The organism is Serratia sp. Ae19-1, from assembly GCF_059801225.1.
This window is the reverse complement of sequence record NZ_JBCHWD010000006.1, coordinates 1-228,649: the sequence shown is the minus strand read 5'-3', so window position 1 is coordinate 228,649 and position 228,649 is coordinate 1. Positions and strand designations below refer to the sequence as shown.

Genomic DNA, 228,649 nt, shown 5'->3' with positions numbered 1-228,649 from the left:
ATCGTCACAAGCTGCCGGACACCCTGGGGCTGCGCATCGATCTGGTGGTGAAAATGTGGTATCAGGCAATGCCCTGGCAAGGGGTTTCGCTCGATGAGGTGTCGGCGCGGATCATCGAGCGCGCTATCGAGCTGGTGCACGAGACGCGCCCGCTGCTGCCTGGCGTCCGGCAGGCGCTGGAGCTGTGCCGCCGTCAGGGGCTGAACGTCGGCCTGGCCTCCGCCTCGCCGCTGCACATGCAACAGCAGGTGCTGAAGATGTTCGATCTTGAAGGCTACTTCGATCAATTGGTTTCCGCCGAATACCTGCCGTACAGCAAACCGCACCCGGAGGTCTATCTGATCGCCGCCGAACGCCTGGGCAGCGATCCGCTGCGCTGCATCACGCTGGAAGACTCCTTCAACGGCATGATCGCCACCAAAGCCGCGCGCATGCGCTCCATCGTGATCCCGGCTGCCGAATACCGCCACGATCCGCGCTGGGCGCTGGCTGACCACCAGTTGGAGACGCTGGAACAGCTTACTCCCGCCCACTTAGCCTGATCCTGCGGCGCCGGCCACCGGCGCCCTGGTTTTCCTCATCGCCGCCGGCCAAGAGATCCGTGCCGCAAAATAAACGAAACACCGTTTCATTATTATTGAATTGCCGTGACGTTCTCATTATGCTGGACGGCAGGGAAAGCGACGGTCCGCGCAGCGTTGTCACTGCCACGCAGCGCTGTTCAAGGCCGCCGCTTCCTCCCGCCGCACGCCGAAAAACCGCCCTCGTTGCTTTCCGTTTCATTCGCCCCAGCGCCGCCTTTTTGTTTTCGCCCGCCAAAATCGATGATTTGTTACGCATTGGCGTAACAAGCCGTTGTAAAACCGGGGAAAATAAACAATTGGTTACAGGGTAACTGCTTCCACTACTGGGAATTTTCCCATATACTGGATAAATTAACAGTTTACCAGCCGGAATCGCAACAGCATGACCGCGGAAGGACATCTTATATTCTCTGTCGCTTGCGCGATCTTCGCCAAGAAGGCGGAAGTGACGCCAGAGCTGGCTACCGGCGACTGGTGGCACATCATACCCGCTGTGCTGCTGACTTCGCTGCTGCCGGACATCGATCACCCCAAGTCGGTGCTTGGCCAGCGTCTGCGCTGGCTCGCCATTCCCATCGCCCGCGCCTTCGGCCACCGTGGTTTCACCCACAGCCTGCTGGCGATCGCCGGCGGCATGGCGCTGTTTCAGCTGGACGTGCCGCGCAGCTGGCCGATCCCAGCCGATGCGCTGCACGCCATGATCATCGGCTACTTCAGCCACCTGCTGGCCGATATGCTCACCCCCGCCGGCGTTCCGCTGCTGTGGCCGTGCCGCTGGCGTTTTCGTCTGCCGCTGCTCAACTCGCAAAAAGGCAACCAACTGGAGCGCGTACTGTGTCTGTGCCTGGTGGCCTTCGCCATCTGCTGGCAAGGTGATTTCACCCTCCCGGTGCAATCCTATGTCGAGCAAATCAGAAATATCAGGCTCTGATCACAAAAAATCGTTCAACCCATCACCCATGCGTATATAAAAAGAACAAAAACGCGCAAAAAGCTATATCAAATTCCATTTGGATATAAGTAGGCCACTCAGCAAACTGTTACGATATTTACATCGCGACATACGTGATGCGTAGTCGTTTTTATAAGAAAGATTATTGGAGACATTGGGGATGAATCTTCCGCTCGTGATTAACGTGCTGGTGTTTGTCGCGCTCCTTTTGCTGCTGGCGCAAACCCGCCACAAGCAATGGAGCCTGGCGAAAAAAGTGCTGGTCGGCCTGGTGGTCGGCGTGGTGTTCGGTCTGGGCCTGCAGCTGGTGTACGGCTCCGACAACCCGGTGCTGAAAGAATCCATCAGCTGGTTCAACATCGTCGGCAACGGCTATGTGCAACTGCTGCAAATGATCGTCATGCCACTGGTGTTTGCCTCGATCCTGAGCGCGGTCGCCAAACTGCATAACGCCTCTTCTCTGGGTAAAATCAGCGTTCTGACAATCGGCACGCTGCTGTTCACCACGCTGATCTCGGCGCTGGTGGGCGTGCTGGTCACCAACCTGTTCGGCCTGACCGCCGAAGGCCTGGTGCAGGGCGCGCAGGAAAGCGCGCGTCTGACGGCTATCCAAACCAACTACGTGGGCAAACTGGCCGATCTGACCGTGCCGCAGATGGTGCTGTCGTTCATTCCGAAAAACCCGTTCGCCGACCTGACCGGCGCCAGCCCGACTTCGATCATCAGCGTGGTGATTTTCGCCACCTTCCTCGGCGTGGCCTCGCTGCAGCTGCTGAAAGACGACAAGCCGAAAGGCGAGCGCGTGCTGGTGGCCATCGACACCCTGCAAGCCTGGGTGATGAAGCTGGTGCGTCTGGTCATGAAACTGACGCCATATGGCGTGCTGGCGCTGATGACCAAAGTGGTCGCCGGTTCCAACATTCACGACATCGTCAAACTCGGCAGCTTCGTGGTGGCTTCGTACATTGGCCTGGCCATCATGTTCGTGGTACACGCCGCTCTGCTGGCCTTCACCGGCGTTAACCCGCTGAAGTTCTTCCGCAAGGTGTGGCCGGTGATCACCTTCGCCTTCACCAGCCGCTCCAGCGCCGCCAGCATTCCGCTGAACGTGGAAGCGCAGACCCGTCGTCTGGGCGTACCGGAATCCATCGCCAGCTTCTCGGCGTCGTTCGGTGCCACCATCGGCCAGAACGGCTGTGCAGGCCTCTACCCGGCGATGCTGGCGGTAATGGTTGCGCCGACCGTCGGCATCAACCCGCTGGATCCGGTATGGATCGCCACCCTGGTCGGCATCGTCACCATCAGCTCCGCCGGCGTGGCGGGCGTGGGCGGCGGCGCCACCTTCGCTGCGCTGATCGTGCTGCCGGCGATGGGCTTGCCGGTGACGCTGGTCGCGCTGCTGATCTCGGTCGAACCGCTGATCGACATGGGCCGCACCGCGCTGAACGTCAACGGCTCCATGGCGGCAGGCACCATCACCAGCCAGCTGATGAAGCAAACCGACAAAGCCGTGATGGACAGCGAAGACGAAGTCGAATTGGCGCATCGCTAACGCCGTCTCATAACGAAAAAACCGGGGATTATCCCCGGTTTTTTTATGCCCCTCGTTCGGTCGTTACGGCCGCTCGCCCTTCGCCAACCGCCGGTTGATATCGGCGATCGCTGCCGGCAATTGCGCCAGCGTGTCTATCACATAGTGCGCACCCGCCGCGTACAGCTTATCGGCGGCCGCCGCGCGGCGGCGCTCTATCTCGCCCGCCGCCATCTGTCGATACTCCGGCCAGGTGGCGCCGAACTCGTTGCCGGACAGCGCCAGCCCGACGCTCCACATCCCGGCATTCAGCCCTTCGGCAATGCCCGGCACCGCGTCATCCACCTTCACGCAATGCGCCACCGCATCGATACCCAACGCGATCGCGTTCTGCAACGCCATCCACGGCCCCGGTCGGCCGCCGGCCGCGAGATCGTCGGTGGCGACCCAGTAATCCGGCGCGTAGCCGCGCTCTGCGGCGGCGGGCACCAGCACTTCCATCACCGCGCGCGGATAACCGGAGCAGGAACCGATTTTAATCCCCTGCTCGCGCAAAGCGGCAATCACCTGCGGCACGCCCTCGATGGGATCGGCGAAGTCGATCACTTTGGCGATTTGCAGCGGCATAAACGCCTGATACAGCGCGTCGATGTCCTGGTGGCTCATCGAGCGCCCCAGCCGCTGCCGCCAGCGTGCGTCGACCGCCGGCAGTTTCCCCAGCGCCTCGATATGCTGCCATTTGCCCAGCCCCATCGGAATACGCGCTTCCGCCAGGCTGATGTCGATATCGAAGGTCTGTTTGAACGCCTCGACGAAAATCTGCGTCGGCGCAAAGGAGCCGAAGTCCACCGTGGTGCCGGCCCAGTCGAGGATTACGGCGTTGATCTGTTTCATGGTCAATCCTTATTGATTCCAGTACATCGCCTGCCCGACTGCCGCCAGCAAACGTTCGATATCTTGCGGGTAGATCTCCCCGATGTTGCCGATGCGGAAGCAGTCGCTCTGCGACACTTTACCGGGATAAATCACGAAGCCTTGTTGCTTCAGGCGCTGATAAAACTCGGCGAAGCGATAAGTGTCGGCCTTTGGCGAATAGAACGCGGTGATGATCGGCGAATGCAACGCCTCATCGAGCAGGGTTTCAAAGCCCAGTTCGCGCATGCCCGCCACCAGCCGCCGCTGATTGGTCTGATAGCGACGGTGGCGCGCGGCAATGCCGCCCTCCTGCTCCAGCTCTTTCAGCGCCTGCGCGAAGGCCAGCACGGTATGGGTCGGCGACGTAAAGCGCCATTTGCCGGCCTGGTCTTCCATACAGCGCCACTGGGCGTACAGATCGAGCGACAGCGAGCGCGAACGCCCGGCGCATTTTTCCAGTTCGCTGCGGCGGGCGATGACGAAAGCGAAGCCCGGCACGCCCTGAATGCATTTGTTGGCGGAACTGATCAGAAAATCGATGCCCAGCGCGTCCACATCCAGCGGGATGCCGCCGAAGCTGCTCATGGCGTCGACGATAAAGGTCTTGCCGTTGCGCGCCGCCAGGCCGGCCACCTTCTGCAGCGGGTTGAGCATGCCGGTGGTGGTTTCACAGTGCACCATGGCGATATGGCTGATGCGCGCATCGCTTTTCAGCACCGCTTCCATCGCCGCCACGTCCGGTTCATTCACCTCGCCGCAGTCAAAGGCGTGGTGGTCGATATCCATCAGCCGCGCCATTTCGATCATCCGCGCCCCGTAGGCGCCGTTGTTGACGATCAGCAGCTTGTCCTGCGGGCCGATGACCGTGCCCAGCACGCCTTCTACCGCAAAGCTGCCGCTGCCCTGCAGCAGCACCGAGGTGTAGCCGGCGGACGGCGTCGCCAGCGCCACCAGCCGTTGACGGATGCTTTGCACCACGCCGAGGTTGTAATCTTCATCCCAGGTGCAGCTGTCGAACAGCATCGCCTCTTTCACCGTTTTCGAGGTGGTCAACGGGCCGGGGGTCAACAGCAGGTAGTTACGGTCGGACATGTTATTCACCTATTTGGTCTATACCAGATTACACTCATTGTGGCGGCAAATTCCTGCCCCGGTCAAACGACAAAGCGCGGTGAAACAAAAAATTCATCTGGCTATGTATAATAAGCGCGTGCCGGAATGTCGGGCCGATGCCATAGCGAGATGAAATGAAAGAACATCAGGGCGATATGCCCCACTACCTGCAGATCAAGGATCAGCTTCAGGCGCGCATCACCCGCGGCGCGCTGCAGGCCGGCGACAAGCTGCCTTCGGAGCGCGAGCTGTGTGCCATCTTCTCCACCACCCGCGTCACCATCCGCGAAAGCCTGGCGCAGCTGGAAGCCACCGGCGCCATCTATCGAGCCGATCGCCGCGGCTGGTTCGTCACGCCGGAGCGACTGTGGCTGGACCCGACGCAAAACACCAACTTCCACCGTCTGTGTCAGGAGCAGGGGCGCACACCGCGCACCGCGCTGCTGTCCGGCGAAAAAACCACGGTGCCGCTCGACGTCATGCAGCCGCTGGCGCTCGAACCGTTCGATCAGGTGTATCTGCTGCGCCGCGTGCGCTACGCCGACGGCCGCGCTATCTGCTACTGCGAAAATCACTGCCTGCCGCAGCGGGTGCCGGAACTGCTCAGCCACGATCTCAACGGCAGCCTGACCGAGGTCTATCAGCAGCATTACTCGTTGATTTACAGCAACATGCACCTGTCGTTCTACCCGACGGCCCTGCCTTACCGCGCCGCCAATGCGCTCGGCGCCATGGTCGGCCTGCCCGCCTTGTTGCTGCGTCGACTGAATTACGATCAGCACGGCCGCATCCTCGATTTCGATATTGAATACTGGCGCCACGACAGTCTGCGCATCGAAGTCGATACACTCTAACCTCGGCTATCACGGGGCCGGCGTCCGCCGCCCCGCCTTCCTCACCCACGCTCGATCACCCTTTTAAGACAAATATATTTTGCCGCTTTCATTTGTTTGTCATATTCGCCGATTAGCTTGGCCGCATATCTGGTGTATACCAGTTTCGCATTAACTTGCCACAGTGAGGCTGAAGCTATGAAACTTTCTCGTCTGGTCGTCATGACCGCCATCGCACTCGGTTCCGCACCGGCCTGGGCCGCCGATGCGGTGGTGACCGTCTACTCTGCCGACGGTTTGCACGACGGCGACCACAGCTGGTATCAAACCCAGTTCGACGCCTTCACCCAGGCGACCGGCATCAAGGTGCAGTATGTTGAAGGCGGCTCGGGCGCCATCGTGGAACGGCTGTCGAAAGAACGCAGCAACCCGCAGGCCGACGTGCTGGTGACGCTGCCGCCGTTCATCCAGCGCGCCGCCGCGGAAAAACTGCTGCAGGACTTTACCCCGCAGGCGGCGGCGCAGATCGCCGATGCGCAGCCGCAGTTCGTGCCGCTGGTGAACAACTACCTCAGTTTCATCTATAACGCCAAACTGCTGCCGCAGGCGCCCGCCAGCTACCAGCAGCTGCTGGACGCGCAGTTCCGCAACAAGCTGCAGTATTCCACGCCGGGACAGGCGGGTGACGGCACCGCGGTGATGCTGCAGGCATTTCACAGCTTCGGTAGCAAAGACGCCGGTTTCGACTATCTCGGCAAGCTGCAAAGCAACAACGTCGGCCCTTCCGCCTCCACCGGCAAGCTGACCGCGCTGGTCAATAAGGGAGAGCTGCTGGTGGCCAACGGCGATCTGCAGATGAATCTGGCGCAGATGCGCAGCAACCCGAACGTCAAGGTGTTCTGGCCGGCTGGGCCGGACGGCAAGCGCAGCACGCTGGTGCTGCCTTACTACGTCGGTCTGGTGCAGGGCGCGCCGCAAAGCGCCAACGGCAAAAAGCTGATCGACTTCCTGCTGAGCAAGGAAGCGCAGAGCAGCGTCAGCGCCATTTCCTACGGCATGCCGGTGCGTAAGGACGTCACTCCGACCGACGATAACTTCAGGCAGTCGCAGGCCGCTTTGCAAGGCGTGGACATCTGGGCGCCGGACTGGAATCAGGTGGTGAGCAGCCTGTCCGCCGACATTTCTCGCTGGCACAAGGTGACCGAATGACTCTGGCCATGCCTTCTCTTCTCTCACCTCGCGCCGAGGCGCGGGATAACAGCCAGGATATCGCCGGGCCGTCGGGCATTCAGCTCGACCGCGTCAGCGTGTCGTATCGCGGCACCGAGGTGCTGAAGCCCCTGACACTCACCATCGCTCCCGGCGAAGTGCTGGCGCTGATCGGCCCCTCCGGCTCGGGTAAGACCACCGTGCTGCGGGCGATTGCCGGCTTCGTGCAGCCCTCCGCCGGACGCATCGCCATCGGCGACGTCGATGTCACCGACGTGCCGCCCTATGAGCGCGGTCTGGGCATGGTGGTGCAGAACTACGCGCTGTTTCCGCATATGCGCGTCGAGGACAATGTGGCGTTCGGCCTGCGCGCGCAGGGCAAGCCGCGCGGCCTTATCGCCGAGCGCGTCGAAGAGGCGTTGGCCATCGTCGGCATGTCCGCCTACGCCAAGCGTTATCCCAGCCAGCTCTCCGGCGGCCAACAGCAGCGGGTGGCGATCGCCCGCGCCATTGCGGTGCGCCCCAAGGTGCTGCTGCTGGATGAGCCGCTGTCGGCGCTGGACGCGCAAATCCGCCACAGCATGGTGGAAGAGATAGCCCGCCTGCACCGCGAGCTGCCGGACCTGACCATTCTGTACGTCACCCACGATCAGGGCGAAGCGCTGACGCTGGCGGACAAGATCGGCATCATGCGCGACGGCCATCTGATCGCCCACGGTGAAACCCGCGCGCTGTACCATCATCCGACGAACCGCTTCACCGCCGAGTTCCTCGGCCGCGCCAACCTGCTGCCGGCTACCGCCCTGGAGACTACCGCGCAGCAAGGTATGACCACCGTCAGCTGCGCCGGCAAAGTGATCGGCTGCTTCACTTATGGCGCACAACGCGGCTTCGACAAGCTGCTGTGCATCCGGCCACAGCACATTGCGCTCGATGCCGATGCCCAGCGCAGCAACTGCATCATCGGCACGCTGCGCGATATTCATTGGCAGGGAGAGTTGACGCACCTGCAGTTCGACGCGGAAGGCCATCCGCTGCGCGTGGTCACCACCCATCGCAGCCAGATGCCGCAGATCGGCGAGCGCGTGCCGCTCTATTTCGCCCCCGACGATGCGGTACTGATCGAGGACTGACATGACCGACTCTACGCTTACTCGCCCGTCCCTGCGGCTGCGTTTGCCGCGCCGCCTGTGGATCCTGTTACCGCTGCTGGTACTGGCGACGCTGTTTTTCTACCCGCTGGCGCTGATCGTCAAACAGGCGTTTACCGACGACCAGGGGCTGTTCAGCGCCGCCGCGCTGCAACAGGTGTTCGAATCCCGCCGCTTTGTCGGTGCCCTGCTCAACACGCTGCAGATCGCGCTGCTGGCGACGCTGGGCTGCCTGGTGCTCGGCACGCTGCTGTCGCTGCTGCTGGTATTCACGCCGTTCCCCGGCAGCCGGCTGATCGCCCGAGTGATCGATACCTTTATCGCCATGCCGACCTTTCTGATCACGCTGGCCTTCACCTTTATCTACGGCTCCGCCGGCCTGCTGAACGGCACGCTGATGGCGACCTTCGGCTTCACCCTGCCGCCGGTCGAATTTCTTTACTCCATCTGGGGAGTGATCCTGGCGGAAATCACCGTGTTTACGCCGCTGGTGATGCGCCCGCTGATGGCGGCGCTGTCGCAGATCGACCGCAGCCAGCTTGAGGCCGCCAGCATCCTCGGCGCCCGGCCGGGGCGCGTGGTGCGCCAGGTGATTTTACCGGCCGCACTGCCGGCCTTGCTGGCCGGCGGCAGCCTGTGTCTGTTGTTGACCACCAATGAGTTCGGCATCGTGCTGTTTATCGGCGCCAAGGGCGTCACCACGCTGCCGATGATGGTCTACTCCAAAGCGATTCTGGAGGCGGATTACGCCGTCGCCTGCACCATCGCCGTGGTGAATATCGCGCTGTCGCTCGGGCTGTTCTCCCTTTACCGCTATGCCGCGGCACGCGCCGGGCTGAGGAACTGACGATGTTGATTTGGTCTCGCACCGGCCGCACCCTGACCTGCACGCTGACGGTCACGCTGTTCGCCCTGTTCTTCTGCCTGCCGCTGGCGGTGATCCTGATGTCCAGCCTCAGTGAACAGTGGAACGGCGTGCTGCCGAGCGGCTTCACCCTCAACCACTTTCGCCAGGCCTTCAGCGGCGCCTCCTGGGACGCGCTGGTCGCCAGTCTGGCTATCGGCTTCAGCGCCAGCCTGTTCGCGCTGCTGTGCGGCACCTGGGCGGCGCTGGCGCTGCGCCACCATCAGGGGCGCGGCCAGCGGCTGCTGGGCACGCTGTTTTTCATTCCCAGCGCGGTGCCTTCGGTCTCCATCGGTCTGGGGATGCTGGTGGCGTTCAGCCAAGGGCCGCTGCAGATGAACGGCACCTTCCTGATCGTGCCCGCCGCCCACTTCGTGTTGATTTCCGCCTTTACCTTCGGCAACGTGATGGCCGGGCTGACCCGGCTACCTGGCGACTACGAGAACGTCGCTGCCAGCCTGGGCGCGTCGCCGCTGTTCCGCCTGCGCCACGTCACCCTGCCGATGATCGCCCCCTACATGATCTCCGCCTTCGCTCTCAGCCTGTCGCTGTCGATGGGGGAACTGGGCGCGACCATGATGATCTACCCGCCAAGCTGGGCGACGCTACCGGTCACTATCTTCAGCCTGACCGATCGCGGCAGCATCGCCAACGGCGCGACGCTGACCATGATCCTGGTGGCCGCCACGCTATTGCTGATGTTGGTGCTGGAGCGAATTTCGCAGCGGCTGACGCCGGGCGTGAAATAGCAACAAGGCGCTGCCGTCGCAGCGCCTTGTTGTTTATTGGCGAAGGGTCAAAACGGGTAGTCGTGATAGCCCTGCTGTTCGGATATCCGCCGGGCGGCGACGTGCAGCAACGCCACATACTCCTCCCGCGCCGCGTCGGAAAAGCGCAACGTCGGGAAAGAGATGCTCAGCCCGGCGATCGCCACCCCGAACCGGTCGAAAACCGGCACCGCAATGCAGCGGATCCCCGCCTCTTGTTCCTCGGCGTCTTCGCCGTATCCCTGAGCACGCACCCGATCCAGCACCGGCAACAGTTCGGCGGCGCTGGTCAGGGTATGCTCGGTGCTGCGGGTAAAGTCAATCTGCGACAAAATCTGCGCCACCTCATCCCGCCCGCGCCAGGCCAGCAGCACTTTCCCGATTGCGGTGCTGTGCAGCGGGTTGCGGCGGCCGATGCGCGAATACATGCGCAGGTTGTACATCGCGTCGATCTTGTGGATATAGACGATGCCGTCCTCGTCCAGGGCGCCGAGGTGGATGGTTTCGCGAGTACGGTTCGACAGTTCGCGCATCTCTACGTCCGCGCTGCGGATCAGATCGACGTTCTGTAACGATTTGGCGCCCAGCTCGAACAGCTTGAGCGTCAGCGCATATTTTTCCGTCTCGCCTTCCTGCGAAACGTAGCCCAGCGCTTTCATGGTCTGCAGAAAACGGTAGACGGTGCTTTTAGACATCATCACCCGCTGGGACAGCTCGGTAATGCCGATCTCGCGCTCATCGCCGAGCGCCTGCAAAATGCCGAACACTTTCATCACGGATGAGACGGCATCCGGTTGCTTGTCTGAATCTACGTTAGCCATGGTGAATACCCTACTTAACGGTTTTGTTTCAGGAAATTTAAACAAGGGTTTCAGTATAATCGGAACAGATCGCGACGCGCAACGCACATAGGCGCTAAGCGATTGAAGCCAAATGGATAACCGCCGGCCCGCTCACCGCTATTTACAATTAAGCGGACAACGGGCATGCAATCGCAGGCGATTATGATTAGCATGATAATACTCTCCTGAATAAACACCGCTGAGACCAACATGCGTTCTTGTTCCGACGGCCTCCCCGTCCCGCAACGCTATGGGGCGATCCTCGCCATCGCCCTCGGCATTACCGTATCGGTGCTCGACGGCGCGATAGCCAACGTGGCGCTGCCCACCATCGCGCGCGATCTCAACGCCAGCCCGGCCAGCTCCATTTGGGTGGTCAACGCCTATCAGCTGGCGATCACCGTGTCTTTGCTGTCGCTGGCGTCGCTCGGCGATCTGGTCGGCTATCGTCGCATCTATCAGGCCGGATTGCTGGTGTTCAGCATCACCTCGCTGTTCTGCGCCCTGTCCGACTCGCTGCTCACCCTGACTATCGCCCGCGTGCTGCAAGGCTTTGGCGCCGCCGCCATCATGAGCGTCAACACGGCGCTGATCCGCATCATCTACCCGCAACGCTTTCTCGGCCGCGGCATGGGCATCAACTCGCTGATCGTCGCCTGCTCCTCGGCGGCCGGGCCGACGGTGGCGGCCGCTATCCTGTCGGTCGCGTCCTGGCAATGGCTGTTCGCCATCAACCTGCCGATCGGTATCGTCGCACTGCTGCTGGGGATGAAATTCCTGCCCGCCAACGGCCAGAAAAACGATAATCGCCGTTTCGATCCCACCAGCGCCGTGCTGAATGCGCTGACCTTCGGCCTGCTGATCACCGCCATCAGCGGCTTCGCCCAGGGCCAGAGCCTGACGCTGATCTTCAGCGAGATCGCCGCGCTGCTGGCGATTGGCGCAGTGTTTGTTCGCCGCCAGCTGCGTCAGGAATTTCCTCTGCTGCCGGTCGACCTGCTGCGCATTCCGATCTTCGCCCTGTCGATGGGCACCTCAATCTGCTCGTTCGCCGCACAGATGCTGGCGATGGTGTCGCTGCCGTTCTTCCTGCAAAGCGCATTGGGCCGCGATGAGGTGGCGACCGGGCTGCTGCTGACGCCCTGGCCGCTGGCGATCGTGGTGATGGCACCGATCGCCGGCCGGCTGGTGGAGCGCGTACACGCCGGCCTGCTGGGCTGTATCGGGCTGGCGGTGTTCGCGCTCGGGCTGTTCTCGCTGGCGCTGCTGCCCGCGGCGCCGTCGAATGTGGACATCATCTGGCGCATGGTGCTGTGTGGCGCCGGTTTCGGCCTGTTCCAGTCGCCCAACAACCACACCATCATTTCCGCCGCGCCGCGCAACCGCAGCGGCGGCGCCAGCGGCATGCTGGGCACCGCTCGCCTGCTGGGACAAACCTCGGGGGCCGCGCTGGTGGCGCTGATGTTCAACCTGTTCCCTGCCTCCGGCACCCACGCTTCGCTGATCCTGGCCGGGGTGTTCGCCACCCTGGCAGCGGCGGTCAGCAGCCTGCGCATCACCCAGTCGACGACGCAGACAGTGCAGCCCAGCCGCGAGATGAAATAGCGGACATAAAAAAACCCCGGCAAGCCGGGGTTTTTCATGATATTCAGCCGATTACTTCAGGTACTGGCCGGTACGCAGCGCTTCGATGCGCTTGTCGAGCGGCGGGTGCGACATGAACAGTTCGCTGAACGACTTGGATTTGCCGTTGATGCAAAACGCCATCATGCTGCCCGCTTCCTGCGGTTCGTAGCTGGTTTTCAGGCGCTGCAAGGCAGCGATCATCTTCTCGCGGCCCACCAGTTTGGCGGAGCCGGCGTCGGCGTAGAACTCGCGGTGACGCGAGAACCACATGGTGATGATGCTCGCCAGGATGCCGAACACCAGTTCCAGCACCATCGACACCGCGAAGTAAATCATCGGGTTGCCGTTGCCTTCCCCTTCGCCATCACCGTCGCGGTTGCCCAGGAAGCCGGCGGCGACCTGCGCGATCAGGCGCGAAATGAAGATCACGAAGGTGTTCACGATGCCCTGAATCAGGGTCATGGTCACCATATCGCCGTTGGCGACGTGGCTGATTTCGTGCGCGATGACCGCTTCCGCTTCGTCACGGCTCATGCTCTGCAACAAGCCGGTGCTGACGGCAACCAGCGAGGCGTCGCGGCGCGCGCCGGTGGCGAAGGCGTTGATGTCCGGCGCATGGTAGATAGCGACCTGCGGCATGGCGATGCCCGCCTGCTGCGACTGACGGCGCACCGTTTCCAGCAGCCAGTTTTCGGTTTCGTTACGCGGCTGTTCAATCACTTCTCCGCCGACGGAGCGCAGCGCCATCCACTTGGACATCAGCAACGACACGAAAGCGCCGCCGAAGCCGAACAGACCGGCCATGATCATCAGGCCCTGAACGCTACTGGATTGGATTCCTGTCAGGCTGAGCACCAGCCCGAAAACCAACATCACCGCCAGGTTGGTGAGCAGGAACAGAGCTATACGCATCATAAAATGTTTACTTCCTCATAAATGTTAACAAAACGCTGTCCAAGATACCCTAGATCGTATGGGCATTCGTCACAGTTTCAAGAGTCGCGCGTCATTAACCTACTAAAAATACGAAACTTTACAAAAACGGCGCGCGACCGGGATTTGGCAAATTGTAAACGATTGTTGCGCAAGGCGGAGGGATTTCTCACAAAAAATTCTTTGCCCGCGCAGGATCGCGGCGGGCGATTTTATCCACACCCTTTCTGGGTCAATATCCGCTGGGTGCGATCCGACGTGCCTGCAGCCGATTCATCGACGACGAAAGTTTGAATCTTACGATTAATTGTTACATTATAACATCACAATTAATCGTAAAGGGATGTCAATCATGTTATCGCGTATCGCCTGGATGCTGGCGACGTGGCTGCTTTTCTGCCACCTCGCACAAGCTGAAATTCACCTCACCGACGTTGAAGGACGTCGCGTCACCCTGACCGCCCCCGCACAGCGCGCCTATATCGGCTTTTACTACGAAGATTTTCTGGCGGTGAACGGTCCGGAGAGCTATCAACAGGTCGTCGCCTTTTCCAAAAGCGACTGGGCCTTGCGCACCAGCCAATGGGCGCGCTATCAGGCCGCGCTGCCGCGGCTCGCTCAATTGGTCGATGTCGGTTCGCTCTATAACCAGAGCTTCGATTTTGAACGCCTGCTGACCACGCGGCCGGACCTGCTGATCCTGGCGAAGTGGCAGCTCGACGGTTTCGCCAACTACCTGCCGGTGCTGCAACGGCTCAACATTCCTTACATCGTCGTCGACTTCAACCAGGGCGTCGAGGTCAAGCTCGCCAGCATTCGGTTGATGGGCCAGGCGATGGGCCACGCCGAGCGAGCGGAACGGCTGGCCGACGAATATCGCCAGAGCCTCGAAGATACCCGGCGGCGCATCCGCCAGGCGCAGCTGCCGCCGCCGATCACCTATATTGAACTGGGAGACAAGGGCCCCGGCGAATACAGCAGCAGCTATGGCGCCTCGATCTGGGGGCCGCTGCTGCAGTTGGCCGGCGCCGACAATATCGCCGCCGGCGTCGTCGGCAGCCCCTCTCCGTTGCGCGCCGACTATGTCCTGACCAAACGGCCCGACGTCATTTTTCTCGCCGGAGGCGACTGGGAAAATATGCCGAACGCCGTGCCGATGGGCTACGGCACACAGGCCGCCCCCATACAGGCGCGCCTGACGCAGTATGCCCGGCGGGCGGGATGGCCGCAGCTGCCGGCTATAAAAAACCAACGGCTTTATGCGCTTTATCATGGCGGCGCGCGCACGATTTACGACTTTATTTTTGTCCAGTATCTGGCGAAAGCCCTCTATCCCACCGCATTTGCCGACGTAGACCCCGCGCGCAACCTGGCCCGGTTCTACCGCCAATATCTGCCGATTGAGGCGGACGGCGTCTTCTTGCAACGCTGGCAAGGAGAGTAGTCGTGGCCCGCACAGGACGTGATTTTTTGCAACGGCGCAGGCTGCGCCGCGGGCTATTGACGCTGGCGCTGCTCGGCGCGCTGTTGGCGGCAGCCGCCATCGATCTGACCGTCGGCGCCGCGCATCTTGGCCTCGCGGATATCGTGCGAATGCTCCGGCCCGGTTCTACGCCAGGCAACGAGCTGCATCAGGTGGTTTTCTGGTCGATTCGCTTGCCGATGACGCTCACCGCCCTGGTGGTCGGCGCCAGCCTGGCGCTGGCCGGCCTGCTGATGCAGACCGTGCTGGCCAACCCCCTCGCCAGCCCCTATACGCTAGGGATCTCGGCTGCGGCGGGGTTCGGCGCGGCGCTGTCGATCATCACCGGCTTCAGCCTGGGCGGCGCGCTGGCGCTGGGCACGCCGTTGCTGGCTTCGCTGATGGCGTTGCTCGCCTGCGTGCCTATCTATCTGCTGGGACAACGCCGGGGCATGACGCCGCAAATATTGGTGTTGAGCGGCATCGTCGTGCTGTTTTTCTTTCAGTCGCTGCAATCGCTGCTGCTGTTTCTGGCCGCGCCGGAGGCCATGCAGCAAATCGTCTTTTGGCTGTTCGGCAGCCTGCTCAAAGCGAATATGCACGGGGTGGCGATCACCGGCGCCGTGTTGCTCTGCGCGCTGATCGTCAGCCTGCGGCAGGCCTGGCGCCTTACGGCGCTGTCCGCCGGCGAAGAGCAGGCACAGGGGCTGGGCATCAACGTCAGCGCGCTGCGCAAGCTGGCCTTTCTACTGGCGACTTTGCTGACGGCCGCCTCGGTCTCTTTTGTCGGCACCATCGGGTTCGTCGGGCTGATCGCCCCCCATTTCGCCCGTTTTCTGGTCGGGGAGGATCAGCGTTACCTGATCTGCATTTCCGCCCTCTGCGGCAGCCTGCTGCTGCTGTGCGCGTCGATCGTCGCCAAGCTGGTGATGCCGAACGGCGTGGTGCCCATCGGCATCGTCATCGCCCTGATCGGCGTGCCGGTGCTGTTTTACTTCGTCACCCGACAGGTTAAACGCCCATGACTCAACTGACCCTCACCGGCGTCGACGTCACGCTGCATCGCCGCCCGCTATTGGCCGACGTATCCCTGAGCTGGCCGGAGGCAAAACTCGGCGGCATCATCGGCCCCAACGGCGCCGGCAAGTCCACGCTGCTGAAAGCGATTAATCGCATGTTGCCGTACAGCGGCGAGATCGCCTACCGCGAGCGCCCTCTCGATCCGAAAACCAGCCGCATCGCCTATGTGCCGCAGCTTAATCGCTGCGATTCGGCACTGACCGCTTTTGACATGGTGCTGTTGGGCAAGGTACGGCAGTTGGGATGGCGCGTCAGCGCCGCCCAGGCCGATGCGGTCGAACAGGCGCTGGCGGAATGCGGCATTTCCGCGCTCGCCGATCGCCCCTTCAACCGTCTCAGCGGCGGCCAGCGACAGTTGGTGATGCTGGCTCAGGCGTTCGTCTCTCAACCGCAGCTCATTTTACTCGACGAACCCACCAGCGCGCTGGATATCCATCACCAGCTGCGCGTGCTCAATCAGATCGCCGACTACGGCCGGCGTCATCGCTGCATCACGCTGCTGGTGATCCACGATCTGGGGCTGGCGCTGCGTTATTGCCACTCACTTACGCTGCTCGAGCACGGACGCGTCGTTTGCCACGGCGAGACTCATCAGATGATGGGACACCCGATGATGTCTCGCGTATTTGGCGTCGGTATCGAAAACGGCGTCAGCCCGCAGGGCTACCCCTATCTGCTGCCGACACAGCTGTTACACGCACACGGAGAATCCCCATGTACACCCTGACCAAGGCGGACATGCTGGCGCAACTCGCCGGTTTGCAACAGGAAATTCACCAGCTACACCGCTCCGCCCGGCAAGATCGGCGTCATTTTTCCCTGCTGGAACGCCGCTTCAGTCGCCTGCAAGCCTTTAACGACGAACCACAGCTGCAGGCCTACCGTCGAAAACTGGAAAACGACCGTTTGATAACGGCGCAGATCGCCCAACTGCGGGCAACAGCCAATGCCGCATTGTGCGACTACGAGAAGCATCGCGTCTCTGCACTCTGTCGGCAACCGGCACAGACTAACGCCTACCTGAACAGTTTCGATCGCGCCCTGCAGTTGGAGATCGCCGCCGCCGGCATCCAACCGGGCGAGCGGGTGTTGCTGGTGGGCAGCGGCGCCTTGCCCACCACGGCGCTGGCGCTGGTCGCCAGGCTTGCCGCCACCGTCATTTGCTACGATTGCGATCCGGCGGCCCAGCGGTTTGCCCGCCGCCTCACGCGCCATCTGGGGCTGGTGCGGCAGATGCCCTGCATCGACAAGCTGAACGGCCTGACCCGCAATGACGTCGATCACATCATCATCGCCTCTCTGGTGGCCGACAAGCAGGGCTTGCTGAGGGAGCTGCGGCCTTTGCTGCCGCAACGCGGCAAATTGCTGGTGCGCTATGGCAACGGCCTCAAGTCTCTCTTTAACTGCCCTTACCATCACCAGGCCGCCGGTTCGCCGTGGCGCATCAGCGGTAAACCGCTCGCCACCCCGCTGTACGATCTGTTGATTCTGGAGCCTCTCCGCCATGAATAATGCCTTTTCCACCCTGATTCTGGGCGCCGGCCCGGCGGCTATCCAATTGGCGGCGGATATCAAGGCCGCGGCCAATGCGCGCATCGGCCTGTACAACCGCCCCAGCGAGAAAGGACAACGCCTGCGGCATCATTTGGCTCACGCGCCCAGCCTGTCTCTGACGGGCGCCGGTAAGGCGCAGCGCACCCAAGGCGATACGCAAGTGACGATCGACAGCTATTGCGATGACCTGTCACTGGTCGGCGGTGACTGGCACCGACTGATCCTTGCCGTCCCCGCCGATCAATATCATGACGTGCTGCGGCAGGTGCCATGGGCGGCGTTGCCCCAGCTGCGCTCACTGATCCTGCTCTCTCCTTCCATCGGTTCCGGCCTGATGGTGCAAAGCCTGCTGCAGGACGCCGGGCAATCCCACGTCGGGATCATCAGCCTGTCGAGCTACTACGCCGATACCAAATACCAGGATGCCGCGCAGCCTTACCGCGCCTACACCAAGGCATTCAAGCAGCGGATTTATCTGGCCGGACAAAGCCCAACGTCAGACCGCGCCGAACTCGATTGGCTTTGCGCGGTGCTGGCACGTCACGGCATCGATGCCCAGCGCTGCGACAGCCTGCTGGCCGCCGAACGCTTCAGCATCACCAACTATGTTCATCCTCCGCTGGCGCTGGCCGATACCACGCTACAGGCGATCTTTCAGCCGCAGGCGCCGATACAGTACCTGTATAAGACCTACCCCGAAGGCCCTATCTGCCCCGAGACGATCGCCGACATGCTGGCGCTCTCGCAGGATTACCGGCAGTTGCTCAACCGGCTCGGCGTCGAGGCCATCAACCTGCTGCGCTTTTTGAATGACGACAATTACCCGGTGCCGCCTCGTATGGTAAGCCGCCGCTGGATTGACCAATTCCCGCAGCTCGCGCCGGCGGAGCAACGCTACGCGCTGTTTGCGCGCTATACCGCGCTGCTGGTCGATCCCTATTCCGAACCGGACGCGCAGGGCCGCTACTATGATTTTTCCGCCGTCAGGGTCGCCCGCGTCTTCCAGGATGCGCAGGGGTTATGGCGACTGCCGCGCGTGCCGCAAGAGGACGTGCGCAAACTGCGCGTTATGGTCTTGCTGGCGCAGCGGCTGGGCGTCGAGATGCCCGCCGCCCAGCGCCTGTTGGCGCGCTTTCAGCAGGCGCTGCACAGCTTCGTCACCCGGATCGGCGCCGAGCATTGTCATCATTCGTTGCTGGACGATACCTGCCGCGAGCAGGCGGATATCACCTACCGGCAGTGGCGGAGGCAAGCATGAATCAGGGTGCGCTGCTGGCCATTTTCGCCTCGCTGATTTTCAGCGTCATGAACGCGCTGGTCAAAACCATCGCCGACGTCATTCCCACCGGAGAGATCGTGTTCTTTCGCAGCAGCATCGGCTGCCTGCTGGTTCTGCTGCTGATGTATCGCCACCGCGTCGCCTTCAGCCGTGAAGACCGGCCGCTGCTGGTATTGCGCGGCACCATGGGCGGGCTGTATCTGATCTGTTATTTTTACAGCATCGCCCACCTCACGCTGGCCGATGCCAGCATGCTGGCCTACCTGTCGCCGTTTTTCTCCATTTTGCTCTCCTTGCTGGTGCTGCGTGAGCGGGTCAACGCCAATACCGCGTTTTGGCTGGCGATGGTCATCATCGGCGCGGTGCTACTGGTGCGGCCGTGGCACTTCTCGGCCTATACCCTGGCGTCGCTGGTCGGCGTGATGAGCGCGGTGTTCGCCTCGATCGCCTATCTGTCGGTCAACAAACTCAGCAAACGCCACCACAACTACGAGATCGTGTTCTACTTCCTGTTCATCGCAACGCTGATCTCGCTGCCGCTGATGTGGCAGTCATTCGTCTGGCCCAACGCATACCAGTTTGCCATTCTGCTCGCCATAGCGCTGGTGTCGTTGCTGGGACAGGTCGTCTTAACCCAGGCCTTCTCTTCCGATAACCTGATCGTGGTCTCGGTGGTGCGCTATATCGGCATCGTGTTCAATATCGCCTGGGGCTGGCTGTTCTGGCACGAAGTCCCGCTGCTGCTGTCGCTGGTCGGCTGTCTGCTGGTGGTGGTTTCCTGCATCCGGCTCGGGCTGCGCCACCGCAAGAAAACCGTCTGAGCCGCGCATACCGCAGCCATAAAAAAAACGCACCCGAGGGTGCGTTTTTCATTCTGCCAACCGCCGCCTTATTTGGCCGGCGTCGGTTGCTGAGCGGGCTGATCCTTCTCCAGATGAGCCAGGTCCAGCGCGATATGCACGGTTTCATCCAGGTACGGATCCGGTTCCTGGTAATCCTTCGGCAGATCGTCGAGCGATTTCAGCGGCTTCTTGCCGGCGCGCTCCAGACGCTCGTTGATGCGTTTCAGACGGGTCGCATCGTCATCGTGGTTCTCTTTCTCGCGCACCGCCAGATTGAGGGACACGATGTTGCGTTTATCCTTCAGCGCCTTGTAATGCGCGATATCCTGCACGATGTACTGGAACTCCGGATTCTGCGCGATGCGCTGCTGGTGATCTTTCAGCAGCTCCGGCTCGAACGGCGTCAGATCGCCGGTCTTGCTGTAGGTCGCCGCATTGATGCTGTCCCACGGCATGGCGTTGTCTTCAAACGCTTCGCCGGTTTCCGCCGGATCGACGCCGGTCGGCATCAGAATGTCCGGGGTCACCCCTTTGCGCTGGGTGCTGCCGCCGTTGACGCGGTAGAACTTCTGAATGGTGTACTGCACCGACCCCAGCGCCGGCCACTCAGGGCGCAGCATCTGATCGTAGATGCGGTTCAGCGAACGGTACTGCTGCACGGTGCCTTTACCGAAGGTCGGCTCGCCGACGATCAGCGCGCGGCCGTAATCCTGCATCGCCGCCGCGAAGATCTCGGAGGCGGAGGCGCTGAAGCGATCGACCAGCACCACCAGCGGGCCTTTGTAGTAGGTCACGCCGTCGGTGTCGGCGTCTTCACGCACTTTGCCGTTGTTGTCGCGCACCTGCACCACCGGGCCGCTTGGAATGAACAGGCCGGACAACGAGACCGCCTCGGTCAGCGCGCCGCCGCCGTTGGTGCGCAGATCGATGATCACGCTCTTGACGTTCTGCTTGGCCATCTTCTGCAGCTGCACTTTCACGTCATCGGTCAGGCCGACGTAGAAGCCAGGGATGTCGAACACCGCCACCTTCTCTTTGCCGACAGTCTTGATGGTCATTTTCACCGCGCGGTCTTCCAGGCGGATGCGCTCGCGGGTCAAGGTGACCACGCGGGTTTTGGTGCCCTTGCCGGCCGGCAGGATCTCCAGGCGCACCTTGCTGCCCTTCGGCCCTTTGATCAGCGACACCACGTCGTCCAGACGCCAGCCGATCACGTCCACCATCGGTTTGCCGGCCTGGCCGACGCCGACGATGCGATCGCCCACGGTGATCGCCTTGCTCTTCGCCGCCGGGCCGCCCGGCACCATCGAGTTGATCAGGGTGTAGTCGTCATCCATCTGCAGTACCGCGCCGATGCCTTCCAGCGACAGGCTCATCTCGGTGTTGAACTGCTCGGTGTTGCGCGGCGACAGGTAGTTGGTGTGCGGATCGATTTCATGCGCAAAGGCATTCATCGCCAGCTGGAAAACGTCTTCGCTGTTGCTTTGCGTCAGGCGCTTGATGGCGAACTGATAGCGCTTGGTCAGCGTGTCGCGGATTTCTTTGTCGGTCTTGCCGGTCAGCTTGAGGTTCAGCTCGTCATAGGTGACTTTCGCATCCCACAGGCTATCCAACTCGGCCTTGTCTTTCGGCCACGGCGCTTTGCTGCGGTCGAGATCGATAGTGCCGTTGCCGGTAAAGTTCATCGGCTTTTCCAGCAGCGACAACGCATAGGTGTAACGCTCGAAACGGCGTTTCTGCGCCAGATTGAACAGCGCGTAGAAGGTATCCAGCTTGCCGGTTTTCAGCTCTTCGCCAACCTGATTGCGTTTGCCGGCGAACTGCGCCACGTCGGAGGCCAGCAACACGTTATGGTTGTAGTCCAGCATGTTCAGGTAGCGATCGAAGATCTTGCCTGAAAACTCCGCATCGAGCGCGAACTGGCGGTAATGAGAGCGAGTGAAGCGCGAGGTAACGCGCTCACTCACCGTAGCGTGCTGAGGTTCCTGTTGCAGTTGGGGCAATTGGCCGATGCGGATGTTGGCTGTTTCCGCACCGTAACTGACACCCGCCCACAGCAGCCCTGCAATCGCTGTTAATCTGACGAATTTGTTCATGCCTTGGTTGGCCTCCGTATCAGAACTGCAAGTGTTCTGCGCGCACAATCATCGCCAGACCGGAAGAGAGCTGCACACGTACGCCATCTTTAGCGATTTCGAGTACGGTAGCATCCATCGCGCTCTTGCCTGCTCTGACTTTGATTTCCTGGCCAATTTGCAGTGTAGAGATATCCGTGACTGGCGCATAACGCGGCTGGCTTTCCTCTTTTGCTGCACGAGGTTGGCGAGCGGGCTGCGGGCGAGTTTGTGGGCGCGGCTTGCGGGTTTCCGGCGCGGCTCCGCCTTCGCGACGTGCAGCGGGCTTTTTACCGGCTGGACGCGGACGGCGCGGAGCGGCATCGGCGGATTCGCCGGCGGCTTCACGTTTTTTGGCGTTTTGTTCGGCACGCTGTGCCTGAACGCGCGCTTTGGCTTCTTCAAGCTGCTGGCGAGCATGATCGACATGCTGCTGCTCCAGTTCACCGCACGGATTGCCGTCCAGATCGACGCGCTGAGCGCCAACCTTGACGCCGTACAGGTAACGCCAGCTTGAGGTGTATAGGCGCAGGGCAGAACGCAATTGCGTTTTGCTGAGATTCTCTTCCCCCTGCACGCGCTCTACCAAATCCTGAAAAATACCGATTTTCAGCGGACGAGCTTCGCCTTCGGCGCTAAAGCAGAGCGGAAAACGCTCGGCAAGAAAAGCAATGACTTCTTTACTAGAGTTCAACTTAGGTTGATTTTCCATGAAATTTCCTGATTACAACGGTATTGCCAACAAGCCACAGGCATGAACAGGCGTCATTATAATGACGCCATCGGTAATTGCCACGTTAACCGTCGATCAACTTGCCGCCACAGTCACATATTTCGCACTGTCGCACTGTTCCAGTTGCTCACAAAGCCCCGCCACCACTGCTTTCAGGCCCGCTTCGTCCTGTTCGTCGAAGCGTTGATAAACCGTGCTGTCGATATCCAAAACGCCGATCGTCCGGCCGCCAACCGCCAGCGGCAGCACGATTTCCGCGTTGCTGGCCGCATCGCAGGCGATATGGCCCGGAAACGCATGCACGTCGCCGACGCGCTGCACGCGATTTTCCGCCACCGCCGTGCCGCACACGCCCTTACCCACCGGAATGCGCACACAGGCGATCTTGCCCTGGAACGGCCCCAGCACCAGTTGGTCGCCCTCCATCAGATAGAAACCGACCCAGTTCACGTCATCCAGACGCTCGTTGATCAGCGCGCTGGCGTTGGACAGCGCCGCGATAAAGTTGGTTTCCCCGCCGAGCAACGCGCTCAGGTCACGTTTTAATTCCGCGTAGAATTGTTCTTTTGTCATGTGTTAACCATTGCAACAGTGAAGATGGCCAGAAGCCCAAAGCTTAGGCCCTATAAAATAAGCATTAAATGCGTATAGCCACAAGGTTAATCATCTGTTGCTTCACAAAACCCCGCCGCTCAGGGTATGTTTGCCGCTCAGAATCCCGGTTTACCTCGTTTTTACCGTCCGGCGCCCGATCGCCGGTGACGCGGCCGGTTTATTTTTCAGCTACGCTGACAGTTCCGGCGGGCTCAAGGGCAGCTACTTGTCAAAAATGAAAATACACGCGATCACCGCCCCCCTTTCCAAAGCGCGCCACCAGCGCTGCTGCGAGTGCGACCTGCTGTTCGTGCTGCCGCCGCTCAGCGGCAACCAGGCCGCCTATTGCCCGCGCTGCAACGCCAAGGTAGTGCACGGCCGCGACTGGTCGATGACGCGCCTGACCGCCATGGCGATCACCATGCTGCTGCTGATGCCGTTCGCCTTCACCGAACCGCTGATCAGCATTCGTCTGCTCGGCACGCGCATCGACGCCAGTTTGCTGGAGGGCATCTGGCAGATGAGCCGCCAGGGCGATCCGCTCACCGCCAGCATGGTGGCGTTTTGCACCATCGGCGCCCCGCTGACGCTGGCGCTGTCGCTGCTGTACCTGCGCTTCGGGCATGCGCTCGGCATGAACCTGCGCCCGGTGCTGTTGATGCTGGAGCGGCTGAAAGAGTGGGTGATGCTGGACATTTATCTGATCGGCATGGCGGTGGCGGCGATCAAGGTGCAGGATTACGCCGACATCCAGGCCGGCAGCGCGCTGATCGCTTACCTGTCGCTCACCCTGCTCAGCATCCTGACGCTGATCCACGCCAACCTGGAGCAGCTCTGGGAGCGTTACTACCCGCAGGAGCAGCCGGAAGGCCCGCCGGCGGCGCTGCACATTTGCCTGTCCTGCCACTATACCGGCTATCCCGACGCGCGCGGCCGCTGCCCGCGCTGCCACGTGCCGATGTGCCACCGCCAGCCCTACAGCCTGCAGAAGACCTGGGCGGCGCTGATCGCAGCGATGATCCTGCTGATCCCGGCTAACCTGCTGCCGATCTCCATCATTTACGCCAACGGCGTGCGGCTCGAAGACACCATCTTCTCCGGCGTGGTCTCGCTGGCCACCTCCGGCAACGTGCCGATCGCCGCTATCGTATTCATCGCCAGCGTACTGGTGCCCTTTACCAAGGTGATCGTGCTGATCACGCTGCTGTTCAGCATCCACTTCAAAACCTCGCACAGCCTGAAGACGCGCATTCGTCTGCTGCGCCTGGTCACCTGGATCGGCCGCTGGTCGATGCTCGATCTGTTCGTTATCGCCTTGATGATGTCGCTGGTGAATCGCGACCAGCTGTTATCTTTTACTATGGGACCGGCCGCGTTTTACTTTGGCTCGGCGGTCATTTTGACTATTCTTGCCGTTGAGTGGCTGGATAGCCGATTGATTTGGGATGCACATGCAACAGGAAACGCCGACTACACCGACTGAAGCGCGGGTCAAGAACAAGCGCCGCATTTCACCGTTCTGGTTACTGCCGTTCATCGCCCTGCTGATCGCCGGGTGGCTGGTCTACAACAATTTCCAGGAACGCGGCACCACCGTCACCATCGATTTCCAATCGGCGGCGGGCATCGTCGCCGGCCGTACGCCGGTGCGCTACCAGGGCGTTGACGTCGGCACGGTGCAAAAGATCAGCCTGAGCAAAGATCTGCGCAGCATCGTGGTGGAAGCCAGCATCAAAAGCGATCTGGAAGACTCGCTGCGCGAAGGCACCCAGTTCTGGCTGGTGACGCCCAAGGCCTCGCTGGCCGGGGTCTCCGGGCTCGACGCGCTGGTCGGCGGCAACTACATCGGCATGATGCCCGGCAGCGGCAAGGCGCAAACCCACTTCGCCGCGCTCGATACCCAGCCGAAGTACCGCCTGAACACCGGCGAGCTGATGATTCACCTGCACGCCGACGATCTCGGCTCGCTCAACAGCGGCTCGCTGGTCTACTACCGTAAAATTCCGGTCGGCAAGGTGTACGACTACACCATCAGCGAAGGCAACAAGGGCGTGACCATCGACGTGCTGATCGACCGTCGTTTCGCCAACCTGGTGAAGAACAACAGCCGTTTCTGGAATGTTTCCGGCTTCAAGGGCGATTTCAGCCTGTCCGGCGCCACGGTGCAGATGGAAAGCCTGGCGGCGCTGGTCAACGGCGCCATCGCCTTCGATTCGCCGGCCAATGGCCAGCAGGCCAAGGGCGATCAGAGCTATACCCTGTATCCGGATCTGGCCCACAGCCAGCGCGGCGTCAATATTCTGCTGGACCTGCCGAGCGGCAACAACCTGAGCGAAAACCGCACGCCGCTGATGTACCAGGGGCTGCAGGTCGGCACCCTGACCAAGCTGACGCTGCAACAGGACAGCAAAGTGATCGGTGAACTGACCATCGATCCTTCGGTGGTCGATCTGATGCGCAGCGGCACCCGCATCGTGATGCGCAGCCCGCGCATCAGCCTCAACGACGCCAAGCTCAGCCAGCTGCTGACCGGCACCACGCTGGAGCTGGTGCCCGGTGAAGGCGAACCGCAGCAGCGCTTCAACGTGCTGGACAGCAGCGAAACGCTGCTGCAACAGCCGGGCGTGCTGACCGTCACGCTGAATGCGCCGCAAAGCTACGGCATCGACGTCGGGCAGCCGCTGGTAGTGCACGGCGTGAAAGTCGGCCAAATTCTGAGCCGCACCCTGACCGCCGGCGGCGTGGTGTTCACCGCCGCCATCGACGCGCAATACCGCGCCCTGCTGCACAAAGACAGCAAATTCGTGGTCAACAGCCGCCTCGACGTCAAGCTGGGCATCGACGGCATGGAGGTGCTCGGCGCCAGCGCGCAGGAGTGGGTAGACGGCGGCGTGCGCATCATCCCCGGCAGCAAGGGGGAACCGGGCGGCCAATATCCGCTGTACGCCAACAGCGAAAAGGCCGAGGAAGGCATCGTCGGCAACGCCCCAGCCACCACCCTGACCCTCAGCGCCGCCAGCCTGCCGGACGTGCAGGCCGGCTCGGTGGTGCTGTATCGCAAGTTCCAGGTGGGCGAGATCGTCAACGTCCGGCCCAAGGCCAACGAGTTTGAGGTGGACGTCTACATCAGCCCGGAATACCGCAAGCTGCTGACCCGCGAAAGCATCTTCTGGGCCGAAGGCGGCGCCAAGGTGCAGCTCAACGGCAGCGGGCTGACGGTGCAGGCTTCGCCGCTCAACCGCGCGTTGAAGGGCGCCATCAGCTTCGACAACCTGCAGGGCGTGACGCTGAACAAAGGAGCCAACCGCGTGCTGTACGCCAGCGAAACCGCCGCGCGCGCGGTAGGCAGCCAAATCACGCTGAGAACCTACGACGCCAGCAAGCTGTCGGCGGGCATGCCGCTGCGCTACCTCGGCATCGACGTCGGCCAGGTGGAGTCGCTGCAGCTGGCGCCTGAGCGCAACGAAGTATTGGCCAAGGCGGTGCTGTATCCGGAATACGTGCAGACCTTCGCGCGCCTGGGCAGCCGCTTCTCGATCGTTTCGCCGGAGATCTCCGCCGCCGGCGTCAGCAATCTCGATACCCTGCTCCAGCCTTATATCAACGTGGAGCCGGGGCGTGGCCGCGAACTGCGCACTTTCGAGCTGCAGCAGGCCAGCATCACCGATTCGCGCTATCTCGACGGCCTGAGCGTGGTGCTCGACGCCGCCGAAACCGGCTCGCTGCAGATCGGCACGCCGGTGTTGTTCCGCGGCGTGGAAGTCGGCACCATCACCGGTTTCTACCTGGGCGCCATGTCCGACCGGGTGCACGTCGCGCTGCGCATCAGCAAGAAGTACCAGCATTTGGTGCGCAACAACAGCGTGTTCTGGCTGGCTTCGGGTTACAACCTGCAGTTCGGCCTGACCGGCGGCGTGATCAAGAGCGGCACCTTCCAGCAGTTCATTCGCGGCGGCATCGCTTTCGCCACGCCGCCGACCATTCCGCTGGCGCCGAAGGCCACGCCGAACAAGCACTTCCTGCTGAATCCGGAAGAGCCGAAGGACTGGAAAACCTGGGGCACCGCCATTCCACGCGATTAACTTTCGCGATTTCCTCAGGGCCCGGCAACGCCGGGCCCTGTTTTTTTCCGCTTTGTGATAAACTCTCGCCCTTGTCTTTATTGCACCCTGAGAGTTCGCCCCGTGGCCAAATCCACCGCCGTTTTTCTGCCCCCCGCTTTCCTTGACGCCACCCGCGCCATCATGCCCGCCGAGCTGGCGATGGAAGATTTTATCGCCGCCTGCCAGCGCCCGCTGCGCCGCAGCCTGCGCGTCAACACGCTGAAAATCAGCGTCGCCGACTTCCTGGCGCTGGTGCGGGATTACGACTGGCAACTGGAGCCTATCCCCTGGTGCGCAGAAGGTTTCTGGATCGAACGTGACGACGAGGAACTGCGCCTCGGCAGCGCGGCCGAACACCTGAGCGGCCTGTTTTACATTCAGGAAGCCAGTTCGATGTTGCCGGTCAGCGCGCTGTTCGCCGGCGGCGCGGCGCCGAATCGGGTGCTGGACGTGGCGGCGGCGCCGGGATCCAAAACCACCCAGATCGCCGCGTTGATGGATAATCAGGGAGGCATCGTCGCCAACGAATACTCCGCCAGCCGGGTGAAAGTGCTGCACGCCAATATCAGCCGCTGCGGCGTGAAGAACACCGCGCTGACCCACTTCGACGGCCGGGTGTTCGGCGCCGCGCTGCCGGAGAGTTTCGACGCCATCCTGCTCGATGCCCCCTGCTCCGGCGAAGGCGTGGTGCGCAAGGATCCGGACGCCATGAGCAACTGGTCGCCGGAAAGCGTGACCGAAATCGCCGCCACCCAACGCGAGCTGATCGACAGCGCGTTCCATGCGCTGGCGCCGGGCGGCGTGATGGTTTACTCCACCTGTACCCTCAATGCGCAGGAAAACCAGCAGGTGGTGCGCTGGCTGATGGACACCTACGGCGACGCGGTCAGCGTCGAGCCGCTGGGCGAGCTGTTCCCCGGAGCCGACAAGGCGCTGACCGCCGAAGGCTTCCTGCACGTGTTTCCGCAGATTTACGACAGCGAAGGCTTTTTCGTCGCTCGCCTGCGTAAACAGCGCGCCGTGGCACCGTTGCCGAAACCGACCTATAAAGTCGGTAACTTCCCGTTCAGCCTATTGTCCGGCAAGGAAACGGCGCAAGTCGCCCAGGCTGCCGCCGCATCCGGCTTAACCTGGGGCGATGACAGCCGGCTATGGGAACGCGACAAGGAGATCTGGCTGTTTCCGGCCGAGCTGGAGCCACTGTTCGGCAAGGTGCGCTTTTCACGCATCGGCCTCAAACTGGCCGAGCGTTTCCCGAAAGGTTTCCGCTGGCAGCATGAGGCGGCGATCGCCCTTGCGGGCAGCGACGGCAAACAGCATTTCGAGCTGGACGCCGCGCTGGCGCAGGAGTGGTATCACGGCCGCGATCTCTACCCAGAGCAGCCACCGACAGGCGACGAGTGCATCGTCACCTATCAGGGGCAACCGCTGGGCATCGCCAAACGCATCGGCAGCCGCATCAAGAACAACCTGCCGCGCGAGCTGGTGCGCGACGGGGTGCTGGATTTCCATCAGTAATTGTCCAGGCGCCGGGGGCTATCCCCCGGCGTTAAAATAACGCTAATAGTATTCTCATTCGTTATTATTCTAATCATTTCACCTCTCGCTATTGCGCCTCCTTATTCTCACCTCCACGCTAAATAAAAAAGTTTTTGGCCTTTGATCAAGACAATTTCGCGTTCTTATCCTATTAATTTAAATGTAAGTAAATTAATGCGTTCAACTCAGCTCTGGGTGGCGTTTTTGCGGGCTTTCTCTGACACGGCAAGGAATCACGATGAAAAAAATTCTGATGGTTTTGACCTCGGTAGCCTCTCTGCTGTGCGTCAGCGGCGCAGCTAACGCAGCGGGCACCATTCAGGGCACGGTAGGCGTGACGATTACCATCGGCGCCGGCTGCGTGGTCACCGGCGGCAACAGTTCCGGCACCACTAACGACTTTGGCTCCATCAGCTTCGGCACCTACTCGTCGCTGGCTAACGTCATCACCGCCAGCGCCACCGGCAGCGGCGGCACCGGCACCCTGGGGCTGAACTGCACCACCGGCACCAACTATACCGTGACGCTCGACAACGGCCTTAACGCCTCGGGCAGCCAGCGGCGCATGGCCAGCAGCGTGCCCGCCTACATCAGCTATAACCTCTACCAGGACAGCGCTCACGCCACACCCTGGAACAACACCACAAGTCCCTTGACCGGTACCGGCACCGGTTCGGCGGTACCGCTGATCGTCTACGGTCTGGTGCCCGCCGCTGGCACCACCCCGGCGGCCGGCGTGTACAGCGACACCGTCACCATGACCGTCACCTGGTAATCTCGCCGACCATGGAGCGCCATCGTGGCGCTCCTTTATTCATTCGAGTAATAATATTCCCATTCATCATTTTCATTATCCCAAACCCGTTCATCCAGGCTGACGCCTTGTTTGCATGAAACCTGCGACCCGCTTAAAAATAAATAAAGTTTTTAATCTTTTAGCGAGACATTCTCGCGTTCTTATTCTATTAATTAATCTGTAAATAGATTAATGCATTTGAATCATTTTTCGGGCTTTTTGGCAGGCTTCTCTACTACGGCAAGGAACCATGATGAAAAAGACTCTGGCGGCATTAACCTCGGCAGCTATTCTGCTGTGCGCCTCTGGTGCCACCTACGCGGCAGGCACCATTCAGGGCACGCTGGGCGTGACCCTGACCATCGGCGCCGGCTGCGTGGTCACCGGCGGCAACAGCTCCGGCACCACCAACAACTTCGGCTCTCTCAGCTTCGGCACCTACTCCTCACTGGCTAACGTCATCACCGCCAGCGCCACCGGCAGCGGCGGCACCGGCACCCTGGGGCTGAACTGCACCACCGGCACCAACTATACCGTGACGCTCGACAACGGCCTCAACGCCTCGGGCAGCCAGCGGCGCATGGCCAGCAGCGTGCCTGCCTACATCAGCTATAACCTCTATCAGGACAGCGCCCACTCCTTACCGTGGAACAACACGACCAACACGTTGACCGGTACCGGCACCGGTTCGGCGGTGCCGTTGATCGTCTACGGTCTGGTGCCCGCCTCGGGCACCACCCCGGCGGCCGGCGCGTACAGCGACACCGTCACCATGACCGTCGTCTGGTAACTATGGCGCGCCTGGCCGTCACCTGCATGCTGCTGTCGTTGGCGGGCGTTTGCCGCGCCGACGTCAGCACCGCGACGGTGGGCGTCAGCGCCACCCTGGTCAAATCCTGTGTCGCCGGCACCACCAGCGGCGGCAACACCACGTTCGGCACCTTCAACTTCGGCACGGTCTACTTCCTGAATACGGCGATAAAGGTAACCGGCCAGGCGAACGCCGGCGCGCTGCAGATCAACTGCAACAACGGCACCAGTTACACGGTGCTGCTCAGCGGTGGGCAGAGCGGCAATACCGCTGCGCGCTATCTGCAAAGCTCAGCGGGCGCCCGCGTGAACTACAACCTGTATACCAGCGGCAGCTACGCTACCGTCTGGGATAATGTCACCGGCGTGACGCAGACCGCTACCGGACAAAGCGTCTGGCTACCGGTGTACGGCATGATCCCGGTGCAGACGACGCCGGCGACGGGCACCTACACGGATACGGTGCAGGTGACGATAAATTGGTGATTAACGGAACGCTGCGCACTCTGCTGCTGACGGCGCTGATCGGCACCCCTGCGGCCCATGCCGACACCGTCAGCCAGGGTTTTACGGTCAACGCCTCGATCATCAAAGGCTGCGTGCTCGGCAGCGGCGTCACCAACGTCACCTCGTTCGGCAGCATGAGTTTTGGCCAGGTGGCGTCCTTAAGCAGCCCGATAAAAATTGTCTCGAGCGCCGGCGCCGGCTCGATCCTGATCCGCTGCAACCCTGGACTCAGCGTCAGCCTGGCATTGAACGTCGGCAATAATGTCACCGGCTCCATCGCCGGCGGGCGAAAGCTGTTGAACTCAGCCACCTCGGAAACGCTGGTTTATCAGCTCTACCAGGATACCAACTACACCGTTTTGTGGGGCGACGGCGGCAACGGCGGCGCCGTCCAAACCGTCTCCTCCACCGGCAGCACACAAGAAATAAAAATCTACGCCAGTTTAATGGCGAGCAGCACCTTGCCCACCAGCGGCACCTACAACGATACGGTCTTAGTGACAGTGAGTTATTGAGCTTTTAAAAGGATCACATTATGCGTAGTACTCTGCTCCGCCTGCCCCTGCTGGCAGGATTGCTGTTAGCCGGCCAGCCGCAGGCCTTCGCCGCCGCCTCCATTCTGATTTGGCCCATCGATCCGGTCATCGAAGACAATCAGCAGGCGACGGCCCTGTGGCTCGAAAACCGTGACAGCAAGCCGGTCTATATGCAAATTCGCGTGCTCGGCTGGCAACAAACCGGCGGCAAAGACGACTACCGCAACCAAAGCGAGGTGGTCGCCAGCCCACCGGTCGCCACCATTCTCCCCGGCAAACGCCAACTGATTCGTCTGATCAAGCAGACGCCGGTCGCCGCCGGGCAAGAACGGGCTTACCGGATACTGGTCGATGAGGTGCCGATCAAAGATAAAGACGGCGCGGCGCCCGATAAGGGCGCGCAGATGGGGCTGAAATTCCAGATGCGCTATTCGGTGCCGCTGTTCGTCAGCGGCAAAGACGTGTGGACCAAGCAGGACTTCGAACACCCGCGCGACTATGCCACCGCCAACCAACCCAAGCTCAGCTACCGCCTGCAGCAGCAAAACAGCCAGCGCTGGCTTGACGTGCGCAATGACGGCATCGTGCACGCCCGTCTGTCGCAGGTCAGCATCCAGGGCAAGCCGCTCAACAACGGGCTGCTGGGGTATGTGCTGCCGGGTTCGCAGATGCGCTTCGCCCTGCCGTCGTCGGGCAGTTTCGCCGCCGGCAAGCTGCAGGCGATAGTCAACGACAACAAACAACCCGTAACCATCCCGGCTTACTGAGCCTGAGGTGCAGGTGAAGCGGATGTCGTCGCCGGCCACCCGCGGCATGCAGCTCAAGCCGCTGGCCCTGGCCGTACTCTGTGTGGCGGTGGAACTGTGGCCGACGTTCGCCGCCGCCGACGATCTGCCGCCGCCGCCCAGCGCCATCAGCATGCCGGATACCACGCTGTATCTGGAGCCGGTGGTGAACGGCCGCCAGACCGGTAAAGTGGTGCCGGTCGCCTACCGCGGCGGCCACTATTATTTAACGCCGCAGCAGCTGATCGACGCCGGCCTGCCGGTGGCGGACAAGCAGGCGAAAGAGATCGCCGTCGATCTGCTGGATAAGGTCGAGGTGACCTACAGCGGCGAAACGCAGCAGTTGCTGATCTCGGTGCCCAACGACTGGCTGCCCAAGCAAACCCTCGGCGACACGAATCAGGAACAGCGTCTGCCGGCGCAGAGCAGCCTGGGCTTTTTGCTGAATTACGACGCCTACGTCAGCCAAAGCGGCGGGCGCGGCAATCCGGGCTATTTTTCCGCCTGGAGCGAACAACGGCTGTTCGATGGCTTCGGCGTTTTCGCCAACACCGGCATCTTCCGCAGCAGCTTCAACGGTGAGACCGCCGCGCAGCAGAACAATCGCTATATCCGCTACGACAGCAGCTGGCGCTACAGCGACGACGACACCATGCTCAGCTATACCGCCGGCGATCTCACGACCGGTTCGCTGCCCTGGACCAGCTCGGTGCGCATCGGCGGCCTGCAGGTGGCGCGCAACTTCGCGACCCGGCCGGACCTCATAACCTACCCGCTGCCGCAGTTCTCCGGCCAGGCCGCCGTGCCGAGCAGCGTCGATCTGTACATCAACAGTTATAAAAACACCTCCGCCAACGTGAACCCTGGCCCGTTCACCCTGAACACCGTGCCCTACATCAACGGCGCCGGTCAGGCGACGGTGGTGACCACCGATGCGCTCGGCCGCCAGATCAGCACCACGGTGCCGTTCTACGTCGCCAGTTCACTACTGCAGGCCGGGTTAAGCGATTTCAGCCTGTCGGCGGGCGCGCTGCGCCAAAACTACGGTTACCGCTCCGCTGACTATGGCCAGTGGGTGGCCAGCGGCAGCGGCCGTTACGGCGTCACCGACTGGCTCACGCTCGAAGGGCGAGCGGAAGGTGCGGCGGAGCTGGCGGTCACCGGCGCCGGTGCCGGGGTGCGCCTTGGGCAGTTGGGGGTGCTCAATGCCTCCTACAGCTACAGCCAGGCGGGCAGCGACGCCTTCAACGCCCCGCCGGTCACGCCGCTGTATTACGATCCGATCACCGGCCAGCCGGTACAGCAACCGGATGCCGGGCCGGTCTATCAGTACACCGGCCGCCACGGCGATCAAACCAGCCTGAGTTACACCTACAGCAACCAGTATTTCAGCCTCAACGCCCAACGGGTGCTGCGCAGCGCGGACTTTGGCGATCTTTCCACCTATAAGAGCAGCTACCGGCTGAGCCGCCGCACCGATCAGCTGACCGGCAGCATCGGCCTGAGCCGCTTCGGCAGCCTGGGCGCCGGTTATTTCGACGTGCGCGACGCCATCGGCCAGCGCACCCGCCTGATCAACCTTTCATACAGCCTGACGCTGTGGCGCAATATCAGCCTGTACGCCTCGGCAAACCGCGAAATTGGCGGCGACGGCTACAGCTCGCAGCTGCAGATCAGCATTCCGTTCGATGCCTGGGGCACCGCTAACGTCAGCACCGCGCGCGACGCCGGCAACCGCTGGAGCGAGCGCGTCGCTTATAGTCGCGCCGCGCCGACCGACGGCGGTTTCGGCTGGAACCTGGCCTATGCCGGCGGCCAGGGCAGCAACAGCGATTATCGTCAGGCGGACCTGACCTGGCGCACCTCGCTGCTGGAAACCCGCGCCGGGCTGTACGGCAGCCGTAACGACTACACTCGCTGGGGGGAAGTCAGCGGTTCGCTGGTGGCGATGAACGGCGGCGTGTACGCCACCAACACCATCAACGACGCTTTCGCCCTGGTATCGACCAACGGTTACGCCGGCATTCCGGTCAGCTACGAGAACCAGCGCATCGGCGTCACTAACGATAGAGGCTACCTGCTGGTGCCCACCGTCACCTCGTATTACCACGCCAAATTCCAGATCGATCCGCTCAACCTGCCGGCGGACGTCAATTTGCCGTCGGTGGAAAAAACCGTCGCCATTCGCGATCACAGCGGCTATCTGGTCGAGTTCCCCGTTCAGCGCCTTTCCGCCGCCGACGTGGAGCTGGTCGACGCGCAAGGCAAACCGCTGGCCAACGGCAGCCAGGTCGCGGTGATTGGCGGCAATCAACAGAGCTACGTCGGGTGGGATGGTATGACTTACATCGATCCGGTACAGCAACACAACCGGCTGAGCGTAATCCCGGCCGACGGCGGCCCGCCGTGCCAGGTCAGTTTCAGCCTCGCCAATCCGCAGGGGCTGCAACGCGTCGGCCCTCTCGTCTGCCAGTAACACACGGAGAAGAAGAATGATGTCTCGGCAAGTGAAAATCTTTTTAGCGGCGCTGCTGTTGATGTGCGGGCAACGCGCGCTGGCGGACTGCTCCACCGTCAATGGCGCGGTCACGTTGCCCAGCAGCAACTCCTTCGCCGTCTACAACGGCCAGATAAGCGCCCAGGGCACCGCCGGGCTGAACTGCACCGGCCTGGGGCTCAACCTGCTGTCGCAAAATACCGTCACGGTGCAAATCGCATCGACCACCAACACCATGGCTTTACTGAATACCAACGGCTCCGGCGATAAAATTTCCTACCTGATCTATCCTGATTCTAACTACCAGTACCCTTACAGCGTCGGTCAGACCATCAACTACAGTTCGCTGAACCTGCTGTCGCTGATCCTGATCTCGGCCAACGTCAACTTCCCGTTGTATATCAAAACCGTCGCCGGGGCGAACGTCAGCGCCGGCACCTATACCGACACCATCAACCTGGTGTGGAACTACCATATTTGCGGCCTGGGATTGCTCGGCCTGTGCGTGTGGTGGGACGGCACCAACCAGTCCAGCACCGTAACCGTGACCGCAGTCATCACCAAGAGCTGCCTGATCAATACCGCCAACAACGTCAACTTCGGCAGTATGGCGCTGGTGGGGCAATTCAACCCGATCAACCAAAGCATCACCCTCACCTGCACCAAGTCGCAGGCGTACAGCTCCTACTTTACCAACGGCAACAACCCCATTACCGGTTGGCGGCAAATGCTCAGCGGTACCAGCAACTTCCTCCAGTATCAGATCTACCTGCCCAATACCAGCACCGTGTGGAGCAGCACCAACGCGCAAAGCGGCACCGGCACCGGGTTGGCGCAAAGCATTCCCTTTACTGCCGCCATCAACCCGGCGCAGACCGAAGTGCCGGTCGGCACCTATCAGGATAACGTCAGCTATGTCGTGACCTATTAGGGCGGCCGCTAGCCGCTCAGGAAGAATGTTGCCAGAATGTATTTTTTATGTGGCATTTTTTGCTCATTTGGCTATGCTCATACCGATGGCCTTACTGGTCTAACCTCCTACCACATCATTGAGCAAGGAGTTTCCATGAGCAAAACCGTCGTAAAAATTGGCAGCTTCGAGGTCGATGACGCCCATCTTCACGCCACCGCCGATCGCGCCGGCACCCTGAGCATCCCTTGCAAGTCCGATCCGGACCTGTGCATGCAGCTCGACGGCTGGGATGAACACACCAGCATTCCGGCGATCCTCAACGGCAAACGGTCGCTGCTGTACAAGCAACACTACGATCGGCAGGCGGACGCCTGGGTAATGCGGCTGGCATGAAAATGCACCAGAGCTGCTGACGACGCGCTGCTTTCATCAGAAACAGCGCGTTTTTTTATGCGATGGCGATGCCGCGGCCGGCAAAGAAATGGGCGAAGCGGTTGAGGGGCAACCGTACCCGCTCCCGCGTCGCCGGGCTGTCGCCCGAAGGATTATGAAAGGTCACGCTCTGCGCGTCGGCGTCGGTGATCAGCACCAGATGCCCGCCCCGCTGCGGCGGTACGCTCTCGGGGCGACGAATCGAAGGATGCACCGAGGCGATAAAGTAGCAGCATTCGCTGAACAGTGCCGGTACCTCGGCGGCCTCCAGCCCTACCTTCACCGTCGCCCGCAGCGCGAACTGTTCGCGCACGTACTCGACGAACGGCGCGTAGATCAGCCCCTTTATCCGTTCGCCTTCGCGTACGTAGGCGCCATAGGGCAGGCTGCGGCGCGCCAGCTCCAGCAGCGACGGCGCTTCACCATCGCGATGGCCCAGCACCATTTTCAGGCACGCCATACCGCACACGTGGTTGGCCCACTCGACGTACTCCGCCCGATCGCGGGCGCCGCTGCGCGCCCAATTCTCGTCTTGCGCCAGCGTGGCGCGGCCGGCGATCAGATCGGCGGCCAGCTCCGGGCTCGCCCACTGGCACTCGTATGGAACGGCGCGCATGAGGTTAGAATTTGTCGACGACTTTGAAATTCATCAGCACCAGCGTCATATCCGGCGAGAACAGATCGTATTCTTCGAAGAAACGCTGCAGCTCTTTGCGCCAATGCGCCAGTGAGCGGTCGCCCTCACCTTCAGCATAGGCGTGCGCCTCATCCACCTGATCGTAGGTTTTCATTTCTACCGCGGTCAGTTCAACCGCACAGACCGGCTCGCCCTTGCCGTCCACCACCAGGAACAGATCGCCGGCCTGCGGGATCCCCTCGCCATCCAGGTTGGAACAGGTGGCCGTTTTGGTGCCATTCAGGATCAATTGCACCACTTCATCGGCCTGCTGTTCGGTATCGCCGAACGCCCAGCGCTCAAGGTGCTCGTATTTCTGTGGAATTGCCGTCGCCATGATTATACCTTTTGGAAAAATGCCTTAATGCAGACAGGATAGTACAACGTATTGCCGGCCGTCTGCATCCATCGCAAGCGCGACTGCGCGTTCCGCCACCGCCGCCTTTACGAGTTTTTACCGTTCTTCGCTGTGCCTGCCGCCCTGCCGGGCGCATACTGTGGTTATTATTCACCCAATGGCGACCCGGCAATGCGACAAGACGACATCGATGCTGACGATACCTTCAGCGATATACTCAACGGCGTCGCCTTGGCGACGCTTTTTCTCATCGCGCTCGTCGGCGGCTGGTATTTCAGTTAAGGAGGCGGCGTGGCGACAAAACGCATGGGCCACAAGCTCAGTAAAATGGTGGTGGTACTGCTGTTGATCTGCCTGGCGTTGCTGCTGTTGCGCTGGGCGGCGATAGCCTTCGGTTAACTCAGCGAAACGACGCCGGCCAAGCGCCGGCGCCCTGTTCACCGCCGCTGCGGCGCCGCGGTCGGTTCCAGCAATTCTCGCAGATAGGCCAGCCGCGCTTCTCCCTGCGGCAACCAGCGGCGACACAGCCAATGCTGCGTTTCACCCGTGCGGCTGAGGCGGTAATACTCCGCCAAAGTTTCGACCCAGTTCATGATGTGTCCTCCTGATTTCAACACCGTAAGTATTGGGCGTAAAAACCAGAAGAAATACTGATGGCTTGTTTTTTATGCTTCCTGTTTTAGGCGGCCGGTAGCGAAGCCGCAGTTCAACTGCTACATTGGGCAAAAATCAACCAGCCGAGGTAGGCCATGACGTTCTCGGGACAGGAGATTAAACCCGTATGGGATGAGGTCGCCCGCCTGATCGGCGACGGCGTGATGCAGCTGCGCCATCGCGGCGAAGCGCTGTCGGTGGAAACGCTGGAAAAACATCTGGCGCGGCAGTTGGCGGACAGCAACGATATCGAACGGCGTATCCTGCTCGGCGCCGCCATCCACATGCTGAAAGGCGGAAAATGAATCGCCAACCGAAAGGGTTGGCGATCCGACAGAAGCCCGAGGTATGCAAGCCCGGCCTTCTGCGCGCTACTATGTCACGCTAATATGACGGAATTAATAGGAATTGTCGGGTTTTTGCCCAAAACGCCCTATTTTTGTTGCCCGATTTAGGCCAGCACAAAATCGCCGGCATCCAGCGGCTGCCCCACCACCTTCACCAGGAAATCGCTGCCGCCAAAAGCGCCGCCCAGGTTGATCGCCACATCGCTGACATGATTTTGCGCGTCATAGCTCAGCTTCGCCTCGCCCGCCTTACCGCTGAACTGATCGACGAAGCGGATGCCGTCGGCGCTGCCGGTGTTGAACAATGTCAGATCGATCTTGTCCTCGCCGCGTACGAAGTCGCGGATCCAGTCCGGCGCCGCCGCCGTCGACTCATCCGCCGCAAAGTAGACGAAGGTGTCCTTGCCAGCGCCGCCCCACAGCTGATCCGCCCCTTTGCCGCCGTACAGCACGTCATCACCGGCGCCGCCCTTGAGCACGTTATCGGCGGCGTTGCCCACCAGCACATCGTTGCCTGAACCGCCAATGGCGTTTTCAATCGTCACGCCCGCCGCGATCGACACGTTGCCTTTCAGGCCGCCGACGTCCGAGAACGCTTTTTCGTTCAGGTTGATGCGCTGATTCTGGCCGAAACCGGAGAAGTCAAAGGTATCGTTGCCGCCGGCATCCCAGGCGGTGAAGATTATTTTGTCCTGCGCGCCGGTGGCGGTAAGGAAGTCGCGGTCGGTGTTGGAGTTGAAACCGTAAACCGTATCGCCGGTGCGGGTGTTCATGTTGGCGCCGTAGAAATGCTGGATCGCCGTGATGTCGTTGAGCAGCGGCCCGGACGAGTACGCACCCTTAAAGTCTTGCCCGGTGTTGCTTTCGCTGAAATAGCTCATCAGGCTGTAGGCGCGGCTGTCCTCGAAATAGGTCGCGTCTTTGCCGTAGGTAATGCTGACGCCCGGCGCGGCGTTATAGTCGCCCGGATGCTGCAACCCCAGCGCATGGCCGATTTCATGGGTAAAGGTCTGGCGACCGTATTCGTTTTCATGTATCCGGTTGTTGACGAAGGTAGAGTTGGTGGCGTTATACCAGGTTTGGCCAGCGACCGAAGGCGAGGAATCCGGGTTATACGCAAAAGCATAGGAGCCACGCGAGCTGTAGTCGAACAGGCCGAATTTGATGTTGGCGGCGGCGGTATTGCTGGTCTCGGTGAAGGTGATGTTGGCCACGTCAGACCATGACTGCAACGACAGTTTGGCCTGCTCGCGCTGTTCCGCGTTAAAGCTGCTGAAGCCGCTGATGCTCATGCTCGACATGTTGCCCGGCGCCTTTTCCCAGAAGCTGTACGTCAGGGCAACCGGCTGGTCGGTCACGCCCTTGTCGTGCCAGCTGCGATCGCCACGCACCAACTCCAGGCCGGCATTTTCGAACGTTTTCGACGGATGCAGCACGGTAATGGTGTCGTCTTCATCGGGTTTATAAGCGCCCAGCAGGGCTAATACGCCTTCGGCTTTAACGGAAGCATTACTTGATGACATAACCTTATCTCCATATTCGTCAATTCAATCGGGGGGATGCCCCAACTGGCGGATTGCCTGAACGGCAGCGGCCCGGTGTTGAATCAATACGGGGATATCGGTAATGCGCTGGCGCCTTCCCTCGGCACTCTGAATGAGAACGATAATCCCTTAAGAGAAAAGAATAGACACCTTTTCGCCGAGTACAGAATTTTCTTAGATAAAATACGGCTATGCATTTTCGCCACATGAATGATTTTCAAGATAATAATCAGCATTATCACGATCGGCGAAAAAGACGCATGAAAAAACCGGGGCAATCCAACCCCGGTTATCCATAAGAAACTCTGGACTCAGACTAACCAACCGAGCAGCAGCGTCGCACCAATGACCGTGGAAGCGCCGCCGATACGCGTGGCGATTTGGGCAAACGGCATCAACCCCATACGGTTCGACGCCGACAGGATCGCCACATCGCCGGTGCCGCCCAGGCCGCTGTGGCAACAGGTGACGATCGCCGCTTCCACCGGGAACATCTTCAGATAAGGCGCGATCAGAAAACTGACCAGCCCCATCGACAGCACTACCGAGCCGCAGACCACCACATAACCGACAGAGAACACCGCCACCACGCTTTCCAGCGGCACGTAGAGCATGCCCAGGCCGATCATCAGCGGCCACACCAGCGCCGTGGAGACGAACTTGTAGAAACTGTGCGCGCCGGTCTCCATCGAGGCCGGTATCACCCGACAGTATTTGCACAGCACCGCAAACAGGATCATCAGCACCGGGCCGGGGATATGCACGATGTGCTCGAACAGGCCGCCGACGATAAAGAAGGCGCAAATCACCAGCAGCCCGCCCCCCATCAGTTGAAAATCGACGTTGCCGCTTTGCTCCTTGATGGCGAACATCGCGTTCTCCTGCGCCGAACGGATCAGCATGCCGTCACCGCTCAGCGCCTTGCGTTGCATACCGATGCGCGCCAGCACCCCGGCGGTGACGATGGCGAAAATGTTGCCCAGCACCGCCGCCGGCGCCAACTGCGCGACATAGACGTCCGGCGTCGAGCCCAGGATCGCCGAATAGGCCAGCGACAGCGGTAAAATGCCCTCGCCGATGCCGCCGCCGATGATCGGCACAATGATGAAGAAGAAGGTGTGATAGAAGGTAAAGCCGAACAGTTTGCCTACCAGCAGCCCGGTGATCACCGCCGTGACCGTGCCCACCACCAGCGGCACGAACATGCGAATCATCCCCTGGATCAGGATCACCCGGTTCATGCCGAGAATGCTGCCGACCACCAGACTGGCGATAACGAAATAAAGCAGGTTGGCGTCTTTCATCAGCAGATGGACGGTGCCCATGACGTTGGGCTGGAACACGTTGAAATAGACCAGCACCGACGGCACCATCAAACACAGAATGGCCGGTCCGCCGATATCGCGCAGCACGGGAATGCTTTTACCCAACTGCGCCAATGCAAAGCCCAGCGTCATTATCACCGCCAGGCCGCCGATCATATTCTTCGGCAGGAAGTTGGCGTAGGCGGAAATCGCCACGATCGCACAAATGGTGATAAACAACGAGATCGGGACCGCACCGATATCTATTTGACGAAGTTGATTAATTAACCCTGAAGATTCGGACGAGGCCGTATTTTTATCACAGGCCAGTTCTGCATTTATCTGTTTCATTATTCACCCTGCTGACAAGCGTACAGTACGGTTAGGTTTACCTGGCGCAACAACCTGCCATAGCCAAGCAAAAACAAATGATTACGAAAAATCCTATTGCGGACTTCGCCTTTTCTAATAAGAAATAAAACAGTAGACAGTCCTGACGATATGATAAAAAATAAAAATGCAAAACTAAATTACGCGGGTGGAATTCAATATTGTGACCCTCCGCCAAGGTTGGTTTTAATTAATTATCGTCAGCATTTTGTAATTAAAGTAATCAAGTTTAAATTCGCTGCTATGCTATAGGAGGGCGAAAAAGCCCCCTGTTTTATTAATAAAGAACCGGAAACGCCATTAGCTGAATCCGGTCAGCTTGATCCGATCCTTAATCCTGCGCGCGGCACCGCGCGGGAAAAAGGCATAATATGACTCATAAGGAAGTAGAATATGTCTTCACGCGCTGTTACCCCACAAACCCTCGCTGGTTACGGTATCCATCAGGCCGCCGACATCGTTTATAACCCCAGCTATGAATTGCTGTTCGCCGAAGAGACCCGCGCCGACCTGCCGCCGCTGGAGCGCGGCACCCTCACCCAACTGGGGGCGGTCAACGTCGCCACCGGCGAATTCACCGGCCGTTCGCCGAAAGACAAATACATCGTGCGCGACGACACCACGCGCGACACCGTCTGGTGGTCCGACAGCGGCACCGGCAAGAACGACAACCAGCCGCTCTCGCCGGAAGTCTGGCAGCATCTGAAGACGCTGGTGGGCAATCAGCTCTCCGGCAAGCGCCTGTTCGTGGTGGACGCCTTCTGCGGCGCCAACGCCGACACGCGCCTCAAGGTGCGCTTCATCACCGAGGTGGCCTGGCAGGCGCACTTCGTGAAAAACATGTTCATCCGCCCGACCGAAGCCGAACTGGCGGACTTTGAACCGGACTTCGTGGTGATGAACGGCGCCAAATGCACCAACCCGGACTGGCAGCAGCAGGGGCTGCACTCGGAAAACTTCGTCGCCTTCAACCTGACCGAGCGCATGCAGCTGATCGGCGGCACCTGGTATGGCGGCGAGATGAAGAAAGGCCTGTTTTCGATCATGAACTATCTGCTGCCGCTGCAGGGCATCGCCTCGATGCACTGCTCGGCCAACGTCGGCGAGCAAGGCGACGTAGCGGTATTCTTCGGCCTGTCCGGCACCGGCAAAACCACCCTCTCTACCGATCCGAAACGCCAGCTGATCGGCGATGACGAGCACGGTTGGGACGACGACGGCGTGTTCAACTTCGAAGGCGGCTGCTACGCCAAAACCATCAAGCTGTCGCCGCAGGCGGAACCGGAAATCTATCAGGCGATCCGCCGCGATGCGTTGTTGGAGAACGTCACCGTGCTGGCCGACGGCAGCATCGACTTCGACGACGCCAGCAAAACCGAGAACACCCGCGTCTCCTACCCGATTTATCACATCGAGAACATCGTCAAGCCGGTATCCAAGGCCGGCCATGCGCGCAAGATCATCTTCCTGACCGCCGACGCCTTCGGCGTGCTGCCGCCGGTATCGCGCCTGACGCCGGAGCAGACTCAATATCACTTCCTGTCCGGCTTCACCGCCAAGCTGGCCGGCACCGAACGCGGCATCACCGCACCGACGCCAACCTTCTCCGCCTGCTTCGGCGCCGCGTTCCTGACGCTGCACCCGACGCAGTACGCCGAAGTGCTGGTGAAACGCATGGAGGCCGCTGGCGCCCAGGCTTACCTAGTGAACACCGGCTGGAACGGCAGCGGCAAGCGCATTTCGATCAAAGATACACGCGGCATCATCGACGCGATTTTGAATGGCGATATTGAACAGGCCGAGACCTTCACGCTGCCGATCTTCGGGCTGGAAGTGCCGACCGCGCTGCCGGGCGTCGATCCGTCCATCCTCGATCCGCGCAAAACCTACGCCGACGAATCGCTGTGGCGGGAGAAGGCGCAGGATCTGGCACAGCGCTTTATCGACAACTTCGCTAAATACACCGTCACCCAGGCGGGCGAAAAACTGGTGAACGCCGGGCCCAAGCTGTAACAGAAGCAGGGCGCCGCGGCGCCCTGCCATCAAGGGCCGAATTCTCGGCCCTTTTCTCACGCCGCCGATGGCACGAAGACACCGCGAAAACGCATGTTACCCGAGGCAAGCCGTTCATAAGCCTCCTGGGCTTGTTCCAGCGCAAACGTCTCGACAATCGGCTTCACTTTGCCTTTCGCCGCCAGGTTCAGCACCTCACTCAGGTAGTGCTGCCCGCCATGGGTCGACCCGATCACCCGCTGACGCATCATATGGAACGGCACCCCTTCCGAAGAGATAGCGAACGGCTTGCTGAAGTCCAGCCCGCACAACACCACTCGGCCATCAACCCGCAGGCCGTTCATCGCTTCCTGCGCGGAGTCGAAGTCATTGGTGGTCACCAGCAGAATATCCGCGCCGCCGCTCTCCCGCAGCGCCTTGCCGGAGGCGACGATGCGATCGGCGCCCAACTGCTTCGCCAGCGCGTGCTTGTCCGGCGAATGAGTGATGGCAACGGTATCGAAACCGCAGGCTTTCGACAGCTGCAGCGCGACATGCCCCAGCCCGCCGATACCCAACACCGCGACCGTTTCATGCGGCAACGGCGCCGCGTCGCGCAGGCCGCTCCAGGTGGTATACCCCGCACACATCATTGGCGCGGCGTCGATATAAGACAGCCCGTCCGGCAGTAACACCGTGCCTTCCGCGGCGATGGCGATATACTCGGCGTGGCCACCCTGGGCGGCAAAACCGGTGGTGCGCGGCGCCGGGCAGTTCATCGCCGTTTGCCCCGTCAGCGGCCGATTTTCGCGGCAGTACGGGCAGCGGCCGCAGGCCGATTGCACCCAGGTGGTGCCGACGCGATCGCCGATCTGCCGCGTATGCACGCCGGCGCCCACCTCAACCACTTCCCCCACCACTTCATGACCCGGCGTTTGCGGGTAAATATCGCCGCCGTATCCTTGCGTCGCCCACACGTCGGTGTAGCACATGCCCGAGGCGTGTACTTTGACCAGAACCTGACCCGGTTCTGCGCGGGGCATCGGCACCTGTCTGATTTCCCAGGGCCGGTTGGCGCCGGTCATAACTACCGCTTTCATCTTCTTATCCATCATCGATTCCTCGCTGCATTGTGGTGCGGGTTCCGGACGATTGCCCGGCGTCTCCTCATGAGCGTAAGGCAGGCCCCACGCCGCAACAATGCAAGCGAACCTCACTGTCGAGATGAAGGCGGCTCACTAATTGGCGTCGCCGAAAGAAGCACGCATCAGGACTGCGCCGCGCGCAGATACTCGATCAACGCCTTCAGCGCGCCCGAAACGTGACGATGGCCGGAGTAGTAGAGACACAGCCCCGGATAAGCCGGACACCACGCCTCCAGCACCCGCTCCAGTCGCCCGTCGTGCAACGCCTCTAGCGCCAAATGTTCGGGAACGAAAGCGATGCCGATACCGTCGATGGCGGCCTCCACCATCAGGGGTTGATCGGTCAGCGTCAACGCGCCGGTGACGCCGATCGACTCGCTAAGGCCATCGCGTTCAAATTCCCAACGATAAATCGTGCCGCTGTCGAAGCGAAAACGGATGCAGTTATGACGCAGCAAATCCTGCGGCGTCGCCGGGCGCCCATGGACGGCGAAATAGCCGGGCGCGGCGATGGCGGCGAAACGTACGGGCGGGCTGACGCGCATCGCGATCATGTCCTGCGGCACGGCTTCCGCCAGCCGAATGCCGACATCAAACCCCTCGGCGACGATATCGCTCAGCTTGCCGTCGCAAACGATGTCCAGATGGATATGGGGGTACTCGCGCAGGAAATCGGCCAGCAACGGGCGCAATACCAGCCTGACCGCCCCTTCGCTGGCGTTGATGCGCACGGTGCCGCTCGGCGTGGCGCGCCATTCATCCACTTCATGCAGCGCCTGCGAAATAGACGACAGCGCCGGGCGCAGCTGCGCCGCCAAACGCTCACCCGCCTCGGTCGGCGCCACGCTACGCGTGGTGCGGTTGAACAGCCTCACCCCAAGCCGCTGTTCCAGGTTTTTTATCGAGTGGCTGACCGCCGACGGCGTCACCTCCAGCTCCACCGCCGCCGCGTGAAAGCTGCGATGGGTGGCAACAGCCAGAAAAACGGTCAAGGCGAACAGATCGCCCTGCTTGAACGGGTAAGCAGCATTCATGTGGGCATCGCGAAAAAGTGATATGGATTGAACAATCAACATGCCACAGATGAATACGGCTCACAATGTGGCGCACTCCGCGTTTTCGCCGCGCAGCAACCCCGGCATCACCAGCGCCACCGCCGCCGCGATGCGTTCGTCGATCGCGCTGCCCGGCGGCAGCAGCCCCAACGTCATCTGGCGCAGCGGTTCGGCGATGGTCATCGCCAGCAACAGGTCGCTGGTTTGCGCCCAGTCGCGGGCAAGCAACCAGCCGTATTGCTGCTGGCGCCGCAGCCAATCCGCCACCGTCGCCCGCCCGCGCTGAATGCCGTTGCGCTGGTAGCTGTCCAGCAGCGCCTCACGCCCCGGGAAATCGCTCTGCAGCAGCCGAAACATGCCCACCGCTTCGGCGCTCAGCACCTGCTGCGCCACCGCCTTCAGTCCCGTTTCCAACAGCGGCGCTACCGCTTCCCGCCGCCCGGCATCCTGTGCGAAGGCCGGCTTAAACGCCTCGGTCCAGCCGCTCACCGCCTGCGCCACCAGCTCATCGCGATTAGCGGCAAAGCGATACAGGGTTTTTTTAGCCACCCCGGCACGTTTCGCCACCGCATCCACCGTTGCCGCGGCGTATCCGCCGTCGAGCAGCAGCGCCAGCGTCGCCTGCGTCAGCGCGTCGCGCAGCGCCGTTTCCGGCGTGGCCGGCCGGCCACGAGCGCGCAGCGGTTCTTCATTCGGGTTCGCCATATTTGTTCCTCACAAGCGTTGACAGACTCAGCATAACGGCATAGCTTTATTTTGGAAACAAATATCGTTTCCAAAATAAAACAGGAATCCATTATGACACATCCTTCCCTGCTGGCGCCCTGGGGCGTCAACGATATCAACGAGTTGCTCAGGCCCGAGCCGCTGCGGCTGGAAATGGGGCTGAGCCGCAGCGCCGACGGCCTGCTCACCGTAGCGGTTCGAACCGATCTGCACGGTTGTAAAGGGCGCATGCTGGACTGGTGGTTCACCTTCTTCGAGAGCACCCAGCACATCAACTGGTGGCACCCGCACGATCACGTCGAACATCGCGGCTGGGATCGCCACTGGAAAAAAGGGGAAAGCTACGTCGGCGCCAGCATCGAAGCGGTCGAATGGCTGGCGGAGCTGCCGCCGGTCGCGGCGCGCCTCAAGTTTCACGCCGCCGAGGACTTCTTCGCGCCGCAGCCGCTGCGCCAAGCGCGCGACGCGCAGGCGCTCTCCGCCGCCGTTTGCGCGCGCATCGGCTTCGGCGATCAGGTGGCGCTGGATGACAACGGCGATCCCTGCGACGGCGAAATGCTGCATCTGGTGCGCGATACGCCCTATGGGTGCGTGCTGCGCAGCCGCTTCCTGCTGGGTAAAGCCTGCGCCAACGCCCACGACGAACTGGCGGACGACATCGGGTTTAACCTGATGCGCCACTGCTACAACGAGTTCAGCTATTTAGCGCAGTTCCTGCCCTCGCTGTACTACGCCGAAAATGGCCGCGAGCCGGCGCCGTTGCTCTGGTAATCGCCCTGTGGAGGCCTGTTATTTTTTCGCGATATGGCTATAGTGATTTTCATCGTTTCCCCCGCGCTGATGACGGAGAAATCATGCAAAATCCACGCTATAGCGGCGGCTGCCTGTGCGGACATATTCGCTTTCAGGCACACGGCATGCCAGGCAACCCGCACAGCTGTTCCTGCGATTTTTGCCGCCGCCACTCCGGCGCGCCAACGCTGTGCTGGGTCGAATTCCCGCGTCAGGCCGTCGAGTGGAACGGCCCTGGCGGCATGCCCGCGCTGTACCGCTCCTCCCCCTACTCCAGCCGCGCCTTTTGCCCGCGCTGCGGCAGCACGCTGGGAGCGGTAGACGACGAACCGACGGTGGCGCTGGCCACCGGCAGCTTCGACCGCGCCGATCTGCCGGAGCTGCGCCCGGTCTCACATGCTTTCGCCGATGTGTGCCCCGGATGGTGGCGCATCGACGGCATGCGCTGAGTGCCTCACAGTTCCCGCTGAAATCAATTGATTGTTTTGTCGTATAAATTTAGAACTGACGAACAATAATTCAAATGTATGGGAACGGGGATGAATCAACAGACTCTCGACGCGCGCCGGTCGCGTCAGGCGTTGCTGGCCGGCTCGGTCGGCAACTTTATCGAATGGTATGAGTTCGGCGTATATGGCTTCCTGGCCACCGTTATCGCCGCCAATTTTTTCACCCTGCAGGGTGAAAATGAAATCACCAGCCTGATCCTCACCTACGCCGCCTTTGCGCTGGCGTTTTTCTGCCGACCGATCGGCGCGGTGATCTTCGGCCGCATCGGCGATCGCATCGGCCGCCGGCCGACGCTGATTGCGGTACTGCTGTTGATGACGCTGGCCACCGCGCTGATCGGCGTCATGCCAACCTATGCCTCTATCGGCGTCGCAGCCCCGCTGCTGCTGACGCTGCTGCGCATGTTTCAGGGGCTGTTCGCCGGCGGCGAATTCGGCGGCGCGGTGTCGCTGATGACCGAGTTTGCTCCCAAGCGCAAGCGCGGGCTGTTCGGCGCCTGGCAATCGCTGACCGTCGCGCTCGGCCTGTTGGCCGGCGCCGGACTGGTGGCGCTGCTGGCCGCGCTGCTCAGCGCGCAGCAGCTGCATGACTGGGGTTGGCGCATTCCGTTCTTGCTGGCGCTGCCGATGGGCGCCGTGGCGCTGTGGCTGCGGCTCAAGCTCGAGGAGACACCCACGTTCACCCAGGCGCAGCAACGCGTGGAACAGGCCGCCACACCGCAGGAAGCGAAACTGAGCGGCGTGGTGAAAACCATTCTGATCGGCATCGGTCGCATGATGGGCTGGTCAGCCGCCGGTTATACCTTCCTGGTGGTCATGCCTTCCTATTTGCAAACCTCGCTGCACGCCACCTTCCAGCAAGCGCTGGTGGCGACGGTGCTGGCCAACGTCGGCTTCGCCCTGACCATCCTGCCGGCGGGCATCATCAGCGACAGGCTGGGGCGTAAAACGGTGATGCTGACGGCGGTGGCGGCAGTGATCCTGTTCACCTTCCCACTGCTGCATCTGTTGCAGGATGCGCAGAGCTCACTGTGGGTCAAAGGGCTGGCGGTGCTGATCGCCGGTGCGGTGGTCGGGCTGCTGGCCGGTCCCGGCCCAGCGATGCTGGCGGAGATGTTCCCGACCCGGGTGCGCTATACCGGTCTGGGGCTGGCTTACTCGCTGTCCAATGCGGTGTTTTCCGGCTCGGCCGGGCTGATTATCACCGGTCTCATCAAGCAGACCGGCAATATCGACATTCCCGCCTACTACGTGGTCGCCACCTCGGTGGTCAGCCTGTTTGCGCTGATGACGCTGCGCCGCGACGACCATCTGCGCTCGCTGAACGATCGTTAATCCTTCGGGGGCACATCGCCCCCTTGCCAACTCGTGACCTCGATCACAACGCCGAAATGTTAACGTTAACTTTTGTGATTAACATCGCACGCGTGATATCTGCTAGCTTCATCCCTTTGCGAGTTAACGTTAACAATAGAGCTAACTTCACTCACCGGGGCCCTACCCATGAACCGCGAGACTAAAAAATATTACGTGCTGCTCAGCGGCCTGCTGTTCTTCTTTTTCTTCACCTGGTCTTCCAGCTTTTCGCTGATCTCGCTGTGGCTGAATCAGAAGATCGGCCTGAAAGGCGCCGAAACCGGCCTGATCTTCTCCGCTATCTCGTTGGTGGCGCTGTGCGCACAGCCGCTGTACGGGTTTATTCAGGACAAACTTGGGCTGCGCAAGCACCTGCTGCAGTTTCTCGGCGTGATGCTGTTGCTGACCGGCCCGTTTTTTATCTACGTATACGCTCCGCTGCTGGCCAGCAGCCTGCCGCTCGGCGCGCTGGTCGGCGGGGTATTTATCGGCGCCACCTTCTTCGCCGGCATCGGCGCGCTGGAATCTTATACCGAGCGAGTCAGCCGCATCAGCGGTTTCGAATTCGGCCGCGCCCGCATGTGGGGATCGCTCGGCTGGGCCAGCGCCACCTTTTTGGCCGGTTTTATCTTCAATATCGATCCGAACATCAATTTCTGGCTGGCCTCCGCCGCCGCCATAGTATTCCTGTTGCTGCTCAGCCAGGTGCGCGAGCTGAAGCCGAACGCGATGGCCGGCCTGGCGTTCGGCAAACCGGAAAATCTGCGGCTGCAGGATGCGCTGGCGCTGCTGCGTATGCCGGGCTTCTGGGCGCTGGTGGTGTTTGTGCTCGGTATCAGCGTGTACAACGTTTTCGATCAGCAATTTTCGGTCTACTTCGCTTCGCAGTTCGCTTCTCGCGAACAGGGCAACGAGATGTACGGCTTCCTCAACTCGCTGCAGGTCTTCCTCGAAGCCGGCGGCATGTTCCTGGCGCCGCTGCTGGTGAACCGCATCGGCGCCAAACAGGGGCTGTTGCTGGCCGGTGGCGTGATGGCGCTGCGCATGTTCGGCTCAGGCTTGGTCAGCGGCGCATTGATGATCTCTGCCATGAAACTGCTGCACGCCGTGGAGTTGCCTATCCTGCTGATCGCTATCTTCAAATACATCGCCAGCCGCTTCGACAGTCGCCTCTCCTCAACGCTTTACCTGGTGGGCTTTCAGTTCATCACCCAGGTGATGGCCAGCTTCCTGTCGCCACTGGCGGGCTACGGTTATGACCGCATCGGCTTTGCCGACACCTATCTGCTGATGGGGTGCGCGGTCGCCGCCACGACGCTTGTCTCCTGTTTCCTGCTGCGCGGCGAACGTTCCGCCAGCGCAACCCCCTTTCAATCCGCCATTAAATCAAGTGAGTCTGTCCAATGAACACTGCCTTAGCTCAAGCCGACCATGCGGTCGAAGCCCTGCGCGCAGAGCGCCGAGACGAATACTACCCGCAGTTCCATCTCGCGCCGCCCGCCGGCTGGATCAACGATCCCAACGGCCTGATCTGTATTGACGGCGTCTATCATGCCTTCTTCCAGCATCACCCCTATAGCGAGCACTGGGGCCCCATGCACTGGGGGCACGCGACCAGCCGCGATCTGATCCGCTGGCAGCACCAGCCCATCGCCCTGGCGCCCGATGCGCCCTATGACAAAGACGGTTGCTTTTCCGGCTGCGCCGTGGATGACAACGGCGTGCTGACGCTGATTTATACCGGCCACGTGTGGCTGGGCGAGCCCGGCGACGACAGCCAGGTGCGGGAAGTGCAATGTCTGGCCACCAGCGAAGATGGCATACGCTTCGTCAAGCACGGGCCCGTGCTGGCCCCGCCGGACGGCATTCAGCATTTCCGCGATCCGAAAGTCTGGCGCGAGAACGGCGAATGGTGGCTGGTGATCGGTGCCAAAGAAAACGGCCTGGGCCAGGTGCGCCTGTACCGTTCTGCAGATCTGCGCGCCTGGTGCTTCGATCGGGTGCTGGCCGGTGCGCAGGCGGCGCATCAAGGGTATATGTGGGAATGCCCGGATTTCTTCCCGCTGGGGGAACAACACCTGTTGTTGTTTTCCCCGCAGGGACTGGCGGCACAGGGCTACCGCTACCGCAATCGCTTCCAGAGCGGCTATCTGCTCGGCCACTGGCGGCCTGACAGCGACTTTAGGGTGACCCAACCCTTCTGCGAGCTGGATGCCGGCCACGATTTCTATGCGCCGCAGACCTTCACCGCCGCCGACGGCCGTCGGCTGCTGTTTGCCTGGATGGATATGTGGGAATCCCCAATGCCCAGCAAAGCGCACCGTTGGGCGGGCGCCCTCACCCTGCCGCGTGAGCTGACGCTGGCCGCCGACGGCAGCGTCCGCATGAACCCGGCGCGTGAACTGGCGGCGCTGCGCCGAGAATCGCACACGTTTTTGGCACAGACGCTGACCAATCAACATCTGCCGCTGGCGGACGACGTGCAGGAACTCACCCTGACGTTGAGACCGGCCGACAACGACGCCGAGCGCTACGGGCTGGCCATCGGGAGTGCGGCGCGGCTGTTCGTCGACAATCAGGCGCACCGGCTGGTGCTGGAGCGTTTTCATGAAAACCGCGCCCTGTGCACCTGCCGCAGCGTGCCGCTGCCAGAAGGTGAGACCCTGTCGCTACGGATCTTCATTGACCGCTCATCGCTGGAGATCTTCGTCAATCAGGGGCAAGCCTGCCTGACCAGCCGAATTTATCCGACGAAGGGCGATCGCCGCCCCAGCCTGTTCGCCGAAGGCGGCCGGGCAGAGTTCGAGCCCATCACGGGATGGCAGTTGGCAAGCATCTGGGGATAATGGGAATAAGCACCGGGCGCACAGCGACGCATCCGGTGCGCTTACAGCGAACCACGCTCCAACAGTGGGCAAGGCACTTTCACCGTCTCATGCTGCTCCCGCTGCTCAATCACATGCAGCGCCGCAAGGCGGCCCAGCTCGTAATGCGGCAGCTGCACCGTCGTCAATGCCGGCAGGAACAGCTCGCCGGTGCCGACCATATTGTCGTAACCCAGCACCGCTACCTGTTGCGGTATGCGCCATCCTTGTGCCAGCAATACCTGATACACCAGAAAGGCTATCCGATCGTTCCCGCACACCACGACATCGCAATCGCGCCTTCCTGCAGAGAAATGCCGCTCCAGCAGCGCGACGCAGTCGCGATAGCTTTGGTCGCCGCCGCTCAGATCGAGATGATACTGCCGCAGCTGTTCAACATCGCGCCCCGCTTCGCGCCAGGCGCGTTCCAGACCGCGACGGCGCAGGCCCGCCGCCAGCGTATCCGCCGGTAAATGAATGCACAGTGGCGCGCGATAGCCTTTGGCGATCAGCGCGCGCGTGGCGTCATACTGTCCTTGCTCGTCATCAGGAATATAGCTGGCGATCGCATGCGTCGGGCTAACGCAGTTGGCCAGCACCAGCTTTTTGTCCAGCAGTTTGGCCGGCAATGTCACCTCGCGCAGTCCCATCGTGGTGAATATCACCCCATCCGGACGATGCGCCAGCAGCAGATCGACGGTCTGTTCGGCGTTGTCGTCGGCGAACAGGTTGACGACGAAGCTGTTCCAGCCTCGCTCGCGGGCGGTTTTCTCAATCGACAGGATCATTTCCACCGAGAACGGCGTCGTGGCTGTGTCCAGCGCCAGCACGCCGAGCGTCTGCACGCGATTTCCGTCACCGCGAATACGCCGCGCCGACAGATCCGGCACGTAGTCCAACTGGTCGATAACCTGTTTGACGCGGCGGTAGGTTTCCGGCCGCAGCTTGCCGGGTTCATTGATGGCGCGGGACACCGTCATCAGCGAGACTCCGGCAAGTTTTGCGACGTCTTTCAGCGAAGCCATGCGCCCTTCTTTATGATTAATGGGGAAAAGTGAATAATCCCATAACCGGGCGCAGGACTCTACCTTGCGTTAGCAGGCTGTGATGTTCGCCCACAGGATAGCGCCGTCGGCGGTCAACGGCTTCACCTCGCCGCTCACCGCCTGCGCCGCCCACCAGACGCCCTCGCGCGCGCTCAGTTCGCCGCCCCCCGGCAGCGACCAGACCCCGCTCAGCACATACAGCACGCCCGCCCGGTTGGGTGACAGGGTGACGGGCGCCGTGCTGCGCCGCACCTCGGCCGCCTGCCGGCCGCGGCGCGTCATGATGTTGAAATCCTGACTGGCGCCGCCCAGCAGCGTCGCCTCCAGCGCCACGTCGCCCGAGAATGCGAACGGCTCCCCAACCTGCGCCAGCTGATGATCGATATGCCCGGCGCTGTACAACCGCACGCCGTCGCCTTCCAGCAGCGTAATCGAACGGTCGATGCCCGCAAAGGCGGAAAACGGCCCATCCTGCGCGATGGTGGCGATGCTGGCGCGCCAGTCGAAATTCTGCTCGCCCGGCGGCCAGCTGACGATTTCACGGGTTTCCCCGCCGCCATTGCGCCATGGGCTGACCGGCAACGCGGCGAAGTTGAAACGGTTCAGGCTCATTACGCCTCCTGCTGGAAGGTTTTCAACACCTGCAGGAACTCGGCGCCGCTCTGCTGCTGCAACGCATGCCGCCCCTGCTCGATCACCTGTCGGCCGCCGACGAACACGTCGCGAATTTGTTCCTTGCCGCCGGCGAACAGCCAACGGTTGAGGATCGAGGCGTCAGGCGCCGCCGCCAGGTACGGATCGTCGCCATCCAGCACCAGCCAGTCGGCGCGATAACCGCTCTGCAATCGGCCGATCGGCGCGCCGCACGCCTGCGCGCCGCCCTGCAGCGCCTGGTGGTACAGCACATCGCCCACCGCCGGCTGCTGCGGCGTGGTCAGGCGGTTGCGGCGCTGATCGCGCAGCCGCTGGCCGTATTCAAACCAGCGCAGCTCTTCCACCACGTTGAGCGAAACATGGCTGTCGGAACCGATGCCCCAGCGCCCCTCCTGCTGCAGATAGGCGTCGCCGGGGAAAATGCCGTCGCCGAGGTTGGCTTCGGTGGTCGGGCACAGGCCGGCCACCGCGCGGCTGCGCGCCAACGCTTCCAACTCGCTGCGATCCAGATGAGTGGCGTGCACCAGGCACCAGCGCTGATCCACCGGCAGATGGTCATACAGCCAGGCCACCGGGCGTTGTCCGCTCCACGCCAGGCAGTCATTCACCTCTTTTTGCTGTTCGGCGATATGAATATGCACCGGCAAGGTGCGATCCGACGCGGCCAAAATCTGCTGCATCTGGCCGAGCTCCACCGCGCGCAGCGAGTGGAAACACAGCCCCTGATTCTGCAGCGGACGATCCGCCAGCTGGCGGGCAATCACCTGCTGCTGTTGCAGATAGCCTTCGGTATCCTGGATAAAACGTTTCTGCCCCGGCTGCGCCGGCTGCGCGCCGAAACCGGCGTAGCTGTACAGCACCGGCAGCATCGTCATGCCGATGCCGGCCTGATGCGCGGCCGCGCTGAGGCGCCCGGTCATCTCACCGCGATCGGCGTAAGGCTTGCCGTCGGCGTCGTGATGCAGGTAGTGGAATTCGGCCACCTGGGTGTATCCGCCCTTGAGCATTTCGATATACAGTTGACGAGCGACCACCTCCACCTGCTCCGGCGTCAGGCGCTGCACCAGGCGATACATCAAATCGCGCCAGGTCCAGAAGCTGTCCTGCGGGTTGCCCGCCACTTCCGCCAGCCCGGCCATCGCGCGCTGGAAAGCGTGCGAGTGCAGGTTCGGCATGCCCGGCACCGCGTCGCCGTGCAGCCGGGTGCAACCTTGCGGTTCTGCGTTGGCGGTGACTTGAGTCAGATAACCTTGCACATCGACGTCCAGCCGGACGTTATGCGCCCAGCCCTCAGGGAGCAAAGCGCGTGGGGCAAAATAAGCAGGCATGGCAGTATTCCACTGTTGGTGTAACGGTGAATGAGGCGCGGCGATGGCGCGCATTCAGGAATTTTTTGTCGGTCGTCGGCAAGTTTCTGGCGCGACGGCCCCTAGTTGTATATACATATACATACGCCGACATCAACAGTAAACTGGTGTTATTATTTTTTTATTTGACGAGGTTAACGTCGTGGCTGAACAACAGACCGTGTTACAACTGGCGGCTGCAATGAGCGATGCCCCCGCCCCGATCTACCAACGGGTCAAACAGGCGATCGTGAATCAAATTCGTGCGGGGCATTGGCAACCGCACCAGCGCGTGCCCTCCGAAAGTGAACTGGTGGCGGAACTGGGCGTCAGCCGCATGACCATCAACCGCGCGCTGCGCGAGCTGACCAGCGAAGGTTTTTTGATCCGCATGCAGGGCGTCGGCACCTTCGTCGCCGAAGCCAAGGCGCATACCGCGCTGCTGGAAGTGCACAACATCGCCGACGAGATCGCCGCGCGCGGCCATCGCCACAGCAGCAAAATCCTCGAACTGAAGGCCCGGGCGGCCAGCGATGAAGAAGCGACGGCGCTGGGCATTCAGCCCGGCCAGCGGCTGTTCTATTCGCAGATCGTGCATTACGAAAACGACGTGCCGGTGCAGGTGGAAGACCGCTGCGTCAACCCGCTGGTGGCGCCGGATTACCTTAAACAGGATTTCGACCGTGTCACCCCTTACACCTACCTGACCCAGGCCGCGCCGCTGACCGCCGGCGAACACATCGTCGAAGCGGTGATCCCTACCCGGCGCGAGCGCGAGCTGCTGCAGCTGGAGGATCACGAACCCGGCCTGCTGATCCACCGCCGCACCTGGTCCGGTAAAACCGTGGTGACCTCGGCGCGATTGCTGTACCCCGGCAGCCGCTATCAGCTGTTCGGCCGCTTCACCAGCGAAGTCTGACCCCCGGCGGGCGCGCCCTGCGCCCGCATCTCCGCTGTCGATCACATCCTGATAACAAAATCTCGCCCGCCTCTTGTGACATCCCGGTGAATGCGTTAGGTTGTTTTTAATTGTATATACAACCATGTGGGAGCTGCGGCTCCGGCGGAGGAAAGCAATGACGTCTGAGATTCACTGCGACAGCCTGTGGCACGGCGCCGATATCGTCACTATGCGCGACGGCAACTATCACACCCTGACCGACGGCGCGATCGCCGTGCGCGACGGCAAGATCGTCTGGATTGGCGAACATGCGGCGCTGCCGCCAGGCCTGATCGCGGACGAAACGGTGAAATTCGACGGCGGCATCATCACCCCCGGCTTTGTCGACTGCCACACGCACCTGGTGTTCGGCGGCAACCGCAGCGGCGAGTTCGAACAACGGTTGAACGGCGTAAGCTATGCCGACATCGCCGCGCAGGGCGGCGGCATCATCTCCACCGTCAAAGCCACCCGCGAAGCCGACGAAGCGCAGCTGCTGGAGCAGGCGCTGTTCCGCCTGCGGCCGCTGCTGGCGGAAGGCGTCACCTGCGTGGAAATCAAATCCGGCTACGGCCTCAGCCCGGAAAGCGAACTGAAAATGCTGCGGGTGGCGCGCAAATTGGGCGAGCTGCTGCCGGTCGAGGTGAAAACCACCTGTCTGGCGGCCCATGCGCTGCCGCCGGAGTACGCCAACCGCGCCGACGACTATATCGATCTGGTCTGCGACACCATCATTCCTCAGGCCGCGGCCGCCGGCCTGGCGGATGCGGTTGACGCCTTCTGCGAACATCTGGCGTTCTCGCCGGCGCAGGTGGAGCGCGTCTTCGCCGCCGCCGAAGCCGCCGGTCTGCCGGTCAAACTGCACGCCGAGCAGCTCTCCGCGCTCGGCGGCAGCACGCTGGCGGCGCGCCATCACGCGCTCTCCGCCGACCACCTCGAATACGCCACCGAACAAGACGCCCGCGCCATGGGCGACGCCGGCACCGTGGCGGTGCTGCTGCCCGGCGCCTATTACCTGCTGCGCGAAACCCAGTGCCCGCCGGTGGAGCTGTTCCGCCAGCACCGCGTGCCGATGGCGATCGCCAGCGACGCCAACCCCGGCACCTCGCCGGCGCTGTCGCTGCGCCTGATGATCAACATGGCCTGCACGCTGTTCCGCCTGACGCCGGAAGAAGCGCTGGCGGGCGTCACTACCCACGCCGCCAAAGCGCTGGGGCTGCAACACAGCCATGGCACGCTGGAAACCGGCAAGGTAGCCGACTTCGTTCACTGGCCGCTGTCGCGGCCGGCGGAACTGGCTTATTGGTTGGGCGGCCAGCTGCCCTGTACGGTGATTTTCCGAGGAGAAGTACGTCAATGACCATTCGCGATCCTTTTAGCTTCCAGACCGGCAGCCTGCCGCTGCTGATCAGCATCCCGCACGCCGGTACGCAACTCACACCGGCGGTCGAAGCCGGGCTGACCGACGACGCCCGTCCGCTGCCCGATACCGACTGGCACATTCCGCAGCTGTACGATTTCGCCCGGGCAATGGGCGCCAGCGTGCTGGTCGGCAACTATTCGCGCTTCGTCATCGATCTGAACCGTCCGGCGGACGACAAGCCGCTGTACACCACCGCCACCACCGGCCTGTATCCCGACGTGCTGTTCGACGGCCGCCCAAGTTTCCTGCCGGGCCAAGCGCCGACGGACGAAGAACGCGCCGGCTATCTGCAGCAGATTTGGCAGCCTTACCATCAGCAGTTGCAAAACGAACTGGCGCGCCTCAAAGCTCGGCACGGCTATGCGCTGCTGTTCGACGCGCACTCCATCGCCTCGGTGATCCCGCGGCTGTTCGACGGCCAGCTGCCGGATCTCAACCTCGGCACCAACGGCGGCGAAAGCTGCGCTCAGGCGCTGAGCGATCGACTGGTCGCCTGCTGTGAGCAACAACAACAGTACACCCACGTACTGAACGGCCGTTTCAAGGGCGGTTACATCACCCGCGCCTACGGCCAGCCGCAGCAGCAACAGCATGCGATCCAGCTTGAACTGGTGCAGGTGAACTACATGTCCGAACAGTATCCTTACGCGTTTGAACCGCAGCGCGCCGCCTCGCTGCAGCGTCTGCTCAAGCAGATGATTGAAAGCCTGTTGGACGGCGCCGCCAGACTGAATTAATCCCCCTTTACAGGTGCCGCAGGGCGCCTGTTTTTCTCCCGCCTTAACCGCAACGCCGCCAGCAATCTGCGCTCTATATCAAAGTTTCGCGTGATTCCTCGCTAACTGGTCTAAACAGCGCACAAAACAGCGGCCGACGAAAAACGCACTGCGCCACAATCAGCCGAAAAGCCCGCGCTCTTCACCAGCACCGGGCGGCGTGTGGCCGAGCTGGCCCGTTTCGAACCATCACTCTGGAGGCCCTATGTCTGTAACACCGTTAAACTGGCGCGCTGCCGGCGCCGTCGCCGAACAACTGTTGGCCGGCTGGCAACGGCGTGGTGAACCCGGCGGCGCCATCACCCTGTTTGACGCCGAACAACTCCGCGCCACCGCCTGCGCCGGCCTGGCCGATCTGGCGCAAAATACGCCCTTCACCGCCGACAGCGTGGTGCGTTATGCCTCAGTGACCAAGCACATCTTCGCCGCGCTGGCGCTGAACGCCACCGATCGCGCCATTCGGCTGGAGCAGCGTCTGGGTGAGCTGTTGCCCGCTCTGCAGCCCGCGTTGGCGGACGTCACCGTCGGCCAGGCGCTGGACATGACCGGCGGCCTGCCCGACGTGCGCGAAACGCTCGGCTTGCTCGGCATATCGCTGCACGCCGTCAGCGAGGCGCAGCCGGTGATGCAGTTTGTAGAGGGGCTGGAAAAGCTGAACTATGAAGCCGGCAGCGAGCTCGCCTACAGCAATACCGGCTATCGGCTGCTGGAAGCGGCGCTGCGCAGCAAGGGGTTTGATTTCGACCAGCTGGTGCAACAGCGTATCGCCCAACCGCTGCAGGTGCAAATGCGGGCGCCGGAAAGCTGGTTCGACGTGGTGCCGGGGCTGGTGCCGGGTTACTGGCGGGCGCCGCAGGGCTGGCAGCACGCCAGTGCCGGCCTGCACCTTTCCGCCTCCGGCAGCCTGACCGGCAGCGTCAACGCCCTCACCCGCTGGCTGCAGACGCTGCTGGCCGACGAAGGGCCCGGCCAGGGCGTGCTGGCGCAACTCAGCGCACCGCGCCGCCTCAATCAGGGCCAGCTCAGCGCCTATGGCCTGGGGCTGGCGCAGACGCCGCTGGGCCGCCGCCGCTTGCTGGGCCACGGCGGCTCCCACGCCGGTTACAAAACCTATTTCCTGCTGGCGCCCGACCGCCAGGCCGGCGTGGCGCTGGTGGCCAACCGCGAAGACTGCGACAGCTTCGGTATGGTCTTACAGGTGATGGCGACGCTGCTGGGCGAACCTTTGCCGCAGCGCAGCGCGGCGATCCCCGATGGCCTCTACGCCACGCTGGCCGAGCCGCACTGGCTGGAGGTCAAAGACGGCAACCTGGCCTATCTGGGCAGCGGCGAACCGCTGTATCAGGGCGAGGACGGCTATGCGGTGTCGCTGTCCGCCCATATGCCAATCAAATTGAAGTGGACCGGCGAAGCGGTCGAGGGCGAGGTCGGCCACGTGGCACGCCGTTTCCTGCCGGTGACGGCCAACGGCGACTGCCTGAAGCATGTACAGGGGCTGTGGTATCACCCGCACTATCGTACCGCCTTTGAAATTTGCGGCGATCGGGTGCATATCGGCGTCGGCCCGGCGGCGCAGACCGGCACGCTCAGCCCGTTGGGCCAGGGGCGCATGCTGGTCGAGTGCCAGGACGGCCCGTGGTTGAAACGCTTTTGCCTCTATTTCCGCGGTTACAACGTGGATCTCATCGCCAACCGCAGCCGAATGCTGACCTTCCGTCGCAGCACCGTCGGCCGCGACTGACGCTCAGCGTGCGCGCGCGGCTTTGACCGCCAACAGCGCATCCGCCAGCCGCCGTTTGTCGGCGGCACTGAGATTCATCTGATCTACGGACGCCATAAACGCCGCCCGATCCGCCTCGTCGAGTGGGCCGGCGCGCAGCCGCTCCGCCAGACGCTGCAGTATCTGGCTGCTCAGCTGCGCGATCTGCGCGCGCACCTGAGCCAACGGGCGCGGTTGCCAACCGGTTTCCGGGCTCGCCAGCCAGTCGGCACGATAGCGGTACTGAATCGCCTTGGCGGCATCCATCTGCGCGGCGATAAAAGGCCGCACCGACGCCGGCTCCAGCCCCAAACGCCCCGCCTCCGCCTGCGCGCTGGCCAACACCTTCGCCTCTTGCGCCAGGTCTTCGATCGGCAAATGCTGCTGCGCCTTGTAACCGGCGACGTCTTTCATCAGCGACAAACGTTGGTTCACCAGCTCGCCGAGAGCGGCGGTGCCGTCCGCCAACGCCGGAAAACTGGTCAAACAACAAGCTATCAACAACGCCCTGAACATGGCATCTCCTTATCATCATGTCATGCAGTGAAAACGTCAGGCACAAAGTTCACCACGTCAGCCCGACGCTGGCAAATAAAAAGGCCCCGCCGCAGCGAGGCCTGATCATGCTCCACAGGCGTTAGTTGAACACGCCATTGATCACGGAAGCCACAATCGCGGTGCTGAGCGCAACCAGCACCAGATCATCGCCGGCGATACGCCACTCATAACCCGGGTACTGCGGCAGTTCACGCAGCATCGAGTACGGCACCACTTTTTTGGCGATGCCCGGCGGCAGCGGCTTGCCGCGCGCCAGATTCTTGGCGATGCCCGGCGGCAACGAACGGTAGCCGGTCAGCCCATGGTTGTGCGCCAGCGAACGGGCGCGATCGCGCGAGAGGGTGACGGTGATCAGATTGTTGTCGTTGCGATAGACGCCGTTATCGTATTGGTCTTTATTGCCTTTGTTACCGTGATTGCCATTATTGCCGTGATTACCGTTATTGCCATGGTTACCGTTGTTACCGCTGTTGCCATGGCCGTTACCGTTGCCGTTACCGCCTTTGTCGGCCAAAGCCGGTGCGGATGACAACCCCAGCGATGCAATCAGCGCTAACACCGTAAGCGTCGTACGACCTTTGTTCATGTTCTGTATTCCTGCATGGGTGACTCTGTTTACTATAGTTGGCCTTTTCCAGACAAAGTATAAGGAAAACTCCGAGATGGCGGTGCGGTTTTACGGCGATCGCGTCCAAAGCTTGCTCTGACGCAAAATCCCTCGAAAATTCCGAAATCAACTTCGGATTTTTCTTGAAGAAAAATAAGCCTTTCGTTAATTTGGCAGAGTAACAAGAAAGAGTTAACGTACTCTTTTTCGTCGCACCTCAAATCTTATTCTTATCATCCATAATGATAATAGCGAACACTTCCCGCCTCTCCGTGCGGGACTCTTTTTACCCTTTCCGCCGCACCAATGTGGTGCTTTATGTTGAGATTTAGTTGCCGATAATTTACATTCGCTGTCTGAGAAACCTCAACCTCCCGCGGTGGCCAGTCTGGCAACGGGTGGGCGTTCAGGAGCAAGAGACGTGCAAATGACCCTCATGGAATACATCACTCGGCACTTTAACGGCGATCTTCATCGTTATGCGCAGTCGGAAGGCGTCAGCCGTGAACAAATCATTAGTTGGATAAATAATGAATGTCACGTGATCAAAGGCAGGCTGTTTATGCCGGTGAAGCATCTCCCGGTTGAACAAGCCCAGTGATGACGAAAAAAAACCCCGCCAGGCGGGGTTTTCTGTTTCTGATAACACGGAAAATCAGAAGTTATAGCCAACCACGAGGTAATAACCCCAACCGGTAGACTTGATCGGGCCCTGCGGCGTACCGATATCCGCGCCATCCTGCCACTGGCCGCCGTTATGGAAATAACGCGCCACGAAAGAATAGTGCCAATGATCGTAGTTCAGCGCCAAAATGTGGCTGGAGGCGATCGAGTTGCCGGTGCGCACCTGTTTGCCGGTGCCGTCAACCCAGTGGCTGTCCTTGCCCAGATCGGAGCCGAAGTCGAAGTTGGTGAAGCCGATGTAGCTCAGGTTGCCGCCCCACACCTGGGTCAGCGGCACGAAGTACTTCACCTTGAAGCGGTAACCGTCCCAGCTGTTCTCATTGGCAGCCTGGTAGTTTTCCCACTGGTATTTGGCATAGATGTTCATCGACAGGCTCATCGGCAGGCCGGTGTCGATATCGGTGCCCAGACCCATGTACCAGGTGTTCTGACGGCCGTCGGCGTTATGGCCCAGGTCATAGATGTAGTTGTTGGCGAAGTACCACTCTTTGAACGGACCGAAGCTCAGATCGGTGCCGGTCAGCTTGTCGATGGAGAAGCGCGGTTCGATCTCCATAAACAGCGGCGAACCTTTGTTCCAGATGCCGCGATCCGGCGTGTTGCCCACGCCGAAGAATTTCGGCACGTCAACGTAACCGTAGAAATCGAACCAGTCTTTCTTGGCGAAGGCTTCATATTCGAGATACACGTCGTTGTTCAGCTGCGGTCCGAAGCGGGTGTGGTAGCTGCCCACCACGTTAACGCTCTGGTGCCACCAGTCGGAGACATATTGACTGTCTTTGCTATCAGCCATTGATGATGCACTGTAAGACGCTGCGAGCAGTACACCTGCTGCGAGAGCTATTTTTTTCATTTTATTACCACATGCTTAAAGGGCCATTTCCTGCCCGTTTAGAAAAGATGACAATGAGTCTGCCGACACCTGGCGTTGTCTTCACACAGAAACTCGGATGACGCGCGCATTATAGAAACCACTGACTGTAAGAATCTGTGATCCAGTTACGCATTTCGCGAATAGGTAATCGATTGCGTTCACATTTGTCAAATTATGTTTCATGCAAATTCACATTCGCTGTGATTTTTGTCATGCACATCGATTTTTAGCGCAGTTTTTGAGCCAAATGTCATCAGGGCGTCACCCTGCTCGTCATCGCAACGTGGAAAAGAAAAAGCCGACGCATAAACGTCGGCATTCATCAGAATCGGGGGAAAACGCGCACAGCGAAGTCAGTTCACCGCCGGCACCGCCTTGGCGATGTTTTCCTGGCGGAACGCCACCTCTTCGCCGTTTTTGACCTCCCAGCTGGCGACCGGAATATCGGTCTTGGGCGCCGCCGCGACGACCGAACCGTAAATCAGCTTGTCGTCGCGGCGCAAAATATACACATCGAGCTGATACTCGTGCCGCAGATTCGCCGTGGTCAGGCGCACGGTATCGCCGCGCTCATAGTGATGCGCGTCGATATCGGGTTGTTGAATAAATTGAATGTCGCTTCTCATCATCGTCGTTCCTTCAGGCAACATGGCTAGTTAAATTCTAGTCCAACATTGCGCTGACGGCAGATAATTTCCGTTAATTTCCGCGAGTTGCCCGCCAACAGATCAGTGAACCGAGGATGACCATCGCCACGCCCTGCCAGAAATTGACGGTCAGCGAGGTGTGCAACACCAGCGCGGCGAACACCGCTGACAGCACCGGGGTAAAATAGGAGACGGTAGCCAGCAGCGTCATGTTGCCGTGCAAAATGCCGACGTTCCAGGCGGCGTACCCCGCGCCCATCGCTACCCCGGCGCACAGCAGCGTTACGGTCACCCCGACGTTGAACTGCATGCCGTTCTCCGTGCTGAAGGCGTACTTCAGCCACAGCGCCAACGCGGTCAGCACGATAAACAGCACCACGCCGTTGCTGCCCTGAGCGATCTTCTTGGTCAGGTTGCAATACAGCGCCCAGATCACCGCGCCGCTGAACGCCAGCGCGTAGCTGAGCGGGTTGCTGCGCACGTTGGCCAGCATCTGCGCCGGCGACCAGCCGCCCTCGCCGCTCATGATCCAACCGATGCCGAACAGCGACAGCAACAGCCCCGGCAGCAGCCACCATTTCGCCCGTTGCCCGTTGAGCACCAGCGCCATCAGCACGGTGAAACAGGGCCACAGGTAGTTGATCATGCCCACTTCTATCGCCTGCAGGCGGGTATTGGCATAACCGAGCGACAGCGACAGGCAGATCTCGTAGCTGACGAACAGCAGGCTGCCGACGATCAGGTAAGGCCGAGGAAAGCTGCGCCATTTCGGTACGCCGAGCGCCACCAGCAAGAACGCCGCGCTGACGCTGTAGATCATCGCCGCGCCGCCGATCGGCCCCAGCCCTTCGCTGACGCTGCGGATCAGGCCAACGACGCTGCTCCACAGCACGATAGCCAACAAACCGAACAGCGTGGCGCGGGTACGCGAGGGCAAAGCGGGCATAAGACAGGTCCAATGGGTTATTTTTTATCGAGTTTTTCACTCTACTGCCGCACACGCCAAAAAGAAAGGCGGGAAATTCCCGCCTGTGATTTTATTGCTGCGGCTGCCGCTCGAGCTGCGGCGGCGGCTGGCGAAAACGCCGCGTCAGCCAGGCCAAATAGCCGAAGCCCAGCGTCGCCCAGATAAGCCCCATGGTCAGCGAGCTTTTCTCCAGGTTCAGCCACAGCACCCCCACCGTCAGCGCCCCCACCAGCGGCAGGAACAGGAAGTTGAAGCGATCCTTCCAGCTTTTGTTGCGCCCTTCGCGGATAAAGAAGTGGCTGATCACCGACAGGTTGACGAAGGTGAAGGCCACCAGCGCACCAAAGTTGATCAGCGCCGTGGCGGTGACCAGATCGAACGACAGCGCCGACAACGCCACCAGCCCGACCATCAGCACGTTCAGCGCCGGCGTGCGCCATTTGGGGTGGATATAGCCGAAGAATTTCTCCGGGAACACGTTATCGCGCCCCATCACGTACAGCAGGCGCGACACGCTGGCGTGTGACGCCAGGCCGGAAGCCAGCGTGTTGATGAAGGTCACGCACAGGAAGATCGACTGGAACAGCTTGCCACCGACGTACAGCGCGATCTCCGGCAGCGCGGCGTCGGGCTGGTGGAAGCGTTGAATGGACGGGAAAAACAGCTGAATGAAGAACGACACGCTGATAAAGATCACCCCGCCGTACAGCGCGGTCAGGAAGATGGCGCGCGGGATCACCCTGGCGGCGTCGGGCGTCTCTTCGCACAGCGTGGTGACCGCGTCGAAGCCGAGGAACGAGAAGCACAGAATGGTGGCGCCGGTAATGATCGGCAACAGGTGGGCGTTCTCGCTGAGGAACGGCCGCAGGCTCCACACCGTGCCCATCCCCTCGCCGTTGTGCAGGCCGCGCACCACCAGATAGATGAACACCAGAATGATCGCCACCTGCGCCAGCACGAACAGGGTATTGAAGTTGGCCACCAGATTGACGCTTTTCAGGTTGATGGCGGTAATCAGGATAACGAAGCCCACCACCCACACCCAGGGCGGCACTTCCGGGAACAGCGCGGTCAGGTAAATCTTCGCCAACAGCGTATTGATCATCGGCAGGAACAGATAATCCAGCAGCGACGACCACCCCACCAGAAAACCGACGTGCGGGTTGATCGCTTTCTGCGCATAGGTGTAGGCGGAGCCGGCGGTGGGAAACTGGCGCACCAATTTGCCGTAGCTGATGGCGGTGAACAGCACGCCGGCCAGCGCCAGCAGATAAGAGGTCGGCACATGGCCGTCGGTGAGGCCGGAGACAATGCCGAAGGTGTCGAACACCGTCATCGGCGTCAGATAGGCCAGGCCCATCATCACCACCTGCCACAGCTTAAGGGATTTGCGCAGCTGCGGTTTGCCCGCCGGGCCGCTGTCGATGGCTTTAATCGTCATGGCAGTTCCCCTCTTGGTCCTCTGCTGTCAACCGTGCAACGTGATTCAGAGAGGCCGCGGGGAAACTGCTGTTCAGGCGGCGGGAAAAACGGTTTGGAGTCACTGTCGGGCGGCCGGCGACCGGCCCGTAGGCACTGCGGCACAGGCAAACGCCTGCGCATGGGGATGACTGAGTCATGGTTATTTCCTCGTCGGCGTCCTGTACGCCGTGATAGAAGAAATTCTGTACCGCAGCGCGCAGCCTCACCGGCCACAGGAGAGCCGATGAAATGCGCCGGACGCGCGCGGTAGTGCCAGGTGAGCGGGATCAGGCGTTTTTCAGCATCCACTCGATTTCGGTTTCGGTGATCAGGCGCTCAAACTGCACCAGCTCATCGGTTTTGCAGGCCAGGTAGACGTGGCTGAAGCGTTCACCCAGCAGCGCATTGAGCACCGGCTGGTGTTCGAACTCGTACAGCGCGTCGCTCTGGCGGATCGGGAACGGCAGCCCATCCTGTTCCAGACCGTTGCCGGTCACCGGTTCAGGCAGCGGCAGCGCGGTTTCCAGGCCGTAAACGATGCCGGCCAGAATGGTCGCCATCACCAGATACGGGTTGGCGTCGGCGCCCGCCACGCGGTACTCCACCCGGTGGTTGTCGCGATCGCCGCAGGGAATGCGCAGCGCCACGGTGCGGTTGTTATGCCCCCAGGAAGCCTGCGTCGGCACATACATGCCGGGCTGGAAGCGGCGATACGCGTTGACGTTCGGCGCCAGCAGCGCCATCGAGGACGGCATCAGGGCGATCATGCCCGCCAGCGCCTGTTTCAGCAGCGCCGAGTCTTCACCGTCGTCGTCGGCGAGCACGTTGTCGCCTTGCGCGTTCAGCATGCTGATGTGCACGTGCATGCCGCTGCCGGCGTGCTCCTCATACGGCTTGGCCATAAAGGTCGCCTGCATGTTGTGGTTCTCGGCCACCATGCGTACCAGCCGCTTCAGCGCCAGCGCGTGGTCGCAGGCTTGCAGCACGTCGTCGGTATGATGCAGATTGACCTCGAACTGCCCCGGCGACGCCTCCGCCACCGCGCCGTCCGCAGGAATGCCCTGCAAACGCGCCAGTTCGTCGATCTCGCTCAGTACGTCGGCGAAATGGTTCAGGTTATCGACGGAATAGACCTGGCTTTGGGTGTTGCGCTCTTGGGTGCCCGGCGCACACGGCGGCTGCAGATAGCCCTCCGCATCGCGCTGACGATCGATGAGATAGAACTCCAACTCTACCGCTACCACGGGGGAGAGCCCGCGCTGACGCAAACGCTGCCACACTCGGTTCAGCACATTGCGCGGTTCAACGTCAAAGGGAGTGCCATCTTCATCCAGCATGGTGAGCAGCACCTGCGCAATATATTGCGGATCCGCCGCCGACGGCGTCAACGTGCCCGGCACCGGCACGCACACGTGATCCGGCTCGCCCAGCTCCTGCCCCAGCCCGGCTTCTTCCACCACGTTGCCGAGAATATCCATCGCAAATACCGACGCCGGGAAATAACAGCCCTTCTCCAGCTTGCTCAGGCCGCCGACCGGGATGCGTTTGCCGCGGAAGCTGCCGTTCAGATCGGTCAACAGTACGTCGACATGTTGCGTTAATGGATAACGTTCCAGGTACTTCTTCACTTCGCGCTGGAACGCGCTACTTCGTCTCTCTTCACTGTGCTGAACAAAGTTTTCCACTTCTACGATGTTGGTCTGCATGGTTCACCCGCCGTTTGTGTTTTGCTGTCGTCGATGTTTATTGACCGTATTGTTCAATATAATGCCCACAAATGAAACGTAGATGAAACAAATTTGTTTTGCAAGTGTTACTTTTGGTTTGAATATTGGCCAGTCGACTGCTAGATTTATAGAATATTGAACGAAATAGGCGGTATGGCAGCTTGTCGTTCATAATTTCGAACGTACCAAGGGGATAGCATGGACAATATATTTAACAGACCAGTCATCGGTGTCGTCATGTGCAGGTATAGGTTAAACGGGCACCTCACACAGACCTTGCAAGAAAAGTACCTGAATGCCGTTATCACCGCCGGCGGTTTGCCGATCGCCCTGCCGCACGCGCTGGCGGAGCCGGAAATGCTGGCGGAACTGTTGCCGCGCCTCGACGGCATTTTGCTGCCGGGCAGCCCCAGTAATGTGCAGCCGCACCTTTATGGTGAAAACGGCGATGAGCCTGACGCCGATCCTGGTCGAGACGCGTTGAGCCTGGCGCTGATCCGCCAGGCGTTCGACAGGCGCATTCCCCTTTTCGCCATTTGCCGCGGCATGCAAGAGATGGTGGTCGCCACTCAAGGCACCCTGCATCGCCGCCTGTATGAACTGCCCGAGCTGCTGGAGCATCGTGAAGATCACGACCTGCCGCTGGAACAGCAATACGCCCCCGCCCACGAAGTGATCGTTCAGGAAGGGGGGCTGCTTTCGCAACTGATACCGGATTGCAACAGATTCTGGGTGAACTCGCTGCATGGCCAGGGTGCCAAAACCCTGGGCGCCAGTATTCGCATCGAGGCGCACGCCGCCGACGGGCTGGTGGAGGCGATCAGCGTGCGCGATCAGCCCTTCGCGCTCGGCGTGCAGTGGCACCCGGAGTGGAACAGCGACGAGTACGCCCTGTCGCGCCTGTTGTTTGATGGTTTCATCACCGCCTGTCGGAACTATCAAAAGGAAAAACGCCCATGAGCGACGTCAGCTTGGCACCGGGAAAACGTCTGTCGCAGATCCGTCAACAATTGGGGTTGTCGCAGCGCCGGGTCGCCGAACTGTCTGGGTTAACCCACAGCGCCATCAGCACTATCGAGCAGGACAAGGTCAGCCCGGCCATCAGCACGCTGCAAAAGTTGCTGACGGTATACGGTCTGTCGCTGTCGGCGTTTTTCGCCGAGCCGGAAAAACCGGCAGAACCGCAGATCGTGATAAGCAGTGACGATCTGATCGAAATCGGCAGCCAGGGCGTTTCGATGAAGCTTATCCACAACGGCGACCCGAACCGCACGCTGGCGATGATGATCGAAACCTACGAACCGGGCACCACTACCGGTGAGCGCATCAAACACCAGGGGGAAGAGATCGGCACGCTGCTGGAAGGCGAAGTGGTGCTGCAGGTCAACGGCCAGAGCTATCACCTGCTGGCCGGGCAGAGCTACGCCATCAATACCGGCATCCCCCACAGTTTCAGCAACACGTCGGCGCGCATTTGCCGGATTATCAGCGCCCATACGCCGACGACATTCTGATCAACGGAGCCAGGCATGAACTTTCACCATTTGCAGTATTGGCAACAACGGGCGCAGGCCCTGAAGATTGAGCACCAGCTGTTTATCGACGGCCGCTACCAGCCGGCCGCCGCGGGGAAAAGTTTCGCCGTGGAAGATCCTGCCGGCCGCCGTGAGCTGGCGCAGGTCGCGCGCGGCGAAGCCGCCGACATCGATCGGGCGGTCAACGCAGCGCGCGCCGCCTTTGAGCGCGGCGACTGGGCCCAGGCCGCGCCGGCGCAGCGCAAGGCCACGCTGCTGCGCTTCGCCGAGCTGATGGAGCAGCATCACGAAGAGCTGGCACTGCTGGAAACGCTGGACACCGGCAAACCGATTCGCCACAGCCTGCGCGACGACGTGCCGGGCGCTATCCGCTGCATCCGCTGGTACGCCGAAGCAATCGATAAGGTGTACGGCGAAATCGCCCCCACCGGTCGCGACGCGCTGGCGCTGATCGAGCGCGAACCGATCGGCGTGGTCGGCGCCATCGTGCCCTGGAACTTCCCGCTGCTGCTGGCCTGCTGGAAACTCGGCCCGGCGCTGGCCGCCGGCAACAGCGTGGTGCTCAAACCCTCCGAAAAATCGCCGCTGAGCGCCATCCTGCTCGGCAAACTGGCGCAACAGGCCGGGTTGCCGGACGGCGTGCTGAACGTGGTGCCCGGCTATGGCCACGACGCCGGCAAGGCGCTGGCGCTGCACCGCGACGTCGACGCCCTCACCTTCACCGGCTCCACCCTGGTGGCGAAGCAGCTGATGATCTATGCCGGCGAGTCGAACATGAAACGCGTCTGGCTGGAGGCCGGCGGCAAAAGCGCCAACATCGTCTTCGCCGACTGCCCGGATCTCGATCAGGCCGCCCGCAGCGCCGCCGCCGGCATCTTCTATAATCAGGGGCAGGTGTGCATCGCCGGCACTCGCCTGCTGGTCGAAGCGAGCATTCAGCAAGAATTCCTGCAGGCGCTACGCAAGCACGCGGCGGCCTTCATCCCCGGCGACCCGCTCGATCCCGCCACGGTGATGGGCACGCTGATCGACAGCGGCCACTGCGAGAAAGTGGCCGGCTATATCAATCGGGGGCTGAGCCAGGGCGCCGCGCTGTTCCTCGACGGGCGCGACCATCCGCAGGGCGACCACGCCGGCTATCTGGGGCCGACCATCCTCACCCAGGTGAACAACGCCATGAGCGTGGCGCGCGATGAAATTTTCGGCCCGGTGCTGGCGGTGACGGCGTTCGACGACGAGCAACAGGCGCTGCAGCTGGCCAACGACAGCGACTACGGCCTCGGCGCCGCGGTCTGGACCCGCGATCTGGCGCGTGCGCACCGCATGGCGCGCCAACTGAAAGCCGGCACGGTGTTCGTCAACAACTACAACGACGGCGACATGACCGTGCCGTTCGGCGGCTATAAGCAGAGCGGCAACGGCCGCGACAAATCGCTGCATGCACTGGACAAATTCACCGAATTGAAAACCACCTGGATCTCGCTGGAATAAGGGTTACATCATGACTGAACACGTAAAAAGCTACTATGCGGCCACGGCCAACGCTCATCAGCCCTATCCGCAATTGAATGAATCGATCGAATGCGACGTCTGCGTGATCGGCGGCGGCTATACCGGCCTCTCGTCCGCGCTGTTCCTGGTAGAGGCCGGTTACGACGTGGTGGTGCTGGAAGCGGCGCGCATCGGTTTCGGCGCCAGCGGCCGCAACGGCGGCCAGTTGGTTAACTCTTACAGCCGCGACATCGATGTGATTGAAGAGCGCTACGGCGCGGAAAGCGCCCGCCTGCTCGGCAGCATGATGTTCGAAGGCGCGGAGATCATCCGCAGCCGCATCAGCCGCTACGCCATCGACTGCGACTATCGCCCCGGCGGCATCTTCGCCGCGCTGAACAACAAGCAGTTCCATGCGCTGATCGAGCAAAAGCGCAACTGGGAACGCTACGGCAATACTCAGCTCGAGCTGCTCGATGCGGATCGGCTGCGCCAGGAGGTCGCCAGCGATCGCTACGTCGGCGCGCTGCTCGATCACAGCGGCGGCCACATCCATCCGCTCAACCTGGCGCTGGGCGAGGCCGAGGCGATTCGCCTGCAGGGTGGGCGCATCTTCGAGCAATCGGCGGTGACGAACATCCGCCACGGCGAACCGGCGCTCATCAGCACCGCCAACGGCCAGGTGAAAGCGCGCTTCGTCATCGTCGCCGGCAACGCCTATCTGGGCGACAAGCTGGAGCCGCGGCTGGCCAAGCGCAGCATGCCGTGCGGCACCCAGGTGGTGGCCACCGAACCGCTGGCGCCGGAGATCGCGCAGGCGCTGATCCCGCAGAACTACTGCGTGGAGGACTGCAACTACCTGTTGGATTATTACCGCATCACCGCCGATCATCGCCTGCTGTACGGCGGCGGCGTGGTATATGGCGCGCGCGATCCGGACGACATCGACAACCTGATCCGGCCAAAGCTGCTGAAGACCTTCCCGCAGCTGAAAGGGGTGCGTATCGACTATCGCTGGACCGGCAACTTCCTGCTGACGCTGTCGCGCATGCCGCAGTTCGGCCGGTTGGAGAATAACGTATATTACATGCAGGGCTACAGCGGCCACGGCGTGACCTGCACCCATCTGGCGGGCAAGCTGATCGCCGAGCTGATGCGCGGCGACGCCGAACGCTTCGACGCCTTCGCCAAGCTGCCGCACCTGCCGTTCTTCGGCGGGCGCAATCTGCAGATCCCGTTCACCGCCATCGGCGCGGCCTACTACACGCTGCGCGATCGTATCGGCGTCTAAAATAGCAGGCCCGGTCATCCTGGCCGGGCCTGTGGGTTAACGCTTAGACGATCTTCGGTTGGCCGTCCGAGGCGGTCGCCCCGCCATCGACCGGAATGTTGGCGCCATTGATAAAGCTGGCGTCGTCGCTGGCCAGGAACGCCATCACCGCCGCCACTTCTTCCGGCTCCGCCGCACGGCCTAACGCGATGCGCTCATTGAACTTGTCGCGGATCTCCTGCGGCCAGCCGTTGGTCATGTTGGTTTTCACCAGGCTCGGGCAGACCGAGTTGATGCGCACGCCGTCACCACCGTGATCCAGCGCCATGGCGCGCGTCAGGTTGACCACCGCGCCTTTCGCCGCGCAGTAATAAGCCGCGCCCCAGTCGCCGCCCAGGCCGGACACCGACGCGGTATTGACGATGCAGCCTTTGGTTTTCAGCAGGTGCGGCAAGGCAAATTTGGAACAGAACACCACGCCGTCGATATCGACCCCGGCGATGCGACGCCAGTCGTCGATGCTGGTTTCCAGCACGCTGCCCGCCACGTGCACGCCGGCGTTGTTCAGCAGGACGTCGATGCGGCCCAGCTTTTCCGCCACCTCATTCATCATTTTTTCAACCGCGACGTGATCGGATACGTCGATATGCACCGCCATCGCCCGGCCCTTCGGCAGTGAAGCGGCGACTTTGTCTACCGCTTCCTTGGCCCAGTCGGCCAGCACCACGATCGCGCCCTCGGCGGAGAAACGCCGCGCCGCCGCTTCCCCCATGCCATTGCCCGCACCGGTGATAACCACGACTTTATTGTCAAAACGCATGAGACCTCCTCCATGTGAACGTATTTATATAAGTCATACAAATCTCATGACCCGAGGATAAGTCGCAGTCCCCCTGAGAGCCAGTCAAAACGTGCGGTTTATTAACCAAAAGGAGGTATGTCAGCTATTTCAATGCGCTGGGTTAACCTTTATCGGATTTTGGCCAACATACTGATAGAGAAAATAAAATTACGGGAAGTCACTATTCACAAGCCGGATTGTCAGCCGGCGGAATTATTGCGAATCAGCGGTTATGGTCATACAGAGATAAGCGATGCGAATGAAAAACGGCAGCCGCCCAGAGGCGGCCGCGACTATTTTTTCTCGATGGGGACCACCAACAGATCGACGTTCAGCTCGTTGATCGCCTGGCGAGCCGAAGAGACCAGCCGGCTCCAGACATCGTGATGGTGGCCGAAAATCACCAGATCGAACCCTTTTTCCTGTGCCACCCGGTTCAGTTCTTCCGTCAACGCGCCGCGGCTGACGATCACTTCTTCGACCGGATAAGACGACTGCCCTTTGATCGCATTGAGCATGTTCTTCACCCGCTCCGAAAAGGTGCGATCGGTGTAGTTATAATCTCCCACGCCCAGATCGACGTAATAACCGGCGCGATGAATGTCGATGTAGATCAGGGAGAGTTTGGCATTGAGCGCGGCGGCCAACCTGGCGCCCTTGCCCAGCAGGAACTCGGCGTCTTCGCTGAGATCCGTGGCGACAACGATATGCTGATAAGCCATAGTGGCGGCCCTCCGCATCAAAACCGTGAACAGGATGGCGCTCCTTGCCGCATGTTTCTTATGCACCTTAAGTTTAGCCCAGCGCCGGGTCGCTCGCCTGCCCCCTCGGCAAACGCTCGACGGGCGCTATCACCTCGGTGCCCCAGGCATGCGCCGCATGCGTAATTCTCCCCGGCCGCCATCGGGACGCCGGTGCAATTGGTCGAGTGGATTCTGTGCGGGATTCGTTATAAAACTAACGGTACTCTTGTTGTAACAGGCAATCTTTCATGGTCGATATGTCCGCCGTACTCGCCGTTTTCACCGTGTATATTGTCGGCGTGGTGATCCCCGGCCCTAATTTCGTCGCCGTCGCTCACAAAGCCGTTTCCGCACGCCGGGCAGAGGCGTTTGCCTTAGTGGCCGGCATTGTGCTGGTCAATCTGTTCTGGGCGAGCAGTGCCCTTCTGGGCATCGGCGTGGTTTTCGCCCTGTTCCCCTGGTTGGCGGTGGCGATTAAAGTCGCCGGCGCCGGCTATTTAATGTGGTTCGGCTATCGGCTTATCGCCCAGGCGGCGCCCTCTTCCGGCACCCCAGCGGCCGCCGGAAAAAGCGGTTTTCGCGCCGCCTTTTTGCAGGGTATCGCCACCAACATCGCCAACCCCAAATCCATTGCGTTTTACGCCGCCGTCTTCTCATCAGCGGCACCCAGCCATGTTTCTACGCCGACTTTTTTCGCCATGCTGCTGGAAGTCGCGGTGATAGCCAGCTTGTGGTACGGGCTGGTCGCCCTGGTGTTGTCGCACGCGCCTGTCGCCGGCGCCTACCGCCGCAGCAAGGCTTGGATCGATCGCGCCTGCGGCACCTTGATCATCGCACTGGGGCTGCGGCAGTTGCTCAGCCGATGATCGCGATCCCCAGCCGCTCCAGCAGCTGCGCGGCCTGGTGGCTGTCCATTTTGACGCCCTGCAGATCGGTGGTGCGCAAATCCAACTCGCCCAGTTCGGCATTGCTCAAATCGCATCCGGTAACGTCGGCGGCACGCCAGTTGAAACCAGAGAACTCGCCGCCGGACAGATCGGAGCCGCTGAAGTTGGCGCCGAGCACCTGCGCGCCGTGCCAACGGTTCTCCCACAGCTCGCACTTCTCCAGCACCACCTTGGCGAAGTTAGCGTAGCTCAGGTTGCTTTTGGTGATATAGGCGCTGCAAAACCAGGTGCGGCTGGTGATCATATTCATAAAGCTGGCGCCGCGAAAATCGGCGCCCTGCGCGCGGCACTCGCGGATCTCGACGCCCAACGCGTCGGCGTGACGGAAATCCGCCATCGATAAATCGCAGCTTTTAAAACTTGCGTCTTTCAGTATCGCGCGGCTGAAATTGCCCCCCTGCCGGCTGTCGCTATCGTAAAACTGGCAGCCGATAAACTCGGTGCCGGTCAGATCGGCGCCTGAAAAATCGCACAGCATAAAGCTACCGTTTTCAATCTTCGCGCCGGTAAAGCGGTTACGGTCAATCTTTTCACCCTTCAATATCAGACTCATCGCAGCACACCTGTTTATTTATACAGTCAGTGCGGCATTTAATCCTATTCCGGCAGGGTTGGCAACCGGCGTCGATCAGCGTGCCTTTGGCGCAGGCTGTTCTAACGCAACCTTGACGATGCTGAACGTTCTGGTTTTCTCCGCCTGAGCGACGTCGGCAAACAACCGGGGATAACGGGAATTGACCACCCACACCTCGCCATCGCGCAGCGCGGCGCCGGTCGGCCCATCCAATTCCGGCGGCGCGGCAACCGCGGCGGTACGCGCGCTAGCCCAGCCGTCGGACGAGGAGAGCAGCGTCACGTCACCGGACATGCTCCCCTTTTCCCCCGGAAAAGACTGTACGATCACCAGTTCGTTGGCGTTTTTGAGCCGCAACCCGTCCGGCCCTTTTAAGCGTTGCGGCAACCTGATTGCACTTACCGCAAGCGCGTTATCCAGCGTCACTTTCCACAGCAGCCCCCGGGTGTAGTCCGCCGCAATCAGGAAGCCGTCCGGGTGATAGACGATGCCATTGAGATAAGGCTGCGTACCCTGCGCTGCGGCGGGTACGTCGGCTGGCATCAAACGCGCCGAACGCACCAGAATCGACACCTGGCGCGTTGCACGGTCAATCTTGTAAATCTGCGGCTGGAAGCTGTCGGTCACGTAGATATTACCCTGCGCGTCGAGCGTCAGATCGTTGGCCAACGTCGGGCCATGGCTTAGCGATGAAAGATCGTACCTCTGCTGCAGCACGCCGGTATCGAGGCTGAACTCCAACACCTGCGCTACGCGATTGCGCGTGCCGGCGGCAGAGTGGAGGGACACGCCCACGTCTTCGTTGCACACCAGCACCCGGTTGCGCTCGGCGTCCACCAGCATGCCGGAGGTAGTGATTAACCCCTTGCCGATGGAAAAACGCCGATAGCGACCATCCGGATAGACTAACCCAAGTTGGCCACCGCGCAGGGAGGACACCAGAAACGCGCCGGCGCGCGCATTCCAGGCGATGCCCTCAGGGTAGGCGCCGGCGGGATCCGGCGAAAACTCGATGCGTTGCGTCGCGTTTGCCGGCGGCACGCCGCTGAAAAACAGCGTTACGCCGGCCAGCAGGGTGACGCGCCGACTGAGCGGTAATAAGACAGAAAATAGGCTGAAGCGAAACATGGGCGGGCACCTGATGATGACTGGGATCTTCAGAGTAGAGCCGCGCCGGCAGCCGCACCAGCCGGTAAAAAGGCAATGCGCTACTAAAAAAATCGCAGTAATCAGCGCAAAAAAAAACCGCCCGGTATGGACGGTTTAGCTGGCGACAAGCCGTTATTTCAGGGCTTCCTGAATGGCGTCGGCCATCGGACCGATATGCTTTTCCGCCGCCTTCAGCTGAAAGTCCACGCCGTTGCCGTCGTTGGTGTCCGACAGCGTGGCCTTGATCAATTCCAGCGCCGCCTGTACCGCCACCAGCCGTTTGTGCTGCTCGTCCGTGACCGGTTTGGCGCCCATATTCGCTGGGTAGTAATGTTCTAACATCGCGCTCTCCTTTTGATGACGTTAATCTCTAACCTAACAGAAAACCGCGCATTTACTAAGGAAACCGCGCCCGGCGCGGCCGAGTGACGATAAATTGCACTATACTGGGCAAACACTCTCCCCTGTCACAGGATCATCGCCATGTCATTCCAGGGAAGCTGCCACTGCGGCGCCGTCACCTTCTCCGTCGACGCCGAACTGCCTACCGAAGCCCTCAGCTGCAACTGTTCGATCTGCCGCCGCAAAGGGCTGCTGCTGTCCTTCTTTCCCGTCGCAGCCTTCACGCTGAACAGCGGCGAAGACCAGCTCAGCACCTACACCTTCAATCAGCACAAAATACGTCATCAGTTCTGCCGAGTCTGCGGCGCCCAGCCCTTCGCCTACGGCACCGCGCCGGACGGCGCCGCGATGTGCGCCGTTAACCTGCGCTGTGTGCCCGCCATTGCGCTGGATACGTTGCAGATCCACGCCTACGACGGCGCCAGCGTCTGAGATAGCGTGTTTTCAGCGATAGACGGAGAATTTCTTGGTCAGCGGCTTAAGCTGCTCGGTATCCCCGTAGAGCGCCACCGCCACGAAATCCAACTGCTCGTAAGGCGTGTTGGCGGTGTCGGCGATCTGCTGCTCGGCGGAATGCGACAGCATGGTGGTGGTGAAGAAGTTGGACAGCACGCCCTCTTCCTTGCACTTCAGGATCAGGTTGCTGAGCTGGCTGCTGTTCTTGGCCTGCAGGATCACGATCGGATAATGGCTCATGTTGGCGCTGACGCCGTCGAGGCTGCTCGGGTAGTGGTGAAACTCGCGCTGTTCGATCAGATCGGTGATGCCCGCCGTCAGATGGCAGGAGGCGTTAAACAGCGTGGCCGGTTCGTGATTGCGGTTGAGGATGATATAAAACTTTTTCTCGTTGTCGCTGTACATACTCTTCTCCTTGAATAGGCAGCCAGTTTTACCCAACCGGCGCACGGTTTCAAGGCGCGATAAGGGGCCGCGTCCGGCCCCGTGGTAGCACTGCCGGCTCAGACCGCGCCTTCGCCAGGCCCCAGCGGCTGGGCCACCTGATGCAGCACGGTGATGTTCTGCAAAATAGTGCCGCCGTCGATAGGCTTCATCTGGCCGTCGCGATCTTTATAGTGCGTCGGCTTGGCGCCGTGGAAGAACAGGCCGGCGTTGACCTGCACCCCCAGATAGCCCGCGCTGGCCGGCAGGCGCTGCACGTCGGTCCAGGGATTGGAAACCGGCACGAACTGGAAGCCCTCGCTGGTCTTGGCATACAGCGGGCGCAGCAGCGTGACAAAGGCCATGATCGGCGACAGCGCCTCTGTAAAGATCTGCACCGGCCGATCGACCGTCATCAGAAAGCCCTGCGGCTGCTCCTCAACCGTGTCGAGGCTCAGGCTGCTGCTGATATCATCGCCCCGGCCGCCATAGCTCCATTCAATGGCCGGCGCTCCACTCTCGTTCATCATCTCTGACATACACTGCTCCTTATAAAATGAATTCAACACGCCTGCTGCGTGCCGGAACAGTAAACCGCTGCAGGGGGGCGAGCGTCCACGCCGGGCGGCACGCTGGCGCACCAAACAACGAAGGCGTACCGTCAATAAAGCTCGAAATGAATAGTTTCCCCACGTGATAGCGCAGCATTTGAACGGCCTTTGCCGTAGCGCAGAGGCATAGTGATGACGTTGCCGCTACTGGAGAGTGTTATGACCGCGATTAAACCGGACGCCATCGACCGCGTTCTCCCCGCCGCCACGCCCTGGCTGGCCGTCATCAACGTGCTGTTCGCCGGCATCGCCGCGGCGCTGCACGTAGGCAAGGCCACCATCGCGCTGCCGGCGCTGCAGGACGAGTTCGGCCGCTCGCTGGAGGCGCTCAGCTGGGTCATCTCGGCCTTCCCCTTCGTTGGGGTGTTCGCCGGCATCGCCGCCGGGCTGCTGGTGCGCCGCTGGGGCGACCGGCGCCTGCTGGCGCTCGGGCTGCTGATCATCAGCGCCGCCAGCTTCGTTGGTGCCACGCTGCACGACTTCAGCGGGCTGATCGTCAGCCGCTTTGTCGAGGGGCTCGGCTTCGTGATCGTGGTGGTCGCTTCGCCGGCGGTGCTGAACCGCATCGTCGCTCCGGCGCAGCGCAGCCTGGTATTCGGCATCTGGAGCACCTTTATGCCGGCGGGCATCGCCATTTCGCTGTTTTTCGGTCCACATCTGGCCGACTGGCAGCAGAGCTGGCAGGCCGGTGCGGCGCTGACGCTGCTGGCCGCCCTGCTGCTGCCGCTGACCACATCCCGCCGCGCCGCCGACGCGCACTCGCCGTCTCTGCCGCTGCGGCAAGCGCTGGGAGCGATGCTGCGGGCGCGTCAGCCGCTGTTGCTGGCGCTGATGTTCACCACATACAACCTGCAGTTTTTCTCGGTGATGACCTTTCTGCCGATCTTCCTGATGCAGCGCATCGGCCTGTCACTGGCGGCCGCCGGCGGCATCAGCGCGGCGGCGGTGGCCGCCAACATCATCGGCAACCTCGCCGCCGGCGTGCTGCTGTCGCGCGGCCTGCCCGCCAGAACGCTGCTAGCCGCCACCAGCCTGTTGATCGGGGTCTTCGGCATCGGCATTTTCCTGCCGATGACGCCCAACGGCCTGCTGATCCCGCTGTGTTTCCTGTTCTGCGCCATCGCCGGCATACTGCCCGCCACCATTCTGGCCGCCACGCCGGTGGCGACGCCGGAACCGACGCTGCTGCCGCTGAGCCTCGGGCTGGTGATGCAGGGAAACTATCTCGGCCAGGTGATCGGCCCGATCGCACTGAGCGCCATCGTGGCCGCGGCCGGTTGGGCGGCCCCGGCGTGGCTGGTGTTGGCGGCGGCGGTGTCTGGAGCGGTATTGGCGCTGGCGGCTACGCTTTCGTCAGGAAATCGATGAATTTCCGTACCTTGAGCGGGACGAAGCGCGCATAGGGATAAAGCAGGATGAAGGGACGCGAGGCGCCGGCGTAATCTTTCAATACCTCGACCAGCACCCCGCTGCTCAACTCTTGTTCGACGGTAAAGCGATACACCTGCATCAGTCCAGCGCCGCTTTTCACCAGCGTCAGCGTAGCGAGGTAATCTTCCTGGCAAAGCCAGCGTCCGGCAGTTTCCACTTTGCTATTTTCGCCCTGAACCTTAAACGTCCAGGCGGTTTTTCTGCCGGTGCTGGGCAACGCATACTGAATGCAATCGTGCCGGGCCAGATCCTCCGGCGTGAGCGGCGCAGGGTGGCGCTGCAAATAGCCCGGCGTCGCCACTACGATCAGTTCAGCCTCCTCCAGACGCCGCGCCGCCAAGCCGGAGTCGTTCAGCTCGCTGCCGCGAATGGCGACGTCGAATTTATCTTCGGAGAAATCGATATTCTGATTGCTGACGTGCAGATTCAGCTTGAGATCGGGGTAGCGATGCGCAAACTCGGGCAAGCGCGGCAACAGCCTAAAATGCGCATACAGCGTCGGCACGCTGATACTGAGCGTGCCCACCGGTTTGTCCCGTTCGCCGGAAATTCTCGCCTCGGCCTCCATCAGTTGGCTCAGCGCCCGGCGGCATTCCAGGTAATAACGCTGGCCGACATCCGTGACGCGCATCTGGCGCGTCGTGCGGATAAACAGCTTCGCCTGCAATCGCGCCTCCAGCCGCGCGACCGAGCGGCTGACCGCCGCAGGGGTTATCCCGGCGGCATTGGCCGCTGCGGTGAAGCTGCCGGTTTCTACCGTCAGGCAAAACAGCTCGATACTGCCCACCTGAACGTCATCAAAATGGCGTTGCATATCTCTCTCTGCCGATTCATTACATAAGGTATAAATTAAAGTTCTTTCCCCCTCATTTTTCAACCAACAGGTATGGATTACCGTTCACATACGGTCAATCACTATCCTGTCGAGGAGAGAAAATGAGCAAAGTAAAAACGGTCATCGTCACAGGCGCATCAAGCGGTTTGGGATTCGCCATCGCGCAAGCCTACCTAGCGCGCGGCTATCAGGTTGTCGCAAACGCCCGTTCGCTTGAACGGCTGCAAGCGGCGGCGGACAAACTCGGCCGCCCGGCCAATCTGCTGCTGGCGCCGGGAGACATCGCGCTGCCGGAAACCGCCGAACGGTTGTTCAGCCTGGCAATACAGGCTTTTGGCCAGGTGGATATTCTTATCAATAACGCCGGCATATTTATCGCCAAGCCGATTGCCGACTATACGCCGAAGGAGGTCGACGCGATGGTGGCAACCAATCTGAAAGGCTTCTTCTACCCGGCGCAGGCCGCCGCCCGGCATATGCAGCAACGCGGCGCCGGCCACATCGTCGCCATCACCGCGTCGATCGCCATGCAGCCCAACAGCAAAGTGCCCGCCTTGCTGCCGGTGCTGATCAAGGGCGGCCTTAACCACGCCGTGCGCGAGCTGGCGTTGGAACTGGCGCCGCACAACGTGATGGTCAACGCCGTGGCGCCCGGCATCATCGCCACGCCGATGCATCAAAATGATGAACAGAGTCTGGCGCAGATGCGGCAACTGGCGCCAACCGGCCGCGTCGGCCAGCCGCAGGACATCGTCGATGCGGTGCTGTATCTGACTGACGCCAATTTCGTCACCGGCACGGCGCTCGCGGTTGACGGCGGCGCAACCGCCGGCGTCTGGTAAAACAGGGGAGAAACGTCATGCCATACGTCAACATTAAAGTGACCGACGAAGGGGTCAGCGCCGCGCAAAAGCGCATGCTGATCGAGGGAGCCACCGCGCTGCTGGAGCGGGTGCTGAATAAACCGCGCCACACCACTTTCGTGGTGATTGACGAGGTGGCAACCGACAACTGGGGCGTCGGTGGCGAGAGCGTCACCGCCCTGCGCACCAAAGAACGAGGCGAATGACGGGTGATTTATTCTGTGCGTCCCATGTCGTAGGGTACAGCCGCTAGTTATCGTTATCGGGTCTGCGTGGTGGGATCAATCACGCTCAGCGCGAAGGGTAAGGCCAGTGATGGTCCAGACCCGATAATGACAAGGCACCGGTCGCGGCAAGGTAAATCAGCACGCCGGCGAAAACGATCAGCAGTGCCTTTTCGATAACGGCAAGTCTTTTGTGTTCAGTCATTTGCATGCTCCTTCGTGGTGTCGGGCGAACGGCCGCCCTCATCAACACTAGGAAAGCCTGACGCAGGCGACAAGCGTGGCTCACAAAATGAAACAAAATCCATAAATTTTGTTAATTATTTAGCCCTCTTTCTTTTCTCGCGCTGCCACCTGTTCACCCTGTGGTGCCCGCCTTGCCCTTAATAACCCTATGGAATACGCCACTAAAAATCCCCTACCGGTTAAGTAAAGGTGATGATAGTGTTGTTTTCATTCAGATCATCTATGCTGAAAATTCATCTTTTGAGGGACGACTATGATGTCTAAAGGCATTTCCAAAGGATTCTTTATTCTGATCCTGTTTATCGTTACCGCCGCCTTTCTCGACGTGCTGGGGCCCTACTACTCCTCGGTGCTGTGGGCGATTATTCTGGCGGTGATTTTCCACCCGGTGAAAAAGAAGCTGAAGCAGTACGTTGGCGAACGCAACGGCGTGGTGTCGCTGCTGACGGTGGCGCTGATCTGCCTGATCGTGTTCACGCCGCTGGCGATCATCGCCTCGTCGCTGGCGATGGAATTCAACGTGATCTACACCAAGCTGCAGACCAACAACAGCCAGTTGCCGACCATGCTGGCGGACTTTATGCGCCACCTGCCCGGCTGGGCGCAGCGCTTCCTGGCGGAGCATAACCTCAACAGCGCCGCCGAGATCCAAAAGCAGCTTTCTGACGTAGCGCTCAAGGGCGGGCAATACCTGGCGGGCAGCGTGTTCCTGATCGGCAAGGGCACCTTCAACTTCGTCGTCGGCTTCGGCGTGATGCTCTACCTGCTGTTCTTCCTGCTGAAAGACGGCCCCTATCTGGTGAACCTGGCGCTTGAAGCGCTGCCGCTCTCCCAGCACGTGAAACACCATCTGTTCGTCAAGTTCGCCGCCGTTTCCCGCGCCACCGTCAAGGGCACGGTGGTGGTCGCCGTGGTGCAAGGTGCGCTCGGCGGGCTGGCGTTTTACTTTACCGGCATCGACGGCAGCCTGCTGTGGGGCGCGCTGATGGCGTTCCTGTCGATCATCCCGGCGGTGGGCTCCGCCATCATCTGGGTGCCGGCGGTGATCTACTTCTTCGCCACCGGCATGCTGTGGAAAGCCATTTTCCTGGTGGTGTTCTTCGTGGTGGTGATCGGCCTGGTGGACAACATCCTGCGCCCGCTGCTGGTGGGCAAAGACACCAAGATGCCGGACTACCTGATCCTGATCTCCACCCTGGGCGGCATGGAGATCTACGGCATCAACGGCTTCGTTATCGGCCCCTTGATCGCCGCACTGTTCATCGCCTGCTGGAACATCCTGTCCGGCCGCGACAGCGAGGAGAACATCGAAGAGATCGACGAAGAATTCATCGAGGAAGGCAAAAATCATCCCGACGCGGCGGAGTAACGCTCTCGCGCCGTATCAGGCAGGGGCCCGTTTGGGCCCTTTTTTTCGTCTGTGGTATCCTTGCCCGGCTCACAAGGAAGAACGGGTTTCGTTATGCTTATTCTCTACGCCACGTTGGCCATCGCCTTCACCCTGCTGTGCCTGTTGGCCTTTATTTATTGCGCCTATCAGCTGTCGAAGCACGGCGACGTCAAGTTTTTGGCCTCGCTTTCCGTACTGCTCTTCGCGTTGCTGGCCTTCTATGCCGCTTACGGCTACGTCAGCACCTGGCTGCAACAACAGTCGGTGGATGTCAGGCTGTATTAACGCGCTGGGATAAAAACATCTATAGAGTGACTAAAACACACGCCAAGAAAGGAAAGTATTTCCCGATGAGATTACCGCCAACATCCGTTATCCCCCTGCTGTTTACCCTGCTGCTGGCGGGCTGCCAGTATCACAAAACCGTGTCCCCGCCGCCGTATATCGGCGCCCCGCAAGAGATCAGCACCTACGAAGTGAAAGGGCTGACGTTCGTCACCACCGTCACCTTCAGCGGCCTGTTCGCCGAAGAACTGGTGCGCGAATACGCACAGAAACATCACTATCGCTACTATGTGGTAACGATGCGCAGCAACGGTTTTAAAGATCGGGCCGAACGCGTGAGCGTGATGATGTATCGGTAACCCTGGCGATATATACCGTGAAATAGTGCCAAAAATCCAGGTTCAGCGTAGAAAAGCGCGATACGGAACGTGGCAAAGCCGCAAAGTCACGAGCCGCATGAAAGTGCGACCCGTGACTTTGGTTTAATTATCTAGCATCGCAGTTACCGCCCTTTATTTCACTGCGGGTGAAATTCCAATGTGATTATTTGGAACGCATTATGGATCTCTGGCGTTGGCGGCTTAGGCAGACGCGCATCGGTAACCGCCTTCATCGCCGCACGGCAAAGAGCCGGATCGCCACCTTCAGTTCGAACACCGATTGGCAGGCCGTCCGGCGCCAGCGTGATACGCAATGTACAGCGTTGGCCTGAGTAGATGGCGGCGTCTTTTAAATGACGTTGAATCTCAGCTTGCACCTGAGCCATGTAATGTAATTTCTCTTTCCCGGCGCAGGCGTCTTTGGGTCGCCGAGGTTGGCGAAAAGATCGTCAACCTCTTTATTTACCGGACCGTTTTGGCTGGGGGTAGTATGCTTGGCACACCCCGTTAATGTCAGCGCGGTCATCGCCGCCAATAATGTGGCGACGCCGGTTTTGTAGCCTGAGTGCATTATTTTCATATCCCTGTCCTTATGGATAAATCGGTGGATAATTGGCCCGCCAGCGTTATCAGGTCAATCGAAATTATCGAATTGCCATAAGCCTTGATAAAGGTGTATCTGCGTCAACAATGCTTAAACATCCGTCATTTACTCCGAATTAACAGCAGCATATTTATCCCGACGTCAACATGGCTAATGTTAGAATAACCGCCAACATACCTATTTTGATGAGGCATTATGATCATCTCCCACACGCCGCGGCTCATCATCCGCACATTTCAGAGCAAAGACGCCAATGCGCTCTTTGACTATCTGTCATTACCCCGAACACCTTGTTTTCATGATGAGAAACTCGCGTCCCCCGCAGAGGCGGTCGAAGAAGTCAAAAAACGCGCTTTCGATGCCAGTCAATTCGCTGTCTGTCTTAAAGAAAACGATGAACTCATCGGTCATCTGTTCGCCGATAACAGCGAAGAACCGGACCCAAATACCTGGAGCGTTGGCTGGCACTTTAACTCGCGCTATGAAGGCCAAGGTTTTGCCACTGAAGCCGTCGCGGCGCTGTTTGATTATTTGTTTACGCAAAAAGATGCCAGACGCTTGTATGCTTACGTTGAAGACTACAACACGGCATCGCAAAGACTTTGCGATCGTCTTCATATGCGCCAGGAGGGCTGCTTCAGGGAGTTTGTCTCGTTTGCATCGGAAAATGACGGCGAAGAGAAATATGATAATACGTTCGTCTATGCGTTGCTTGAAAAAGAGTGGCGGGTTCACACTTAGTCACGGATGTTCAGGAACGCAAGTAAACGCGGCTGTAGTTTTCTGGGCGTTCCGGCTCGTGCTGGCCTTCCTGGCAACCCGACTTCTAACCTATTGCCACAACAACGATTTCCGCATACTTTACCTTTTGGCGGCCAGTTTCTTTGGTTCTGCCATACCGATCGCCGTTTTCCTGGCGTCGGGCAGCTATAATCTGAGAAGTGGAGTTATTTGAAAACGATAAGGAGGGAGTATGTACAAAACTATCTTGGTTCCCGTGGACATTACCGAGCCGGAATTAACGCAGCAGGTCATCCCACATGTCAACGCGCTCGCTAAGCTCGAAGACTCCCACGTCCATTTCCTGGCAGTGATCCCGTCACGCGCCACCTACGCCGCTTTCGGCTTTGCCGCCACGGCAGCGATAGAAACCAAAGATGAAACCATTGCGCTAGCGACCGAGGGGCTGGCAAAAGCGGCAAAACAATTCAGCGTGCCTGAAGATAGAGTGACCACGCATGTTGCCGTCGGCGATCCTAAAGATCAGATCCTGGAACTTGCTGATGCGCTTAACGCGGAGATTATCGTGATGGGTTCCAACCGCCCTTCTGCGATCACTTATCTCCTCGGTTCCAATGCCACCGCCGTTGTCCGCCACGCCAATTGCCCGGTGCTGGTGGTGCGTGAATCGGCTAACGCCGCTCAGTGAGCCTGCCCAATACCTCGCTCATATTTAAACAATAAAAAAACGGGAGCCCTAAGGCTCCCGCTCTCATTCAAACGCCAAACACCCTTACATGTGCTTAACGATAGCGTCGCCAAACTCTGAACATTTCAGCAGCTTAGCGCCTTCCATCAGGCGTTCGAAGTCATAGGTCACGGTCTTGGCGGCGATGGCGCCTTCCATGCCTTTAACGATCAGGTCAGCCGCTTCGAACCAGCCCATGTGGCGCAACATCATCTCTGCGGACAGGATGATAGAGCCTGGGTTCACTTTGTCCTGGCCGGCATACTTCGGCGCGGTGCCGTGAGTCGCTTCGAACAGCGCGCAGTCGGAGCCGATGTTGGCGCCCGGTGCGATACCGATGCCGCCTACCTGGGCCGCCAGGGCGTCGGAGATGTAGTCACCGTTCAGGTTCATACAGGCAATCACGTCGTACTCCGCCGGGCGCAGCAGGATCTGCTGCAGGAAGGCGTCGGCGATCACGTCTTTAACCACGATCTCTTTGCCGGTGTTCGGGTTCTTGATCTTCAGCCATGGGCCACCGTCGATCAGCTCGCCGCCGAACTCTTCGCGCGCCAGCTCATAGCCCCAATCCTTGAAGGCACCTTCGGTGAACTTCATGATGTTGCCTTTGTGAACCAGGGTCACGGAGTCGCGGTCGTTGGTGATGGCGTATTCGATCGCCGCACGCACCAGACGCTTGGTCCCTTCTTCGGAGCATGGCTTCACGCCGATACCGCACTGCTCTGGGAAGCGGATTTTCTTCACGCCCATTTCGTCGCGCAGGAATTTGATCACTTTGTCCGCTTCGGCGGAGCCGGCTTTCCACTCGATGCCGGCGTAGATGTCTTCGGCGTTTTCGCGGAAGATCACCATGTCGGTCAGCTCAGGCTGTTTCACCGGGCTTGGGGTGCCCTGGTAGTAACGCACCGGGCGCAGGCACACGTACAGGTCCAGCTGCTGGCGCAGGGCCACGTTCAGAGAACGGATGCCGCCGCCGACCGGGGTGGTCAGGGGGCCTTTGATGGCGACGCGGTAGTCGCGGATCAGGTCCAGAGTTTCGTCCGGCAGCCACACGTCTTTACCGTAAACGTGGGTAGATTTTTCGCCGGTGTAGATTTCCATCCAGGAGATTTTACGTTCGCCGTGGTAAGCCTTTTTAACGGCCGCATCAACCACGTGGATCATGGCAGGAGTCACGTCAACGCCGATGCCGTCGCCTTCGATGAACGGGATGATCGGGTTATGAGGAACAACCAGTTTACCCTGGGCGTCAACCGTGATTTTTTTACCTTCTGCCGGAACAACTACTTTGCTTTCCATCAACCTCTCCTTCAAGCGCAATTTTTGTTAATGCTTTGTAAGATGCGTGTAGATACTACTTGAATATTCGGTCCGCGCCAATCCGAAACGGATTCGGTTATAATGCGCTTATCATCCGTAATCTCAACTGTTATGAAAAAATTCTCTGTTAGAAATCACAACGTTAAACGATTCAGCAAGCCGAATACCGCCAAACCCGCCGCGCCGAAGGGGCCGCGTCGAATTGTGTTATTCAACAAGCCCTTCGACGTGCTGCCGCAGTTCACCGACGAAGCCGGCCGCGCCACGTTGAAAGAATATATCCCCTTCCCCGACGTTTATGCCGCCGGGCGCCTGGATCGCGACAGCGAGGGGCTGCTGGTGCTGACCAACGACGGCCAGCTGCAGGCGCAGCTCACCCAGCCGGGCAAGCGCACTGGCAAAATCTACTATGTGCAGGTCGAGGGCGCGCCACAGGAGAGTGATTTGGCGCCGCTGCGCAGCGGTGTCACGCTGAAAGACGGGCCCACGCTGCCGGCCGGGGTGGAGTTGGTCGCCGAGCCGCAGTGGCTGTGGCCGCGCAATCCGCCGATCCGCGAACGCAAATCCATTCCCACCAGCTGGTTGAAAATCACTCTGTTCGAAGGGCGAAACCGTCAGGTGCGTCGCATGACGGCGCATATCGGGTTCCCTACCCTGCGCCTGATTCGCTACAGTATGGGTAATCTTTCGTTGGGTTCACTGCTGCCCGGTGAATGGAAAACCATCGATTCCCTGTAGACCGACAGTTGATGGAGGCGTTATGAAACACACTCCGATCGCGCTGCTGCTCGCCGCTCTGGCAGCCCCGCTCGCCGCCCAGGCCGCCAGCTTCGACTGCGCCAAGGCGGCCGGCGGCGATGAGCGCGCCATCTGCGCCAACCGCACGCTGAACGATCTGGACGTGCAAATGGCCACCAAATACCAGTTCCTGCGCGGGTTGTTCGCCATGGGCGCGCGCGGCGCGATGCAGGACAGCCAGCAGGCCTGGCTGACCAAGCGCCAGCGGTGCGGCGGTGACACCGCCTGCCTGCTGCAAAGTTACCGCACCCGCATCGCCGAGCTGGACGAGATCTACCGGCACATCGACAAACCGCTGTAAGGAGAGCGCATGTTCAAACCGCACGTCACCGTCGCCTGCGTGGTGCACGCCGCCGGCAAATTTTTAATTGTCGAAGAAACCATCAACGGCAAAGCGCTGTGGAATCAGCCGGCCGGCCACCTGGAGGCCGACGAGACGCTGGTGCAGGCCGCCGAGCGCGAGCTGTGGGAAGAGACCGGCATCCGCGCCGCGCCGCAGGCGTTCCTGCGTCTGCACCAGTGGATCGCGCCCGATCGCACGCCGTTTCTGCGTTTTTGCTTCGTTATCGAGCTGGAACAACCGCTGCCGACCGAACCGCACGACAGCGACATCGATCGCTGCCTGTGGCTGAGCGCCGAAGAGATTTTGCAGGCGCCCAACCTGCGCTCCGCACTGGTGGCGGAGAGCATTCGCAGCTTCCAGCAGCCGGAGCGCTACCCGCTGTCGCTGGTCGGCAGCTTCGCCTGGCCGCATTAAGCGCGCCGGGCAGCACAAGATGAACAGTGCGCCGGCGCGGCCAACGTGGTAAAATCCTGCGCTTGTTTTTATCAGCACGGTTCGTGTTCAAGTTCGTGAGATCCCCATGTCAGACAACAGCCAGAAAAAAGTAATCGTCGGTATGTCCGGCGGCGTCGACTCTTCCGTTACCGCCTATCTGTTACAGCAACAGGGCTATCAGGTCGCTGGGCTGTTCATGAAGAACTGGGAAGAGGACGACGACGAAGAGTACTGCTCCGCCGCGACCGATCTGGCCGATGCGCAAGCGGTCTGCGACAAGTTGGGCATCGAACTGCACACGGTGAACTTTGCGGCGGAATACTGGGACAACGTGTTTGAGCTGTTCCTGGAAGAGTACAAGGCCGGCCGCACGCCGAACCCGGACATCCTGTGCAATAAAGAGATCAAATTCAAAGCCTTCCTGGAGTTCGCCGCCGAAGATCTGGGGGCCGATTTCATCGCCACCGGTCACTACGTGCGCCGCCAGGACGTGGACGGTAAAAGCCGCCTGCTGCGCGGCGTCGACGGCAACAAAGACCAGAGCTACTTCCTCTACACCCTGAGCCACGAGCAGGTAGCGCAAAGCCTGTTCCCGGTCGGCGAGCTGGAGAAGCCGGAGGTGCGCCGCATCGCCGAGCAGTTGGAGCTGGTCACCGCCAAGAAGAAAGACTCCACCGGCATCTGCTTTATCGGCGAGCGCAAGTTCCGCGACTTCCTCGGCCGCTACCTGCCGGCGCAGCCGGGCCCGATCGTCAGCGTCGACGGCAAGACCGTCGGCGAACACCAGGGCCTGATGTATCACACCCTGGGCCAGCGCAAAGGGCTGGGCATCGGCGGTCTGAAAGACAGCAGCGAAGACCCGTGGTACGTGGTGGATAAAGACGTGGCCAACAACGTGCTGGTGGTCGCGCAGGGGCACGATCATCCGCGCCTGATGTCCACCGGCCTTATCGCGCAACAGCTGCACTGGGTGGATCGTCTGCCGCTGAGCGGCCCGTTCCGCTGCACGGTGAAGACCCGCTATCGCCAGCAGGACATCCCTTGCACCGTGACCCCGCTCGACGATGAACGCATCGAAGTGCGTTTCGACGAGCCGGTTTCCGCCGTCACTCCGGGCCAATCGGCGGTGTTCTATCAGGGCGAAATCTGCCTCGGCGGCGGCATCATCGAACAGCGCCTGGCGTAATTGGCCGGCAACGAAAAACGCTGCGTTATCGCAGCGTTTTTTTTATTCAAAATTCCACCTGCGCCCCCAGTTCGATCACCCGGTTCGGCGGGATTTCGAACAGATCCGGCGCCCGCAGCGCGTTGCGCTGCAACAGCTGGAACACCTTGCCGCGAATGCGCAGATACCAGGGCCGTTTGCCCAGCACCAGCGTATCGCGCGACATGAAGAACGAGGTCTCGTTCATGGTGAAACTCATCCCTTCCAGCCCGCAGCGGTAAAGAATGTCCGTCACGTTGGGCGTCTCGCGCCAGCCGTAGCTCGCCACCACCCGCCAGAAGCTCGCCGACAGCTGTTCGATCGTCACCCGCTGCACGTTGTGTACGTACGGCATGTCGGTAGTGACGATGGTCAGCAGCACCACGCGCTCATGCAGCACTTTGTTGTGCTTCAGGTTATGCAACAGCACCAGCGGCACCGCATGCGGCGTGCGCTCCATAAATACGGCGGTGCCCGGCACCCGTTTCGGCGGCGCCTTCTCCAGCGATTCGATCAGCGCGGTCAACCCCTCCTGATTGTCGCGCAGCCGGCGGATCAGGCGCGAACGCTCGGTCTTCCAGGTCAGCATGATCAGCAGAATGGTCAACCCCAGCGCCACCGGCAGCCAGCCGCCGGTCGCCAGCTTGATCAGGTTGGCGCCGAACAGCGGCACGTCGATGCACAGCATGACCAGCAGCATCAACCCGCCCAGATAGCGCGGCCATCCCCAGTTTTTCACCGCCACGATGCTCAACAGAATCGATGACAGCAGCATGGTGCCGGTCACCACGATGCCGTAAGCCGAGGCCAGGTTGCTGGAGTGTTTGAAGCTGATAATCACGATCAACACCGCCGCGAACAGCAGCCAGTTCACCACCGGGATGTAGATCTGCCCGGACTCCTGATCGGAGGTATAGATGATGCGCATCGGCGGCAGATAGCCCAGCCGCACCGCCTGGCGCGTCAGCGAGAAGACGCCGGAGATCACCGCCTGCGAGGCGATCACCGTCGCCAGCGTGGCGATCACCAACAGCGGGATCAGCGCCCAGGTCGGCGCCAGCAGGAAGAACGGGTTGTTGATCGCCGCCGGATTGGCCAGCAGCAGCGCCCCCTGGCCGAAATAGTTAAGCACCAGCGCCGGTGCCACCAGCGTAAACCACGCCAGGCGGATCGGTTTTTTGCCGAAGTGGCCCATGTCGGCGTACAGTGCTTCGGCACCGGTGACCGACAGCACCACCATACCCAGCGCAAAGAACGACACCGTCTTGTACTCGAGGAAGAAATTCACCGCCCAGTAAGGGTTCAGCGCCCGCAGCACGCCGGGGTGCTGCAGAATGCCGCCGATGCCCAGCAGCGCCAGCGTCAGGAACCAGATGACCATCGCCGGGGCGAACAGTTTGCCGACGCTGCCGGTGCCGTGCTTTTGGATCGCGAACAGCGCGGTCAACACCAGCAGCGACAGCGGCACGATGAAGCTGTCCAGCTCGGGGGCGATAATCTGCAGCCCTTCGATGGCCGAGAGCACCGAAATGGCCGGGGTGATGACCCCATCGCCGTAAAAGAAGCTGCCGCCCACCAGCCCGATCAGCACCGCCGCCGGTACCCAGCGCGCATCCAGCTTGCGGATCGCCAGCGACATCAGCGTCAGAATGCCCCCTTCGCCGTCGTTGTCGGCGCGCATCACGAAACAGATGTATTTAATCGACACCACCAGCGTCAGCAGCCAGAAAATCAGCGATAAAAAACCGTAGATCGAGGCCGGCGTCATGGTGATGCCCTCCTCTGCCGTCAGGCATTCGCGCAGGGTATACAACGGGCTGGTGCCGATATCGCCATACACCACGCCGATGGCCGCCAGCGTCACCGCCGGCAGTGGCTGCTTGTTTTTTACGTGCATATAAAGGTCTTTATTTGAGGGTTCACGTTGGCAGTATAGATGCAGCCGCCGCACTTTATTTGCCGCCGCAACAATAAGTTCGCGCCGCCGCGCCGGCGATTTTCGTCGCCTATTTGCGCAGTTCTGCGCCGCACGGCGCCTCCGCCTCACCGCAGACGTATTAGACGCTGGGTTTACCCTCGATTTTGTGGCATGATCCGCGGCATTCGTTGTCATCGTTGTTACAGCCACGCCCGATCGTTCCCGTTCGCGGCCGCCGCCGTTACCCTGGCGATACACACAACCTTATGCAGTAAGCCATGTACCGTTCACAGCGTTTACAGGAGTAATCGTGGCGAAGAATTATTATGACATCACGCTGGCCATGGCGGGTATCAGCCAGGCGGCGCGCTTGGTTCAGCAGCTGGCCCATGAAGGGCAATGCAACCGCGAAGCGTTTCAAACCTCGCTGAAAAGCCTGCTGCAGATGGACCCGCCCTCCACGCTGGCGGTGTTCGGCGGTGAAGAACGCCATTTGATGGTCGGCCTCGAAACCCTGATGGGCGTGCTTAACGCCAACAACAAAGGGCCGGGCGCGGAACTGACCCGCTATACCATCAGCCTGATGGTGCTGGAGCGCAAGCTCAACGCCAACAAACAGGCGATGAACACGCTCGGCGAACGCCTCGGCCAGCTCGAACGCCAGTTGGCGCATTTCGATCTGGAGTCGGACACCATCATCAGCGCGCTGGCCGGCATTTACGTCGACGTGGTCAGCCCGCTCGGGCCGCGCATCCAGGTGACCGGCTCACCGGCCATCCTGCAGAACCCGCAGGTGCAGGCCAAGGTTCGCGCCGCACTGCTGGCCGGCATTCGCGCCGCCGTGCTGTGGCAACAGGTCGGCGGCAGCCGCCTGCAGTTAATGTTTTCCCGTAATCGTCTGTTCAAGCAGGCGCAAAATATCGTTGCTCATTGTTAATCGATCCCAGGAGTTGCTACCGATGGAATTATCCTCACTGACCGCCGTTTCCCCCGTTGATGGACGCTACGGTGATAAAGTCAGCGCACTGCGCCCCATTTTCAGCGAATACGGTCTGCTGAAATTCCGCGTACAGGTTGAAGTACGTTGGCTGCAAAAACTGGCGGCCTGCGCAGAAATCAAGGAAGTTCCCGCTTTTGACGCCGACGCAAACGCTTTCCTCGACAAAATCGTCGCGGAATTCAACGAAGAAGACGCTCAGCGCATCAAAACCATCGAGCGCACCACCAACCACGACGTGAAAGCGGTCGAGTATTTCCTGAAGGAAAAAGTGGCGGCGGTGCCTGCGCTGCACGCGGTGTCCGAGTTCATCCACTTCGCCTGCACCTCCGAAGACATCAACAACCTGTCGCATGCGCTGATGCTGCAAAGCGCCCGTCAGGACGTGGTGCTGCCTTACTGGCGCAAAATCATCGACGCGCTGAAAGGGCTGGCGCTGGAATATCGCGATATCCCGCTGCTGTCGCGCACCCACGGCCAACCGGCGACCCCGTCGACCGTCGGCAAAGAGTTCGCCAACGTGGCTTACCGCATGGAGCGCCAGTACCGCCAGCTGGAGCGCGTGGAGATCATGGGTAAAATCAACGGCGCGGTCGGCAACTACAACGCCCACATCGTCGCTTACCCGGAAGTGGACTGGCACCAGTTCAGCGAGGCGTTCGTCACCTCGCTCGGCATCACCTGGAACCCGTACACCACTCAGATCGAGCCGCATGACTACATCGCCGAACTGTTCGACTGCGTGGCGCGTTTCAACACCATCCTGATCGACTTCGACCGCGACATCTGGGGCTACATCGCCCTGAACCACTTCAAGCAGAAGACCATCGCCGGCGAAATCGGCTCCTCCACCATGCCGCACAAGGTCAACCCGATCGACTTCGAAAACTCCGAAGGCAACCTGGGTCTGGCCAACGCCGTGCTGGGCCATCTGGCGGGCAAACTGCCGGTTTCCCGCTGGCAGCGCGACCTGACCGACTCCACCGTGCTGCGTAACCTGGGCGTGGGCCTGGGCTATGCGCTGATCGCCTATCAGTCCACCCTGAAGGGCATCAGCAAGCTGGAAGTGAACCAGGCGCACCTGCTGGACGAACTGGATCACAACTGGGAAGTGCTGGCCGAGCCGATCCAGACCGTGATGCGCCGCTACGGCATCGAGAAGCCTTACGAGAAGCTGAAAGAGCTGACCCGCGGCAAGCGCGTGGACGCCGCCGGCATGCAGGCGTTCATCGACGGCCTGGCGCTGCCGGAAGAAGAGAAAACCCGTCTGAAGGCGATGACCCCGGCCAACTACATCGGCCGCGCCACCACCATGGTCGACGAGCTGAAGTAAGCGCTTCAGCCCGATAAAAAGGCGGCCCGCGGGCCGCCTTTTTGCTTATTATTCGCCGCGCAGCACCTGCAACCGGGCGATCTGCTGCCCCTGCGCATCGAAGTTGTCCGCGCTCAGCCAACTCGCCAGCGCCTGCCGCACCACCGGCCAACGGTCAGCGGTGATAGCGAACCAGTCGGTATCCCGGCTGCGCCCTTTGACGATCACCGCAAAACGGAAATTGCCCTCATAACGGAAGCCGAAGCGCAGCGCGGCCTGGCGGGACGGCGCGTTGTGGCTGTCGCACTTCCACTCGCAGCGGCGGTAGCCCAGCGTGTCGAAGGCGTAGCGCAGCAGCAGCGCGATGGCCTCGGTGGCGCTGGAGCGTTGTTTCATCAACGGCGACCAGCTGACGTGGCCAATCTCCAGCACGCCGTTGGCCTCGTCGATGCGCATCAGCGCCACCGTCCCCACCGGCGCGTCGCTGGCGGCGTCGAACACCGTCAGATTGACCAGCGTCGGGTTGGCCTGCAGCGTCTCCAGATGCTGCAGCATCGCCGCCGGCGTGTCGGGCCGTTCGATAGACAGATAGGTCCAGTCACGGCCGTCCGGCGCCTGCTGAAACGCCTCAAACAGCGCGGCGTAATCCCGCTGCGGCTCGAGCGGCGCCAGCGAGCAGAAACGCCCGCCGAGCGTCGCGCCGCCCGGGCGGCGAGCCGGTTGCCAATCCGGCATCGGTTCGCCAACCGGCTGACCATAACGATTCATTGCCATACACGCCTCCTGCGGTTAACGGGTATACACGATAAACGAGCTTCTTCTGCCGATTTTGTCGTACAGCGAGCGCGCCGGCGCGTTGTACTCCTGGGTCATCCAATACACCCTATCGCTGCCGCGCGCCTCCGCCAGCCGATACGCCTGCTCGAACAGTTTTTCCGACACCTTATGGCCGCGCGCCTGCGGCGACACATAGAGATCTTCGATATAACAATAGCCGACCGCGCTCCAGGTGGACGGGTGGAACACCAGATTCATCAGCCCCAACAGCCGGCCTTCGGCATCCTCCGCCACCAGCCCGAACACCTGTTCATCCTGCCCCAGACGTTCAAAGGTGCGATCGGTCACCTGCGGCGCCACGTCGGCGCGGTAAAAGTCGAGATAGCCCTGCCACAGCGCCAGCCATTGCGCTTTGTCATCGCCATTGATTCTGCGGATAGTCACTTCAGGGTTTGATGGATTCATAGCGCCTCACGGGGTTAAGATATTATTTCCATTAGGGAAACAATCGGATAGCGGCAGAATACACCGCGCGACGGCGGCGCAATACGGACCAATTCAAAACAAAGAGCAGACCAATGCTAGCCGTCGCTTTCCACCGGCAGCGCGTTGAACACCTGCGCCAGCGCGGCGATAAAGCGCACGATCTCATCCGGCGTATAGGCCGAGAAACCGAGCACCAGCGCCCCGCGCTGCGGCGCACCGGTGTAAAAGTCCGCCAGGCCGTACAGCCGCATTCCCCGTTCGGCAGCGGCCGCCACCAGCCGTCGCTCCGTCGCCGCATCCGCCAACGGGCAAACCAGCTGCAGGCCGCCCTGCGGCAGCGCCGGGCGCGTCCAGGCCGCGAGATACCGGAGTACCGCGCCGTACAACACATCCAACCTTGCCTTGTACAGCGTGCGCATATTGCGCAGATGCTCGGCGTAACCGCCCTCATGCAGAAAGTGGAATAGCGTCATCTGCGCCAGCGCCGACGTGTAGCCGTCCTGAAACTGCCTGGCGGCGACCAGCGGGCGCACCAGCTGCGGCGGCGCGATCATGAAACCGATGCGCAGCCCCGGAAACAACGTCTTGCTGAAGGTGCCGATGTACAGCGTGCGCCCACCGTTGTCCAGCCCCTGCAGCGCCGCCTTGGTTTGTCGGTCGTAGTTGAACTCGGCGTCGTAATCGTCTTCGATGATCCAGGCCCGCCGGTGCTGCGCCCACTGCAACAACGCCAGACGCCGCTCGAGGCTCAGCGAATACCCCAGCGGATAGTGATGGGACGGCGTGATGTAAACGCCCCGCCCGCCGCCTGGCGCGCGCGTCAATTGCCCGACATCCAGCCCCTTCTCATCGATGCCGATCGGCCGCGCCTGCAGCCCCGCCGACTGCACCAGCTTTTTCGCCCCCTGGTAGCCCGGTTCTTCGACGAACACCGCATCGCCGGGATCGAACAGCACCTGGGTACACAGCGCCAGCGCCTGCTGCGAGCTGGTTACCACAATCACCTGCTCCGCCGTCGCCTTGACACCCCGCTCCCGCTGCAAATAGAGCGCGATCTCCGCGCGCAGCTCCGGCAGCCCCTGCGGATCGGCATAGCCCAACAGCCGCTCGCCGTGCCGCCGCAGCGCCTGCTTTTCCCACTGCAGCCACGCGTCGATGGGAAACGCCCGCAGATCCGCCAGCGAAGGCGTCAGCGACGCCTGGCGGTTGGTATGCGGCGTATGGCTGACCGCCAGCAGCGCCCGGCCGCGATCGCTCAGCTCGCGCTCCGCCAACTGCGCCTCCTGACTTGTCTGCGTCGCCAACAGTTCACGGCCGAGCAGCGTGTCGCAACGGTAGCGAACAAAGCTGCCGCGCCCCACCGCCCTGCTGATGTAGCCCTCCGCCTCCAGCCGCGCGTAGGTCTGCTCCACCGTATCGCGCGCCACCGCCAGCCGGGCCGCCAACGCGCGGCTCGGCGGCAACTGGGTTCGCCAGGCCAGCTCCCCGGCGGCGATCAGTTGCAGCAGGGCCTGATGCAGCGCCGAACGCCGGGTCAGGCCCTGCTGACGCTGCTGCGCGAAAGCGGCCAGGATCGCCGCGTCGTGCATGTAGGATGGGTTGTCGCTCATGGGCAATCTGTTTCTCCGAACTCGGGGCGATGGCACTCTACTCTACCTCATTTCACACCCTCGGCGGCGGCGGTTGCGCTGCCCGGCGAAATCCCCTTAAATAAGCCATCGCATTGAGGCTACAGGACGGCTATGAGCAAGGAGACCAACCAGCGCCTGCTGGACAAACTGCAGCGAGATCTGGCCAGCGCGGGCGCGATGCCGCTGTATCTGCGCTTCAACGCCTCGGTGCGCCAGGCCATCGAGCAAGGATTGCTGAACGCGGGGGACTTCCTGCCCAGCGAGCGCCTGTTCACCGAACAGCTCGGCATCTCGCGCATCACGGTGCGCAAAGCGCTGGCTTGTCTGGAGCAGGACGGCATCATCGGTCGTTCGCGCGGTTACGGCACCTTTATTCAACCGCAGCGGCCCGAGCCGAAGCTGTGCTATTCGTTGGCGGACGTCAAAGGATTCTCGGGCGAGGTGATATCGCAGGGGCGCCGGCCGGATACGCAATGGATCAGCCGCGAACGGGTTCCGGCCAGCGTCGAACTGGCGGAAAAGCTCCAACTGGCGGCCGGAACGCCGATCTACCAACTCAAACGCATTCACTTTATCGATCGACGGCCGATGTCGGTGGCGGTGTCCTACGTGGTGACGGCGGCGATTGCCAACGTCGACGAGATCGGCATCTCGCTGTACGACTACTTCCGGCGCAATAACGTGGGGATGGGATCGCTGCGCAGCCAGGTCAGCGCGGCGATGGCCGACGACGAGACCCGTCAGGCGCTGCTGTTGTCAGAACCGATGCCGCTGCTGATCGTGCGCCAGACGCTGTTCGACCACCATAAAAAGCCGATCGAATACAGCGAGAGCTTCTGCCGCAGCGACATGTACGAGTTTACCAGCGAAAGTTAACCCGTTGACGCTTCGCCCTGCCGCCGACGGCGAAAACGCACCAACGCCTGGGCATAAGCCTCGACGTCCAGCGGGTTCACCCGCCGCAACTCGGCCAGCAGCGCAGGGTCCATCGCTTCGGCGCCGTGCAGCGCGCCGCAAATCGCCGTGGCCATCGCGCCAATGGTGTCGGTATCGCCGCCCAGGTTGGCGCACAGCACGGCGCAACGGGTAGGATCGGTGTGCGCCAGCTGCACCATCGCCAGCGCCGCCGGCACCGACTCGATGGTGCTCACCCCGGCGCCGATCAGCTGATACACCCGCTCGGAGGCCTGCTCGGGATCGCCTGCCTCATCCACCACCTGAAACGCCAGCTCAATGCGTGCCGCCAGCGAGGGGCTGAAGGTCGTTTCTTCGCGGCGCTGGGCATATTCCGCTACGTCCGGCAACGCCTGGCGAATCGAGGCCCAATCCGCGCCCTCTACCGCCCGCGCAACCGCCCAGGCGATCGCCACCGCACCGGCGACGGCGATGTCGGATTTGTGCGTCGGGCTGGAGGCCAACCACACCTGCCGGCAAAAATCCTCCAGCGGTGCAGACGGCAGCACGCAGCCCAACGGCGAAATGCGCATCGCCGCGCCGTTGGTGACGCCGTTGTTTTCCAACTCGGCGATCGGCGTTCCCGCTTTCTGCTCGCTCAACGCCAGTTTGGAACTGGGGCCGAGAATGTTCTTGTTGAAGGCATCAAAACTGTCCACCCAGCGGATTACGTTGCGGGCGATCAGCGCCGGCACCACCTCACCTTCCGCTTCCAGCAGCGCATCGGCCAGCGCCAACGCCATCGCGGTATCGTCGGTATATTGCCCGGCCTTGAAGTAACAGGCGGCCGAGTTCTCCGCCGGCCCATCGAGAAAGCCGTCTATCCAGCCGAAGTGGCGCTTAACCCGCTCGCGCGGCCACAGCTCGGAAGGCATGCCGAGCGCGTCGCCCAGCATCTGTCCGTAAAGTGCGCCCGCTACGCGTTCTGCCTGGGTTAACTGCTTCATCCTTCGCTCCTGAAAAGTGTGCCGACACATTAATAATACCTTATTAGTACCTTTAAAGCTTTTCAAGCGCGCCGGTTCATACTTTCTCCTGTCGATAATGCCCGACGTGTTTAAGTTGCGTTTAACGTTGCCCCGCCGCTGTTTATCCGACGTTTATCAGAACTTGTCGATAATGGCGGCGAACAAATTGATAGCGCTTATTTTAATACATTGCTTCGGCTCTCTTGCGGGCCGGGCGGGTTATACCTACCATAGCCTCAGCACTTTTTGCCAAAATGGTTCAGGTGGCCGCGCGCTATCCCCTGACACGCCGCAGAGCGTGTTCCTTTTTATCGCGTGGGTGACAGGACGTTCACCCGCATAGTCTCAGGAGTTCGCCATGCGAGTACTGGTTGTTGAAGATAATGGTTTGCTGCGCCACCACCTTTCCGTTCAGATGCGCGAGATGGGCCACCAGGTTGACGCGGCGGAAGACGCCAAAGAAGCCGATTATTTCCTGCAGGAGCATGCGCCGGATATCGCCATCGTCGATCTCGGCCTGCCGGGTGAAGATGGCCTGAGCCTGATCCGCCGCTGGCGCGCGCACCAGACCAAGCTGCCGATCCTGGTGCTGACCGCCCGCGAAAGCTGGCAGGACAAAGTGGCGGTGCTGGAAGCCGGCGCCGACGACTATGTCACCAAGCCGTTCCACCTGGAAGAAGTGATCGCCCGCATGCAGGCGCTGATGCGCCGCAACAGCGGCCTGGCCTCACAGGTGATCGTGCTGCCGCCATTCCAGATCGATCTGTCGCGCCGCGAACTGAGCGTCAACGATCAGCAAATCAAGCTGACCGCTTTTGAATACACCATCATCGAGACCCTGATCCGCAACGCCGGCAAGGTGGTGAGCAAGGATTCGTTGATGTTGCAGCTCTACCCTGACGCCGAACTGCGCGAAAGCCACACCATCGACGTGCTGATGGGCCGCTTGCGCAAGAAGGTGCAGGCGGAATACCCGCATGAAGTGATCACCACGGTACGTGGCCAGGGCTATCGTTTTGACGCGAAGTGAACATGATGTTCAACAAGAATAAAAAACCGTTTTCGCTACGCGCCCGTTTCCTGATGGCGACCGCCGGGGTGATCCTGGCGCTGTCGCTCTCTTACGGTTTGGTGGCGGTCGTCGGCTATATCGTCAGCTTCGATAAAACCGCCTTCCGCCTGCTGCGCGGCGAAAGCAACCTGTTCTTCAGCCTGGCGCAGTGGAAAGACAACAAGCTCACCATCGCCATTCCCCCCGACATCGATCTCAACTTCCCCACGCTGGTGTTTATCTACGACGATAAAGGCAACCTGCTGTGGAGCCAGCGCAAGGTGCCGGAGCTGGAGAAGCTGATCAACAAAGAGTGGCTGGAGGAGTCCGGCTTCTACGAAATTGACACCGATACCCGCATCAGTAGCGAAGTGCTGGGGGACAACCCCAAAGCGCAGGATCAGCTGAAGAATTATGATGATACCGATCAGAATGCGCTGACCCACTCGGTGGCGGTCAACACCTATGCCGCGACGGCGCGTCTGCCGGCGCTGACCATCGTGGTGGTCGACAGTATTCCGCAAGAGCTGCAGCGCTCCGACGTGGTGTGGGAGTGGTTCAGCTATGTGCTGCTGGCCAACCTGCTGCTGGTGGTGCCGCTGCTGTGGCTGGCGGCCTATTGGAGCCTGCGGCCGATCAAGGCGCTGGTCAATCAGGTGGGCGAGCTGGAGAACGGCGAGCGCGATCAGCTGGATGAGAATCCGCCCAGCGAGCTGCGCGGGCTGGTGCGCAATCTGAACATTCTGGTGCGCAACGAACGCCAGCGTTACACCAAATATCGCACCACCCTGTCGGATCTGACCCACAGCCTGAAAACGCCGCTGGCGGTGCTGCAAAGCACCCTGCGTTCACTGCGCAGCGGCAAGCAGACCACCATCGAAGAAGCCGAGCCGATCATGCTGGATCAGATCGGGCGCATCTCGCAGCAGATCGGTTACTACCTGCACCGGGCCAGCATCAACTCCGGCCAGACGGTGTTGACGCGCGAGATCCACTCGGTGCCGGCGCTGCTCGACAGCCTGGTGGTGGCGCTGAACAAGGTTTATCAGCGCAAAGGGGTGGTGATCACGCTGGACATCTCGCCGGAAGTGACCTTTATGGGCGAGAAGAACGACTTTATGGAAGTAATGGGCAACGTGTTGGAAAACGCCTGCAAATACTGCCTGGAGTTCGTGGAAATCACCTCGCTGCACTCCGAGAAAAACCTCACCATCGTTATCGACGATGACGGCCCGGGCATCCCGGAAAGCAAGCGCCAGCTGATCTTCCAGCGCGGCCAGCGGGTGGATACTCTGCGGCCCGGTCAGGGCCTTGGCCTGTCGGTGGCGGCGGAGATCATCGAGCAATACGACGGCGAAATCGTCATCAGCGACAGTCCGCTCGGCGGCGCGCGCATGCAGGTTACCTTCGCCCGCCAGCACGACACCCACCACAACGAGTAAATTATGCCTCTGCGGCCCCGATCCACGGGGCCAAACTTCCGTTATAATCGCACTCAGGCTCACTCCTCTATCCTGGAATAGAACATGGATTATCAATTAGATCTGGACTGGAACGATTTTTTGCAACGTTATTGGCAAAAGCGTCCGGTGATTCTGAAGCGCGGCTTCAAAAACTTTATCGATCCGATCTCCCCGGATGAGCTGGCCGGGCTGGCGATGGAAAACGAAGTGGACAGCCGTCTGGTCAGCCACCAGGACGGCCGTTGGCAGGTTGCGCACGGCCCCTTCGAGAGCTTCGACCACCTGAGCGAAAACAACTGGTCGCTGCTGGTGCAGGCGGTGGACCACTGGCATGAGCCTTCCGCCGCGCTGATGCGCCCGTTCCGCCAACTGCCGGACTGGCGGATGGATGACCTGATGATCTCCTTCTCGGTGCCGGGCGGCGGCGTCGGCCCGCACCTCGATCAGTACGACGTGTTCATCATTCAGGGCACCGGCCGCCGTCGCTGGCGCGTTGGGGAAAAAACGCCGCTGAAACAGCACTGCCCGCACCCGGATCTGCTGCAGGTGGAGCCGTTCGACGCCATCATCGACGAAGAGATGGAGCCGGGCGACATTCTCTACATTCCGCCGGGCTTCCCGCATGAAGGCTACGCGCTGGAAAACGCGCTCAACTACTCGGTGGGCTTCCGCGCGCCGAACGGCCGCGAGTTGGTGAGCGGCTTCGCCGACTACGTGCTGGCACGCGAGCTGGGCAGCAAGCGCTACAGCGATCCGGACGTTACACTGCGCGAACACCCGGCGGAGATCCTGCCGCAGGAAGTGGACGCCTTACGGCAGATGATGCTGGATCTGGTGCAACAGCCGGAACACTTCCAGCACTGGTTCGGCGAGTTTATCTCCCAGTCGCGCCACGAGCTGGATCTGGCGCCGCCGGAGCCACCGTATCAGGCCGGGGAAATCTACGAACTGCTGCAACAGGGTGAAGCCCTGCAGCGCCTGGGCGGGTTGCGCGTGCTGCGCATCGGCGATCGCTGCTTCGTCAACGGCGAGCTGATCGATACCGACCAGCTGCAGGCCGCAGACGCCCTGTGTCAGCACTTCAGCGTCGACGCCGCCCTGCTCGGCGATGCGGTGGACGATCCGTCGTTCTTGGCACTGCTGACCGCGCTGGTCAACAGCGGCTATTGGTACTTTAACGACTGATTGCCGTCACGCGAACAAGCCACCCTTCGGGTGGCTTTTTTTATGCCTGCCGCGCCTGCGCGCGATAATCCGCCAGTTCCCCCGCCGTCATGCCGGCCTGCTCCGCCGCAGCGCAAATCTGCTGCCAGGTCGTGGCGTCGATCGGAATGCCCTGCTCCAGCCGCGCCGCGCGGTTGGCCTCCTCCCACTCTCCCGGCACCGCAATCGGCTGTTCGCCGCTCGGCGGCGAAGCTTTGACCCAGCCGATAAACGCTTCGGCTTCGGCCTGCATTTGCGGGGCGTCGAAAGCCTGAGGATCGAGGATCAGGGTCGTCATGCAGTTGAAGATGGCGTCGCTGTCGGCTTTCAGCGTAGCGTCATGGGTGGTGCGGCCGCCGGAGAGCGCGCCGCCGAGGATTTCGCACATCGCCGCCAGCGCGTAGCCTTTGTGCAAACCGAACGGCAGCAGCGAACCGAACGGCGCTTCGTGCATCACTTTCGGCTCGGTGGTCGGCTGACCGTGTTCGTCAATCAGATAGCCCGGCGCCACCGACAACCCTTTGTTATAGGCCACCCGCGTCTTGCCGAAAGCGATGCCGCTGGTGGCGAAGTCCAACAGCAGCGGCGTGCGGCCCGGCCGCGGGAAAATGGCACAGAACGGGTTGGTGCCGAAGCGGCGATCGCTGCCGCCAAACGGCGCCACCATCGGATCGCCCACCACGTTGACGAAGTGAATCGAGATGAAACCGGCGCGGGCGCACTGTTCCGCCCAATGGCCGATGCGGCCGATATGGTGTGCGTTGTGTAGCGCCACCGCCGCCAGACCCAGCTCGCCGGCGCGCTCAATGCCCAGCGCCATCGCTTCGCTGGCCACCACCTGACCGAAGCCGCGTGCGCCGTCAAGCGTCAGCACTGCGCCGGCGTCGCGCACCACCTCGGCATGTTGATTAAGCTGCAATTGCCCCTGTGCCAACGACGCCATGTAGCTGGGGATCATGCCGACGCCGTGCGAGTCGTGCCCGGCCAGATTGGCCTGCACCAGATGGTCGGCCACCAGCTCGGCTTCACGCGCCGTGCTGCCGGCCTGGCGCCAAATCGCCTGAACGAACTGCGCCAAATGCGGGCTGGCGATGCGGTATTCGGTGCTCATCATGCGGTCCTTATACGTGGGGAATAGGCTTCCACACTATGAGCAACGCCTTGTTGCGGCAAGCGATTATGCCGATCGCAAGCGTGTTTACCGCGCCCGTTCGGCGGCCAGCGCCGCGATGCGCATGATTACCGCTACCGCTTGCTCCATGCCCTCCAGCGTCACGAACTCGTGCTTGCCGTGGTAGTTGTAGCCGCCGGTGAACAGGTTCGGGCACGGCAGGCCGCGGAACGACAGCTGCGCGCCGTCGGTGCCGCCGCGGATCGGTTTCATCACCGGTTCGATGTCGCAATCGCGCATCGCCTGCTGCGCCAGCGCGATCACGTGCGGGTGCTCCGCCACCTGTTCGCGCATGTTGTAATAACTGTCTTCGATGCTGACTTCAATATAACAATCGCGCGGCAGGCCTTTGCCGACCTCGCGGGCAATGTCCACCATCTTGCGCTTGCGCGCCTCGAACCCCTCGCGCTCGAAGTCGCGCAGGATGTAGTGCATTTCGGCGCGCTCTACGCTGCCCTTGATGCTGCTGAGGTGATAAAAGCCCTGGTAACCTTCGGTAGTTTCCGGCGCTTCGTCCGCCGGCAGCGCCTGATGAATGCGGGTGGCCAGCGACAGCGCGTTAACCATCACGCCCTTGGCACTGCCGGGGTGCACGCTATTGCCAAGGATTTTGATCGTCACCGAGGCGGCGTTGAAGTTTTCGCACTCCAGCTCACCGACGCCGCCGCCGTCCACGGTATAGGCCCATTCGGCATTGAAGGCCGCGACGTCGAACAGCTGCGCCCCCTTGCCCACCTCTTCATCCGGGGTAAAGGCCACGCGAATGTCGCCGTGCGGGATGTTGCGCGCGCGCAAGCGCGCCATGGCGGTGAGGATCTCGGCGATGCCGGCCTTGTCATCGGCACCCAGCAGCGTTTTGCCATCGGTGGTGATCAGCGTCTGCCCCAGCATCTGATGCAGGATTGGGAACATCACCGGCGACAACACCTCATCGCCGATGCCCAACGCAATGTCGCCGCCGCGATAGTTCTCGACGATCTGCGGATTGACGTGTTTGCCGCTGAAATCCGGTGAGGTATCCAGATGGGCGATAAAGCCGACCGCCGGCACCGGCCAGGCGACGTTGCCCGGCCAGGTGCCCATCACGCAGCCGTGTTCGCTGAGCGACACCCGCTCGAAACCGAGCGCGATCATTTCCTGCTGCAACGCGCGCGCCAGCTTCAACTGCCCGTCGGTGCTCGGCACATGCTTTACATTCGCTTTGGACTGGGTGTCGAAAGAGACGTAGTTGAAAAATCGGTCAAGTAATTTGTCCATGGTAGCGGCCCCTCAGAATATCGCGTTTCATTATGCGGAACCGATCAGGATCAAATATTGCGTCAGGTCATTTTTAACCAGAATTCGCCAATATCATTAATCTTTGTGATGATTTCAGAGGGAAATAACACTGTCATCGCAGGGTCATTTGTCGCTATCATGATGAAAAACGCGGCATCTGGGCCGGATCGGCTTTCAATTCCGGCATTCAGCGTCTATCATGCGCGCTCGAAAAATTTCCATTGGCGCAACTGGTTTGAGCTTCATTTGATCAGCGGGCATTCCCGCAAGCTCCGGCAGTCTTTTCCAGTTGCGGTTCTATCTGCATTAGCCCACGGGATAGAGTAAGACGATAAATGACTGAGACATCCTCTCGCGCCCCCCTTGTTGAACTGCATGCCCTGAGCAAAGCGTTCGATGGCAAAACCATCATTGCCGATCTCGGACTGACCATTAACCACGGCGAATTCCTCACTATTCTCGGCCCCTCCGGCTGTGGCAAAACCACGGTGCTGCGCCTGATCGCCGGGCTGGAAGACGCCGATCGGGGCCGCATCGTGCTCGACGGCCAGGACATCACCGCAATCCCGGCCGAACATCGCCACGTCAACACCGTGTTTCAGAGCTATGCCCTGTTTCCGCACATGTCGGTGTTCGATAACGTCGCCTTTGGCCTGCGCATGCAAAAGGTGCCAGCGGCCGAACTGACGCCGCGCGTCGAAGAAGCGCTGCGCATGGTGCAGCTGGACGACTTCGCCCAACGGCGGCCGGGCCAGCTCTCCGGCGGCCAACAGCAGCGCGTGGCCATCGCCCGCGCGGTGGTCAACAAGCCGAAGGTGCTGTTGCTGGACGAATCGCTGTCGGCGCTGGACTACAAACTGCGTAAGCAGATGCAGAACGAACTCAAGGCGCTGCAGCGCAAGCTCGGCATCACCTTCGTGTTCGTCACCCACGATCAGGAAGAAGCGCTGACCATGTCGGATCGCATCGTGGTGATGCGCGAAGGCCGCATCGAGCAAGACGGCACGCCGCGTGAGATCTACGAAGAGCCGAAGAACCTGTTCGTCGCCAGCTTCATCGGCGAGATCAACATCTTCGACGCGGTGGTCCTGCAACGCCTCGATCCACAGCGGGTGCGCGCCAACGTCGAGGGCCGCGAATGCGACATCTACGCCGATCTGCCGGTAGAACCGGGCCAAAAACTGAAGGTGCTGCTGCGTCCGGAGGATCTGCGGGTGGAAGAAGTGAACGACAGCGCGCAACACGACGGGCTGATCGGCTACGTGCGCGAGCGCAACTACAAAGGCATGACGCTGGAATCGGTGGTCGAGCTGGAGAGCGGCAAGACGGTGATGGTCAGCGAGTTCTTCAACGAAGACGATCCGGACGTCGATCACTCGCTCAATCAGAAGATGGCGGTGACCTGGGTCGAAAGCTGGGAGGTGGTGCTGGCCGATGAAGAAATCGCGTAAAGTCTTCCAGAATGTGGTGATCGTCGGCGTCGTCGCCTGGCTGCTGCTGTTCGTTTTCATGCCGAACCTGATGATCATCGGTGCCAGCTTCCTGACCCGCGACGACGCCAACCTGGTGCAAATGGTGTTCACGCTGGACAACTACCGCCGCTTGTTCGATCCGCTGTATGCCCAGGTGCTGCTGCACTCGCTGAACATGGCGCTGATCGCCACCCTGTGCTGCCTGGTGATCGGCTACCCGTTCGCCTTTATCCTGGCGCGGTTGCCGCAGAAGATGCGGCCGCTGCTGCTGTTTCTGCTGATCGTACCCTTCTGGACCAACTCGCTGATCCGCATCTACGGCCTGAAGCTGTTTCTCAGCACCCGCGGCTATCTCAACGACGCGCTGCTGTGGATCGGCGTCATCGACAAGCCGCTGCGCATCATGTACACCTCGGAAGCGGTGATCCTCGGCCTGGTGTATATCCTGCTGCCGTTTATGGTGATGCCGCTCTACTCCAGTATCGAAAAGCTCGATAAATCCTGCCTGGAGGCGGCGCGCGATCTCGGCGCCAGCAAGCTGCAAACCTTTGTCCGCATCATCGTGCCGCTGACCATGCCGGGCATTATCGCCGGCTGCCTGCTGGTGGTGCTGCCGGCGATGGGGCTGTTCTTCGTCGCCGATCTGATGGGCGGCGCCAAGAATCTGCTGATCGGCAACGTGATTAAAAGCCAGTTCCTCAATATCCGCGACTGGCCGTTCGGCGCGGCCACCAGCATCTGCCTGACGCTGGTGATGGGGCTGTTGCTGCTGGTTTATTACCGGGCCGCACGCCTGCTGAACAAGAAGGAGGATCTGGCATGATCGGACGTCTGCTGCGCGGCGGCTTTATGACGCTGGTATACGCCTATCTGTATATCCCGATCGTCATTCTGATCGTCAACTCCTTCAACGCCTCGCGCTTCGGTATCAGTTGGCAAGGGTTCACCACCAAGTGGTACAGCACGCTGCTCAACAACGACAGCCTGCTGCAGGCGGCGGGCCACTCGCTGACCATGGCGGTGCTCTCCGCCACCTTCGCCACGCTGATCGGCTCGCTGACCGCGGTAGCGCTGTACCGCTACCGCTTTCGCGGCAAGCCGTTCGTCGGCGGCATGCTGTTCGTGGTGATGATGTCGCCGGATATCGTGATGGCGATTTCGCTGCTGGTGCTGTTCATGCTGCTCGGCATTTCGCTCGGCTTCTGGTCGCTGCTGTTCTCGCACATCACCTTCTGCCTGCCGTTTGTGGTGGTGACCGTCTACGCGCGCCTGAAAGGCTTCGACGTGAAGATGCTGGAGGCCGCGCGCGATCTCGGCGCAAGCGAGTTCACCATTCTGCGCAAGATCATCCTGCCGCTGGCATTGCCGGCGGTAGCGGCCGGCTGGTTGCTGAGCTTCACCCTGTCGATGGACGACGTGGTGGTCTCTTCCTTCGTCACCGGGCCGAGCTACGAGATCTTGCCGCTGAAGATCTATTCGATGGTGAAAGTCGGCGTTTCGCCGGAGGTCAATGCGCTGGCCACCATTTTGCTGTTGCTGTCGCTGGTGCTGGTGATCGCCAGCCAGTGGGTGATGCGCGATCGCTCGCCCAAGGCCGAGTAATCCTTCCCGCCGGGCGCTGCGGCGCCCGTCTCTTTCATTGGCCGCAGTGATATGCCAGCGGCCGTTTTTGCTCGCCCCGACTCGGTTAACCCGCTGATTTGCCGCTGGGATAACCGCCTTTACCCACCCCGCCCCGGCCCCTATAATGGCCCCTTTCTGGGGTATGGCGCAGCCGACAAACGGCGGCTCATACGGGTTCGGCTCACTACTGCTGAAGGATACGCTGCATGAAAAAGTGGTCACATCTGCTCGCAGCCGGGATGATGGCGCTGAGTATCTGCTCTGCAAACGCCTCTGACGGCAAAACACTGTACTTCTATAACTGGACTGAATACGTCCCGCCGGGACTGCTGGAGCAGTTCACCAAGGAAACCGGCATCAAGGTGATCTATTCCACCTATGAATCCAACGAAAGCATGTACGCCAAGCTGAAGACCTACAAGGACGGCGCGTACGATCTGGTGGTGCCCTCCACCTACTTCATCGCCAAGATGAGCAAGGAAGGCATGCTGCAAAAAATCGACAAGAGCAAGCTCAGCCACTTCAAGGATCTCGATCCTACCCTGCTGAACAAGCCGTTCGATCCCAACAACGACTACTCCATCCCTTACATCTGGGGCGCCACCGCCATCGGCGTCAACAGCGACGCGCAGGATCCGTCCACCGTCACCGCCTGGGCCGATCTGTGGCAACCGCAGTACAAAGGCCGCCTGCTGCTGACCGACGACGCGCGTGAAGTGTTCCAGATGGCGCTGCTCAAGCTGGGCTATTCCGGCAACACCACCGATCCGAAAGAGATCGAAGCCGCCTACCACGAGCTGCAGAAATTGATGCCGAACGTGCTGGCCTTCAACTCCGATAACCCGGGCAATCCATTTATGGAAGGGGAAGTCAACGTCGGCATGGTATGGAACGGTTCTGCCTTCGTGGCACGCCAGGCCGGCACGCCGCTGGAGATCGTCTGGCCGAAGGAAGGCGGCATCTTCTGGATGGATAGCCTGGCCATTCCGGCCAACGCGCGCAACGTAGAAGGAGCGCTGAAGCTGATCGACTTCCTGCTGCGGCCGGAAATCGCGGTGCAGGTAGCGGAAACCATCGGTTACCCGACGCCGAACCTGGCGGCGAAGAAGCTGCTGTCGCCGGAGATCGCCAACGACCCGTCACTCTACCCGGATAAAGCGGTTATTGAGCACGGCGAGTGGCAAAACGACGTCGGCGACGCCAGCACGCTGTACGAGAGCTACTTCCAAAAGCTGAAAGCCGGGCGCTGATCGTTAGAAAAGCACTATTATCTTCGTTATCCGCCATCATAAGTCGGATAACGAAGTTGCAATAGCTTATTGATGTATATAATGAAGCACTACTCCCTGTAATTATGCGCTAATCTTAACGCATGGAATACCCCTTGTAATTACACATGGATAGCGGTATATTGCCCGATCATTGCATTTTTTAATTATCATGAGGTGGTGAATGCGCATCGGAATTGCGAGCAATGGATACCCTGAAAAGCGGTGTATTACTGGAAACAAAAGTAATAATTTCATCAACTTTGATAAAAGCAATCTATTTAAATACATTAACTTTCTGAACAGCAAACTGCTAAAGAAAGCCCCATCATTTATTTTCAAACCACTCATAGATAGACCCTTAGATAACATTGATGCGCTTCATTTCTTCAACCATACCGGATTAGTAAAAAACAAATGGATTTCAACCTTTGAAACGATTATTCCGAGAGTGCCGGAAGTAATGGATACGCATAGAAAACCGGATGAAAAAATAATTATGAAAAAAACGAAAAAATTGAGGCATTGCTGTCAGCCATCGCAGAAAGTAATTGCCTCAGTATTTTAGCGTTATCACAATCCGCTTATAATATTCAGATGGCTATACTTGATGAATACCCCACTCTTGCCGATTCAATAAAAAGCAAGATGCGTATCGTTCATCCGCCTCAGCAATTGTTAGTGGCAGCGGTAACTGACAAACCAATCGATTCCGACAGGGTAAAGCTTATCTTTGTCGGTCGGGATTTTTACCGTAAAGGCGGTGCAGAAATCGTTCTTGCCGTTAGCGAGCTGGTTGAGAGCGGGACTATTTCAGCAGACGACATTGATGTTACCTTGATCGGCGATCTGAGCAAAAGAGATAATTATGTACATGGGGAATTCAAAGATGATATGCAATTCTATGAGCACATTGAATCCCTTGTAAAGGATCTATCATGTATTTCCCATTTTGCATCGCTTCCTAACGAGCAAGTAATGGAAAAATTCATTAGCAGCCATATTGGCTTGTTGCCAACATGGGGTGACACTTATGGTTATTCCGTATTGGAAATGCAAGCCTGTGGATGTCCAGTGATAACAACTAGCGTTCGCGCACTGACAGAAATAAACCCCTCCGAATCAGGTTGGATGATCGACGTCCCATGTAATAAGTTCAGAGAAATTGTCATCAGTAATTATGATGACAAAAAAGAAATTCGCAATACCATTATAGCTGGCATAAAGAAAAACATAGCCAATGCCGTTGCTGATAAAAAAGCAATCAGTGATAAAGCACAGGCATCAATCGAAAGAATAAAAAATGCACATGCCCCCGACGCCTATTTCAAACTAATTAATTCTATTTATAAAAGTAAATAGGAAAACCCCATTATTATCGTATTAAACTCTAAATGCGTTAATATCTGCGAAAAGCTCAGGTGTGATTAAGTTTTCACCTGAGCTTTTTCATCCCCAAACACACCACTAAGGCCGGTCGGCCCGCGCCACCTTGCCTACCAGGAACTTGTGCACAAAACGCGGCACCACTTCGCTGGCCAGGCCGTAGTGTTTCTCGTCGAACTGGCTCTCCACCTGGCTCGGTTCCAGGTTCAGCTCCATGGCGTAAGCGCCGCCCAGCCGCGCCTCATGCACGAAGCCGGCCGCCGGATAGACGTGGCCAGAGGTGCCGATGGCGACGAAGAAATCGGCCTTGCTCAGCGCCTGGTAGATGTCGTCCATGCCCAGCGGCATCTCGCCGAACCACACCACGTGCGGCCGCAGCGGCGCCGGGAACTGGCAGCAGTGGCAACGGTCGTCGACGCTGAGATCGCCGGGCCATTCGAACACCTGGCCCGACTGGGTGCAGCGCACCTTCAGCAATTCGCCGTGCATGTGCAGCACCCGCTTGCTGCCGGCGCGCTCATGCAGGTTATCGATGTTTTGCGTGACCAGCAGGAAGTTGTCCCCCAGCCACTCTTCCAGATCCGCCAGCGCGCGGTGCGCGGCGTTCGGGGCGATCTCTTCCGTCTGCAGCTGGCGGCGGCGTTCGTTGTAAAACGCCTGCACCAGCGCCGGATCGCGCTGAAACCCTTCCGGCGTGGCGACATCCTCCACCCGGTGTTCTTCCCACAGCCCATCCGCGGCGCGGAAGGTTCGAATGCCCGATTCGGCCGAAATGCCGGCCCCGGTCAACACCACCACAAACGGCTTTTTCAGCTCGGCCGCCGCCATGGTGTCACGGTGAAAAATGCGTGAACGAAAGCGCTGATGCAGCACATGCTTACTCTTGCGAAACTGACACAGCCGATGGCGAGTGTGCATTAACTCTCTCCTTACTTTTCCCTGTTTACCCTTCTTACTGGACGTTGAGGCGTTGTTGGCTGCATACATTCACGCCTGGCCTCAATGCCCATTACGTTGGGCGAGCCAAATTGAGGAACGCCGCGCCGCGCACGCCGCCGGCGTCGCCATAGCGCGCCTTCTCGATACGCGGCAGCCGGGCCACCCGCAGCAGGTGCGCCGGCAGCCGCTGCGGCAACGCCTGGTAGATGGCGTCGAAGTTCGACAACCCGCCGCCGATCACCACCAGGTGCGGATCCAGCACCGTCAGCAGGTTACCCAGGCAGATTGCCAACACGTCCATAAAGCGGTCTACATGAGCCGCCGCCTGCGGCTCACCCGCCTGATAATGCGCAATGATCTCGGTGGCGGGCAAGCGCCGGCCGTAGAAATGAGCGTACATCCATTCGAAACCGCGGCCCGATATATAGTTTTCAATGCAACCCTGATGGCCGCATCCGCAGGCAACGCGAGGCACATCACGCCCCAGTACCTCAAGCGCGTCCACCGGCAGGCGCAAATGACCGAACTCGCCGGCGATATAGTTGCGCCCCGGCACCGTCTTGCCGTCGACGATCAGGCCGCCGCCTACGCCGGTACCGAGGATGATGCCCAACACCGTCGGGTAGCGGCGGAACTCCTCGTCCCAGGCCTCCGACAGCGCAAAACAGTTGGCGTCGTTGTCGACCCGCACCTCGCGCCCGATCAGCGCCGCCAGATCGCGCGGCAGCGGCCGCCCCATCGCCGCCGGCACGTTGGCGGTAAACAGCGTGCCCTCATCGTCGTTGGGCAAGCCCGGTATGCCGATGCCGACGCTGCCGCGCCGGCCGCAAAACGCATCCGCCTCAAGGGTCAGATCGCACAGCGTGGCCAGCAGCTGCCGGTAATCTTCACGCGGCGTCGGCACCCGCTTTTGCCAAATGCGCTGCAGGTTATCGTCGAACACCCCCAGCTCAATCTTGGTGCCGCCCATATCGAAACCGTAGTACATAACCGATCCCCCGGCTAAAAAAACGGGGCGGCATCGCTGCCTCCCCGTGGGTTTTATTGTCCGCTCAGCACTCGCGCCGGATCGATGCGGCTGGCGCGCCTGGCCGGATACCAACTGGCCAACAGGCTGAGCACGATGGCGGTCGCCAGCACGATCAGCACGTCCAGCCAATGCAGCTCCGAAGGCAGGAAGTCGATGAAGTAGATATCGCCCGACAGGAAGGAATGGCCGACCAGCGTCTCGATGCCGCGGATAATGTTGGTCAGCTGCAGCGAAGCGATCACCCCGATCACCACGCCGCTCAGGCTGCCCAGCAGCCCGGCCAACAGCCCGTACCAGATGAAGATGGCGCGGATAAAGCCGTCTTTGGCGCCCAGGGTGCGCAGCACTGCGATGTCGGCGCTTTTGTCTTTTACCGCCATCACCAGCGTGGAAACGATGTTGAAGCAGGCCACGCCGATCACCAGCACCATCGCCAGATACATGATGGCGCGGATCATCTGGATATCGCGGTACATGTAGCCGTACTTGCCGATCCAACTTTTGATGTAGATATAAGAATTGGTCACTTCGCCGGCGTCGCGCACCAGTTTATTGGCGGCGAATACGTCGTTCACCTTGATGGCGATACCCGTGACGCTGTCACCCATGTCGAGATACTGCTGCGCGTCGGCCAGCGGCACCAGCGCCAGGCTGTGATCGAGCTGGCCGCTGAGCTGCAGAATGCCGGTCACGTGCAGGCGAATACGCTTCGGCGACTGCAGCTTCATCTCCGGGTCGCTGTTGGGAATCATGACCGTCACATAAGCGCCCTGCTTGACGCCCAGCGCGTCGGCCACGCCTTTGCCGAGGATCACCTGCTGCTCGCCAGGTTTGAAGTTGGCCCAGGCGTCGCCCTGCACATACTGCGGCAGCGCGCTCAGCCGGCTCTCCTGCTGCGGATCAACGCCTTTGACTTCCACCGCGCGCAGTTGCGCGCCGTTTTCCATCAGGCCGGTGAAATTGATGTAAGGCGCGGCGGCCAAAATGCCCGGCACCTTTTCCACCCGCTGCAGAATCGACGGCCAGCCGCTGAACGGCTGATTGACCGGCTCCAGCTCGCCGTGCGGCACCACCGCCAGAATGCGGTTCTTCAGCTCGCGCTCAAAACCGTTCATCGCGCTCAGCCCGACGATCAGCACCGCCACCCCCAGCGCAATGCCGATGGTGGAGATAACCGAGATCAGCGACACCATGCCGCCGCGTTTACGGCCGCGGCTGAAACGCAGGGCCGTCAGGAAGGACAGTGAGGCTCCCGCCATTACTCGGCCCCCATCAGGGTCAGCTGCGCCTGCAGGTGGCCGTCGGCCATTTCCAGCTGGCGGCTCAGGCGCTTGGCCAGCTGCAGATCGTGCGTCACCACCAGAAATGCGGTGCCCTGGCGCACGTTCAGCTCGCCCAGCAGATCGAAGATGCTGTCCGCGGTGCGTTTGTCCAGGTTACCGGTCGGTTCGTCCGCCAGCACCAGCGCCGGGTTGTTGACCAGCGCACGCGCGATCGCCACGCGCTGACGCTCGCCGCCGGAGAGCTCTGACGGGCGGTGTTTGCTGCGTTTTTCCAGACCGACCGCCGCCAGCATCTCCCGCGCCTTCTCCTGCGCCTGCGCCGGTTTGGCCCCGCCGATCAGCAGCGGCATGGCGGCGTTTTCCAGCGCGGTGAAGTCCGGCAACAGATGGTGGAACTGATAGATGAAGCCCAGCTGGCGGTTGCGCAGCTCGGCCTTGGCCGCCGAAGACATGGCGTTCAGCGATTCGCCCTTGAAAATCACCTCGCCAGAGGTCGGCGAGTCCAGCCCGCCCAGCAGGTGCAACAGGGTGCTCTTGCCGGAACCCGAGCTGCCGACGATCGCCATCATCTCGCCCTGCTGCATGGCAAAGCTGACATTGCGCAGCACATCGGTGTGCAGATTGCCTTCCTGATAGGTCTTGCACAGGTTGTCACACTGCAGCAAAAGATGGTTACTCATAACGTAAAGCCTCAGCGGGTTGTACGGCGGCAGCGCGCCATGAAGGATAAAGCGTGGACAACAGGGAAACCGCCATCGCCACTACGGCGATGATCGTCACCTGCAGCGGATCGACCGCCACCGGCAGCGAAGCGCCGTCGATCAAGGCGCCGAGGATCGGCATCAGATTGTTCAGATTGGTAGCCAGCAGCACGCCGAGCAGCGTGCCGAGCAGCGAACCGATGATGCCGGCGCTGGCGCCCTGCACCATAAATACCGACATAATCTGGCGGCGGGTCAGCCCCTGGGTCTGCAGAATGGCGACTTCACCCTGCTTCTCCATCACCAGCAGGCCGAGCGAGGTAATGATGTTAAACGCTGCCACCGCCACGATCAGGCTGAGCAGCAGCCCCATCATGTTCTTCTCCATGCGCACCGCCTGGAACAGCTCGCCCTTGCGATCGCGCCAGTCTTTCCAGACGGTGCCCGGCGGCAGCGCCTGTTGGCTGAGCGTATCGACCGCCAACGGCTGTTGCAGGAACAGGCGCCAGCCGGTGATATTGCCGGCCGGGTAGCGCATCAGGCGCGAAGCGTCCTGTTGGTTGACCAGCAGCTGATAGCCGTCCACTTCGCTATTGGCGTGGAAGGTGCCGATCAGGGTGAACAGACGCTGGCTGGGAATGCGGCCCATCGGCGTGAACTGACTGGCGCTCGGCACCATCACGCGCAGCGAGTCGCCGCGCTTGACGCCGAGTTGCCCCGCCAGCTGTTCGCCGATGATGATGTTGTATTGGCCCGGCTGCAGCTGCTGCTGCTTGACGTTGACCAGATACGGCGTCAACGGATCGGTTTCGTCAGGATTGACGCCGAGCATCACGCCGACCGCCACGCTGCGGGCGCTTTGCAGCACCACGTCACCGGTGGTCAGCGGCGCGACGCGCGTGACGCCCTGCAGCTTCTGCACCTCGGAGGCCGGCAGCTGCTGCGGGTTGACCGATCCTTGCGGACTGGTGACCAGCGCCTGCGGCATCAGGCCGAGGATGTTGTTCTCCAGATCCTTTTCGAAACCGTTCATCACCGACAGCACGGTGACCAACGCCATCACCCCCAGCGTAATGCCGATGGTGGAAAGCCAGGATACAAACCGCCCGAAGCGGTCTGAGGCTCGCCCGCGCATGTAGCGCAGGCCAATGAATAACGCGACAGGTTGATACATGAAATCCGTTTGATAGCCGTGGCTTAAGCAAAGTGATCATGGATAATAAAGGCTCTCCCTCGTTTAGGGAACACCCGACGGCCTTTTATTGCGTGGCGGCGAAGAGGGAGACGGCGGCAGCTTCGCGCGCTCTTTATCCTCAGCCGCAAAAAACCGGCGGCATTAACCGGTTAAATAACCGGCAGAAAATTGATGGGCAGCGCTTTTTGCTGTGTCAGTTTGCCGGCCGCTGGGCTACTATAAACAGCATAAAGGCGCTGGGTTATCCGTGCCGGGACGCCATCCAACACATTGATTAAAGATACCTGAATGAGCACTTCCGATAGCCGTAACCGTTCCTCATCCCCCCGTTATTCTCTGCCCGATCGCGCGGGCGATCTGCGCCAGCTGGGGCAACTGACCGGCGCGGCCTGCGCCGTGGAGTGCGCCGAGATCGTCGAACGCCACAATGGCCCGGTGATGCTGATCGCGCCGGACATGCAAAACGCCCTGCGGCTGCGCGACGAGATCCAGCAGTTCACCGACCAGATGGTGACCACCCTGTCCGACTGGGAGACCCTGCCGTACGACAGCTTCTCGCCGCACCAGGAGATCATCTCCGACCGTTTGTCGAGCCTGTATCATCTGCCGACCATGGCGCGCGGGGTGATCATTCTGCCGGTCAACACCCTGATGCAGCGCGTCTGTCCGCACGAGTTCCTGCACGGCCATGCGCTGGTGATGAAGAAAGGCCAGCGCCTGTCGCGCGACAAGCTGCGCGCGCAGCTGGAACAGGCCGGATACCGCAGCGTCGATCAGGTGATGGAGCACGGCGAATTCGCCACCCGCGGCGCGCTGCTCGATCTTTACCCGATGGGCAGCGACGAGCCTTACCGCATCGACTTTTTCGATGACGAAATCGACAGCCTGCGCATCTTCGACGTCGACACCCAGCGCACGCTGAGCGAAGTCGAAGCCATCAATCTGTTGCCGGCCCACGAGTTCCCCACCGACAAGAACGCTATCGAGCTGTTCCGCAGTCAGTGGCGCGAACAGTTTGAGGTGCGCCGCGACGCCGAACATATCTATCAGCAGGTCAGCAAAAGCGCCTGGCCCGCCGGTATCGAATACTGGCAACCGCTGTTCTTCAGCCAGCCGCTGCCCTCGCTGTTCAGCTACCTGCCGGCCAATACGCTGATCGTCAACACCGGCGATCTGGAGAGCGCCGCCGAGCGCTTCTGGCAGGACGTCAACCAGCGTTACGAAAGCCGCCGCGTCGATCCGATGCGCCCGCTGCTGGCGCCGGATACGCTGTGGCTGCGCGTCGATGCGCTGTTCGGCGAGCTGAAGGACTGGCCGCGCATCGCGCTGAAAACCGATGAGCTGCCGGCCAAGGCCGGCAATACCAATCTGGATTACCATGCCCTGCCCGATCTGGCGGTGCAGGCGCAACATAAATCCCCGCTGGATAACCTGCGCCGCTTTATCGAAGGCTTCGACGGCAGCGTGATCTTCTCCGTCGAAAGCGAGGGGCGGCGTGAAACGCTGCAGGATCTGCTCGGCCGCATCAAGCTGGCGCCGGCGCTGATCCAGCGTCTCGATCAGGCGGAAACCGCGGGCCGTTACATGATGGTCGGCGCCGCCGAACACGGTTTCCTAGACGGCCTTCGCCAGCGGGCGCTGATCTGCGAAAGCGATCTGCTCGGCGAACGCGTCAGCCGCCGCCGACAGGACAACCGGCGCACCATCAACACCGATACCCTGATCCGCAACCTGGCGGAGCTGCATCCCGGCCAGCCGGTGGTGCACCTGGAGCACGGCGTCGGCCGCTACGTCGGCCTGACCACGCTGGAAGCCGGCGGCATCAAGGCCGAGTACCTGATCCTCTCCTACGCCGGCGAGGACAAGCTGTACGTGCCGGTCTCATCGCTGCACCTGATCAGCCGTTACGCCGGCGGCGCAGACGAAAACGCCCCGCTGCACAAGCTGGGCGGCGACGCCTGGACGCGCGCGCGGCAGAAAGCGGCCGAACGGGTGCGCGACGTGGCGGCGGAGCTGCTGGATATTTACGCCCAGCGAGCCGCCAAGGCCGGTTTCGCCTTCAAGCATAACCGCGAACAGTACCAGCTGTTCTGCCAGACCTTCCCGTTCGAAACCACGCCGGACCAGGAACAGGCGATCAACGCGGTGCTGAGCGACATGTGCCAACCGCTGGCGATGGACCGCCTGGTGTGCGGCGACGTCGGCTTCGGCAAAACCGAAGTGGCGATGCGCGCCGCCTTCCTGGCGGTGGAAAACGGCAAACAGGTGGCGGTGCTGGTGCCGACCACCCTGCTGGCGCAGCAGCACTTCGACAACTTCCGCGATCGCTTCGCCACCTGGCCGATCCGCATCGAGATGATGTCGCGCTTCCGCAGCGCCAAAGAGCAGCAGCAGGTGCTGGACGACGCGGCCGAAGGCAAGGTTGACATCATTATCGGCACCCACAAACTGCTGCAGAGCGATCTGCGCTGGAAAGATTTGGGGCTGCTGATCGTCGATGAAGAGCACCGCTTTGGCGTGCGCCACAAGGAGCGCATCAAGGCGATGCGCGCCGACGTCGATATCCTGACGCTGACCGCCACGCCGATCCCGCGTACGCTGAACATGGCGATGAGCGGCATGCGCGATCTGTCGATCATCGCCACTCCGCCGGCGCGCCGGCTGGCGGTGAAGACCTTCGTGCGCGAATACGACAGCCTGGTGGTGCGCGAAGCGATCCTGCGCGAAGTGCTGCGCGGCGGCCAGGTTTACTACCTCTACAACGACGTGGAGAACATCGAAAAAGCGGCGCAGCGTCTGGCGGAGCTGGTGCCGGAGGCGCGCATCGCCATCGGCCACGGCCAGATGCGCGAGCGCGATCTGGAACGGGTGATGAACGATTTCCACCACCAGCGGTTCAACGTGCTGGTGTGCACCACCATCATCGAAACCGGCATCGACATCCCCAGCGCCAACACCATCATCATCGAGCGGGCCGATCGCTTCGGCCTGGCGCAGCTGCATCAGCTGCGCGGCCGCGTCGGGCGTTCGCACCACCAGGCTTATGCCTATCTGTTGACGCCAAACCCGAAAGCCATGGGCACCGACGCCCATAAACGGCTCGAAGCCATCGCGTCGCTGGAAGATCTCGGCGCCGGTTTTGCGCTGGCGACTCACGATCTGGAGATCCGCGGCGCCGGCGAACTGCTGGGCGAAGACCAGAGCGGCCAGATGACCACCGTCGGCTTCTCGCTTTACATGGAATTGCTGGAAAGCGCCGTCGATGCGTTGAAAAACGGCCGCGAACCGTCGCTGGAAGATCTCACCAGCAACCAGACCGAAGTGGAGCTGCGCATGCCGGCGTTGCTGCCGGAAGACTTCATTCCCGACGTCAATACCCGCCTGTCGCTGTACAAGCGCATCGCCAGCGCGAAGAACGAGGGTGAACTGGATGAGCTGAAGGTCGAGCTGATCGACCGCTTCGGTCAGTTGCCGGATGCAGCGCGCAACCTGTTGCAGTGCGCGGCGCTGCGCCTGCATGCGCAGAAGCTGGGGATCAAGCGCATCGAGAGCAACGAGCGCGGCGGCTTTATCGAGTTCGGCGATAACAACCGCGTCGATCCCGGCTATCTGATCGGTCTGCTGCAGGGCAATCCGCAGGTTTACCGCCTGGACGGCCCAAGCAAGCTGAAGTTCACGCTCGATCTGGCCGACCGTCAGAAGCGCCTGACGTTCACCGAAGAGCTGCTGAACGCCTTCCGCGAACACACACTGGCGGCCTGAGGCAACGCCCCCGCCATCACGGTGGGGGCGGCCTATTCGCGCGGGAAACCGGCGCCCAGCGGGGCCAGCTGCATCACGCGACTGGTCACCACCCGGTTTTTACCGCTGCGTTTCGCCTCATACAAGGCTTCATCGGTCATGGCGATCGCTTTGTCCACCGTCATGCCGGGCAAATACAGCGACACGCCGATGGATATCGTGATGTGCGCCTCGTCGTGCGCATTCAGCAAGAACGTCGAACTTTCCACCGCGCTGCGAATGCGCTCCGCCACCCCGCCGATGACCTGCGGATCGTAGCTGGCGGTGATCACCATAAATTCCTCGCCGCCGTAGCGCCCGACGAAGTCCTCGTTGCGCACGCTGTTTTGCAGCAGCCGGCCGACGCTGGCCAGCAGTACGTCGCCTGCCGGGTGGCCGTAGGTGTCGTTAACCTTTTTAAAGTCATCCAGATCGAGGATCATCAGCCCGCACGGGCGGCGCTCGACGCGCTGCAACATCAGCTGGTAATCGACGCTGGCGCGGTTGTTGATATGGGTCAGGCTGTCGGTGGTGGCACGTGCGCGCATCGCGAAATAGGCGTAGATATGACGCTCTTTGAAATTCAGCGCATGGTAACAAATCGCCAGACAGAGCGCGGACATCGCCTGATACAGCAGCACGTCCAGCCACAGCCCGCTCATATCCATCAATACCCACACCACGGCAATGCGATACAGTGCAATGGCGCCGATCGTCAGATAAAACGTCCAATGGGATTTCTTCAGCCACACCCGCGACAGCAGCAGCGGCACCAGAATCGAGGCGATAAACAGATTATCGACGGTGAAACCGCCGGTCAGCGCCATGGCGAACAGAAAGCTCACCAACCCGCTGACGCCGCCGCCGAAGAAGGTCACCAGCACCATCGGGATCATCGCAAAGCTGTAGTGCACCTTATCGTTTAGCAGCAGCCGGTCCTGGCTTAAATAGAGCACCGCCACTCCGGCCAGCAGGCCGAAAACGATGCGTTTCCACAGTGCGGAACGGTAGGAGAAAGGGGCGTTTTTACTGAGGACGAAATAGCTTATCGACAACGTGGCGTAGGTAATGCAAGCGTCGCTGTAAATGGCGGGAATAGACACAATGTAAGTCATAAAGAATCAGCGCGCTCCTCGGGATCGCCAGGGGTGTAATGTACAGACGTTGAATAACGCATCCCTGTCGTCTCCGCTTCGGCGGCGGGTATTTTACACAGTCTAATAATAGAGTAGCAGTTCTATCTTATCACCAAGCCGTCTATCTCACGGCGAACGCTTCGGGCTACTCTGTGCAGGGTGTAATCAGGGGAGAACCGCATGAATATCGACGATGAACTGCACGCGCTCAGCGAACAGGAAGCGACGCTGGCCTTTACGCATTTTGACGCCGCTACCGCCTGGGAGCTGGGCGCCGCGCTGAAAACCGCCGCCGAACGGCGCGGCCTGAGCATCGCCATCGAGATCCAACTCGCCGGGCAGACGCTGTTTTATTACGCCATGCCGGGCGCAACGCCGGACATCGCCGACTGGGTGCGGCGCAAACGCAATTTGGTGAACCATTTTCACAAAAGCTCTTACGCCATCGGCCTGCGCCTGCAGCAGCGGCAAACGTCGCTGGAGGAGCGTTACGGGCTGAGCGTGCGCGACTATTCGGTACACGGCGGCGCCTTCCCGCTCAATCTCGCCGGCCTCGGCTGCGTCGGCAGCATCAGCATTTCCGGCGCGCCGCAGAAAGAAGATCACCAGCTGCTGGTGAGCACTTTAGCCGATTTTCTCGACTTACCCTTGCCCGCCCTTCACTAACCGTTAAAACCTCGCGTATTCCTGTGCTGCACAGCCGCAGAATCTGCGGCTGACTTACCCGACAACGGTATTTAGCGCCGGATAAAACGACGACTCTCTGATTTCCTGCCCCAAATTGACACAGGTCTGGTAATCCGCTGAACAAAAGGCGTATGGTATCTGTCACGTGACAAGACGGACCTCATCGGGCCCGCCATTCCTTTCACTTTTGAAGATTTGGTACGCACCGTAGATGAAAACGCATGAAATAAACAGAATTCGCCCCTTCAGCGCGCTGATAGACGCCTGCTGGCGGGAACCTTATAGCCTGGCGCGGTTGCTGAAAGACGCCATCGCCGGGGTGACGGTCGGCATTATCGCCATCCCACTGGCGATGGCACTGGCGATCGCCAGCGGCGTGCCGCCGCAGTACGGCCTGTATACCGCCGCCATCGCCGGCATCGTCATCGCCGTCAGCGGCGGTTCGCGCTACAGCGTCTCCGGCCCCACCGCCGCCTTCGTGGTGATCCTCTATCCGGTCTCGCAGCAGTTCGGCCTGGCCGGTCTGCTGGTCGCCACGCTGATCTCCGGCATATTTCTGCTGCTGATGGGGCTGGCGCGTTTTGGCCGGCTGATCGAGTACATTCCGCTGCCGGTGACGCTCGGCTTTACCTCCGGCATCGCCATCACCATCGCTACCATGCAGATCAAGGACTTCTTTGGCCTGCAGCTGGCGCACACGCCGGAAAATTACGTCGGCAAGCTGTACGCCTTGCTGCAAGCGCTGCCAACGCTGGATCTCGGCGATACGCTGATCGGTACGGTGACGCTGCTGATCCTGATCTTTTGGCCCAAACTCGGCCTGCGCGTGCCCGGCCACCTGCCGGCGCTGCTGGCGGGCACTGCGCTGATGGGGTTGCTGACCCTGTTTGACCACCCGGTGGCGACCATCGGCTCCCGCTTCAGCTACCTGCTGGCCGACGGCAGCAGCGGTCAGGGCATTCCGCCAATTCTGCCGCAGCTGCTGCTGCCCTGGCATCTGCCGGGCGGCGGCGGGCAACCGTTCAACCTGAGCTGGCAAACCGTTTCCGCGCTGCTGCCGGCGGCATTTTCAATGGCGATGCTCGGCGCGATTGAATCGCTGCTGTGCGCGGTGGTGCTCGACGGCATGACCGGCAAGAAGCATAACTCCAACAGTGAACTGATCGGCCAGGGCGCGGGCAACATCATTGCGCCGTTCTTCGGCGGCATCACCGCAACCGCCGCGATTGCCCGTTCGGCGGCCAACGTGCGCGCCGGCGCCACCTCGCCGGTGTCCGCCATCATCCACGCGCTGCTGGTGCTGTTGGCGCTGCTGGTGTTGGCGCCGTGGCTCTCGTATCTGCCGCTGGCGGCGATGGCGGCGTTGCTGCTGATGGTCGCCTGGAACATGAGCGAGGCGCACAAGGTGGTTTATCTGCTGCGCCGGGCGCCGAAGGACGACATTTTGGTGCTGCTGCTGTGCATGTCGCTGACGGTGCTGTTCGACATGGTGATCGCCATTACCGTCGGTATCGTGCTGGCTTCGCTGCTGTTCATGCGCCGCATCGCCCGCATGACGCGGCTGAGCGAGCTGAGCGCCGGCGACGGCCGTCTGGTGCTGCGGGTGAATGGCCCGCTGTTCTTCGCCGCCGCCGAGCGCATCTTCACCGAACTGCTGGCGCGCAGTGAGGGCTACCGGACGATCGTGCTGCAGTGGGATGCGGTGCCGGTGCTCGACGCCGGCGGCCTGAGCGCCCTGCGGCGCTTTATTGACGTGCTGCCGGCGGACAAGAAACTGGTGATCACCGATGTGCCGTTCCAGCCGCTGAAAACCCTGGCGCGCGCGCGGGTGCAGCCGATCGAGGGCCGCCTGCAGTTCTACCCGACGCTGCCGGAAGCGCTGGCGGCCACCGAGGCCTAAACGTAAAAAAGCCCGACGAGTCGGGCTTTTTTTATGGCGCGGAGCGCTTAGTTGCTGGTATCCAGCTCCGGGAAGCTCTTCACCAGGTCGTCGATGGCTTTCATCTGCGCCAGGAACGGTTCCAGCTTGTCCAACGGCAGCGCGGACGGGCCGTCGCACTTGGCGTTGTTCGGATCCGGGTGCGCTTCGAGGAACAGCCCTGCCAGGCCGACCGCCATACCGGCGCGCGCCAGCTCGGCCACCTGAGCACGACGGCCGCCGGACGCGGCGCCGAACGGATCGCGAGTCTGCAATGCGTGGGTCACGTCGAAGATCACCGGATGGCCGCCTGTCACGTTCTTCATCACGTTGATGCCGAGCATGTCGACCACCAGGTTGTCATAGCCAAAGTTGCTGCCGCGATCGCACAGGATCACCTGATCGTTGCCGCCTTCTTTGAACTTGTCGACGATATTGCCCATCTGCCCCGGGCTGACGAACTGCGGCTTCTTGACGTTGATCACCGCGCCGGTTTTCGCCATCGCTTCCACCAGATCGGTCTGACGCGCCAGGAAGGCCGGCAGCTGGATCACGTCAACCACCTCGGAAACCGGCTGCGCCTGCGCCGCTTCGTGCACGTCGGTGATGATTTTCACGCCGAAGGTTTTTTTCAGTTCTTCGAAGATCTTCATCCCTTCTTCCAGGCCCGGACCGCGGTACGAGTGAATGGAAGAACGGTTGGCCTTGTCGAAAGAGGCTTTGAATACGTAAGGAATGCCCAGTTTTTGCGTCACGGTGACGTAGTGCTCGCAGATGCTCATCGCCAGATCGCGCGATTCCAGCACGTTCATACCGCCAAACAGCACAAACGGCAGGTCGTTTGCTACGTCGATGTCGCCAATGCTAACCACTTTCTGTTTCATGCTTTCGCCTTTGTTAAGGTTGTAACCGTCGCCTTGCAAACTGCACGGAGTCATTGAATTAATGCAGCGTCACCTGTTTCGGCTCAATCGAGTGGATCTGTACTTTGATCACTTCGCTGACCGGGTCTTCAGGACACTGCTCGACAAAATAGTTGAGATCGGAAATCGCGATGTGGTTGCACTCCAGCTGGGCGTAAATCAGCCCACGATCGCGGATCTCGTAGGGATCTTCCGGATCGAAGCACAGCACCGTTTCGCTGGTGCGCAGCGCCATTTCCAGCTGTTTTTCCTCCATCAGGGCAGCCTTCAGCGTATCCAGCATCTTGCGCACCACCATGATGTTCTCCGACTCGTCGAGATCGTCGTCTTCCAGTTCGGCGCCCAAGCCCAGGTTGCCCTTGATCCACACCTCCAGCTGGTGCTCGCTCAGGGTTTCGCCGTTCAGCGGGTTGATCAGCCACAGCTCTTCGTCCAGCCAGTCGGCGCGCAGGATCAGCTGAGTGGGGAAAATCACCGGCAGCAGCGGCAGATCCAGCGCGTTGGCGATGTGCAGGAAAATGGTGCCCAGCGAGACCGGCGTGCCCTGCCGCCCCTCCAGCACCTTGTCCAGCCAGATGGCGTCCGACAGGCGGTACACGCCGCTGGCGCCGCCGAATCCCCAGGTCTTGTAGAACAGTTCAATGAGCGCATCCAGTTGCTGCTCCTGAGTGATATCGGCCGGCACCACCGCACGCGCTTCGTCCACCAGCTGTTGCAGCTTGCGCTCCACGTCGGCAGCGGGAAAATCGCGCCGCACCGACTGCGACACCAGGATCACACCTTCGCTCAGCGGCGAGGTGTTAAATTCAAAATCAGCAATGCTACTCATAGGTATCCCATCAGAAACGGTATTTTCGTCGTGGCAAGTTTAATTATCAGATACAGACAGCCCAAGGCCAGCACGAACGCCACGGTTCGCAGCCGCTGACTTTTGGTCTTCTTGCCCAATGCGACGTAGCCAAGCAGGATATAGATAATAACGCCAAACAGCTTCTCGGTCAGCCATGAGTCCATACCCAGCAGCGGATAAAACCCGAACGTCACCACCAGCGCGATGCCGCTGACGAACAGCAGCGTGTCGTTCAGGTGCGGCGCTATCTTGACCCAGCGGCGGCCCATGATCGGCGAGCGGCGCCACTGCCAAAAGAAACGCAGCACAAACAAGGTAATACTGATGGCGACCGTCAGCAAATGGAAATGTTTCAACGCGGTGTATGCAGTCATGATGCTCCCTTAAATGGCTCGGACGTCGTTATTATCAGAGGCGCTATCCCGGCCATTGGCCGAGCGTCACACGGTCGTTGTCGCCGTAATCACGGTGGGTGGCGACAGCGGAAAATCCGGCGGTCTGCAGCAGCGTGCGCACGCTCTCACCCTGCTGCCAGCCATGTTCCAACAGCAGCCAGCCCTGCGGCTGCAGATAGTGCGGCGCCTGGCGCACGATGGCGGCCAGATCGGCCAGCCCGTGCTCGGCGGCCACCAGCGCACTGCCCGGCTCGAAGCGCACGTCGCCCTGCGACAAATGCGGATCGGCGGCGTCGATATAGGGCGGATTGCTGGCGATCAGCGCGAAGCGTTGCCCCGCGACGGGCGTAAACCAGCTGCCCTGCAAGAATCGGACGTTGTCGATCTTCAGCTTGTGCGCGTTGTGCTGCGCCAGCGCGACCGCATCCGGCTGCACATCGACGCCGACTGCCGAACAATCCGGGCGCTCGCTGGCCAGCGCCAGCGCAATGGCGCCGGTGCCGGTGCCGAGATCGAGGAAATGACAGGGTTGCGGCGGCAGGCGCGCCAGCGCCAGCTCCACCAGGCATTCGGTATCCGGGCGCGGGATCAACGTTGCGGGCGAGACCGACAGCGGCAGCGACCAAAACTCGCGCTCGCCCACCAGATAGGCCACCGGCTCACCGCATTCGCGGCGCGCCAGCAGCGTTTCCAACTGCTGTTGCTGCGGCGGCGTCAGCAAGGTTTCACCGAACGCCATCAGGAAGGTTCTGGCCTTGCCGGTCACGAAACCCAACAGGATTTCCGCGTCGCGCCGGGCGCTGTCGCTGTGGGTCAAACGCGCGGCGGCGGCTTGCAGCCAGTGTTGATAATCCATCACTCTTGCTCGGCGGACAGCGCCGCCAGCTGATCGGCCTGATACTCCTGCACGATCGGCTGGATCAGCATGTCCAGTTTGCCTTCCATCACCTCGTCCAGACGGTAGAGCGTCAGGTTGATGCGGTGGTCGGTCACCCGCCCCTGCGGGAAGTTATAGGTGCGGTTGCGATCGGAGCGATCGCCGCTGCCCAGCAGGTTGCGGCGCGTGGACGCCTCGGCCTGCTGGCGCTTGGCCATCTCGGCGGCGCGAATGCGCGCGCCCAGCACCGACATCGCCTTGGCTTTGTTTTTGTGCTGAGAACGCTCGTCCTGGCACTCCACCACGATACCGGTCGGCAGGTGGGTGATGCGGATCGCCGAGTCGGTGGTGTTAACGTGCTGGCCGCCGGCGCCGGAGGAGCGGAAGGTGTCGATTTTCAGATCGCCCGGGTTGATGTCCGGCAATTCGGCCTCCGGCACTTCCGGCATCACCGCCACGGTGCAGGCGGAGGTGTGGATGCGCCCCTGGGATTCGGTTTCCGGCACGCGCTGCACGCGGTGGCCGCCGGATTCAAACTTCAGCTGGCCGTACACGCCGTCGCCGGAAACTTTGGCGATCACTTCTTTGAAGCCGCCGTGCTCGCCTTCGTTGGCGCTCATCACCTCGACGCGCCAGCGGCGGCTTTCGGCGTAGCGGCTGTACATGCGGAACAGATCGCCGGCGAAGATCGCCGCCTCATCGCCGCCGGTGCCGGCACGCACTTCGAGGAAGCAGCTGCGCTCATCGTCCGGATCTTTCGGCAGCAGCAACACCTGCAGCTGTTGTTCCAGCTCTTCGCTGGTCGCCCGCGCCTGTTTCAGCTCTTCCTGCGCCATCTCGCGCATTTCCGGATCGTCCAGCATCATTTCCGCCGTCTCCAGATCCTCCTGCACCTGACGCCATTCCAGGAAGCAGCGGCTGACGTCGGTCAGCTGCGCGTATTCTCGCGACAGCGCGCGGAACCGGTCTTGGTCGGCGATAACGCCGGCATCGCCGAGCAGCGCCTGCACTTCTTCATGGCGCTCTTGTAACGCTTCCAGTTTGGCAACAATAGAAGGCTTCATGCGTGGTAATAAACCCTGTTAATAGAGAAAACTAATGCTGATCCAGCCCGAGGCTGTCGCGTAATAACTGCAACCGCTCCACGTCGCCGTCGCCGGCGGCCTGCTGGAGGGATTTGGTGGGGGCATGAATAAGGCGGTTGGTCAGTTTATGGGCCAGCTCGTGAATAACCTGCTCCACGTTGGCACCCTGCGCGATGGCGGCCAGCGCTTTGGCCTCCATTTCTGCGCGGATCTGGTCGGCCTGCGAGCGGTAGTCGCGGATGGTTTCCACCGCGCCCTGCGAACGCAGCCAGGCCATAAAGTTGGTGCTTTCCTGCTGCACGATCGACTCCGCCTGCACCGCCGCCGCTTTGCGCTGCGCCAGGTTGCTTTGAATGATGGCGTGCAGATCGTCCACGCTGTACAGATAAGCGTTGGCCAGCTTGCCGACCTCCGGCTCGATATCGCGCGGTACGGCGATATCCACCAGCAGCATCGGCTGGTTGCGGCGCGCCTTCAGCGCGCGCTCCACCATCCCCTTGCCGATGATCGGCAGCGGGCTGGCGGTGGAACTGATGATGATGTCGGCGTCCGCCAGGCGTTCGTCGATCTCCGGCAGGGTGATCACTTCCGCGCCGACTTCGTCCGCCAGCAGCTGCGCGCGCTCGCGGGTGCGGTTGGCGATGATCATGTGCCGCACTTTGTGTTCGCGCAGGTGGCGCGCCACCAGCTCGATGGTTTCACCGGCGCCCACCAGCAAGACGTTGAGATCGGCCAGCGATTCGAAAATCTGCCGCGCCAGCGTACAGGCGGCGAAAGCAACGGAAACTGCGCTGGCGCCGATTTCGGTTTCGGTGCGAACGCGCTTGGCGACGGAGAAGGATTTCTGGAACAGGCGCTCCAGCTCGCCGGACAGCGACTGGCCGCGTTGCGACTCGGCGAAGGCCTTTTTCACCTGGCCGAGGATCTGCGGTTCGCCCAGCACCAGCGAGTCCAACCCGCTGGCCACCCGCATCAGATGGCTGACCGCGTCGTTGCCCTGATGCCAGTACAGGCTTTTCTTCACCTCTTCCGGGCGCAGGTTGTGGTAGGCGCACAGCCAGGCGACCAGTTGCTCGTGCATGTGTTCCTGCTGCTCCACGCTGAGATACAGCTCGGTGCGGTTGCAGGTGGACAACACGACGCCGCCCTGCACCAACGGTTGTTGGAGCAAGCTGGTCAGCGCCTCATCGATGGACTCTGGCGAGAAGGTCACCCTTTCACGCAGAGAAACCGGAGCGGTTTTGTGATTTATACCTAACGCCAGCAGGGTCATTGCTTCGAGTAATACTTCTGTTGGTATGGGTTCTCGTTGAACGGCATTCTACTTGATGCGCGGGATCAATAAAAGTAACAACCGCATCTTCCGTTCAATCGCTGTCATAGACGACATCAATTAATGAATAAGTAATAAATACAGTGGGATGATTTATAATTTGACGGCATAGCATACTGAATTTTAGCGCAAGATGCGGTATCCCGCGCAGGATTCGGTAAAACCTGCAGGCTATCCGCTTATAATCCGCGCGTTTACCACCCCAGCGTGCCGCAACGATAGGATGGATCCAAGATAAAAGAGACCTGCTGGCAAAAAACCTGCTTGGCCTGAAAATAAAAAAATACCGCACCGGCAAAGCACAGAAGCGAAATGATTATTCGCACCGCTATCTTCATTCGATTATTTCCCGCAACAAAAACCCCCGGCAGCATACCGAGACAAACATCAACCAAACGCTAACGGCGGCCCCCTGCCGTAACGAAAATTGTTGCACCCGGGCAGCGCTACGAAACGATTGTGTTAATCTTAATGGCGACCCCGACGCGCGCGCCGGGTTGGTATTGCGCCGGTAAAAGCGGCAAGATTCAACGCGATGCAGCAAAAAATTGACGCGTCGCCGCCGCCCCGTTAGCGTGAGCGCTGAATCCGGGTTTCGTCGCGCATGCCCGCAAGGACAAAAGGACAAGAGAAAGTTATGCCAATACGCAAAGTTAGTTTGCTCCGTCTGATCCCGCTGGCCAGCCTGGTGTTGGCCGCCTGTACCACCACCAGGCCGAGCGGCCCGGCCACCAGCCCGACCTCACCGCAGTGGCGCGCCCATGAGCAGGCGGTGCAGCAGCTCAGCACCTATCAGACCCGCGGCTCCTTCGCCTACTTGTCTGACCAGAAAAAAGTCTACGCCCGCTTCTTCTGGCAGCAGTTCTCGCCGGAGCGCTACCGCCTGTTGCTGACCAACCCGCTGGGCAGTACGGAAATGGATCTCAACGTGCAGAAAAACGTGGTGCAGTTGACCGATAACCAGGGCAAACGCTACGTCAGCGATAACCCGGACGAGATGATCCGCAAGTTGACCGGCATGGCGATCCCGCTGAACAACCTGCGTCAATGGATGCTCGGTCTGCCGGGCGAAGCCAACGATTTTGCGCTGGATGACCAATATCGTCTGAGCAAGTTGACCTACCAGCAGGGCGGCCAGACGTGGAAAGTGGATTACCAGGGCTACAGCACCGAGGTGCAGCCGACGCTGCCGAACCGCCTGGAGCTGCAGCAGGGCGACCAGCGCATCAAGCTGAAAATGGATAACTGGACGCTCAAATGATCCGCCAGTGGCCCTCCCCCGCGAAGCTCAACCTGTTTCTGTACATCACCGGCCGTCGTGAAGACGGCTATCACCTGCTGCAGACGCTGTTCCAGTTTTTGGACTACGGCGACACCCTGACCATTGACCCGCGCCAGGACGATCGCATCAACCTGCTGACGCCGGTCGACGGCGTGCCGGACGAGCAGAACCTGATCGTGCGCGCCGCCCGCCTGCTGCAGCGCTATTGCGATGAGCGCGGCCTGCAGACCGCACAGCGCGGCGCCGACATCAGCATCGACAAGCGTCTGCCGATGGGCGGTGGTTTGGGCGGCGGCTCCTCCAACGCCGCTACCGTGCTGGTGGCGCTCAACGAACTGTGGCGCTGCGGCCTTGGCGACGACCAACTGGCAGAGCTGGGGCTCAGCCTCGGCGCCGACGTGCCGGTGTTCGTGCGCGGCCACGCCGCTTTCGCCGAAGGCATCGGCGAGCGCCTGCAGCCGGCCGAACCGCAGGAAAAATGGTATCTGGTGGCGCATCCCGGCGTCGGCATCCCGACGCCGGTTATCTTCGGCGACGCCGAATTGAAAAGGGATACCCCGGTTCGCTCCTTAAATGAGCTGTTGCAGGCGCCGTACGCAAATGATTGCGAACCGATCGCAAGAAAACGTTTTCGCGAGGTTGAACAGCTTCTTTCATGGCTGTTAGAATACGCCCCGTCACGCCTGACTGGCACAGGTGCTTGTGTGTTTGCTGAATTCGACACAGAAATCGCCGCCCGTCAGGTGTTAAATCAAGCCCCGGAGTGGTTGCGTGGCTTTGTAGCGCGCGGCGTTAACGTCTCCCCACTACATCGCATTCGTTCCGGGCGGTTTGAGTCGTAGCTCAACGTTTCGCTGCGCAGGGTCATGCACACCTGGCCCTGTTATCCCTGCGCTGCCTGCGGTCTCAATTTTAGTTTTACATACCCGTATGTATATTGCGCCGGCGTCGCCGACTGCCCCTTGGCGATGTCGTATGACAATATCTTCTCTGGACGCAAGCCTGAGGTTCTTCTCGTGCCTGATATGAAGCTTTTTGCTGGTAACGCCACCCCGGAACTAGCACAACGTATTGCCAACCGTTTGTACACCAGCCTTGGTGACGCCGCTGTAGGTCGTTTTAGCGACGGCGAAGTGAGCGTGCAAATCAACGAAAATGTACGCGGCGGTGATATTTTCATCATCCAGTCCACCTGTGCCCCGACCAACGACAACCTGATGGAACTGGTTGTGATGGTCGACGCCCTGCGTCGCGCCTCCGCAGGTCGTATTACCGCCGTTATCCCTTACTTCGGCTATGCCCGCCAGGATCGCCGCGTGCGTTCCGCGCGTGTGCCAATCACCGCCAAGGTTGTCGCCGATTTCCTCTCCAGCGTAGGGGTTGACCGCGTTCTGACGGTGGATCTGCATGCTGAGCAGATTCAAGGCTTCTTCGACGTACCGGTAGACAACGTGTTCGGCAGCCCGATCCTGTTGGAAGACATGCTGCAGCAGAACCTGGAAAACCCGATCGTGGTTTCTCCGGACATCGGCGGCGTCGTGCGCGCCCGCGCCATCGCCAAACTGCTGAACGACACCGACATGGCTATCATCGACAAACGCCGCCCGCGCGCGAACGTTTCTCAGGTGATGCACATCATCGGTGACGTGGCAGGCCGCGACTGCGTGCTGGTCGACGACATGATCGACACCGGCGGCACCTTGTGTAAAGCGGCTGAAGCGTTGAAAGAACGCGGTGCCAAGCGCGTATTCGCCTACGCGACGCACCCGATCTTCTCCGGCAACGCCGTGGACAACATCAAGAACTCGGTGATTGATGAAGTGATCGTCTGCGACACCATTCCGCTGTCGCCGGAAATCAAGGCACTGAAAAACGTTCGCACTCTGACCCTGTCCGGCATGCTGGCTGAAGCCATCCGCCGTATCAGCAACGAAGAGTCGATCTCTGCGATGTTCGAGCATTGATGCGTCGTCTTTCCGGTGCGGCGCCCACCGTGCCGGAAAGATAACGTGCCCGACAGCAGAAAAAGAAAAACCCGTTGGTGCGTACGCAACAACGGGTTTTCTACTCGTAGTCCAACATGACCTCAGACCTTAATGCACGGCAGATATTCCCTTGCCCTGCTCTCGCTTCCCTTCTGATTTTTTAATCAATGCGACGAACGATGTTGGTCGTTACGGCACCGTTTATCAAAGTGTTTTACCCACCAGTAGCGATCCGCCACCTGCTCGCGGCCGCCGATACGCGCGCCCACCAGCCACAACAGCGCGCCGACGAAGATGCTCATGATGGCGCCGTGGGCGAAAAATTGCGGTAAATTGAACTGGGATACTTCAGCAATAATGGAGTATCCGACGCCGCCGATCATCACGACCAGCCCCAGCCCCATAAAAAAGTTGCCCATTCTGTCCGCGTTTCTACGTTTCATATGCCACCTCCATGATTGCCATGTGCCAACCGGGATAACGCTGCAACTTGTTAACCCACTTTGATAAGTTAAGTATAGTCCTTGTGGCGGCAAGGGGATTGCGGAGGCGATCACAAATGGTAAAGAATTATTGACACTTCTTAACACGGCGCTGAAAATTAGCGGACAAATTGAATTATTCAGCTAATGAATCATTCGTCTTTCTTACCTAAGACGATGGCGGAGATCGGATTTTGTCATTCGCCGCCCCGACAGGTAGACTAAGGCCCTTTCCATTACCCTGATCATAGCGAATCTCCCAGTGAGCAGTATTAAATTGATAGTCGGCCTGGCCAACCCGGGCGCGGAATACGCCCAGACGCGCCACAACGCCGGCGCCTGGTACGTCGATCTGCTGGCCCAGCGCCACAATCAGCAGTTGAAAGAAGAGAGCAAGTTCTTCGGCTACACCGCCCGTTTGAACCTGGCGGGCAACGACGTGCGCCTGCTGGTGCCGACCACCTTCATGAACCTGAGCGGCAAAGCGGTGCTGGCGATGGCCAACTTCTACCGCATCGAACCGAACGAGATCCTGGTGGCGCACGACGAACTGGATCTGCCGCCCGGCGTGGCCAAAATCAAGCTCGGCGGTGGCAACGGCGGCCACAACGGCCTGAAGGACATCCAGAACAAGTTCGGCAACAACCCGAACTTCTATCGCCTGCGCATCGGCATCGGCCATCCGGGTGACAAGAACAAGGTGGTGGGCTTCGTGCTCGGCAAGCCGCCGGCCAGCGAGCAGAAGATGATTGACGAAGCGATCGACGAGTCGCTGCGCTGCACCGAAATGCTGATGAAGGACGGGCTGGAAAAAACCGTACAGCGCCTGCACAGCTTCAAGGCGCAGGCCTGAGCCTTGCCGCAGCGGGCGCCCTGCCCGCTGCCTGCTTTTAGCCGCGCGGGTTGAAGGTTTCCTCTCCCACCCGGCGATCGTCGGCGGTGAAGCCCTCTTCCGCCACGTAATACTGCGGATCGTCCAGCTCATGGCTGCAGAACGGCCCGGCGCGCTTGAGCAAGCGCACGCAGTCACCGCTCAGGTGGCGCAGGCGGATGCTTTTTCCCGCCGCCAGATAACGCGCCGTCAGCTTATCGATAGCCTCTACGCCGCTGGAATCCATCACCCGGGTGCCGGCAAAATCCAGCACCACATTCTGCGCATCGCTCTGCGGATCGAACAGCTCGGCGAAAGCGGCGGCGGAGCCGAAGAACAGCGGGCCATCCAGTTGATACACCGCCACGTCGCCCGCCACCTGCCGCTGGCGCACGCGGATGCGCGCCTGCTGCCAGGCGAACACCAGCGCCGAGATAATTACCCCGCTGATCACCGCCACCGCCAGATCGGTAAAGATGGTGATCAGCGTGACGACGATCATCACCAACGCATCGGCTTTCGGCATGCGGCGCAAACGGCGCAGCGAGCTCCACTCGAAGGTGTTGTAACACACCACCAGCATCACCCCCGCCAGCGCCGCCACCGGCAACAGGCCGATATAGCGCGACAGGCTGACCACGAACAGAATCAACAGAATGGCGCCTACCGTGCCGGAAATGCGCCCGCGCCCGCCTGAGGTGAAGTTGATGATCGACTGGCCGATCATCGCGCAGCCGGCGAAGCAGCCGAACAGGCCGCATACCGCGTTACCGGCGCCCTGCGCGATGCTCTCGCGGTTGCCGTTCCCCTTCTTGCCGCCCATTTCATCCAGCACCGTCATGGTCAGCAGCGATTCAATCAAACCGACCAGGGCGATCACCACCGCGTAGGGCAGCACTACCCGCACCATCTCCAGGGTGAACGGCGCCGTCGGCAGGCTGAAGTGCGGCAGCGCGCCGGAAATGTCCGCCAGATCGCCCACCCGCAGCGTGTGCAGATTGAGACCGATTGCCAACGCCGAGACCACCAGCAGCGCCGCCAGCGAAGACGGAATGGCTTTGGTCAGGCGCGGGAACAGCACCACCACCGCAATTGCCAGCGCCACCAGGCCGTACATCAGCGGCCCCTGCCCGGCGATCATCTTCAGCTGCGCCAACATGATGACGATCGCCAGACCGTTGACGAAGCCGTGGATCGCCGGCAGCGGCACCAGACGAATGAACTTGCCCAGCCGGAAGGCGCCGATCAGGATTTGAATCGCCCCGGCGAACAGCGTGGCCCACAGCACGTAACCCATGCCGTACTGCGCCGCCAGACTCATCAGCACCACCACAATGGAGCCGGCGGCACCGGAGACCATGCCCGGCTTGCCGCCGAACAGCGCCGTGACCAGGCCGATAATAAACGCGGTGTGCAAACCGACGATCGGCGAAAGACCGGCGACCAGCGAAAAGCCGACCGCCTCGGGGATCATCGAAACCGCCACCACAAAGCCCGCCAGGACTTCATTTTTAACGTCCGCGATCCTGACGTTACTCAGATTAAACATGCATTATTCACTTATGACAGATGACATCATCTCCCCGCGTAGCGGGTATGGGGAGCCGCAAGGGGCGGCAGACTGCAGGCGGGCACAACTCAGGGTGGCGTAGGCAAGAAATACATCCGGCGCGTTTCCTGTCGGTTAATCGGAATGGCCAGTATGGGTAAATGTGATCCAAATCTCAAATAAAAACCGGCCGCCCGCGCTGCGTTCGCCCCGGCCAAGCAAGTCTGATCGAGATAAACGCCCATTACGTGTATAATGGCGGCATTATTTTGCCCTTTATGCAGTCGATTAAACCTAACCGGCTGATAGTTAAGATATTTAAGGTGATTACAACATGGGATTCAAATGCGGTATCGTCGGCCTGCCTAACGTAGGCAAATCCACCCTGTTCAACGCGTTGACCAAAGCGGGCATTGAAGCAGCCAACTTCCCGTTCTGCACCATTGAACCGAACACCGGTGTGGTGCCGATGCCCGATCCGCGTCTGGATAAGCTGGCCGAGATCGTCAAGCCGCAGCGCATTCTGCCAACTACTATGGAATTCGTCGACATCGCCGGCCTGGTGAAAGGCGCGTCTAAAGGTGAAGGCCTGGGCAACCAGTTCCTGACCAACATCCGCGAAACCGAAGCCATCGGCCACGTGGTGCGCTGCTTCGAGAACGACAACATCATCCACGTCAACAACAAGGTCGATCCGGCCGAAGATATCGACGTGATCAACACCGAGCTGGCACTGTCTGACCTGGACACCTGCGAGCGCGCCATCCACCGCGTGCAGAAGAAAGCCAAAGGCGGCGACAAAGACGCCAAGGCCGAGCTGGCGGCGCTGGAGAAATGCCTGCCGCACCTGGAAAACGCCGGCATGCTGCGCGCGCTGGATCTGACCGCGGAAGACAAAGCGGCGATCAAATACCTGAGCTTCCTGACGCTGAAGCCGACCATGTACATCGCCAACGTGAACGAAGACGGCTTCGAGAACAACCCGTACCTGGACACCGTGCGTAAAATCGCCGACGCCGAAGGCTCCGTGGTGGTCGCCGTGTGCGCTGCCGTGGAATCCGACATCGCCGAGCTGGAAGACGAAGAGCGCGACGAGTTCATGGCCGAACTGGGCCTGGAAGAGCCGGGTCTGAACCGCGTGATCCGTGCCGGTTATGAACTGCTGAACCTGCAAACCTACTTCACCGCCGGCGTGAAAGAAGTGCGCGCCTGGACCATCCCGGTCGGCGCCACCGCCCCGCAGGCGGCCGGCAAGATCCACACCGACTTCGAGAAAGGCTTTATCCGCGCCCAAACCATCTCCTATGACGACTTCATCACCTACAAGGGTGAGCAAGGCGCCAAAGAAGCCGGCAAAATGCGCTCCGAAGGTAAAGACTACATCGTCAAAGACGGCGACGTAATGAACTTCTTGTTCAACGTCTAAATAAAATTTGTTGTCTCGCGAGGTCTTAATTAACCTCATGAAAATCACAAAACACTATAAAATCCACGCAATTGCGTGGATTTTTCATTTCATAATGTCTCAACTCATCTCGTAAAAACGCTGTCAAAAATGAGTACATTGATGAGTACAACATTCTTCCACCTTCATTTTAAGTGAGTACAATAGCGGTATAAGAAATAGACAAGGACTCGCTATGCTCACTGATACGCAATGCCGCACTGCTAAGCCGAAAGAAAAACTCTATCGACTCAATGACTTCAATGGTCTCTACCTCGAAGTGAAACCCAACGGCAAAAAGGCATGGCGCTATCGGTTTAAACTCAACGGCAAATCCAGCATGTTCGCGTTGGGTGAGTACCCAACGGTCAAACTTGCCGAAGCTCGCGAAAAATGTGAGCAAGCGCGTAAACAAGTCGCGAATGGAGTTAGCCCGACACAGGCTCGCCAGTTAGATAAGATCCGCAAGGTCAACGACGCATCCAACACCTTTGAGCTGATCGCCAAAGAGTGGTTGCAGATGAAAGACTGGGCCGAAATCACCAAAACGCGGCGACTGGATATGCTTGAACGTGTGGTTTTTCCCGCCATCGGTAAGCTCCCTGTCAGAGAGATCACTCCACACCATATACTTAAAATTCTTCAGGAAACCGCTAAACGAGGAGCACCAACAGTTGCCGCTGAAGCCCGTCGCACCATTTCATCAGTTTTTGAGTTGGCAGTCGCGACGCTTAGAGCTGATAGCGATCCCGTATGGCCTGTGCGCAAGGCCCTTCCGGCTAATAAGACACAGCACAAACAGGCACTAAATCCTCAGCAAATCGGAAAGTTACTAAGCTGTTTTGACAATAGTCGTGGCTCGTATCAGGTTAACTATTGCATGTGGCTTATGTGGTGGACATTGGCGCGTCCTGCAGAAGCCACCGAAGCAGAATGGACAGAATTCGATCTTGATAACGCCCTGTGGACCATTCCGGCAGCGCGGATGAAAGCCCGCAGAGAACACGTTATTCCCCTGCCCTTACAAGCTGTCAAAATGCTCAGAACACTACAGGGATTAACCGGGCATCGACAGCACCTCTTTCCGGGCAGGGATAATCCGAAAGGTCCAATGACATCGCACTCCCTGCGCCAGCTACTAAAAAGCCTCGGCTGGAGTGGCATTTATAGCCCCCATGCAACCAGAACTACAGGAAGTACGCGTTTAAACGAAATGGGCTATCGACCTGATGCTATTGAGGCCCAACTTGCACACGCTGATATCAACAATGTTCGTCGCACTTACAATCATGCAACTTATCTTGATGAGCGTAAGCTGATGATGCAGGAGTGGGCTGATATGCTGGACAAATGGGTAGCAGGATTCGAGTAGAACTTACTGCACTTAGTGAACCACGAGGATAGAACTCATTCCTCAGGGTCCACTTTGTGCCAAGAGCGGATAGTGGATACTCCCAGCCGGTGATGGAAATAGTTCTACCCCAAGTAAAGGATTTACATTCTAATCACAAAAGATAATTATACCTCAACAAGAAACCCCGAAACTGCCCCAGATGGAAATAATTGAAAATTTAAGTTCATAAAAAAGGTCACTGCAGATTTTCCATCTTTTTATGAGGGCAGTATGCGCAGTTAGGCGTTCAGATTACTTTGCCATTATAGGGTTGGCCATGTTTTCATTTTCAAATTGATTGATTATTGCCTTGGATATAATCCCCCTTGTGATAACTTCATGATTCCATGGTGAGGCAAGGTGCATCTCCCAATATCTGAAATTAAAGTTTTTATGTTGAAAAAATAAAAGATCATTGGTTTCAGGATTCACAAATGGAACTTTGATATCAGTGATGATTAATATGGTTTTCTTATGCTTATTGAAGTCCCAACACCGTTTTATAATTTCTAACTCTTCATTCGCTAAATTTAACACATAGCTTGTTATATCATCTAGTTTAGAGTTTAATATCCCACTCTTCATTTTTTCCCAGATTATTCGACTCAAAGATATACATACCACACCTGAGTCGGATGGCGTTCCTCTATTATTAATCTGCTTGAAAGCCTCTAACGTGTTTGTTAGCAATGTAGATTCTAATGCTGGTCTTTTACACTCAAAGAAGACATTACCAAATGGGGTGGCAATATTGAAATCTGCTTTGGAATCGAATCGAATATGTATTTCGCGTTTAATGAAGTACTCAACCATCGACAGCTCAAACATATAATTTCGGCCATTGTTAGCTGTGCCTGATATTACTTCGTCCTTAAGAAATAATTGACCCTTTATGATTTTCTTTAAATTTACACGAATGTTCTCATGTAGTTCCGGAAGCTCAGAAAATGTTTTATATAACTCATGAGCTTCATGTAACTCCAATGATGACCAAACCTCATCGGGACTCAACTGCTCTTTTTTTGATTTTATTACTCTCTTATAGGTTTGCATCAGCCTACTTGCGTCTATTTTCACTCCTAGATCATTGAGCCATGAGAGTGCTGCATAATACTCTTTCTCTGTATCTTCTAAAAAGTCGATTCTGATAATTTTATTCACAATCATTCATTCCTTAATAAATTGCACCTTGCATAAATTCTTTTGACAATAGAAATCAATAATTAATTTTTCGGATCTCGATACATTCTTAACTTTATAAACCTAAAAATTTCAACGCTATTGTAGCCCACTCAACCATCTATAATCTACGATAATTATGGCGTACGTTGACCCGCATCAAATTGCACTTAGTTTCCGGAAACCGATGATTTCCAGGCTTTCCACCACGAAGGCTGACTAACCGTGCAGCATACGATTCACTAAAGCGGTTCATAAGTCGCTGGGTTTTACGCTCAGTTAGCTCCAGCTGGTTTGCTGCATTACCGAAAGGGAAAAGTGCAAATATCCGCTCAGTTTCATTAGTTGACATTGCAGACTTTACCTCTGCTAATCGATGGTAAGCAAGCTTGGGCTAAATGGCCTTTAACTATAATGTGCAAATCCCTCGGTACTAAAAACTTATTAGAGGATACTTATTCTGTTAAGTAGGTTTGATTTTAGCCAATAAATGGCGAGGAGCTTGTCACGATTTATCAATCTCCTCATTTCCTCTTCGCTCTTGTAAAACCAACATAACAAAAAATTAGATTACATATGATATATATCTAGTCAAGAAATTTGTGCATACTTAATCCGTTAACATTTTTAAATTTATACAAAGCCATTTTTTCAGCCTCTTCAATTATGAAATGCGTGTCAATATTGAAAGTATAATAGTTAGCTTCAGATATATGTTCACTTATTATTCTACGCCTCATGATTGTGGTTTTCTTCTCACGTTTCTCAATGCTTACGTTATTTTTCTTGAATAAATCCCCAGTATATCCAAGTTTAAAATCCTCAGCAAAACTTCCTGCGAGAACCATTATCTCGTAAGGAGGTGAGCATTTAATTAATGATGCTTTCAGGTTGGTTTGAGAATCAAAGGTAAATGCACCATCAATTTTTCTCGCAAAGATATCTATATTAATGGCATTTAATACGTCTTGAATTTTATCAAGGAACACATCATATTGCTCCTCTTGACAATCACACAAATTCCCTCTGCTTTCATTTTTTATATTCAAGACATGGTATTTCAACGAAATTTTAGCTAACTGAATTAAATCACTTTCAAGTTTGAATATTACATCAAACGAAGGCATTCCGTAGAAAATTATCAACCCTTTATTCCAATCATCCTTCTCCCTATGGTGTGTTTTTATTCTTATCATTCCCGTATCAGTCTGACCAATATATATTTCATTTTTATTAATGCTTCGGTCATAATAATCGTGATAAAGAATGTAACACATCGGTGTTTTATTAATGACATTTAATTTATCAAGCGCATCAATATTATCTCTGTCGAATGCAAAAATTTCCCCATTAAGCTCAGGAGTTGTGATTTTCTTTGCAACGTTATTATTTAAAACCTCTACCTGTATCTTCATTGACTTACCATTACCTGGTTATGATTATACCGAATATACCAAAGTGGCTTGTTCCCACCATGAGTTGCGATTAACTCTTATTGCAAGCACGTTACATTGCGCATTCTTTATCTCACCTGTTAAAGCAGAAAGCAATATCAGAGTACGCTAGGTTGAGTATCTTTAATTGAATGATACTTGAGCAGATCATAATGGAGTGACCCCAGATGACTGTGGCGCCGGGCCCGGTTGTAAAACACTTCGATGTAATCGAAGATATCCGCCCGGGCCATGTCCCGGGTTTTATATATCCGCTTCCTGATGCGCTCTTTTTTGAGTGAACTGAAGAACGATTCTACCACTGCCTTATCCCAGCCGTTGCCACGACGGCTCATGCTCGGAGCCAGATTATTAGCCCGACAGAACCGCTGCCAGTCATCACTACCATACTGACTGCCCTGATCGCTGTGCACTATGACGTTTTCTGCAGGTTTGCGCCGCCAGACCGCCATCAGCAGTGCATCCAGTGCCAGCTCCTGTGACAGTGTCGGCTTCATCGACCAGCCCACCACATTACGGGAAAAAGATCGATCACCACTGCCAGATACAGCCAGCCCTGCCAGGTGCGGATGTAGGTGATGTCCGTGACCCACACCTGATCGGGCTTCACAACAGTAAACTCACGCCGCACGCGATTAGGCGCTATCACTGACGGTCTTCCTCGGGCTCCGCGTGGCACTTTATAACCATGTATGGCCTGTATCCTGTTTTTCCTCATTATTTTGGCAACCCGGTTTCGGCTGCACACTTCACCAATTTCACGAAGATCGCCATGGACCCTGCGATAACCGTAAACTCCGTCACTCAGTGACCTGCCCCTCGTTCCTATCAGGGCCTCCGCACACTTCGCTTGATCGAAGGGCCAATAGCAGACAGGACCGTAGCCCTTCATTTCAGAATGATGCCAAAGGAATATACGGATATGTCACTGACTTGTTACGAGTTTCGTCGATCTCCTGATTGAAATCATCAATACATATCTTCTTGAAAGTCACACCAAGAAGAACCTCGTAATAACCAACTAGTTGAGTGAATGTACGAGCACCACCATGACGACCATCCTTGAGCGCTTTGTACAGAGTGGTATTTACTGATCTAATATTTGAGGTGCTGGGGCCTTCTTTTGACGCTTTTATTAGCTTCTGTAGGACAGCCAGTGTGGTTGACTCGCCTTTTATTTTCCTTTTCTCATCGTCCGTCAGAGAAATGAACGTCTGGAGTACGCTGATAAGACGTTTCATTCTTGGGTCTGATTCAGCTTTCAGCGGTTTAGTAATCCCGCAGCCACTCTTTTTACTACCACCGGAGGACTCGCCCGTAAGGGGGTTGTATGATGGAATTTCCTCAGGTCGCTGTCCGTTCAGCTCGAACCACCCCTTTGCTGCATACAAGCCACAGGTAAAATACCCTGTAAGCTTCGGATTATCCCTGCTGGTGAACAGGAAAAGGTAATAATCCGTCGTTAGTAATCCATCGTGATAAGCGGTTTTCACCTGTCCCGGTAGCAGAACCGACCGGGTGATTGCTTCAACAAAGTAGCGTTTATACGCCGCATCTCTTACTGCTTGAGTCGTCTTGCTGTACTCCTTTGGCCAATCCATTTAGCCCTCCAACTTGATGTTTTAACTGTAACAAAAGTAATAATGTAACAACGTAACATGCAGTCATATCAACGATCTCAGTGTTACCGCTCATTTTGAGCAATCGTATCAAAGTAACAAAAGGGAATATATTGTGGTTCGTCGCCCTCTTAACGCTTTCCAGCCCACAGCCTGTACCTCTCGGCGAACAATAGTTTCAATTTCTGTCGGGTGCAGCTGTGGGCGATTTTGCAGCGGAGACACTGGTAATGAGGAATTGTGGTGGATTGCTGAATGTCACCACCTGAAAATAATATAAATTAAAAGCCAGTTACTCGCTGAAAGCAGGCCAGGATCACCTGCTGGCTACACGCATCATGAAAGAGCTATTTGTCCTGTCAAGTTTATCAACCGGGATAGGTTTTAATTGACTGAATGGTTCCTTTAATGCTTTTTCTCAATCAAAAGATATGGATGGGACCAGTCCGTTACCTCTTCATAAGAAACAAACCCATCGTGCTCCAGTGCACAAACCCCCTTATGACTGGCAACGTAATCGTACACCGCCTGACTTTCCAGACCCTGTAATATGTGCGACAACAGCTTTCGGCGCATCACATCTGACTTCCTGCGTTTACGCGCTGCCACATCTTTGTAGGTAATGTTGAAAGATTGCCCTACCGCGTTGGTAACGCATTTACCGTAACGATTGGTTTTAGCAGTGCCTTCATAATGATCCAGCAGTAAAGCCAGATCTCGCCTCAGGGGTTTCAGAAGGTGCTTCCAGCGTTTCAGTACTCGCTTTGCTTCTACCTTACCTAGCTCACGGTTCAGCAAGCGTCGGGTACTGGATTTAAGCGATAGCGTAACGAACCCAGCGTTGAATACACTGGAAAACCGGAATTGCTTCACCAATTCCTCAGCAATACGCAATACCCGGCAGATATATTGAGTTTCCAGCACCTCCAGCGACTTGGCCGAAATGCCAATACTCAACAGCTCATGTCGCAGTATCTCAAGCTGGCATCCCTTGATGTCATAATTCACACCACGTGCCAGACACGCCCACTTCATTTTAGACGGTAGAGTCTGGAAGCCTGTGCCAACCTCAAAGGATCTCCCGCCGATGTACGCTGTTTTATACGACTGCCTGTAAGAAACCGTTAGCGGTGATTCCTTCACCAAATCCACACCTGTTTCAGCCAGTCGCGACAGGAAGTTGAAAATGAATATTTTGTTCTTCTTGGTGGGATACTCGTTATAGTAATCCAACAGTGCATCCAGATTGATTTCAAGTGGCTCAAGGTTGTTCCAGACACTCACCGCCAGTTCCCTGAAGGCAGCGTTAGGGATATCGCGTTTAGACTGCTGATGTTTGGCATGCTGCCCACGATCAATGGCAATCCCAATCAGATCATCAAATGAGTAACTTTTACGCTTGGTGAAAATATCAGTCAGATAATGGTAACGATCCTTGCGGCTAAGGTATGCCTCTCTGTCGGAGCCAAACAACTTACGCAGAAAACGTTGAGAAACAGCATATTCCCGGCATGAGTGCTGAACATTGGAATACCCGGTTAGTTTGATGATTCCCGCGTTTGCCAGTGCCTCCATTGCACGTTCATAGGCTGGCCCACTTTTCTTAAATACTCCGGGAAGTTTATCCCTACCCAACTCAAATGGTACTGGCACAGAATAAGACCATTTTTTATTCGCCTTAATCTTTGCTTTCTTCTTGTTCTTACGACTACAGGTAGCGACACAAATAACATGCTGAAGGAATACTGCTATATTACGATAAAAGGGGCGCCGTAAACTTGGCACACCATTATAAGGAATATTGAAAACAACTTCTTTGAAATACTCCAGCGTTGAATCTGTAACAAGGATATTGTTATGCGTAATGTATGGTTTCATAATTCACCTGTATATATAAGCAGAGCACCATGCCCTGCCCCCATTTATTTACAACTGAATTACGCAAATCTTGTGTGAACCCATCAAGGTTCAGATGCTGGATAATGATCATAATATTGGAGGCTGGAGCCTCATGATAGCTGATACTGGATAATGGCTATAGTATGTAATGACATATATACAGTAATATAGAGATAGAGTGTATAAAGAGTATAATAGATACGTCTATATACCTTGTAGACGTAAATAGCGATTAAATATCAGCTTGGTCAGAATGGGATTAGCGGATACGTAAAACGTTACCGGTTATTAAGCGGTGCAACTTCCTCCCAGTGATATTCAATAGCGGTTGTAGACACATGTTATTCTCTGGTTTTATTCTTTTGAAACCTCGAATTTGCTCAAAACCGCCGCTCCTTGCAACCATCAGAATAAGGGGAAACCATCGCCGATTTCCCCCTACCATTGTACGAGATGCGAATCGGACACTAAACAGCAGCGGTAGTTAGCTGGTCTACTAGGTCAAAATCCGGCAACGTTGGGCGGTCTGGAAGGGTGTTTTTTTGCAGGTCACTCATTTCAGTTCTGCCTGTTAACCGATTAATCAGTGAAGTAACTGGCCTCTGAATCTGCCGGACTGGCCTCCGTACAACAGGCTGATGACGAAGCGGACTGCCCCCTTGCTTAGGGATGAATTGCTGATGATGAACCGCAACCCGACTCTGCGTTGAATGCAGAATTGCACAGCCAGAAACCAGGTTCGCCTACAAAGCCGCAATCACTAAATCACTAAATCACTTTTTTCAAAGCGCTAAATGTTTTCATCATAGTTAGCCTGCCAGTGCTGAGTAGTGTTGATCACCCATTTTCAGCAACTAGGCGAGTTAACGCATCTACATACCCTCCCGATATCCTCTTTGAACGATTTCAGCGAAAAGCTCATCAACAAACCTTGTTGCGATTATGGGTATTCAGCGACAGAATAGTCATCACAATCGATCCGCATTTCAACAAATTGCGATCACTTACAACGTAAGGTTAAGAGGCCTATGAATACCGATTTGATGCCCAATTTCTGGAAGCTGTCACATGGCTGGAAGGAGTTCTCATTCCTGGATATGGTCGAATGTATTGATGAAAAGCTCGTCTACATTCACCGCACGACCGCTGGTAAAGGGCAGTCTTCCGTCAGCCAGGCAGAGGAGTTTGTAAACGCTCCGATTGGTGATTACTTCTACCTGACCCACGGTAATCAGGGTGTATACCTGCTTGGTCAGTTCACTGGCCCGGTTAACTATTTCACAAAACACAGTGATGGTTGGATGGACAGGCCATTCCGGCTGATCCACAAAGCTAATGCCAGAGAGGCGTATTATGGTGTCGAGAAATGGTGGACACCTAATCACAACTCTACCTTTGTTAAGGTTCCGCACCACGAATATGATTTATTTGAAGAACTGATATTGACGCCCTATTTCAATATTAACCTAAAAGATTTTTAGATAAATCTCAAGGATGATTCTCCAAAAAGAAAATCACTAAGCAATCACTTTAAAATAATAAGGGATAATGATGATTTATCAATGCTATTCATGTTCTAGAACAACCTTCGAAACAAGCTGTCCGTGGTGCTCTCCAGATGTATCTGGAACATTTCGGCAAATGACGCCATTAGATCCATCCTATTATCCTGATTTCCAGTACCAGTCTAAAGGCATCATAAAAGATTTATTTGGTAAGAAGAAAGAGCAGTCTCAACTCAACGCCCTACTTGAAAATGTTCTTTTGAAATATGCTACACTGAAAGACCCCTACTTTACTAATTTCATTCACACATCAAGATTTTCGTATAACAATCAGGATAGCAACAGTAACATAGATAGTGAACGCAATAGTGATTATTCAGAGATAAGATTATTCCAGGAAGTACTGATTAGAAAAGGGTTCAACGAACTGGAGCAGTTACCATCATTGTTAGATAAGCTATTGCTGACAACTTCATTCAACTCTATTTATTCAGGGTTTGCCCGTGAGGTTAAACGACATATCAAGCCAACCCTTACCGAGACATTAAAATCATGGATCGAAGAGGCTGGTACAACTTATCGTGCAGATCTTTCGTTATTTCTGTATTACCTTTGGAGTAATGAAATCCATTATCCGGATATAACCTTTAACGAACACGCGGTAAAGACACCGGGCACTCCGTTATTATCATTTGACACTATCGATAAGTTCCTTGCTATCTGCGAGAGTATCTATTTTGATATTTTAGTAGACAGATTAGCTACCCGCCTTGAACATTTTAATCCAAACAAATTTGTCACAATGTATCTTGTTGATGCAATGGATGGGTTCCAGTTTGAGGCCTTCTTGGTTGAAATATTCCAGACTATAGGATATGACGTTAAAGAAACAAAGAAAACACAGGATCAAGGGGCAGATTTATTCGTTACCCGCTTCGGGAAGAATATGGTTATACAGGCAAAAAATTATTCTGGCTCAGTTGGCAATTCGGCAGTGCAGCAGGCAATTTCAGCAAAAGCATTTTATGGGTGTGATGAAGCAATGGTTGTGACAAACTCTTACTTCACCCGATCCGCTAAGGAATTAGCTGATTCCGCAATGGTTCGTTTGATTGATAGAAAAGAACTTCAAAACTATCTGGATGATTACAATCAGAAAATAATTGAAGATTTCCAGTCAGAATCATGAGGTAAAAATGGAGTGGTTATAAGCCACTCCATTAAGCCCTTACCATATTGTAAAATTATTCTTCAATAAGCTTCTCAAGCTTTTTGCAGATAAAACAGTAGCGACGACCAACTTGCTTACGTTTATAGACAATCTGAATAGTACTGTACTCCTTATTCGCATCGGATAATAATACCCCTTGCTTTGTTAATAGCATCAGGATGTCTTTGCGCTGAGATTTCGGCAAGCAGTTATGTACCAGATCCTTATCAACTGCATATACCGTACGTCCTTTAACTTTGTGGATAATGACCGGTGCCTTTTTAATCGCCGTTTGGGTTACGCGATCATTTCCAATCAGATTTAAAAGATTATCCTTTTTGATAAAATCAATAATTGCATCAAACGAACGACCTAATGGTGACTTCATTACCTCAGGTTCAGATAAAACCACCCCAAGGGAGTCCAGGTAGCAGGTTGAGATCCCCTTCATAACATCCTGCTTTGTAAAGGGTAAAACACCATATTTCACAGCCATGGAACCTGCTACATAAGCGATGGCAAAACGTTTGGCGATACGTACCTGAATGCCGGAGTTACGATCGACCTGATGCTTGTTGAGGAAGAACTCAATGCCTTTTTCAAGCTTCCGTTTCACACTCTCACGATCATCCTGAATATCCGCTACCAGGCGCTTGAGAAAGGCAGGTTTGGCACTGCCGTAATATCGGTGAGTTGCATCCTTGATCGCATGAACAAGTTCATTGCTGGAATTAATACCATCTGGCAGTGATTCAAAGATCCCCATTTCAGCACCAGCATCTGCATTAACGTCGATTACACGCACATTTTCGCCTTCAAGGCGCTCAACGTTCCCGGAAGCAGCAAGTTGTTGAAGGCTGCACTCACCCGTACTGAAAATACTTACCTGCCATTCAGCAACTTTGTTCTCATACATTGCAGAGCGTGTTTTCCCTTTCCCTCCTGAAAGCGTATACACACGGTTTTGCATAATCTTAGCAGCTGCCAGTACGTCTTTATCTAACAACTTCGACTCATCAAGAACCAAGTAGCTGTCGTTATGGGCCACGGCAATCTCCTCAAGCCCCTTATCCGTATTGTTCCACAGTACGACAACATCTTTAGGTGATCCTGCTAATGATGCAAGCATGTAGGCACTGGACGTTTTTCCTATACTACTCATCCCCCACAAATGAAACCCGCCCCCTTCCATACCTGAAAGCTTAAGGAGAAAACCTGAAAATCCACAACACAGAGCCAACATAATACGCGAGCTATGTAGCGCATATGGAGCGACATTCATTTTCCATAATTTTAATGTCTCCTGTTTATCCTCGACTGGTAAATGATTTTTAGCACCAGGATGCAGTACAGGCTTATCCCCTTTAACTTTGCCAATAGCTATATCGTTAACACGCAAATAAACATCACCATAAAAACCTGGCTTATAGCACAGTGTGATTATCTTATCGGCTTCCTTAATTACTTCTTGATGAGCTTGAATCCAGTATTCTTTAGTCACATTGGGATTATGTCCGCACGTTAATAACGTTTTTTTTAACTCCAATACACTGACAAGTGCCTTGGCTGGTACAAGCACACGGGTCGACTCCATCTCTTGAAAATCAGTGATTTTAATAAGTCGGTATGCAACTGGACATGATTCGGAAATTTTTGTACGAGCCAACAATGTAACAAATAGCTTTTCTTTTTTATTATTCAATATCTCTTTATATTCTTTCATTTATAGTTCCTTATCGTATTTAAAGATTACATCATAGTTGCAGTAATAAACATCATAATTAATGCGTAAAAGTTCCCTTGTATGATTTTTCACACAACACTATTATTTTATTTAAAATTGCAGAAATAGTTTACAGCTGGTACATATCGCTAATAGTTCATGACATTATTTTAATATCAAATGGTCACCATACTTCCTTACTTTATACATAAAGGTTAATGTCTGTATTCCCTGCTTATCCATCATAACTAAAGAATGAGCATGCTGTTTTGGGCATAATCTGAACTTCTTAGTTCGGCGCTTAGGTTTAATACTCTTATTGTTGATAAGTATAGGCTTGTTTTCTTTATACGATTCAACGCGCCACCATATAGCCTTGAACAAGTAACTTATTTGTTTCTCCGGGTTGTCTATTCCTGTATCAAACATTGGTCTGGAAATGACACTCTTTCTGGCCGACATATTGCGCTTGTTTTTCATTCTGTTCCGAAGTTTATTTAATGCCTCCTCTTCATTGAAAGTGATTAAGTGAAAATGAGGTAGCCACAATCCAGTGCCTATGTGGTAATCCATTTCGAAACCACCAATCACCATATACTTGAATCCACATTCTTTTAACCACCGCCGGAGACGTGCAATCAGTGCATCTGGCGACCATATGGGTGCTTCTGCATCTGTGAACGCATCCTGGTAGAAAATCAAGGTCACACTACGCCATTTATGTGTCTTGTTGCATAATCGCAGGACTTCCCTTGTCATCTGTAGCCGGTATCGCCTATGGCATTCCGGGCATGCTGCGCTGTTACAGGGGTATTTCGGGTGGCATTCCGTTAATCTTTCACAGAGCGCTTTGTAACATGCTCCGGTATATGTGGATAAACTGGCAATCCTGAACACCCTTTCCTTCCTTGCCTGCTCTGGTGTTTCAAAGCCCGGTATAGATAATGCCAACATTTCAAGCTCCGGAGACAGACCGGCCAACGGGATTCGCTTATTCAATATCAACATTATTCCTCTTTTTTTGATGGCCTCTCATTAATCCATTTATAAATATCGGCCTCATACCATGCAACAGCACGGCCCCCTGTTACTGATACCTGAGGAGGAAAATTGTTGCTGGCGAGCAACCTGTATAATGTCGCGCGGGACATTGCACACAACCTCGTTACTTCATCTGTTTTAATTAACCGACCTTTATTCATAAGTCCTCCTGCGTTTCGTTGAGAACATAATAGCGGATTGAATTTCGGTGGCAATATGCCTACCTAGTGCGAAAATATATGTGCTTCTCACTCTTTTTTCTGAAAGTGAATAATGATTGCTTTAAATCGGAAGATGGATTATTTATGTGAGAAGCACGTGGATGTTTTTTACGCAAACACAAAAACAATCATTTATTTTAATCTGGTAAGATTAATAATCACGGAGTTTTAAATGGAAAATAACAATTCTGACACTAATAAAAACAGAACATCAGTTAGTTATGCTAAAAATTCAGAAGATCCGTCTAATACCACTCACACCAAGAAGACAAGAAAGTCCCGAAACGCCCGCTACAAGAGTAAAACGGAGTCAATTCATGAGAAATCGGGGTTCACAACGCTAAAGCTGCGTGTCGGGCAGGATGTCATGCAAAAGCTGGAGGAAATCTACCGGGATCATCGGGGCTATGAACTGAATGAAACCCGTAAAGATCTGGATGCCCTCAGCAAAGTTGTCAGCTACTGCGTGAGTAAGTTCTATAAAGAAATGTATTTGCAGAAAAAAAAGGGGGCATTGCCTGACATTCTTCCGGCAAAAACACCGCGCGCACAGGAGCTGTACGACCTGTACCAGGCCGTTACCCACAGGGCATTGTCTGGTATACCCCATCAAATGATTGCCATTGAGATGGAACACGACAGATACCAGTCTCCTGCCAATATCATTGCCAGTCGACGGGGTTTACGCAAAACGCCATTACCCTGGGATGTTTCTCAGGTTGATGATCTGCTGAGCATTCAGTGGGTAAACGATGAAATCAAGAAGCTTAATAAGAAAGAGATCCATCATCCCCCTATCCAGCCTGCTGCCGTGGATAATCCGAGTGATTCTGAAAAGTGACTGGTGGTGGATTGCCTCAGAACGTGTAATGTTACTGCAACAGCGACTAACGGGGGAGATAAACAATGACATTTGATATCGACTATGACGCACTTCGGGCCTCAGTATTCAAACAGCATTATGTTCCTGCTGTTGAGTCTATCGGAAAAATTGGGCGTTACTGGTTTGGAGGAACAAGGCAGGCTGCCTCAATGGTGGCATCCTTGCTAAGAGAAAGTGGGATGTCGATCATCTTGCATAATGCACCACCTCGCTGGGAATTCGTGGTTTACCTGACAGAAAGTGACGTCGATAGTGACGACTTAGATGAAATTGCGCTTCGTCGACATGAGCTGATTGAACAAGGTGTTGCAGAACGGGATTTACCTCTTTAATCATCACCAGCACCGTAAACTCTGTGATGCTTTGGCTTTCATACCCTCACCACGATAGTCATAGCGCGTCGTCGTGGATATGTCGCTGTGGCCTGCCAATTTGCGTACGGTGTTGATATCCACGCCCTGCTCCAGTAAACGGGTGATGAAGGTGCGCCGCATATCATGGGGGGTAAAACGCGCTATGCCTGACGTATGCTGTAACTCAGCCAGGATACCCGTTAGCCCGGTTGTTGTCAGAGGCTGACTGGCAACCTTACCGTTGCGCTGAATTCGGCTGAACAATGCGTTTTCAGCTTCGTTTGCGCTGACTTTAACCAATGCGCGGATGGCCTTATCCACTGCATCCGCCACATGAATTTCACGGTATTTACGCCCCTTCCCCTGCTTCACAGTCAGGATGCCGTTGTCATAATCCCGGCGCTCAAGTTTGACCAGTTCCCCGGCCCGCAGGCCCGTTCCGCAAAGTGTCAGCACAATAGCGGCATCACGACAGCGCCGTACCTGGTGCGGATGTTGTTTTGCTGCCTGAATCAGTGCTCTGATTTCCTGCTTGTCCAGCGCCCTTCCCTTGCGCTGGATATCGCCGCTCACGCGCTTAACTGACCGGATACGTGCCAGCGTTTCGGCATCCATGCAGTTGAGGTTAAAGGCCGTCTGTGCTACACCCCGGAGTGCTGACAGCGCCATGTTGACCGACGACACGGCGTAACCATCATCCAGCAGTGCCGCACGTACTTTGGCTACGGCGGCGTAGTTAAGTTGTTCCCAAGGATAATTGTTTGCATCCGCACCGCGTTTAAGTATGCCGGCACTACGGTTTAACAGGCTGGTGATGCCCCGCCGTCCCGATGGTGCAAGACCGCCAATATACGCATCAAACACGGTGGTTTGCACCACCGGCACGACCTGACGCAACGCAGCCCGGCTCATGCGCGTAACCCGCAATAACGTACATTAAACCAGGTAACTTTCAGCATCACACCAACCCCCGTTCAGCCATCGACACCGTTTCAGTTCCCGCCACAATAAAGTGGTCAAGCAACCGCACATCCAGCATTTCCAGCAGCTCCTGAAGTTTTTTGGTCAACTTGATATCGCAACGGCTGGGTTCAGGCTCGCCGCTGGGATGGTTGTGGACAAGGATGACTGCGGCGGCGTTATGTTTCAGTACGCGTTTGATAACTTCGCGGGGGTGAACGCTGACCGAGTTTAACGTCCCCCTGAACAGGATTTCGCGGTGCAGCAGCTGATTCTGGTTATCGAGCAGGATGATGCCAAACTCTTCATGTTCAAGCGGTGCCAGCTCAACCATCACGCACCGCCGTACATCATCAGGGGAACAGGGCTGAACCCCACGCTGGTAGTATCTGCTGATAATGTCACGCGCCTGATCGAGGATACGGGTTTCGCGCCGGGTAAATAGGGTCATGTCAGAACTCCCGTTCAATGAAGTAAATGGCGTCGGGAAACAGCTGGCGGCGGGTTACGCCAGTACGCAGGGAAAAAGCTTTACGGGGCATGGTGGTTCGCCCGTTACTGTCGAAGAAGCAGAGTATTTCTTCATCCATTTTGACCAGAAGGGACCAGTGAAACTGGTCGCTGAGCATAATCAGGCGGGAGTAGTCAATGACGTCCAGAAACCGCTGTATTTCCCTGAAAAGCCGCCCGTCTGATAATCCCCGCTTCCCGGCAAAGGGTCTGGTGATTTGAACCGGGAATTGACGGCTGTAATACCCTTTCTGCAACACTTGAGCCATCAGCCAGTCTAAACGGTCTTCTTCAATCCCTTCAGTCAGCCATTCATGCAAAGGCCAGCGCTGCTGATAAACCTGAATAAGCCGGTTCATTAAAGGGCGTCGTTTCACTCTGCCGTCATACAGCCAGCTCAGCATATTGACCACGCAATAAGCACCGCAAAGACAGTCCAGTTCTCCCTGTTGAGACGCACGTATCCCTCTGTTATCAGTCACAGATAATTCCCCATAAGGTAGTGATGATTAGTGCGGCGGGATTAGCTTTCCCACAGGACGGTAATGGTGTAGACGTTCATGGCGTGATACTGAATAAAGTTGTATTGCCAGAGTTCAAATAACTCCCTTCCGGCGTTAACAGGCAGGTCACCAACATGAGCAAGAAAGACATATTGCTGACTCCAGCTAATATCAATTTCCTTTTCCAGTTCGGGGTAAACCACTCCCATATAACTGAAGTCGGTGATGTAATCGAAATACCATTCATCATTGCATGAAATAAGCCGTATTTCGACGGGATGGAAACCGCCCTTTTCAGCGCTGTAACTCAGGTCTTTAAATAACAGACTGACGGCTGTAATTTGGGCTTTATGCGGCGGTGGATTTCCCGCTTCATTTAATATGATATTTATTAATTCCTGATCGACGGGCATAGCCAGCCCTTCCTGATGGATAACACTCATCACTTTCATTCCGAAAAATATGCATTTGGATTGATGATACAAACCAATAATTGACCATTTCCCATACTGACTGTTTAGACGATAGACGTCCTCCCATCAGAATGGGATAATAAAATGAAATGCTAAGTTGGCAATTAATTTGTATCAGCCACTGGACAATATGACACTATCCAGCAATGTTATTTTACCAGGGCCATGCTTTTAATGCAAATAGTTTCACTCAGGAACTAATTTGGTTGTTATTTTATAAACTCATCTAAAAACATAATCAAGCTTTTTCTCTTAGTGTTATCTAGCTTATTCCAGACTTGCTCGAGACGTTGTTTTAATTCAACGTCAAGCCCAGTGGCATAGTTAATCGGGATATCAGAAACATTTAAATCCTCCATACAATCAATAAAGAACCAGCTGATTGGAGTTTTTAAAGCAACGGCAATTTTGACTAAATGAGCAATATTGATCTTATTCGTTCCGCGTTCATAGCGGGAAAGTTGTTGTTGAGAGATATCGATAGTCTCTGCAAGATCGGCAGCAGTTAGCCCTGCTTCTTTACGTCTGGCCTGAATACGCTGTCCTACCAGCTTATCAGCTGAATCTGCCATCAGTTTAACCATCATTTTATCTCCAGAACGTCCATAAGAGGAATTCTGGGGCCTTTTTACTCTTGCATGAACATCCCTAATGGACATAAAATTGATATTTACGTCTTTTATAGACAAAAACGGCTGCAGCCGATCAACCAGGCTGGATTGAAAGCCCCATCTGTTGAGCAGCAGAGCAAAGGTGGACAAAAAGGAGAACATTGTGGCAACCACCATTACTGAGATAACGGATTGCTTTGAGTACTTTTTCAGCTCTCTTTACCGGCGAGAATTTGTCAAAACACTGCGTCTGAACGAATGTAGCGAGCGGGAATTACTGCCTTTGGTACGTTGCTATTTGCTGGGTTGGTTTGCAGACAACGTCTCGCCTGAAGTCAAAAGCAGGCTACCAGGAACGGTATCCGGGCATGGTTTCATTGATTTTGTGATTGACGATGTGGCCGTTGAGTTTGCAGTCCGTAAGCCAACAGCTGCTCGTTCCAATGTCTCCGCAACCGTCAACAACACGGAGGTAAAGAAGCTGATGAAGCACGACGGCAAAGCCCTGCTTGTGCTATTTGACTTCTCTGACACACCCTATTCAGAAGAACAGATCGAATCTTTCCGTAACTGGCCCTCCCTGGGTCGGGGGAATCACCGTAAATCAGCTTTCAACGTTGTGTATTTCTTTGTGGAAAAACGCAGACCTCTGGCACTGGGGAAAATCACCAAAAACATTCGTATCAACTAACAAGGAATTTAATGATGGAAAGAACATTTGTTGCGTTATTACTGGCAGGCGTTGCCCTTCCGACAATCGCTGCTCAGTACTCCAAACCCGGCGCTGTTTTAGCCTTGAAACCAAGTAATAGTAATGCGGAGTTCAGTATAAGTGCATCAGTCAGGGATGGCTCAGGGACCTGCAATATGGAGGGGACAGCACAACAAATAGCTGCTGGCGAGAATCAGAAGCACCGTTGGGTTTGGAATGATAGTTCCAGCCAGTGCGTTGCAGTGTTCAGTGAAATGAATAATGGGAAAGCCGGCGTTATGACGCGTGGTTGTGAAGGATACTGCGGTGCTTCTGCGTCGGGTTTAATGGATGGCCAATACAACAAAAAAATAACAAGACAACAACTTTGAATTGAAGGAAAACAATAAATGAAAGTAAACATGCTTCTGGTGTTGATTGCAGCGGGTTTAATGGTCGGTTGCGGTGATAAGACGCCCAAATGCAACAGTGATGATGCCAAGAATCTGGTCGTTGATATAGCGAGGAAAACGATAGAGAAAGGAATGACGTTTGATAAGGATGTCCGAATTTCTGTCGATAATGTCAGGACTTTAAGTCATGAGCCAGGTCTTGAAGTTTATCAGTGTGCTGCTGATCTAACTTTCGCCAAACCAAACATGAAAGACTCGTTGCCAATTTCGTATCGGATACAGAAAACAGAGGATGGCAAGGGACAATTTTATATAAATGTGTATGGTTTATGATAGTTAAACGGCAAAGGATGCCAGTCGACAAGAAGAGGATTTTTTTAGAATTTGACCGGTGGATGGGATTGATTCAGATTGGCACAACAGCCGAAGACATTCATGCTACACATTAGTATTGTTAGGGACTGTGACCAATCAATGACCGCCGCCGTTGTTCCGACGCGCTAACTTAATTGACTCTATATGTGCGCTCCGTGCCATATGCAGACATTAAAAAGAATCGCATGTATTAATCAAAAGGGAGCAGGTCACAGGCTGAGCTCACGGGCAGCGGCAGCGATACCAATACGCTCAGCCAGTTTCAGGGCTTCATCGAGGAATTAGGGTGTGTACTGCTTACGGGCCATTTTGCTGGTCGATGCTGGTTTTGTCATGAGTAATCACCGCTGGCTGAGCGTCAATATATTACGGGTAAGATCATCGAGCGTTGTTTAAGGTAAGCGTTTTCTCCAGGTCTAATTCTCTCCTTCACTCTGCCAGTGAAACTGAAACGCCGATCTTCTTGTATCCTGCATATTGATGACGTAGAAGTTGCGGGGAAAATACTCTGTTGGTGTCTCACTGAAGGTGTTTAATCCGTACAATGCAATTTGTTTTCCTGTTATTTCCGTTGGGTCTGGGATGGAGCAGGAAGGCACACGAAAGACCTTAACAACTGAATTATCGGGTAGCAGGATCTTCAGCGTAAGAAGATGATCGTCACTTTCCGCATCAAGTAATTTTCCACTGATATCGATTCCGCCATGCTGATGCTCAGAAAGAGACGGTTGCATCTGCTTGCGTAGCTTTTCTGTCCAGGCCGGGCACGAGCAACGGCAGGAACAATGGGAGCAGTACGTGCCTGGACAAGCCAACTCATATACTGAAAGTGGGATATTCCGTGGCAAAAGTCGATTAATATTTTTGATAATCGTAGTGACCCGTTCAATCAGGTCTGTATTCAGTATCCCTTCCCAACTATCACGGCTCCCCGTCAGAACTAACCCAATGTTCATATCAGGTGCTCGCTCTCTTACCATTATGCCATAGGCCGCAATCTGTAACAGGTTAGTTTCTTTCGGCCGGTTTAGTTCGTCTGTTACCTTTCCGGTTTTCAAATCAACTACGTTTAACCGATCGGGTCGCTCCTGATATATGAGGTCGGCCCGCCCATGCATATCGAAATCATTGCTGGTCAGCATAACCTCCCGGCCAACGGGTAATGTTTTTTCGTGTGCAGGGCCCCCTTTTACGAAAACAGGTGGCATAAGCGATCTGACGTAGCGGATCTGGGTAACAAGCATTTGGCGTGACACCAGCCCGGCAACGCCGTGACGGTCATATATCCAGTTTGCTACCGGCCCGGCACGTCTATTGGCTGTCAGCTCGATCGAAAAATCATTTTCCAGTTGCCTGAGGGTATAATTCCCAAAAGCGGCCTCCCTGCGTATCACTGAATTGACCCGTTGATGTATTACCTGGCCCAGAATCACTCCCGGGTGCAGCGGTAAACGAGCGTAAGAATGAGCTTCACTTTCCAGCAGGTATTTCGCCGGGCAAACGGCGAAATAACCCAACAAGGAAGGAAGCACCGGACGAGTACGCGATAGCGTCATTTCATTCATTGCATTATCACTCCTGAGATGAGGACGCCTGAGTCCGTAATTTCGCCATTTCAGTCCCCATGCGGCGGGACAACGCAAAAGTATTCGTCGCGTCTACGTCCACCTCATATGAAAATGCCTCAAGTTCGGGGTTTGCAGCAAATGCAGCATCGGGATCCCAGAATGGATGTAGTACGGCGGCCCACCGCCCGTCACCGGTGCGAATCACGGGTATATTCCCCATCACTTTTACGTCACTGTCGCTGTATAGCGAAGCGGCCTCTTTAGCTAATCGTAGGGCATTTTCCGGCCAGTCAGACACGCTCGGAGATGTAAAATCACCGTTCAGCCCTGCGTTATAGGTTTGATCCAGAAGAAGTTGAATAACATCCAGTCCCAGACGCCAGTCCAGCAACCCGTGATACGGCTGGTTTCCGTATCGGTGCAGGCAATGATAACATCCTTGAAAGCATCGTTCGCGATGATCGGATTGCAGGAACTCAGCCAGCGGGTAAGCCGATTTGTTATTTAAAATCTTCTTCATGACCTCAAGTATAATGAGAGAACCGGATGCGTCCTTCTGCTGCAGCCGTTCACATAACCCTGAACCATTAACCAGACGATCGGCCATTTGCAGAACTGGTACCGACTTACCGTTTTTCAGCATTTGAACGCGGGGTTCCAGAATTTCAATTTCTTCAGGATCAATATCCAATAGCTCTTTTGATGCATAGTTAACAATGATAAAAGACGCCGAGAGCGCAGCAGCTCTGAATGCCGGAGTTAGAGTGGAATACTGTAGCCGGAGACCCGGCGGGGTTTGGGCAACCATCAGCGCAAGTAGATCAGTCACTTTAGGCGCGGCAAGATAAAATGTGTTTCGGGTTTCTCCCCGATCGTTAAAGCGGTTTTTAACTAACAGGTCGGCCTCAATAATTTGACTATCCATCCAAACCCGGTTAGCCCAAAGCGGCTGGTAGGTCCCCTGCTTTCTGAAAGGGACCGTTAGGCTCCCCTGTGTTGCGCTGAAACCACGCCATGTTTTATCGGTATAAAGTCCCCGATTCAGGCGGTGCAGACATGTCTGCGGCTGAAGCTGTATCGCCACATTAACGTCAGGCTCTGGCGTGGCAGAAAAAGTGTAGGCTTCTGCAATTGATACACGACTGGCCGTGGTCAGGATCTGATCAAAATCCTCTTTGGCCGATTTTGGCTCCAGCGTGGTGATAAATCCATAAGGAACATAGCATTGATAGCGCTCTGCCTTATCCATAACGGCACCGCAGATGGTACATTCGGTGGCCAGAGAGTTTGCCGGAGCCCAGATGTTGCACACCGGACAGGCGGTCATTGTTCTGAGTTCACCCGGTTCGCAGGCATTTGAATAAAATGATCGTGGATTTTTTCTGCTCTGTTTAAGCAGTCCACTATAACCTGCTGTAAAGTAGCGTCGTTTATCCTGAACCAGAATTTTTCCGGGGGCAAATTCCTGTATCGCAATATCCAGATCGCGGTCCATGCTGGCGAATTCGATTTCTTTTTCACCTGTGCTGACTGGCCTTGTCAGCAAAAGGCGTGATCGGGTCGGCATGCCATACATTGGGAATTTACCGTGTTCCGCCAACGCTTCTGCCAGTCCTTTCGCCTCCATCGCGCTGTCGTTCAGTACGGCGTTGATATCCTGAATCAGCTGTTCCGGCGTCAAAGGCTGAATAATTTTCTGGAACAAATAGGGGTTTTGCTGTGTGCTGGTCCGGGCAAATTCATCGCGCGCCAGGATGGTTGCTTCGATAGCCTGCCGGATTTTTGGCAGCCAGTCCGTTTGGTTTTCTTTCAGCCAGTGCACCGGGAAAAACTCACCATGGTTATCAGGGACATGTGCGTAGTCGTCAACCGGCCATGGGTGATCGGCTTTTTCCGTTTGCTGCCTTAACCATTTGAATGCCGACACCAGCCAGATTTTTCGTACCAGTCTCTGGCAGATCATTTCCAGCTTTGTGGTCAGAAACGGTGGCGGAGGGAGATCGCCAGTAATTTTTTCCGGGTGGCGGAAGTAGAACAGATCGTGGCTCTTGCTGCGACACGCGGTTAAGACGAATGAAAACGCCTGTCCACGTCGTCCGGCACGTCCGACACGCTGTTGATAATTAAAGCGCTGTGGTGGCATGTTGGCCTGAAAGACCGCGCGTAAATCACCGATATCAACGCCCACTTCCATGGTGGTGGTTACGGAAAGCACATCGACCACGCGAGCTGCCCGGTCAAGGTCTCTATCGGGCGCAAAATCTTTCATTCCTTCCGGTAAAATATCATCGTCGTCGGCAATCAGAATACCTTTAAACCGGCGTAGCCTTGCCGCCGGATTTTCGGTCATTCCAGTCAGTTCCTCTGAGCGCATCCTGTGAATACCAGAAGAATGTGAGAGACGTTTGCCGAGATAGTGTTGCATCTGGAGCGTTTTTGCCTCACTGCACGGCGTTTCTGGTAAAGGAGAGTAGCAGCGAGTACAGATTCCCGCGCCGGTGTGCATGTGTATACGCCCACAGCGGGAGCAGCGCCAGACGCGATCTGTAGGTTCCGCCAGGCGAAAATGCATTTTACCAATATCAATAATACCGCCCTGATGACCCGCCAGCTCTAGTCGCCGGAGAAAACTATCAATTAAAGATAAAGGCTCGCCTCCTGAACACTGGCATATCTCCTGTGTAAAACGGTACAGGCGGTTTCTACGATTGACATCGCGCGCTGAACTCCATGGAGTTTCTGGCTTTGTATATTGTGAAGGGGTAACCCGGTATGCGTCCGCCAACACACGAAACATTGCGTCATAAATCGCGAGATGTTCCCGTGAGTCGTTTCCGGTAATGGGAAGGCAGGGATAACCCCAACCGGACTCTTCCAGCGCGAAGTAGGTTTTACTGAATACGCTTTCCCCCACCAGCCGTTTCAGATCGCGTGAAATCTCCTGTCGTGCCACAAGCAGGTTGTCTTCATAGGATGGAAGCGCCTTCCAGCACCACTCCCCCTGCGTGTTCTTTTCAAAGAGTTGTTGCCATGCAAAGGTCAGCGTGCCTTCTTCATGTTTTTCTGGATCGGGAACAGGCGCGATGCCAGTACGATCGGAAGGGTGAATACCTGCATCTACCTGCGCCCTTAACAGCGGGCCAAGCGGTTGACCTGCATCCGGTGATTCAGGTTCGAGGATTTCACGCAGAGGTATGCTGTCAGATTCAGGCTTTGATAATAACCCTCTGATTTTCTTTCGTTCATCAGCAAGTTGATCCAATTCATCCTCTTCCTCATCCGACCTTACGCTGAGGTTAACTAGTGTTTTGTTCCGGTTCTCTATCTCTGCCTGGCGTATTTTTAGTTGGTTATGGGACGGTTTATCAGCCGCAATAGTCTGTAGCGAATGGACAACAATTTCTCGTCTGACGTCGTCATGGTGACCCGATTCCAGATCGAGCGCCGCCCTTGCGGCATCTTGACGACTGTCTGAAAACGTTACCAGTTGCTCACGGTTACCCGATCGCTGTAGTTCCGCCATTAGCGAGCTGGCCAGTAGTTGTGTCGTTTTCGAAAAACCGACGCGAAAGCTACGGATTGGGGAGAGCTTACCTTTGCCGTATTTATAGGACGTACCACACGCCGGACACTGAAAAGGTAGCGCCGTTCCCGGTGACTGGCTGGATGACTGGCCTCTTTCCGAGGAGGCAAATTCACCGGGTTTGACGTAATAGAACCAGCCCGCTATATGGTTTTCCGGTAGCGGTTTTAAGAGCGATACTGGGTGTTGAATAGTGGCGGTAAATGGATCGTAGCTGGCTTTTACCCAAGTACCAAAAGTATTGTCATTATCGCTGTTTAGCTCCTCATTTCCTTTCGGCCAGAAACGTTCGACAACGGGCATAAATAGCGCATATTCTTCAGCAGATCGGCGTTCTACCATGACTGATTTTGCGTGTTCGGGCAGTTGTTCCGTATCAGGGTCGTTGGGTAAAAGTTCAATTCGACTTTCTGAACCGGAAAAGACCGAAGGTTTACCCCCCCAAAAGAGATTACCGCAACATTCACAATAGAGTAATTCGACACGCCGCGATTTTTTATCTTTGCCGTAACGTAAGCCGGACTCCACGGTAAGATCGCCAAAATATCTTTGATTAATTTCTTGCGCAGATGCAGCGCTAGGGACGGGCAATGGCGCGACATATAACCCCTCAAGAGCGCGCAAAAAAGCATGAGCGCGGAAACGTGGCGCACCGATATCATCAGGAAAGGCATGTGAAAACCATTGCGGCCAATCTCCCTCAGTCGAACGTAACCAGATTAATGCCTGGAGCGCTTTGTCACTATGGGGTTGGGCGTTAAAAAGGCGTGAACTAAGCATTTTGATTGACGTAGCTCTCGGAGAATGATCGTCCGTATAGCAGCCACTTTCAAGCAGGTTGCTCGCCTGTAAAACGACACGTTGCGCTAGTTGTTCTGTAGAGGCTTCACTGGCTGTCATTTCCATGCTACGGGCGACATTCTGCCAGTGTTGTAATGAGGTAAGTGGTGCTTGCTGTAACTGAAGCACTGCGTGATAAAACGCCTCCAGATCCCCCTGGAAAAGAGACATATTGCCCGGGGGAAGGGGGTCACCTTTAATAATACATTCTCTCCAGTCGCTGGAAGAGGCACCTGCGGGTAATCCCCGCTGACCGAACATCCCCCATAAATATTCGACGCTTTGATCACCTTCAGCACCTTCAACGGGTAAAGAGGCGCTGGAGGCCAGAATGCGCAATTTGTGTCGGTGTTTTTCCTGATCCAGCCCCAGCCGGCTGATCAAATGTTTAAGCAAGTAGCTGACTTCAGTACCAGCGGTTCCTCGCTGTAGATGAAGTTCGTCAAGAATAAGATAAAAATAGGCATCAGGATCGCGCTCAATCCACTGTCGGGTTTGCTCAAAAATAGGATCGTCCACCTCGCGAACCAGCATCGTTGAGAGCATGCTGGTGTTGGTGATCAGAATATCGGGCGGTGTCTTTTGCATTTCCCAGCGGCTGAGAACCTCTCCGCCAGCGGTTCGGGGGAAATTAAACGATAATTCGTTATCCTTGTCCTGCTGCGCTTGTCGTACCGCCTCCTGATGGGTCTCTTCCGTTAATTGCATATATTCACGCAGCTCGGTGATTTTTTTAGCCACGCGCTTTTTCTCATTTTTTTCTTCACTGAGTCGGGGATGTTTAAGCCAGCCAGTTACTTTAGTTGCGCTGGTATAACGGCCAAAGAAGATCCGGTTGCCGCCGAAATGCGTATCCATGACATCATGAGCTTCGCTGGAATCCAGCGCCCGTCGCATACGTACCAGTTGATCCTCTACCAAGGCATTCATCGGGTAGAGGATCAGCGCGCGTACCGCTTTCGGACGAGCATCGGCTTCATGCTCGCGCATGAAGCTGGGCTGTTTATCCGCTACCTTATGCCACCACGGTTGCCAGCGCTTCAACGCCGGGCTTTGCGGCCAGCCGGTAGCTTCTTTTGCGATCTGTGCTAGAACAGGCAGTAAAAATGATTCGGTTTTACCGGAACCGGTCCCGGAGGTGACAATGCCCGGTTTCCCTGGCTGTACCCCTCTTTTCAGCATGTCCAGTTGATGGGTATAAAGATTAAAACGTCCCTTAGTTGAATCCGTTTTATTGCGGGGCAGAAGTCCACCTAAACAGAGGTCGATGAATGCCGCCCTTTGTTGCGCATTAAACCCTGGCAACCATGTCTGACCATGAGCATCATTTCGTAATTCACTGATAGTTAAGCCATAGTTCTGATATCGGGACATAGGCTCAAGAAATAGATCGGCGCATAATGTCCCTTGCTGTTCCAGTAACGCTCGCCGTTCGGTCTGTATGTCTGATGAACCAATACGGAAGGCCGTTTCAAGGTACGAAATATAAAAATCTCTTATTGATTCAAATGTTTCCAGTGGGTTATTCATTATTAATCCTTTGCTTATAACTGGAAAAGGGTCTCAAGTACGCTTGCAGATTCACCGGTAGTCATTTCCTGAACATATGGCCCTAACTCCGGGGCAAGAGCGTCAATCGTGGTCGCAATATCTTGTGCCGTACTACGGCCTAGGCTATAAGCCAGACGGGCAACAGCTTGTGCTTGTTCATCAGGAAGTAAAGAGAGTAGCGCTGCTTCTAGCACTTCCCTTGGGGCACAAGCTTGGTACTCTGGCTGGGGGTTGTCCACATAGATTGTCTGCCATAGTTCAAGGGTAATACGAGAAGGCGTGATGTCAGTATTTTGCTCAAATGGCCGCTCATCCGACCATATATTTTCTGCAAGAAACAGGGGTAACTGGTAAGCAAGAGGTGCCTGTAATGGAAACGTGCTTTTCCCGGTGGTGAATGTGAGTAAAAAAAGTATCGGGTGTCGGATGGGCAAATGTCGTAGAGCCTGCCGCCGATCCGTCCAACTGCATGCGGCAGGATGGCGAGTTCTGAATAAGCACTCCTGGAGTTCAGGGAGCAGCGTTTCTGGAGGAGTGCGGTTAAAACCACGCAATTCAACGATGCTCGCCAGCCCTGCCTCTTGTTGATGGGTCAAAAAATCGCCTAGCGTCATGGTATTAGTATCGCCGGATAAACGGATCAATGTGGGGGAGTTCATTAAATCACTGAAGCTAAAATGATCGCTATGTACCGATACTTCACCCCAAACATTCCCGGCTAAGAGGTTCGCTAGTGAGGCGATAGTCTCTTTCGTCTCTTTTCCCATCAATCCGACTGCGGGTGTAACACTCGCAGCGGCAATCAGGCTGGATAATAAAGATTCACTTAGTCCCGTCGCCAAAGCCTGTTTTTCGATAGCCGATGATAGTTGATGTTTGCGAGTCAGGGCATTCGTCTCTGCCAATGGAAAATTAGAATTTACTGATTCGGCTACAGATTCTGGTGCTATTCGTCGTTGGGCAGGTTGTTCCTGCACTGTTTCATTTTTAATTACCGCCCTCAGTAACGCTGTCTGGGCCAGCGTTTCAATTCCCGCTTGAGATGCAGCTTCGAAGGTCTTTTTAATCCGTTGTTCAAGTTCATTTTCTTGCTGACGTAGCGCTTTATTAATACGATCGGTCTCTTTTTTCAGTTTTTTCTTCTGGTCGTCAATTTCATTTTCAAGCTGTATTTTCTTTTCAGATAATACCTTTATTGATTGTTTAATCTGGTACTGTTCTTCTTCGTAACGAGTCAGTATTTCTTGTTTCTCAATATTAATTTGCGCTTCAACCTCAGGTAAAGCCAATAACTGTTGAGTCGTATCGTTAAGAAAGGATCTTGTATCTGCTATCTGTTCCAGGTGAGATACTGCACGAAGATAGGATGCCTCATTATCAGACTCATGTTCAGCAATAAAATGGGTTAAATTTTGTAGCTGTCCTTTACTGAACTGAGGGAAATCTTTTGCTGAATCAGTGCGTTTAAGCAGGCGTTTGATCCACGTGCTGGCTTCAGCGCAATCATATTTTTTACTCACCTGAGGGAGTTCAGTGATCACCCTGAGGGCATGAGAACCAAGTAGTGTCTGAGAAACCTGACGATAACTCTCTAGCGGCATATCAAAGTCATATTTTTTAGGATCAGACAAGTCACCCGGTAATCTTAGGGATACGCCATCACTTAGGTGAAAAATGACCGCCGTATCGTTTTGCGGCTGGTACCGGGTCAGTAACCACTCTCTGACAGCATCAGGCTCATCAGAGGCATGAGGCAGCGCAACGACAGGATAAACGCGCGACAGGTAGTCAGTAATAACATACTGCGCGGGTTTATCAGACGGCTGATATCGGGCTTTCCATATTGCTATTTCATCCCGAGTAAATTTTTTGCTGAAATAGCTTTCAAAACCAATGGCTTCACCTCCATGGGGGAAAAAATCTTTTACCAGTTCCTCCGGGAGGTCTCGTAGGTTGCCATTAATTAACAGACTAATCGGCATAACAAAAAAAGCGCCGGACGCGGTTAACGCTAACACTTTTCCAATGAACATAACTTCGTCCATCGAACTGTCGATTTCTTTGGAAACAACGGGAGGAGCCTGTATTACACTGGTACCATCCATTTTTTTAAGGTCGTGACTGGCTTCAAACTGATCGATAAGTTCACCCAATTTTCGCGCCAGCGGTAAAGAATGTTCTGATAGCTTTGTCCGCCATCGATTATCGGCTGTACGCGTTCCCCTAAGTGCGTCAACCAATCCCCCAACAAACAGTGGAATAGTGCGCTCTGGCATAGAAATTTCTTTACCCTGACTAATTAAGGCACATTGTTCAATGTCTTCGTCAGTGAAATTAATTGTCGAAGAGTCAGAAACACCATGTTGGGGTAAATCTATTTCTTCACCATTCAGAAATTTCGTTATAATTTCAGGGCAGTCAGAAGAAATATAGAATCCCAGAATAGTGCGCCATAACGGTTTACAGAGTTCAATATCTTCCGCATTACTTTCTGCTTCTAACAGATCTCTAAGAACATTTTCTGGGTCATTTTGTTCAGAAAACGTTAAATTTTCACGAAGCCAATCAGACACAACAAGTTTGGCCTTAGGTGGTAACGTACGGAGAAAATGTAACCTTTTCTCTGGTGCTTTCGGTAAATTATCTGCTTTAGCGCCATTTCTGGTGAGCCTTTGCTTGCACTCTTGCAAGCATCTGATCAATTCATGAGATTCTGTACCGAAGCTGTACATTTGGCCCAGCCGGTCGCTGATAATACTTTTCTTTTTAGCCATGTTAAACGTTCTCCTTACCACCTGATTCTGTAAAATTACTGTAAGGTTCTACGCAGTTTGCGTGTTGTTAGCGCTCTGTTACGTCGTTCCAACGCGCGTTGGCACGAAGGGGAAACCATTACATTGTCCCAGAGTGGAAATTTCCCCCCTGCAAATAAGTAACCACCATTATCTGTTATCGACAAGCATCCATGGGCAACATGGATCCACCACTGTAAAACGGAGGGCGGTAACGCAAAGATTTTCTTTGACCAGCACCAGTCAGTATCGCCTTTTTGCACGCCAACCGTTTCTCCTGTACATATCATCTGAGCCATTAATGCCCAGGAGAAGCTATCAGTTTGCCAGTATCCGGTGTTCTGCCGAATAAAATAACGATAACGCTGCTTTTCCTGACACCGTATCAATAGATTATTAGCCGTTTGAGTAAGCCGCTGTTCTTCTGACCATTGGTATTTTTCAGCTTGCCATAGCGACACATAGAGTTCCGGGGGTAAAGCCGGGATAAACTGCATTTGAGACAGTGGTAGCAATACTCCGCTCAAAGCATTTACGGGGAAATCGTCGTGACTAACCAAACGTAACCCAAACTGTTCAATGAAAGCATGAATACGCTCTCTGGCTGATAGATGCAATTCAATACAACCCATTGAACAACCTTTATCCTCAACCAACCGACGCCCTATTCGCTCACCGTTATTAAGTGCTTCTTGGAGAAGATTACGTTCACTTCTTGTAAACATCCCCAGAATTCGGGCAACAACTCCCTGCTCAGTGACATCAACGGAAATGGTTCTTTCAGCTAATGAGACTAACGAATATGGCGCATGACGTCGTTGTACTACACAAAGCCAGCCAGCAGCAAAGAGCATGCGACGCAATTGCCACTCGGGTATCCTCGTTACCTGTGATACGGGGTCAATATGTTGTTTTAATTCACCAAAAGGCAATGTGCTACGACGTTGAAAACGCAATGCCAGCGCCTCAGCGAGCCAGTCAAATGCTGCGGGTATATTATGTAACTCGGTATATTGGCATGTTACAGGAAGGCAATTTTCATACTGCCATAACATCTGAGCACCACTCAATGGTGTTATTTTTTCGCGTTTTAGTGGGCGGAGCACTGCCGTATCCCCTAACGCCATTAATACTCCCGATGGTCCATCAATAAGCCAATCATGTGGCTCTGTGATTTTACAATAAGTGGCGTAAGGCGCATGATCTAACACGTGTACATCAAAATTTACTGGGATATCTGAATGCGCTAACGTAAGTTCGTAGCGACAAAATGCCTGACCAGATATTTCCATCAACTCCTCTGGTGGAATGAATAATCCTTCAGCTCCCTGAGATAGCGAGCCATGAGTTAATTCTTCTCCGTCTTTATTGCTGATGACATAGCATCCTCTTAGTACTTCAGGCATATGAATTATCGGTGTACTGGCAGGGTTAAGCAGTATAGCCTGTCCAAATCGTGCTGCACCTGACATACGAGGTTGAGCAGGCTGCCATCCCTGTATTAGAAAACGACGGGCTTCTTCTGGTAACAAACGGGCAATCTTATCCAGCGTTTGCCTGCCAACTTTATCGGAAGAAACTATCGACCATTTGGTAGATTTAATATCCCGACGTTGTACTCTTTCGCCAACCTTCTTCAAGACAGTGAAAACACTGTCTGCATATGTATGATGAAGTATTAAATAGGTTGGAGAATCTTCATAATATTCTCCTTCTGAACTAATATGACAAAAATCATCACGAAAAAGCGGCAAACACCCAGACCGCAGTGCGACTCCCACTCGTGATTTATAGAAATAACCCTTCCGTTTTTTTAATAATAAATCCAAGGAATTTAATGTGGTGCCTATGTCTCGTTCGTAATATATATTATTATAGTTCTCTATTTCATTAGGCAAGGAGTAATAATGCTGGATTTCTGAGGCTGTAGCAGCAGCGTCATCCATAAGAAGATAAATCTCCGGATTACCTGAATCATTAAACTCCATGTGAATACAATACTTACCATTCTCTTTGAGTTGTTCTCTCTCCGTATGTACAGTGATATCACGAACAGCGCCCCAAAAAGGAGAGTCATAAGCCTGCTGCATGGCAGCCTTTGAAAGTAATGTTCTGAACTCAATAAACTCTTGGTTAAAAACCTCGCTAAAATAAGATATATATTGATGTACTACCTTATTAACTGATTCAAAAGTTGAATAGTTATCTAGTTTATTATCGATGAGAATATTCCGTAAAAAGACCTCATCTTTGTAGCAGGGAAAAGCAATTCTCTTGGAATACCCAATCAATCTTTCATGCTTTGATGGCCTTGGCAAGATTAAACGGGTACAGTTTTGTCTTTTACTACTCCATCTTTCTAACCTTTCCCATAAGTTGGGTAATTCAGTAAAAACAAATTTTTTATTTTTATCAAAGCCAAGCAGCACAGAAAATCGAACCCGAAAATCTCCTTCGTCATGTGTTTCATCATCAGCACTGGCAGCAAGTAATGTTAAATATAAAACGGCAAAATAAGTAGGGTATCCTTTTATTTGCGCTAAAATGTCTAATCGCGACTCATCTCTGAGAGCATCCTGGATTTTAGACGCTTTTTTTCCAAACGAAATCAGGAAACTTCGCTTAGCATCCTCTTTGCTACGTGGACCTGCAAGTTGCTCAAAAATGCGGCCCGTAGTATCAATTCGGCTTAAAGTCGAGCCCGTATGCGAAGACTCAAGAAAGACGATCTTTACTAGTTCAGCATTCCATTCTTCTAAAGTAACCGGGAAAGAATCATCCATACTCACCGCCTAATTACCGTTCGCTGTCATCATTTTCAAACCAGTACCAGAAAATAAATGCCGAAAAAGTACCTCAGCCAGCAATGGAGGAACAGCATTACCAATTTGGGTAAATTTTGACTCGACGTCTCCTACAGGCTCAAAACCCTGTGGAAAAGTTTGTATTCGTGCACATTCCCGCCATGATAACCGCCTTGCCTGTTCCAGTTTGGGACGAGAAGTATCAACAATTAGATGCTCATATTCATCAGAAAAGTCCCAGCGCTGCTTCCAGCCATCCTCCAGGTTTGACCATGTTAACTTCATCACCGGGCTGGCAGGATGTAATGTAACATGACGCCAGTTAGCTACGACGGTGTAAGCAGGGCTGTCCCATAGAGCTTTACGATTTCGGGACATGAAATACCATGAGAAATGCCCATCAGGATCATGTGGTCGTTCGTAAAACTCACCTTCAGGCCATAGTGGTAAATCCCTAATAGCCTCACCATGTGAAACATAGGGTTTTAAATGAGGATTCTTTTTTGTCGCTTTGCCATGTGTTTCAGCAGGAAATTCAAAGTATTGCCCCAGATCGTTTCTGACGCCAATAATAAACAAACGCTTGCGCGACTGAGGCACGCCGTAAGCCCTCGCGTTTACCATATGATAGCTGACTTGGTACCCGGCAGCTTTATATGCCGTGAGCTGTTGTTCCAGAAAGCTACCTGCCCCTAAATGTTTCAAGCCAGAAACATTTTCAGCAACAAAATACTTCGGCTGAACAGTCTCTAATACCCGTAGAAAGTGTTTATAAAGGTTTGTTCTGTCGTCATTGTTAGGTTTTCTGTTACCTGCCATTGAAAATGACTGGCAGGGATAGCCTCCAACAACAATATCAACATCCGGAAAAGACAGAATTTGAGAGATATCACTATGCCTGATATCACTATCGGGGAAATAGTTCCCTAATGTTTTGCAGGCATTCTCTGCAACATCGTTGGCAAAGACGATGTCTCCACCAGCTGAGGTAATTCCAAAATCCATACCACCACAACCGGAGAAAAGTGAAAGTACCCGAATATTATCGTTCTCTCTCTCAAAAACACTGCTCATACGCCCATACCAAATATCTTCTTCTAACAAACCGTAACTGGTTGTTAATTTGCCATAAAATCATAGAGAAAGATTATACCTCTCTGTAAAGAATCTTACATCAATATACTTAGCTTTTGAGGGGGGAGTGGTGTTTTTGTTGTTAAGGTATTACTAAATGGCCGTTCTTAAGATAGTGCTTCCCACCAAATCCCCCATCAGCAAAATCGGATCCATCGGCAACGGCTCAAACCCCACCCGCAGATAAAATTCCCGCGCTTCGTCAGATAACGCATCAACCAGCGTCCCGCGAATACCGATGGTTTCCGCCACCTGTATTACCCGCAACTCGGCGTCACGTATCAGTGCCAGCCCCAAACCTTGCCTATGTAGCGATTTATCCACCTCTAGGCGTCCCAGCACTAGAAGGGGATCGGGTAAGACATATTGCGACAAAAGCGCACGGGGGCAGTATTTGTTGTTACAGCGCTGGAAGCCAGCGAGTAGGAAGACATCACCTTAGCATCGTCGAAGCAGACAAACGTGCGGGATGCGACGGAAAGCTGGTTCTTCATCGCCCACTGTTTTAGCCAGTTATCCATAGAATCCACTCCACAACAGAACGAGGTAAGAATATGCCCTGTATGAAGGGCAAAATGTATTTATTGAAAGCCTCCAGAATGTCAGAGGCATATCCTTCAGACCGTCGACCAACTCTCGTCGCATGCCACTCAAGTGCCACAGTCTGGAACGTGTTGTTGAGTTGTACATCGCAAACCAGTTTCTCTTATTTCTTTGTTGTTGATGGGTGTAAGCATACCCGTTTTAGTTCCACGCACTTTTTGAGACCTCCGGGTTTTCAGCCATCAGCCGGTACTCTTCCGGCGTCAGGTTATTCAGGGATTCATGAGGCCGCTCGCTGTTATATTCAGCCAGCCAGCGCTCCGTAATTTCCCGTGCTTCATTCAGGGTTCTGAACAGATAAAAATCCAGTACTTCTGTCCGGTACGTCCGGTTAAACCGTTCAATAAAGGCATTCTGTGTCGGCTTAACCGGTTTGATAAACTCCAGTATCACCCCGTGTTCTTCCGCCCACTGCGCCAGTGCCAGCGACACCAGTTCTGGCCCGTTAACCATCCGCATTTTCAGCGGATAAACTCATGGCAAATTGCGCCGTCAGATAGCTGACCAGCTCACGCTTTATCGCTGGTTTTAAAGCTTTTTTTCAATGACGGCTTTCAGGGCGCGGCACTCGAGACTCAGGTCCGCAAACATCTGTTTCAGTCGACGGTTTTCATCCTCAAGATCCTACATCTTTTTGATATCAGAGGCTTCCATGCCGCCGAACTTCGCTTTCCAGTTGTAGTACGAGGCTTCAGAGATCCCGGCCTCGCGGCAGACATCCTTAACGGTGCGTCCGGCTTCGACGGACTTCAGAACGGCGATGATCTGGTGTTCGGTGAATCGTGCTTTGCGCATGGCGATCTTCTCCGGGGACATAATCAGTATGCCGGAAGATCTCTAAATGTGAATGGTCCGGTTTGCCGGGATACTTACAAACTCACAACCCAAAGCTATCTTTTTCTAACGACGGGCGAGGGATGGTCTGAAGTACTCGACTCCTCAGCCTCAGCCGGTCTGAAATAAACTAGCGAGAAAAAGGCGGCAATCATAACGCTTTAGAATATAATTCTAGAACGGATCCAATTTGCCACCTTGGACGGTAATCAACTCAGACGAACATATTCATCTTAGAGTCAGATGTTCAACTGGGAATTCATAAAGTACAGCACACTTCCATCATCGAGCTTGACCTCATCTCCAAATGCTCCCTTAAAAAGGGCAACACTGCGACTGTCCACCTTTAAACCTTCTTGTGACAAGTAGTGATAAAATGACGGATGATAGTCCAATCCTTCGCGAAAGCGGTAAGGATCATCTTTGGTTCCAACTCCAAAAATATCCCTTCCAAATTTCAATTTTTGACCTTCAAGTATTCGCTTCGCCTTGATACTTTTTCCGAGGTCAGTTGATTTTTCTCGCAGCGAGTCGAGCCAAGATCCGGTCAGCATAGAGGCTACTTGGCGATCCATCATCGCCTCAATCCCACATAGCGTTGAAAGCATAAGTGTCAATTGCGCCAGAATTATCTTATGACCTGACTTCCATCCTTCTCCCCCGCCCCCCAAAAGATCACCTCCGGTAGCAATTGTACCGTGCGCAACATGGGACAAGAAACCGTACAAGCTGAGCACCCCTGGTTGTTTTGAATTCATTGTCCCTAGTGGAGTTAGTATGTTATACGGCTTTTTGATAGACTCTCGCCACAGGTGCCGCCACTCGGACGTTGCACCAGACAAGTTCGAGCTTCCCGCAAGAACTCGTGCCAATTGTTTCTCAGCGTTCGCCAATAATTCCGAAATTTTTCCGGAGTTAGGGGCAGACTTTTCCACCTCATTTTTAGCTTTGGTTAATTTCTCCCCTAACTCGAATGCCAATCCATGATGCTCAAGCATTGAGCGCACAAGTAGCGTCACCCCGAGAACGCTGTCTGCGTTAACAAGTCTCGCCGCTTGACGAGCCATAGACCACATCTTGTACTCAATTACCTCGATGCTGAAGCTCAAACTCGGAACTAGGATCGAGAGCTGCTCATTACCCTCATACGACCCATTCGGTATAGGTAAAGAATTAGCAGCTTGAGCAAGTCGAAGTTCTTGTTGAATTAAGAACGAATATCGATTCTGCCCTGAAATTGTCTTAATTGAGTCAGGCCAAAGACTTGGTGAAAGCTGGCTCTCTCTCAAAGCCTTGATTGCCTCAACATCTGTTGACCAAGTCGGCGGAGTACCAAAAGCGCTTTCCCAGTTAGACTCGCAGTTAGCAAAATGGTGAAAAGTCCCCTCTGCGTCCTTCCAATCTGCTTCTCTATGCCCCATTTCCACAGAGTAAGTCTTTTTGAGGATAGGTAAAGTGACATCCGCCAAGATACGGAAAGGATCATTTGAGGATGTCTGATTCAAAGGTAAAAAAACAATATGATCGCAATTGTCATTTTCAACCCATGGCAATTGAAAAAACGCTTCATAAATCACGATAAAAGCGTCAGCTACAATAGTTGCGGCCTCAGTAGAGTGAGGCCTCACAGATAGAATGTGGCTACCATAGTTAGGATGGACATATTCACTAAGTTGGTTGAAAGCCAGCTTCAGACTTTCATGACGTTTATCGGCTATCTCTTTATCTGAAGCCTGATTAGTCAGCTCCTCCCTATTTTTTAATTCCAGCCTAGGTAAGACCCGACTTTGGAGAAAACGAATTTTATCCGCCACAGCCTCACTGTCAAATGGAGTCTTTTTGCCAAATTCAAAGAGTTCCGCAACGACATTTAATGCATCGAGTTCTTCTATCTGGGTTCGAAGCACTAGAGCAGCCAAATGTAGGTCACCTGTGGTGGAGGCTTGGTCTAACGCCTCTTCCAGGAGCAACCAGCGTGGCCAGACACATGCCAAAAGCAAAGGTTCGATTTTTTGGTGCAATATCTCAGGGGAGTCCAATCGCGCCCGTGATAAATTAAGAGCAGCAAGAACCAGGGTGTGATCACTCAGACCCTCAAGTGCTGGAGGTCTTTGACGCCCTCGCTGCCTCCGCGCGGCAATAGCATCAAGCTTAGTCATCTTATCGCTGAGTTGAGAGTCCCAAATCGAGCGCCATGGGCGGAACACTGGAATGTTAAGCATAGTTAATCGTTAATTCCTTATAGTAATCTGCGCAAAGCAATTTAAAAACTTAGCATGCTTTGCTTCCCTTATCCGCATCACTATCACAAGCAGTGCCAACAACACCGCGGTGCAATCCACATTATCGCCTCCCTAGCCGTAAACTCCAGTCCCATAATATGTAAACCACCATAGCCTTCTACCCATTGGCTCACCTTTGTTCCGTGCCATTCAAGCGCCACAGCCTGAAGCGTGTTGTTTAGCTGCACATCGCGAACCAGTTTTTCTTCTTTCTTGGCAAAAGATGTAAACACCAAAAGCCATACGCTTCTCTTTTCCATTGAAGCAATATTTCATCCGCCAGTACTTGGAACCAGAGGAAACGACTTCAAGATACAAACTAGCACCGTCTACCCACTTGTAGGCTTTCTCTCTGGGTTTAGCAGTGTCTACCTGTCACGCATTAAGCTTCATTGGGGGCATCTCCCTGGACCGAACACATAATGCCCCCATTTATACCCCCAACTGTGACTTGATTCCGGTTAAGTCCAGTTGATAACAGGAGATAAGACACAGGCCATAAACCACTGTATACGGGCTTTGTGTTGATTTCGATAGACTTGAGAAGCGTTTGAAATGGTGTCGATAATAGGAGTCGAACCTACGGCCTTCGCGTTACTAATGCGAGCAAACTCCAAAATGAGTACAATGATAAGTACATACAAAAATATGAATAAAATAAAACATTTATATCAATAAGATAACTGTTAAATCACGGTTCAACGTCCAAATAAAATTTGTTGTCTCGTGAGGTTTCACTGAATCTCATAAGAATCTGAAAAAACTATAAAATCCACGCAATTGCGTGGATTTTTCACATAGCATGATATTAAAACCGATTACGCTTTTAGCTTATTTTCAATCAACGTCATAAAATAAGATGTATCGCTAACCGTATCTTGGTTCTTACTGTGATCGGCTTCATCAACAAGCTTCATATAGTCAAGAAAGTGGGACTCATCGAATTCTATATTTATTTGCTCCCGAAAAATATTCAATTCATCGAAACGTTCTAACCTTCTAATATAAATTTTAAAACGCTCATTTTGTCGAGTTAATCCTAAAGTGCGGTCAATAAACAAAGGGCAAAGTGTTAGAACGAGAAATGTAAGGAATCCATAAAAAACCTTATATTCAGTATTATAAATATACAAAAACAAAAAAACAAAAGGAATAACTAGTACAATCTGAGCAACGAACTTGTAATTTTCTCTAGGAATCTCAAGCACATTATTCGCAGACAGTAAACTGTATTCTCTGTTGAAACACCGCCATTGTGCAAACAACACCGCAGTAAAAAAACCAACTACCAAGAGTAGATAACCTTTAGCTGGTACGTGTTGAGCTCCGAGCATAGCATTAACTCTGTCCAACCCCACTTTCTTCGTCAAACTTAAGCAAAAGAAAAAAGTGAAGAACATAAGAAACGGAATAGCATAAAGCGAAATTCTACGTATCATAAAGCGAGGCCAATACGACATATGCTCTTTTTGCCGTAAAATTTTCAACTCGTCCTGGAGCTTAGGTTGTAACCCATTGGGGTCCGTATATTTTAAGTCAGGCGATGTACCACTCACGATAAAATCCTCTACTCAATAACTTCAAATACATTTAAATGATTACGCTGAAACTGTTCAAGTCCGTACTGGCGCAGTCTTTCCAGCCAATATTCAGCCATCGTTCGGCTAATGCCACGTTCAATCGCAGCTTCTCGTAGCAGTAAGAACTCCGTCCGTAATGTCGTTGGCATAATTCCGGGATCGTCAGTATTGACCAGAACCTTTACAGGCCCTCTGCGCAAACCATGGCGATTAAATTCAGCACCTGGTTTTAAGAGTTCTTCATCTGGCGGGTTCCAGCGAAAAATTGGATGCTCCACGTGCTTTTTGAACCGCGCGATATAAACGTTTGACGTCGGGTTTGATTCGATAATTAACCCTTTGCGATCGTAGCGATCGAGCAAATAATCCTGCAATGCATGAATAAATTCCAGCTCTACTGGCGTATCAATATCCTGGAGGATATCTTTACCACCGCTTGACTGCTGGCTCAGTTTTTCGGGGGTTCCCAGTCCAATTAGCTCTTGCGTGCTCCATTCGTCCGCAACCCTCACAACCACCAGCTGTGGAGGGAGATCGTCAAGCAGGCTAGAGTGTCTTTGCTGATAAAGCTGCGCAGCCACACTGTCTTTATCACTTAACGTTGACCAATCTGGCAGCGCGCATTTCTCCTGCGAGGTTAACGGTGCTCCACCGTGGAGTTGCTGAAGACGATACGAGCAATTACGCCGCAGTAGCCAAGCCCGGTAGAGCGAATCAGGCGTGATGTTTTTTAGAGGTAGTTCATCAACGCTAGCTCGTTTACCCGCCATGCTATTGTCTATTTTAGGTGGTCTTTCCTTGCACCAATCACATCGCGCAACAAAACGCGCAATGCGCCGCTCAAGAAGAGGCAATACCGCCTGAGCAAGTGGCAACGAACCCGACAAAACTGTGGCATAGTGCCACTGCCAGACAAGATTATCTAAATGTTCATCCAGCGGAAGTATCATTTCTCCATGCCGCTTCGCCCAGAGCGCAGGTTCAATTCCCAAAGCGAGTGCATGGCCTAACCGGTCTCCCTCTCGCATCTCGCAGAAGCGTACCGTTTCATCGATATGACGCAACCCCGACGCCGGATGCGCGTAATCCTCCCCGGCATGGATGCTGAAATGGAAGCCCGTGCTTGCACGAAGTCCGTCAGGCACCGGATATAGTCCGCTTCGCAGCCATCGTAGCATTGGCGCAAAATCCGCAATTTTCAGCGCATTTTCGTCCCCTGCAACATCCAGGCCCCGAAACCAGTTCGACGGCTGAAAATGGAAGTGCGGGTTCCGTTTCCCCCCTAAAAAAACTGGGTGATTCCAGCCATTGTGGCTGTATAGTCTCTGCAATAATTTCTCTGTTTGTGCCCAGTTATTCTGCAAATCAGCCGTTGGTCGCTTACCGCGGCTTGCGCTTTTAGAACGCGAAAAGTGTCCACAAAACTGCCAGCGCTCAAGCGCTTCAATGTAGCGCAGCGTGCGTTCGTCTAGCTTAATCTCATGTTCACCAAAAACATACGGTGGAGAAATGGGGGGGACACCGAGGGTGTTGAGCAGTCTTGAGGAAAAACCTGTCACCATTTCATGGCTGAAAGCATTCGGGGATGCCTTCACTTCGGCCACATCATCTTTGCCTACAAACAGGTAACGCATATTGCTACTGTCACTTTTCTTACCTAAACGTAACGTGCCGCCAAAATAGCGTTCGGTAAAACGCGTAAGCCCCTGTCCGTCCATAATAATGCGACGCCGTAGTGCATTAACTGTAAGCCAAAAACAGAGTATTGCCGTGCGCTCGAGCGGATGGGTGTCTTTCAACTGATAAGAATGACAAAGGTAAAGCTGCAGCCACAGCCAGCGTGAAGGATGTTTTCGGTCTGAGGCATGTGCGAGCTGACTTAATAGCCAACCAGGACTTACGTTTTCAGCTCCACGATTCTTTTTGGCGAGGATTATCCAGTCCGGCAGATTTTTGTTTTTCTTCATCGGGTCACTTAAGGTCGCATACTTCCCGTAAACCCTTTCATGATGCTCCGCAATATTCTGAGATTGCTCAGAAACCGTTTGAGGAGGGCCTGAAAGTAACAATGCAAGCAAGGACTTCGCTCGATTTAACAGCGGCGTTAAATCATCATGCTCTTCATACGCCCACAACGATGTTTTATTGCTCTTTGGCAGTTCAATCTTTTCAAAAAGATAACCATCCAGGATTGTATCTCCCGCCGTCACCCCGCCCAAATGGACGTGCCCCTCCGCAAAAGGCTTCCCCGCACTGGCTGGCGGCGCGAAAAACGGACTCTGTGCTATCACCACCCGGGTGATGTCCGACAAGCGCGGAGGAGGACTTTGCCGCAGCCAGTCGCCAAGACGCCATCCTGCAAGCAGAGTCGGGTCCAGTTCTGCCGCTATCCGCACGTAATCCTGTACCTTATTTTCACGGTAGTAGAGCAAATCGCCATTACGCAACAGTAGCTGTTCTGCAATGATGTCAAGCCAGGGCAGTTCCGGGCTGATCAACAAGCCATTGTCACAGATGTTCCCCATTAGCTGGCGCACGTCGGTCAATCGATAAGTACGAGGATAGCGGCTATCAATGCCCTCTACGAGCAGCTGATAGCATTCCTCCTGCAATGACGACCATTGCTTAAAATCCGTCGGTGGTGATACCAGTATCCTCCAAAAGCGCCGTGACAGGCGCTCGTCGGTGAAAAAACATCCTGCAGCATGTTCACTCAGCGATCGAGTTAACATTATTTGTCACCTTCAGGGGAGAGTTCACTGTATACCTCTAGCAGAATTTTCACTGCATTATCGTTAAGAGATAACTGTTGTTTAACCGAATTGATAAATTGCTCAAGCTCTTGAGATTGACGTAATATCTCTAGCCGCTCTTTGATGATTTCTTTCGTCAAATTTTGCATTTCATCGATACCTAATTTATCGATGATAAATCGCCGAGCTTTAGACAATCTTCGTTTAGGCGTTGTTTTTTTTACAGTACTTTGATTTTTTTGTGGCTGTTTAAAATCTGCTAATAATACTGCATCGATCCATCTTTTGAGAGGATGTGAACTCAACACATAGCTTGCAGTTCTGCTCATTTCGCCAAAAATTTTTCGGTTCTGAGCACTCCGGCTTGTCGGTCCATCTTGTAAGTGCTGTTCAGGTGTAAAGGGGCCGAGATTGGTACGGAAATTAGCATGTTGATAGAAATTTCTTGAAGAGTTAATATTAGTCGTCGCTACCACATCAGGTAACCCGAACAACTCACCTTTTTCAAAACTACCAAATGCCGACCATGTTGAATAGAATATACGACCTACAATGTTAATTGCTTTAGTAATATCCTGCATCCCCTTTTGATCAATAGCATTACTTGCAACCTGGCTATAGACCTTGTTGAATACCTTATATACTAACCATGGAGATATTTTTAATTTTTCAACATTGTTTTCTTTACGCCATTTTTTAATATCGTCATGAAGCCACACCAAAGAATTTTCTAATTTATCTTCTCGATCATATGTTTCTTCTTTTTCAATATCATCCGGATTATTTACAGAATCCTCCCCCTCAGGTTCATTGATTTTTAGTTTTTTTGTTGGCGCAAGGGCGCTGGCTGAATAAAATGGTGATCTCTGAAGAATTCGCTGCAAATCTGATAAATCCAGATCTGATATCAAGCTGGCGATTATAATTTCAAAAATTCGTCCGATATTGAGAACAATCGACTGTCTGGCATTAGTGTAGAAATTTCTCTGCGTCAAGGCACTGATGAGAAAAATTGCCTTATCCTTTAACTCTTCATTAGCGTCATTGCTATCAACATCTTCCCAATATTTCCATCTCAAGCCCGAGTTAATTCCCGTTTCTGCAATAGGATAAGGCAGAATTGTCATCTTCCCTTTAATCACAGAAAGCCAGCCTTCCGGTAGGCTTTTTGATAATTGAGATTCCCAATCAGCCAAACTTTCTTCTGCATTAAAAACGGAATATTCAGGCTGCTCCTGCAGCAAAGGTTGGAAAAGTGCAGTGTCAAATATTGAAATGTTACGATTTTTACCACTTCGCCATTCAGTCCAATTTAAATGAGACTCAAGAATTAAATAAACAGCCCCAGCCTTAGGCTCGAACCTAAAATAGCTAAGCAACTTGTTAATCCACTTCATGTCATCTAGTAACTTACCATTCTCCTTATTTTTCTCTCCTGCTTCATAATATTGAGAGCTCCAAGCTAAGTACTTTTCGGCGAAGATTTTATAAGCATCAGCATAATCGCGCTTAGTTTCTTTACTGAGCTCTCTGTGTTGCAAAGCAAATGCTTCGAGCACTGTTTGTGGAACATCAGGCATCTGCCACCAGCGGCGAACAGAAAGTGGTGTATCTTTATTTTTAAGTTCAGATGGAAGTTCTGTGATCAAATCACCACAGTGATTAATGAACTGCGTTAAGGCACGTATCGATGGGATCGGTAGCGGCAAATCGCTGCCCTCAAGACCATTCACGGGACCGGTAATAAATATCTTTAGCCACGCCATAAAGTTACGCAGAGGAATGCCATTTTTACCTAGGGTCACATCGATACTATCTTGAAGCCAATAATCACTTACTTCTGGCATATTCAATCTTCGCGGTAGCGGCAGAATTTTGCGCTGGTACTCAATTGCCAAATCTCTGGAAATATCATATGCAACCCTGCGATTATATGCTGAATCTTTATTCAATCTTCCATGAAAATCCCGCCAACATACTTCATCATATAGACGGCGATCGCCACTCACAATGGGCAAAACATACGGAGATGTAAGATAACGACGTAAAATTTCGAGATTTTCAAATGCCCTATTAAGTGATGTATCTACATCATCAATCGGAAGTATTAATAATTTTTTGCCAATCAACTCTAACGCAGAAATTAAAAACTCCTCAACGCAATTTGCCAGGCGCTTGCTGCCATATAATGAGCGAATTTTATCCATTCCACGCTGGCTTTGCTGCAAATCAACAGATTCCAGACCGTGGGCTAATTCTTCAAGCTTTTGAGTGAAAATCCTTGACTTATTAATGTCCCTGCACTGGGCAGCTTTTATCTCCTTATCCTGAAGTACGGCAGCAACAATGATATGCAAGAACAGCGATTCGCCATCTTCAAGCAGAGTCGGATCGATAGGATCGAGAATATGAATGTTACCCGCAAGGTCATTATAATTGCTCTCCAGGTAATCACTTAAATTCACAAGCACAGAAGTTTTACCCGTCCCCCTCTCACCGTCTATCGATATCGCCTTATGGCTGCGCGTTTCATTGAGAGATTCCGAGTTTTTCGGCACATCATCGACAGCCTTTGCAATAAACCGAGCTAACTGTTCGTAAATTTTTCGGGGAAGCAAGGTATCTGGATCTTTAAGAACCGCAGACTCTCCGCTGTCTAATGGTATGTATATCGTGTTCACAATAATCCCTTTATGGCTATGGCCATTTTTGATGTGGGTACAGATGACTAAACTGTCAATTTTGATGCAAAAACAAATAAAATCAAGATTGCAATTAGAAGAATCTCAAAATAATTCACTTTCTAATTATTGCGACTAGCAACAATAGTTAGCTAAAGAAGAGTGAATTCGGCCTGCCCCCCTGCAATTGACAAACAAAAGGAATAGAGTAATCAATCCTACTGCATAAGAATTGGTCGGAGTTGGGGTAACTAGCCCCAGATAGCAACATCAGTATAAGTGAGTACAGTTATGAGTATAAAAAATCAATTAAAAATTAAAGCAATTAATAACATACAATTAACTTATCAATCACGGTTTAACGTCTAAGCCTCTCTCCGCAGCGCTTTTCTCCGCTGCCGGAAACGGAAAAATCCACGCTTCGGCGTGGATTTTTTATTCTCGGCAAGGAACCCGCCAGCGCTTAAAGCAGTGCGGCATCGCCCCAGCAGAAACCCTTATTTATTTAACCGCGCGAAAAGCGCCAGACCGTTATTTCGGTTGAAGCTTGCTTTTTGCGCATCAGTCAGGTTTGTTTCGGCGTCGAGAATATGATTAAACTTAGCGGCGACGGACTCCGGTGCATAAGGATAATCGCTGCCGAAAAGAATATTATTATGATTCGCAAAGGTCAGCAGGCTGGAGAATGCATTCGGGCCGGAAGACAATGCGGTATCAAAATAAAAACGCTTAAACTTATCGTTCAATTCCTGAGCTGACGGCCCATTTGGATTAAGCGACTCCGCCAGCAATGTAAAACGCAAAGCGGCATAAGGCAGGAAGCCGCCGGCATGCGAAAGAATAATTTTCACGTCAGGATAATTGTCCATAACGCCGTTCAGCACCATATGGACAGCATTGCGGGTAGTATCAAACGGATAATCAACCAAGGGGCCCGGAACGCCATCCAGTAAATCCATGATGGGATGACCAGGGTGAATGAAAACAACGGCAGAGCGTTGGTTAAGCGCCGCCCAAAGCGGAGCCCACTTTTTATCCCCTAAATAAACCCCTTCATAGTTGGTTAATAACACCACGCCATCGGCTTTCAGCACATCCAGTGCATACTCAACTTCACGCACCGCCCCCTCAACGTCCGGCAACGGCACAGTCGCGAAGTTGCCAAACCGCGTGGGGTATTTCGCCACCAGATCCGCCGTATATTCATTGACTTTCCTGGCCATATCGCGGCGCGCCTGGCCTTCCCAGCCAACCACGCTTGGCGCGGTTAACGACAAGACGCTGGTCGCTATTTGCTGTCTGTCCATATAGCGCAGATGGTCGCCCGCCGTCCATTTGGGCAAGGTCCATCCGGACGGATCGCCGCCGTGGCTCGGCAGCGCACTGCCCCAAAAGGGCGGAACCAGGTGAGTATGAACATCGATTCTGGCTAATGAATTCATTTAGCGCCTCCACTATATATATTTGATCGTTGGAAACATATAGCAACACGCTGAGTGTTGTTGACTAGCCCGCATTTCAGAAATAACCTACACTTTAACGCGAGTTCTATTAGAGGGTATTTTCATGGACACTATATATCCAATTCATTTTTTTGAACGACTGATACAGGAATCTAATCCATGAATTTTCGCCATATTCAGGCATTCCTGGCCCTCGTTGAAGAAAAACACTTTGGCAAAGCGGCCAAACGCATTCATATTACTCAGTCGGCTTTCAGCATGCAGATAAAAGCGCTGGAAGAAGAGATTGGCGCACCACTTTTTATTCGTAACAACCGCAATGTAGAACTCACCGAAGTGGGAGAGATATTTTTAAAGAATGCGCCGGATATTTATGAAAAAATAAAAAGTACGCTTGACGAAACCAAAGCGGCGGCGAAAGGTGAGAATGGCAATGTGCGCATCGGATTTGTCGGCAATGCCGTGGCGGCAGGATTAGTCACCGCCGATATTCATCGATTTAAAGCAGAGCATCCCGGCGTTAACTTCCGCGCCAAAGAGATGTCTTACTGGAAGCAAATCGATGAGATCGTCAACGGAAATATCGACGTCAGCTACTGCCCCAATCTGGATCTCAACATCCCACCGGAGCTCGGCTTTATACCCATAAAAAAATTTGACTGGGTTGTCGTGATTCAGGAAGACTCCGATCTGGCGAAAAAAGAGGCCTTGAACAAGGAAGACCTCTCTGGACGAGACTTTATCATCTACTCGGAAAACAGCGGAGACGATGGCCAGCTTCGTATCCTGAACGCCATTATTGAAGAAGACATCAAGGTGGCCTATCGGTTGGACAGCACCTTAAGCGTGCTCGCCATGGTGGCCTCCGGCCTGGGCATCGCCATCGTTCCCTCTACGCTATCCTCAATCAAACTGCCTAACATCACCTACAGGCCGATCCCCGCCGTCGATAACGCAACTGAGGTTTTTTTCATCTATCGCAAGAATGAAAAATCCGCCATCGTTAATGCATTCATATCAGATGTACAACATAACCTATGAGGCCTGCCGGGTTACTCTCACAGCCCCCACGCGGTGATGCCGCTTCTGTTTAAGCGAGATAATAACCCGGCACTCATCGTCGCCTTTAAGCATCGGATATTCCGCCAGCGCCGCTACCCTCCCACACCGAAGGCCGGTTCTCCTTGCGCCACCGCTCTCCCGCCGCCGTCCCCGGTGCCGGCGGTTTTAAACCTTCGATAGTCCACAGCGAGAACGGCGTTTCGTCCACATGCAGCTCCCAGCGCAGCCCGCGTGCAGCGATGTAGGGTTGCAGGATGCGGGTGCAGGCCGTCAGAAATTGCTGCTGCTCCGCGTCGTTGTCCATGGCGCGCGCGATATGGTCGATGGTCACCCGCACGAAGTCATCGGCCGGTTCGCCGCCGAGATAAGCCGAACCTGTCGGCAACGCATGGAAGAAGACGTTGACGTAGAAACGCGGCAAAAAGTCCTGGTACAGGGCGGTGACCTGCTGCGCAATCGCGCGTTTATCGGCAGCGCTGAAGGCCGGTTCGGGGTGGTAGATCTGCCACAGTGGCATCGCGTTGTCTCCTCGGTGTGGGTGTGGGCTATCGGCAACCGCTTTGATCGGTAGCCGGTTTAAAACACTAACTCCAATAACTAGAGTAATAACTCCAATTATTGAAGTTATCAAGCGGAGGCGATAAAATTATCGGCATTCCGGTGGCAAGCAGAGGCACAACAGGATGAAGGCAAAAGATTTTGAAGGCATGACGTGTTCGGTGGCCCACGTGCTGTCGGCGTTGGGCGATCGCTGGGGCGCTATCCTCATGCGCGATCTGCTGCTGGGGCTCTCGCGCTATGACGATCTGCGCCAGTCGACCGGCATCACCAACAGTACGCTGGCCAATCGGCTCAAAGCGCTGGAAAGCGAAGACCTTATCGAAAAGCGGCAATACCAGACCCGTCCCGCTCGCTATGAGTATCTGCCGACGGAGAAGGGAAAAGATCTCGGGCTGCTGGTGATGGCGATGATTCAGATTGGCGACAAGTGGAATCTGTCCGAGCTGGCCGGGCCGCCGCTGCGCGTGGTCGACCGCATGACCGGCCACCCCGCCACCCTGCGCGTAGTGGATGCCGTGACCGGCGAATCGCTGCCGCCGCAAAGCCTGGCGCTGGCGGCCGGACCCGGCGCCGATGAGATCACGCGATGGCGGCTGGCCGTCGGCCAGGCCCGATAACGGCGCTACAGCAGCGCAATCATCTTCAACAGTTCCACCCGATTGCGAATGCCGAACTTTTTGCCGGCGTTATTGAGGTGCGAATAAACGGTTTTCGGATGCAGGTTCAGCTGCCGCGCGGTCAGGCGGATATCTTCCGTACGGGCGGTTTCACACAGCACCGCCGCCTCGCCAGGCGTGATCGCCGCCACCCGATGCCGGTTCATCACGCGCCGCTCACCTTCCTCCTCACGGCGGACCAGCGCCGTGCAAGTCTCTCGCACCATCTGTAACGCTTCCCGTTTGTGCAAAATCGCATCCGGCTGCGCCGCGGCGATAAACGCCAGAATCAGCGGCGAAGTCTTATCGACGAAGAACAGTAATCTCACGCCGTTATATTCACGGCGGGTATAATTAATGAATTTCAAATAGGCTTCGAACCGGTAAATCTCATGGGGAAAGTCCATGATAATTAAATCAGGCGCCGGGCTTATATTTTTAACGATGTTAATATCTGGCGAGGATAAGGTTATCACCCCGCCACCCAATAATGTTTTCATGCCCAGCCGGCACAGTGGCGAGCCGTCGATATAAATCACTCTCACTTTAATTCTCCTTATCAGCATGGCAGCATGCTTCCACACCTCAGGCGACTTGTCGCCGTTCTTTTTTGGGGTAATTCGCCAGCAAAGCACACCAATAAAAAACATCTTGATAACATGTTTTTCAAATAATCACGCAACCGCCAGTACGTTGATTAATCCGCAAAAAAGGCATGAATGTTTCAAATTATTTCCATCACAAAATCCGGCGATCCAATAAAAACGCAACGCAATGATATAGATCTATTTTCCATTTTGTATGATATAAGCAAAAATGAAAATAAATGTAACAACCCACACCACCGCCTTATTACCATGCGGAAAACACCTATAGGGAAAATTCTTAGTTTGTTAGGATGAAAATCCATGTTTGCCGACGCGTTTAAAAAACAATTGCGCAACATGATTAACCCACAACCGCACGTCAGTAATTTATTACTGTCAGGAAAGCTTTTATCTAAAGTTAATTAAAGGGCATTTCACATGAATGTTAAATTAGTCGCATTATCCCTGCTGGCTCTCTCCGGCGCCTGTGCGGCCGCCTCGTCCAATACGGTGCAATTCAAAGGCGAAGTCAGCACGCAAACCTGTTCGGTGAATATTAACGGCAACCAATCCAACCCGGTCGTGCTGCTGCCGACCGTCGCCGCCAGCAAACTCGCCACCAAAGGCGCCACCGCCGGCGACACCACCTTTACCGTTAACGTGACGGGCTGCGCGGCGGCGACCAGCGACACGGCGATCAAAACCGTACTGGCGGGCAACAACCCGACCACCAACGGCAACCTGGGCAACGCGGGCGATGCCGCCAAGGTGTCCATTCAACTGCTGGACAGCGACGCCACCACGCCGCTGTCGTTCGCCAGCGGTTCGACCGTCACCACGTCGGCGATGACGCTGGCGAAAGACGCCACCTCCACCTCGCAGAACCTGGTGGCCCGCTACTACGCGGAAGACACCGGCGTAGCGGCCGGTTCGGTGATCGCCACCGCCCAGTTCGCCATTAGCTACAAATAAGCCGGCGTCAGGCGCCATACCTGTTGATGCCAGCGCCGTTCCTTAGCGGACGGCGCTGAATGACTCGCTCCCTTTATCGGTTCACGTTTATGCCGCAGATATCCCGTTCCGCCCGCCGATGGGCCGCCCTGTCGCTTTGCCTGATGAGTTTTGCCGCCACCCACGCCTTGGCCAGCGTAACGCTGCTCGGCAACCGCGTGATCTACCCCGCCGAGGCGCGGGAGAAAACGCTGCAGTTCACCAACGATGACGGCGTCCCGGCGCTGATGCAGATCTGGCTCGACATCAACAACCCGCAATCCACGCCGGAAAACGCCGATGCGCCCTTTGTCGCCTCGCCGCAAATCTTCCGCATGAATCCGCACAGCGGGCAAATGGTGCGGTTGTCGTTCGTCGGTCAGCCGCTGGCGCGCGATCGCGAATCGCTGTTCTACCTTAACTTCCTGCAGGTGCCCGCCGTACGGCAGACGGACAACGACAAGAACAAACTGCTGCTGGTGGTCACCAATCGGCTGAAGGTGTTTTATCGCCCCGCCGGGCTGGCCGGCGACGCCAACCACGTCATCGATCGCCTTAGCCTGCGCCAGGTCGGCAACGCGCTGCGCGTCGACAACCCGACCGGCTACTACGCCAACGTCAGCCAAGCGGTCATCCTGAGCGGCGCGAAGCGCAGTGCCATTCCGCAGGCGGATCTGATCCCGCCGTTTTCACAGGCCAATTGGCCGGTGAACGGGGAGGTACGGCAGGTCGCACTGCGCGTCATCAATGACTATGGGGTGGAAATCACGCGCACCCTGAACGTCGCGCGCTGAAACCAGACAGGGAGGTTCCCATGTTCGATGTCCGCAAGGCGACGCCGCTGCCCGCACGCTGGTGCTGCGCGCTGCTGGCGCTACCGCTGGGCTGCGCCGCCGCCGACGGCTACACCTTCGATCCCGCGCTGCTGCGCGGCAGCGTGCTGAGCAACAGCGCCCTGAGCCAGTTCAACCAGCAGGACGCCGTCGCCCCCGGCAGCTATCAGATCGATCTGTACCTCAACGGCCAGTTTCTCGAGCGCGACCAAATTCGCTTCGTGCGCGCAGGCCAGCAGGTGCTGCCCTGTTTCGATCGGCCGCAGCTGACGCGCTTCGGGCTGAAGAATCCGCCGGCGGCCGAGGCGGAATGCCTGCTGCCCGGCCGGGATCTCAAAGACATCACGGTGAACGCCGATATCTCGCGGCTACGGCTGGATCTCAGCGTTCCGCAGGCGCTGTTGAACGGCCGGCCGCGCGGCAGCGTCAACCCCGCCAGCCTGGACAGCGGCGAATCGATGGCCTTCGTCAATTACAACCTCAACCAGTACCACGTCAGCTACCGGCAGGGGCAAACCCGCGATCTCGACTCGACCTACGCCAACCTGAACGGCGGGTTCAACCTCGGGCTATGGCGCTACCGCCAGCAGTCCAGCTACCGCTACGATCGGGAGTTCGGCGGCCACCTGGACACCAGCCGCCGCTACGTGCAGCGCGCAATCCTGCCCTGGCGCAGCGAAATGCTGTTGGGCGAAGGCTTTACCGACGGGCACTTCTTCTCCGGCCTGGGCTTTCGCGGCATTCAGCTCAGCTCGGACGATCGCATGCTGCCGGATTCACAACGCGGCTATGCGCCGGTGGTGCGCGGCGTGGCGAAAAGCAACGCGCGCGTGACGGTGCTGCAGGGCAAAAGCACGCTGTATGAAACCACGGTGGCACCGGGGCCGTTCACCATCAACGATCTGTACGCCACCAACTACGCCGGCGATCTCACCGTGGTGGTGACCGAAGCCGACGGCAGCGTCAGCACCTTCACCGTGCCGTTCGCCGCGGTGCCGGAATCCATTCGCCCCGGCCAGTCGCGCTACTCCGCGATCGTCGGCCGTTCCCGCTACGTCGGCGACAACGATCTGTTCAGCGAAGTGACCTGGCAGCACGGCCTGACCAACGCTCTGACCTTCAACCTCGGCAACCAGCTGGCGGACGGCTATCAGGCGGTAATGCTGGGTGGCGTGTACAGCAGCTGGCTGGGCGCCTTCGGCATGGATACCACCTATTCCCACGCCAGCCTGCCGGACGGCGGCGCCTCCGGCTGGATGCTGCACCTCTCTTACAGCCGAACCTTCAGCCCGACGGACACCACGCTATCCATCGCCGGCTACCGCTACTCTACCGAAGGCTTTCGCGATCTCAGCGACGTGCTCGGCGTGCGGCGCGCCGCCGTTACCGGTCAAAACTGGCAGTCCGACTCCTACCGCCAGCGTTCGCGTTTCGAGGTCGCCGTCAATCAGGGCATGGGCGCGTTCGGCAGCCTGACGATGTCCGGTTCGACTCAGGACTACCGCGACCAGCGCGGCCGCGACAATCAGCTCCAACTGGGCTGGGGAAAAACCTTCGGCAACGGCGTGGCGCTTAACCTCTCCGTCACCCGCACTCGCAGTCTGGGCTACAGCAACGGCGACTACCGCGGCTACGGGCCGCTGGATAACGTCTACAGCGCGCCGCTGGCGCAGAACGCGCAGACCGTCACCGCCCTGTCGCTGAGCTTCCCGCTCGGGCGCTCATCATCCGCCCCCAGCGTCTCGCTGCTGGCCAATCATAGCCAGGGTCAGGGCGGCAATTATCAGGCTGCGCTCTCGGGCAGCGTCGGCGACGAACAGCCGGTCAGCTACGGCCTGAACTTCACCACCGACGACGATCGCCAGCAAAGCATCTGGGGCGGCAACCTGCAAACCCGTCTGCCTTACGCCAACGTCACCGGCTCGTTCTCCACCGCGCGCCAGTATCGACAAGGTTCCCTGTCGCTGCAGGGCGCCGTGGTGGCGCACCGCGGCGGCGTGACATTAGGGCCGTATGTCGGCGACACCTTCGCCCTGATCGAAGCGCCCGGCGCCAGCGGCGCACGGGTGATGGACGGCCAGGGCGCGCGCGTCGATCGCTTCGGCTACGCCCTGGCACCGTCACTGGTGCCCTATCACTACAACACCGTCGCGCTGAACCCCGAGGGCATGAACGACAAAGCGGAGCTGGAAGACGGCCAGCGGCGCGTGGCACCGTACGCCGGCGCCACGGTGCGCCTGCGCTTCAACACCGTGCGCGGCCAGGCGCTGCTGATCACCGCGCAGCGGCCCGATAACGCGCCGATCCCGATGGGCGCCAACGTGTTGGACCCAGCGGGCAACAGCGTGGGCATGGTCGGCCAGGCCAATCAGGTGTATCTGCGCAGCGATCGGAGCGCCGGCGAACTGACGCTGAACTGGGGCGACGCGCCCGGCCAGCAATGCACGCTGCATTACCGCCTGCCCGCCGGGGAAGACAGCCCGATTCAGCGGCTCAGCGCCCCGTGCCGCTAGCCCGTAAAACTTATTCTCAGGAGAGACGATGAAACGCATTGCTTACCCGCTCGCCGCCCTGGCGTTGCTCGCCCTGTCGCTGTTCGGTGCGCCCGCCGCGCTGGCCCAATGCACCCGGGTTTCTCCCGCGATCGATTCCGGTTGCGATCCCTGCGGGGTGGGCACGGCGCTGGGCCGGGTCAACCTGACCAGCACTTACCTGCAGCCCGTCGGCACGCCGCTCGGCACCAGCGTGTTCGATCTTACGTCCGGCACACGCTACCCCGATCCCAACAAGGTGCTGTATGAATGCGACGCCAGCGATGCGGGGCAGATCTATGAAGTCTTCGCCACCAACGGCGACGATCGCGTCGGCGGCTATTACGATCTGGGCGCCCAGGACGGCAACCCCAACTACTACGCCACCTACTTCCCTTACGTCGGCATCCGCCTGACCCATCTGGATTCCGGCAAGGTTTTTACCCGCTACTGGCAGTCGGCGCCGATTACCCGCTACGCCACCGTCGGCAGCAAAATTCAGATCCGGGTGAAAGACTTCAGCGCCATCCGCGCCGATCTGATCCGCATCAGCTCGCTGCCGGGCGCGGGCGCCAGCAACTATTGCGGCTACAGCGCCGGCAACCCGCTGGTGGGCATGGCCTCGACCACCGGCAATTCGAACTATACCTGCACGCAGCCGAACGGCTATGTCACCTTTCAGGGGCCAGGCATCGCTTCGGATCCTATCGGCAGCGATTCCGCCACCAACTACGCCACCTGGGGCACCGGGCGCTGGAACGCGATGGGCATGGGCACCGCACCGATCTCCTCATTGACCTATACCGCCACCTGCGTGGCGCGCAACGTCACGCCGCTGGTGATCCTGCCGACCATCTCCGTCAGCCAGTTGACCGCCGGGCAAACCTCACAGGCGCAGTTCACTATCAATATCGAATGCGACAACGCCGCCGTGTCCGGCGTCAGCAGCAACAATACCGCCCTCGGCCTGCAGGTGCCGTATGAAAGCTATGTCGCGGCGCAGCAGCTCGGGCTGGTCAGCGCCAACGGCGGCGTGAGCTACCTGCTCTCCAGCGGCTACGGCACCGACAGCAGCGTCGCCACCGGCGTGGGCATCGCGCTCGCCAACGCCGGCAACGGCACGCCGATGAATTTCGTCGGCTGGGCGCGCTGCAGCGCCGGGCAATGCCCGCAGGGCAACGACGCCGGCTGGTACCCGGTGCTCAACGGCGCCAGCGGCGGCGGCAGCACCGCGGCGGGCTTTACCCACTACGCCACCCAGCTCACCGCCACGCTCGCCCGGCTGCCCGGACAAACCGTCACCGCCGGCAAAGTGGACGCCAGGGCCTACGTTTGGGTTAAGGTGCAATGATGAGAAAGAAATATCTGACGATGGGATGCGCCCTGCTGCTGGCGCTAGCGGCCATGGGCGCGCAGGCGGGCATCATCGCCTCCGCCACGCGGGTGATTTTCCGCGAAGGCGACACGGAAAAAACCCTGATGTTGCTCAACACCAACGGCTATCCGATCGTGGCGCAAACCTGGGTCGATAACGGCGACGTCAACGCCGCCCCCGAACTGTCCCGCGCGCCGTTTGTCACCCTGCCCAGCGTTTTCGCCCTGCCGCCTTCGGCGCTGAAAGGGCTGCGCATCCTGTTTGCCGGCGCTAACCTGCCCGCCGACCGGGAGTCGGTATTCTGGCTCAACCTGTATGAGATCCCGCCTAACCCGCCGACCACGCCGCCGCTGGCGTCGCGCGTGACGCTGGCGATGAACACGCAGATGAAGATCTTCTACCGGCCCAGAGCGCTGCAGGGAAAAGCCGAGAACGCAGCCGAGGCCGTTTCGTTCACGCTGCAAAAATCACCGGGCGGCTATCTGCTGCGCTGCAACAACCGGTCTGCGTTCTATCTCTCCTTCGCCCGCATAAGCGTGCACATAGGAAAACGTGATTACCCGGTGCGGCAAGAAAGCGACATGATGACCGCGCCGTTCAGCATACGGGATTATCACCTCGACGGCGTTGCAGCGCCGACACTCCCTTCTCAGGTCATCGTTCAGGCCACTCTCATCAACGACCAGGGCCAACAGATCGTCAAGCCATACACAGCAAACCCATAACGATAAAAAGCAGCACATTTTTTTAAGTACAGGAAATAGGGAAAATGAGTCTAAGCAGATTCCAGCTACAGTTTCATCTGGAGAAACAGGCCAACATCATCAGACAGTCACCGGCGTTCCACGCCGCCATCGTCAAGCACGGGGAGTTATTGAAAGAGACCTACAAAAAACATCCGCTGTTTTACAAAATCATCTTCAGGAACAGTCGGTTCATTATTTGTTCCACCATCCTGTCCATTTATTACCACCAGCCCGCCGCCGGGTTGAAAGACATCAAGGCCTTTTTTAAAGGGAAGAACATGATCAGCGAGAATTCTCTGGATTCCTTTCTGTTCTTCTTGCGGGTCGGCCGTCGGCTGGAGGTCAAACCCTGCGAACATGACAAACGCCAGCTGCGCTATAGGCCGACGCCGAACGCGCTGGCGGAAACCCAGGCGCTGATCGCCTCGATGGCGCGGCCCTATCAGGCGCTGGCGCCGCAGATGCCCATCGCGGCGCTGCTGGCGACGCCCGACTTTCTGCCCGCCTTTTTCGCCGCCTACGGGCAGCTGATGCTCAAGGAGATCTACCTGATCGATCTGGTGCCGCAATCCGCGCTGTTTATCAGCAAAGACGCCGGCCACATGGTGCTGCTGATGCTGCATATCGAAAGCATCCGGCAGAACTCCCCCTTTCTGCTGCTCTCCTCGGCGAAAATCGCCAAGTCGTGTTCCGTCTCCCGCGCGCACGTGAATCGCATCCTGCAGGCGGCGGAAAAATCCGGCCTGCTGACCACCACCAATAACGTGGTGATCGAACTCAACAGCTCGTTCTTTATCATGGCGGAGCGCTATTTCAGCCTCTATTTCGCGATGGTCGAATGCGGGCTTGAACGGGTTTGGCACACGCCGCAGCCCGCCGAAAGCCCCTGAGTCGCTTCACCGTTCATGCAGCACCTTATCGATCAGCCCCCAGACCGCCGCTTCGTCGGCGGTCATAAAGCGATCGCGATCCAGCGCCCGCTCCACCGCTTCATCGCTCAGGCCGCAATGTTGGGCGTACAGCCGGATCACCCGAGCTTTGGTGCGCTTCATCTCTTCGGCGTGGATCAGGATATCGGACGCCTGCCCCTGAAAGCCGCCCAGCGGCTGGTGCACGTGCAGGCTGGCGTTAGGCAGCGCCATGCGGTGCCCCGGCTCGCCGGCCATCAGCAGGAACGAACCCATCGAGCGTGCGGTGCCCATGCACAGCGTATGCACCGGCGCGCGGATGTACTGCATGGTGTCGTAAATCGCCAGCCCGCTGGTGATCGCCCCGCCCGGCGAGTTGATGTACAGGTGGATCGGTTTTTCCGGATTTTCCGCCTCCAGAAACAGCAGCTGGGCGCACAGCATTTCGGCCACGTCGTCGTTGACTTCGCCATTGAGAAACACGATTCGGTCGCGCAGCAGGCGCGAGTATATGTCAAAGGAACGTTCTCCCCGGCTGGTCTGTTCCACCACCATTGGGACGAGCATCATCTTCTCACGCATCGGTGAACTCCTGGGTTGGCAACAAAGGGAAGTGTGTTTAACGCGTCAGGCGGCGCGCATCACCGTTGTCGGGCCGTCGTTGGCGGCGTCTGGCTGGTGGATAATCCGCAGCACACTGCCGCCGTCGGCGTTCGGCACAATCTGCAGGGTCACGACGCTTTCGAGAAACGGCGGTTGGTCGTCGCGCAGACGGTAGCTCACCGCCTCGCCCGGCGTGGCGGCCAACGGTTCAGCCTGCGCCAGGTCGCCGGTCGGCAGCCATTGCTCGCGCAGCTCGGGAATGCTGAGCGCCCGCCACACTTTTTCCGGCGGCGCATCAAGCGAATATTCCAACACCAGCCGGTCGTGCGGCGGCGGCTCAGCCCGTTTGTTCATTGATCCATGTCCTTCAGCAAGGTTTGCAGCGCCTCGGTGCGCGCCGGCCAATAAGCGCGGTACTTCGCCAACCACTGCGCGATCTGCGCCAGCCCGTCCGGGTCGACCTGGTAATTGACGCAGCGCCCCTGCTTCGCCTCGCGCACCAACCCGGCGTTGCGCAGCACCGCCAGGTGTTGCGACATCGCCGATTGGCTGATGGGCAGCCCTTCGCGCAGCGCGCTGGCATTCATGCTACCGGCGACGAGTTTGTCGAAGATGCTGCGGCGGGTCGGATCGGCCAGCGCCTTGAAGATGTCATTTTCGTTCATACAAACACATTAGTACTCACTTATGTATTATGCAAACGCAGAGGCAGGATTTTTTACGCAAGGCGAGACTCCGCGCCGAGGCGCGGAGTCAATAGGTGAGCAATTACAGCGGTTTATTGCATGCGGGCGTGGTCAGCGCGGGTTGACCGGCAGGCGCCCCCTCCTGCGCTTCCAGCGCGAGACGCGCCAGCGGCATGTCTTCGTGGTAGCGCGCTTCGGCGTTCAGGCTCTTCGAGTAGCGGTTGTACTTCCACCAGGCGTAGCCGAGGAACACCACCAGCCCGCCGACGTTATAGAACACGATGGTCATGATGCTGGCGCCAGTCGGGAACGTCGAGGCGAAGAAGCCGACGGTGAAGATGGCGATCAGCACGCTGACGATGGCGATGCCCTGCAGGCGCGAGCCCATTTTGAAATCGCGCGCCACCCGGTCGTACTTCAGCCGCAGATTCAGGTAGGCCAGCATGATGAACAACGGCGGCAGCATCGAAGCAGCGGCGGTCATGTTGATCAGCGTATTCATCAAATCCTGCACGCTGCTGGAACCCAACGTCGGGATCAGCATCAGCGGGATGACGATGAAGAACTGGATCCAGGCGGCGCGCGTCGGCACGCCGTGCCGGTTCAGGCGGATGGTTTTCTCGCCGAAAATGCCCTTCGGGATCTCGGTGAAGAAAATCTTCACCGGCGCCGCCGTCCACATCAGCAGCGAGCCGAACATGGCGGTGAAGGAGACGATGCCGACAAAGCGGTTCATCAACACCGTCGGCAGGCCGAAGTGTGCCGACAGGCCTTCGAACACCTGCACCGTGCCGCCGGTAAAGTGCAGGTCGGTGCGATGCACGAACACGTTAATCAGCAGCGAAGACACCGAATACAGCACGCCGATAAACAGCCCGGAAACGATGATCACCTTCACGAAGGCGCGGCTGCCGCCTTTCACATCGTTCACGTACACCGCCACGGATTCCGCCCCGCCCGCCGCCTGGAAGATCCAGGCGGTAATGCCGAGGAACGCCCAGTTGAAGTTCGGCGTCATCGCCTGCACGTTGATCGGATCGGCCGGCTCGATGCCGCCCAGCACCGCCGCGCCCGCCAGGATGATGTAGGAAAACGTCAGCAACAGCATCAGCGACGAGGTGACGGAGGTCATCGGCCCCAGCAGTTTCGCGCCGCTGTTGGAGATGTAGGTCGAGAAGGCGAACAGGAAGATACTGATGATCGCCGTGGTCAGCGGGGTAAACACATAGTCATAGCCCAAGAACGCGTACGAGGCGTAGGCGATGACGCGCGGCAGCAGCGCGGTGAAGAAAAACAGATTCACGAACCAATAGGTGTAGGCGGTGATAAACGCCCAGCGCCCGCCGAGCGCACTTTTGACCCAGGCATAGACGCCGGCCTCGGAGTTGCGGTTGAGCGAGACGAACTCGGCGATGATCAGGCAAAAGGGAATGAAGTAAATGATCGTCGCCACCAGGAATACCGGCGACGAGGCGATGCCGAGCTGAATATTGTTGTTGATCACGTTGTTGAAACTGAACACTGCCGCAAACGTCATCGACAGCAGACCAAACTTGCCGATGGTGTTTCTGTTCGACGCAGCCATAGAGATTCTCCGAATGGTGTAGGGGACTTCGGTTTGTTGTTATCGATCGGCGGTCGCGCTATTTGTTGATGAAATAGCTGTCTTCCACCGTCACTTTTAAAATGACTTTTTTTACCTTGCCGCTTTCTTTGAAGCGGTGAGCCTGGTGGTTTTCGAAGATCACCACGTTGCCTTTACCGACCCGGCGCCTCTCGCCTTCGCCGCTGAAAAACTCGCGGTCGGTTTCGTCCTGATAGGGCGCCACCGTCGTCAGCGCCCGTTTGTCGGCGACTTCGACGATCTCTTCTCCCTCGAGGTAGTAGTGCACGTCGAAGTAGCGGCGGTTACCCTCCAGCCAGCCGTGCTGCCGGCCGGCGCCGACGCTCAGCCGATACGTCAGCGAGTCGCCGATCGAATGGCACACGTTCGGGCTGATGCGATCGACATTGGCGATCGCCTCCATGCAGCGCAGCCATTTCTTGCCGCTGTGATAAATGCGCTGAAACTCCGTCAGGGATTCGAGAATGATCATGCGTTTTCCTCCGCAGACTGCGGGTGATGAGGGGCCGGCGCGTAGTCATAACCGGCGAGCGCGGCGCCGTCCGTTTGCCGGCCGTCGAACGGCACCAGCGTGAAGCCATAGCTGAACGGCGCCAGATAGACCCGGTGGGTATCCAGCACCTCGGAGCCCCAGGAGTTGGAGCCGAGGCCGAGCACCTGATCGTCCAGGTTCAGCGTCAGGCAATCGTCAGGCTCCAGCTCGTTGATGTGCTGGGCTTGATGCAGCATCTCGGCGCTGTACGGCCACAGGCTGAAGTTGATCGGCCGCCGCGGTTGGATGAAGATCCCCTTGCCCGCCGCGTCCTGCAGGCTCAGCCAGCGCACGTCCTGCCGATTGCCGTTGTCCTGCGGGAACGGATAGTGTTCGAACAGCGCATCGGCGCGCTGCCGGTAGCGGCCGATAAGGTTGGCCCGGCAGCTGTCGCGGTAGTTCTCACCCGGCCCGCGGCCGTAGTATTCCACCTGCTCGAAGCGGCGGCTGATGCCGAAATCGAGACCGATTTTCGGGATCACCTGCCGGAAATCGCCGTAAGGCTCCCCGGCCAGATCCAGGCTGACACAGCCCTGCGGAGAGATGCGCCAGCGATAGGTGCAGCGCATGCCGAAGTCGAACACCGGCGGCGCGATCAGGCTGCGCACCTCGATCAGCAGATCTTCGCCCTGCCATTGCCGGCTAAGGCGGCGGAAATGCTGTTGCATGATGGGGAAGTGATACGGCAACCAAATCCCCTCATATTCCTGTTTATGGTTATCGATCACCGGTTTAAAGAAGGTGATGCGCGGCGCGCGTCCCACCATTTCTTCATCGTCTACCCGCCACGACAGCAGTTCGCCGCTCAGCAGCGAGAACGCCAGCTGGAACCGGCCGCCGCTGACGAGCAGCTGATGATTTTCCTCGCGGCATTGCAGCGCCGGCGCACCGACCACCGGTGGAGCCGGTAGCCGCGCCGCCGCCTGGCGCAGATGCTGGTAATGCCCCAGCCGCTGGCCGCTCTCGCTGTAGCGGGTGGCGCTGTCCTTATGCACCGCCACGTCGATCAGCGTTTCCCCCGGCCCCAGCGCCAGCACCGGCAGGTGCATGTCTTCGCTCTCACCCGGCTGCAGATGCGGCAGCTTGAATTCGTAACTCGCCACCTGGCGGCCGTCGGTCTTGACGCTGACCTTCAGCGTGATGTCCGCCAGCGAGCTGAACCAGTAGCGGTTTTTCACCCGCAGCACGTCGCCTGCGCCTTCTTCCGCCGTCACTTCCACCGGGCACAGCACCTGCTGATATTCACGCAGGCCGGGGCCGGGGCGCTGGTCCGGGTAGATCAGGCCGTCCATGCAGAAGTTGTAGTTGTTCGGGTAGTCGCCATAATCGCCGCCGTACTGGTAGCGCTCGCGCCCCTGCTCGTCGTGGCTCAACAGCCCGTGATCGCACCATTCCCAGATGTAGTGCCCCTGCAAGCTGGCGTGGCGGTTGAACACCGACTGGTATTCGAACAGCCCGCCGGGGCCGTTGCCCATGGCGTGGGCGTATTCGCACAGAATGCGCGGTTTGGGGTGCGGGTATTCACCGAAGGTGTTCATCATCGCCACGCGGGAATACATGGTGCTGATCACGTCGGTCACTTCGGCGTCGCGGTCTTCCTCGTAGTGGATAAGGCGGGTCGGATCGAGCGCCTTGCAGCGCCGGGCCATGGCGCGAATGTTGCAGCCGTAGCCGGATTCGTTGCCGAGCGACCAGATGATGATCGACGGGTGGTTTTTCTGCGCCGCCACGTGGCGCTCGATGCGCTCGACGTAAGCCTGCTCCCAACGCGGATCGTCGGTGATGCGGCTCAGATCGCCAACGTTGGCGAAGCCATGACTCTCCAGATCGGTCTCCGCCATCACAAACAGGCCATAGAGATCGCACAGCTCGTAAAAACGCGGATCGTTGGGGTAGTGGGCGGTGCGTACCGAGTTGATGTTGTGCTGTTTCATCAGCACGATGTCGCGCTCCACCCGTGCCATATCGACGGCGCGCCCTTTACGGTGATCGTGATCGTGGCGGTTGACGCCGTGCAGCTTGAGGTAGCGCCCGTTGACGTACATCAGCCCGTCGCGCACCGCGATCTCGCGGAAGCCCACCCGCTGCGGCACCACGCTCAGCAGGTTGCCGGCGCCGTCATACAGGCTGAGCAGCAGTTGATACAGATAGGGATTTTCCGCGTTCCACTGCTGCGGACGGCTGACCGGCAGCTCGAAACGGCAGCTCAGCGCCCGTTCAATGCGCAGATCGTCGCACCACTGCTCCGCCACGCAGCGATCGCCGTCGAACAGCTGCGCCTGCAGACGGCAGCCCTCGGCGGCCGGCGATCCGAGATGGCGCAGCTCGGCGTCGATCGCCAACTGCGCGTCGCAGTAGCGCTCGTCGAAGGTGGTGACCAGCGTCAGGTCGTGAAGGTGAGTGGCGCTCTGGCCGATCAGATAGACGTCGCGGAAGATGCCGGCCATCCACCACATGTCCTGATCTTCGATGTAGGTGGAATCGGCCCACTGCATCACCCGCACCGACAGCAGGTTCTCGCCCTGCCGCACATAGGGGCTGATGTCGAACTCGGCGCACAGTCGGCTGCCCTTGCTGAAGCCGACATAATGGCCGTTGACGTACACCTCGAAGTAGGTTTCCACGCCGTCGAATTTGATCAGGACTTGCTGATCCCGCCAGCCGGCGTCGAGCGTAAAGTGACGCTGATAGGCGCCGGTCGGGTTGTTGGTCGGCACGTAAGGCACGTCGATCGGGAACGGGAAGCCCTCGTCGGTGTACTGCAGGTGGCCGTGCCCTTCCAACTGCCACATACCCGGCACCGCCATATCGCCCCAGTCGCTCATCGGCTCACGGTAAAACGCCGCCGGCACCTGCGCCGGGTGATCGAAGAACCGAAAGCGCCAACGGCCGCTCAGCAGCTGGAAACGCCGGCTGGCGTTGCGATCGAAGCTCAGCGCCTGCTCGGCGTCCGCGTAGCTGAAGAAGCTCGCGCGCGGCGCCAACCGGTGCTCCGACTGTTTTTCAATGTTTTCCCAATTATTCACGTCACGTCTCCCGACACCTGTGCAATGCGGAAACGATAGTAAATATTTAGTAAAAACTACAGCCGATATTTACCAAATGACGACAGGATCACAATAAATCTCAAATGCCTTTTTTTATCATGACGTTAATTTTGAGCGCCAACGCCCCCCGCCGAGGCGGGGGCCGGTCAGGCGACGGTGGTGTCGCGCAGCTGCAGCGAGCTGGGAACGAAGATCGACAGCGGGACGGCGCGTTCATCGCGCAGCCGCTCCACCAGCAGGTTGACGGCCTGTGCGCCCATGGTTTCCGAAGGGATGCGCACCGTGGACAAGGCGGGGAAAATAAAGCGGGCGGTGGGAATGTCGTTGACGCTGATCAGCGCAATCTGCCCCGGCACCTGGACGCCGTGTTCGTGCAGCGCGCGCAGCACGCCGATGGCGATCGAATCGGTCGCCACCAGCAGCGCCGGCGGATAGCCATTCTGGCTTTGCAACATCGCTTTGGCGCACTGGTAGCCCGACTGGCTGCTGAAATCGCCGTGGTAAATATCCTGCGGCCGCACCACGTTTTGCTGCCGGCCATACTCGACGAACGCCTGTTCGCGCTGGTCGATGCCCGCCGGATGGTCGCGCCCGCCGATAAAGCCGATGCGCTGATAGCCGCGGCCGATAAAGTAATCGATCACCTTGCGGCTGATCTTGTACAGGTCGACATTGACGCAGTCGAAACGCTCGTCGTCCACCACGCCGTCGATAAACACCACCGGCGCGTCCTGCAGCTTAAGCTGCTCATACAGCGCGGGCTGTGGCCGGCCGATCACCAGCAGGCCGTCGGCCGCCGGCAGCGCCTTGTCGCCGGTAAAGTCGTAACCGGCGCTCAGCGTCACGCCCAGTTTTTCACACTGCGTTTCGATACCGTAGCGCATCGCCAGGTAATAGGGATCGTTGATCTCCACGCCCTGCGTATAGGTGAACAGCGCAGCAAAATGCAGGCGATGCCCGCTTTGCCGTTTGGAGGGTGCCACCTTGTATTCGAGGCGCTCCGCCGCTTCCAGGATCTTCTGGCGCGTTTGCGCCTTCACGCTCAGGGTGGGGTCGTCATTCAACACGCGCGAAACGGTGGCGACGGACACATTAGCGGCTTCAGCAATTTCCTTCAGTGTGGCCATAGAGTCCCAATGCACAGACGAAAAACGGTAGCTTAATCGGATAGCGGCGCGACGTACAGCGCCGCCCGCCCCCTCTCTTCCCAGACCGGGCCGGCGCTCGCTCATGCAAATCGTTGCCGGGCGCCTGCATCGAAAGATACCCATTTCACCCGTTGTGATCAAGTTAACGATTTACTGATTAAAGCGTATTTTTTACTAAATATTTTACTAATATACCTGCCGTTTACCGCTCGCGATCGGGCGGACTTTATCTCTTCTCCCAGGGAGCCGGGAGCGACCTTGCGTGAGCCGCCGTTCGACTGACGCGCCGATCCATCCAACACCAGGCACATGCCCCATGACATCAATAAATCATCACGCCCTGTTGCCCTTATTACTGATACTCAGCGCGCCGGTCTGGGCGGCGCAGGACCCCGTTACCCCGGCGGAGCGCAATCAGCTGCCGCCGCCGCCGTTGTCCGATAGCGCCGCGACCGCCCTGCGCTTTTACGGCGAGCTCGGCATCGGCGGCAGCGTCTATTTGAACGGCGAACATCAGCATAAATACAGCGACGGCACCTACATCGAAGGCGGCCTCGAGATCAAACAGGGCCACTGGTTCGGCCTGATTTACGGCGAGGGCTGGACCGTCCAGGCCGACAGCCAGGGACACGCCTGGACGCCCGGCCACAGCTGGGGCGGCTTCGAGGGTGGCCTGAACCGTTTCTACGGCGGTTACCGTACCGATGACGGCACCGAGATGATGCTTAGCGTACGCAACGACTCGTCGCTCGACGATCTGCAATGGTGGGGCGACTTCACGCCGGAGTACGGCTACGTGATCCCCAACACCCGCGATCTCAGCTACGCCGCCAAGCTGCAAAACCTGACCGGGCGCTTTCGCTACAGCGTGACGGCGGCGCCGGAAAGCCGCATCGACGAGAGCAAGGCGCTGCTGCACTTCGGCAAATACGACCGCTACTCCGACAAATACACCTACCGGGCGATGATCAACGGCTACACCCAGTACGATCTGCAGGACAATCTGACGCTGCTGAACGGCCTGGAAGTGACCGACGGCCTGGGGCAGCTGTTTCTGCTGGGGCTGCGCGGCAAACACCTGGCCGGCCGCGTCTGGCACCACACCGGCAAAGGCGACAGCGGCGGCCACACCGGCAGCGAGTCGGGCCTGATGCTCAGCGCGATGACGGAAACCGCCAAAGGGCTGTACCTCTCCACCGCCTACAGCTACGCCCGCCACCGGTTTGATCACGCGGCAGATACCGCCACCTCCTACGCCCAGTTCGGCGTCTGGTACGAATATGCCGGCGGTAAGCTGGCCACCGCGCTGGACAGCAAATTCTTTATGCGCAACGACAGCACCGGCGCCAGCAACTCGGTGTTTCTGATGCAATATTTCTATTGGTAACCGTTGAGGCCCCTACGATGAACATGACTCCCCTGACGCCGCTGGCCACCGCCCTCACCCTCGCGTTGACGCTGGCGGGCTGCGCGCCGAAAACGCCCGACGCCCCGCTGGCCGAACGCTACCCAAACGTTATCGATCGCCACGGCGCGCCGCATTTTATGCTCGACTATGACTTCGACGATCATCAACGCTTCAACCCGTTCTTCGATCTCGGCGCCTGGCACGGCCACCTGTTGCCGAGCGGTCCGGAAGGCATGGGCGGCTTCCCCGGCCCGGCACTGCTGACCGAAGAATACATCAACTTTATGGCCAACAATTTCGATCGGCTCAGCGTATATCGCAACGGCAAGCCGGTGTCTTTCACCATGACGGCCTACAGCCTGCCCGGCGCCCTGGTGCAACGGCTCAACGCGCCGGGGGTGACCGTCAACCTGACGCTGCGCTTCGCCAGTGCGCGCACCTCGCTGCTGGAGACGCAAATTATCACCGATACACCGCTGGAGCTGGTGTGGGACGGCGAATTGCTGGAGCGCTACGCGGCCAAAGAGCAAAAACCGCAGCCGCCGGCGACCATTGAACAGGCGTTTCCGGACTACAAGCGCCGCATTGTGCCGACGGCGGACGGCCTGCGCGTCACCTTCGGCAAGGTGCGTGCGCCGTCGCAGCTGATGACTTCCGGCCAGTCCGAGTATCAGATCCATAAATCGCTGCCGCAGCGCACCACGGTCGACGGCCACCGCTTCCGCGCCACGGCGCGCATCGCCGGCACCACCACGCTGTACACCACCTATTCGCATCTGCTCACCGCCGACGAGGCGCAGCGCGAACAGCACGCTATCGCCGACATCCTCGCTCACCCGCAGCGCTATATGGCCGCGTCGGCCCAGCGTTGGCAACGCTATCTCGCCGCCGGGCTCCGCAACCCGCACGCCACGGCGGAACAAACCCGCGTGGCGGTCAAAGCGATAGAAACGCTGAACGGCAACTGGCGCGGCGCCGCCGGGGCGATGAAGTTCGACTCGGTCACCCCGTCGGTCACCGGGCGCTGGTTCTCCGGCAACCAAACCTGGCCGTGGGACACCTGGAAACAGGCCTACGCCATGGCGCACTTCAACCCGGACGTGGCCAAGGACAACATTCGCGCGGTGTTCGCCTTCCAGATTCGGCCGGGCGACGCTTTGCGGCCGTGGGACGCCGGTTTCCTGCCCGACCTTATCGCCTACAACCCCAGCCCGGAGCGCGGCGGCGACGGCGGCAACTGGAACGAACGCAACACCAAGCCGAGCCTGGCGGCCTGGGCGGTGATGGAGGTGTATCGCGTCACCGGCGATAAGGGCTGGCTGGCGGAGATGTACCCGAAGCTGGTGGCTTACCATGACTGGTGGCTGCGCAACCGCGATCACAACGGCAACGGCGTGCCGGAGTACGGCGCCACCCGCGACAAAGCGCACAATACTCCCGACGGGCGCATGCTGTTTACCGTCAAACGCGGGCAACGTGAGCAAACGCTGGCCGGCCTCGACAACTACGATCGCATCGTGCACGAGGGGCATTACGACAGCATCGCGATCCCGGCGCAAACCGCCGCCTCCTGGGAGTCGGGCCGCGACGATGCGGCAGTATTCGGCTTTATCGATCCGGATCAATTGGCGCGCTACGTGGCACAGGGCGGCAAACGCGAAGACTGGCAGGTGAAATTCGCCGAAAACCGCGCGCCGGACGGCACGCTGCTCGGCTACTCGCTACTGCAGGAATCGGTGGATCAGGCCAGCTATATGTACAGCGACAACCGCTACCTGGCGGAGATGGCCGATATTCTGGGCCATGGCGCCGAGGCCGAGGCCTTCCGCGCCAAAGCCGATAAGCTGGCGGCCTATATCAACACCTGCATGTTCGATAAGCAGAGCGGTTTCTTCTACGACATTCGCATCGAAAGCCGGCCGTTGGCCAACGGCTGCGCCGGCAAACCGATCGTCGAACGCGGCAAAGGGCCGGAAGGCTGGTCGCCGCTGTTCAACGGTGCCGCCAGCCAGCCGCACGCCGATGCGGTGGTCAGGGTGATGAAGGATCCGCGTGAGTTCAATACCTACGTGCCGCTCGGCACCGCGGCGCTGACCAATCCGGCGTTCGGCGCGGACATCTACTGGCGCGGCCGCGTGTGGGTCGATCAGCTGTATTTCGGCCTCAAGGGCATGGAGCGCTACGGCTATCGCGACGATGCGGTGGCGATGGCGCAGGCCTTCTTCCGCCACGCCGACGGCCTGGTCGCCGACGGGCCGATCCGCGAGAACTACAATCCGCTCACCGGCAAGCAGCAAGGCGCGCCAAACTTCTCCTGGAGCGCGGCGCACCTGTACATGCTGTATAACGACTTTTTCACGCAATAAGCCGCAGCGGCCACCGCCATCGTTGCCCGGCGGTGGCCCGCGTTTATGAACGGATCGGGATCACCAGCACGTCGATATTCAGCTGGTTGATAGCATTGCGGGTGGAAGAAAACAGGTTGCTCCACAGATCGTGGTGATGGCCGAACACCAGCAGATCGATGTTCTTATCCACGACTGCCGTACGCAGTTCGTCAACAAAGCCGCCGCGCCCGATAATCACTTCCGCGATCGGGTAATTGACGTTTTGCGTGGTGGGCTCCAGCTCTTTGCGGATCTTCTCTTCGAACGGCACGCCGTCATAGCTGCGCTCCGAAAAGCCGATCGCCGCGTGGTAGGTGTCGTAGTGGACGTCCACATAGATCAGCGAGAGTTTGGCCTGCAGCGCCTCCGCCAGCAGCGCTCCCTTTTCGACCAGCCGTTTGCCGTCATCGCTCAGATCGGTGGCGATGACAATATGTCTGTAACACATAACGCCTCCTGTCATGGACTCGGTAGAGACGAGGCTCCGATATCACGCCGGGGTCATATCGTTATGGTTAATTTTAGTTCAGAAATGGCGCGCCGGGCGGGTGGCGATGCGGTGGGAAAGCCCCGTCGCCGGGGCTGAAAGCAGAAATTACTTCTCGCGCTGCGCCTCAAACCAGACGTTGCACAGCGACAGGATCAGCGTGTTGGCGTCTTTCACCAGCACGTTATCGCCGGGCACCCCGTCGCTACCCTGATCGGTGATGCCTTTAATGGAGGTATCCGCGTGCTGAATGGCCACGCGCTCGACCGACGGCGTACTGATGCCCAGCATCGGGAAATCGATGTAGGAGCTGCTGCCGGCGTTGTCCTCGACGAACTCCTGCGCTTCTACGGTGCTGACCGTGGCCCCTTCGCTTTTCAGCACCGTGCCGTTCCAGCTGAAGGCGTCCGCTTTATAACTGATTTTGCCGCCGATCAGGCTCTGCGCCTGCTGCTGATCCCAGCAGCCGGTGGTTTGGGTCGGCACGATCTTGCTGACGCGCCAGTTGCCCAGCAGCTGTTTGGGGATCGGCCCGGTATCGCTCTCCGCCGCCCGAACCTGAGTCGCCGAGACGCAGGCCAACACCACCAGCGGCAGCAGCGCCTTGCTCCAAGTGTTCAATCGCATTGTCTTTTCCTTCGTTTCAGTACCCAGTCTGCCCCTTGTGGGCCAACGGCTATCATAATAAGCCCGCCGATTCGCCGTCAAAACAATCCGCACCGCGCGGAGCGGCGGCCGCTCATAGCTAATCGCTATGAGTCATAGTGAATCAGTATTTTGTTTTAGCCCAGCGATTACCTACAGTCACTGCCACTATTCTGCCCGCCAAAATTAGCAGGCAATGTTGACAAGGACCCTGGGAAAATGACATTTACGCTGAAAAACCTCACCCTTGCGCTGGCCGCCGCCGGCACGCTGCTGCTGACCGCCTGCGGCCCCACCGCGCAGGACGATCACCACATCAAGGTCGGCATCAGCGCCGGTATCGATCAGTCGCTGTGGGCGGTGGTGCAAAAGGTTGCCAAGCAGAAATACGATCTGGACGTGGAGGTGGTGACCTTCAACGACTACGTGCTGCCGAACGAAGCGCTGAACAACGGCGATCTGGACGTTAACGCCTTCCAGCACAAGCCGTATCTGGACAAGCAGATGCAGGAGCGCGGCTACAAGTTGGCGGCGGTGGGCAACACCTTCGTCTACCCGATCGCCGGCTACTCGAAGAAGATCACCGCGCTCAGTCAGCTGCCGGACGGCGCGCAGGTGGCGGTGCCGAACGATCCGACCAACCTGGGCCGCTCGCTGTTGCTGTTGCAAAAACAGGGGCTGATTACCCTGAAAGACGGCGTCGGCCTGCTGCCGACCGCGCTGGATATCGTCAGCAACCCGAAAAAGCTGAAGATCGTCGAGATTGAAGCACCGCAGCTGCCGCGCGCGCTGGACGATCAGAAGGTAACGCTGGCGATCATCAACACCAACTACTCCAGCCAGATTGGCCTGTCGCCGGCCAAGGACGGGCTGTTTGTCGAAGACAAAAACTCCCCGTACGTCAACATCTTCGCCAGCCGCATCGACAACAAAGACAGCGAGAAAGTGAAAGATCTGGTCAAGGCCTATCAGACCGACGAAGTGGCGGCCAGCGCCGCCGAAATCTACAAAGGCGACGCCGTCAAAGGCTGGTAACGCTCTCCCGTATGCCCGTGGCGCCAGGCCACGGGTTTTGCATTCCCCCTCCCCACCGCGCCGTTCACTTTTCACCCACCCAGATCACAAATCAAACACTGCGCTTTAGGTGAATAAAGCTGCCATGTTGTATACAAGTTTGCGTAAATGTTTTCTATTTGTTTCAAAAAACCGCTGGGGAAAATAATGAAAAATAGAAAAATCAAAACGTTGCTTGTTACCTGCGCCGTGGTCGGCGCCGCGTTGCTGGCCATCGCCGGTAAAGCGGAAAACGCCGACAAAACCTTCCTCTCCGTCGCCACCGCCTCCACCGGCGGCACCTACTACCCGATGGGCGTCGGGCTGGCCAACGTCTGGAGCAACCGGCTGAAGCATCAGGGGATCCAGGTGACCGGTCAGTCCTCCGCCGGTTCGATCGAGAATATCGACCTGCTGCAAAAAGACGAAGCGCAGCTGGCGATTCTACAGAGCCTGATCGCCGTTGAAGCCTATCAGGGCGTGCGCAACTTCAACGGCCGCGCCGACCGCGAGCTGCGATCCATCTCCATGCTGTGGCCCAACGTCGAACACTTCGTGATGCTGGAAAGCCGGGTGAAAGACGGCACGCTGAACGATATCACCGGCACGCGCTTTTCCGTCGGGCCGCAGGCCAGCGGCACCGAGCAGTCGACGATGATCATCCTGCAGGGCGTCAAGCTGAGCAAAAAATCGCTGTCGGCGGAATACCTCGGCTATGGCGATACGGTGTCCGCGATGCGCGACGGGCGCCTGGACGGCGGCGCCCTGCCCGCAGGGGTGCCGGCGGCAGCCGTCACCGACATGTACGCCAGCGGCGTGCCGGCGCGCATCCTGGAAGTCACCGACGAGCAGCTGGCCAGCATCAACGCCATCGCCAACTCCTGGTTTCGGTTCGACATCAAAGCGGATACCTACCCGCGCCAGCCCAAGGCGGTCGCCACCATCGCGCAGCCCAACATTCTGGTGGCCCTCAGCCGGCTCGACGAAAAGCGGGTATACGACCTGACCAAAACGATGTTCGAGAACCTGCCGGAAGTGCACCAGGTGCACAGCTCGGCCAAATACATCTCGCTGGAAAACGCGCTGAAAGGCGTTTCGGTGCCGCTGCACCTCGGTGCCTATCGCTACTACCGCGAAGCCGGCGTCGAGATACCCGATTATCTGATCCCGCCGGAAGCCACCGCGCTGGCCGCCAACCCATAATCCAGGAGGACGTATGAGCACTCACTCTTCTTCACCGCAGCCCGCCGTCGATCTGGACAAGGAAGCCGGCGCCGGCAGCCGGCCGCTGAGCGGCGTCTATCTGCAGTTGGCGACCGTCCTGGCGATCGCCATTTCCGCCTACGCCATCTACGCCAACGCGCTGTCCAACACCCAAGAGTTCTATCGCAACACCACCTTCCTGAGCGGCATTCTGATCCTGGGCTTTATCCTGTTCCCGTTTTCAGCTCGCCACGCCACCCGCAGCTTCAACCGTTGGGACTATCTGTTCATCATCCTGACGCTGGTCAGCTACGGCTATTTCTACGTTAACTATGTCGATCTGCACGTGGTACGCAAGAGCATTCCCAACACCACCGATTACGTCATGGCGGCGATCGGCATCGGCGTCCTGTTCGAAGCCGCGCGCCGCACCACCGGCTATTTCATTCCCGGCCTGGCGACCTTCGCCATCGTTTATGCGCTGTTCGGCCAGTATTTCATGGGCATTTTCGGCCACGGCGGTTTCTCGGTGGAGCGCCTGCTGTACCGGCTGTTTATGACCAGCGAAGGGATTTTCGGCATCACCCTGTCCACCGCCTCCACCGCCATCGTGGTGTTTATTCTGTTCGGCGCCTTTCTCAGCGTCAGCGGCGCGACCGCGCTGTTCAACGATCTGGCGCTGGCCGCCGCCGGACGCCGCCGCGGCGGCCCGGCCCAGGTGGCGGTGATCTCGTCGGCGCTCACCGGCTCGTTGAGCGGCAGCGCGGTGGCCAACGTCGCCACCACCGGCACCTTCACCATTCCGCTGATGAAAAGCATCGGCTTGTCGCCTCGCTTCGCCGGCGCCGTTGAGGCCACCGCTTCCACCGGCGGCATGATCATGCCCCCCATCATGGGCGCGGCGGCATTTATCATGGCCGGCTTCCTCGGCATCTCATACACCACCATCGTCATCGCCGCCATCGTGCCGGCGCTGCTCTATTACGCCGCGCTGATCATGGCCATCGATCTGGAAGCCAAGAAACAGGGCCTGAAGGGCATCAGCAAAGAGAACATTCCCCAGGTGCGCGCAGTGCTGAAGGCGCGCGGGCTGTTGCTGCTGCCGCTCGTCATCGTCATTGGCACGCTGCTGCTGGGCAAAACGCCGATCTACGCCGGCTTTCTCGGCATCATTTCGATCATCGTCGCCAGCTGGCTCACCCCCGACAGCTCGGTACGCATGACGCCGAAAAAAATCGCACTGGCCCTGAACGACGCAGCGCGCGGCTCGATTCAGGTCACCATCGCCTGCGCCGCCATCGGCGTGATCATCTGCGTGGTGACCATGACCGGCATCGGCTCGACGCTGGCGTTCAACATCGTCGCCATGACCGACAACACCCTGTGGATGATCCTGCTGGTGGTGATGCTGGTGTGCATCGTGCTCAGCATGGGGCTGCCCTCCACCGCGCTCTACATCGTGGTGGCGGTCACCGTGTCGCCGATCCTGATCAAGGCCGGCGTGCTGCCGCTGGCGGCGCACTTCTTCGTGTTCTGGTTCGGCGCACTGTCCAACATCACGCCGCCGGTGGCGCTGGCCAGCTACACCGCCGCCAGCATCGCCCGCGCCGATCCGATGCAAACCTCGTGGGATGCGGTGCGCCTGGCGCTGCCGGGCTTTATCATTCCGTTCATTCTGGTCTACAACCCGATGCTGCTGATGCAGGGCGACGATCTCAATCCGCTGTCGGTGCTGCATATGGTGATCAGCGCGCTGGTGGGGATCTACGCGCTGTCGATCGCCAGCGCCAATTTCTGGCTGATGAAAACCCATTGGCTGGAGCGGGTGCTGTTTACCACGGCGGCGATTTTGCTGATCAAACCGGGCCTGATGACCGATCTGGGCGGCGCGGCCCTGATCGCCGCCGCCGCCGCCATGCACCTGCTGCGCTATAAGCAGCGCGCCGCGCTGCCAGGGGGCGCGTCATGATCCGCAAGGTGACGCGCCAGAAAGCCTCTCATCAAGTACTGGCGCAGCTGAAAGCCGGCATCAACGACGGCACCTTTCCGGTCGGCGAGAAGCTGCCGTCGGAAAATGTGTTGGCGGACGCGTTCGGCGTCAGCCGGGTGCCGGTGCGCGAGGCGCTCGGCGTGCTGGAGGTCAGCGGCATCATCTCCTCACGCCAGGGCGGCGGCCATCGGGTGGAACAGCATTCGCTGCTGAGCAAATACGAGCCGCTGGTGATGGAAATCGCCGACCGCCGTGAGGTGGAGGCACTGTTGGAAATGCGCGAAGTCATGGAGCAGCAGGCGGCGCGCATGGCCGCCGAGCGCCGCACCGAACAGGAATTGCAGGCGATCGAACAGGCGCACCTCGCCTTTCGTCACTGCACGCTGAACGACGGCCAGATCGGCTATCGGCAGGACTACCTGTTTCACCGCGCCATCATGCTGGCTTCACATAACCCGTTTTTCGTGCAAATCCTCGATAACATGCACGAGCTGTACCTGGGGGTGCTGGTGTACTCGCTCAGCAAAAATCGGGGGCGGCAGGCCGAGCGCCAGCGGGTGATCGACGAGCATGAACGGGTGTTTATCGCCATTCGCGACGGCGATGCGGCGGCGGCCACCGCCGCCATGCAAAATCATTTGAACAACGTGCGCGGCAAATTACGCCGCCTGGAAAACGAGGAGCAGAAGCCGTGATGTACGACGCGATCGTGATCGGAGCCGGCCTGGTGGGGCTTGGCGTGGTGAATGCGCTGCAGGAGGCGGATCCGCAGCGGCGCATTCTGGTGTTGGAAAAAGAGCGCGGCCCGGCGGCGCACCAAAGCGGCCACAACAGCAACGTGGTGCACTCCGGCATTTACTACGCGCCCGGCAGCCTGAAAGCGCAGTTGGCAAAACAGGGCAACCGCAGCATGTTCGCCTTTTGCCGCGAACACGACCTGTATCACGACCAGTGCGGCAAGGTGATCGTCGCCACCCAGTTGAACGAGCTGGAGCGGCTGGAGAATATCTATCAGCGCGGCCTGCAGAACGGCCTGCAGGTCACCCGGCTGTCGCAGGCGCAGCTGCGGGAGCGTGAACCGCACGTTAACGGCCTCGAGGCATTGCTGGTGCCCGACGCCGGTATCGTCAACTACGCGGAGGTGGCCGCCAAGCTGGCGGAGATCATTGTGCGGCGCGGTGGCGAAATCGCTTACGGCCATCAGGTCGAGGCCATTCGCGAGCACGCCGGCAGCGTCACCGTCACCGCCGCCGGCGACACCTTCGAAGGACGGGTGCTGGTCAACTGCGCGGGGTTGTTCAGCGATCGCATCGCCAAACTGGCCGGTTACGAAATCGGCATGAAGATCGTACCGTTCCGTGGCGAATACTATGTGCTGGACGAGGCGAAAAACCACCTGGTCAACCATCTTATCTACCCGGTGCCCAACCCGGACTTCCCGTTCCTCGGCGTGCATTTCACCCGCATGTACAACGGCAAGCGCGACGTCGGCCCCAATGCGGTGCTGGCCTTCAAACGCGAAGGCTACCGCAAGTGCGACTTTAACCTGCGCGATCTGAGCGAGGTGCTGGGCTATCGCGGCTTTTGGAAAATCGCCGGCAACTACCTCGGCGAAGGGCTGGCGGAAATGCGCCGTTCGCTGTCGCGCCGCCGTTTCGCCGACAACGCCCGCCGGCTGATCCCGGCGCTGCAGGAACAGGATATCCGGCCTGGGCCGGCCGGGGTGCGCGCCCAGGCGTTGACCGCCGACGGCAAGCTGGTGGACGATTTCCACTTCGTACAGGGAAAACGCTCGCTGCACGTGTGCAATGCCCCCTCCCCGGCGGCGACCGCCTCGCTGGAGATCGGCCGCGAGATCGTACGCCGCCACCTGTCCGCTTTCTGACGCCCGCTGAAGCCGCGGGCGCCCGTGGCCTCAGCCGCGCTGGATGGACACCCCGCCGTCCACCAGCATCGCGGTGCCGGTGACGAATGAAGAAGCGTCAGACGCCAGATACAGCGCCGCCTGCGCGATCTCCTCCGGCATCGCCAGCCGCTTGAGCGCGTGCAGATCGGCCACCTGCGCCAAGGCCTCCGGAGTAGCGCTCATCTGCCGCCCCATCGCGGTATCGGTGCCCCCCGGCAGCAGCGCGTTCACCCGAATGCCACGCCCGCCGAACTCCACCGCCAGCGCCTGCGTCAGGCCAATCAGCCCCGATTTGCTGGCCGCATAGGCCGCCGTGCCGGGAAACGCCGCGGTGTGGCCGACGAACGTGGAGGTGAAGATCACCGAACCCGCGCCGCGCGCCTGCATGGCGGGAATTTGATATTTGGCGCTGTAGTAAGCGCTGGACAGGTTGGTTTCCAGCACATCGCGCCACTCTGAGGCGGTGAGCGCCAACGAAGGCCCCAGCGGCCCCAAGGTGCCGGCGTTGTTAAAAGCGATATCCAGCCCGCCGAACTCGCCGACCGCTGTCGCCGCCAGCCGTTCGGCGAAGGCTTCGTCGCGCACGTCACCGGCTACCGCCAACGCCCGGCCCCCCTCGCGCCGAATGTCCTCCACCAGCTCGGCCAACAGCGGCTCGCGCCGGGCGCCCAACACCAGCGCCGCCCCCTGCCGGGCGAACAACAGCGCCGCCGCCCGTCCGATCCCCGAACTGGCGCCGCCGATCACCGCCACCTTACCGTTCAATGCGTTCATCTCTTATCCTCACACCGTAGAAGAGCCTCAGTGTGACGCAACATCCGGCGCAGCGCTGGCCGCAAGCGGACATGCAATTGGCGCAATAAAAAAGGCGCTGCAAGCAGCGCCACGGCAACGCGGATCCGACGGCGAACTCAGGGTTTGGCCGCATATTTCTCCTGATTGGCCGGCGTCACCAGCTCGAACGGGATCCAGTAATACGGTTCAAGCTTTTCGCCGTTGATCATGCGCTGCGCCACCTCGACCGACGCTTTGCCCTGACCGATCGCGTCCTGGAACACCGTGACCTGCATCTTGCCGGAGGCCAGCGCCTTGAGGCCGTCGGGCGTGGCGTCGATGCCGCCGATCAGCACTTTCTTGTCCGCCTTGCCCGCCTGCTGCAGCGCCATGATCGCGCCGATCGCCATCTCGTCGTTGTTGGCGGCGACGATGTCGATCGTTTCGCCGTTGGTCAGCCAGTTCATCATCAAATCCATGCCCTCACTGCGTGAATAGTTGGCGCTCTGCTTCTGCACCACCTTCATGTTCGGGTATTTGGCCACCACCTGCTCCACGTCTTTGGTGCGCTGCAGCGCGCCGGCGTCGGTTAGGTTGCCGATCATCACCGCCACGTTGCCCTGATAGTTGGCCAGCCGCGCCAGTTCTTCCATCTGCAGCGTGCCGGACTCCCGCTCGTCGGAGCCGACGAACACCACGCCCTGAGGCAGTTTGGCGTCGCCCGGCGTGCGGTTCACGTACACCAGCGGCACGCCGGCGGCCTGTGCCATTTTGGTCATCACCGGCGTGCTGGCCGAGTTGACCGGATCGACGATAATCGCGTCCACCCCGGCGCTGATAAAGCTCTGCACCTGATCGGTCTGGCGGCCGACGTCGCCGCGCGCATCCTCGAACTGCGCGGTGATGCCACGCGCCTTGGCCTCCTTGTCGATCGCCTGGCGGATAATGGTGAGGAAGTTCTGGTCGAAATAGGCCATCGATACGCCGATGGTTTGTGCCCATGCCGGGGTTGACGCACACAGCGCCACCGCCAGCCATAGCCCTTTCAGAAAGTTCATGATGCGTCCCCCGGTAAAAAAAGACCGCCGGCCAACCTGGCGCCGGCGGCAATTCACGGCAATCAGTGTTTTTTGCGGTTGCGACGCATGTCGATCGACACGGCGGCGACGATAATCACGCCTTTGATGATGTCCTGAATGTAAGAATCGACGCCGATAAAGGTGAAGCCACTTTTGATAAGGCCAAGGATCACCGCGCCGATCAGCGTGCCGGTGATGCGCCCGACGCCGCCCATCAGGCTGCTGCCGCCGATCACCGCTGCGGCGATGGCGTCCAGTTCATAAGACATTCCCATGCTCGACTGGCCGCTGCTGACGCGCGCCGCCAGCACCACCCCCGCCAACCCCGCCAGGCCACCGGCGATGGTGTAAACCGTCACCAGGTACTTGTTGACGTTGATGCCGGAGACCCGCGCCGAGGTCATGTTGCCGCCGATGGCGTAGATGTATTTGCCGTAGCGGGTGTGCTTGAGTGCGATATGGAAGATCACCGCAATCACCAGGAAAATGATCACCGGCATCGCGCCCTGGCCGATTGACGTGAAGCCGTCCGACAGGAAGCTGACCGGGTTGCCCTTGGTGTAGTACTGCGCCAGGCCGCGCGCCGACACCATCATCCCCAGCGTGGCGATGAACGGAGGAATGCCGGTGCGGGTGATCAGGAAGCCGTTGATAAAGCCGCAGACAATGCCCACCCCAATCCCCGCGCCGATCGGAATTGCCGCCGGCAGATCGAGCAGCCCTGGGTACATCGGCGAGATGCTGTCCGAGGTCTGCGCCAGGCTGGCCGCCACCACGGCGGTCAACGCAATCAGCGAGCCGGAGGAGAGATCGATGCCGGTGGTGATGATCACCTGAGTGACGCCCACCGCGATGATGCCGATGATCGCTACCTGCAGCACGATCAGCAGCAGGCGGTTCGGGTTCAGCAGGAACGACTGATCGCGCATGTACCAGCCGAGGATTTCGAAGATCAGCGCGATGCCGATCATCACGATGAAGATGCCGGTGTCCTTCGGCATTTTGCCGCTCAGCCCGGAGAACAGCGTTCCCTTACCCGTTGAATCGGCGGAGAGCGGCTTCTCAATCTTTACGTTACTCATGATGTTCACCCTTCGTTATTCTGAGGCCAGCGCCAGGATCTTCTCCTGATCCGCGTCGTCTTTATCCAAAATGCCGGTGATGCGGCCGCCGTGCATCACCATCACCCGGTCGCTCATGCCGAGGATCTCTGGCAGTTCGGAGGAAACCAGAATGATGGCGACGCCGCGGTTGGCCAGCTCGCTGATCAGGCGGTAGATCTCCGCTTTCGCCCCCACGTCGATGCCGCGCGTCGGTTCGTCGAGGATCAGGATTTTCGGCTGCGCCAGCAGCCAGCGCGCAATCAGCACCTTTTGCTGGTTGCCGCCGCTGAGGTTATTGATGATCTGATCCATGGTCGGCGTTTTGATGTTGAGCTTCTTGATCTGCGCCATGCAGTCTTTGGCCATCTGCACGTGGCTGACGAAACCGTTCTTGCCGATGTATTCCGACAGGTTGACGATGCTCATGTTCTCGACCACCGACAGCACCAGAAACAGGCCGGATTTCTTGCGGTCTTCGGTGAGGAACGCCAGCCCGCTCTCGATCGCTTTGGCCGGGGAGTCCACCTTTACCGCCTGGCCTTCGATAAAGATCTCACCGCCGTCCGCCGGGTGCATGCCAAACAGGCTTTCCATCACTTCGCTGCGCCCGGCGCCCACCAGCCCGGCGACGCCGAGGATCTCGCCGCGCTTGACGCTGAACGACACGTCATGAAACCAGCCGCTGCGGCGCAGCCCCGCCACCCGCAGCACTTCCTCGCCGATGTTGTTGTTGAATTTGGGGAACATCTGCGTCAGTTCGCGCCCCACCATCATGGCGATCAGCGACTGTTTGGTCAGGTTCTCGGTCTTGTCGCAGGCGATGAAGGTACCGTCGCGGAAGATGCTCACTTCATCGGTGATGGCGAAGATCTCGTCCATCTTGTGGCTGATATAGATGATGCCTTTGCCCTGCTCGCGCAGTTCGCGAATGATGGCGAACAGGTGCACCACTTCGCCTTCGGTCAGCGCCGAGGTCGGTTCGTCCATGATCAGCACGTCGGCGTTGTAGGACACCGCCTTAGCGATCTCCACCATCTGCTGGTTGGCGATGCTCAGCTCGCCCACCAGCGTTTCCGGCTGCAGTTTGATGTTCAGCCGCGCCAGCAGCTCGCGGGTCTGCTCGTTCAGCTGCTCGTGGTTGACAAACCCCAGCCGCGCCGGCTCGCGCCCCAGCCAGATGTTTTCCGCCACCGTCATGTAGGGCACCAGGTTCAGCTCCTGGTGGATCATGGAAATGCCCGAATGCAGCGCCTGCAGTGTGTCGCTGAAGGTGACCGGCCGGCCTTTGATTTTGATCGAGCCTTCGTCCGGGTGGTAGATGCCAATCAGGCATTTCATCAGCGTCGATTTGCCCGCGCCGTTTTCCCCCATCAGCGCGTGCACGCTGCCGGGTTTGATTTTAATCGAGACCTTATCCAGCGCTTTGACGCCGGGGAACTGCTTGCTGATGCCTTCGGCCTCAAGAACATAAGGGTACATACCGCTTACCTCCGCACTGACCCACGTTTTCCGCCGCAGGCGCCCCACACCGGCGGCGCCTGCGACAGGCTTCAAGGCTTATTTCTTGTTTTTATCGGCGAATTGCTGGTAATTGGCCTGGGTAATCAGCTGGTAAGGGATCAGCACGTTGCTCTCCACTTTCTCGCCTTTCACCAGTTGCATGGCGGTCTGCACCGCGCCTTCGCCCTGGCCCTTGGCGTCCTGGAATACGCTCAGCGCCAGATCGCCCTTCTTGATGAACTCCAGCGCGTCCGGCGTGCCGTCAACGCCGGCCACCAGCACGCCGGATTTCTTGGCTTGCTTCAGCGCCAAAATAGCGCCGATGGCCATTTCGTCGTTGTTGGCAGCGATGGCGTCAATCTGCTGGCCGGACAAAATCCAGTCGGTGGTGACGTCCACCGCCTCTTTGCGGAAGAACTTGGCGGTTTGCTTATCGATTATCTTGATGCCGGGGTAATTGGCCGCCACCTCTTCCACGCCGCGGGTGCGGTCGCGCGTGGCTTCACTCGACAGCTCGCCCATCAGGATCATCACGTTGCCCTTGCCGTTCATCAGCTTGGCCAACGCTTCCATCTGCAGCTTGCCGGCCAGCTTGGAGTCGGAGCCGACGTAGGCCATGCCGGCCGGCAGCGCCACTTCCGGCTTACGGTTGACGAATACCAGTGGGATCTTGGCCTTCTCGGCCAGCTTGATCATCGGCTTGACGCCCTGAGTATCCACCGGGTTGAGGATGATGGCGTCGACGCCCTGGCTGACGAAGTTCTCGATTTGTTGAATTTGCTGCGCGATGTCGCCCTTGGCGTCTTCGAACTGACCGCTGACGTTGCCGTCGGCTTTCATTTTGTTTTGCATCGACTGGCGCAGAATGGTGAGGAAGTTGTCATCGAAGTAAGCCATGGAAACGCCGATCTTGATGTCTTTCGCCAACACGCTGGCCGGCAGCATGCACATCAGTACCGAGGCGGCGATCAGTTTCTTCAGCTTCATGTTCGTTACCCTTTAATCGTTAGAATGAAGAGGTCTGTTGGTTGACAGCTAATGAAAAATATTTTTTACATTCAAACAACAATACGGTCGGTATTATCCCTTTGATACGGCGAATTTACCGCGTCATCGCCGCATTAAGGCCGTGAACAAAATGGTGATCGATATCTCAAAACAGATTAAAAACAATTAATTGAAATAAACCCCTGGCACAGCAAGCGACGCTGGCATCGCATTTTTAAATGTTTATTTCACAATTGAGATTATTGAAACTTTTTAACCCAAACAAGCGAAACATGCGTTTTGGAATGGCTTATTAACAAAAACATGACACGGATCTAACAAATAAAGTGAAAGCCGTCGACGAACGCCCCCCTTTCGTGCGCCGCACCGAGCGCCGGCAAAAACTGCGAGCGGGCGCGCAGTTTGCGGTTTCCGCGTTTCCCGACCATCCTTACTCGGCAATAATGGACATATCCCTATCTCAGGAGGACCTGACATGCAGCTCAGCAGTAAGGTGCGGATGAACCGCCTGTTCAACAACGGCAAGTGCCTGGATGTGGCGATCGATCACGGCATCGCCAACGAACCGGATTTCTTGATCGGCCTGGAAGATATCGAACGGGTGATGGGCAACTTGATCGCCGCGCGCCCTGACGCGATTCAGGTCAACTACGGCCAGGCGGATCTGCTGCAGTGCGCGCCGCAGCGCGAAAAACCGGCGCTGGTGATGCGCACCGACGTCGGCAACGCCTATAACGCCGCGCGCCACCGCGAAATGTGGGCGGTGCTGCACAACCCGGAGGCGCCGATCCTGGCGGCGCTGCAAATGGACGCCGCCGCGGTGGTGGTCAATCTGTATATGATCCCGGATGAACCCGGCATTTTCCGCCAGTGCGTGGAGAACATCGGCCGCCTGCGCCACGCCTGCGACCAGTACGCCATGCCGCTGATGATCGAGCCGCTGGTAATGGCGCCGGCCGGCCAGGGCGCCGCCTACGGTTCGCTCGGCGACGTGGAGAAGATCGTGCCGCTGGTGCGGCTGGCGCGCGAACTGGGTGCCGACATCATCAAGGCCGACCCGACCGAGCGGGTGGAAGACTTCCACCGCGTGGTGGAAGCGGCGCGCTGCCCGACGCTGGTGCGCGGCGGCGGCAAGGGGGAGCTGGGGCCGGTGCTGGAGAAATCCGCCGCGCTGATGGCCCAGGGCGCCTCCGGCATGGTCTACGGCCGCAACGTCTATCAACACAGCAATCCGTCGCAGGTGGTGCGCGCCCTGATGGCGATCATCCACCAGGGCGCCAGCGGCCAACAGGCGCTGGAGATCTACCACCAGCAGTGACCCGCTTTTGTAACTAAAATAACCCCTCCGCACCCCGGCAGCATGCTATAACCTGCTGCCGGTAACTGCAGCCTGCCGCATTCCTCGCTAGAATACGCCGTGATATCGCCATTCGGAGAACCTCCATGCCAAAACAACGGGTGCCGCTCAAGCTGAGCACCTCCATCACGCTGATGGTGTCCGCCATCATCGCTTCGGTGCTGCTGGTGGTGTTCGCGCTGTTTTTCGTGCAGATGAGCCGCGAAGGGCAAGAGCAGCTGCAGCAAAAAGCCATCGCCGTCGCCAACACGCTGGCGCTCTCCAGCACCGTGGTCGACGGCCTGCAGCGGCGCGATCAAAGCGGCGCCATTCAGCGCTTCGCCGAGCAGGTGCGCCATCAGAACGAGCTGCTGTTCGTGGTGGTGGTGGATATGCAGGGCATCCGCTATTCGCACCCCAAACCCTGGCTGATCGGCAAACATTTTATCGGCGACGATCTGGCGCCGGCGCTGCAAGGCAACGTCAACAGCGCCATCAACCGCGGCACGCTGGCCCCGGCGCTGCGGGTGTTCGTGCCGGTGTATGACGAACAACGGCGGCAAATCGGCGTGGTGGCGCTCGGCATCGCGCTGGATACCGTGCAGCGGGTGGTGGCGGAAAGCCGCTGGATCATCTATTGGACCATCGCCTTCGCCGCGCTGGTCGGCAGCCTGGGCACCTTCTTCCTGGTCTCTGCGCTCAAACGCATCATGCTGGGTTTTGAGCCTTACGAAATATCCAACCTGTTCGAGCAGCGCAACGCCATGCTGCAATCGATTAAAGAAGGCGTGATCGCGGTCGATAATGATTCCCGCATCACCATCGTCAACGACGAGGCCAAGCGCTTGCTGCGCCAAAGTGGCCCGCTGGAGAACCTGCTGCTGGAAGCCGCCAGCAAGCATTGGCCGGCGCAATTGCATCTGGCGGAGGTGCTGGCCAGCGGCAAGCCGCTGCGCGATCGGCAGATCAGCTTCAACGGCAGCGAACTGCTGACCAATACCGTGCCGGTGATCGTCAACGGCCGGGTGACCGGTGCCATCGCCACCTTCCGCGACAAGACCGAGGTCAGCCGCCTGCTGCAGCGCCTGAGCGGCATGGCGCACTACGCCGACGCGCTGCGGGTGCAGTCGCACGAATTTATGAACAAGCTGCACGTGATACTCGGCATGCTGCATATGAAGGCTTACCAGCAGTTGGAAAATTACATCATCAATACCGCCAGCAACTATCAGGAAGAGATCGGCGCGCTGCTGCGCAAGATCCACTCACCGGAAGTGGCGGGCTTCTTCATCGGCAAGATCAGCCGCGCCCACGAGGCCGGCATCGAGCTGACCATCGAGGAGACCAGCCTGCTGCCGGAAACCGACGACGCGGAAACCACCCACGTGCTGATCAGCGTGCTCGGCAACCTGATCGAAAACGCCATCGACGCCATCGACGGCGTTGAGGGCCACGAGATCGGCCTGAGCTTCCATCACCACGACGATCAATTACACTGTATCGTCAGCGACGACGGCCCCGGCATCGATCCGGCGATCGCCGCGCGCATCTTCGAACACGGATTTTCCACCAAGGGGACGGGACGCGGCATCGGCCTGGCGCTGATCCGCAGCCACCTGGAGAAACTGGGCGGCAGCATCGATTTCGAATCCGAGCCGGGCGAGCTGACCCAATTTTTCGTGCACCTTCCCTATCAGGCCAAGAGCAGAACCCATGATTAACGTACTGATTGTCGACGACGACCCGATGGTGGCGGAGCTGAACAAATACTACCTGAGCCAGATCGGCGGTTTTCACTGCCAGGCGACGGTCGCCACCCTGAGCCAGGCGCGCGCCCTGCTGGCCGACGCCAGCGTCAGCATCGATCTGGTGCTGCTGGATATCTACATGCAGCAGGAGAATGGGCTGGATCTGCTGCCCGGCCTGCGCGAGCTCGGCGAGAAGACCGATGTGATCATCATCTCCTCCGCCAGCGACGTGAATACGGTGCAAAAGGCGCTGCACTACGGCGTGGTGGATTACCTGATCAAGCCGTTCCAGTTCAGCCGCTTCAAGGAGGCGCTGAGCCACTACCGGCAGCAGTCGCAGCTGTTGGCGCAGCGCGAGTTTTCGCAGGCCGACGTCGACAGCCTGCTGCGCCGCCAGCCCGGCGGCCAGGAGAGCAAGAAGCTGCCGAAAGGCCTGACCAGCATCACCCTGAGCACGGTGTGCGAGTGGATCGAACAGCAGCACGACAGCGAATTCTCCACCGACAACCTGGCCAACGCCATCGGCATTTCGCGGGTCTCCTGCCGCAAGTACCTCATCTACCTGGCGGAGAGCGGCATTCTCGGCACCCGTATTCTGTACGGCGCCACCGGCCGTCCGGTCTATCTGTATCAGCTGAAACCGGACGCCATCGCCATGCTGAAAGAGCATTGCCGCCCGGCCTAAACGACGCCGGGCGCAGAAAGCGCCCGGCGGTTAAAAGTTAGAAGTTGTACATGTAACACTTCGCCTCGGGGTGAGGATCTTTCGAGTATTTCCGCAGGCAGCGCTGCTTTTTCTGCTGCTGATCCAGGTGACGCTGCTGCCGCTTGGCGCTCTCTGCGGCCTCGCGCTGTTGCTCGCGGGCGATCGCCTGTTCGTTGGCCTGCGTCAGGTTATCGACGTTCCACACCTTGTGGCGCAAGGCATCGCGCTTTTTCCGGTACTCCTCGGTGATCTTACTGTCCTTCGGCGGCGCCGCATGGTATTCCAAATCTACCCGCGCCTGCGCGAAGCAGGCGCAACACAAGGCCACGCCGGCCAACACTGTCCTTTTCATCAATGATTCCTTTTACATCGTTTTACTCTGCGCGCACGCCGGTCAGCATCCATTCGGCGATGCCGGCGGCTTTTCCTCTGAACGGGGCGTGCGCTGCCCGCCGGTGACGGGCATTTTGCCGGGCTCGACTCCACACTCCGCCAGCCGCGCCAGCTCTTCCGCATCGCGCTCTGTCGGCGGCGCTTCCTCGTTCATTTCCTGCCGCAGATCCTGCGCCAGCGATTTCAGCCGCTTTTGAAACAGCACCGGCGACACACCTTCACATTGTCTGTCGTAGCGCGCCGCGCCGGCGCTTTGGCTTAGCGGCAGCAACAGCAAGAGAAAGATCGCGGCCATGTCCTTCGCCATGGGCAACTCCTTTGATTACACCGAAATAAACCGGCAGTTCCCTATAAGGAAAACGAATTGTCTGCTAACGCAATGAATGGTCGGGCCACAGCAGAATAACGCAGGAAAGATAAACCCTCCGACAATACCGGCAGAATGCGCGAGTTAATTTGGCTGAATATATTTAGCGGCTTAACGATCGGATATTTTCGACCAATCGAAGGTGCCGCCAATACCGACATTTCCTTCGTGCAATACCGAGGAAGCGGACTCACCCGCCATGATGCGTTGCCGCTGTTCCCGCGTGGCAGGCTGCGGCTGAGACCAGTCTGGGGACGTCGACGTCGGCTGAATCGCGCTGCAGGCGCTCAACAAAAATAACGATACCGGGACCCAATAACGCCATGTCATCGTTTTCTCCTTAAAGGAAATAAAATACCCGCAGCCGGCGGCAAGGGTAAATAAAAAATGACTTTCTTTAGTTTAATAACCGCCGTTATTTCAGCACTGCCCCGGCGATGTTAATAATCTGATTAGCCTGTTAACCTGAAATAAACATATTCGCTTAGCCGACCGATAATTTACAGGCAATAAAAAAGGTCGGGCAAGCCCGACCTTGTTTGACCGCTCGACGCGCTTAGACCAGTTCGATCACTTCGAAGTTGGTTTCGCCGCTCAGATCGGCGTCGTAGTCAACGCCCTGCAGACCGAAACCGAACAGGCGCAGGAACTCCGCCTTGTAGCCCTGGTAATCGGTCAGCTCGTTGATGTTGCTGTCGTTCAGCTGCTGCCAGATTTCACGGCAGGTTTCCTGCACGGCGTCGCGCAGTTCCCAGTCATCCAGACGCAGACGGTGTTTCTCGTCGGTATCCGGCGCCGCACCACTGTACAGCTTGGTGGCGAACAGACGCTGGATCTGCTCGATGCAGCCTTCGTGAATGCCCTGCTCCTTCATGATTTTGAACACGATGGAGATATACAGCGGCATGACAGGAATGGCGGAGGAAGCCTGGGTCACCACCGACTTGAGCACCGCAACGTAAGCCGCGCCGCCTTTGGCCTGCAGTTTCTGGTTGATGGCGTGCGCCGCGCGATCCAGATCTTCTTTCGCCTTGCCCAGCGTACCGTGCCAGTAGATTGGCCAGGTCAGATCGGTACCGATGTAGGAGTAAGCGACAGACTGCGCGTTATCCGCCAGCACGCCCGCTTCGTCCAGCGCGTCCATCCACAGCTGCCAGTCCTGGCCGCCCATCACCTTCACGGTGTCGGCAATTTCTTGCTCGTTGGCCGGCTCGACCACGGCTTCAACCAGCACGTCTTTGTTGGTGTCCAGCGCGACGGATTTGTACGGCTCGCCGATTGGCTTCAGCGCGGAACGCACCACTTCGCCGGTTTCCGGCATTTTACGCACCGGCGAAGCCAGCGAGTAAACCACCAGGTCAACCTGGCCCAGGTCTTTTTTGATCAGATCGATCACGGTCTGACGGCACTCGTTGGAGAATGCGTCGCCGTTGATGCTTTTCGCGTACAGGCCTTCTTCTTTAGCTGCCTTGTCGAAACCGGCGGAGTTATACCAACCGGCGGAACCGGTTTTGCCTTCGCTGCCAGGCTTCTCGAAAAATACGCCGATGGTGGCCGCACCGCTGCCGAAAGCGGCATTGATGCGCGAGGCCAGACCGTAACCGGTGGATGCACCAATGACCAGCACCTTTTTAGGCCCGTTTTTCAGTTCGCCGCGCGACTTAACGTAGGCGATTTGCTCACGGACGTTGGCTTCACAGCCTGCCGGGTGAGCGGTGGTGCAGATAAAACCACGAATTTTAGGTTTGATAATCATAGTAATTTTTTCTTGGTAGCTAAAAACCGAAGGACAATATACCTGATTTTCTCGATATACTTAAGAAAGTGCGCAAACAAGCGCAGTGACCAGACCAGTCGGGGCCGCCACCCTGCGCCAGTGAAGGAGCCGTACCGGGTGAATGCCATTCCCAAAATACATGCCGATGAGGCCGAGATTTCCCTCCCCCATGTCCGAGCTATGCTCGCCGAACAGTTCCCGGCCTGGGCGGCGTTGCCCATCGAACTTGTCACCACCGGCGGTACCGACAACGTGATGCTGCGGCTCGGCGACGAGCTGTTGATTCGTCTGCCGCGTACCGCCTCGGCGGCCGAAGCGCTGACGCGCGAGAACCGCTACCCCGCGTTGCTGGCACCTCATCTGCCGGCACCGATTTCCGTTCCGTTAGCCCAGGGCAAGCCGAATGGCACCTATCCTTTCGCCTGGAGCATCGGCCGTTGGATCCTCGGCCGCACGCCCGCCTGCGGCGAATGCAGCCCGGCGCTGGCGACGCAGTTGGGTGAGTTCGTGCGCGCACTCCACGCCATCCCAACCGCAGGCCACGCGATCAGCGCTTATCGCGGCGGCCCGGTCAGCGCCAGAGACACCCTCACTCGCGAATCTATTGCCCAGTGCGCCCCTCACCTCGACGCTGCCGCCCTACTGCAAGCATGGGACAGCGTGAGCCAGGTGAGTGAAAACACCGGCGGCGCATGCTGGCTGCACACGGACATTCAACCCGGCAATCTGCTGATCGACAACGGTGAGCTGGCGGCGGTGATCGACTGGGGCGGCATCGCCATCGGCGATCCTGCGGTCGATATGATAGTTGCCTGGAACCTGATGGGAACGGAAGCCCGAGAACATTTCCGCCAGGCGGTGAAAGTGGACGATGAGACCTGGCGGCGCGGCCGCGCCTGGGCGCTGTCGATTGGCGTTATCGCTTACGCCTACTATGTCGATAAGGAGCCTTTACTCACGCGCACATCACGCTACCAGCTGAAGCAGGTCGCGGCGGAGATGGGATTGACGCTATAAAACAGCAGGCCGGACGCACTTCGCCCGGCCTGATAATCATTACGCCTTGTTCTTTTCCAACTGCTCAATCAGCGTATAACGCAGCGATGAGGCATCGGCCGGCACGTTCTCCACCGGAGTGACGCGCACTTTCAGCCGATACTGATAACCCGGTTCGAAGGTGAAGCCTTCGATGCCGGTATAGAACAGCTCCCACGGCTGCTGCGCGGAACGGCGCACCTGCATGCACTTCATCGGGCCGACGCCCACGCAATCGACCAGCGCGCTGTTCACCAGCAACACTTCCGTTTGGCCGCCTTTTTCGTTTACGGGCTGATTCATCGAGGTTCCCTCCTGGCTGCAGCCGGCCAGCGCGGCCAACGCAACAAATAACAACGCTTTAATTTTCAATGTACTGCACCAATAGTCATGTAGGTCAGGCGATCCTAACAAATTGGCCGGGTGAATTGAACCTTGCTGCGCGCCGCAGATAGGCCATTCGTTGCAAGGATCTGGGGTGGCTCGCGCTCCCCCTCGTCGAGACTATCATTCACCATCACTCTCATAAGCCTAGTAAATACCTGAAAATAAATTCCCTGTTCTTATCCGAACCGGTAATTACTCCCATTGTTTTTTCTGTTAGAAACAGCTGGCTTGCGCAAGCTTTACGCTATTTAACCATATCGATAAAGAGGGCATTTTATGTAAGAGATCGAGGCTAAATATTTTCACCTGATCGCCGGCGGCGGCAACTTTGCCGACAATCGCAGCAGCAATGGACGCGTCAATAACAACGGTGGCAACAACAATGGGGGCGGTAAATCGTCCGACGGCAACATGTATCAGAAACACACCTCCCCAGACTGCATTAACGGCATCATCACCGGCTCACTAGGAGGGCTTGGCGGTCTAGCGCTGGGCGCGCTCAACGGCGGCTGTTTCAAAGAGGCCAGCAAAGGTGGCGGCAACATCGGCATGGGGCAAGGCGGCAACAAGAGCAACTGCAATAATAATAGCAACAAAGGTGGCAACACCTGCTCTCGCTAAGCGGTTTTAATTAATCAAAGCCCCGGCTGAGTCTTTCCGTTCGGTCGGCGCTTTCAGCATTTCGGTGATAACGATGTTTAAACTGTTCCGTACCTTGTGCCTGCTACTCGGCTTTTGGATCGCCACCCTGCTGCTCAGCGGCGCCGGGGTCTCTTTTACCCACGGCTACGCCGCGCCAAAAAACCTGTCGCATTTCGTCGTCTCGCTGGTGGTGGTCGGCGCCATCCTGCTGTGGGTCAATAAATTGCTGCGGTTCTTTTTTGCCGAGAAATTTGAGAAGAAGCCGCGTTAAGCCGTGTTCTCACTTTGGTCGTCGCCCGCAATGATAAAACCGGCATCACGAATCGCCGCCTTCACCTGCCTGGCGTCCATCACCGCCGTTTTCACATAGCCAAAAAAGGCCACCCGCACGCCGGGCAAACGGACTGGCGTCGCCAGTTGGGCACTGAGTTCGCGATTGCGCTGCGCCATCAGCTCGGCACGCTCCTGCCAAAACGCGGCCGGCTCGGTGGGAGTTTCAGTGGCGGTTTCGAACAGAGACGCCCATTCGCTGAGCGCCTCCCACTCAGCCAACAGCTCGGCAACCACTTCAGGATTAGCCACCTGCACCCAGTCAGGTGGTAAAGCCGCCTCACGCCACGCCTCGAGATAGCCGGGCAACGCCTTCTTCAACCGACTCAGCCGATCGTTCAACGCAGGCTTCCTTTTATAATAATTAACACATTGATATTAATCACAATATCATCCTCACTTAACCGGCGATGGGAACAATGAACGGAGCTTATCAGCGCCTTAGATGACGTAATGACTTTTGGTGCGGCTGAATTAGCGATATGTGCGAGTGGAGGATGGGGATGGAGGTCGAGTTAGTGAGCTGTGATTCGAAAAGAGGAATGGGAATTGTTGCTGGCGTATTAAGTGGGATTTACTTATAAATCAAGCACACAAAAAAAGACCGAATACGATTCCTATATTCGGTCTAGGGAAATGGCTCTTGGGAGAGAGCCGTGCGCTAAAAGTTGGCATTTAATGCAGGGCTTGTTCAGCCGTGCACTTTAAGAGTAGCCTACCGCGCCAGTTTTGCCAGCCGCCCGGCGGCCGCGTGATAGTTTCGTGACGAAATAACTATGCGGCAAATGCGCATCAATCCGCGCACATTGGACAAGACGTTGGCAAACAAGCGGTTAGTCAGCGCACAGCTTCTCGGCGCGCTCGATGAACGGCGCCAGGCTCATTTTTTTCCCCGGTTCGGCAGGGTCGTCCAGCAGGAGCACCTCCAGCGGCTGCGCACGCTGATGGCCCTTCTTCACCTGCTGCTCCGCCGCGTCGTTGAGCGGGTATTGCATCAGGGTGCTGTTATTCAGCACGAACAGCGCGCCGCCGCTGCGGCACTGCAGCGTCACCTCTTCCTTGGTGAACGCCCACTGTTTGCCGTACTCCAGTTTGGTGATGTTAACCAGTTTGTCTGCCGCCAGCGCGCCGGTCGCGGTTGCCAGCAGCGTAATGCCGAGTAATACCGATTTCATGTGATGGCCTTAAGGTTGCTATTCGCGTCGATTTTCCCGCAGCTTGCCGGCCTGCGGCAAGCTGAAATGTCATACCGGCGCATAGGTTGCAAATAAACTGACCAGCAGCAGCACCGTCATTCCCAGCCCCACTTCGATCCAGCAGGCCAGCACCACGCCGCGCTGCGCCAGCGCCGGTACACGGCTCATCGCCGGCACGATGGCGTAGCGATTGGCCAATGCCACCATCACCATCAGCGCCACCAGCGCGGTTTTGATCAGCAGCAGGCGCTGATAAGGGGAGCTGAGATTTAGCGGCCAGCCGCCGAGTATGATCAGGCTGTTGACGATGCCGGTAACGATCACCGCCGCCACCGCCAGGTGCCCCCAGCGCGAGAAACGGATCAGCGTGGTGATGGCGTCGCTGCGCCACTGCGGCGGCTGCAGGTAGCGCAGGCACACCAACAGCGGCGCCAGGCAACCGAACCAGTAGCCGGCGGCCAGCAGGTGTACTGCATGGTTGGCGCGGTGCAACACGCCCAGCGCGCCTTCGTGCATCGCCGCGTGGCCGATGAACGCCAGGCTCACCAGCAGCAGCGCCGAGCATAGCGCCAACGCCTGCGCACGCGGCCGTTCCGGCAGCAGCAGGCTCAGGATCGCCAGCAGCGACAGGCCCAGATGCCAACGCCACACTTCGCCGAAGGTGGTGCCGAGTACCGCCCACCAGACCTCCAGCCGCCAGGCGTCTTCCCAACCGTCGCCCATCTGCCCGGCCTGGATGGCCAGCAGCGCCACGGCGGAAAGCCCGGCTACCCAGGTGCCGGCAAGCAGCAGCGGACGCACATCGCGGGAGAGGATCGGGGAGAGGCGCTGCGGTGACAATAAGGCGGTGAACAGACTAATGCCGAACATCAGCATCACCGCCGCAAAGTGCACCAAGCGACACAGAACGAACAGGGTCGCCAGACTCACGGTCAGTTTACGGTGAAGCTGTACTGGCCTTTGGTTTTATGCCCGTCGACCGACACCACATGCCAGCTGACGTTGTATTTGCCCGCGCTCAGCTCGCCTTCGATCGGCACGTTGACCTGGGTGTTGTTGTTCGGATCGAGCTGCAGCTTGCCGGTTTTCACCACGGCGTTGTCCGGGCCGGTGATTTTCACGCCGCTGAAGTTCGGCTCGATGCCTTCGGAGAAGCTGAGGGTCAGCGCCTTCGGTGCCGGGCTGACGCTGGCGTCGGCCTTCGGCGTTTCCACTTTCAGGTGGGCGTGCGCCAGCGCTTGCTGTGAAGACAGGCCAACGAACAGGACGAAAATGGTGGAAAGCAGGCGACAGGAGGAACGAATTTTACCGATCACAGTGGTATCCCTTAACAGTAAAAGAGGGTCATAAGGGTTAAGGCCACAGCCAAGGCGATGTATCAGCGGCCCCAACCCACCGCAAATGATTGCGCCACGGGTAAACAGAAAACGGGTTGTATCGGCTAACCCGCTGTTTTGACTCTACCATCCCTGTAGCGTATCGCGGTAAATGATAACGACCACACCGCGGCAAGTCGAGCGCATCACTGGCATTTTGCGATCCGGCAGCACGTATCGCCGCATAACCGCGATAAACGCAGGGTAAAAAAAACCGCGCGTCAGGCTCGCCCGCGCGCGGTTTTTCGACGTTCTTCCGGGGATCAAGCCTGGCCGTTGCCGCCCTGGCCCATCGCGCCCATCTTCTTCAGATCTTTGTCGATGAAGAACAGGCCTTTGCCGCTGGTGCCCACCAGCGCCAGCTTATCCAGCACGGATTTGAACAGCTTCTCTTCTTCGTGCTGCTCCGCCACGTACCACTGCAGGAAGTTGAAGGTGGAGTAATCATGAGAGGACATTGCCGCGTGCGCCAGCTCGTTGATCTGACGAGTGATCAGCTTCTCGTGTTCGTAGGTCTGCTCGAACACATCCGCCAGCGATTCGAATTCCACCGGCGGCGCGGCGATGGTGCCCAACAGCGGCAGAGAGCCGGTATCGCTCAGGTAGTCGAACAGACGTTGCATATGCTGCATCTCTTCCTGAGAGTGCTCTTTAAGAAATGCGGCGGCGCCTTCAAAGCCTTTATCGCTGCACCATGCGCTCATCTGCAGGTACAGGTTGGCGGAGTAGAACTCCAGATTCAGTTGCTCATTCAGCTTTTGAGTCATTTCTTGCGTCAGCATAATGATTCCTTTTATTTTGCAGGTCATGAATTTAATTTCCGCGCATTATGCCCTGCTGCCGTAAAAATAAAAACACCTTATTTACACTCAAATCACATTAATTATAAAAATCCTATATATCAACAAATTATAATATCACCACCACATTGAGAATTAACATGATAATTATTTTCATCTTTTAGTTTAATCAAAAAGCGAATCATTCTTATTTAAAAGAATAAATAGATTGCATTACTGCTGGATAAATATCGCTCCCGGCAACGGCGTAATGGGCTTGCCAAGCGCCGCCGGGTGGATTACCTTCTGCGCAGATTCAATGCGGCAAAGTAAGTAAGGAGCATAGCGTGGGTTACAATCTGGCCGAGCTGCCCAAAGAGGAAATGGACAGGGTGAATGTGGATCTCGCCGCCTCAGGCGTGGCGTACAAAGAGCGCTACAACATGCCGGTGATCCCGGAAGTGGTAGAGCGCGAGCAGCCGGAAGCGCTGCGCGATTATTTTCGCGAGCGCGTGGCGCATTACCGCGCCGAATCCCACAGGTTTTCGCGCCTGCCGTACGAGCCGAAGGCCA

General features: G+C 57.6%; 217 protein-coding genes and 6 pseudogenes (1 of these 223 cut by a window edge). 111 read left to right on the top strand and 112 right to left on the bottom strand.

What is annotated here, in order from left to right; genetic code table 11:
- The 4 genes from hxpB to AAIE04_RS18390 all read left to right on the top strand — a co-directional run.
- On the top strand, positions 1-542 hold the 3' portion of the coding sequence (gene hxpB, locus AAIE04_RS18405; RefSeq protein ID WP_498577493.1) for a hexitol phosphatase HxpB. It extends 124 nt beyond the left edge of the window; the window shows 542 of its 666 coding nt (coding positions 125-666); its start codon lies off the left edge, out of view; its stop codon occupies positions 540-542.
- Between the two features lie 59 nt (positions 543-601).
- Entirely contained in the window at positions 602-895 is a 294-nt protein-coding gene (locus AAIE04_RS18400) for a hypothetical protein (RefSeq protein WP_498577492.1), read from the top strand.
- Between the two features lie 71 nt (positions 896-966).
- Positions 967-1,515: a metal-dependent hydrolase gene (locus AAIE04_RS18395; RefSeq protein ID WP_498577491.1), complete on the top strand. Its 549-nt coding sequence runs from the start codon at positions 967-969 to the stop codon at positions 1,513-1,515.
- A gap of 181 nt (positions 1,516-1,696) precedes the next feature.
- Complete coding sequence (locus tag AAIE04_RS18390; protein WP_019454895.1) at positions 1,697-3,088, top strand: L-cystine transporter; 1,392 nt, start codon at positions 1,697-1,699, stop codon at positions 3,086-3,088.
- 63 nt (positions 3,089-3,151) lie between these two features.
- Here AAIE04_RS18390 and phnX read toward each other — a convergent pair whose 3' ends face one another.
- Both phnX and phnW read right to left on the bottom strand, forming a co-directional pair.
- The gene (phnX, locus tag AAIE04_RS18385; protein ID WP_019454894.1) at positions 3,152-3,961 is read right to left on the bottom strand and encodes a phosphonoacetaldehyde hydrolase; all 810 of its coding nucleotides are present in this window, start codon (positions 3,959-3,961) and stop codon (positions 3,152-3,154) included.
- A gap of 9 nt (positions 3,962-3,970) precedes the next feature.
- Complete coding sequence (gene phnW / locus AAIE04_RS18380; RefSeq protein WP_019454893.1) at positions 3,971-5,074, bottom strand: 2-aminoethylphosphonate--pyruvate transaminase; 1,104 nt, start codon at positions 5,072-5,074, stop codon at positions 3,971-3,973.
- Positions 5,075-5,229: 155 nt separating this feature from the next.
- Here phnW and phnR point away from each other — a divergent pair, with 155 nt between their 5' ends.
- The 5 genes from phnR to AAIE04_RS18355 all read left to right on the top strand — a co-directional run bounded on the left by phnR (position 5,230) and on the right by AAIE04_RS18355 (position 9,941).
- On the top strand, positions 5,230-5,949 hold the full coding sequence (phnR, locus tag AAIE04_RS18375; protein ID WP_019454892.1) for a phosphonate utilization transcriptional regulator PhnR: 720 nt from the start codon (positions 5,230-5,232) through the stop codon (positions 5,947-5,949).
- Positions 5,950-6,126: 177 nt separating this feature from the next.
- Positions 6,127-7,137 carry a 2-aminoethylphosphonate ABC transporter substrate-binding protein gene (locus AAIE04_RS18370; protein ID WP_019454891.1) on the top strand — a complete coding sequence of 337 codons (1,011 nt, stop codon included), beginning with the start codon at positions 6,127-6,129 and terminating at the stop codon, positions 7,135-7,137.
- Between the two features lie 8 nt (positions 7,138-7,145).
- A complete protein-coding gene (phnT, locus tag AAIE04_RS18365; RefSeq protein WP_309531266.1) occupies positions 7,146-8,270 on the top strand; it encodes a 2-aminoethylphosphonate ABC transport system ATP-binding subunit PhnT in 1,125 nt (374 codons plus the stop codon).
- A 1-nt stretch (position 8,271) separates the two neighbouring features.
- Positions 8,272-9,135 (top strand): 2-aminoethylphosphonate ABC transporter permease subunit, encoded by an 864-nt coding sequence (phnU, locus tag AAIE04_RS18360; protein WP_498577490.1) that lies wholly within the window; start codon positions 8,272-8,274, stop codon positions 9,133-9,135.
- Positions 9,136-9,137: 2 nt separating this feature from the next.
- Entirely contained in the window at positions 9,138-9,941 is an 804-nt protein-coding gene (locus AAIE04_RS18355; protein ID WP_309531166.1) for an ABC transporter permease, read from the top strand.
- 47 nt (positions 9,942-9,988) lie between these two features.
- Here AAIE04_RS18355 and kdgR read toward each other — a convergent pair whose 3' ends face one another.
- Entirely contained in the window at positions 9,989-10,780 is a 792-nt protein-coding gene (kdgR, locus tag AAIE04_RS18350; RefSeq protein WP_498577489.1) for a DNA-binding transcriptional regulator KdgR, read from the bottom strand.
- Positions 10,781-11,011: 231 nt separating this feature from the next.
- Between kdgR and AAIE04_RS18345 the strand changes: the two genes are divergently transcribed.
- Complete coding sequence (locus AAIE04_RS18345) at positions 11,012-12,406, top strand: MFS transporter (protein ID WP_063919298.1); 1,395 nt, start codon at positions 11,012-11,014, stop codon at positions 12,404-12,406.
- A gap of 51 nt (positions 12,407-12,457) precedes the next feature.
- Here AAIE04_RS18345 and htpX read toward each other — a convergent pair whose 3' ends face one another.
- The gene (gene htpX / locus AAIE04_RS18340; protein WP_004931482.1) at positions 12,458-13,342 is read right to left on the bottom strand and encodes a protease HtpX; all 885 of its coding nucleotides are present in this window, start codon (positions 13,340-13,342) and stop codon (positions 12,458-12,460) included.
- 370 nt (positions 13,343-13,712) lie between these two features.
- Here htpX and AAIE04_RS18335 point away from each other — a divergent pair, with 370 nt between their 5' ends.
- From AAIE04_RS18335 to AAIE04_RS18310, 6 genes are read left to right on the top strand one after another with little or no spacing between them, the layout of a single operon-like run.
- Positions 13,713-14,804 (top strand): ABC transporter substrate-binding protein, encoded by a 1,092-nt coding sequence (locus AAIE04_RS18335; RefSeq protein ID WP_049239999.1) that lies wholly within the window; start codon positions 13,713-13,715, stop codon positions 14,802-14,804.
- Between the two features lie 2 nt (positions 14,805-14,806).
- Positions 14,807-15,847 carry a FecCD family ABC transporter permease gene (locus AAIE04_RS18330; protein ID WP_345790193.1) on the top strand — a complete coding sequence of 347 codons (1,041 nt, stop codon included), beginning with the start codon at positions 14,807-14,809 and terminating at the stop codon, positions 15,845-15,847.
- Positions 15,844-16,629 carry an ABC transporter ATP-binding protein gene (locus AAIE04_RS18325; protein WP_063919296.1) on the top strand — a complete coding sequence of 262 codons (786 nt, stop codon included), beginning with the start codon at positions 15,844-15,846 and terminating at the stop codon, positions 16,627-16,629. Before AAIE04_RS18330 ends, AAIE04_RS18325 begins: the two co-directional genes overlap by 4 nt.
- Positions 16,617-17,414 (top strand): nicotianamine synthase family protein, encoded by a 798-nt coding sequence (locus tag AAIE04_RS18320; protein WP_309531162.1) that lies wholly within the window; start codon positions 16,617-16,619, stop codon positions 17,412-17,414. The genes AAIE04_RS18325 and AAIE04_RS18320 overlap by 13 nt, the downstream gene beginning before the upstream one ends.
- Positions 17,407-18,714 (top strand): opine metallophore biosynthesis dehydrogenase, encoded by a 1,308-nt coding sequence (locus tag AAIE04_RS18315; protein ID WP_498577488.1) that lies wholly within the window; start codon positions 17,407-17,409, stop codon positions 18,712-18,714. Before AAIE04_RS18320 ends, AAIE04_RS18315 begins: the two co-directional genes overlap by 8 nt.
- Complete coding sequence (locus tag AAIE04_RS18310) at positions 18,711-19,556, top strand: DMT family transporter (RefSeq protein ID WP_019454880.1); 846 nt, start codon at positions 18,711-18,713, stop codon at positions 19,554-19,556. The genes AAIE04_RS18315 and AAIE04_RS18310 overlap by 4 nt, the downstream gene beginning before the upstream one ends.
- A 68-nt stretch (positions 19,557-19,624) precedes the next feature.
- Here AAIE04_RS18310 and prc read toward each other — a convergent pair whose 3' ends face one another.
- From prc to AAIE04_RS18295, 3 genes are all read right to left on the bottom strand, one after another.
- A complete protein-coding gene (gene prc / locus AAIE04_RS18305; protein WP_498577487.1) occupies positions 19,625-21,673 on the bottom strand; it encodes a carboxy terminal-processing peptidase in 2,049 nt (682 codons plus the stop codon).
- A gap of 19 nt (positions 21,674-21,692) precedes the next feature.
- Positions 21,693-22,403: an RNA chaperone ProQ gene (proQ, locus tag AAIE04_RS18300; protein WP_019454878.1), complete on the bottom strand. Its 711-nt coding sequence runs from the start codon at positions 22,401-22,403 to the stop codon at positions 21,693-21,695.
- A 96-nt stretch (positions 22,404-22,499) separates the two neighbouring features.
- Positions 22,500-22,997, bottom strand: a complete 498-nt coding sequence (locus AAIE04_RS18295) for a free L-methionine (R)-S-oxide reductase MsrC (RefSeq protein ID WP_154746107.1) — start codon at positions 22,995-22,997, stop codon at positions 22,500-22,502.
- Between the two features lie 256 nt (positions 22,998-23,253).
- Here AAIE04_RS18295 and yebS point away from each other — a divergent pair, with 256 nt between their 5' ends.
- The 11 genes from yebS to AAIE04_RS18240 all read left to right on the top strand — a co-directional run bounded on the left by yebS (position 23,254) and on the right by AAIE04_RS18240 (position 35,897).
- Positions 23,254-24,501 carry a membrane integrity lipid transport subunit YebS gene (gene yebS / locus AAIE04_RS18290; protein ID WP_498577486.1) on the top strand — a complete coding sequence of 416 codons (1,248 nt, stop codon included), beginning with the start codon at positions 23,254-23,256 and terminating at the stop codon, positions 24,499-24,501.
- Entirely contained in the window at positions 24,470-27,100 is a 2,631-nt protein-coding gene (locus tag AAIE04_RS18285) for a PqiB family protein (protein ID WP_498577485.1), read from the top strand. Before yebS ends, AAIE04_RS18285 begins: the two co-directional genes overlap by 32 nt.
- 102 nt (positions 27,101-27,202) lie before the next feature.
- Positions 27,203-28,639, top strand: coding sequence for a 16S rRNA (cytosine(1407)-C(5))-methyltransferase RsmF (gene rsmF, locus AAIE04_RS18280; RefSeq protein WP_498577484.1), 1,437 nt, complete (start codon positions 27,203-27,205; stop codon positions 28,637-28,639).
- A gap of 259 nt (positions 28,640-28,898) precedes the next feature.
- Positions 28,899-29,435: a Csu type fimbrial protein gene (locus tag AAIE04_RS18275; RefSeq protein ID WP_063919291.1), complete on the top strand. Its 537-nt coding sequence runs from the start codon at positions 28,899-28,901 to the stop codon at positions 29,433-29,435.
- Positions 29,436-29,709: 274 nt separating this feature from the next.
- Entirely contained in the window at positions 29,710-30,246 is a 537-nt protein-coding gene (locus tag AAIE04_RS18270; protein WP_498057021.1) for a Csu type fimbrial protein, read from the top strand.
- Positions 30,247-30,248: 2 nt separating this feature from the next.
- Positions 30,249-30,752, top strand: a complete 504-nt coding sequence (locus AAIE04_RS18265) for a Csu type fimbrial protein (RefSeq protein ID WP_197667533.1) — start codon at positions 30,249-30,251, stop codon at positions 30,750-30,752.
- Complete coding sequence (locus tag AAIE04_RS18260) at positions 30,746-31,288, top strand: Csu type fimbrial protein (RefSeq protein WP_498056914.1); 543 nt, start codon at positions 30,746-30,748, stop codon at positions 31,286-31,288. Before AAIE04_RS18265 ends, AAIE04_RS18260 begins: the two co-directional genes overlap by 7 nt.
- 20 nt (positions 31,289-31,308) lie before the next feature.
- Positions 31,309-32,076 carry a fimbrial biogenesis chaperone gene (locus AAIE04_RS18255; protein WP_498056915.1) on the top strand — a complete coding sequence of 256 codons (768 nt, stop codon included), beginning with the start codon at positions 31,309-31,311 and terminating at the stop codon, positions 32,074-32,076.
- Between the two features lie 46 nt (positions 32,077-32,122).
- Positions 32,123-34,570 carry a fimbria/pilus outer membrane usher protein gene (locus AAIE04_RS18250; RefSeq protein WP_415640659.1) on the top strand — a complete coding sequence of 816 codons (2,448 nt, stop codon included), beginning with the start codon at positions 32,123-32,125 and terminating at the stop codon, positions 34,568-34,570.
- A gap of 16 nt (positions 34,571-34,586) precedes the next feature.
- On the top strand, positions 34,587-35,522 hold the full coding sequence (locus tag AAIE04_RS18245) for a Csu type fimbrial protein (protein WP_498577483.1): 936 nt from the start codon (positions 34,587-34,589) through the stop codon (positions 35,520-35,522).
- Between the two features lie 135 nt (positions 35,523-35,657).
- Positions 35,658-35,897: a YebV family protein gene (locus tag AAIE04_RS18240; protein ID WP_019454865.1), complete on the top strand. Its 240-nt coding sequence runs from the start codon at positions 35,658-35,660 to the stop codon at positions 35,895-35,897.
- 55 nt (positions 35,898-35,952) lie between these two features.
- Here AAIE04_RS18240 and AAIE04_RS18235 read toward each other — a convergent pair whose 3' ends face one another.
- Both AAIE04_RS18235 and AAIE04_RS18230 read right to left on the bottom strand, forming a co-directional pair.
- Entirely contained in the window at positions 35,953-36,552 is a 600-nt protein-coding gene (locus AAIE04_RS18235; RefSeq protein WP_498577482.1) for a hypothetical protein, read from the bottom strand.
- Positions 36,553-36,556: 4 nt separating this feature from the next.
- Positions 36,557-36,949: an ASCH domain-containing protein gene (locus AAIE04_RS18230; RefSeq protein ID WP_019454863.1), complete on the bottom strand. Its 393-nt coding sequence runs from the start codon at positions 36,947-36,949 to the stop codon at positions 36,557-36,559.
- 51 nt (positions 36,950-37,000) lie between these two features.
- Here AAIE04_RS18230 and AAIE04_RS18225 point away from each other — a divergent pair, with 51 nt between their 5' ends.
- Together AAIE04_RS18225 and yniD are read left to right on the top strand one after the other, a co-directional pair.
- Positions 37,001-37,252 carry a hypothetical protein gene (locus AAIE04_RS18225; protein ID WP_498577481.1) on the top strand — a complete coding sequence of 84 codons (252 nt, stop codon included), beginning with the start codon at positions 37,001-37,003 and terminating at the stop codon, positions 37,250-37,252.
- Between the two features lie 24 nt (positions 37,253-37,276).
- Positions 37,277-37,369, top strand: a complete 93-nt coding sequence (gene yniD / locus AAIE04_RS18220) for a small membrane protein YniD (protein ID WP_019454861.1) — start codon at positions 37,277-37,279, stop codon at positions 37,367-37,369.
- A 38-nt stretch (positions 37,370-37,407) separates the two neighbouring features.
- Here yniD and AAIE04_RS18215 read toward each other — a convergent pair whose 3' ends face one another.
- Positions 37,408-37,563 carry a hypothetical protein gene (locus AAIE04_RS18215; protein ID WP_019454860.1) on the bottom strand — a complete coding sequence of 52 codons (156 nt, stop codon included), beginning with the start codon at positions 37,561-37,563 and terminating at the stop codon, positions 37,408-37,410.
- Between the two features lie 156 nt (positions 37,564-37,719).
- Between AAIE04_RS18215 and AAIE04_RS18210 the strand changes: the two genes are divergently transcribed.
- Entirely contained in the window at positions 37,720-37,929 is a 210-nt protein-coding gene (locus tag AAIE04_RS18210; RefSeq protein ID WP_498577480.1) for a hypothetical protein, read from the top strand.
- Between the two features lie 146 nt (positions 37,930-38,075).
- On the opposite strand, the gene AAIE04_RS18205 is transcribed toward AAIE04_RS18210, so the two are convergent.
- Entirely contained in the window at positions 38,076-39,494 is a 1,419-nt protein-coding gene (locus AAIE04_RS18205) for a serralysin family metalloprotease (protein WP_019454859.1), read from the bottom strand.
- Positions 39,495-39,826: 332 nt separating this feature from the next.
- The gene (locus AAIE04_RS18200) at positions 39,827-41,170 is read right to left on the bottom strand and encodes a 2-hydroxycarboxylate transporter family protein (RefSeq protein ID WP_498577479.1); all 1,344 of its coding nucleotides are present in this window, start codon (positions 41,168-41,170) and stop codon (positions 39,827-39,829) included.
- Between the two features lie 432 nt (positions 41,171-41,602).
- Between AAIE04_RS18200 and pckA the strand changes: the two genes are divergently transcribed.
- Positions 41,603-43,222 carry a phosphoenolpyruvate carboxykinase (ATP) gene (gene pckA / locus AAIE04_RS18195; RefSeq protein ID WP_198636480.1) on the top strand — a complete coding sequence of 540 codons (1,620 nt, stop codon included), beginning with the start codon at positions 41,603-41,605 and terminating at the stop codon, positions 43,220-43,222.
- A gap of 56 nt (positions 43,223-43,278) precedes the next feature.
- Here pckA and AAIE04_RS18190 read toward each other — a convergent pair whose 3' ends face one another.
- From AAIE04_RS18190 to AAIE04_RS18180, 3 genes are all read right to left on the bottom strand, one after another.
- Entirely contained in the window at positions 43,279-44,301 is a 1,023-nt protein-coding gene (locus tag AAIE04_RS18190) for an alcohol dehydrogenase catalytic domain-containing protein (protein WP_026036133.1), read from the bottom strand.
- Positions 44,302-44,468: 167 nt separating this feature from the next.
- On the bottom strand, positions 44,469-45,380 hold the full coding sequence (locus tag AAIE04_RS18185; RefSeq protein ID WP_019454855.1) for a LysR family transcriptional regulator: 912 nt from the start codon (positions 45,378-45,380) through the stop codon (positions 44,469-44,471).
- A gap of 60 nt (positions 45,381-45,440) precedes the next feature.
- Positions 45,441-46,106, bottom strand: a complete 666-nt coding sequence (locus tag AAIE04_RS18180; RefSeq protein WP_198636482.1) for a TetR/AcrR family transcriptional regulator — start codon at positions 46,104-46,106, stop codon at positions 45,441-45,443.
- 93 nt (positions 46,107-46,199) lie between these two features.
- Between AAIE04_RS18180 and AAIE04_RS18175 the strand changes: the two genes are divergently transcribed.
- The 5 genes from AAIE04_RS18175 (at position 46,200) to AAIE04_RS18155 (ending at position 51,630) form a co-directional block, all read left to right on the top strand.
- A complete protein-coding gene (locus AAIE04_RS18175; protein ID WP_019454853.1) occupies positions 46,200-46,898 on the top strand; it encodes a DAPG hydrolase family protein in 699 nt (232 codons plus the stop codon).
- A gap of 83 nt (positions 46,899-46,981) precedes the next feature.
- Positions 46,982-47,368, top strand: a complete 387-nt coding sequence (locus tag AAIE04_RS18170; RefSeq protein ID WP_498577478.1) for a GFA family protein — start codon at positions 46,982-46,984, stop codon at positions 47,366-47,368.
- Positions 47,369-47,458: 90 nt separating this feature from the next.
- Positions 47,459-48,763, top strand: a complete 1,305-nt coding sequence (locus tag AAIE04_RS18165; protein WP_498577477.1) for an MFS transporter — start codon at positions 47,459-47,461, stop codon at positions 48,761-48,763.
- A 168-nt stretch (positions 48,764-48,931) separates the two neighbouring features.
- Positions 48,932-50,191 (top strand): MFS transporter, encoded by a 1,260-nt coding sequence (locus AAIE04_RS18160; protein WP_063919282.1) that lies wholly within the window; start codon positions 48,932-48,934, stop codon positions 50,189-50,191.
- Entirely contained in the window at positions 50,188-51,630 is a 1,443-nt protein-coding gene (locus AAIE04_RS18155; protein ID WP_498577476.1) for a glycoside hydrolase family 32 protein, read from the top strand. Before AAIE04_RS18160 ends, AAIE04_RS18155 begins: the two co-directional genes overlap by 4 nt.
- Before the next feature lie 41 nt (positions 51,631-51,671).
- Here AAIE04_RS18155 and AAIE04_RS18150 read toward each other — a convergent pair whose 3' ends face one another.
- The 3 genes from AAIE04_RS18150 to AAIE04_RS18140 form a co-directional block, all read right to left on the bottom strand.
- Positions 51,672-52,673, bottom strand: coding sequence for a LacI family DNA-binding transcriptional regulator (locus AAIE04_RS18150; RefSeq protein WP_498577475.1), 1,002 nt, complete (start codon positions 52,671-52,673; stop codon positions 51,672-51,674).
- A 69-nt stretch (positions 52,674-52,742) separates the two neighbouring features.
- Positions 52,743-53,306, bottom strand: coding sequence for a HutD/Ves family protein (locus tag AAIE04_RS18145; protein WP_432525265.1), 564 nt, complete (start codon positions 53,304-53,306; stop codon positions 52,743-52,745).
- Positions 53,306-54,676 carry a formimidoylglutamate deiminase gene (locus AAIE04_RS18140; protein WP_498577474.1) on the bottom strand — a complete coding sequence of 457 codons (1,371 nt, stop codon included), beginning with the start codon at positions 54,674-54,676 and terminating at the stop codon, positions 53,306-53,308. The genes AAIE04_RS18145 and AAIE04_RS18140 overlap by 1 nt, the downstream gene beginning before the upstream one ends.
- Positions 54,677-54,857: 181 nt before the next feature.
- Between AAIE04_RS18140 and hutC the strand changes: the two genes are divergently transcribed.
- The 4 genes from hutC to AAIE04_RS18120 all read left to right on the top strand — a co-directional run bounded on the left by hutC (position 54,858) and on the right by AAIE04_RS18120 (position 59,574).
- Positions 54,858-55,613 (top strand): histidine utilization transcriptional repressor HutC, encoded by a 756-nt coding sequence (hutC, locus tag AAIE04_RS18135; RefSeq protein ID WP_025160260.1) that lies wholly within the window; start codon positions 54,858-54,860, stop codon positions 55,611-55,613.
- A gap of 157 nt (positions 55,614-55,770) precedes the next feature.
- Entirely contained in the window at positions 55,771-56,994 is a 1,224-nt protein-coding gene (gene hutI / locus AAIE04_RS18130; protein WP_154747034.1) for an imidazolonepropionase, read from the top strand.
- Positions 56,991-57,794, top strand: coding sequence for an N-formylglutamate deformylase (gene hutG, locus AAIE04_RS18125; RefSeq protein ID WP_498577473.1), 804 nt, complete (start codon positions 56,991-56,993; stop codon positions 57,792-57,794). The genes hutI and hutG overlap by 4 nt, the downstream gene beginning before the upstream one ends.
- A 244-nt stretch (positions 57,795-58,038) precedes the next feature.
- The gene (locus tag AAIE04_RS18120) at positions 58,039-59,574 is read left to right on the top strand and encodes a serine hydrolase domain-containing protein (protein WP_498577472.1); all 1,536 of its coding nucleotides are present in this window, start codon (positions 58,039-58,041) and stop codon (positions 59,572-59,574) included.
- Between the two features lie 3 nt (positions 59,575-59,577).
- On the opposite strand, the gene AAIE04_RS18115 is transcribed toward AAIE04_RS18120, so the two are convergent.
- Both AAIE04_RS18115 and AAIE04_RS18110 read right to left on the bottom strand, forming a co-directional pair.
- Complete coding sequence (locus AAIE04_RS18115) at positions 59,578-60,108, bottom strand: chorismate mutase (protein ID WP_498577471.1); 531 nt, start codon at positions 60,106-60,108, stop codon at positions 59,578-59,580.
- A gap of 121 nt (positions 60,109-60,229) precedes the next feature.
- Positions 60,230-60,736: an anti-virulence regulator CigR family protein gene (locus AAIE04_RS18110; RefSeq protein WP_019454842.1), complete on the bottom strand. Its 507-nt coding sequence runs from the start codon at positions 60,734-60,736 to the stop codon at positions 60,230-60,232.
- 442 nt (positions 60,737-61,178) lie between these two features.
- Between AAIE04_RS18110 and AAIE04_RS18105 the strand changes: the two genes are divergently transcribed.
- Entirely contained in the window at positions 61,179-61,358 is a 180-nt protein-coding gene (locus tag AAIE04_RS18105) for a hypothetical protein (RefSeq protein ID WP_025160261.1), read from the top strand.
- Between the two features lie 54 nt (positions 61,359-61,412).
- Here AAIE04_RS18105 and AAIE04_RS18100 read toward each other — a convergent pair whose 3' ends face one another.
- The 5 genes from AAIE04_RS18100 to AAIE04_RS18080 form a co-directional block, all read right to left on the bottom strand.
- The gene (locus AAIE04_RS18100) at positions 61,413-62,294 is read right to left on the bottom strand and encodes a nucleoside-specific channel-forming protein Tsx (protein WP_025160262.1); all 882 of its coding nucleotides are present in this window, start codon (positions 62,292-62,294) and stop codon (positions 61,413-61,415) included.
- Positions 62,295-62,668: 374 nt separating this feature from the next.
- Entirely contained in the window at positions 62,669-62,941 is a 273-nt protein-coding gene (locus AAIE04_RS18095) for a hypothetical protein (protein ID WP_025160263.1), read from the bottom strand.
- 73 nt (positions 62,942-63,014) lie between these two features.
- Positions 63,015-63,908 carry an aromatic amino acid DMT transporter YddG gene (gene yddG, locus AAIE04_RS18090; protein WP_074054426.1) on the bottom strand — a complete coding sequence of 298 codons (894 nt, stop codon included), beginning with the start codon at positions 63,906-63,908 and terminating at the stop codon, positions 63,015-63,017.
- Between the two features lie 91 nt (positions 63,909-63,999).
- Positions 64,000-65,370 carry an APC family permease gene (locus tag AAIE04_RS18085; RefSeq protein WP_309531155.1) on the bottom strand — a complete coding sequence of 457 codons (1,371 nt, stop codon included), beginning with the start codon at positions 65,368-65,370 and terminating at the stop codon, positions 64,000-64,002.
- Positions 65,371-65,677: 307 nt separating this feature from the next.
- Positions 65,678-67,096 carry a glutamine synthetase family protein gene (locus AAIE04_RS18080; RefSeq protein WP_019454836.1) on the bottom strand — a complete coding sequence of 473 codons (1,419 nt, stop codon included), beginning with the start codon at positions 67,094-67,096 and terminating at the stop codon, positions 65,678-65,680.
- 219 nt (positions 67,097-67,315) lie between these two features.
- Between AAIE04_RS18080 and puuD the strand changes: the two genes are divergently transcribed.
- The 4 genes from puuD to AAIE04_RS18060 are packed head-to-tail and all read left to right on the top strand — an operon-like array spanning position 67,316 to position 71,434.
- A complete protein-coding gene (puuD, locus tag AAIE04_RS18075; protein WP_025160264.1) occupies positions 67,316-68,077 on the top strand; it encodes a gamma-glutamyl-gamma-aminobutyrate hydrolase in 762 nt (253 codons plus the stop codon).
- Positions 68,074-68,631 (top strand): HTH-type transcriptional regulator PuuR, encoded by a 558-nt coding sequence (gene puuR, locus AAIE04_RS18070; protein ID WP_019454834.1) that lies wholly within the window; start codon positions 68,074-68,076, stop codon positions 68,629-68,631. Before puuD ends, puuR begins: the two co-directional genes overlap by 4 nt.
- A 15-nt stretch (positions 68,632-68,646) precedes the next feature.
- Positions 68,647-70,143: an aldehyde dehydrogenase PuuC gene (gene puuC / locus AAIE04_RS18065; protein ID WP_498577470.1), complete on the top strand. Its 1,497-nt coding sequence runs from the start codon at positions 68,647-68,649 to the stop codon at positions 70,141-70,143.
- 10 nt (positions 70,144-70,153) lie between these two features.
- Positions 70,154-71,434: an NAD(P)/FAD-dependent oxidoreductase gene (locus tag AAIE04_RS18060; RefSeq protein WP_019454832.1), complete on the top strand. Its 1,281-nt coding sequence runs from the start codon at positions 70,154-70,156 to the stop codon at positions 71,432-71,434.
- A 43-nt stretch (positions 71,435-71,477) separates the two neighbouring features.
- Here the strand turns inward: AAIE04_RS18060 and budC are convergent, their stop codons facing one another.
- Both budC and AAIE04_RS18050 read right to left on the bottom strand, forming a co-directional pair.
- Entirely contained in the window at positions 71,478-72,233 is a 756-nt protein-coding gene (gene budC, locus AAIE04_RS18055) for a meso-2,3-butanediol dehydrogenase (protein ID WP_016928044.1), read from the bottom strand.
- 314 nt (positions 72,234-72,547) lie between these two features.
- Positions 72,548-72,976 carry a universal stress protein gene (locus AAIE04_RS18050; RefSeq protein ID WP_019454831.1) on the bottom strand — a complete coding sequence of 143 codons (429 nt, stop codon included), beginning with the start codon at positions 72,974-72,976 and terminating at the stop codon, positions 72,548-72,550.
- A 269-nt stretch (positions 72,977-73,245) separates the two neighbouring features.
- Here AAIE04_RS18050 and AAIE04_RS18045 point away from each other — a divergent pair, with 269 nt between their 5' ends.
- Positions 73,246-73,863, top strand: a complete 618-nt coding sequence (locus AAIE04_RS18045; protein WP_019454830.1) for a LysE family translocator — start codon at positions 73,246-73,248, stop codon at positions 73,861-73,863.
- Here AAIE04_RS18045 and AAIE04_RS18040 read toward each other — a convergent pair.
- From AAIE04_RS18040 to AAIE04_RS18030, 3 genes are all read right to left on the bottom strand, one after another.
- Positions 73,853-74,497 (bottom strand): Qnr family pentapeptide repeat protein, encoded by a 645-nt coding sequence (locus AAIE04_RS18040; protein WP_498577469.1) that lies wholly within the window; start codon positions 74,495-74,497, stop codon positions 73,853-73,855. The genes AAIE04_RS18045 and AAIE04_RS18040 overlap by 11 nt on opposite strands.
- Before the next feature lie 75 nt (positions 74,498-74,572).
- A complete protein-coding gene (locus tag AAIE04_RS18035; RefSeq protein ID WP_498577468.1) occupies positions 74,573-75,646 on the bottom strand; it encodes an SMP-30/gluconolactonase/LRE family protein in 1,074 nt (357 codons plus the stop codon).
- A gap of 153 nt (positions 75,647-75,799) precedes the next feature.
- On the bottom strand, positions 75,800-76,009 hold the full coding sequence (locus tag AAIE04_RS18030) for a hypothetical protein (protein ID WP_025160266.1): 210 nt from the start codon (positions 76,007-76,009) through the stop codon (positions 75,800-75,802).
- A 141-nt stretch (positions 76,010-76,150) separates the two neighbouring features.
- Between AAIE04_RS18030 and AAIE04_RS18025 the strand changes: the two genes are divergently transcribed.
- Positions 76,151-76,501 (top strand): GFA family protein, encoded by a 351-nt coding sequence (locus AAIE04_RS18025; protein WP_019454826.1) that lies wholly within the window; start codon positions 76,151-76,153, stop codon positions 76,499-76,501.
- Positions 76,502-76,513: 12 nt separating this feature from the next.
- On the opposite strand, the gene AAIE04_RS18020 is transcribed toward AAIE04_RS18025, so the two are convergent.
- Together AAIE04_RS18020 and AAIE04_RS18015 are read right to left on the bottom strand one after the other, a co-directional pair.
- Positions 76,514-76,930 (bottom strand): DUF2000 domain-containing protein, encoded by a 417-nt coding sequence (locus AAIE04_RS18020; protein WP_004941246.1) that lies wholly within the window; start codon positions 76,928-76,930, stop codon positions 76,514-76,516.
- A gap of 98 nt (positions 76,931-77,028) precedes the next feature.
- Complete coding sequence (locus AAIE04_RS18015; RefSeq protein ID WP_019454825.1) at positions 77,029-77,487, bottom strand: hypothetical protein; 459 nt, start codon at positions 77,485-77,487, stop codon at positions 77,029-77,031.
- A gap of 231 nt (positions 77,488-77,718) precedes the next feature.
- Here AAIE04_RS18015 and AAIE04_RS18010 point away from each other — a divergent pair, with 231 nt between their 5' ends.
- Positions 77,719-78,927: an MFS transporter gene (locus AAIE04_RS18010; protein WP_074054431.1), complete on the top strand. Its 1,209-nt coding sequence runs from the start codon at positions 77,719-77,721 to the stop codon at positions 78,925-78,927.
- On the opposite strand, the gene AAIE04_RS18005 is transcribed toward AAIE04_RS18010, so the two are convergent.
- On the bottom strand, positions 78,902-79,804 hold the full coding sequence (locus tag AAIE04_RS18005) for a LysR family transcriptional regulator (RefSeq protein WP_498577467.1): 903 nt from the start codon (positions 79,802-79,804) through the stop codon (positions 78,902-78,904). The genes AAIE04_RS18010 and AAIE04_RS18005 overlap by 26 nt on opposite strands.
- Positions 79,805-79,926: 122 nt before the next feature.
- Here AAIE04_RS18005 and AAIE04_RS18000 point away from each other — a divergent pair, with 122 nt between their 5' ends.
- The gene (locus AAIE04_RS18000) at positions 79,927-80,667 is read left to right on the top strand and encodes an SDR family NAD(P)-dependent oxidoreductase (RefSeq protein WP_498577466.1); all 741 of its coding nucleotides are present in this window, start codon (positions 79,927-79,929) and stop codon (positions 80,665-80,667) included.
- A 17-nt stretch (positions 80,668-80,684) separates the two neighbouring features.
- Positions 80,685-80,894: a tautomerase family protein gene (locus AAIE04_RS17995; protein WP_498577465.1), complete on the top strand. Its 210-nt coding sequence runs from the start codon at positions 80,685-80,687 to the stop codon at positions 80,892-80,894.
- 85 nt (positions 80,895-80,979) lie between these two features.
- Here AAIE04_RS17995 and AAIE04_RS17990 read toward each other — a convergent pair whose 3' ends face one another.
- Entirely contained in the window at positions 80,980-81,117 is a 138-nt protein-coding gene (locus AAIE04_RS17990; RefSeq protein WP_019454820.1) for a hypothetical protein, read from the bottom strand.
- A gap of 294 nt (positions 81,118-81,411) precedes the next feature.
- Here AAIE04_RS17990 and AAIE04_RS17985 point away from each other — a divergent pair, with 294 nt between their 5' ends.
- From AAIE04_RS17985 to AAIE04_RS17975, 3 genes are all read left to right on the top strand, one after another.
- Positions 81,412-82,527 carry an AI-2E family transporter gene (locus AAIE04_RS17985; protein ID WP_063919265.1) on the top strand — a complete coding sequence of 372 codons (1,116 nt, stop codon included), beginning with the start codon at positions 81,412-81,414 and terminating at the stop codon, positions 82,525-82,527.
- A gap of 93 nt (positions 82,528-82,620) precedes the next feature.
- Positions 82,621-82,833, top strand: coding sequence for a hypothetical protein (locus AAIE04_RS17980; RefSeq protein ID WP_063919264.1), 213 nt, complete (start codon positions 82,621-82,623; stop codon positions 82,831-82,833).
- Positions 82,834-82,898: 65 nt separating this feature from the next.
- On the top strand, positions 82,899-83,192 hold the full coding sequence (locus AAIE04_RS17975) for a YdgH/BhsA/McbA family protein (RefSeq protein WP_498577464.1): 294 nt from the start codon (positions 82,899-82,901) through the stop codon (positions 83,190-83,192).
- 158 nt (positions 83,193-83,350) lie between these two features.
- Here the strand turns inward: AAIE04_RS17975 and tolA are convergent, their stop codons facing one another.
- Both tolA and AAIE04_RS17965 read right to left on the bottom strand, forming a co-directional pair.
- On the bottom strand, positions 83,351-83,599 hold the full coding sequence (tolA, locus tag AAIE04_RS17970; RefSeq protein ID WP_498577463.1) for a cell envelope integrity protein TolA: 249 nt from the start codon (positions 83,597-83,599) through the stop codon (positions 83,351-83,353).
- The gene (locus tag AAIE04_RS17965) at positions 83,563-83,793 is read right to left on the bottom strand and encodes a hypothetical protein (protein ID WP_498577462.1); all 231 of its coding nucleotides are present in this window, start codon (positions 83,791-83,793) and stop codon (positions 83,563-83,565) included. The genes tolA and AAIE04_RS17965 overlap by 37 nt, the downstream gene beginning before the upstream one ends.
- Before the next feature lie 219 nt (positions 83,794-84,012).
- Between AAIE04_RS17965 and AAIE04_RS17960 the strand changes: the two genes are divergently transcribed.
- Both AAIE04_RS17960 and uspF read left to right on the top strand, forming a co-directional pair.
- Positions 84,013-84,558 (top strand): GNAT family N-acetyltransferase, encoded by a 546-nt coding sequence (locus tag AAIE04_RS17960; RefSeq protein ID WP_063919261.1) that lies wholly within the window; start codon positions 84,013-84,015, stop codon positions 84,556-84,558.
- A 232-nt stretch (positions 84,559-84,790) separates the two neighbouring features.
- A complete protein-coding gene (gene uspF / locus AAIE04_RS17955; protein ID WP_063919260.1) occupies positions 84,791-85,246 on the top strand; it encodes a universal stress protein UspF in 456 nt (151 codons plus the stop codon).
- Positions 85,247-85,330: 84 nt separating this feature from the next.
- Here the strand turns inward: uspF and icd are convergent, their stop codons facing one another.
- Positions 85,331-86,584, bottom strand: a complete 1,254-nt coding sequence (gene icd / locus AAIE04_RS17950) for an NADP-dependent isocitrate dehydrogenase (RefSeq protein ID WP_015377612.1) — start codon at positions 86,582-86,584, stop codon at positions 85,331-85,333.
- Positions 86,585-86,716: 132 nt separating this feature from the next.
- Between icd and rluE the strand changes: the two genes are divergently transcribed.
- From rluE to mnmA, 4 genes are all read left to right on the top strand, one after another.
- Complete coding sequence (gene rluE, locus AAIE04_RS17945; protein ID WP_025160268.1) at positions 86,717-87,343, top strand: 23S rRNA pseudouridine(2457) synthase RluE; 627 nt, start codon at positions 86,717-86,719, stop codon at positions 87,341-87,343.
- 22 nt (positions 87,344-87,365) lie between these two features.
- Positions 87,366-87,704 (top strand): lysozyme inhibitor LprI family protein, encoded by a 339-nt coding sequence (locus tag AAIE04_RS17940; protein WP_019454810.1) that lies wholly within the window; start codon positions 87,366-87,368, stop codon positions 87,702-87,704.
- Positions 87,705-87,713: 9 nt separating this feature from the next.
- Positions 87,714-88,160, top strand: coding sequence for an NUDIX hydrolase (locus tag AAIE04_RS17935; RefSeq protein ID WP_019454809.1), 447 nt, complete (start codon positions 87,714-87,716; stop codon positions 88,158-88,160).
- 106 nt (positions 88,161-88,266) lie between these two features.
- A complete protein-coding gene (mnmA, locus tag AAIE04_RS17930; protein ID WP_498577461.1) occupies positions 88,267-89,367 on the top strand; it encodes a tRNA 2-thiouridine(34) synthase MnmA in 1,101 nt (366 codons plus the stop codon).
- A gap of 46 nt (positions 89,368-89,413) precedes the next feature.
- Here the strand turns inward: mnmA and kup are convergent, their stop codons facing one another.
- Positions 89,414-91,282, bottom strand: coding sequence for a low affinity potassium transporter Kup (gene kup / locus AAIE04_RS17925; RefSeq protein WP_198636508.1), 1,869 nt, complete (start codon positions 91,280-91,282; stop codon positions 89,414-89,416).
- 331 nt (positions 91,283-91,613) lie between these two features.
- On the opposite strand from kup, the gene hflD reads away from it, so the two are divergent.
- Both hflD and purB read left to right on the top strand, forming a co-directional pair.
- Positions 91,614-92,240 carry a high frequency lysogenization protein HflD gene (hflD, locus tag AAIE04_RS17920; RefSeq protein WP_019454806.1) on the top strand — a complete coding sequence of 209 codons (627 nt, stop codon included), beginning with the start codon at positions 91,614-91,616 and terminating at the stop codon, positions 92,238-92,240.
- 22 nt (positions 92,241-92,262) lie between these two features.
- A complete protein-coding gene (gene purB, locus AAIE04_RS17915; RefSeq protein ID WP_019454805.1) occupies positions 92,263-93,633 on the top strand; it encodes an adenylosuccinate lyase in 1,371 nt (456 codons plus the stop codon).
- Positions 93,634-93,681: 48 nt separating this feature from the next.
- Here purB and AAIE04_RS17910 read toward each other — a convergent pair whose 3' ends face one another.
- The 3 genes from AAIE04_RS17910 to pdxR all read right to left on the bottom strand — a co-directional run bounded on the left by AAIE04_RS17910 (position 93,682) and on the right by pdxR (position 96,485).
- Positions 93,682-94,386, bottom strand: a complete 705-nt coding sequence (locus tag AAIE04_RS17910) for a GNAT family N-acetyltransferase (protein WP_498577460.1) — start codon at positions 94,384-94,386, stop codon at positions 93,682-93,684.
- A 15-nt stretch (positions 94,387-94,401) separates the two neighbouring features.
- Positions 94,402-94,854, bottom strand: a complete 453-nt coding sequence (locus tag AAIE04_RS17905) for a GNAT family N-acetyltransferase (protein WP_154747009.1) — start codon at positions 94,852-94,854, stop codon at positions 94,402-94,404.
- A gap of 116 nt (positions 94,855-94,970) precedes the next feature.
- Positions 94,971-96,485: a MocR-like pyridoxine biosynthesis transcription factor PdxR gene (gene pdxR / locus AAIE04_RS17900; RefSeq protein WP_498577459.1), complete on the bottom strand. Its 1,515-nt coding sequence runs from the start codon at positions 96,483-96,485 to the stop codon at positions 94,971-94,973.
- A 132-nt stretch (positions 96,486-96,617) separates the two neighbouring features.
- Here pdxR and AAIE04_RS17895 point away from each other — a divergent pair, with 132 nt between their 5' ends.
- Complete coding sequence (locus AAIE04_RS17895; RefSeq protein WP_063919253.1) at positions 96,618-97,382, top strand: GntR family transcriptional regulator; 765 nt, start codon at positions 96,618-96,620, stop codon at positions 97,380-97,382.
- Here the strand turns inward: AAIE04_RS17895 and AAIE04_RS17890 are convergent.
- Complete coding sequence (locus AAIE04_RS17890; protein WP_063919252.1) at positions 97,379-98,407, bottom strand: ADP-ribosylglycohydrolase family protein; 1,029 nt, start codon at positions 98,405-98,407, stop codon at positions 97,379-97,381. The genes AAIE04_RS17895 and AAIE04_RS17890 overlap by 4 nt on opposite strands.
- 379 nt (positions 98,408-98,786) lie before the next feature.
- Here AAIE04_RS17890 and phoP point away from each other — a divergent pair, with 379 nt between their 5' ends.
- The 3 genes from phoP to AAIE04_RS17875 all read left to right on the top strand — a co-directional run bounded on the left by phoP (position 98,787) and on the right by AAIE04_RS17875 (position 102,127).
- Entirely contained in the window at positions 98,787-99,458 is a 672-nt protein-coding gene (phoP, locus tag AAIE04_RS17885; protein ID WP_004941169.1) for a two-component system response regulator PhoP, read from the top strand.
- A gap of 5 nt (positions 99,459-99,463) precedes the next feature.
- On the top strand, positions 99,464-100,921 hold the full coding sequence (gene phoQ / locus AAIE04_RS17880) for a two-component system sensor histidine kinase PhoQ (protein ID WP_025160271.1): 1,458 nt from the start codon (positions 99,464-99,466) through the stop codon (positions 100,919-100,921).
- Between the two features lie 84 nt (positions 100,922-101,005).
- Positions 101,006-102,127, top strand: coding sequence for a JmjC domain-containing protein (locus AAIE04_RS17875; RefSeq protein ID WP_440528812.1), 1,122 nt, complete (start codon positions 101,006-101,008; stop codon positions 102,125-102,127).
- A gap of 40 nt (positions 102,128-102,167) precedes the next feature.
- Here the strand turns inward: AAIE04_RS17875 and AAIE04_RS17870 are convergent, their stop codons facing one another.
- Positions 102,168-103,256 (bottom strand): malate/lactate/ureidoglycolate dehydrogenase, encoded by a 1,089-nt coding sequence (locus AAIE04_RS17870; RefSeq protein WP_154747007.1) that lies wholly within the window; start codon positions 103,254-103,256, stop codon positions 102,168-102,170.
- Between the two features lie 87 nt (positions 103,257-103,343).
- Positions 103,344-104,573 (bottom strand): peptidase T, encoded by a 1,230-nt coding sequence (gene pepT, locus AAIE04_RS17865; protein ID WP_063919251.1) that lies wholly within the window; start codon positions 104,571-104,573, stop codon positions 103,344-103,346.
- A gap of 57 nt (positions 104,574-104,630) precedes the next feature.
- Between pepT and AAIE04_RS17860 the strand changes: the two genes are divergently transcribed.
- The 7 genes from AAIE04_RS17860 to AAIE04_RS17830 all read left to right on the top strand — a co-directional run bounded on the left by AAIE04_RS17860 (position 104,631) and on the right by AAIE04_RS17830 (position 110,319).
- Positions 104,631-104,921: a hypothetical protein gene (locus AAIE04_RS17860; RefSeq protein WP_498577458.1), complete on the top strand. Its 291-nt coding sequence runs from the start codon at positions 104,631-104,633 to the stop codon at positions 104,919-104,921.
- Positions 104,922-104,929: 8 nt separating this feature from the next.
- Positions 104,930-106,045, top strand: coding sequence for a spermidine/putrescine ABC transporter ATP-binding protein PotA (gene potA / locus AAIE04_RS17855; protein WP_019454793.1), 1,116 nt, complete (start codon positions 104,930-104,932; stop codon positions 106,043-106,045).
- Positions 106,029-106,889 (top strand): spermidine/putrescine ABC transporter permease PotB, encoded by an 861-nt coding sequence (potB, locus tag AAIE04_RS17850; RefSeq protein ID WP_019454792.1) that lies wholly within the window; start codon positions 106,029-106,031, stop codon positions 106,887-106,889. Before potA ends, potB begins: the two co-directional genes overlap by 17 nt.
- Positions 106,886-107,668, top strand: a complete 783-nt coding sequence (potC, locus tag AAIE04_RS17845; protein ID WP_019454791.1) for a spermidine/putrescine ABC transporter permease PotC — start codon at positions 106,886-106,888, stop codon at positions 107,666-107,668. The genes potB and potC overlap by 4 nt, the downstream gene beginning before the upstream one ends.
- Before the next feature lie 227 nt (positions 107,669-107,895).
- Entirely contained in the window at positions 107,896-108,939 is a 1,044-nt protein-coding gene (gene potD, locus AAIE04_RS17840; protein ID WP_019454790.1) for a spermidine/putrescine ABC transporter substrate-binding protein PotD, read from the top strand.
- Between the two features lie 202 nt (positions 108,940-109,141).
- On the top strand, positions 109,142-109,525 hold the full coding sequence (locus AAIE04_RS17835) for a hypothetical protein (protein WP_498577457.1): 384 nt from the start codon (positions 109,142-109,144) through the stop codon (positions 109,523-109,525).
- A gap of 29 nt (positions 109,526-109,554) precedes the next feature.
- Positions 109,555-110,319, top strand: coding sequence for a glycosyltransferase (locus AAIE04_RS17830; RefSeq protein ID WP_498577456.1), 765 nt, complete (start codon positions 109,555-109,557; stop codon positions 110,317-110,319).
- Positions 110,320-110,424: 105 nt separating this feature from the next.
- Here AAIE04_RS17830 and cobB read toward each other — a convergent pair whose 3' ends face one another.
- The 5 genes from cobB to lolC all read right to left on the bottom strand — a co-directional run bounded on the left by cobB (position 110,425) and on the right by lolC (position 115,470).
- Complete coding sequence (gene cobB, locus AAIE04_RS17825; RefSeq protein ID WP_015377583.1) at positions 110,425-111,261, bottom strand: Sir2 family NAD+-dependent deacetylase; 837 nt, start codon at positions 111,259-111,261, stop codon at positions 110,425-110,427.
- A gap of 91 nt (positions 111,262-111,352) precedes the next feature.
- Positions 111,353-112,270 (bottom strand): N-acetylglucosamine kinase, encoded by a 918-nt coding sequence (gene nagK, locus AAIE04_RS17820; protein WP_498577455.1) that lies wholly within the window; start codon positions 112,268-112,270, stop codon positions 111,353-111,355.
- Positions 112,271-112,323: 53 nt separating this feature from the next.
- The gene (lolE, locus tag AAIE04_RS17815) at positions 112,324-113,571 is read right to left on the bottom strand and encodes a lipoprotein-releasing ABC transporter permease subunit LolE (protein WP_498577454.1); all 1,248 of its coding nucleotides are present in this window, start codon (positions 113,569-113,571) and stop codon (positions 112,324-112,326) included.
- Positions 113,571-114,275, bottom strand: a complete 705-nt coding sequence (gene lolD, locus AAIE04_RS17810) for a lipoprotein-releasing ABC transporter ATP-binding protein LolD (RefSeq protein WP_004941120.1) — start codon at positions 114,273-114,275, stop codon at positions 113,571-113,573. Before lolD ends, lolE begins: the two co-directional genes overlap by 1 nt.
- Positions 114,268-115,470, bottom strand: a complete 1,203-nt coding sequence (gene lolC, locus AAIE04_RS17805) for a lipoprotein-releasing ABC transporter permease subunit LolC (RefSeq protein WP_198636519.1) — start codon at positions 115,468-115,470, stop codon at positions 114,268-114,270. Before lolC ends, lolD begins: the two co-directional genes overlap by 8 nt.
- Positions 115,471-115,508: 38 nt before the next feature.
- Between lolC and AAIE04_RS17800 the strand changes: the two genes are divergently transcribed.
- Both AAIE04_RS17800 and mfd read left to right on the top strand, forming a co-directional pair.
- Positions 115,509-115,769 (top strand): hypothetical protein, encoded by a 261-nt coding sequence (locus tag AAIE04_RS17800; protein ID WP_498577453.1) that lies wholly within the window; start codon positions 115,509-115,511, stop codon positions 115,767-115,769.
- Between the two features lie 10 nt (positions 115,770-115,779).
- Complete coding sequence (gene mfd / locus AAIE04_RS17795) at positions 115,780-119,253, top strand: transcription-repair coupling factor (RefSeq protein ID WP_198636520.1); 3,474 nt, start codon at positions 115,780-115,782, stop codon at positions 119,251-119,253.
- Between the two features lie 32 nt (positions 119,254-119,285).
- Here the strand turns inward: mfd and AAIE04_RS17790 are convergent, their stop codons facing one another.
- Positions 119,286-120,386 (bottom strand): GGDEF domain-containing protein, encoded by a 1,101-nt coding sequence (locus AAIE04_RS17790; protein ID WP_498577452.1) that lies wholly within the window; start codon positions 120,384-120,386, stop codon positions 119,286-119,288.
- 201 nt (positions 120,387-120,587) lie between these two features.
- On the opposite strand from AAIE04_RS17790, the gene AAIE04_RS17785 reads away from it, so the two are divergent.
- The gene (locus AAIE04_RS17785) at positions 120,588-121,073 is read left to right on the top strand and encodes a heme-degrading domain-containing protein (protein ID WP_498577451.1); all 486 of its coding nucleotides are present in this window, start codon (positions 120,588-120,590) and stop codon (positions 121,071-121,073) included.
- A gap of 232 nt (positions 121,074-121,305) precedes the next feature.
- Positions 121,306-122,994, top strand: coding sequence for a C4-dicarboxylic acid transporter DauA (gene dauA / locus AAIE04_RS17780; RefSeq protein ID WP_063919243.1), 1,689 nt, complete (start codon positions 121,306-121,308; stop codon positions 122,992-122,994).
- Positions 122,995-123,041: 47 nt separating this feature from the next.
- Here dauA and kdsA read toward each other — a convergent pair whose 3' ends face one another.
- Genes kdsA through hemA form a run of 6 tightly spaced genes read right to left on the bottom strand, consistent with a single transcriptional unit; the run spans position 123,042 to position 128,415 of the window.
- Positions 123,042-123,896, bottom strand: a complete 855-nt coding sequence (gene kdsA, locus AAIE04_RS17775) for a 3-deoxy-8-phosphooctulonate synthase (RefSeq protein ID WP_004941087.1) — start codon at positions 123,894-123,896, stop codon at positions 123,042-123,044.
- A gap of 58 nt (positions 123,897-123,954) precedes the next feature.
- Positions 123,955-124,764 carry an invasion regulator SirB1 gene (gene sirB1, locus AAIE04_RS17770; RefSeq protein ID WP_015377575.1) on the bottom strand — a complete coding sequence of 270 codons (810 nt, stop codon included), beginning with the start codon at positions 124,762-124,764 and terminating at the stop codon, positions 123,955-123,957.
- Entirely contained in the window at positions 124,761-125,162 is a 402-nt protein-coding gene (locus AAIE04_RS17765) for a SirB2 family protein (protein WP_171455054.1), read from the bottom strand. The genes sirB1 and AAIE04_RS17765 overlap by 4 nt, the downstream gene beginning before the upstream one ends.
- Positions 125,163-125,202: 40 nt before the next feature.
- Complete coding sequence (gene prmC, locus AAIE04_RS17760) at positions 125,203-126,036, bottom strand: peptide chain release factor N(5)-glutamine methyltransferase (protein ID WP_498577450.1); 834 nt, start codon at positions 126,034-126,036, stop codon at positions 125,203-125,205.
- On the bottom strand, positions 126,036-127,121 hold the full coding sequence (prfA, locus tag AAIE04_RS17755) for a peptide chain release factor 1 (RefSeq protein ID WP_019454779.1): 1,086 nt from the start codon (positions 127,119-127,121) through the stop codon (positions 126,036-126,038). The genes prmC and prfA overlap by 1 nt, the downstream gene beginning before the upstream one ends.
- Before the next feature lie 31 nt (positions 127,122-127,152).
- The gene (hemA, locus tag AAIE04_RS17750) at positions 127,153-128,415 is read right to left on the bottom strand and encodes a glutamyl-tRNA reductase (RefSeq protein ID WP_019454778.1); all 1,263 of its coding nucleotides are present in this window, start codon (positions 128,413-128,415) and stop codon (positions 127,153-127,155) included.
- Between the two features lie 697 nt (positions 128,416-129,112).
- On the opposite strand from hemA, the gene lolB reads away from it, so the two are divergent.
- The 3 genes from lolB to prs all read left to right on the top strand — a co-directional run bounded on the left by lolB (position 129,113) and on the right by prs (position 131,721).
- Complete coding sequence (gene lolB, locus AAIE04_RS17745) at positions 129,113-129,736, top strand: lipoprotein insertase outer membrane protein LolB (protein WP_498577449.1); 624 nt, start codon at positions 129,113-129,115, stop codon at positions 129,734-129,736.
- Positions 129,733-130,599 carry a 4-(cytidine 5'-diphospho)-2-C-methyl-D-erythritol kinase gene (gene ispE / locus AAIE04_RS17740; protein WP_019454775.1) on the top strand — a complete coding sequence of 289 codons (867 nt, stop codon included), beginning with the start codon at positions 129,733-129,735 and terminating at the stop codon, positions 130,597-130,599. Before lolB ends, ispE begins: the two co-directional genes overlap by 4 nt.
- Positions 130,600-130,773: 174 nt before the next feature.
- Positions 130,774-131,721, top strand: coding sequence for a ribose-phosphate diphosphokinase (gene prs / locus AAIE04_RS17735; RefSeq protein ID WP_004941061.1), 948 nt, complete (start codon positions 130,774-130,776; stop codon positions 131,719-131,721).
- Between the two features lie 185 nt (positions 131,722-131,906).
- Here prs and ychH read toward each other — a convergent pair whose 3' ends face one another.
- Positions 131,907-132,185: a stress-induced protein YchH gene (gene ychH / locus AAIE04_RS17730; protein ID WP_043147272.1), complete on the bottom strand. Its 279-nt coding sequence runs from the start codon at positions 132,183-132,185 to the stop codon at positions 131,907-131,909.
- Positions 132,186-132,486: 301 nt separating this feature from the next.
- On the opposite strand from ychH, the gene pth reads away from it, so the two are divergent.
- Positions 132,487-133,077: an aminoacyl-tRNA hydrolase gene (gene pth, locus AAIE04_RS17725; protein ID WP_004941053.1), complete on the top strand. Its 591-nt coding sequence runs from the start codon at positions 132,487-132,489 to the stop codon at positions 133,075-133,077.
- A gap of 37 nt (positions 133,078-133,114) precedes the next feature.
- On the opposite strand, the gene AAIE04_RS17720 is transcribed toward pth, so the two are convergent.
- Complete coding sequence (locus tag AAIE04_RS17720) at positions 133,115-134,644, bottom strand: SulP family inorganic anion transporter (RefSeq protein ID WP_498577448.1); 1,530 nt, start codon at positions 134,642-134,644, stop codon at positions 133,115-133,117.
- 334 nt (positions 134,645-134,978) lie between these two features.
- Between AAIE04_RS17720 and ychF the strand changes: the two genes are divergently transcribed.
- A complete protein-coding gene (gene ychF, locus AAIE04_RS17715; RefSeq protein WP_033633304.1) occupies positions 134,979-136,070 on the top strand; it encodes a redox-regulated ATPase YchF in 1,092 nt (363 codons plus the stop codon).
- Between the two features lie 214 nt (positions 136,071-136,284).
- Complete coding sequence (locus AAIE04_RS17710) at positions 136,285-137,460, top strand: tyrosine-type recombinase/integrase (RefSeq protein ID WP_498577447.1); 1,176 nt, start codon at positions 136,285-136,287, stop codon at positions 137,458-137,460.
- 273 nt (positions 137,461-137,733) lie between these two features.
- Here AAIE04_RS17710 and AAIE04_RS17705 read toward each other — a convergent pair whose 3' ends face one another.
- The 5 genes and pseudogenes from AAIE04_RS17705 to AAIE04_RS17685 form a co-directional block, all read right to left on the bottom strand.
- On the bottom strand, positions 137,734-138,642 hold the full coding sequence (locus tag AAIE04_RS17705) for a hypothetical protein (RefSeq protein ID WP_498577446.1): 909 nt from the start codon (positions 138,640-138,642) through the stop codon (positions 137,734-137,736).
- 605 nt (positions 138,643-139,247) lie between these two features.
- A complete protein-coding gene (locus tag AAIE04_RS17700) occupies positions 139,248-140,075 on the bottom strand; it encodes a GIY-YIG nuclease family protein (protein WP_498577445.1) in 828 nt (275 codons plus the stop codon).
- A 137-nt stretch (positions 140,076-140,212) separates the two neighbouring features.
- A pseudogene (locus tag AAIE04_RS17695) lies at positions 140,213-140,925 on the bottom strand (IS3 family transposase); the annotation flags it as partial.
- Between the two features lie 82 nt (positions 140,926-141,007).
- Positions 141,008-141,715, bottom strand: a complete 708-nt coding sequence (locus AAIE04_RS17690) for a hypothetical protein (protein WP_063444542.1) — start codon at positions 141,713-141,715, stop codon at positions 141,008-141,010.
- Positions 141,716-142,138: 423 nt separating this feature from the next.
- The gene (locus tag AAIE04_RS17685; protein ID WP_498577444.1) at positions 142,139-143,611 is read right to left on the bottom strand and encodes a hypothetical protein; all 1,473 of its coding nucleotides are present in this window, start codon (positions 143,609-143,611) and stop codon (positions 142,139-142,141) included.
- Positions 143,612-144,660: 1,049 nt separating this feature from the next.
- On the opposite strand from AAIE04_RS17685, the gene AAIE04_RS17680 reads away from it, so the two are divergent.
- The gene (locus tag AAIE04_RS17680; protein ID WP_001090726.1) at positions 144,661-145,113 is read left to right on the top strand and encodes a hypothetical protein; all 453 of its coding nucleotides are present in this window, start codon (positions 144,661-144,663) and stop codon (positions 145,111-145,113) included.
- Positions 145,114-145,183: 70 nt separating this feature from the next.
- On the top strand, positions 145,184-146,326 hold the full coding sequence (locus tag AAIE04_RS17675; RefSeq protein ID WP_498577527.1) for a restriction endonuclease: 1,143 nt from the start codon (positions 145,184-145,186) through the stop codon (positions 146,324-146,326).
- Between the two features lie 55 nt (positions 146,327-146,381).
- Here AAIE04_RS17675 and AAIE04_RS17670 read toward each other — a convergent pair whose 3' ends face one another.
- The 3 genes from AAIE04_RS17670 to AAIE04_RS17660 form a co-directional block, all read right to left on the bottom strand.
- Positions 146,382-148,070 carry a DUF927 domain-containing protein gene (locus AAIE04_RS17670; protein WP_498577443.1) on the bottom strand — a complete coding sequence of 563 codons (1,689 nt, stop codon included), beginning with the start codon at positions 148,068-148,070 and terminating at the stop codon, positions 146,382-146,384.
- Positions 148,071-148,235: 165 nt separating this feature from the next.
- A complete protein-coding gene (locus tag AAIE04_RS17665; protein ID WP_498577442.1) occupies positions 148,236-149,078 on the bottom strand; it encodes a hypothetical protein in 843 nt (280 codons plus the stop codon).
- Positions 149,078-149,272: a helix-turn-helix transcriptional regulator gene (locus tag AAIE04_RS17660; RefSeq protein ID WP_498577441.1), complete on the bottom strand. Its 195-nt coding sequence runs from the start codon at positions 149,270-149,272 to the stop codon at positions 149,078-149,080. The genes AAIE04_RS17665 and AAIE04_RS17660 overlap by 1 nt, the downstream gene beginning before the upstream one ends.
- A 232-nt stretch (positions 149,273-149,504) precedes the next feature.
- On the opposite strand from AAIE04_RS17660, the gene AAIE04_RS17655 reads away from it, so the two are divergent.
- Together AAIE04_RS17655 and AAIE04_RS17650 are read left to right on the top strand one after the other, a co-directional pair.
- Complete coding sequence (locus tag AAIE04_RS17655) at positions 149,505-150,173, top strand: hypothetical protein (RefSeq protein WP_498577440.1); 669 nt, start codon at positions 149,505-149,507, stop codon at positions 150,171-150,173.
- A 65-nt stretch (positions 150,174-150,238) separates the two neighbouring features.
- Complete coding sequence (locus AAIE04_RS17650) at positions 150,239-150,547, top strand: hypothetical protein (RefSeq protein ID WP_044068543.1); 309 nt, start codon at positions 150,239-150,241, stop codon at positions 150,545-150,547.
- Positions 150,548-150,550: 3 nt separating this feature from the next.
- Here the strand turns inward: AAIE04_RS17650 and AAIE04_RS17645 are convergent, their stop codons facing one another.
- From AAIE04_RS17645 to AAIE04_RS17625, 5 genes are all read right to left on the bottom strand, one after another.
- Positions 150,551-151,480: a tyrosine-type recombinase/integrase gene (locus AAIE04_RS17645; protein WP_498577439.1), complete on the bottom strand. Its 930-nt coding sequence runs from the start codon at positions 151,478-151,480 to the stop codon at positions 150,551-150,553.
- Positions 151,481-151,526: 46 nt separating this feature from the next.
- A complete protein-coding gene (gene radC / locus AAIE04_RS17640; protein ID WP_498577438.1) occupies positions 151,527-151,979 on the bottom strand; it encodes a RadC family protein in 453 nt (150 codons plus the stop codon).
- A 1-nt stretch (position 151,980) separates the two neighbouring features.
- Positions 151,981-152,442 carry a hypothetical protein gene (locus AAIE04_RS17635; protein ID WP_498577526.1) on the bottom strand — a complete coding sequence of 154 codons (462 nt, stop codon included), beginning with the start codon at positions 152,440-152,442 and terminating at the stop codon, positions 151,981-151,983.
- 119 nt (positions 152,443-152,561) lie between these two features.
- Positions 152,562-152,954, bottom strand: a complete 393-nt coding sequence (locus AAIE04_RS17630) for a DUF2787 family protein (protein WP_199981111.1) — start codon at positions 152,952-152,954, stop codon at positions 152,562-152,564.
- A 269-nt stretch (positions 152,955-153,223) separates the two neighbouring features.
- A complete protein-coding gene (locus AAIE04_RS17625; protein ID WP_039695432.1) occupies positions 153,224-153,598 on the bottom strand; it encodes a helix-turn-helix domain-containing protein in 375 nt (124 codons plus the stop codon).
- A 190-nt stretch (positions 153,599-153,788) separates the two neighbouring features.
- Between AAIE04_RS17625 and AAIE04_RS17620 the strand changes: the two genes are divergently transcribed.
- From AAIE04_RS17620 to AAIE04_RS17610, 3 genes are read left to right on the top strand one after another with little or no spacing between them, the layout of a single operon-like run.
- Positions 153,789-154,316 (top strand): hypothetical protein, encoded by a 528-nt coding sequence (locus AAIE04_RS17620; protein WP_498577437.1) that lies wholly within the window; start codon positions 153,789-153,791, stop codon positions 154,314-154,316.
- 14 nt (positions 154,317-154,330) lie between these two features.
- On the top strand, positions 154,331-154,708 hold the full coding sequence (locus tag AAIE04_RS17615; RefSeq protein WP_498577525.1) for an acyl-CoA dehydrogenase: 378 nt from the start codon (positions 154,331-154,333) through the stop codon (positions 154,706-154,708).
- An 18-nt stretch (positions 154,709-154,726) separates the two neighbouring features.
- Entirely contained in the window at positions 154,727-155,062 is a 336-nt protein-coding gene (locus tag AAIE04_RS17610) for a hypothetical protein (protein ID WP_087856093.1), read from the top strand.
- 254 nt (positions 155,063-155,316) lie between these two features.
- On the opposite strand, the pseudogene AAIE04_RS17605 reads toward AAIE04_RS17610, so the two are convergent.
- From AAIE04_RS17605 to AAIE04_RS17535, 15 genes and pseudogenes are all read right to left on the bottom strand, one after another.
- Positions 155,317-155,439: pseudogene (locus AAIE04_RS17605) on the bottom strand (IS3 family transposase); the annotation flags it as partial.
- Positions 155,440-155,520: 81 nt separating this feature from the next.
- Positions 155,521-156,669, bottom strand: coding sequence for a PD-(D/E)XK nuclease family protein (locus AAIE04_RS17600; RefSeq protein WP_498577436.1), 1,149 nt, complete (start codon positions 156,667-156,669; stop codon positions 155,521-155,523).
- A gap of 7 nt (positions 156,670-156,676) precedes the next feature.
- Positions 156,677-162,625 carry a DEAD/DEAH box helicase gene (locus AAIE04_RS17595; protein ID WP_498577435.1) on the bottom strand — a complete coding sequence of 1,983 codons (5,949 nt, stop codon included), beginning with the start codon at positions 162,623-162,625 and terminating at the stop codon, positions 156,677-156,679.
- 14 nt (positions 162,626-162,639) lie between these two features.
- Positions 162,640-165,420: a kinetochore protein gene (locus AAIE04_RS17590; RefSeq protein ID WP_498577434.1), complete on the bottom strand. Its 2,781-nt coding sequence runs from the start codon at positions 165,418-165,420 to the stop codon at positions 162,640-162,642.
- 35 nt (positions 165,421-165,455) lie between these two features.
- Complete coding sequence (locus tag AAIE04_RS17585; RefSeq protein WP_498577433.1) at positions 165,456-168,221, bottom strand: hypothetical protein; 2,766 nt, start codon at positions 168,219-168,221, stop codon at positions 165,456-165,458.
- A 9-nt stretch (positions 168,222-168,230) separates the two neighbouring features.
- Positions 168,231-169,346 (bottom strand): DNA cytosine methyltransferase, encoded by a 1,116-nt coding sequence (locus AAIE04_RS17580; RefSeq protein WP_498577432.1) that lies wholly within the window; start codon positions 169,344-169,346, stop codon positions 168,231-168,233.
- 123 nt (positions 169,347-169,469) lie between these two features.
- Positions 169,470-169,957, bottom strand: a pseudogene (locus tag AAIE04_RS17575) (GNAT family N-acetyltransferase).
- Positions 169,939-170,082 (bottom strand): annotated as a pseudogene (locus AAIE04_RS17570) (integrase); the annotation flags it as partial. The pseudogenes AAIE04_RS17570 and AAIE04_RS17575, both read right to left, overlap by 19 nt.
- Positions 170,083-170,120: 38 nt before the next feature.
- A pseudogene (locus AAIE04_RS17565) lies at positions 170,121-170,774 on the bottom strand (transposase).
- Positions 170,775-171,052: 278 nt separating this feature from the next.
- Positions 171,053-173,035 carry a hypothetical protein gene (locus tag AAIE04_RS17560; RefSeq protein ID WP_498577431.1) on the bottom strand — a complete coding sequence of 661 codons (1,983 nt, stop codon included), beginning with the start codon at positions 173,033-173,035 and terminating at the stop codon, positions 171,053-171,055.
- Positions 173,036-173,205: 170 nt separating this feature from the next.
- A pseudogene (locus tag AAIE04_RS17555) lies at positions 173,206-173,488 on the bottom strand (Arm DNA-binding domain-containing protein); the annotation flags it as partial.
- Positions 173,489-173,913: 425 nt separating this feature from the next.
- A complete protein-coding gene (gene rdrD / locus AAIE04_RS17550) occupies positions 173,914-174,651 on the bottom strand; it encodes an antiviral RADAR system accessory protein RdrD (RefSeq protein WP_498577430.1) in 738 nt (245 codons plus the stop codon).
- Between the two features lie 11 nt (positions 174,652-174,662).
- Positions 174,663-177,407, bottom strand: a complete 2,745-nt coding sequence (gene rdrB / locus AAIE04_RS17545) for an antiviral RADAR system adenosine deaminase RdrB (protein ID WP_498577429.1) — start codon at positions 177,405-177,407, stop codon at positions 174,663-174,665.
- Entirely contained in the window at positions 177,407-180,109 is a 2,703-nt protein-coding gene (rdrA, locus tag AAIE04_RS17540; protein WP_498577428.1) for an antiviral RADAR system adenosine triphosphatase RdrA, read from the bottom strand. Before rdrA ends, rdrB begins: the two co-directional genes overlap by 1 nt.
- Before the next feature lie 497 nt (positions 180,110-180,606).
- Complete coding sequence (locus AAIE04_RS17535) at positions 180,607-181,551, bottom strand: amidohydrolase family protein (protein WP_498577427.1); 945 nt, start codon at positions 181,549-181,551, stop codon at positions 180,607-180,609.
- Positions 181,552-181,731: 180 nt separating this feature from the next.
- Between AAIE04_RS17535 and AAIE04_RS17530 the strand changes: the two genes are divergently transcribed.
- On the top strand, positions 181,732-182,613 hold the full coding sequence (locus AAIE04_RS17530) for a LysR family transcriptional regulator (protein WP_211129517.1): 882 nt from the start codon (positions 181,732-181,734) through the stop codon (positions 182,611-182,613).
- Positions 182,614-182,698: 85 nt separating this feature from the next.
- Here the strand turns inward: AAIE04_RS17530 and AAIE04_RS17525 are convergent, their stop codons facing one another.
- Complete coding sequence (locus AAIE04_RS17525; RefSeq protein ID WP_498577426.1) at positions 182,699-183,151, bottom strand: tautomerase family protein; 453 nt, start codon at positions 183,149-183,151, stop codon at positions 182,699-182,701.
- A gap of 166 nt (positions 183,152-183,317) precedes the next feature.
- On the opposite strand from AAIE04_RS17525, the gene AAIE04_RS17520 reads away from it, so the two are divergent.
- A complete protein-coding gene (locus tag AAIE04_RS17520; RefSeq protein WP_498577425.1) occupies positions 183,318-183,812 on the top strand; it encodes a winged helix-turn-helix transcriptional regulator in 495 nt (164 codons plus the stop codon).
- Between the two features lie 5 nt (positions 183,813-183,817).
- Here AAIE04_RS17520 and AAIE04_RS17515 read toward each other — a convergent pair whose 3' ends face one another.
- The gene (locus tag AAIE04_RS17515) at positions 183,818-184,219 is read right to left on the bottom strand and encodes a helix-turn-helix transcriptional regulator (RefSeq protein ID WP_498577424.1); all 402 of its coding nucleotides are present in this window, start codon (positions 184,217-184,219) and stop codon (positions 183,818-183,820) included.
- Positions 184,220-184,876: 657 nt separating this feature from the next.
- Here AAIE04_RS17515 and AAIE04_RS17510 point away from each other — a divergent pair.
- The 6 genes from AAIE04_RS17510 (at position 184,877) to AAIE04_RS17485 (ending at position 191,803) form a co-directional block, all read left to right on the top strand.
- Entirely contained in the window at positions 184,877-185,410 is a 534-nt protein-coding gene (locus AAIE04_RS17510) for a fimbrial protein (protein ID WP_019454765.1), read from the top strand.
- An 89-nt stretch (positions 185,411-185,499) separates the two neighbouring features.
- Positions 185,500-186,222, top strand: a complete 723-nt coding sequence (locus AAIE04_RS17505) for a fimbrial biogenesis chaperone (protein WP_019454764.1) — start codon at positions 185,500-185,502, stop codon at positions 186,220-186,222.
- A 20-nt stretch (positions 186,223-186,242) separates the two neighbouring features.
- Positions 186,243-188,774: a fimbria/pilus outer membrane usher protein gene (locus AAIE04_RS17500; protein WP_498577423.1), complete on the top strand. Its 2,532-nt coding sequence runs from the start codon at positions 186,243-186,245 to the stop codon at positions 188,772-188,774.
- Positions 188,775-188,802: 28 nt separating this feature from the next.
- A complete protein-coding gene (locus tag AAIE04_RS17495) occupies positions 188,803-190,143 on the top strand; it encodes a fimbrial protein (protein WP_498577422.1) in 1,341 nt (446 codons plus the stop codon).
- Positions 190,143-190,892 carry a fimbrial biogenesis chaperone gene (locus AAIE04_RS17490; protein WP_019454761.1) on the top strand — a complete coding sequence of 250 codons (750 nt, stop codon included), beginning with the start codon at positions 190,143-190,145 and terminating at the stop codon, positions 190,890-190,892. Before AAIE04_RS17495 ends, AAIE04_RS17490 begins: the two co-directional genes overlap by 1 nt.
- A 44-nt stretch (positions 190,893-190,936) precedes the next feature.
- The gene (locus tag AAIE04_RS17485; RefSeq protein WP_154746988.1) at positions 190,937-191,803 is read left to right on the top strand and encodes a cyclic nucleotide-binding domain-containing protein; all 867 of its coding nucleotides are present in this window, start codon (positions 190,937-190,939) and stop codon (positions 191,801-191,803) included.
- 6 nt (positions 191,804-191,809) lie between these two features.
- Here the strand turns inward: AAIE04_RS17485 and AAIE04_RS17480 are convergent, their stop codons facing one another.
- The 7 genes from AAIE04_RS17480 to ebgR form a co-directional block, all read right to left on the bottom strand.
- Positions 191,810-192,403, bottom strand: a complete 594-nt coding sequence (locus AAIE04_RS17480; protein WP_063919234.1) for an ATP-dependent Clp protease proteolytic subunit — start codon at positions 192,401-192,403, stop codon at positions 191,810-191,812.
- A 45-nt stretch (positions 192,404-192,448) separates the two neighbouring features.
- Positions 192,449-192,778, bottom strand: coding sequence for an SRPBCC family protein (locus AAIE04_RS17475; RefSeq protein WP_019454758.1), 330 nt, complete (start codon positions 192,776-192,778; stop codon positions 192,449-192,451).
- A complete protein-coding gene (locus tag AAIE04_RS17470; protein ID WP_498577421.1) occupies positions 192,775-193,089 on the bottom strand; it encodes an ArsR/SmtB family transcription factor in 315 nt (104 codons plus the stop codon). Before AAIE04_RS17470 ends, AAIE04_RS17475 begins: the two co-directional genes overlap by 4 nt.
- A 103-nt stretch (positions 193,090-193,192) precedes the next feature.
- On the bottom strand, positions 193,193-194,695 hold the full coding sequence (locus AAIE04_RS17465) for an amino acid permease (protein ID WP_019454756.1): 1,503 nt from the start codon (positions 194,693-194,695) through the stop codon (positions 193,193-193,195).
- 58 nt (positions 194,696-194,753) lie between these two features.
- Entirely contained in the window at positions 194,754-195,206 is a 453-nt protein-coding gene (locus AAIE04_RS17460; protein ID WP_015377553.1) for a beta-galactosidase subunit beta, read from the bottom strand.
- Positions 195,203-198,292 carry a beta-galactosidase subunit alpha gene (gene ebgA / locus AAIE04_RS17455; RefSeq protein ID WP_498577420.1) on the bottom strand — a complete coding sequence of 1,030 codons (3,090 nt, stop codon included), beginning with the start codon at positions 198,290-198,292 and terminating at the stop codon, positions 195,203-195,205. Before ebgA ends, AAIE04_RS17460 begins: the two co-directional genes overlap by 4 nt.
- 167 nt (positions 198,293-198,459) lie before the next feature.
- Positions 198,460-199,440, bottom strand: a complete 981-nt coding sequence (gene ebgR / locus AAIE04_RS17450) for a transcriptional regulator EbgR (RefSeq protein ID WP_074054476.1) — start codon at positions 199,438-199,440, stop codon at positions 198,460-198,462.
- 337 nt (positions 199,441-199,777) lie between these two features.
- Here ebgR and ygjJ point away from each other — a divergent pair, with 337 nt between their 5' ends.
- Positions 199,778-200,848: a protein YgjJ gene (gene ygjJ / locus AAIE04_RS17445; RefSeq protein WP_432525292.1), complete on the top strand. Its 1,071-nt coding sequence runs from the start codon at positions 199,778-199,780 to the stop codon at positions 200,846-200,848.
- 17 nt (positions 200,849-200,865) lie between these two features.
- Entirely contained in the window at positions 200,866-203,235 is a 2,370-nt protein-coding gene (ygjK, locus tag AAIE04_RS17440; protein ID WP_498577419.1) for an alpha-glucosidase, read from the top strand.
- A 43-nt stretch (positions 203,236-203,278) separates the two neighbouring features.
- Here ygjK and AAIE04_RS17435 read toward each other — a convergent pair whose 3' ends face one another.
- Together AAIE04_RS17435 and AAIE04_RS17430 are read right to left on the bottom strand one after the other, a co-directional pair.
- Positions 203,279-203,704 carry a universal stress protein gene (locus AAIE04_RS17435; protein ID WP_019454750.1) on the bottom strand — a complete coding sequence of 142 codons (426 nt, stop codon included), beginning with the start codon at positions 203,702-203,704 and terminating at the stop codon, positions 203,279-203,281.
- A 147-nt stretch (positions 203,705-203,851) separates the two neighbouring features.
- Positions 203,852-204,370, bottom strand: a complete 519-nt coding sequence (locus AAIE04_RS17430) for a hypothetical protein (protein ID WP_498577418.1) — start codon at positions 204,368-204,370, stop codon at positions 203,852-203,854.
- Positions 204,371-204,607: 237 nt separating this feature from the next.
- On the opposite strand from AAIE04_RS17430, the gene metQ reads away from it, so the two are divergent.
- From metQ to lhgD, 5 genes are all read left to right on the top strand, one after another.
- Positions 204,608-205,423: a methionine ABC transporter substrate-binding lipoprotein MetQ gene (gene metQ, locus AAIE04_RS17425; RefSeq protein ID WP_019454748.1), complete on the top strand. Its 816-nt coding sequence runs from the start codon at positions 204,608-204,610 to the stop codon at positions 205,421-205,423.
- A gap of 186 nt (positions 205,424-205,609) precedes the next feature.
- On the top strand, positions 205,610-206,644 hold the full coding sequence (locus AAIE04_RS17420) for a TAXI family TRAP transporter solute-binding subunit (RefSeq protein ID WP_498056976.1): 1,035 nt from the start codon (positions 205,610-205,612) through the stop codon (positions 206,642-206,644).
- 13 nt (positions 206,645-206,657) lie between these two features.
- The gene (locus AAIE04_RS17415) at positions 206,658-208,613 is read left to right on the top strand and encodes a TRAP transporter permease (protein ID WP_498577417.1); all 1,956 of its coding nucleotides are present in this window, start codon (positions 206,658-206,660) and stop codon (positions 208,611-208,613) included.
- A complete protein-coding gene (locus AAIE04_RS17410; protein WP_198636536.1) occupies positions 208,610-209,329 on the top strand; it encodes a FadR/GntR family transcriptional regulator in 720 nt (239 codons plus the stop codon). The genes AAIE04_RS17415 and AAIE04_RS17410 overlap by 4 nt, the downstream gene beginning before the upstream one ends.
- A complete protein-coding gene (lhgD, locus tag AAIE04_RS17405; RefSeq protein ID WP_498577524.1) occupies positions 209,329-210,519 on the top strand; it encodes an L-2-hydroxyglutarate dehydrogenase in 1,191 nt (396 codons plus the stop codon). Before AAIE04_RS17410 ends, lhgD begins: the two co-directional genes overlap by 1 nt.
- A gap of 30 nt (positions 210,520-210,549) precedes the next feature.
- Here the strand turns inward: lhgD and AAIE04_RS17400 are convergent, their stop codons facing one another.
- The 5 genes from AAIE04_RS17400 to AAIE04_RS17380 all read right to left on the bottom strand — a co-directional run bounded on the left by AAIE04_RS17400 (position 210,550) and on the right by AAIE04_RS17380 (position 215,983).
- Positions 210,550-211,314 carry an SDR family oxidoreductase gene (locus tag AAIE04_RS17400; protein WP_498577416.1) on the bottom strand — a complete coding sequence of 255 codons (765 nt, stop codon included), beginning with the start codon at positions 211,312-211,314 and terminating at the stop codon, positions 210,550-210,552.
- Between the two features lie 137 nt (positions 211,315-211,451).
- A complete protein-coding gene (locus AAIE04_RS17395) occupies positions 211,452-212,372 on the bottom strand; it encodes a sugar ABC transporter substrate-binding protein (protein ID WP_498577415.1) in 921 nt (306 codons plus the stop codon).
- 62 nt (positions 212,373-212,434) lie between these two features.
- Positions 212,435-213,475 (bottom strand): ABC transporter permease, encoded by a 1,041-nt coding sequence (locus AAIE04_RS17390; RefSeq protein WP_025160279.1) that lies wholly within the window; start codon positions 213,473-213,475, stop codon positions 212,435-212,437.
- Positions 213,476-213,490: 15 nt separating this feature from the next.
- Positions 213,491-214,975, bottom strand: a complete 1,485-nt coding sequence (locus tag AAIE04_RS17385; RefSeq protein ID WP_019454744.1) for a sugar ABC transporter ATP-binding protein — start codon at positions 214,973-214,975, stop codon at positions 213,491-213,493.
- Positions 214,976-215,053: 78 nt separating this feature from the next.
- Positions 215,054-215,983, bottom strand: a complete 930-nt coding sequence (locus AAIE04_RS17380) for a sugar ABC transporter substrate-binding protein (protein WP_019454743.1) — start codon at positions 215,981-215,983, stop codon at positions 215,054-215,056.
- A 496-nt stretch (positions 215,984-216,479) separates the two neighbouring features.
- On the opposite strand from AAIE04_RS17380, the gene AAIE04_RS17375 reads away from it, so the two are divergent.
- From AAIE04_RS17375 to dcuR, 3 genes are all read left to right on the top strand, one after another.
- Positions 216,480-217,322 carry a class I fructose-bisphosphate aldolase gene (locus tag AAIE04_RS17375; RefSeq protein ID WP_498577414.1) on the top strand — a complete coding sequence of 281 codons (843 nt, stop codon included), beginning with the start codon at positions 216,480-216,482 and terminating at the stop codon, positions 217,320-217,322.
- 125 nt (positions 217,323-217,447) lie between these two features.
- On the top strand, positions 217,448-219,061 hold the full coding sequence (locus tag AAIE04_RS17370) for a sensor histidine kinase (protein WP_498056983.1): 1,614 nt from the start codon (positions 217,448-217,450) through the stop codon (positions 219,059-219,061).
- The gene (gene dcuR, locus AAIE04_RS17365) at positions 219,054-219,773 is read left to right on the top strand and encodes a two-component system response regulator DcuR (protein ID WP_074054488.1); all 720 of its coding nucleotides are present in this window, start codon (positions 219,054-219,056) and stop codon (positions 219,771-219,773) included. The genes AAIE04_RS17370 and dcuR overlap by 8 nt, the downstream gene beginning before the upstream one ends.
- 37 nt (positions 219,774-219,810) lie before the next feature.
- Here dcuR and AAIE04_RS17360 read toward each other — a convergent pair whose 3' ends face one another.
- The 4 genes from AAIE04_RS17360 to fabV form a co-directional block, all read right to left on the bottom strand.
- On the bottom strand, positions 219,811-220,146 hold the full coding sequence (locus AAIE04_RS17360) for a hypothetical protein (protein WP_025160280.1): 336 nt from the start codon (positions 220,144-220,146) through the stop codon (positions 219,811-219,813).
- A 42-nt stretch (positions 220,147-220,188) separates the two neighbouring features.
- On the bottom strand, positions 220,189-220,494 hold the full coding sequence (locus tag AAIE04_RS17355; RefSeq protein WP_498056985.1) for a hypothetical protein: 306 nt from the start codon (positions 220,492-220,494) through the stop codon (positions 220,189-220,191).
- 171 nt (positions 220,495-220,665) lie between these two features.
- Positions 220,666-220,884, bottom strand: a complete 219-nt coding sequence (locus tag AAIE04_RS17350) for a hypothetical protein (RefSeq protein ID WP_498056986.1) — start codon at positions 220,882-220,884, stop codon at positions 220,666-220,668.
- Between the two features lie 226 nt (positions 220,885-221,110).
- Complete coding sequence (gene fabV / locus AAIE04_RS17345; RefSeq protein WP_498577413.1) at positions 221,111-222,310, bottom strand: enoyl-ACP reductase FabV; 1,200 nt, start codon at positions 222,308-222,310, stop codon at positions 221,111-221,113.
- 201 nt (positions 222,311-222,511) lie between these two features.
- Between fabV and AAIE04_RS17340 the strand changes: the two genes are divergently transcribed.
- Complete coding sequence (locus tag AAIE04_RS17340) at positions 222,512-223,348, top strand: aminoglycoside phosphotransferase family protein (RefSeq protein WP_498577412.1); 837 nt, start codon at positions 222,512-222,514, stop codon at positions 223,346-223,348.
- A gap of 39 nt (positions 223,349-223,387) precedes the next feature.
- On the opposite strand, the gene AAIE04_RS17335 is transcribed toward AAIE04_RS17340, so the two are convergent.
- Positions 223,388-223,738 carry a DUF4377 domain-containing protein gene (locus AAIE04_RS17335; RefSeq protein ID WP_064291232.1) on the bottom strand — a complete coding sequence of 117 codons (351 nt, stop codon included), beginning with the start codon at positions 223,736-223,738 and terminating at the stop codon, positions 223,388-223,390.
- Positions 223,739-224,164: 426 nt separating this feature from the next.
- Here AAIE04_RS17335 and AAIE04_RS17330 point away from each other — a divergent pair, with 426 nt between their 5' ends.
- Both AAIE04_RS17330 and AAIE04_RS17325 read left to right on the top strand, forming a co-directional pair.
- The gene (locus AAIE04_RS17330; RefSeq protein ID WP_498577411.1) at positions 224,165-224,374 is read left to right on the top strand and encodes a hypothetical protein; all 210 of its coding nucleotides are present in this window, start codon (positions 224,165-224,167) and stop codon (positions 224,372-224,374) included.
- 73 nt (positions 224,375-224,447) lie between these two features.
- Complete coding sequence (locus AAIE04_RS17325; protein ID WP_197667489.1) at positions 224,448-224,666, top strand: hypothetical protein; 219 nt, start codon at positions 224,448-224,450, stop codon at positions 224,664-224,666.
- Here the strand turns inward: AAIE04_RS17325 and AAIE04_RS17320 are convergent.
- The 5 genes from AAIE04_RS17320 to ftnA form a co-directional block, all read right to left on the bottom strand.
- Complete coding sequence (locus AAIE04_RS17320) at positions 224,663-225,067, bottom strand: hypothetical protein (RefSeq protein WP_498577410.1); 405 nt, start codon at positions 225,065-225,067, stop codon at positions 224,663-224,665. The two genes, AAIE04_RS17325 and AAIE04_RS17320, sit on opposite strands and share 4 nt — an antisense overlap.
- A 491-nt stretch (positions 225,068-225,558) precedes the next feature.
- Positions 225,559-225,900: a YebY family protein gene (locus AAIE04_RS17315; RefSeq protein ID WP_025302452.1), complete on the bottom strand. Its 342-nt coding sequence runs from the start codon at positions 225,898-225,900 to the stop codon at positions 225,559-225,561.
- Between the two features lie 69 nt (positions 225,901-225,969).
- On the bottom strand, positions 225,970-226,851 hold the full coding sequence (gene copD, locus AAIE04_RS17310; RefSeq protein WP_198637389.1) for a copper homeostasis membrane protein CopD: 882 nt from the start codon (positions 226,849-226,851) through the stop codon (positions 225,970-225,972).
- Between the two features lie 2 nt (positions 226,852-226,853).
- Positions 226,854-227,237 (bottom strand): CopC domain-containing protein YobA, encoded by a 384-nt coding sequence (gene yobA / locus AAIE04_RS17305; RefSeq protein ID WP_019454719.1) that lies wholly within the window; start codon positions 227,235-227,237, stop codon positions 226,854-226,856.
- Positions 227,238-227,560: 323 nt separating this feature from the next.
- The gene (gene ftnA / locus AAIE04_RS17300; RefSeq protein ID WP_019454718.1) at positions 227,561-228,079 is read right to left on the bottom strand and encodes a non-heme ferritin; all 519 of its coding nucleotides are present in this window, start codon (positions 228,077-228,079) and stop codon (positions 227,561-227,563) included.
- A gap of 344 nt (positions 228,080-228,423) precedes the next feature.
- Between ftnA and AAIE04_RS17295 the strand changes: the two genes are divergently transcribed.
- Positions 228,424-228,649: DNA polymerase III subunit theta (locus AAIE04_RS17295; RefSeq protein WP_498577409.1), on the top strand; the 226-nt coding region annotated here is incomplete at its 3' end.

Excerpts from the sequence above, each read along its gene's own strand:
- pdxR (WP_498577459.1), bottom strand. The coding sequence starts at position 96,485 with ATGAGCGACAACCCATCCTACATGCACGACGCGGCGATCCTGGCCGCT.
- AAIE04_RS17995 (WP_498577465.1), top strand. The coding sequence starts at position 80,685 with ATGCCATACGTCAACATTAAAGTGACCGACGAAGGGGTCAGCGCCGCG.
- ispE (WP_019454775.1), top strand. The coding sequence starts at position 129,733 with ATGATCCGCCAGTGGCCCTCCCCCGCGAAGCTCAACCTGTTTCTGTAC.
- AAIE04_RS18120 (WP_498577472.1), top strand. The coding sequence starts at position 58,039 with ATGTCTGTAACACCGTTAAACTGGCGCGCTGCCGGCGCCGTCGCCGAA.
- AAIE04_RS17615 (WP_498577525.1), top strand. The coding sequence starts at position 154,331 with ATGGAAAGAACATTTGTTGCGTTATTACTGGCAGGCGTTGCCCTTCCG.
- rluE (WP_025160268.1), top strand. The coding sequence starts at position 86,717 with ATGAAAAAATTCTCTGTTAGAAATCACAACGTTAAACGATTCAGCAAG.
- AAIE04_RS18095 (WP_025160263.1), bottom strand. The coding sequence starts at position 62,941 with ATGAGAAGCGACATTCAATTTATTCAACAACCCGATATCGACGCGCAT.
- AAIE04_RS17975 (WP_498577464.1), top strand. The coding sequence starts at position 82,899 with ATGAGATTACCGCCAACATCCGTTATCCCCCTGCTGTTTACCCTGCTG.
- phnW (WP_019454893.1), bottom strand. The coding sequence starts at position 5,074 with ATGTCCGACCGTAACTACCTGCTGTTGACCCCCGGCCCGTTGACCACC.
- AAIE04_RS18185 (WP_019454855.1), bottom strand. The coding sequence starts at position 45,380 with ATGAATGCTGCTTACCCGTTCAAGCAGGGCGATCTGTTCGCCTTGACC.
- AAIE04_RS18215 (WP_019454860.1), bottom strand. The coding sequence starts at position 37,563 with ATGAACTGGGTCGAAACTTTGGCGGAGTATTACCGCCTCAGCCGCACG.
- AAIE04_RS18160 (WP_063919282.1), top strand. The coding sequence starts at position 48,932 with ATGAACCGCGAGACTAAAAAATATTACGTGCTGCTCAGCGGCCTGCTG.
- potD (WP_019454790.1), top strand. The coding sequence starts at position 107,896 with ATGAAAAAGTGGTCACATCTGCTCGCAGCCGGGATGATGGCGCTGAGT.
- AAIE04_RS18395 (WP_498577491.1), top strand. The coding sequence starts at position 967 with ATGACCGCGGAAGGACATCTTATATTCTCTGTCGCTTGCGCGATCTTC.
- AAIE04_RS17595 (WP_498577435.1), bottom strand. The coding sequence starts at position 162,625 with ATGAATAACCCACTGGAAACATTTGAATCAATAAGAGATTTTTATATT.
- ygjJ (WP_432525292.1), top strand. The coding sequence starts at position 199,778 with ATGACATCAATAAATCATCACGCCCTGTTGCCCTTATTACTGATACTC.
- lolD (WP_004941120.1), bottom strand. The coding sequence starts at position 114,275 with ATGAGTAACCATCTTTTGCTGCAGTGTGACAACCTGTGCAAGACCTAT.
- kdsA (WP_004941087.1), bottom strand. The coding sequence starts at position 123,896 with ATGAAACAGAAAGTGGTTAGCATTGGCGACATCGACGTAGCAAACGAC.
- AAIE04_RS18285 (WP_498577485.1), top strand. The coding sequence starts at position 24,470 with ATGCAACAGGAAACGCCGACTACACCGACTGAAGCGCGGGTCAAGAAC.
- AAIE04_RS17355 (WP_498056985.1), bottom strand. The coding sequence starts at position 220,494 with ATGGCGAAGGACATGGCCGCGATCTTTCTCTTGCTGTTGCTGCCGCTA.
- AAIE04_RS18255 (WP_498056915.1), top strand. The coding sequence starts at position 31,309 with ATGCGTAGTACTCTGCTCCGCCTGCCCCTGCTGGCAGGATTGCTGTTA.
- AAIE04_RS17485 (WP_154746988.1), top strand. The coding sequence starts at position 190,937 with ATGAGTCTAAGCAGATTCCAGCTACAGTTTCATCTGGAGAAACAGGCC.
- AAIE04_RS17905 (WP_154747009.1), bottom strand. The coding sequence starts at position 94,854 with ATGAATCCATCAAACCCTGAAGTGACTATCCGCAGAATCAATGGCGAT.
- ebgR (WP_074054476.1), bottom strand. The coding sequence starts at position 199,440 with ATGGCCACACTGAAGGAAATTGCTGAAGCCGCTAATGTGTCCGTCGCC.
- AAIE04_RS18310 (WP_019454880.1), top strand. The coding sequence starts at position 18,711 with ATGAATCAGGGTGCGCTGCTGGCCATTTTCGCCTCGCTGATTTTCAGC.
- AAIE04_RS17800 (WP_498577453.1), top strand. The coding sequence starts at position 115,509 with ATGGATAATAAAGGCTCTCCCTCGTTTAGGGAACACCCGACGGCCTTT.
- AAIE04_RS17340 (WP_498577412.1), top strand. The coding sequence starts at position 222,512 with ATGCTCGCCGAACAGTTCCCGGCCTGGGCGGCGTTGCCCATCGAACTT.
- AAIE04_RS18180 (WP_198636482.1), bottom strand. The coding sequence starts at position 46,106 with ATGGCGAACCCGAATGAAGAACCGCTGCGCGCTCGTGGCCGGCCGGCC.
- AAIE04_RS17585 (WP_498577433.1), bottom strand. The coding sequence starts at position 168,221 with ATGGATGATTCTTTCCCGGTTACTTTAGAAGAATGGAATGCTGAACTA.
- AAIE04_RS17315 (WP_025302452.1), bottom strand. The coding sequence starts at position 225,900 with ATGAAATCGGTATTACTCGGCATTACGCTGCTGGCAACCGCGACCGGC.
- AAIE04_RS18190 (WP_026036133.1), bottom strand. The coding sequence starts at position 44,301 with ATGAAAGCGGTAGTTATGACCGGCGCCAACCGGCCCTGGGAAATCAGA.
- AAIE04_RS17590 (WP_498577434.1), bottom strand. The coding sequence starts at position 165,420 with ATGGCTAAAAAGAAAAGTATTATCAGCGACCGGCTGGGCCAAATGTAC.
- AAIE04_RS18370 (WP_019454891.1), top strand. The coding sequence starts at position 6,127 with ATGAAACTTTCTCGTCTGGTCGTCATGACCGCCATCGCACTCGGTTCC.
- AAIE04_RS18235 (WP_498577482.1), bottom strand. The coding sequence starts at position 36,552 with ATGCGCGCCGTTCCATACGAGTGCCAGTGGGCGAGCCCGGAGCTGGCC.
- AAIE04_RS17520 (WP_498577425.1), top strand. The coding sequence starts at position 183,318 with ATGAAGGCAAAAGATTTTGAAGGCATGACGTGTTCGGTGGCCCACGTG.
- AAIE04_RS18165 (WP_498577477.1), top strand. The coding sequence starts at position 47,459 with ATGAATCAACAGACTCTCGACGCGCGCCGGTCGCGTCAGGCGTTGCTG.
- AAIE04_RS17890 (WP_063919252.1), bottom strand. The coding sequence starts at position 98,407 with ATGAAGCAGTTAACCCAGGCAGAACGCGTAGCGGGCGCACTTTACGGA.
- AAIE04_RS18345 (WP_063919298.1), top strand. The coding sequence starts at position 11,012 with ATGCGTTCTTGTTCCGACGGCCTCCCCGTCCCGCAACGCTATGGGGCG.
- kup (WP_198636508.1), bottom strand. The coding sequence starts at position 91,282 with ATGCACGTAAAAAACAAGCAGCCACTGCCGGCGGTGACGCTGGCGGCC.
- AAIE04_RS18005 (WP_498577467.1), bottom strand. The coding sequence starts at position 79,804 with ATGCAACGCCATTTTGATGACGTTCAGGTGGGCAGTATCGAGCTGTTT.
- potB (WP_019454792.1), top strand. The coding sequence starts at position 106,029 with ATGAAGAAATCGCGTAAAGTCTTCCAGAATGTGGTGATCGTCGGCGTC.
- AAIE04_RS17375 (WP_498577414.1), top strand. The coding sequence starts at position 216,480 with ATGCAGCTCAGCAGTAAGGTGCGGATGAACCGCCTGTTCAACAACGGC.
- fabV (WP_498577413.1), bottom strand. The coding sequence starts at position 222,310 with ATGATTATCAAACCTAAAATTCGTGGTTTTATCTGCACCACCGCTCAC.
- AAIE04_RS17875 (WP_440528812.1), top strand. The coding sequence starts at position 101,006 with ATGGATTATCAATTAGATCTGGACTGGAACGATTTTTTGCAACGTTAT.
- AAIE04_RS18060 (WP_019454832.1), top strand. The coding sequence starts at position 70,154 with ATGACTGAACACGTAAAAAGCTACTATGCGGCCACGGCCAACGCTCAT.
- phnX (WP_019454894.1), bottom strand. The coding sequence starts at position 3,961 with ATGAAACAGATCAACGCCGTAATCCTCGACTGGGCCGGCACCACGGTG.
- AAIE04_RS17505 (WP_019454764.1), top strand. The coding sequence starts at position 185,500 with ATGCCGCAGATATCCCGTTCCGCCCGCCGATGGGCCGCCCTGTCGCTT.
- AAIE04_RS17960 (WP_063919261.1), top strand. The coding sequence starts at position 84,013 with ATGATCATCTCCCACACGCCGCGGCTCATCATCCGCACATTTCAGAGC.
- AAIE04_RS17910 (WP_498577460.1), bottom strand. The coding sequence starts at position 94,386 with ATGGCAATGAATCGTTATGGTCAGCCGGTTGGCGAACCGATGCCGGAT.
- yniD (WP_019454861.1), top strand. The coding sequence starts at position 37,277 with ATGGGCCACAAGCTCAGTAAAATGGTGGTGGTACTGCTGTTGATCTGC.
- AAIE04_RS17720 (WP_498577448.1), bottom strand. The coding sequence starts at position 134,644 with ATGTTTAATCTGAGTAACGTCAGGATCGCGGACGTTAAAAATGAAGTC.
- ychH (WP_043147272.1), bottom strand. The coding sequence starts at position 132,185 with ATGAAACGTAGAAACGCGGACAGAATGGGCAACTTTTTTATGGGGCTG.
- AAIE04_RS17980 (WP_063919264.1), top strand. The coding sequence starts at position 82,621 with ATGCTTATTCTCTACGCCACGTTGGCCATCGCCTTCACCCTGCTGTGC.
- AAIE04_RS17645 (WP_498577439.1), bottom strand. The coding sequence starts at position 151,480 with ATGAGCCGGGCTGCGTTGCGTCAGGTCGTGCCGGTGGTGCAAACCACC.
- AAIE04_RS18250 (WP_415640659.1), top strand. The coding sequence starts at position 32,123 with ATGCAGCTCAAGCCGCTGGCCCTGGCCGTACTCTGTGTGGCGGTGGAA.
- AAIE04_RS17510 (WP_019454765.1), top strand. The coding sequence starts at position 184,877 with ATGAATGTTAAATTAGTCGCATTATCCCTGCTGGCTCTCTCCGGCGCC.
- AAIE04_RS18325 (WP_063919296.1), top strand. The coding sequence starts at position 15,844 with ATGACTCAACTGACCCTCACCGGCGTCGACGTCACGCTGCATCGCCGC.
- lolB (WP_498577449.1), top strand. The coding sequence starts at position 129,113 with ATGCCAATACGCAAAGTTAGTTTGCTCCGTCTGATCCCGCTGGCCAGC.
- lolE (WP_498577454.1), bottom strand. The coding sequence starts at position 113,571 with ATGGCGGGAGCCTCACTGTCCTTCCTGACGGCCCTGCGTTTCAGCCGC.
- AAIE04_RS17830 (WP_498577456.1), top strand. The coding sequence starts at position 109,555 with ATGGCTATACTTGATGAATACCCCACTCTTGCCGATTCAATAAAAAGC.
- AAIE04_RS18145 (WP_432525265.1), bottom strand. The coding sequence starts at position 53,306 with ATGAGCCTGAACCGTTTCAACTTCGCCGCGTTGCCGGTCAGCCCATGG.
- rdrB (WP_498577429.1), bottom strand. The coding sequence starts at position 177,407 with ATGTTAACTCGATCGCTGAGTGAACATGCTGCAGGATGTTTTTTCACC.
- cobB (WP_015377583.1), bottom strand. The coding sequence starts at position 111,261 with ATGCACACTCGCCATCGGCTGTGTCAGTTTCGCAAGAGTAAGCATGTG.
- hutI (WP_154747034.1), top strand. The coding sequence starts at position 55,771 with ATGACGTCTGAGATTCACTGCGACAGCCTGTGGCACGGCGCCGATATC.
- AAIE04_RS18245 (WP_498577483.1), top strand. The coding sequence starts at position 34,587 with ATGATGTCTCGGCAAGTGAAAATCTTTTTAGCGGCGCTGCTGTTGATG.
- AAIE04_RS17660 (WP_498577441.1), bottom strand. The coding sequence starts at position 149,272 with ATGAATAAAGGTCGGTTAATTAAAACAGATGAAGTAACGAGGTTGTGT.
- mfd (WP_198636520.1), top strand. The coding sequence starts at position 115,780 with ATGAGCACTTCCGATAGCCGTAACCGTTCCTCATCCCCCCGTTATTCT.
- pepT (WP_063919251.1), bottom strand. The coding sequence starts at position 104,573 with ATGGACAAATTACTTGACCGATTTTTCAACTACGTCTCTTTCGACACC.
- phoP (WP_004941169.1), top strand. The coding sequence starts at position 98,787 with ATGCGAGTACTGGTTGTTGAAGATAATGGTTTGCTGCGCCACCACCTT.
- AAIE04_RS17535 (WP_498577427.1), bottom strand. The coding sequence starts at position 181,551 with ATGAATTCATTAGCCAGAATCGATGTTCATACTCACCTGGTTCCGCCC.
- AAIE04_RS17940 (WP_019454810.1), top strand. The coding sequence starts at position 87,366 with ATGAAACACACTCCGATCGCGCTGCTGCTCGCCGCTCTGGCAGCCCCG.
- potC (WP_019454791.1), top strand. The coding sequence starts at position 106,886 with ATGATCGGACGTCTGCTGCGCGGCGGCTTTATGACGCTGGTATACGCC.
- AAIE04_RS18035 (WP_498577468.1), bottom strand. The coding sequence starts at position 75,646 with ATGTTTCGCTTCAGCCTATTTTCTGTCTTATTACCGCTCAGTCGGCGC.
- AAIE04_RS17675 (WP_498577527.1), top strand. The coding sequence starts at position 145,184 with ATGATTTATCAATGCTATTCATGTTCTAGAACAACCTTCGAAACAAGC.
- budC (WP_016928044.1), bottom strand. The coding sequence starts at position 72,233 with ATGCGTTTTGACAATAAAGTCGTGGTTATCACCGGTGCGGGCAATGGC.
- dcuR (WP_074054488.1), top strand. The coding sequence starts at position 219,054 with ATGATTAACGTACTGATTGTCGACGACGACCCGATGGTGGCGGAGCTG.
- sirB1 (WP_015377575.1), bottom strand. The coding sequence starts at position 124,764 with ATGAGTAGCATTGCTGATTTTGAATTTAACACCTCGCCGCTGAGCGAA.
- AAIE04_RS18230 (WP_019454863.1), bottom strand. The coding sequence starts at position 36,949 with ATGGCGACGGCAATTCCACAGAAATACGAGCACCTTGAGCGCTGGGCG.
- AAIE04_RS17430 (WP_498577418.1), bottom strand. The coding sequence starts at position 204,370 with ATGCGATTGAACACTTGGAGCAAGGCGCTGCTGCCGCTGGTGGTGTTG.
- AAIE04_RS17380 (WP_019454743.1), bottom strand. The coding sequence starts at position 215,983 with ATGAAGCTGAAGAAACTGATCGCCGCCTCGGTACTGATGTGCATGCTG.
- AAIE04_RS17480 (WP_063919234.1), bottom strand. The coding sequence starts at position 192,403 with ATGCGTGAGAAGATGATGCTCGTCCCAATGGTGGTGGAACAGACCAGC.
- AAIE04_RS17360 (WP_025160280.1), bottom strand. The coding sequence starts at position 220,146 with ATGAAAAGGACAGTGTTGGCCGGCGTGGCCTTGTGTTGCGCCTGCTTC.
- potA (WP_019454793.1), top strand. The coding sequence starts at position 104,930 with ATGACTGAGACATCCTCTCGCGCCCCCCTTGTTGAACTGCATGCCCTG.
- AAIE04_RS18140 (WP_498577474.1), bottom strand. The coding sequence starts at position 54,676 with ATGCCTGCTTATTTTGCCCCACGCGCTTTGCTCCCTGAGGGCTGGGCG.
- radC (WP_498577438.1), bottom strand. The coding sequence starts at position 151,979 with ATGACCCTATTTACCCGGCGCGAAACCCGTATCCTCGATCAGGCGCGT.
- AAIE04_RS17350 (WP_498056986.1), bottom strand. The coding sequence starts at position 220,884 with ATGACATGGCGTTATTGGGTCCCGGTATCGTTATTTTTGTTGAGCGCC.
- AAIE04_RS17370 (WP_498056983.1), top strand. The coding sequence starts at position 217,448 with ATGCCAAAACAACGGGTGCCGCTCAAGCTGAGCACCTCCATCACGCTG.
- AAIE04_RS18010 (WP_074054431.1), top strand. The coding sequence starts at position 77,719 with ATGACCGCGATTAAACCGGACGCCATCGACCGCGTTCTCCCCGCCGCC.
- AAIE04_RS17655 (WP_498577440.1), top strand. The coding sequence starts at position 149,505 with ATGGAAAATAACAATTCTGACACTAATAAAAACAGAACATCAGTTAGT.
- ftnA (WP_019454718.1), bottom strand. The coding sequence starts at position 228,079 with ATGCTGACGCAAGAAATGACTCAAAAGCTGAATGAGCAACTGAATCTG.
- AAIE04_RS17625 (WP_039695432.1), bottom strand. The coding sequence starts at position 153,598 with ATGGTTAAACTGATGGCAGATTCAGCTGATAAGCTGGTAGGACAGCGT.
- AAIE04_RS17790 (WP_498577452.1), bottom strand. The coding sequence starts at position 120,386 with ATGACTTACATTGTGTCTATTCCCGCCATTTACAGCGACGCTTGCATT.
- AAIE04_RS18040 (WP_498577469.1), bottom strand. The coding sequence starts at position 74,497 with ATGAGTCTGATATTGAAGGGTGAAAAGATTGACCGTAACCGCTTTACC.
- AAIE04_RS17465 (WP_019454756.1), bottom strand. The coding sequence starts at position 194,695 with ATGGCTGCGTCGAACAGAAACACCATCGGCAAGTTTGGTCTGCTGTCG.
- dauA (WP_063919243.1), top strand. The coding sequence starts at position 121,306 with ATGAAAACGCATGAAATAAACAGAATTCGCCCCTTCAGCGCGCTGATA.
- AAIE04_RS18000 (WP_498577466.1), top strand. The coding sequence starts at position 79,927 with ATGAGCAAAGTAAAAACGGTCATCGTCACAGGCGCATCAAGCGGTTTG.
- mnmA (WP_498577461.1), top strand. The coding sequence starts at position 88,267 with ATGTCAGACAACAGCCAGAAAAAAGTAATCGTCGGTATGTCCGGCGGC.
- kdgR (WP_498577489.1), bottom strand. The coding sequence starts at position 10,780 with ATGGCTAACGTAGATTCAGACAAGCAACCGGATGCCGTCTCATCCGTG.
- AAIE04_RS18295 (WP_154746107.1), bottom strand. The coding sequence starts at position 22,997 with ATGACAAAAGAACAATTCTACGCGGAATTAAAACGTGACCTGAGCGCG.
- AAIE04_RS17470 (WP_498577421.1), bottom strand. The coding sequence starts at position 193,089 with ATGAACGAAAATGACATCTTCAAGGCGCTGGCCGATCCGACCCGCCGC.
- lhgD (WP_498577524.1), top strand. The coding sequence starts at position 209,329 with ATGTACGACGCGATCGTGATCGGAGCCGGCCTGGTGGGGCTTGGCGTG.
- AAIE04_RS18315 (WP_498577488.1), top strand. The coding sequence starts at position 17,407 with ATGAATAATGCCTTTTCCACCCTGATTCTGGGCGCCGGCCCGGCGGCT.
- AAIE04_RS18320 (WP_309531162.1), top strand. The coding sequence starts at position 16,617 with ATGTACACCCTGACCAAGGCGGACATGCTGGCGCAACTCGCCGGTTTG.
- AAIE04_RS17690 (WP_063444542.1), bottom strand. The coding sequence starts at position 141,715 with ATGGATTGGCCAAAGGAGTACAGCAAGACGACTCAAGCAGTAAGAGAT.
- AAIE04_RS18210 (WP_498577480.1), top strand. The coding sequence starts at position 37,720 with ATGACGTTCTCGGGACAGGAGATTAAACCCGTATGGGATGAGGTCGCC.
- AAIE04_RS18200 (WP_498577479.1), bottom strand. The coding sequence starts at position 41,170 with ATGAAACAGATAAATGCAGAACTGGCCTGTGATAAAAATACGGCCTCG.
- pckA (WP_198636480.1), top strand. The coding sequence starts at position 41,603 with ATGTCTTCACGCGCTGTTACCCCACAAACCCTCGCTGGTTACGGTATC.
- AAIE04_RS18335 (WP_049239999.1), top strand. The coding sequence starts at position 13,713 with ATGTTATCGCGTATCGCCTGGATGCTGGCGACGTGGCTGCTTTTCTGC.
- AAIE04_RS17650 (WP_044068543.1), top strand. The coding sequence starts at position 150,239 with ATGACATTTGATATCGACTATGACGCACTTCGGGCCTCAGTATTCAAA.
- AAIE04_RS18155 (WP_498577476.1), top strand. The coding sequence starts at position 50,188 with ATGAACACTGCCTTAGCTCAAGCCGACCATGCGGTCGAAGCCCTGCGC.
- AAIE04_RS17895 (WP_063919253.1), top strand. The coding sequence starts at position 96,618 with ATGAGCAAGGAGACCAACCAGCGCCTGCTGGACAAACTGCAGCGAGAT.
- yebS (WP_498577486.1), top strand. The coding sequence starts at position 23,254 with ATGAAAATACACGCGATCACCGCCCCCCTTTCCAAAGCGCGCCACCAG.
- lolC (WP_198636519.1), bottom strand. The coding sequence starts at position 115,470 with ATGTATCAACCTGTCGCGTTATTCATTGGCCTGCGCTACATGCGCGGG.
- htpX (WP_004931482.1), bottom strand. The coding sequence starts at position 13,342 with ATGATGCGTATAGCTCTGTTCCTGCTCACCAACCTGGCGGTGATGTTG.
- phnR (WP_019454892.1), top strand. The coding sequence starts at position 5,230 with ATGAAAGAACATCAGGGCGATATGCCCCACTACCTGCAGATCAAGGAT.
- AAIE04_RS17475 (WP_019454758.1), bottom strand. The coding sequence starts at position 192,778 with ATGAACAAACGGGCTGAGCCGCCGCCGCACGACCGGCTGGTGTTGGAA.
- AAIE04_RS17610 (WP_087856093.1), top strand. The coding sequence starts at position 154,727 with ATGAAAGTAAACATGCTTCTGGTGTTGATTGCAGCGGGTTTAATGGTC.
- AAIE04_RS18100 (WP_025160262.1), bottom strand. The coding sequence starts at position 62,294 with ATGAAAAAAATAGCTCTCGCAGCAGGTGTACTGCTCGCAGCGTCTTAC.
- AAIE04_RS17990 (WP_019454820.1), bottom strand. The coding sequence starts at position 81,117 with ATGACTGAACACAAAAGACTTGCCGTTATCGAAAAGGCACTGCTGATC.
- AAIE04_RS17935 (WP_019454809.1), top strand. The coding sequence starts at position 87,714 with ATGTTCAAACCGCACGTCACCGTCGCCTGCGTGGTGCACGCCGCCGGC.
- AAIE04_RS17665 (WP_498577442.1), bottom strand. The coding sequence starts at position 149,078 with ATGTTGATATTGAATAAGCGAATCCCGTTGGCCGGTCTGTCTCCGGAG.
- AAIE04_RS18265 (WP_197667533.1), top strand. The coding sequence starts at position 30,249 with ATGGCGCGCCTGGCCGTCACCTGCATGCTGCTGTCGTTGGCGGGCGTT.
- AAIE04_RS17435 (WP_019454750.1), bottom strand. The coding sequence starts at position 203,704 with ATGTGTTACAGACATATTGTCATCGCCACCGATCTGAGCGATGACGGC.
- uspF (WP_063919260.1), top strand. The coding sequence starts at position 84,791 with ATGTACAAAACTATCTTGGTTCCCGTGGACATTACCGAGCCGGAATTA.
- AAIE04_RS17420 (WP_498056976.1), top strand. The coding sequence starts at position 205,610 with ATGAAAAATAGAAAAATCAAAACGTTGCTTGTTACCTGCGCCGTGGTC.
- prmC (WP_498577450.1), bottom strand. The coding sequence starts at position 126,036 with ATGGATTATCAACACTGGCTGCAAGCCGCCGCCGCGCGTTTGACCCAC.
- hemA (WP_019454778.1), bottom strand. The coding sequence starts at position 128,415 with ATGACCCTGCTGGCGTTAGGTATAAATCACAAAACCGCTCCGGTTTCT.
- AAIE04_RS17490 (WP_019454761.1), top strand. The coding sequence starts at position 190,143 with ATGAGAAAGAAATATCTGACGATGGGATGCGCCCTGCTGCTGGCGCTA.
- AAIE04_RS17530 (WP_211129517.1), top strand. The coding sequence starts at position 181,732 with ATGAATTTTCGCCATATTCAGGCATTCCTGGCCCTCGTTGAAGAAAAA.
- AAIE04_RS17600 (WP_498577436.1), bottom strand. The coding sequence starts at position 156,669 with ATGAATGAAATGACGCTATCGCGTACTCGTCCGGTGCTTCCTTCCTTG.
- AAIE04_RS18205 (WP_019454859.1), bottom strand. The coding sequence starts at position 39,494 with ATGTCATCAAGTAATGCTTCCGTTAAAGCCGAAGGCGTATTAGCCCTG.
- AAIE04_RS17630 (WP_199981111.1), bottom strand. The coding sequence starts at position 152,954 with ATGCCCGTCGATCAGGAATTAATAAATATCATATTAAATGAAGCGGGA.
- AAIE04_RS18355 (WP_309531166.1), top strand. The coding sequence starts at position 9,138 with ATGTTGATTTGGTCTCGCACCGGCCGCACCCTGACCTGCACGCTGACG.
- AAIE04_RS17390 (WP_025160279.1), bottom strand. The coding sequence starts at position 213,475 with ATGAGTAACGTAAAGATTGAGAAGCCGCTCTCCGCCGATTCAACGGGT.
- AAIE04_RS17330 (WP_498577411.1), top strand. The coding sequence starts at position 224,165 with ATGTATCAGAAACACACCTCCCCAGACTGCATTAACGGCATCATCACC.
- purB (WP_019454805.1), top strand. The coding sequence starts at position 92,263 with ATGGAATTATCCTCACTGACCGCCGTTTCCCCCGTTGATGGACGCTAC.
- AAIE04_RS18115 (WP_498577471.1), bottom strand. The coding sequence starts at position 60,108 with ATGTTCAGGGCGTTGTTGATAGCTTGTTGTTTGACCAGTTTTCCGGCG.
- prc (WP_498577487.1), bottom strand. The coding sequence starts at position 21,673 with ATGAACAAATTCGTCAGATTAACAGCGATTGCAGGGCTGCTGTGGGCG.
- AAIE04_RS18050 (WP_019454831.1), bottom strand. The coding sequence starts at position 72,976 with ATGGCTTATCAGCATATCGTTGTCGCCACGGATCTCAGCGAAGACGCC.
- AAIE04_RS18020 (WP_004941246.1), bottom strand. The coding sequence starts at position 76,930 with ATGTACAGCGACAACGAGAAAAAGTTTTATATCATCCTCAACCGCAAT.
- metQ (WP_019454748.1), top strand. The coding sequence starts at position 204,608 with ATGACATTTACGCTGAAAAACCTCACCCTTGCGCTGGCCGCCGCCGGC.
- AAIE04_RS18080 (WP_019454836.1), bottom strand. The coding sequence starts at position 67,096 with ATGCAGACCAACATCGTAGAAGTGGAAAACTTTGTTCAGCACAGTGAA.
- AAIE04_RS18085 (WP_309531155.1), bottom strand. The coding sequence starts at position 65,370 with ATGACGATTAAAGCCATCGACAGCGGCCCGGCGGGCAAACCGCAGCTG.
- AAIE04_RS18025 (WP_019454826.1), top strand. The coding sequence starts at position 76,151 with ATGTCATTCCAGGGAAGCTGCCACTGCGGCGCCGTCACCTTCTCCGTC.
- phnU (WP_498577490.1), top strand. The coding sequence starts at position 8,272 with ATGACCGACTCTACGCTTACTCGCCCGTCCCTGCGGCTGCGTTTGCCG.
- AAIE04_RS17560 (WP_498577431.1), bottom strand. The coding sequence starts at position 173,035 with ATGCTTAACATTCCAGTGTTCCGCCCATGGCGCTCGATTTGGGACTCT.
- AAIE04_RS18170 (WP_498577478.1), top strand. The coding sequence starts at position 46,982 with ATGCAAAATCCACGCTATAGCGGCGGCTGCCTGTGCGGACATATTCGC.
- AAIE04_RS18275 (WP_063919291.1), top strand. The coding sequence starts at position 28,899 with ATGAAAAAAATTCTGATGGTTTTGACCTCGGTAGCCTCTCTGCTGTGC.
- AAIE04_RS17385 (WP_019454744.1), bottom strand. The coding sequence starts at position 214,975 with ATGTACCCTTATGTTCTTGAGGCCGAAGGCATCAGCAAGCAGTTCCCC.
- ygjK (WP_498577419.1), top strand. The coding sequence starts at position 200,866 with ATGAACATGACTCCCCTGACGCCGCTGGCCACCGCCCTCACCCTCGCG.
- AAIE04_RS18150 (WP_498577475.1), bottom strand. The coding sequence starts at position 52,673 with ATGGCTTCGCTGAAAGACGTCGCAAAACTTGCCGGAGTCTCGCTGATG.
- AAIE04_RS18030 (WP_025160266.1), bottom strand. The coding sequence starts at position 76,009 with ATGTTAGAACATTACTACCCAGCGAATATGGGCGCCAAACCGGTCACG.
- AAIE04_RS17785 (WP_498577451.1), top strand. The coding sequence starts at position 120,588 with ATGAATATCGACGATGAACTGCACGCGCTCAGCGAACAGGAAGCGACG.
- AAIE04_RS17835 (WP_498577457.1), top strand. The coding sequence starts at position 109,142 with ATGCGCATCGGAATTGCGAGCAATGGATACCCTGAAAAGCGGTGTATT.
- nagK (WP_498577455.1), bottom strand. The coding sequence starts at position 112,270 with ATGTACTACGGTTTCGATATGGGCGGCACCAAGATTGAGCTGGGGGTG.
- AAIE04_RS17870 (WP_154747007.1), bottom strand. The coding sequence starts at position 103,256 with ATGAGCACCGAATACCGCATCGCCAGCCCGCATTTGGCGCAGTTCGTT.
- AAIE04_RS17700 (WP_498577445.1), bottom strand. The coding sequence starts at position 140,075 with ATGAAGATACAGGTAGAGGTTTTAAATAATAACGTTGCAAAGAAAATC.
- phoQ (WP_025160271.1), top strand. The coding sequence starts at position 99,464 with ATGTTCAACAAGAATAAAAAACCGTTTTCGCTACGCGCCCGTTTCCTG.
- AAIE04_RS18175 (WP_019454853.1), top strand. The coding sequence starts at position 46,200 with ATGACACATCCTTCCCTGCTGGCGCCCTGGGGCGTCAACGATATCAAC.
- hutG (WP_498577473.1), top strand. The coding sequence starts at position 56,991 with ATGACCATTCGCGATCCTTTTAGCTTCCAGACCGGCAGCCTGCCGCTG.
- AAIE04_RS17525 (WP_498577426.1), bottom strand. The coding sequence starts at position 183,151 with ATGCCACTGTGGCAGATCTACCACCCCGAACCGGCCTTCAGCGCTGCC.
- puuR (WP_019454834.1), top strand. The coding sequence starts at position 68,074 with ATGAGCGACGTCAGCTTGGCACCGGGAAAACGTCTGTCGCAGATCCGT.
- AAIE04_RS17680 (WP_001090726.1), top strand. The coding sequence starts at position 144,661 with ATGAATACCGATTTGATGCCCAATTTCTGGAAGCTGTCACATGGCTGG.
- AAIE04_RS17670 (WP_498577443.1), bottom strand. The coding sequence starts at position 148,070 with ATGAAAGAATATAAAGAGATATTGAATAATAAAAAAGAAAAGCTATTT.
- AAIE04_RS17710 (WP_498577447.1), top strand. The coding sequence starts at position 136,285 with ATGCTCACTGATACGCAATGCCGCACTGCTAAGCCGAAAGAAAAACTC.
- AAIE04_RS17985 (WP_063919265.1), top strand. The coding sequence starts at position 81,412 with ATGATGTCTAAAGGCATTTCCAAAGGATTCTTTATTCTGATCCTGTTT.
- AAIE04_RS17635 (WP_498577526.1), bottom strand. The coding sequence starts at position 152,442 with ATGCTGAGCTGGCTGTATGACGGCAGAGTGAAACGACGCCCTTTAATG.
- prfA (WP_019454779.1), bottom strand. The coding sequence starts at position 127,121 with ATGAAGCCTTCTATTGTTGCCAAACTGGAAGCGTTACAAGAGCGCCAT.
- AAIE04_RS17395 (WP_498577415.1), bottom strand. The coding sequence starts at position 212,372 with ATGAACTTTCTGAAAGGGCTATGGCTGGCGGTGGCGCTGTGTGCGTCA.
- AAIE04_RS17415 (WP_498577417.1), top strand. The coding sequence starts at position 206,658 with ATGAGCACTCACTCTTCTTCACCGCAGCCCGCCGTCGATCTGGACAAG.
- AAIE04_RS17685 (WP_498577444.1), bottom strand. The coding sequence starts at position 143,611 with ATGAAACCATACATTACGCATAACAATATCCTTGTTACAGATTCAACG.
- yddG (WP_074054426.1), bottom strand. The coding sequence starts at position 63,908 with ATGCCCGCTTTGCCCTCGCGTACCCGCGCCACGCTGTTCGGTTTGTTG.
- AAIE04_RS18270 (WP_498057021.1), top strand. The coding sequence starts at position 29,710 with ATGAAAAAGACTCTGGCGGCATTAACCTCGGCAGCTATTCTGCTGTGC.
- puuD (WP_025160264.1), top strand. The coding sequence starts at position 67,316 with ATGGACAATATATTTAACAGACCAGTCATCGGTGTCGTCATGTGCAGG.
- AAIE04_RS17965 (WP_498577462.1), bottom strand. The coding sequence starts at position 83,793 with ATGAAAATAATGCACTCAGGCTACAAAACCGGCGTCGCCACATTATTG.
- puuC (WP_498577470.1), top strand. The coding sequence starts at position 68,647 with ATGAACTTTCACCATTTGCAGTATTGGCAACAACGGGCGCAGGCCCTG.
- ychF (WP_033633304.1), top strand. The coding sequence starts at position 134,979 with ATGGGATTCAAATGCGGTATCGTCGGCCTGCCTAACGTAGGCAAATCC.
- icd (WP_015377612.1), bottom strand. The coding sequence starts at position 86,584 with ATGGAAAGCAAAGTAGTTGTTCCGGCAGAAGGTAAAAAAATCACGGTT.
- AAIE04_RS17325 (WP_197667489.1), top strand. The coding sequence starts at position 224,448 with ATGTTTAAACTGTTCCGTACCTTGTGCCTGCTACTCGGCTTTTGGATC.
- phnT (WP_309531266.1), top strand. The coding sequence starts at position 7,146 with ATGCCTTCTCTTCTCTCACCTCGCGCCGAGGCGCGGGATAACAGCCAG.
- AAIE04_RS18110 (WP_019454842.1), bottom strand. The coding sequence starts at position 60,736 with ATGAACAAAGGTCGTACGACGCTTACGGTGTTAGCGCTGATTGCATCG.
- AAIE04_RS18045 (WP_019454830.1), top strand. The coding sequence starts at position 73,246 with ATGGTCGATATGTCCGCCGTACTCGCCGTTTTCACCGTGTATATTGTC.
- AAIE04_RS17410 (WP_198636536.1), top strand. The coding sequence starts at position 208,610 with ATGATCCGCAAGGTGACGCGCCAGAAAGCCTCTCATCAAGTACTGGCG.
- tolA (WP_498577463.1), bottom strand. The coding sequence starts at position 83,599 with ATGGCTCAGGTGCAAGCTGAGATTCAACGTCATTTAAAAGACGCCGCC.
- AAIE04_RS17495 (WP_498577422.1), top strand. The coding sequence starts at position 188,803 with ATGAAACGCATTGCTTACCCGCTCGCCGCCCTGGCGTTGCTCGCCCTG.
- proQ (WP_019454878.1), bottom strand. The coding sequence starts at position 22,403 with ATGGAAAATCAACCTAAGTTGAACTCTAGTAAAGAAGTCATTGCTTTT.
- AAIE04_RS18240 (WP_019454865.1), top strand. The coding sequence starts at position 35,658 with ATGAGCAAAACCGTCGTAAAAATTGGCAGCTTCGAGGTCGATGACGCC.
- AAIE04_RS18390 (WP_019454895.1), top strand. The coding sequence starts at position 1,697 with ATGAATCTTCCGCTCGTGATTAACGTGCTGGTGTTTGTCGCGCTCCTT.
- AAIE04_RS17460 (WP_015377553.1), bottom strand. The coding sequence starts at position 195,206 with ATGATCATTCTCGAATCCCTGACGGAGTTTCAGCGCATTTATCACAGC.
- AAIE04_RS17500 (WP_498577423.1), top strand. The coding sequence starts at position 186,243 with ATGTTCGATGTCCGCAAGGCGACGCCGCTGCCCGCACGCTGGTGCTGC.
- AAIE04_RS18015 (WP_019454825.1), bottom strand. The coding sequence starts at position 77,487 with ATGTCAGAGATGATGAACGAGAGTGGAGCGCCGGCCATTGAATGGAGC.
- AAIE04_RS17400 (WP_498577416.1), bottom strand. The coding sequence starts at position 211,314 with ATGAACGCATTGAACGGTAAGGTGGCGGTGATCGGCGGCGCCAGTTCG.